The following is a 230,686-nucleotide window of genomic DNA, read 5'->3' as shown; positions in this document are numbered from 1 at the left end:
GCTGCTCTCCTCCACTTAATGTTGTGGGTTTTCTGTTTAGGAGATGTTTTATATTTAAAAACTCGGCAATTTCTTCAACTTTTTTATCTATTTTTGGTTTTGGATAACCCCTAATCCTCAGACCATAGGCAATATTTTTATAGACATTCATGTTTGGAAATAAAGCATAGTTTTGAGGAACATAACCAAAATTCCTCTTTTCAGGGGGGAGATTTGTTATGTCCTCCCCATTAAAGTATATCTTCCCACTATCAACCTTCAAAATCCCGGCTATGCATTTTAATAGGACTGATTTTCCAGCACCACTTGGCCCTAAGATAATGCAGTATTCTTTGTTAATTTCCAAATTTATATTTTTTAATTGAAATTCCTTCCAAATTTTTGATAAATTCTCTATTCTTAGCAATATCTTTCCCTCCTAACTACCCTAAGCATATTTAATAAATTTTTTCACCAAATTTTTGGTAATTTACTTTTTCTCCTAAATTTTGCTTTTAAAATCATTTTCTTTTCCTAACTAATCTAAGTAATGCAAAAATCATAATACTAACTAAAATCATAATCACTGCAATAGGTTTTGAAGCACTTAATCCAAAATTATTAAATCTTTCCAATATCAAAACCGGCATTGTTTTTGGGAAATATGCAACTATTAAGATTGCTCCGACCTCACTAATCCCTCTCGCAAATGTTAATATGCTTCCAGATATAATGTTGTTGTATATTAGAGGGAGAGATATATTAAAGAATGTCCTCATTTGAGATGCTCCCAATGTCCTCGAAACATGCTCAAGTTCTTCATCAACCATCAAAAATCCGTCTCTTGCACTATTCACCATAAAAGGCACACCAACAAATAACATAACAACCACAATTCCCCAGAAATTATCAACAATATACGCCCCAAAATTATTAAAGATGCCTATAGGATTATTATAAAAGAAAGATAAAATCATAATCCCCACAACAGAATGAGGTATTGCCATTGGCAAATCCACAATTGCCTCAACAAAGTCCTTCCCTCTAAAATCATACCTCGCCAATAGATAGCCGAGTGGGATACCAAAAAATAACGCTATAATGGTTGCTGTTGATGCAGCATATAAACTTACAAGTAATGAATCAATAACTTCCTTGTCCATCAACGCTCCTTTAACATCCCCTGGATTTAAGAGCATATTTATTACAGGCAAGATAATGAATAAAACCAACATCAGTGAGATAATAAAGAGTGAGATATAAAATATCCTCATCCTATCACCAAAAATTATGCCAAGAATTTTATCTTTGACTATTAGTTGTTCGCCTTACAAATGCACTAAATCCCCATTAAATTATAAGGGACAATTAACTATTATTTGGAATGTTAATGGCAAAACAAAGTTTTGCCGTTATAATAAAACACTAACATTATCACCAAAGTTAATTGAATTACATGAAATATATAAAAGTTATGTTCATCAAATTGAATTACATCAGTTGGTGGAAACATGATAACAGTAGGAATTGACCATGGAACCTCTGGAATTACAACATGTATAAAAGATGGGAATGAGAAGATTATTTTTAAATTAAGGAGAACAGAGCTCAAAAACAAATCATACATTGAAGAATTGAAAAAACACGTTGATTTAGAGGATATTGATTTAATGGCAGTTACATACTCAATGGGTGATGGTATAAACAAAATCCTGCCAATAGAAAAAGTGAAAAATAGGGGAGTTGTGAATATTGAAGGTGTTGGAGAGAAGGTTGGGGGAGGAACTAAGGTTTATGATGAAATAAAAAATGCAAATATTCCAGCAGTTGTTATTCCTGGCTTGCATAGGGGAATAGAATGCATGGATGAGAGGTTTAGGGCATTGTATTCTCACATTGCCTCGCCAGAAAAAATATCCATTGCCTATAATGCATACAAAACCTTTGGATTTGAGGATTTTATACTCTCTGATATTTCATCAAACACCGTAACCTTGCTTATAAAAGATGGGAAAATTTTTGGAGGTTTTGATGCCTGCATTGGGGCAATAGGTATGTTGCATGGTCCATTAGATTTGGAGTTGATTAGAAAAATAGATAGTGGAGAAATCACCGCAAATGAGGCATTCTCAAAAGCAGGGGCTGTAAAGATAGCAAAATTATATAAAGGGGTTGAAGATACAAAGATGGCAATAATAAACAACTATTTCAACGACAAAAACTGTAAGTTGGCAGTAGATTCATTAGTATTAAGCGTGGCTATGGAGATAAATTCACTAATGTTTTTAAATAAGAGCAAAAATGTTGTTTTGGCAGGTTCCATAGGAACATTAAAACACCCAATAAACATTCCAAAGATGATTAAAGAATATGTTGATGGAAATATTTTCGTCTTGAGCGGAGAGAGTGGGGCAGTAGGGAGTGCAATGATAGCAGAAGATATTTTGAAAGGTAAGAGAGATATTTTAGGGATAGAAGTTGAGTTTTAATATAAAAATCACAACAATATTAATTCTCTTTAATAACAACTCTTTTTTTATTTTAATTAGGAAGTTATATATAGTATTGTGAAAAAAAAATAGTTATGTCCTTTAATTTATTGTGAGGTGGGAAGAATGCTTTCTAAATACTTAGTTAGAGACATAATGAAGAGGGGAATTGTTGAAGTATCTTTAAATGATAAAATATCCGACATTGTCAAAAAAATGGCTGAAAATGACATTTCATCAGTTGTAGTTTCAGATAACCAAGCATTTTGGGGAATTATTACCGATACTGACATATTGAAACACTATCATGAGAACTTAGATACTTTAAAAGCTGAAGATATAATGAACTCAAAAATCATTGCAATAAGTCCTGAAGCACCACTCGAAAAAGCAGTAGAAGTTATGATAGAAAACAACATCCATCATTTGTATGTCCGTTCTGAACTTGATGATAAAATTGTTGGTGTAATAAGTTCAAAAGATATTGTAAAATTAATGGGGTCTGTCCAACGTGAACAATCATAGACATAATGTCCACGTTGGACTTGGATGTCATCAGCCTCAGTTCCCTCTGGGTTCATCGGGAACATATCATCGGTCTCTATCCCTGTCGCGGGGACCCCAACTCCGCCCATAAGATTTAGAACTCTGATAAAGTCCGCCTCCTTAGGTCTCCAGTATCCACCTTCATCAGAGGCATCATCCTTATATTTATATGTATATTAACTCATATATAAAAATTTCGAAAACGAAAATACATTAATGTCTACATTCGTCAATGAAAAATTAAACAGTTTCAAATGGCAAAATTGATAAATAAATAGATTTTTTTAAATTTTAATTGGTGAAGAAAATGGATATCATAAAAGAAACTTACGAAAAAATAAAAAACATGGAAGTTAGGGGAGCGGGGAGGATAGCAAGAGCAGCGGCAAATGCGTTAAAGGAATATGCAGAAACTATAATGCATTTGGATGATGAAGAATTTAAAAAGAAAATCCTTGAAGCTGGGGAGTTATTGAGGTCTGCAAGACCTACTGCCGTATCATTACCAAATGCAGTTAAATATGTTTTAAATGGATTAAAGGATGAAAACCCAAAAGAATCAGTTATAAAAAAGGCAGAAGAATTTATAATCTCCTCAAAAAATGCCACAAAAAATATTGGTAAGATTGGGGCTAAGAGAATAAGAGATGGATACACAATCTTAACGCACTGCAATTCAGAGGCGGCAATTGAAGTTATAAAAACAGCGTATCATGAGGGGAAAGATATTAAAGTTTTCTGCACTGAAACAAGGCCAAGAAATCAAGGTTATTTAACAGCAAAAGCACTCTGCGATGAGGGGATTGATGTAACATTAATAGTAGATTCTGCGGTTAGATATTTTATAAAAGAAGTAGATATTGTTGTTGTGGGGGCAGATGCAATAACTGCCAATGGATGCCTTGTCAATAAAATAGGAACATCCCAAATTGCCTTAATAGCACATGAAGCAAGAATTCCATTTTTAACCGCTGCTGAAACCTACAAGTTCCATCCAAAAACAATTGTTGGAGAATTAATAGAAATTGAAGAGAGAAATCCAGAGGAAGTCGTTGAATTTGAGGGAAAATATAAAAAAATAAAAATAAGAAATCCTGCTTTTGATGTTACTCCCTCCCAATACATCGATGCAATTATTACTGAAATCGGTTTAATCCCTCCGCAGGGAGCATGGTATATAATTGAAAAGTATTTTGGATGGATTGAGCATGAACAGTAAAATTAATAAGGTAAAAAGAAAATTATAGGAAAATCTAGAACTTACTAATAAATTCGAAAAAATCATTGATTACCTAAATAATAAATAATCCAAAAAATTAAAAACTATTTTAAAGAAAATTATTTTAATGGGCAGGAATAATTAAATCCCTCTCTCCTGCTGGCTCAAACTCCCTCAATGCTCCTTTTGCTATGCATTTTCTTGGCCATTTGAAGTCAAAGACAAGATGCTTATCTGCAAACGCTACCTTAATTAATGGGTTGAAACAGAAAGCATCTCCCCTTGCCGCGTGTGGTGCCTGAGCAATTCCTGCATATTCTGGTTGGTGTCCGACGTTCATTGCATAGTTTGGATAGTTGGGCCCCCTTGCCTCATGCAACAGACCTTCATCGCTCCTAATTGATAATGAATTAGCAGCACCACATTGATCTTGCAAATCATATCCATAGAATCCTAATCTGCTGTGGTATTCCTTATGTAAGATTTGGCTTAAATACCATCCATTAATTCCAGCGTTTGAATTTCCTGTTGCAAATGCAACTGAACATCCTGCTGCTGCAGCGGTAACTGCTGCTCTTTGAGAACCTCCAAAGTGATCTTCCAACAATGCAGGGTATTCATCATACTGCTCTAAACCATATAACGTTACTTCTGTTGCAATATCCCTCACAACATCCATTGTTGGTTTTGTTCCACATAAACCATATTTTTTCTCAACATAATCCAATCCATAGTACACAAAATCATCTAAGATATCATCTGTATATGTTGCACTTGCATATTGGGTAAATCCTACTCCTCCTGACATATAACTTCCTAACCAAACTTGATCGTAGAATGTTGCCGCTGCTCCAATAACCTCTAAGGTTATCTCTGCTGGGTCATTACTTACCCTTGAAGTTTGGATAATATCTGCAAATATACCAAATGGAACTCCACCAGGTTCGTTTGGACCTCTTGCTCTTCTTGCAGGCAGTAAAGTACCCATTTGGATAACATCAGCGTGTTTTGCAGCGTAGGAGAAGTCAGCAATTGCTGCCTCCCCAGCACAGAGTTTGTATGCTGTAATGAATGACATACCAATTTGCATTGCAGACCATCTTGCAACTGTTGCTCCATCACAACATCTAACAACGAGTGTTGGAACCCTACTTACTTGGTATGTCCTATTTCCAATGTACCTCTTTAGCATTTCTGCCTGTTCTTCTGGAAACTCTTTATTTATATCGATTAAAAACCTCTTATCAATCTCATCTGCTAATTCATCATTTCCAGTGAATATCTTTGCATAACAATCCCAAACTAATCCCGGATGAACTTCAACCATGTGCTCTTGGACAACTGCCCCTCCAGGCAATGCGTGGTTGATGGTTTCCATGTATTCGTTGATTGTTTCAGGCGTAACTTCTACCCCTAACCTCTTCTCTAAAACTGCATGCGCAGTATCCATACCAACGATAACAGTTCTTTTAATATCATCAACAAGTTGCTGAATTGCAGCGTTGTTGCAGAAGTGTAAATCATCCCCCTCTACAAATGCATCAGTTCCAGATATTTTGTAGGTCATTAATTTTCTCTGCCCTAATGGGACTCCAATGTCTGGATTATATCCAGGAATTCCTCTTTCCTTTGCTATTTTTTGTGCATATTCGTAGAATTCTCTTTTTCTTGCTGATTGCTTCCATCCTCCAAATACGTAGAACTTTGTGTATTTTTCTTTTGGATCCTCTTCAAATTTCTCCCTCAATGCTTTTAGGAATAGTTTCTTTTCAGCATCCATTACTTTTCACCCAATCTTCTTTTTAAATCCTTTTTAAATACATTTAACCCAAATCCACCCTCAGTCCTTGCGATATGAATTATCTCAACAACTTCTAATGCCTCTTTGTCTTCTCTCATTCCAATGTTGTCTTTTCTGTAAATTGTGGTAATTTTTGCCAAATATTCTTGTGGGAGGGGTTCTCCAACATCTACAGGCTCATCTAACGGTCTTCCAACTTGGTCTTTTACATAAATAACATGTCCTGTTTTTTCATCGTAGATGTATCTCTGCAATCCATCAAACATAAGACCATTCTCGTCTAATCTCAATGAGTGTCCGTGAACTGTTGCACCTCTCATACCACATGTTGCAGGGTCAAAAATTTCTGTTTCAACAAGCCATTTTGAAATTCTCTCCAAGTCAAGTTCCCTAATCTCAATAACCTGCCTTCCTGATAGAGTTCCAGTATCAACCCCTCTAAATCTCCACATGTATGTCCTTGCTCTGTCATAAGGTTGAGCTGGAGCGTTATACATTGAATCGGCAAATTGGATGTATCTAACTCTAATACCTTCTTTTGCCCCTGGAATTGGCTCTACAATTTCTTTTATAACATCCTCTTCAAAGTCCATTTCTTCTAATGGTGGGTGAACAGTTTTGTAGCTTTCTCCTGGGTTTCTATGTCCTAAAACCCTAACTAAATCGTCATCTGAAATTTCTCTCAGCTTCTTTAACTCGTAATTTGGATTCATGTGCTTTCTTCTATTTTCTGCTATTAATGTTTCTCCTGGGTAAAATTGAGGCTTGTATGCCATAAAATCACCTCATTAAGTTAAGTGCTTTTTGATTTACTGACATATTACTCCTCTTTACTGCTTTTTTCCTCATCTTCTTTTTCTTCTTTTGGAATTATTTTGACAGCAGATTCAAATTTACTTCTTGGGTCAGTAATTCCAATTAACCTTTTATCCACTTCATTGACAAATCTCTCTCCATATTTTAGATAGTCAGTTACTGTTGGTCTTACTTTTGTAAATGCCCCAACATAAATGTCATATCCATAAGGAAAGTTCTCTTTGCAAATTTTATGTAATTTTTTCTCTATTTCCATTGCCTTTTCAAAAGGAACAGTAACAATAATCTCTCCAACTTTAACAGTTAGCTCTACTTCCTCGCCTTTAATTTTGATAACTTTCCTATCTGAGTGGTTTACTGGCATTCCTCTTGCAGGGCCATAGTAAACATACTTTGGCAAAGAAGGGCCGTGAACAATAACCCTAATTATATCATCACCCAAATCATAGATGGCATTCAATACTTTTTCAGAAGTTTCAGGTTTTAGGTATCTGTGTGGGAAGATTTTGATGTCAACAACTTCGATTCCATTTTCTTCCATAATTTCACCATTTTAAAAATTATAAAAAGTGAATTGATATATTTCTTAAATTTTGTCTTTAACTTCTCTTGCCCCTATTGCAACATGCTTCAATGGCTCTCTTAAGTAATCAATAGCACTATAAACTGTCCCCACCAATGCTGATGTTCTTTCAACAGAGAACATCTGGGTTCCTGCATCTAAACACATTGCAGCAGCGGCACATGGGATAGCAAACCCTTTACTGTGTCTTGTAACAACATGATTTCCGTGGAATGTTCCTGGTCCTCCTCCACCATAGATGGAGTGGCTGAAGAAACTGAATCCAACTCCAGTTCCCTCTGCTCTACCAAAGTCAACTCCTGGCAATCCTGTTTCATATTCAAGGATGTCATTGTAATAAAGAACGGTTGAAGCCACTCCCTGTGCGGCTCTTGAAGCCCCAATGTTTACCATTACTGCTGCTACAAGCCCTGCTGCTGCGTAGGCATTCCACAATGCCCAATCTACTGGCTCATAAACAGTAAATCCTGAAGGCATTGTTTTCATTGGCCTAATTACTTTATCTTCCAAAGCCCTTTCAACTACTGATGCAACAACAGTCCCTACTGTTCCATTTTTACCATTTTCCTTGACAATTTCATAAACAAGGTTATTTGCGTTCAATCCTTGGAATGCCAAACCAAGTAAGTGCAATCTCTCAAATGCCCCTACTGCATCACCTGTTTCAAACATTGCTGTTTGTTCTAAAATTGATGACAAAGCAACTGCATTCAGTGTCTTTTTCCTTGTAATTGCTACAATGTGGTTTGCCATGATGTTCCTCAACCCATAGCCCAATCCTTCAAGCATAACTGGTGGTCCAAGCAATGCTGCAATGTTTGCTCCATGGAAATCAACCGTCTGCGGATACCTTCCCAAAACTGCTGTTTTAACAACAGGGGCGTCAAACATATTTACATCAAATGTATCGATTATTGCTTGGATTACTGCTGCTCCTGTGACTAAGGTGGATACTGTATAATCTGCAGCCATCTTCAATCTTTTTGAAGGGAGTTGAACTAGCATTTGATTTCCTTTGTTGATTAATTTGACGTTTGTATCATCCCCATCCTGAATTTGAACTAATTTTTTTACTTTTTCTGCAATAATTTCAGCATTTTCTACTATTGGCAAATCAATTTCTCTCCCTGGACAAAAACATGCTTTACCTCCAACTGCTCCAGTTTTTAATGCATTCTGAATCCCAGAGAGGTTTACAGCAACAGATCTCTTAACATCATTGATTATTTTCTCAATTGTCGGATTGATCATTGGACTTATCGCTTCCAATGGTACATTTTCCTCCAACAATTTCCCTCTTTCATCATACAAATCTATTCTATCTTCATATATTACCATAACAACACCTTAAATTTTATTATTAATTGAACATTTTATAAAAATTTGTAATAAATATATAATAACTTTTTAAGAATAGTATGATTTTTGGTATATAAAATTTTTCATTTATTTACGGATAGTAAAATAAAAATACTTATATAGATGATAAGTTAATAATTTCTACTAAAAAAATAATAAAAAAATAAAAAAATATATGTCATCGGTGAGCCTATGGAAGCAGTGTAAATAGAGACAACAACTCCGCAATATGGCTATAGTGTAGGAGTGGTTCCTATGGTATATGTGGCTTTGTGTAAAGCCCCTCCCACCACAATATAATTAATGTCATCATATATAATACTTTCTATTTGTTTGGTAATATTTTAGATGACAAAATTTTATAATATTAATACCATCACATTAGGAATAGTCCAAATGATATTTAATAACAATATTTTTATATGGGATAATACTAAAAATAAGAGCGCATGTCTTAATACTTTTGGTTATTTAATTATTATCAATCGTTTGTTGTTAGTAGTAGAGGTATTATTAATTGGTGGTTTTTCATGATGGAAAGAATAACTATGACTATTCAAAGAGACCTTTTAAAAGAATTGGAAGGTATCACAAAAGAACTAAACAAATCAAGATCTGAAGTTATTAGGGAAGCTTTGGTGGATTATGTAAAAAAATACAACTGGCTTCACAGAATAGAATCAAAAGCAGGAGATATAACTCTAATATATCACCCAAAAGTATATAAGCAGATATTAGAAATTGAAAAAAATTATAAAGATGTTGTTTTAGTTTCTTTTCAATCTATTGTAAATGATGAACTTTTGAGAGTTATTGTCGTTAAAGGTTCAAAGGAAAGGATAATTGAACTAACTGAAAAGTTAAAAAGTTTGAATGACGTAAAATATGCAAAATTAACAACAATAGGAATTCCAGACATTAATTTTTAGATACAAAATATTAAATTATATTATTTGAACTCTTTTTTGTGTATGGGTAACAAACACTTATAAAACAAAATAAGATTTGCAGAGGACATATTTTACCTAAAATTTAAATTTGTGACATTTCATAACCATTTAATTAAGTTTAAAGATGGATCTAAAACATAATTTCAGAACAGTTAATAATCAAAACAAGAATATAGTCGTGTGCGTTAGATTTGGAATATAACTACAATTAAATTTTTAAGGATTATATAAGTTTATTTTCAAATTTTAAGAAAAGATACTGCTATTTGAAATTTATTGGTATATAAATGAGTTAAAAAATTAATGGCAAAACCCTGGGGGTTTTGCCGTATAATTCCGCATACGACTATAATGGGACAATATAAATATTATAAACTCAAAAATATTTTAATCGTGTTTAAAATTAAAAATGAAGGTGGATATATGAAGGTTATTCTTGTCGGTGCGGGACCAGGAGATGAGGAACTAATAACTTTAAAGGGCCTAAAGGCAATACAAAACGCAGATGTTATAGTTTATGATGATTTAGTTGGAAAGGGACTTTTGAAGTACGCAAAAGAAAGTGCTGAGTTGATATACGTTGGTAAGAGAAAAGGAAAACACTCTCATAAACAGGAAGAAATTAATAAGATACTTGTAGAAAAAGCAAAAGAAGGAAAAATTGTTGTTAGATTAAAAGGTGGGGATCCATTTGTTTTTGGAAGGGGAGGAGAAGAGATTTTAGAATTAAAAAAACATGATATACCTTATGAGGTAATTCCTGGCATAACATCAGCGATAGCAGTTCCAGAAGTTGCTGGAATCCCAGTTACTCATAGAAAGGTAGCAACATCATTTACAGTAGTTACTGGACATGAGGCAGAGGATAAAGAACACCAACAGGTTAAGTTGAGTGAGTTAAATGCAGACACCATAATAATCCTTATGGGTATAACGAACCTTGAAAAACACGTAAAAGAATTATTAAAAAACCCAAAAAGAAATGAGAACACACCAGTAGCTATAATAACAGACGGAACAACAGAAAAACAGAAAGTAGTAAAAGGTACTTTAGGCAATATTGTTGAAAAAGCAAAAGAACATGACATAAAGCCCCCTGGAGTTATTGTTGTTGGAGAAGTTGTTAATGTTTTGGATAAATTTTAAAGCATTCCTGCTGATTTTGTTTTAAAGTAAATGATAGGTAATAATTTTTAATTTTACACTTCTAATGGTATTAGAACCATCTTCTTAATAATTATTATGAACATGAATTAACTTCAGCTACCTTCTTAAATTAAAATAAAAAAACAAAACCTAACATTTAAAGAATTTTGATACAATATACATATTTATATGTTTGATGGGAACTACAGTGATTTTATTTAAATTTATTGAATGCAGATATTTCTTTTAAAGAATATTCTTTCTTAATCAAACCATCTATTATCTTAGAAGGAACTCCTTTATTTCTTAACTCTTTAATTATCTCTTTTACTTTCTCTAAATCATAACCATTTTCTATTAGTTTATTTATCGACTCTTTACTTATTTTTCTTCTTTTTAAATCTCCTATGGTTTTTCTTATTTTTGTTATATCTTTAATGTCCTTTAGATTTTCAATAATTTTATTTAAGTTTTCCTTGGTAATTCCCATCTTTTTTAGTTTTTTAAGATCTTCTTTGCAGTTGTATATATCTTTGATATTTTTTGAGTTTTTTATGATTTTATTTAGGTTATCTTTACTAATCCCTAATGCCACTAATGTTGCTACCTTACAATTTAGATGCCTCAAATCATCATAAGGATTTGAACTTTTTTCCATAAAATCGTTTATTGTATCTATATCCACTTCATTTTCCTCAAGAGTTTCTATTCTATTATCTATCCAACCAACTTTTTTATCATTTTCAACTGCATCTTTAAACAATTTGTTAATATTCTCTGGTTTAATACCTTCCTCTAACAATTTAACCGTATTCTTTGCAACTGTTTTTGGGCCATATCCCTTATTTTCTTTCTCCGCCAATTTTTCAATTAAATCCTTATCAAATATTTTATTAGCGACATCTGGATTTACAAGTCCTTTGCCATTATCTGCTTTTTTTAAGTATCTATATAAATTATCAGCATACTTTAGCCCTTTTGAAGATAACTTACCAATTATCTTTCCCGTTGGGTCAAATATCAGAGAAACAACAGTATAGGCATCTGAATATTCTGGATGATTCTCTTCTATGTAATTACTAACCATCGCATCTGCAATTGTCTCAGCTGCAATCGTTGCTCCTGCAACTGCCCTATTTTGAGATATTGAAAAATCAAAAGAAAAGAATGCACTAACTGGAGATGCTAAAAGAAGAATAGCCAATAGAATAGTAAAGCACTTTCTTAACATAGTTAAGTTCATCTCATTAAACTCAATAAAATAATATAAAATAATAAAGTATATAAAAATAATAAAGTATATATATATTTCAACTTAAAATAAACAGAAAATTTTTAAAACACATAAACTCTTAAATTTGTTTGTAATTAATTTCAGTAAATTTCAGCCTGTCAAATACTCACAAAGAAAACTTTAAAAACATTTCGGTCAAAACATGCAGATAGCCTTAAAGATTTAAGAGGGTGTTAGAGAATGAACTATGAAGAAATAAGAGAGAAATACAACCCAACAAGACAAAATATAAAAGTAAAAGTTCTCTTCATTGGAGAATCTCCTCCTAAAAGTACTTTCTTTTATTGTGCTAACTCTAAGTTATATTCTGCAACTAAGGAAGCTTTTGAGAAAGCTTATGGTAGAAAGATTCCTAATTCCCTTCAGTGTTTTATGCTTTTAGGCTGTTACCTTATTGACCTATACAACGAACCTGGTAGGAAGGCAAAAAAATTGTGTGGCCTAGAAGTGTATGAAAAGGAAAAGGAGGAATTAATTCAAAGATTAGCTAGTCAGATTGCCCAATTTAATCCTCACTTCATAATTGCAGTCCATGAAAATGTGTGCTCTTGGAGTATTATCTCAGCCATAGAGGCATTAGAAATTTTAAAAGAAAGAGATAAGACACCTAATTTTAACTTAAATGCTGTTAGATGCCTACCTTTCCCGAAAAATTGTGAAAGAGGGAAGCAAGCTTATGTAGGTGCACTTGTTGAAATTATCAAGGAAATGATGCAAAAAAACATACTCCCTAGAGAACTTCCAAAAATGCATTAAGAATAAATTTTTATCCATTTTTTATCTATTTTTCAAAACTTCATAAAACCTATTAAGTGTTTTCCTCAAAACTCTCAATCCCTCTTCATCCTCTTCAATGCCCTTCTTTCCTTTATCTTTAGACCAAAATGTAGCTCCTAAGTTTGCTCCAAAAGAACCCCCTCCCACAGGAATCATCTCATTTATTATGTAGAAATCATGTATAGTTCTTAAAGCTATTTCTTGCCCTCCGTTTCTATCTCCACCAATAGCAATGCCCATTCCTATCTTATCTTTTAAAACTTTAGGATTCTTTGCTAATATTGCCCTACATCTATCCATCAATGTTTTTAACTGTCCGGATACATTTCCTTGATAAACTGGAGTTCCTATTATTACCCCATCAGCCCAGATAAGGTTTTCATAAACCTCTTCCATGTCATCTTTATATATGCATCCCTCTTTCTTTTTTACGCAGTAATCGCAATGGATGCAAAAATTGATAGTTTTTCTACTAACTGAGAAATATCTCACCTCTACCCCCTTCTCTTTCAAATATTCTAAGGCATAATTTACCGCAAAATGAGTTCCCTGCAATCTTGGACTCCCGCTTATCCCAAAGACCTTCATTATTCCACCTTACTTGTTATTTTTTTAATTTCTTATTTCGGTATTTTTTATTGGAGTGTATTTTTTTAGCAATAGAGATAAGCTAACGACTGTTACAGAACTCATTGCCATTGCAAAACCTGCAAGTTCTGGTTTAAAGAATATTCCGTAAGGATATAACAAACCTGCAGCAATTGGGATTAAAGAGGTGTTGTATGCAAATGCCCAGAATAGATTCCATTTTATCTGTTTCATTGCCCTCCTGCTTAATTTTATTGCTCCAACTACATACCTTAAATCATCCTTCACCAAAACTATATCCCCACTCTCAATGGCAATATCCGTTCCACTCCCTATTGCAATTCCAATATCGGAAACTGACAAAGCAGGAGCATCATTTATCCCATCACCAACAAATGAAACAACCCCCTTCTTTTTAAGTTCTTTAACGATTTCAGCCTTTTGATTTGGTAAAACCTCTGCAAATATATTTTCAATTCCCAACTGTTTTCCTATGATTTCTGCCGTCTTTTTGGCATCTCCGGTTATCATATAAACCTCAATGCCCATATCCTTTAGCATATCTATGGTTTCCTTTGCATACCTTTTTATTTTATCAGATATGGCAATTATCCCAACAACTTCTTTATTTATTGCAACAACTATAACGGTCATTCCCTCTTTTTCCAATTTTTCTATTTCTTTTTCATATTTTAACTCTTTTAGTTTTTCCTTGATTAAATTTTTATTGCCTATTAGAACCTCTTTTCCATCAACAATTCCAACTATCCCCCTCCCAGTTATTGTGTCAAATTTTTCAGCCTTTTTTAACCCTACATTTAATTCCTCTGCTTTTTTAACTATTGCATTGGCTAAAGGATGCTCTGAATTTTTCTCTAAAGCTCCAACAATGGACAAAAATTCTCTCAGATCCATATCGGTTTTTATATACCTAACTGCTGGTTTTCCAATGGTTAAGGTTCCGGTTTTATCAAACACTACAAATCTCAATTTTTCAGACAAATCAAAAACCTTGCTATTCTTTATTAATATTCCGAGCTCTGCCCCCCTTCCAATTGCAACAGTTACTGCAGTAGGTGTCGCTAATCCTAATGCACATGGACACGCGATTACCAAAACAGATATAAACACCGTAGTGGCAAATAAAAGACCCTCCGTGAAATACCAATATATGAAAGACAATGTGGCAATTGCCAAAACAACTGGTATAAAGTAGGAAACAACTTTGTCTGCTAAACTCTGTATTTCTGGTTTTGATGCCTGCGCCTCTTTAACCAACCTAATGATTTGGGATAAAAGTGTATCTTTCCCTACTCTTTCAGCTTTTATCTTTAAAACTCCATTTTTATTTATTGTCCCTCCAATTACCTTATCATTTTCTTTTTTTAAATTAGGTATTGGCTCACCAGTAATCATCGACTCATCAACATAACTTTCTCCCTCCAAAACAACCCCATCAACAGGAATCTTCTCTCCCGGCTTTACAATCACAACATCCCCAACCATTACCTCATCAATAGGGATCTCAACTTCCTTCCCATCTCTCAAAACCCTTGCAGTTTTTGCTCCCAATTTAATAAGTTTTTTTATTGCTTCAGAGGTTTTACTCTTTGCTCTTGCCTCTAAATACCTCCCCAATGTCAAAAATGTAGATAGCATTATTGCAGTTTCATAGAACATGAATTCTTTTGGCAATAAACCAATAGTTGAGATTAAACTTGAGATATATGCTATACCAATACCCATAGAATACATAACATCCATATTTAAGGTTTTATTTTTTAAAGAATGAAATCCCGCCTTAAAAATTGGTGATGCAACATAGATTAATGGAGGAATTGAAATTAAAAACATAATATAACTTTTGTAAGGAACATTAAGATACATCATCAAAAACAGTATTATTGAGAAAACAGCCCCTACCACCAACCTATTGAACATATCTTTAATTTCTTTTTCCTTCCCCTCTTTTTCCAAATCAACCTCCTCTCCAACACCTACAACCTCATAACCCAAAGTTTCTATTCTTTTTATTATTTCCTCAATATTAGCGACATTTGGGTCAAAAACTACCTCTACACTCTCATCTGGAAGATTTACCTCCGCCTCAACACCTTCCATTTTATTTAAGAATTTCTCAATAGTTTTAGCGCATACGGCACACGTCATGCCTTTTATTTTTATTCTAACCCTTTCCCTATTTTTTACTACTTTAAATCCAATACTCTCTATCTTATTTTCAATATCTTCTAAAGAAACCTTTTCTGGATTAAATTCAACTGTTGCACTCTCGTCTAATAAATTAACAACCGCTTTATCAACACCTTCCATTTTATTTAAGACTTTTTCAATACTATTTGCACATGTAGCACATCTCATGCCAGATATTTTTATTTTAACTTTCATAACTATCCCTTAAAATAAAAAATAAAAATTTTATTCAATCTTTTTTGCAGGATATAATTCAAATGCTTCATTTTTTAATATTTCATCCTCATTTATTTTTTCTTCATCATATTTTATAATACCAATTCCTTCTTCTAAGTTTATATCAACATTTATAATTCCATCTAACTCTGACAAAAGTCTTTTTATAGTATTTACACACATGCCACAACTCATTCCTTCTATTTTTAATTTTAATTCCTTCATTTTATCCCTCCAAATAAAATAGCAGTTAAAATTCTTTAAATTTCAAACAAAGCAAAAATAACAACAAAATCAAAAGTATTATCACTAAATTATCAAATTAAATTTTAAATTTTTAAATTTTTTAATTAAAAGTGTGAGAAGCCAGAAAAGGTTCCCCCTCACTCTCAGCACGTTTTTGTGTTAGGGTGTGGAGTACCCGGGTTTAATTTTTTTAACGGCTTTAAGTATTCTTTCTAATATCTCGCTGTTTTTTCCCACAAAATGGACATACAACATTCTTTATTACTCTCATTGCATTAAAAATTATGAACTCCCCAATTTAAGGCCAAACTCATAACATTTTTTTAGATCTTCTTCTTTTGGGACAAATTTGACCTTTAAGCATTCATCATCAACGATTTCAAAATTCAACTTCCTAAACACCTCCTTTATCTTTTCAGTTGCCATTTCCATCCAACCATAGGAGCCAAAAGCGACTCCTATTTTATTGGTTGGCTTTAATCCCTCTATATAAGCTAAAAATTTTGCAATATTAGGTAAAACATTTTGATTTAATGTTGGAGAGCCGATAAGAACGTATTTTGCATCTAAAATTTCTCTAATGATGGTATTCATAGGAGTTTCAGAAATTTTGTATATCGCTACTTTAACACCATTTTCCATTAAACCATCAGCAATAGCATGGGCAATCTTTTTGGTTGAGTTATACATTGTATCATAAACAATGACCGCTTTGTTTTCTATTTTATCATTTGCCCAATCAAGATACTTTTTTATGATTTCATCTTTTTTCTCCTTCCATATAACACCATGAGATGGACATATAAGCTCTATCTCTAAATCTTTTAAGGAATTTATTGCATTAGGAATAAGCATCTTATAAGGCATTAATATATTTGCAAAATACTCCTTTGCATACTCAAGGATCTCGTCCCCAACTTCATAATCAAATCTTTCAGAACTTGCTAAGTGTTGTCCAAATGCATCATTCGAGAATAAAATCTTTTCCTCTTTACAGTACGTCACCATATTATCTGGCCAGTGGAGCATAGGCGTTTTTATAAATTTTAAAGTTCTTTTTCCAATGGAAATTTCATCTCCGCTATCTACAATAATAAAATCCCAATCCTTTGTATCATAATGTAAAGATAAATGTTCTTTCCCCTTCTCATTCGTAATTACTGTTGCTCCACTAAGTTCAACTATTTTATCTACACAACCGCTGTGATCAGTTTCTACATGATTTACAACGACATAGTCAATGTCCTCTGGATTAATAATTCTGCTAATTCCTCTGATTAATTCATCAAACATGTAACCCTTAGCGGTATCAATCAAAACGTTTTTTTCATCTTTTATTAAATAGGAGTTGTATGTGGAACCGTTTGAGGTTATATAACCATGAAAGTCCCTAATTTCCCAGTCCACCACACCAACCCAGAAAATATCCTTTTTTATTTCTACTACCATAGATACCACTTTTAAATTTTTAAATAAACTTTAAATTCTTCATTTATAATTCAATTATTTGATATCCATCATCCAAATACTTTTTTAGGCTTACATGTCCAAATAAATCATTATCTAACTTTAATTTTCCTTCAATTTTCTCTTTAACTCCAAACATGCTTGCACATGCTTCACAAACAACAAAATCATCTTTTAATTTTTCAAAATGATTTTTAAGTGGATGATCTTCATTGAGCAAATCTTTTGCCCAATTTACACCTTCTCCTTCGAGTATAATTTTTACTTCATCTCCTTTTTCCTTCATCTCATTTGCAAATAAAAGTGTATGGAACATTATAGGCATGTTTGGTTTTCCATTTTTTTCATAGCTAAATACTAAAAAGGCCGTTTTCATAAAATCCCCTCCTTCAATCAAATTCTACCCATTCATCCAAGGGTTCAAATGATTCTTTTCCAATTTTTCCTCTACAAATTGGACAAACCCAAGTATCTGGAAGTTCTTCAAATGGTGTTTTTGGTGGGATATTTTGGCTTGGATCCCCTTTTAATGGGTCATATGTCCAACCGCAAACCCTACACCTATACTTCCTATACCTTGGTTTTTCACAACTATTATCCAATTTGCAGGATAATTTAATTTCAACCATTTCTATTCACCAAAAAAGTTAATGAATTATAAAAATTAATGTTTGGATTATTCCAATTTTTTATAACATAGCCACCAGTCGAGACATTCAATTTCTCCTTTTTTACAAGCTTCTTTTCTTTGTTTTATTTCTTCAATAGTTGATGCTGGTGGAATTATAACTTTATCTCCAAGTATATCGTTATTTGGCCAATTTGCAGGCATAGCCATTCCTTTTTTATCTGATGTTTGAAGTGCTTTAACTAACCTCACGATTTCGTCAAGATTTCTTCCAACTTCTTGTGGGTAGTATATTATTGCCCTTATGATTCCCTTATCATCAACAACAAATACTGCCCTCACAGTGTTATTTCCTTTATATGGGCTTATCATTCCCAATTGCTCTGCTAATATCCCTCTATCATCTGCTATAACAGGGAACTCAATCTCCACATTTAATTTTTCTTTTATCCATTCAATCCATTTTAAATGGCTGAAAACTTGGTCTATACTCAAACCAATTAGTTCAGTATTGAGTTCTTTAAATTCCTTGTATCTTTTTTGGAATCCTACAAACTCTGTTGTACAAACTGGTGTAAAATCTGCTGGGTGGCTAAATAGAACAAACCACTTACCTTTATAGTGATCAGGCAGTTTAATAACTCCGTGTGTAGTTTTTACTTCAACTTCTGGAAATTTTTCACCTATTAAAGGCATTCTACCTCCTTCAATGCAACAAATTGTTTCTTCACACATTTTGCCCCCTCCCGGGTTTTTTATTTTTTTTAATATTTTTTAATTAACTAGTATTTACTCGTATTCGTAGTTTAGATAATCTATTCAAGGATAACTTAAGTTATTAGAGGATACGTGGATCTTTTCTTGCAACCAATTTTGGATCGTAACCTTGGCATCCACATTCTGGTGTATAGCATGTCACATCATAAAAAGTACATTTTTCACCACAGTTTGGACATTTTTCAGGGATTGTATCTGCCTCAAATAAATATCCGCAGTTAGAACATTTCCACCATGTCATATTTCCACCTAAATCTTTTGTAGTTAAGGAGAGTAAGTTCTCTGTCCAAGTTCTTTATCAAGCATGAATAAACCTCTTTTATCATCTCCAATTAGCTTTAATTTATCCAAAATTTCTGAAAAGGACGCTTCTTCTTCAACTTGTTCAGTTACAAACCATTGAAGCATATTTACTGTTGCATAATCCTTTTCAGACATTGCAAGATCCATGATATCATTTATTGATTGAGTTATGGATACTTCATGTTTATATCCATCTTCAAATACTTCAATAATTGATGACCACTCGCTCTTTGGTTCTTCTATGGAGTATAGTTTTACTTTTCCCCCTCTTTCTATGACATAATCATATATCTTCATTGCGTGATCCAATTCTTCTTGGCTTTGGACTTTAAGCCATTGAGCAAAACCCTTCAATCCAATAGATTCTGCATAAGCTGACATAGATAAGTAGAGATATGCGGAATAAAATTCTCTGTTTATTTGTTTATTTAAAGCATCTAAGATATTTTCTTTAATCATCCATGATTCACCTATTCAACTTTTCTCTTAGATAATTTTCAAATTGTTCCTTGGAAGGAGCTCCAACAAATGCGACTTCACCATCAACCACAATAGTTGGAACAGCCATAATACTGTATTTATCTACGCTACCAGGGTCTTCCGTTACATCAATATACTTTACTTCAATATCATCACAACTCAATTTACCCACAACATCTTCAACAACTTTCTTTGCTGCTGGACAATGCGGACACATTGGTGATGTAAAGACTTCAATTAACATTTTACCACCATCTTTAAGTAATAGCAAAAATTATAAATTAAAATTGCAAAGTTTTGATTCTCTTATTTATTTTCCTTCTCAATTAAGCATTTATTTGCCAATTTCACAGCCAAATCTTCAGCGTCTTTTATTGGGAAATCATCTTCATTTAACAATTTTACCAATTCTCCAGCTTCTATCTCTCCACATGGTAATGACAATCCACATGGTAATGCGTTGGCAAGTTCCACCTTACTTTTTATTGGAAATACTTTTTTATCCTTAAAAAACTCCACCAATCTTAATTTAAAATCTTGAATGTCCTTCAATGCTTCATATAAGGGGTGGTTTGTTGTTATCAACCTCCCTCCCCCTAAATTTTTCTAAATGCATTTTTCCCTAATCCACACTGCGGACATGTAAAAGTATCTGGAAGGGCTTCAAATGGTGTACCCGGCTTTATGTTTTGAGAAGGTTCTCCAACTTCTGGATCGTATATCCACCCACACATACATTGGTACTTATCCATTCTCTATCCCTCCTTTGTTATTTTATTCATTATTTTATTCAACCTTAACTTCTTTTTCATATTCCCAAATGCCGTGTAAATTGCATCTCATAAGGGCTTTAAGAGTGAACTTATCATGCCCTTTTGAAGGGGCTTTTACAACAAATACTATTTCTGGTTTCATGAATTGGGTAAAATCAACTCTTGCCAAATAAATATCAGACATAAACAGCTCAATCCATTGGATAAAATGTCCATCTTCCATAGGATGTGGGATTCCAGTTGTTACTTTAACCTCAAAATATTCATCTGCTTTAACAACTTCTGGGCATTCTATGAATGGAGTGTGCTTTTTTTCAAAGTCTGTTCCTTCTTTCATTCTGTTTATTCCACAGAAATAATTCATAGCTCTCCCCTTTCAAAACTAAATAATTTAATTGAGGCATATGCCATTACAATTTTTCCAAAATTTTCATTGCTTTTGTAAATGCAGGCATTCCACTTGTTAATAGAACAACTCTTAAGACATCTGCAATCTCTTCTTTTGTAATGCCGAGTTCTTTCATTCCACTTCTCATCTGTCTTTCTGTTGCAACCTCATCACATTTTGAGGCAACAATTCCTATTGCAATTAACTTCTGAGTTTTGTAATCTAAAACTTTTCCAGTAAATGCTGCCTCATTTAATTTAACAATTGCCTCATACAAATCTGGATACTTCTCTTTGACTGTTTTCATTCCTTCTCCAAAGAAAACCTCATTTTTCATTTTATCACCTTTTTATAATCCAAGTTTTTTGATTAATGGTTCAGTTGATATAAAATGTAAGTCCAAAGCAACATCCTTTGGCGACATGCCCATAGCCAATCCCAATAGTTGTGAATAGTGGATTACTGGTATGTTGTATTCTTTACCAAATTTCTCCTTTATTTCAATTTGCCCTCTATCAAATTGAAGGTGGCAAAATGGGCAAACTTCTGTAACACAATCTGCTCCTGCCTCTTTCATATTTCTTAATTTGTTGTCGGTCATTTCTAATGCAACATCGAGGTTTCTTGCTCTAACACCCCCTCCTGCTCCACAGCACATATTTTTATCCCTATAAGGTATTGACTTAGCCCCAAGTGCTTCAACAAGTTCATCCAATGACTTCGGTCTTTCGGAACCTTCCAAATGTTTTATATCGGTTGGTTTTAAGTAGTGGCAACCATAATGAACTGCAACATTTATATTGAGGGGCTTTTTTACGCTCTCTGCTATTGCATCAACACCTAAATCATAGTAGAGAACTTCTGGAAGATGTCTAACTTTAACAGTTCCTTTATATTCCAGCCCATATTTTGATAAAACTTTATTTACCATGTCCCTTGCTTCTTTGTTTTCTTGAAGGATGTGATTCGCCTCAAACAATGAACCATAGCATCCGTTACATATTGTTATTATATCCATGCCCATCTCTTCTGCAACGCACAAATTCCTTGCCGCCAATGCAAGCCATGTTTTTAAGTCAAAGGATCCAAAAACCCCTGGAGCTGGGCAACAACTCGCCCCCTCCATATCAACTACTTCTATGCCAAGCATTTTTAATGCCTTAACTGTTGCTGCCTCGATTCCTGGATATCTATTTGGTGCAATACATCCCAAGAAAAAAGCAAATTCCATAAAACCACCTATTCAGACATATCTTTCCATTCAACAGGTTTTAATTCCATACTCTCAGTGCATATTCCCACAATATCGCAAAATTTCATATCCTTCATAATCCCCCTTATAACCTCCAACACTTCAGGATATTTGTGCGTTGTTGGGGGAACTTCACTTAACCCTATTGATTTCCTTGCTTTTCTTGTTTCTTCATTAATTGGAACAGCATGCCCGGTTTTAAATACATACAATGCAGTCATTCTATGGGCTTTTGCCATTCTCCCCTCCCTTGCTGCAATATTCCTAATCACTTTGATTATATCTGTGATTTTTACTTCCCTTGGGCATCTTTCATAGCATTCATAGCATGTTGTGCACATCCATAAATCCTCACTTTCTACAGCAAACTTCCTCATCCCAAATTGGGCATATTTTATTAACTTTCTTGTTTTAAAGGCAGTTATTCTACCACTTGGACAACTTCCAGTGCATGTTCCACATTGATAACATGCTTTAAAAGAAGCAACATGCCCCTCCCCAAGAATGGTTCTTCCAGTTTCTATAATTTCATTTACAAAATTGTTATCAAAGTCTTTCTCGGATTTTAGGAGCATAAATCCACCTCCATTTTAAAAGTTTGCATTTAAATGTATATATATCTTTTTGTGCGAATATTTACAAATAATATTTAAACATGATACGAAAATAGCACAAAATCTATATAAATTTCAATAGTTAAATAATTATAACAAACTATAGTAAATCTTTGTTTTTTACACAATATAGGGTGAAAAAATGGATAATTATGAAAAACTAATAAAGAAGATCGCAATTGAAAATATAATAGTTTTCTCTGGAATTGCGAAAGAATATGGGCTTAATATAACAACATATGATACCGAGGGAAATATGATTTACCCATCATATGTATGCAATCCCATATGTTCAATTATAAAAGGCACAGATTGTAATAAGATATGCCAAAAAGCAAATCAAGTATCATACGAATTGGTAAAAAAATTTTTAAATAGCGATGAACGTCTAATTGCTGAAGATTTTGCTTCAAGGAATATAATTATAGTTAAGGAAGATAAGTTACCACCCATAATTGTGACATCTTGTGGGTCCAAATTTGGTAAGTATATGTTGCCCATAATGATAGACAATGAGGTGGTGGGATGTTGCGGAGTTTGTGGAGTTTATCTTAAAGGGGAAAAAATAGATTTGGATTATATCTCAGAATGCTCAGGTGTGGAAGCGAGAAAATTTGAAATTATATTAAATGAGGTGTTATCACCAATTTCTGAAAAAAAGATCACCAATTTACTTGCAGAGATGATTAAAATAATAAATTCAACTAAAAAGCAAAAAAAGTTTAAATTACCACCGTTACTATGACGGTTCTCCGCCCTTAAAGGGCGGAGTTTCGGGAGAGCGGAGGTTAAAAACCTCACCCTCCCCGGCTCCGCCAAAGCCACTACCCCTATCTCCATTTAGGAGATTCGGGGATACCTTCTCTCAACACAACGCCCCCAGCGATGGGATTTTTGAAACCGAAGCGTTAGCTTCGGATAGCGAAATCTTTTTTGATTTCGCCCGAATCCCACCCATTAATAACGTGGACTGAGGGCAATAAATGATATACTAAAATTTCGATTATATATAACTTATGCTTGCCTCACCCACATCCCCTAATTCATCACTGCCCTAAAGGGCAGTGCTTTCTTAGCGACAACCAAAAAGGTAAAAAACATTGTCTCTAATCATAATCCAAACTTAATTAAATTTTAATTTTTTAATTTTAATTTGGGTACAGTATCTACGAATATGACCACAATTGTGCGAATTTTTCATACTTATTTATCTCCTTTTAAATTAAATTTTGAAATTAATGCTTAATGCCCCACAAAATTTATTGCTATATTCAACTTCTAACGCACACAACTATAAAAGAATCCAAAAAATAAAAATCATTTAATTTCTAAATCTCTAAAAAAGTAAATTTTCATTTTTTCTTTTGGAATAAGATTATTAAATTTAAAAACTTTTCATACGCACAACATTTTTATTCTTTGTTGTATTTATCATAATAATTTGCATTAGCAATAGCGTGGGCTGCAAATGGGCATAGTATCAAATAAACCAATGCCAACAGTGGCTGGTTCATCATCAGCATGATGATTATACATGCTATATCAATAACACCAGCAATGTGCAATCTTGCATAGAGGATGTTTTTTCTATCCTCCTCGTTCCACAATCTTATAGATGCCAACAAAATCCCTGCTGAAGCAACGATGAGAACAACATTATCGAGCATAATCCCACCATAATTGTTAAATTGTAATGATTAATCATTATAATTTAACTACTGCAATATATAATTTTTGGTGAGAAGATGTTTAAGAGGATGTTTATTGTGTTTGAGGGTATAGATGGAAGTGGAAAAACAACACAGGCAAAGTTGTTGACAAAAAAGTTAAATGCATTCTATACTTGTGAACCAACAGAGGGGCAGATTGGGAGATTAATAAGAGAAATTTTAAAAGGGAAAAAAAAATGTGAAAAAGAAACTCTTGCATTGTTGTTTGCTGCTGATAGAGTTGAGCATGTAAAATTAATTGAGGAGAAGCTAAAAGAGTCTCATGTTGTTTGTGATAGGTATCTTTACTCATCCATTGCTTACCAAACATCCCAAGGTGTTGATGAAGATTTTATTTTGCAGATAAATAGATTTGCAAAGAAACCAGATATTGTTGTGTTGCTAACTGTTGATGTTGAAGAGGGAATGAAAAGGTTGGGAAAAGAAAAGGAAATTTTTGAGAAGGAAGAATTCTTAAAAAAGGTTCAAAACAAGTATTTGAAACTTGCAAAAAAAGAAGGTTTTATTGTTATTGATACAACAAACAAGAGTATTAATGAATCGCATGAGGAGATCTTAAAAATCATCAAAAGCAAATTATGGGGTCTGTCCAATATGAGTATTGGTGAGTAAATACCCATATTGGACTTGGGCGTCATCAGCCACACAAGAGTGTCTCTGCCCCTGTCGTGGACATAAAAACCTAACGGTTTTTATAGTTGTGTGCGGAATTTTTTAAACTTATTCATACCTTAATAAATTTCAAATAGTAATAAGCCACCTTAAAATTTGAAACGGCTTACAGCCGTTAAAAATTCATCAGCAGCATATTTCCAAACTACAACGCACACAACTATAGTTCTCGTCGCTTCGCTCCGAGATGACCCCAAGCTCCACCCATCTATCTTTTTATCTTTATAAAGTTCTATATAAATATATCGAAAACTCATAAACATATATATACTCACAAATACTCACAAAAAACTAAACAGTTTTGAACGGCAAAACCTTTTAGGTTTTGCCCATATATTCAACTTCCAACGCACACAACTATAATTGTCATTATTTTTTTATTGAAGAGTAGTATATAATTCAAGTATCTGAATTTATAGTTAATAATAAAACTTTTTAGGTTGAAAGAATGTATAATAACAAAAAATATTACTTAAAAATTGAAATTTTAAGATTATGAACAGTACTATATTTCGTAGAACGACTATATAACGCAAAACGGCTAATAAACATAAGGAGGGACTACTTTGGAATATTTATTAATCTCTTCAAAAAAGGATTTGGCAAGTCAAAATATAAAAAACTGCATTGAAAATTATGGATTCGATGTTTTTGAAATTGATAAGGAGCTAATTCAAATTACACAAGATGATTTACCAAAGGTAGAGGCATATATTTTTTTATCGAAGCATAGAAGTGAAAGTGGGAAACCAACATTAACCGTCCACACACCAGGAAATTTAACAGAAGATAATAGTTTTGGCGGAAATAAAGAAGAAATCTGCCCATGCGACCCTATTTTAAATACCCTCTTATTAAGGAATATATTCAAATATAACAACCAATATAAAGAAAAAATAGGCATCTTCGATGTTTCTTTTGAAGTTGTTCATCATGGACCTTCAGATTTAAACGCTCCAGCAGTATTTGTAGAGATTGGGAGTTCTGAGAGAGAATGGGTTATAAAAGAGGCAGGAGAGATTATTGCAAAGAGTATAGTGGATACAATTGACCAAATTAAGAATACTGAATATGCAGAGGGAGATAAGATTATTGGGTTTGGCGGGGGGCATTATGCCCCAAGATTTACAAATTTGGCTTTAAATGGTTATTATGTTGGTTATATAGTTCCAAAATATGCGTCAGTATCTGATAGGGTTCTTGAGCAGATGATTAACAAGCAGGAGTTTGATTATGCTGCCTTTGATTGGAAAGGTTTGAGAGGGGATGATAAAAGAAGATACATTAAATTCCTTGAAGAAAGAGGTGTAATTTGGAAAAAGATATAAAATATCACTTACAACTTAATATTAGCTAAATACTTACATTATTATTCGGTGAATTGTATGAGAGACATTTTGATAAAGTTAAAAAATGGGGAAATTGACATTGATGAAGCTGAAAAAAGATTGAAATTGAGTTATTTTGAAGAGTTAGGAGAATTTTGCAAATTAGATGTAAATAGAAAGCATAGAACAGGGATACCAGAGGCAATATATGGTGAGAGTAAAAATATCAAAGATTTAGCAGAAATTATGGTGTGTTTAGCAGAGAAGAACAACGTTGCATTCGCTACCCGTGTTAGAGATATTGATGCATTAAAAAAAGAATTGGAAAAATATGATTTGGAGAATTTTAATTTGAGGATAAATGAAACTGCAAGAACCTTTGCATTAATAAAAAAAGGACATAAAATAGAAAAAATTGGAAAGATTGGCATTTTAGCAGCGGGAACATCGGACATACCTGTTGCAGAGGAGGCGAAAGAGACAGCAGAGATTATGGGATGTGAGGTTATAAAATCCTACGATGTAGGGATTGCTGGAGTCCATAGGTTATTTAAACCATTAAAAAAAATGATTGAAGAAGATGTTTGTTGTATTATTGTTGTTGCAGGTATGGAAGGGGCTTTACCCTCTCTTGTAACATCTCTCGTTGATGTTCCTGTTATTGGAGTGCCAACATCAGTGGGTTATGGAGTAAAGATAACTCCTATCCTTACAATGCTCCACTCTTGTTCTCCAGGGTTAGCAATTGTTAATATTGATAATGGATTTGGTGCTGGGGCATTTGCTGGTTTAATAGCATCTATGATATACCAAAAACATTAATATAGCCGATACAATTCTCAATGAAATTAAAACTTATTTGAAATTTTGCATAATAATTTTGTTGTGGCCATAAAGAATGACTAAATTTTTATAGTTCTTTTGACATAAAAAATAAATAAATTTAAAAAACTTTTTTTATTTTTGGTGGGGGTCATTATGATAAGAGTAGTGGAAGGAAAGTTTGTAGGAACAGAAAACGACTTCAATAAGGCCATTAACACTCTAAGTCAGGATTTTAAAGGTTATTTACGTATCTCTGTAAAGAAGAATGGGAACTTTGAAGAGGGGTATATATTCATAAAAAATGGGAAAATCATTGGCTACTACTACACTTATGACAAAGAACTTTTTGGGCATGATGCTAAAGAATCAATTGAAAAGTTAATGAATAGTGGGTATTTAGTTGAAATTTTTGAATATGATGATGAAAAATTGAATTTGATGCAGGAGTTAGAACCAGAAATCTTTATCTCAGACCCTAAAAATATATTCAAAGAAAAAGAAGAAAAACGTGACGAAATTCTTAATAAACCCATAAGTGAACACAAAGAAGATGTAGAATTCTTGCATATTGCATTGAATATCCCAGATGGAAAATTAATAAAAATGAACGTAAATAAAGATTTTAAAAACTACCTCAAAAAAGGTTACACATTAGTAGATGTATTTAGGAAAGTTGATAGCGAGTATGAAAGGGGGTATATTATCTTTAAAGATAATGAGCCGATAGTTGGGATTTATGAATGTAGTAAAGGTGTGCTTTTGGGTATTGATGCATGTCCATATTTAAAAAAGTTGTTGGATGATGAAAACGCAATTATTGACGTATATGAATACTCACCGACTAAGGTAGATATAATTTTAGAGGCTTATCCCAAGGCTTTATTATTGAAAGATGAAAATGAAAAGAAAAAAGAGAAATATGAAGAAAGTAAATATGAAAAAGTAACTAAAAATGAAGAAAAAATAGATTTTGGAAATGTTGGAGAAACCCCAATATCATCAAAACAAAATGAGGATAGGAAAGAAAATATAAATACAGAACTTGAAAATCTTTCTCGTGAAGAGTTGTTAAAGCGTTTAAATATAAAACCTCCAGATGAAAATTGGGTTGAAAATATGGTAAGAGAATTAACCTTTCCTTCAGAATCAGAACTTGAAGAATTAAGATACAAAATTAAAGAAAGGATTTACAATAGCATTAAGGAATTGGATGGGGTAAGGGACGTTGACGTAAATATAAGGCTTAATTGTGATTATGATGGCAAAATTGTGTGTGAGGGGGAAGTAGTCGTAAAAACAAAAAAATTACTTGGAATTATAAAAAAGGATATAAATGCTAAAGAGATAGAAAACAAAATTAATAATACTTTAAAAGCGTACCATTATGAATTTGATTCAAAAATAGTCATTAAAATTGAGTAGGTGTTACTATGGAGGGATACATTTTATTCATAATCTCCTTAATATCAGGATTTTTGGGGGTTATACTAATATGGAAAACATTTGAAAACTTAAATAAATCCAAAATTCGTGAGGAGCGTGCCAAAGAAGAAGAAGAAATAATTGAGGGTTTAAAAGAGCTAAAATCATACATAGCTCCAGAACAAAAAAAAGCCTCAAAAGAATACGACTTACTCGAAATAGCTTTTGAACATGATATCTTGGATATTACTATTGCCAATGAAGAAGGGCTGCCAATTGCATCAACTCTTGCCGATTCTGAGGAATTAGCAGCAAAATATAGTGGAATCTACCAATACATAAAAAACTTCATGAAAAAAGATATAGTGAAGGTTAGTATCAAAGATAAAGATGGGTATGTTTATATAATATCCATTTCAAAAGGGAATATTCCTCTTTATTTAATTATTAATACAAAAATAGAGTTATCACAATTTAGTGAGAAATCATTATTGAGGAAAATTTTACCGCTATTGGATAAGTATCTTGGACAGAATTTCGATGGTAATAATTGATTTAAATTAATTTAAAAAGTCAATTTTCATAAACATTAATTTATTATAATCAGTGCAAAATAGTAATGAAAATATAAAAAACTAAGTTAAACATGAATTTAGAAGTAGTACCAAATAGTTTTGTAATCCTCTAAGTTTTCCCCTCTTCTCTCCAATTCTTTCAAGTAGTCATAAATTGGCACATCTGTGTAGATGTAAGTATTTGCGAGGGATATGTTCTTTTCCCATGGGTGGAATTCATAAACTCTACTACCATTTGGCATTATCATTATTACCTCATGGTCTTGCCATGCATTTAAATTAACCTTTCCTAACCTTGGCACATTAAATATTGGCTTATCTGTTCTTTCTACACCTGGAGTTAATCTTGCCTCTTCTTTTTGCTCTTGCAACAACCTTGCTATCGGAACTCTATATTTTCTTGTTTCTTCTTTTCCTTTTGTGTTGAAGGTGTAGTATGGCTCTATTCCAATTAACCTCAATAGTCTTCTCAATGCAACGGTTTCAAATCTTCTACTATTTTCTGTTGTGAATACCTCTTGGTTATATACACAAATACCTTTCTTCCTTATCTTTTGGACAGCATTCATTAAATCTTCAGTTACTTCATAAACATGCTCAACGTGTGTTGAGACAACAATTTCTCTTCTACCTGGTTCGTGGTATTGTTCGAGAATCTCCGCAAGATCGTCAGTTACTCTCTGTGGTAACACAACAGGTATTCTTGTTCCAAACCTTATTCTCTCAATATGCTTCATCTCTGCAAATTCTGACAATATTTTATCTAAAAACTTGTCGTTAAGGATGAATGGATCTCCACCGGTTATAAGAACTTCTTTTATTGATTCATGGTTTCTGAACCAATCTATTGCTTCCTCAAGTTTACTTTTTGGAGCAAGTGCATCTTTTGCAAGAACCTCTTTTATTTCCCAATTTCTCTGGCAATAAACGCAAATTTGAGCACATGTGTTGTATGGTTTTACTATTGCAATCATTGGGTACCTTCTTGTTACCAAGTCAATTGGTGATGTATCACTTTCCCCCATAAAATCTAAATTCTTTCTATTGTTTTTTGCCTCTATCATCTTTTCAACATAATCTAACGGAGGAATTACTTGGGCTCTAATAGCATGGTCGTATTTCCTACTTGCGTCCTTGTCCATCAATGAGGCATAGTATGGAGTTACTCCAAAAGGTATGTGATTTTCTACTGCAAGGTCTATGGCTTTTATCTCCTCTTCCGTCAAATTCACTAAATCGCTAAGGGTTTTACTATCTTTTATAATATGTTTAAGGTGCCACTTCCAATCATTCCAATCGTCCTCATCACCCCCAAAGTATTCTAATATTCTTTTTTTATTTTCTTCTCTCTTTTTCTTTACGTCCTCTAATAACCCAGAAGGATACCTATCCATAAATTTCTTTGCATACTCTGCGAGTTTATCAAGCTCATCTGACCTTACTATTGCTGCTTCTCTTCCCCTCAACTTTAAGAATATTGGCTCTTCTTTACCATCATATATTCCAGAGTTGCCAATTATTCCTTTAAATAAATGCTTAAATTCCTCTATGAAACCCTCACTTACCTCAACGTCAATCTCCGAAAACTTTTCATTTGCAAGTAACCACAACAACCTCAAAGCACTAAAACCACTCAATTCCTCATTTTTTGGTGCTAATATGTTTTTAAATACTTTTATGCACTCCTTCATGTTTATTCTTTCCAATGGATGCACATTTATTTCTCCGTAGTATATTTTCTTTTCAAGGTTGATTAAATAATCATAGAGTTTTTTTCTTGCAGTTTCTACACTGTCACTATTCCTCAATATCTCATAAACTTCCTTGTTTGTGTCCCAAAGTTCATTTAATGTTTCTGTGTGTAAATTTGTCATGAACTCCCACCTCCCGTTAACTCTTAAAATTAATTCCAAAATGTAGAAAATTATCAATACCATTCTAATCAACACACACTCAATATACTCCCCTCCAGATTGTCAAAATTCATAATTTATGAAATACATCGGAAAATAAAGAAACATCCGATTTTTGCTCTATAGTGTTAAATTGATGAGCTAAAACCCATATAGATTGTTACGATTATTAAGGAAATTATGAAACGATACTATTTGGATTAAAATTATATTCCAGCCTTTGAATTAAAATAGCCCATGATAAAACAGAATTCCAACATTATAGCCAAAATAAGGCTCAGATACAAAAATTGAGGAATTCTATAGGTTAATGCTTTAATAAAAGCAATGTAATAATACCATTCACTCACAACCCAAATTAGTTATTTACATTTATCTTATATAAATTTTTCTGTTCGAATTATATATAAATAAAAAATAGTTTTTTATATTTTTAGCAAATAAAGATTAATATTCTAATTAAGTTATAAATACCACATTAGTAATACAATTTTTTTAATTTATTGTAGAAATTACTTCCTTTGACAAAATATGCATATGAATCTGATTTTTTTAATATTATTTCATCCCCAACATCTATTTTAGCCTCAACATCACCATCCACTACAACCAATGCAGGTTTTCCAGGGGAAACTAATTTTATCCTAATCTCGGAATTTCCATTCACGACAATAGGCCTTGATGACAACTTAAATGGGCATATTGGGACTATAACAAATCCATCCACCAATGGTTCTATAATAGGGCCTCCAGCACTTAGAGAATAGGCAGTTGAGCCAGTCGGGGTTGATATTATTATTCCATCTGCTCTAACATCCTCTACAAAGTCTCCATTTACAAAAACTTCAAAGTGTAACATCTTTGCGGGATTTTTGGTAATTAAAACTATCTCATTTAAAGCACCAGATATTTTGAGTTCTTTTCCATTCTTAAATTTGATTTTTCCCCCCAATCTTGTTCGTTTTTCGATTTCATATTCTCCCTTTATAACATCGTCGATGATTTTAAATGCCTCTTTCTCATCAAATTCCGTTAAAAATCCAACAGTTCCCATATTTATACTTATTAATGGAATTTCATTACCATCTATCAACTTCAATGTTCTCAAAACTGTTCCATCTCCCCCAATGGACACTACATGTGAAATTGAGGAAAGGGATTTTGGGTCTTTGGGATTTATTTCTTCGACATCAATGTTTGTTAATCTTCTCTTCAAATGGGGTTCTACAGCACATTTTATACCCTTAGAATTTAGGTAGTTTACAATTTTAATACCTAACTTAATAGCTCTCTCCTTATCCCTCCTCGTTATTATACCAAATTTTGTTGGTTTTATTGCCCATTTATTTCCAAAAATTCCTACCAATTTTTTATGGATTAATTTATTTGAGCAAATTAAAGATGTCCTTTCATTCACATCTAATCTTAAATTAAGTTCTTTTCCATTTTTATCAGTTATTTCTCCACCTGCCTCTTTAACTATAACATACCCTCCTGCAATATCACATAATCGAGTGTTTTCATTTATATTTATAAATGCATCTAATGCCCCCCTTGCAACATAACACATCTCCAAAGCAATTGAACCAAATAATCTAATCCTCCTAACCTTCCTATCTTTAATGAAATCTAATATGTTATTTGACAATCCATAAACAAAAAGTCCTATAGATGCATCTTTTAGGTTGTTTATAGATGAGACAGTTATTCTCTTTTCCTCCTTTTCACCACTTTTTAATAAATATGCTCCCTCTCCTTTTTTTGCATAGTACAAATCCCCAGTGTAAAGATTTTTAACAACTCCAACTTCCAAATCATTAATGGTATGGTTTTTTATGAATTTTGCTATTTCTTTCTTCTGCATATTACTTAGTTTCTTTTTTAACTCCTCACTTATTCTACCTATTGCCACAGATGTTGAATAAATAGGGATGTCTTTCAATGCGTTGTATGTTCCGTCTATTGGATCCAAAATAATGATATACTCCAAATCATGCCCAATAACACTAACTCCAATTTCCTCACTTATTAATATTGCACCACAATGTTTTTCTATTGTATTTGAGGCAATGTTCTCGGCAATTAAGTCTATCCTTTTTGTTGGAGTTCCATCTGCACCAATTTTAACAATTTCATCAGATTTTTCCCATCCAATTAATGGTTTAACGCCTTTATCAATATTATCAACGATTTTTTTGGCAAGATTTAACATATCCATATTTTCACACCCAAATTAGAGAATTATAATTAGAGAATTATGCTTGTCTGCAGAATTTTAATATAATGCAATATGATACAAAATTTTTTTGAAATTGGTTATATTACCTCTCTAATGCAACAATGTTTGTGAAATTTTTGTATTTATTTATACATCATACATAAAATTTTATAAAATTTCAAAGTAGATACGACCTTACTTAAATTTAAAATAATACCCAAAACTTCATGAAATTTCTCGAGGTATATCTAATATCTAATGCAAACAACTCATGAAAGCGTTGCATTTAAATATTATTACTCTCATAAAAATAAAAAGATTCGTTAGTTTTGTAAGTTTATGTTTTTATATTTTTGAAGCCCATAGTTCTAAATTTGGAGGGATTATTAATGGCTATTAAAATCAGCGATATATTAGATAAGCAAATATACACAACGACTGCAAGATACGTGGGTAAAGTATATGATGCTATCCTTGATACAGAAAAATCTGCAATTAGTGGAATTGTAGTATCTGATGTATCAAATGGATGTTTAAGAGATTTGGTTGGGGATGTTGATAAAAAAATAGTTCTGCCATACAGTTTAATTACATCAATAGGGAACATAATATTAATAAAACCTCCAGCAAAAATGTTAGTTAAAACACCAAACGCTGAAAAAGGTAAGGCAACTATAAAACAGAAAGAATAGATATTATAGTGTGTTAATGAATTTAATTTATCATCATTATTTTTTGTCATTAAATGATACATATTTTTGTATTGTTTACCATAATTATTTTACTATAAATTACCAATTATCAAAATTATCAAAAATTTATTATCAATATTATTATCAAAAATTTAATTTAGTCCTCAGTCCATAATTTAATAGCTCATAATTTAATTTACAAAGTATTAAAAATAAACGTAGTGATATGATGTTAAAAATAGGTATTGTAGGTTGCGGAGCAATAGCCACATTCATTTCAAAAGCCATCGCAAGAAAAAAAGTAAGTAATGCAAAGGTAGTAGCATATTATGACAAAAATAGACACAAAGCAGAAAAATTAAGCAAGATTACAAATGCGGATGTTTGCGATAGCATAGATGAGTTAGTTAAAAAGGATATTGATTTGGTCGTTGAGGCAGCATCAATTAAAGCTGTTGAAGAGGTTGCTACAAAGGCATTATCCAACAACAAAGATGTCTTAGTTATGAGTGTAGGTGCTTTTGTGGATAAGGAGTTATTTTTAAAACTCTACAATCTTGCAAAAGATAAGGGTAGAAAGATATACTTACCATCTGGTGCTATTGCTGGAATTGATGCTATCAAGTCCCTTACATTTGGAAAAATTGAGGAAGTTGTATTAAAAACAACAAAACCTGTTGAGGGTTTAAAGGAAGCATTAAAAGATAAAGGAATTGATGCTGATGCTATAAAAGAACCTACGGTTGTTTTTGAAGGAGATGTATTTGATGCAATAAAGCAATTCCCATCAAACATAAATGTGTCCGTTATGCTCTCCATAGCATCAGAATTTCCAGCAAAGGTTATAATAGTAGCAGACCCAAATGCAAAAACAAACAACCATGAGATTTTTGTTAAAAGTTCTATAGGGACATTGAAGGTACTTATTGAAAATGTTCCATGTGAAGAAAACCCTAAAACATCTGCACTTGCCGCATACTCAGCAATTAGAATCATAAAAGATATCTCTGAGCCAATTAAAATAGGAACCTAAATCATGAATAGTAAAATATAGTTGTATGCCTTATAAATGAATGAAAACTTCATTAAATTATAGAAGTAATTAACCTTTATTTGGAATTTTACAATTGATTTATCGTCCTTTTAAAAAATAAATGGCAAAACAAAGTTTTGCCGTATAATTTGGTTGCATCTAAATCCGTGCAAAAAATTAGCAAACAACTATAATAAAACAATAATTAATCTGGGAGAATACCGAAGAAGTGGAGGCATTCTATCAGTCTGGATGAAACCAAACCATTAAAGGTTTGGCTGCAAAAATCTTTGATTTTTGATGAAAGTTTCAAAGGCATCTTTGAGTCCAATAAAATAGGCACGTAGGGATATCATGCTAAATAATATTGAAGAGTTGGACATAAGCAAATATGTTACAATAGATTTAGATGCATTAAAAACAAAAACCTACAAATGCCCATTTTGTAATAAAGAGTTTAAATATGTTGGAAAAAAGATGATGTGTCCTTATTGTAAGAGAATGATAAAAAAATAAAAATTAGAGCTGGATTTAAACTTAAATAAAGTATTTGGCGGTTTTTATGCGAGTCAAATTGTAATTTTTGGTGGTTGAAATGCAAATTAAATTTTATGATAGAGAAAGAGAACTGAATTATTTAAAAACTTACTGCCAATTAATCCCAAATTCTATTTTATTTGTCTATGGACCTAAATCATCAGGGAAATCAACAGTAATGCTTAAAGTAATAGAAGAATTTAAAGATAGGGATGATTTGGTTTTCTTTTATTATGATTTAAGAAAATACGCAACTCCAACAAAGGAAGAGTTTTTGAATATATTTTTTGAAAAGGGGGATAAAAAATATCTATATAATAAATTAGAAATAGACTTAAAAATATTCAAGTTTGGAGTCGAGGAAAACTTCGATTTTAATAACGTCTCTTTAAATAATGTTTTTGCAAAGATAAATGAAGATATAAATGCAGTTGTTGAAGAAGGAAAAAGGCCAATATTGATAATTGATGAACTACAAAAATTAAAAAGTATTTACTTTAATGGTAGCAAGTCACTATTAAATGAGCTCTTTAATTTATTTGTTCATTTAACAAAAGTTAGACATTTATGCCACGTTATTTGCTTAACTTCTGACTCTTTATTCATAAATGAGATTCACAACAACTCATCCCTGGCAAAAGCATCAGAATATTATTTAATTGACTGGTTAGAAAAAGAAACTATTGAAAAAATATTAAAAGAAGAAAAATTCAATGAAGAAGAAATAAATTATGCAATAAATTATATCTCTTTACCTTATGAGATTGAATTATTAAAATCAAATAAACAGTTAGGCGTCTCTGTTAAAGAAACTATAAAAAATTGGATAAATATTGAAGAAGAGAGAATTAGGCACATCATGAGAACAAACCCAAATAAAAAAGAAGATATTCTAAAAATATTAAAGTTATTTAGCGATAAAATAAAAATAAAAAGTGAAGATGTTGGGGATGAGATATTTGATGCTTTAAAGATATTAATTGAAAATGAGATTTTGTTTTATGATGTTATTAATGGCATTATAAAGCCGCATTCATTGACTACCTATTATGCGATAAAATATTTATAATAAAGCAAAATCCTTTGGATTTTGCCAAAAAATTTCAAGGTGATTAACATCCATCCAACAAAAAAATTAAAGGGAACAAAATCAAAACTTTTAGAAAATAAAAAAATTGTGGTTGGAGTTACATCTTCAATTGCAGCGATAGAGACACCAAAGTTGATGAGGGAACTTATAAGGCATGGGGCTGAGGTTTATTGCATCATTACCGAAGAGACTAAAAAAATAATTGGCAAAGATGCACTGACATTTGGGTGCGGTAATGAGGTTATGGAAGAAATAACTGGAAACATTGAGCATGTTGCTTTGTATGATGAGTGTGATGCGATGATTATATATCCCGCAACAGCCAACATTATAAGTAAGATAGCGTTAAACATTGCGGATAATATTGTAAATACAACTGCAATGATGTTTTTGGAAAAAAAGCCATTATTTATTGTCCCAGCAATGCATGAAAATATGCTCAATGCGATAAAAGAACACATTGAAAAATTAAAATCAAAGGAAAACGTCTATTTCATTTCTCCAAAAATGGAGGAAGAAAAGGCAAAAGTGGCATCAATAGAGGATGTTGTAGGATTTGTTATTGAAAAAATTGGAAATAAAATGGATAAGAAAGTTTTAATATTAAATGGGGGAACTGCAGAGTTTATTGATAAAGTTAGGGTGATAAGCAATCTCTCCTCTGGAAAAACTGGAGTTGCATTGGCAGAGGCATTCTGCAGGGAAGGTTTTGATGTTGAAGTTATAAACGCACTCGGCTTAACGCCCCCATATTATATAAAGACGCATAAAGTTTTAACTGCAGAGGAGATGCTCAATAAGGCTTTGGAGATTGGAAAGGACGCGGACATTATTATCTCATGTGCGGCAATCTCCGATTACAAACCAGAGAGTACATCAGATAAAAAAATAAGTTCTGAAAATGAGGAATTGACAATAAAACTAAAAAGAAATCCAAAAGTATTGGAAGAATTGCGAAAAGAATTTAAAGATAAGATAATAATTGGATTCAAGGCAGAATATGGGATAGAAGAAGAAGAGCTAATAAAAAAAGCAAAAGATAGGATGAAAAAATATGGTTTAGATATGATAATAGCAAACGATTTATCAAAGCATTACTTTGGGGATGACTATAATGAAGTTATCGCTATAAGTAAAGACAATACTATCAAAAAAATTAAGGGTAAAAAATCAGAGATTGCTAAAGAAATTGTTAGCATGGTTAAAAAATTAATTATTCCGAGAAGATGCCAATAATAAGGTTGTCTCCCATTAGGGAGACAATCAGATATTCCTTAGTTAATTTTATAATTTTAAAAGTTTTGTCATTGACTATAAATTCCACAAACGACTATATCGTGTCCTTTTTTAATTAATTAACTCGAAGTTGTAGTTTAGAGAATTTTTAATAAAATTTTTGAAAAAATGATAATTATTGTGTGAAAATATGAAATATAGAAGAATGCTTAAAAGAGCAAAAAAAATAGCACTTGAAAGGATAGAGATATTAATGAACCTCGCAGAAGAAGAAGCAAAAAAAGGCAATTGGAAAAGAGTAAAGAGGTACGTATCATTAGCAAGAAGAATAGCAATGAAAGTTAGAGTTAGATTTCCAAAAAAATGGAAGAGAAGAATCTGTAGGAAATGCAATACTTTATTGGTGTATGGAAAAAATGCAAGGGTTAGAGTTAAGAGTAGACGTTATCCACATGTCGTTATAACATGCTTAGAGTGTGGTAGGATTTATAGGATACCTATGATAAGAGAGAAAAAAGAAAAAATGCAAAAGAAAAGGATAAGTAATAACATTTTCCGCTTATAACTCTTTTATCAACCCCTAAATCTTTTTAACGTTACTCAAAAAAAAGAAATTAAATTATTCCCCAATCATTCCTTTAACTATAATCTCCGTTGCCTCATCTTCATCCAATCCTTTCGCCATCAAAGTCTCTACTTGCTTTTTATCTACGCTACCAATTGCTGCCTCGTGTGTAATTCTTGCTCTATCGTCCCTAACAACAACAATTGGAATAGATTCAACTATTGCATCCCCTTTAATAACTTCTGCACAATCTATGTGTCCCTTACAGTAAGGAGCATTACCTTCTATTTTTAATTTCAATACGACCTCTGAGTTATCTTTCGCTGCTCCCCTACTTTTTATTATACATTTTCCTCCTTCTTCATTCAATTTTACAGTTTCGTTGATTATAACTTTGTCATCTTTCACTGCATAGGTTTTTGTTGTTATGTCCACAACACCATTTTTCTCCACATCTATATCGGCATTAATCTCTAAGAACCCTATCCTACCTTTTGTTAAGGTTAATTCAGATATATAAACGCCCCCTTCTTTAACAGTTGCTTTTACTGTTGGTTTTACCAAAACTCCCCCTTCTTCTCCATGGAAATGAACTTCTTTATATACAAATTTTGCATTTTTTCCAACTGTTATTTTTCCATCCATTATGTGCTTTACATTCTTTGCTCTTGGGAATGAACAATGAGACATTAAAGTTATCTCACTGTTGTCCTCCAAAATTATCTCGACATCAACTATCTGCTCTGCTTCCTCCTCTGTAACTCCAAAGCACATATGCATAGGAGTGTCGAACTTATACCCCTCTTTTACAATAATCTTTGCTACAATTTTCCCATCTACTACTTTTCCATCTAATATGATCCCCTCAGCATCCTTAACTCCCAAAATTTTATTTTCTTTAACTATCATTCTTGGTCCTTTTCCATGAATGAGTTCCTCTGGATTCCCATTAGTTAATTTATACGCCTCTAAAATTTCTTTAAGGTCTTTGTCCATAATTTCACCTAAATTCAAAAATTTTCTTTAATTTAATTTTTGTTTAATTTTTAATTTTTTATAATTGTTTATATTGTTTACAATATTGTTTATTCGTTATTGTCTTCCTCAACCTCTTTTTTTATTGATGGTACTTTTACCAGACATTTTCCACATTCTCTTTTGTAATACTCCCCAACCTCTTTTGGATCTCCAGTTTTAATGACCCTTCCATCGCAAAGCAATGATGCCTTATCAGCACAGTTTGTAATCTCCTCTCTGTGAGTGATTACTAAAACTGATGAACCATTTTTCTTTAAATGCTTAAAGAGTTTTGTTATTTCATCCAAAGAGACAATATCAATCCCACTATCAGGCTCATCTAAAATTGCCAAATCAGGTTCCATACACAAAATTGAAGCTAATTCAATTCTTTTCCTTTCTCCACCACTTAAACTGTCATCAACGAATCTATTTAAATAGGTATCAGGGCATAGGTTAACAAATTCCAATGCTTTGTATATCTTTTCCTCATCGTATTCTTTCATTCCAAGGGATAAGTATTGTTTAACTGTAATCCCCTCAAATCTTGCTGGTTCTTGCCATGCTAAAGTCATTCCCATTCTTGCCCTTTCGGTTATTGATTTATCGACAATATTTATCCCCTTAAATATAATTTCCCCTTTTACTGGCTCATAGCCACTACAACCCATTAAAGTGTAGGATAAAGTTGACTTTCCAGCCCCATTTGGCCCCACAACAGCGTGAATTTCATTTTCTTCAATTTCTAAGTTTAATCCTTTCAATATCATTCGGTCTCCTCTCTTAAGATACAAATCTTTGACAACTAAAAGCATCTTTTCACCTAAATTTACTTAAATTTATTGGCAAATTAGTTTAAATTTGAAGTTAGGTAAGTGCTGCATATATAATTAAACAAACATCAATCATCAATAAATTTACTGTCAATCCATCGAGCTTATATTATTTATTGTTTGAATTTGGGAAGTACACCCCAAAAATTTATATGTGCTTAAACGTGCAAAAATTTTGCACATAATTATTATGTTTACTAAATATTATATACTTAACGGAGTTATACAGTGCATGACTTTGCTATTGAGACACAATAAAACCATAATCCATTTCAATTTATTTAATACTCGATTTAAACAATATTAAACTATAAAAATATACATGATCATGCAGCAGAAACAATCTTAATTATATCACCATGCTTTAACTCATAATCTGCCCCAATTCTCATCTTTTTCCTTGCATCAACAGCATAAATAAACTTCTCCCCAATCTCAGTGTGTATTTTATATGCCAATTCTTTTGCAGTAGTTCCTTTTTTAACCAAAAACGCATCTGGCAAAATATTCCCCTTCTTATCGCAAAACTTATTCTCATCTTCAACTGGATAAACAACAATCATATCGAGCAAATCAAAATAAGCCCTATTTATGCATTCTTGAACTCCTGTTCCACCATAGGTTTTTAAGAATTCTTTTATATAGGTAAAGGCATTTTTCTGCTGTTCATTTAATTTGTTCTCATCTACTATTTCAAAATCTTTCCCATCATATTTTATCAAACCTGCCTTTTCTGCTTTCCTTAAAGCAAGTTCTATCTCAGCGGATGTTGGAATAACTATGTAATCTTTAAATTCTTTCTTTAACCTTTCAATATTTTCCTTTGCATCAGGATGATCTGCCTTGTTTGCTGCTATTATCATTGGTTTTGATATTTTTCTCAATTTTTTTGCCAAACTTAATAAATCCTCATCCGTCCATTTTATTGGGCTTTCATCTAAGTCCCTTATCGCCACTTTTACATCATCCTCAGTAATATTTAAACCGCTCAACTGGTTTGCAAGAACTTTGACGATATTTTTTTCTTGCTGGGCTCTTCTCGCCAATTTCTCCCAATTTTTGGTTAATATCCCATAAATCCACATATCTATCTCATTAAGCAAAAATTTAACATCCTCAACTGGGTCGTGGTTTTCTGTTGGATTTCCCTCTAAGTCAGTTTTTCCGCTTGCATCTACAACAAGTATAAATGCATCTGCCTGCCTCAAATCATCCAAAAACTTATTTCCCATACCTTTTCCTTCGTGCGCTCCTGGAACAAGCCCAGCAACGTCAATAATCTCTACTGGAATATATCTTTTTCCATCAATGCATTTGGAATTTTGTGGGTTGCATTTTACTCCCAATTCTTTACATGGGCAGTCTGTTATTACATAGGATGTTCCTATATTTGGATCGATAGTTGTGAAAGGATAATTTGCTATATCAACAACTTTCTCTGTCATTGCATTAAACATAGTTGATTTTCCTACGTTAGGTTTCCCCACGAGTCCTAAGATTGCCATGAGTACCACCAATCAATTTTTTGTAATTTTTATAGGGTTATTTGCGTTATAAATGGTTTAAAACATAATTAAAATTATGGCCTATGCTTTATTTGAGAATTTGGCTGTAATTTATTATGGCCGAATGGCTGGCATGAATTCTGCAAATGACTATATTCCGAATAGTATTTATATCAAAAATTACTATACTTATCCTTTATAAATAGCCGCTATCAAGAATAAATCTCAAATGGATTTATTCTAATTGGAAAAAATAAAAAAATACTAAATACAAAAACTAATTGTGATTTCTTTGTTGGAACTATTTATAATTTTGTCTGTGGAGGTGAGGTAATGGTATCAGAAAAAATAAAGCAAGTTCTTGATGAAGTTCAAGCACAACTTAAAAGAGATAGTAAATATATTGAACTTGTAAGCACTGTTGAATACTTAATAGAACTTGTTGAACCTTCAAAAAGGGACATGTTCAAGGAAGCCTTGGAAAATGCGGAAACTATTGAGGATGTGAACGAGTTAATAAAAGCTCTAAAATTGCAAATTGGGGCTCAGGGGGCAAAGAAATATGCTTTAATGCAACAACTTTAATCATTAATTAATTATTTAACTATTAAAAATATTATAATTAAAATTTAATTAATTATAAGGAATATTCCTTATTTTTAAGGATTTTATCCTTGGTTTATTGAGATTAGGATTATTCCAAGAAGTATTAAAAATATACCCATTATTTGATTGGTTGTCAGTTGCTCTTTTAAAAATATTACTGCCAAAATTACCGTTATAGCTGGGCCTATTGATGATAGTGGAACTACTATGCTCGCCTTACCTTTATACAATCCATAGTATAAAAGGAGAGAACCTAATACAATCATTATCGCTGAAGATACTGCATATAGTAATATCTTCCACTCAAAAACCTGCAGTTTCTGATGATATTTTGCAAGGATGGCAATACATAATATTATACCCACGATATTAACCACTATCCACTGAAATATGGGATCTTTTTCACATACTATTTTTGCCAAAAATGTTCCAATACCAAAAAATAGTGCTGTTAATAACCCAATAATGACTCCTATACTAATAATCCCACCTTATTTTGCCCTAATATGATTAAAAACTTCAATAAAATTAAAAGCATAAATAGACCTTATTTGGAATTTCCATGATTTATTGTTCTTTAAAAAATTTATTGTGATTGAATAAATGAAAAAGTTCTAATGGACTACAACTTTCCTGTGAAATCTTTTAGATATTCTTTAAACCCATCTACATTTTCAATACCCAACTCTACATTTGCCTTTAACCATCCCAACAAATCTCCAATATCATATCTCCTGCATTTAATTTCAACGCCTAATATTTCTTCCTCTTTCAGCAGTAATTTCATAGCATCAGTTATCTGTATTTCCCCTCCTCTTCCTGGAGGAGTTCTTTTTAGACACTCAAATATCTTTGGAGATAATAAATAAGCCCCAGTAATTATTAAGTTTGATGGTGCCTTATCTACTGGAGGCTTTTCTACCATGTCTGTTATCTTGTATATGCCATCTTCAATCTCTTCTCCTTTTATAACTCCATATTTATAGACCTCTTCCATTGGGACTCTCTCCAATGCAATAACTGAACATCCATATTTTTCATGAACTTTAATTAAGTCTTTAACTACATTTTCAGAGTATATAGTATCTCCGACCATTGCTATGAAGTATTCGTCTCCAACAAACCCCTCTCCGCATAAGATGGCATCTCCTAACCCTTTCTGCTCTTTCTGTCTCACATAGAATATATTTGCTAAATTATCTATCTCCCTAACAGTATTTAACAAACTTATTTTCCCATCTCTTCTTAATCTTTCCTCAAGTTCGAAATTTTTATCAAAGTGATTTACAATCGCCTGCTTTCCTTTACCAGTTACCATTAGTATATTTTTAATCCCTGCATCAATTAAATGCTCAACAACATACTGAATTATTGGCTTCCCAACAACAGGAAGCATTTCTTTTGGCTGAGCCTTTGTTATTGGTAATAACCTCGTTCCAAAACCAGCTACAGGAACTATCGCTTTTTTTATCATTACTATCCCCCATTAGATTTTCCAACCCTTCTTTTTCAATACCATGTCGTATTTGTAATCGTTTATTTCAAGCTCCTCTTGTAAAAATCCTATGTTATAATATATGGTCAATAACAATTCTAAAGGTGTGCCGACAATCTTGTAATTATTAACCAAATCAAAATTGGTATTTAAGCAAATTACTGCTTCATCATCGTTATCATGTAAAAACCATCCGTGATATGCTTCCATATCACTTAAACCCGCAGAAAGTTTACCAAATATCTCTCTAACCTTTAATGCACACATACATGCTATAGGATATGTTAGTTCATCTCCTATAAATATTATACTTGGTTTTCTAAGTAAATATTTTAAAAATCCATCTTCTCTAAATTTGTAATCTTGTCTATCAATCCAATAAATCATTGCTGAATATGTTGATACATTATAAAATGGAGGTTCTTTTACTGATGGAAGGACAATAGTTTCTTTTGCGTACTCTTTTGCTGGAGCATCTTTATTGCATGTTATCAACACGACATCATCAAAGTATTTACAAATTTCTATAGAATCTTTACTCCCAGATGCAGAGATTACGCAAACCCTCTCATCCTTTTTTAATGATTTATAGTATGTTGGTTCTATTGCATAACCATTCAATTTATTTGCATAATATTTAGCCACTTGGAATGCATTTCCATTACCAATAAATGCACGGTTTTTCAAGTTCTCTATTGTTTCTTTATCTGGCTCTTCGATATTCTTTAATACTTCTACAGCTCTCTCAACATAATATGAAAGTGGCTCCATTATACCCACCCCCCTTCAAAAATTTAAAATTCTGAAAATTAAAATAAAAATATATAATTTAATTTATTGTAGGCTTATTTTTAAATTAGGGGTATATAAAGGTTTTTTGTATAGTTGTTTGCGTTATAAGTGGCTAAAAACCTCAACGAAATTACAGCCGTGTGCGTTAGGATTTTAGGTGAAAACTCCTATGGAGTTTTCGTTGCTCGAACCTTCAGTTCGATGGATATAGCTGCAATAAATTTTAAGGGTTGTGCAGGTTATTTCAAATTTTAAGGAAGGATACAGTCAGTGACAAAAGGTATTAAAATGATACAAGGTATAGCCGTTCTACGGAATATAGTGTACTGTCCATAATCTTAAAATTTCAATTTTTAAGCAAATTTAACAAAACTCCAATTTAAATTAGAGTTATGTTAGATGTTATTAAATCGGAGCTCCGAAAGAGCGAAGAGCTACGAAAACCGAAGATTTTCGTTTAATCGGAGCGAAGCGAAGATTTAAAACCAGAGGTTTTAAATTTTCTCGTTTCACTCGAAATGCTATAAAATCACGGAGTGATTTTATTTAATTGTAGAACGGCTATAAAAACGACTGCCTTCCATTAGGAAGGTAGTCTAATCTTCCTTATTCAATTCAGAAAGTTTTGTCACTGACTATAATTTTCTTCTCCTTCTAAACCTCAACTTTTTAGTAACTAATGGTATTCTCTCAACTTCCAATGCATCAGCTGTTGGATACACCTCGGAGATATATGCACTGAATTTAATTTCATATCTTGCCCTTTTCATCTCCTCTATTAAATCCTCCAATACAAACGGATTTAGATAGATTTTATTTTCAACAATTTCAAATTCAACTTCATTATCTCTTAAAATCTCTGCTATCTCTTCCAAATCTTCTTCATTATCAAATATCATAATTCCCCTAAGCAACAAACCCTCATCTGTTATAACCTCATAATCTTTTGCCACGTTTTTTGCCCTGTTTATGAGTCTATTCCTCAACTGGATGTTGTCCTTTAATGAAGATGGACAGTAATTAATTATCATGTTTCCTTTAAAGTTTTCAGACACATATAGGGCAGTTTCTTCACTACCCTTAATAGCTGAAGATATATCATCCTTAACCTCAAACCCTTTTGCGATTAAGGTTTCATAAGTGGTTTCCGAAAACTCCAACTCATTAATGTTTAAAAACTTAACTCCTATTTCATCCAACTTATATGCAAGATTTAAGATTTCCTTTTCCATGTTTGGAATAGATGGGATTTCAACTCCAACATCTTCTATATATTCCATGCAGAGTTTTAACTTATCCAATAGGAGGTTGTAATATTTCTCATCAGCATTTGAACAAAATCCTTCGGATTTAGTTGAATATTCATATTCAACTTCCCTGCAACCTTCGGTTGCAGTGGATGCAGCTTTCTGCTTCGCTCCGATTTCGTTGAATATTTTTGTTGGATGTAGCCTAATTTCATCTAATCCAGCATCTTGCAATTTTTCTAATTTCTCTCTATCTATTAAGTCGGGAGTTGTATAGAGATGGGCATGGAATTTTTCCCCAAACTCGTTCTTTAATGCTTTCAAGTATTCACACGTCCTATTTATCCTTAGGAGTGGGTTTCCTCCAGTTATCCCCACACCCTTACTACTACAAAGGTATGCCTCCTCTATAGCCTCTTCAATAGATGTTATTTGTCTTTCATTGGCATAAATCACGTCTTTACCCTTTCTTTTTTCAGATAGTGGGCAGTAGTAGCAGTTTTGATTACACAAACCAGTAACAAATAAAACTAACTTCTCTCCTCTAATGCAGTATTGACAACCCTTTGGAAGTTCCATAACCACCACACTTTATAGCCGTTCAAAACTGTTTAGTTTTTTGTGAGTATTTGTGAGGATATGTGTGTTTATGAGTTTTCGATATATTTATATAGGACTTTATAAAGATAAAAACGTAGATGGGTGGAGCTTGGGGTCATCTCGGAGCGAAGCGACGAGAACTTAAAAACCGTTAGGTTTTTATGTCCACGACAGGGGCAGAGACACTCTTGTGTGGCTGATGACGCCCAAGTCCAATATGGGTATTTACTCACCAATACCCATATTGGACAGACCCCATCTTGTAATATTCACAAAATTTTAAAAATCAAATCTATACTCGCTTTTATAATAACAGTTTTAAATTTGGAGTAAAGCTCAAGATTTACATTTTTTGTATTTATAGTCGTTCTACGAATTACAGCACTAATCACAATATCAAATTTTAAATTTTAAGTAAATTTAACAAAAACTCTAATTTAAACATAGAGTTATGTTAACTGCCATCTAATTGTAGAATGACTATAACAAACTACTCAACAATTATTCTAAAAGTTAAATTTGCCCCATTTTTTAATTTCTCTACTATCTCCCTATTAATATCTTTTGCTCCCTTATTTGCTTTAATCATCAAAGTTCGTGGGCAGATAAAATCACTCTTCCTAATAACAATATCAGTTGGATGGCTTAGGATTAATCTCTCGTCCCCCCTCCCAATAACAACATCTTTAATGCCTTCAACCTCAATTTCAACGATAATCCTTTTACTCTTCCTTATTTTTTCTTTAAATTCCTCTGGAAAATCTTGCATGGATTTGTCCGCTGAAACCCCAATAATACAATCCCCCCTTGGAGTTAAATAAGTTTCTTTTGTTATTTCCAATGTTGTTTTATGCAAAGCCCTTACGTTTTCATGGCCCTTCGCGTGGATTACAAATTCCATAATCACCACCCTGAAATAGATACAATACACAATAAAATATTATAAAATAGATTATTGATTCACATAAATTTTAAAATATGGAAAAAAAGTATTAAAATAGAAAAAAGAGTTTGCATTTTTACGTTCCTTCTCTCCAATCTTCTAAGTATTTTTTCTGCTCTTCTGTTAATTCATCTATTTCTACACCCATGGATTTTAATTTTAATGATGCTATTCTTAAATCTTGCTCGTATGGGATGCGATAGACCTTATTTTCTAATTTATCATGGTTCTCCAATATATACTTAGCCCCCAACGCCTGATTTGCAAAACTCATATCCATAACTTCACAAGGATGTCCATCAGCACATGCCAAATTAACCAATCTTCCTTCTCCAAGTAGGTAGAGTTTTTTGTCTCCTAATTTATATTCTTCAATGTTATTCCTAACAACTCTAACTGAAGTAGCCAATTCTCTCAAATCCCTCTTATTTATTTCATTATCGAAGTGTCCTGCATTGCACAATATTGCTCCATCCTTCATAAGCAACATGTGCTCCTTTCTAATAACATCCTTACATCCAGTTGTTGTTATGAATATATCTCCTATTTTAGCAGCATCTTCCATCTTCATAACTCTAAATCCATCCATCTTTGCTTCTAATGCCCTAATTGGGTTTACTTCAGTAACTACAACATTTGCTCCCATTCCTTTTGCTCTCATTGCCACTCCTTTTCCACACCACCCATAACCAGCAACAACAACTGTCTTCCCTGCAATTAGTAAGTTTGTTGTTCTAATGATTCCATCAATTGCACTCTGCCCAGTCCCATATCTGTTATCAAATAGATACTTTGTATATGCATCATTAACGTCCATTACTGGAAATTTTAAAGCCCCCTCTCTCTCCATTGCTTTAAGTCTTATAATTCCTGTTGTTGTTTCTTCACAACCACCCATTATGTTATCTAAGAGTTCAGTTCTTTGTGTGTGCAATAAGAATATCAAATCACATCCATCATCTATAATGATATCTGGATTATGGTCAAGAACTTTATTCAAATTTTCATAATACTCCTCTGTTGTTTCCCCTCTCCATGCATAAACATGCATTCCCTTCTTAGCACATGCAGCAGCGACATCATCTTGAGTTGATAATGGGTTGCATCCTGTAATGGCAATCTTTGCTCCGCCTTCCATTAATGTTTCCGCTAAAACAGCAGTTTTTGCTTCCAAATGCAGAGCCATTCCAATAGTTATCCCTTTAAATGGTTTTTCTTTTTTAAATTCTTTTCTAATTAATCCTAAAACAGGCATGTGTTGTTTTGCCCATTCAATTTTTTTCTCCCCTTCTGGAGCCAAATTTATATCCTTCACGTTATACATTCTTTCACCAAATTGATCTTTAATGCTCCTAATCAAATACCTCTTTTGGTTTATATTAATGTTATGGAGGGTGGAAATAATTGAAAAACTTAAATATAATGAACTAAAAAATAGATATGAAAAGCAGTAAAAAACCTGGCATGGTGACAAAAGGTATTAAAATTACTTATTCAATAAAGTTTTGTCACTGGCTATAATACGAACCCCAAATTGAAATAGTTATAACTTCCGATAGATAAATTAGAAAAATAAGAAGGAAAGTTATTCTACATCTCCTCTATCCCTACATTTTTCTAATTTTTTAGGCTCATCATCAAGTGGCTCAAATCTATCTTTTAATTTTTCTAAGACCTTTGGGACTGTTGTATATTCCATCATTCCTGATGGTAATCTGTGTGGTTGGAATGGCCCCATTCTTCTTATAATGTCTGCCATTTCTAAAGCTTTTTCTCTTGCTTTATCGAAGCCCTTATCTGCAAACAAGTCGTTTGGCCCTATTAACATACCATCTGCCAATTGGAATCCTAACGCCATAATTCTTGCAGGCCCATCAAATCTTGAAGGTGTTGCGTCTTCCTCACCAACAGGCATTAATGGACCCCAGTGGCTACCTCTCATCCATCCTGCAACAAAGTGTGGGTTAGCAAATGGCTCTAATATTTCCCCAACTGCTGGGAATCCACTTTGTGCCCTTACAACTGCAACTGGGTCGTCTTTACCAACATACTCCCCTGCAATGTAGTTTAATTTCTCAGTACTGACAACTGCTGCAATTTCATTATCTCTTCTTCTATAAACTCTCTTAATTGCATATCTTTCAACATCCCCAATCAATGCTAATAATGAGTATGTCTCTTCTGGGGTGTTTAAAATAACTTTTTTGCTGCCTATTACGTCGTGAACTTCAAATGCAAATCCACTTGTCATTGATGGGTCAAATACTAAACCTGCTGTGTTAAATGGGTCAGCAAATATCTTGTATAATGGCAAGTTAAATGCCGCTGGGTCTGTTTTGTCACAGCAGAATACGACTATTGGTTCGCTTGGTCTCTCAACGAACTCCATTTCTGCACATCCTGGACCCAATCCTCTAACATTTCCAGAGAAACATTCTGCAAGTAAATCTTGTCCTGCCCCATACAATTTAAGTTCTTTTGCAATCTTAGTTGCTTCTTCAAATGCGTTCCATGCTAATTTGTGTATTTTTTCGTTATCTACTCCCATTTTGTGTGTCATAATTAAATCTACGTCATCCCCACATCTTGTGACATAATAGTCAATTATTAATTCATCAACTGCCTCCTCTAACACACCTTCACAAGCTTCTAATAAATCCTCTGGTGCTAATGTGTGTCCACATAAACCACCGACATCTGCCTTAATTACACTAACAGTTATTTTGTTGTTATCCATATTTCTCACCTCTATGCACAACTTAAATTTTATTTTTTGCTTAAATTTTATTAATTATTATATTATGCCCAGCATTTAAATAATCTATACATCATATATAAAAATTTGTTGTTTGTTATGTATTCGAAGATTATTGTATTTAAATAAAATAATTTACATTTATTTTCAAATGAAATATTTTCCTTATAATTTTAATTAAGTTTTCAACCATCGACTACAAGTTTATTGGAGGTAGTTTCATGAATGTTTTAGATAAAATTGTAAAGGATACAAGGAAAAGAATAGAATTAGAAAGAGGAAGGAATATATTGAGAGAATTGGAAAATTTTATCAAAGATCGTGAACTTGATGAGTATATTGAAAAACATAGCAAATTAAAACTATCAAAAAGTATAAAAAAAGCGAAAGAAACAAGAAATCCAATAATTACAGAAATTAAACCATCATCACCATCAAAAGGAAATATCAGAAGAATTAAAGAGGAAGATATTGAAAATATAGCAAGAGATATGGTTGAGGGCGGATGTTGTGGAATTTCCATCCTAACTGAGCCAAAATATTTTAATGGAAGTTATAGAAATTTGATTATAGCAAGGAAATTTAAAGTTCCAATACTCTTCAAGGATTTTGTTGTTGATTTTTATCAGATCGACATAGCAAAAACCATTGGAGCAAATATAGTGTTGTTGATGGTTTCTGTTTTAGGGGAAGATATTGGAGAGTTCTTGGATTATGCTCATGAGAATGATTTGGAGTGTTTAGTTGAAACACATAGCGAGGAAGAAATTGATATTGCATTAGACAGTAATGCAAAGATTATTGGCATAAATAATAGGGATTTAAAAACACTCAATATTGATTTAAAAACCACGGAAAAATTAGCTCCATTAATACCAAATAAAAAGATAAAAATAAGTGAAAGTGGGATTTATACAAGAGACGATTTAATGTATGTTCTAAAATATACTAACTGTGCTTTAATTGGCTCATCAATAATGGAAAGTGGAAATATAAAAGAGAAAGTTGAAGAATTATCAAGAAAATAGTTTAAAATGGTGAAAAAAATGAGAGGGAAGGATTTAAGGCCCATAATTTGGGATGATGACAAAAAGGAATTAATCTTAATTGACCAGAGAAAACTCCCACATAAATTAGAATACTTTACCTGCAAAACTTATGAGGATGTTGCATTTGCGATAAAGGATATGGTCGTTAGAGGAGCTCCAGCGATAGGTATCTCTGCTGCCTACGGGATGGCTCTTGCTGAAATTCATGGGGAGGATATTGAGAAGGCATATAACACATTAAAAAACACAAGACCTACTGCTGTAAACTTATTTTGGGCATTGAATAGGGTTATGGATGCTTATGATAAGGGGAGATCAATCCTTGAAGAAGCAAAAAAGATACATGAAGAGGATATAGAAACTTGCAGAAAAATTGGGGAAATTGGGGAGAAACTTATTGAAGATGGGGATACAATTTTAACCCACTGCAATGCGGGGGCTTTAGCATGTTCCGCCTATGGGACTGCCTTGAGTGTTATAAGATTTGCACATTACAACAACAAAAAAATTCAAGTTATAGCAGATGAAACAAGACCAAGATTGCAGGGGGCTAAACTCACAGCATTTGAGTTAAGTTATGAGGGCATTCCAGTAAAGGTAATTCCTGACAACATGGCTGGCTACTTAATGAGTAAGGGGATGATTGATAAAATTATTGTTGGGGCAGATAGGATTTTGAGTGATTATCATGTATTCAACAAGATAGGGACATACTCACTTGCAATCCTCGCCAAATACCACAACATCCCATTCTATGTCGCAGCACCATATTCAACGTTTGATTTTGAAAGCAAAGTTGAAGATGTTATTGTTGAGGAGAGGGGAGAAAAAGAAGTAGCATATATTGATGGAGTTAGGATTATCCCAGAAGGAGTTGGTGTTTATAACTATGCATTTGATTGCACTCCACCTGAGTTGATAACAGCTATTATAACTGAAAAAGGAATAATATATCCAAACGAGAAAAAATAGTACCATATCCCTTTTAACGTTGAATTTTTAAAATGGAATTGATAGTCTTAATATTAAATAACTACAATCTTAATGAAATTAAGCATATAAATAATGCTTTATTTAAAATTTTACGCCTGATTTATTGCCCTTTTAAAAATTTTTGTTGTAGTTAATTATACGGCAAAACTTTGTTTTGCCATAAAGTTTTCTAAAAGTTTATTTACCTCAACAAAATTTAATTTTGAATAAATATAAACCACAGTAATTTTCCATGAAGTATTTTTTCCACTTATTAATGTCCGAGACTATAAATAACGTGAATTCTGCAAACGACTATAAAAAGTACCGCAAGTTATATATATGAAATCGTCTCAATCACAATAAGCCAATAAAACTGTTGGGTAAGAATGTTATTATTTTTGTTATATATTATATTAATCAAAAATTAATATAATAATTTTAAATCATCTTAGTAATTCTTACCCAACAGGCCCTTTGGGCTGGGAACCGTCGGAAAAAAATTGAGGTGAAAATATGGCAAGACTTCACTCAGATAGAAGAGGTTCCTCCGGTTCAAAGAGGCCTTTAAGGAAAGAAGTTCCTGAATGGGTCACTTTGAAACCAGAGGAAGTTGAGGAGTTAGTAGTTAAATTAGCAAAAGAAGGATACCAATCAGCAATGATTGGAATGATATTGAGAGATACCTACGGAATACCTGACGTAAAATTAATTACTGGAAAGAAAATCTCACAAATAATGAAAGAACATGGTGTATATCCAGAAGTTCCAGAAGATTTACTTAACTTAATGAGAAGAGCAGTCAACTTAAGAAACCACTTAGAACAGCACCCAAAAGATTTACACTCAAAGAGAGGATTACAATTAATTGAATCAAAAATCAGAAGATTGGTTAAATACTACAAGAGAAAAGGAGTATTGCCAATGGATTGGAGATACACACCAGAAAAAGCAAGATTGTTGGTCGAATAAACTGGTTAATATCATCTTACATTATCTATTTTTTTCTTTTTTATTTTGGTATTGTATATTGATTAATTTAAATTAATAGTTAAATAAATACACAACCAAAAATATTATTGGGAGGCAATAGTTGTTTGTGGAATTTTTGGAATTTATTTATATATTTAAAATTCCAAAAAATTAAGTAATAATTCTTAAATTTAAATAACGCTTTATAACATTTTAAAATTCATTATAGTCATATCCAATACCTAACGCAAACAACTGTAAAAATACTCTAAAATTAAGGATTAATGCATTTGGTGATGTTATGAATACCATTGGAGACATGTTTAGGGTAACTACGTGGGGAGAAAGTCACGGAAAAGCCGTCGGAGCTGTTGTTGATGGATGTCCAGCAAATTTGCCATTATCTGAAGAGGATATTCAAAAAGAACTGAACAGGAGAAGGCCAGGTTATAGTTTATTCTCAACACCAAGAAAAGAGGAAGATAAAGTTGAGATACTCTCTGGGATTTTTGAAGGTAAAACCACTGGAGCTCCAATATTGGCATTAGTTTATAATAAAAATCAGAGACCTAAAGATTACAGCAAAATAAAAGACACCCCAAGACCAGGACATGCAGATTTAACATACCATTTAAAATATAGGCATGTAGATTATAGAGGAGGGGGGAGAAGCAGTGGAAGAACAACCATAGGAAATGTCATTGGTGGAGCAATAGCAAAGAAACTTTTGGACTATACTCACAACATTAAGATTATTGGATATGCAATAAAGATTGGTAAGATTGAAGGAGATTTCAGCTATTATAAAAATGAAGAACTCTTTAACAATATGGATGAAGATTCCCTAAAAAATCTTATTGAAAGAATTGAAAGCAATCCGTTAAGATGCCCATCATCAAATGAGAAGGAAATGGAAGAGTATGTTTTAAATGCAATAGAAAATCAGGAGAGTGTTGGGGGAGTCGTTGAGATAGTTGCATTAAATGTGCCTATAGGTGTGGGAAACCCAATATTTAATAAATTGGATGGAGAGTTGGCGAAATCCTTAATGAGTATAAATGCAGTTAAAGGTGTTGAAATTGGGAGAGGGTTTGAGAGTGCGGAGATGTTTGGAAGTGAAATGAATGATGAAATTTATTTTGATGATGAGAAAAACATAAGATTAAAAACCAACAACTGCGGTGGGATTTTAGGAGGAATAAGTTGTGGGACTCCAATTGTTATTAGAATTGCCATAAAGCCAACACCTTCAATATCAAAAAAGCAACACACAATTGATTTAAGAACCCTTGAAAATGTAGATATAGCAATTGAGGGTAGGCATGACCCAATAATAGTTCCAAGAGTTATTCCAGTAGCGGAATCTATGGTGGCAATAACTCTTGCTGATTTAATGATAAAAGGAGGGTTTATACATCCTTGTAGGCTCTAAACGAAACTTTTAGAAAACTTTATGGCAAAACAAAGTTTTGCCGTATAATTTTTATCCAAACAGGCAATACTCGTTCATTGTTGTATCCTGAAATTATTTCGTTGTTCATGTTCATGTTATCACCTCTTTATTACATTTGGTATTTTCGAAGTATACTTCGTATGGGGTTTTAAAACTTAATGAGCGGTGTGGTTTTATTTGGTTGTGCCATTCAACGAATTCTTTCAGGTTGTTGAACTTGTCCAGTCGATATTCAACTTCCCTATTTATTCTTTCAACTTTTCCTATCGTTTGAGGGTGTCTGATTGAGGTTTTTATATGCAAAATTTCCCTTTCCATTAGGAACTTCTGAAATCTCGAGATTCCACCCCTTGCAGGGACGAATTGGGTTCCATTGTCAGTTAATATCTTTTTCGGCGTTCCATGCTTTTCAAAGCATTCTTCTAAAGCCGAGATAACAACGTCGGTTGTAGATTCTTCGTAAATTCCAGCGTGTAGGATGAATCTACTGTGATCATCAATTATTAACAGGAGATTATATCTAACTCCATCCACATTTACGATTTTAAAATCCATCTGCCACATTTCGTTAGGTTTTGAAGCGCTGAATCGCTTTGGCTTTTTCTTTCTTTTCTTCTTTCTCTTGTGGGTGAGGCCGAATTCCTTCAGTATAGTATATATACGATATAGTATATATACGATTGTGTGGAATATGTATATTGTGCTTACTCTCTATGTATTTCTCTAAATGCACTGCACTGGTTCCTTTATACTCCTCAACTGCTTTAAGAACTAAATCAATTTCTTCCTTCGATATTTTCTTTGGCTTTCTACCCCTACGTTTTATCTTTGGAATTTCTCCGGTCTCTTTATATTCTTTCCATATTTGCTGAACTCTGCGGGGAGTTACTCCAACTTTCTTAGCTATACGGCTGGTTTCAAAGCCCTTTTCTTTCCATCTAATGATTTTCCTAATCTTTTTATCGTTAAGTTTTGCCCCCTTCATATTATTCTTATTATTAACATTCCTCTTTTTATTACCTACTGATGCGAAATAATTTCGGGATACCACAGATAAATTTTTGAGAATAGCAGAAGTTATTGTTGTTTTGGTTTCATAGATTTTATAATTTCTATGAATCTATTTAATACTCTATCTCTTAATCCTTCAACAAATTTCAAACTTCCAGCACATTCATGCCCTCCGCCATCCAACGATGCCTCAGGAATTTCTTCCATAAGTTGCTCAACAATTAAGTTCAAGTTAAAGTCATACCTCTCATGGACAGCATCTGTAGCCCTCACAACCCCAAAATCAGGTCCATAGGCGAGGGTTATTATTGGTCTATCTTCCCCAAACTTCTGAACCATGTGGTCATGAGCAAACCCACATGTTTTTCCTGGGGCAGGGAATGTAAATTTGTGAGCATGTTTCTCCACATCTAAGAGATTCAATACAATTCCATTTTCGAGTTCCATTGTTTTTATTGATGGGAGGACTGCTCTCATCTGCCTATCAACCATCTTCATTGCTTGCTCGTATAATATTTCTATTAACCTTTCATGCCTTGCAAATTCCTCATTATTAACCCCTAATATATCATCCACAATACCCTTTCCATCCATGAATCTTAAGTAGAATGCCTCAAAGTCCATACACAAAGATATCTTTTCTAAGTATTCTCTGTCGTAGGTGTTTCCTCTACCATATTTTTTACTGAGTTCATTTAACCTTTCAAGTGCAATTTTTACATACTGTTCTGCCTCTTCTCCTTTCGCATGATCTCCAACAACTGCAATTCCTGGAAGATGCTTAATGCTCTCTGAGACGTTTGGGTTTATCATCCTTGCTATCTCGGTTGATAAGACCCCTGCTGTTAGGTTGCTGTCTCCACCAACTAAGTAAGGATTAACATGGGCATCAACGAATTCATCAACCTCAACTTTTCCATCAACAACTTCCCCTGGGAAGTGGTGGTCTATAACTATAACCTCAATACCATAGGCCTTTGCCTTAGAGATTGCTGGGATGTCCTCATCAGTACTTCCATTATCAACTAATATAATCAATGGCAACTTCTGCCCAAATTTCAAGTGATCTTCAATAGAGAATACTAAATCCTTAGTAACGTCCTCTAATTCATAAAATGGTGCCTTTGATGGTCTTCTTTTGAAGAAGTGCCACTGAGCATCTTCATCTATTGCAAACTCCTGTATTATTGGGAGTATTGCCCTCTCTAATGCCAATCCTCCACAATAACCATCTGTATCAGCATGGTGTCTTATTATAATTGGTCTTCCATCCAAAATAGCCCTTCTTATTCTTTTTGCAACATCTGCCATTCTTGGTCTTAATTTTTCTAAGACCTCACTTTTTACTAAGAATTCTATATCCCTTGCAGGTTCTGATTTTCTCTCTATTTCTGCTTCAATCTTTTCTTTAACTTCTCTTGCCTCATCTTCCTCTAATTTCCTCAATCTAATCCTTTCAATTTGGAGTTTTCCTTCTCTTATCGATACCCTACCAATAACATCAATTACATCCCCAACTTTGACCTCAGGGTGTGCCCTTAAACCAGCAATCTCTATTGCCGCAACCCATGCAACATCAGTTCCATCTGTTACTGTAAATACTGTAGGGCCGGGAGTTTGGACAATTTGAATAACTTCTCCCTGTATATGGACAACTTCATCTTTCATTTCTATGATCTTGCTTGTTATGTTTTTAATTGGTGATAATGGAACTTCTTTTTCTAATTTAACTATATTGTAGTTGGTTATTGGTATATATCTAAAGTCAATTTCCCTCTTCTCTGGCCTAACATCTGTTACTTGGACAATTACTTCATCCCCTATGTTAAAGTCCTCCAATCTCTTACCGACCATCTCTCTTGGTCTTAAAAGACCCCTTGTTTGTTCATTTAATGAAATAAATACTCCATACCTTTCAATTCTTGTTACTATACCCTTGTAGAACTTTCCAGTTTCTATGTCACTAAATGTGCAAAGTTCATCAACCTCATAAACATTCCTTAAGTTCTTTCTTCTCTCTTCCTCTTCTTGCTGACATTTAGCACATAGTGTTTTGTCTTTATCTTGAGGATACTTTCCAATAACCCTTCCACATTTATCACATTTTACTATCTTTCCACTACCTCCACAAAAATCACAGACATCATAAACTGGAACTTTACCTGTTCCATTACATTCCTCACATGGAACTTCTGCCAATTCTAAATCATACTTTGCCCTTTTTGATACATTTTTTAAGTGCGCTTTTGGATTAAACTCCTCAACATACCCAGTTCCTTCGCACACAGGACATGGCTTGTATCTTACAATTTTTTTTCCAGTTCCGTTACAGATTCTACATTTCTCTATCATGATTATCCCCGTGATTATAAATTTTTGATCTAAATTTTTAAATTAAAAATTAGCATTATAAAAATTGCGCAAAAAGATAATTATAGTTGTTTGCCTTACAGATGAATAAAAACTTCATTAAATTATATAAGGGATAATTAACCTTTATTTGGAATTTTACAATTGATTTATCATCCTTTTAAAAATTTGGTTGTATCTAAATCCGTACAAGAAAATTGGCAAACAACTATAGAAAACTGGCTTAATGAAGTTATAATGGAGTATACGATATATTATTGAGTTTGAGCAAAAACTCTACAAAAATTTATCTCAGTTTGTTCACATAGATTTTAAATAGATTTTAAATAAAATTATAACAATATTGAGATTTATACAGTCAACTATATTTTAAACTTTATGTGTAGGTTTTGCAAAAAAATTTATTGGCTTAATGTTCGTTAAAATTCAAATAGAAAAGATGACCAAACAACATTATATCCTCATACAGGTTTTAATACTTTTCTGCGAAATCATCTACTAGGCCTGCCTCTATGCAATAATCATAAAAATACTCTCTAATAATCCATAGTGCATACTTATATTTATTTGAAAGTTCTAAGGCCTTTTTTATTGTTTTTTTGTTTCCTCTCTCGAATATTTCCACAACAATAGATTCTATAATTTCAACAACATCCCTATCTTCATAATCAAAATAATCAAAATTTGCAATCTCCTCTAACATCTCCAACAGCTCGTCATCACGTGCATTTTTAATAAATTGGTTTCTTAAAAAAGATTTGAATGTATAAATATTTTTTCTTTCAACAGGAATAAGTTTTAAGATTGCCTTGCCTTTTTCCACTAAGTTATCTTCCTTTCCAATTAAATCATCCCAAAGATTATGTTTTAAAATTATGCTCTTTAAAATTTCCAAAATTTCTTCTTTTGGTTTTTTGCTGAGAGAGTTAAATAATTCATTTCCATCAATGTAGTTGTTGTTTTTATATGCCTCAATTAAAGCATAGGCATGTTTACAGTTGTATTTGTATGGACATGAGCAGGATCCAAAATAGTTGCTCAAATCAACTTTAACATCATAAACATCTCCACCAACGACCTCTCCATAAAGAAAATCCTCAAATTTCACGCAGAACTTAACGAGCCCATTTTTGTAGTATTCCCTTCCCCTTTCAACAATTTTATTATCGTAATGCATAATATCCCAAAAATAAAAATTTTTTAAATCATAAATGCATCAAAGACAGTATTCCAACACCAAATATGAATGCTATGATAAATGCAATGATAAACATTACAACCACTTCCACAACGATTGCCATCAGCCATGCCAAAAATGCTTTAGACCAGTTTGTATTGAAAATTACCTTTATCACCCAAACATAAGACAATATTCCAAATACAAAACTTAAAATTCCACCAATTACTGGAACTGCTGAGAATATGGAAGATACTATAAAAGACAAAATTCCTCCACCAACAACAGCTACAATGGCTTTTCCCAAAGACACATCTTCTATATTTGCCAATTTGCATCCGAAGTACAAAAAGATTCCTGCTATGATTAATGCTATAAATATTATTCCCAAAATCAAGATTGATAAAATTGATAAAACAAAAATCCCGCCCATTCCCATAAAAAATTTCCCCCTAATTTTTTCAAGATTTTGATAATATTTTTAAGAATACTGGAAGGATATAAAAAACCCCAACAAAGCCTGCAATAAAGCCAGTTATAAACCTCAATTCATTAAAACTTTCCCTTAATCCGATGAGTTGAGTAGTTCCATCAATCGCCATTGGAGTTAATGCGATTATTAAATACCATTTTGATGGTGTCTTAAAATCTTCCAACCTTTTTATAAAAGGATAAATTAACATCCCAATCAAAACTCCCGTATAAATACCAAAGCACCTTGCACAAACAGCCATCTTATGTCCAAAGATGAAATAACTCCTTTGTGGAAGTTGATGACATATCGTTGAATAAATTGTATATATAAAAAATGAAACCCATCTGAAAACTTCCGAACCCTCCCCTAAATATGCAGTATAAGGTGCTAAAAAAATTCCAGCATAAAAAATTATAAAAGAAATCAATATTGTGGCATAGAATTTCTTCAACATATAATTGCCCTACCTATTTTTTATAACAACATACAGAATTCCACCAACTGCTCCAAGAATTGCCCCAAATATTGCCCCACTAATCAACCCTATAGCCAAAGAACCTGTCATTACAAATGCTTTAACTCCTCCAAACATTGACATAAATGATGTCGCTATAATGAAATTTAATATTGCCGCAATAACTCCCCCTATAACTCCACTAACTGCTCCAACAAGACCACAATTCTCATAATCTAAACTACCTCCAGCATTTACGTAAAGATGAGATGCAACTGCTCCCCCGACAATATAGCCCAAGCAACAAAATGTTCCTAAAACACCATTAACAATACCTCCAATAATCGAAGGATTTAACATTTTTTCTTTGTCAAAAGTTACCATTGGTATCCCTCCAATTTTTATAATATTAATTTTTTCTAAAGTTGTTTAAATAATTTTTCCGTATGCATCATATAAAGACCCATTAACTACTGTATAAATTGGAAGTCCTTTAACTTTCCAACCTTCAAACGGTGTGAATTTTGCTTTTGATTTGAAGTTATCTCCCCTTATCTCCCCCTCCATATCTAAATCAACTATCGTTAAATTTGCCAAATTCCCCTCTCTAATCTCATTATCAATATTAAATATCTTTGCGGGATTTTCCGAAAGCATTTTAGCAGCATCGAATAATGAGATGAGTTTTTTACTTACTAAATTAAATACTAAAGGCACAAATGTCTCAATTCCAGGAATCCCAGAAGGGCAGTTTTTGGGCTCATTGCTTTTTTCCTCATAAATATGTGGGGCATGGTCAGTAGCGATGATATCAACATCTTTGTTTACAATTCCTTTAATTAGGGCTATATTATCTTCTTTTGTTCTTAGTGGTGGGTTAAATTTCCCTAAACCTTTCAAATCTTCAGCCATATCCATATTTAAATATAGATGGTGTGGAGTAACCTCTACCGTAATTTTGACATTTTTTAACTCTTCTCTTGCTTTTTTTATTAAATATAATCCCTCTTTTGTTGAAACATGGCAAAAGTGGATATGTGGTTTGTATTTTCCAATTTTATCAATAATTTTTAGGTTTTTTATAATTTCTTTAATTGCTTCAACTTCGCTTTTTTTATCCCTTATTTTGCAATGATCTGTCCAACTGTTTAAGGAACATCTCTTTAAATTCTCCTCTATTATGTCCTTATGCTCTGCATGTATGCAGAAAAGTTTGTTTTGATTTAAAATATCCTTTAATTTTGAGTAATCACTTATAAACAAATCTCCAACTGATTTAACCATAAAGATTTTGTATGCTTTCGCATCCTCAACGGTTTCTAAGTAGTTATTTTCAGTAACCCCAAAGTTAAACTCAATGTTTATTTTGCTCTTTTCTTTGCCTTCTTTGTATTTTTTGTAAAAAAGTTCTTTTGTTGTTATTGGGGGCTTGTTATTTGGCATATCTATGGCAAAGCAGACTCCTCCATTTATTGCTGCCTCACTTCCAGAGATAAAATCCTCTTTCTTTTCCTCTCCATATCTAAAATGAACATGGGCATCAATAACTCCGCTAATGACAATTTTATTTTTTAAATCAATGGTTTCTCCATTATATGGTATTGATTTTCTAATTTTCTCTATTCTTCCATTTTCCTCATCTATTAAAATATCCCCTTCAATTATTTTGTTGTTTTTGATTATTCTACAGTTCTTTAGCAGCATTTTATCCCGTTCTTGTTTTTAAAAAATTAAAATAAACTTATTTAATCAAAATTTAATCATAAAGTATAAAGATAATATCTGAACCTGAATTTATCCCACTCTTGTTTTTAGGGATATTAATCCTTGTGGTCTAATTAAAAGCACCAATATCAGTATTATAAATGCCACTGCTGGCCTATATCCAGTTGATAACCCTAATTCAGATAACAATACAACTCCAATGTTCTCTGCCAATGCAATTATAAATGCTGCTAAGAACGTCCCATATACGCTCCCAATACCTCCCAATACCACAACAGCAAAAACAGGCAATAGAATTTCCCATCCAAAAGTTGGAATTACCCTCGTGTTTGCAGCAAACAACATTCCACCTAAGCCCGCTGCCCCAGCACCGATAAACCAAACCCACAAAATAATCTTATCAACATTTATCCCAGAAGCCATTGCAAGTGATGGGTTGTTTGATACTGCCCTCATTGCTTTACCAAGTTTTGTTTTATGCAGTATTATATGGAAAATAATGATAAATGCAAATGCACAAATAATCTCTAAAATTTCTAAATTGGTTATCCTAACTGAGCCAATCTCATAAATATGCCTTACAATTCCGTAAGTTTTCATTGGAGCTCCAAAAATTTGTTGAAGGATATGCCTAATTATTAAACCAACCCCAATAGACGCAATCATCAACTCAACACTATTTGCCCCTCTCTTTTGTAGGGGCTTAAAGACTAACAAATAACCCAAAATTCCCAATAATCCCGTTAAAATAAAAGCTAAGATTCCTCCGCCAACTAATCCAAGATTCAACATTGTTACTGCAACAAGACCAACATATGCCCCAAAGGTTATAAACTCAGCATGGGCAAAGTTTGCAAACTTTAAAAGTCCGTAGGTCATAGTTAATCCAACCGCTACAAGAACATAGACACTTCCCAACACAACAGTATCAACCAAAATTTGAGCAATGTCCATCTCATCACCTAAAAATTTTAAAATTCCAAAATGTAAAATAACTTGTAATGTTTTTTATTATTTCTTCCTAATAAAAATTGTGGTATATTTTTGCCATGATTTATTGAATATAAAAAATAATCTAAAAATAATTTAAGAAGCAATAAAATAATTTTAGAATTAAATCTTATTTAGAATTAAATCTTACAGCAAGTGTGGTGGAACAATATCCTTAGCAATTAAATCTGCGTAGGTTTCTCTCTCCCTAATTAAATAAACACCCTTCTCATTTGTTAAAACCATTCTTGGTCTTCCTCTTGCGTTGTAGTTGTTTGCCATGCTTATACCATAAGCTCCAACATCCAAAATAGCAACAACATCTCCAACCTCTATTGGAGTTAATTCTCTATCCTTACCCATAACGTCACTACTCTCACAAAGTCCTCCAGCAATATTGACTTTTTCTTTCTCTCCATCCCTTATAACGCATGGGGTAATCTCATGGTATGCCTCATAAATTGCAGGCCTCATCATATCATTCATTCCAGCATCTATCATAATCCACTTTGCAACTGGTGTCTCTTTTATGTGGTGAACTTTTCCAAGTAAAACTCCAGCAGTTGCAACCAAACTTCTTCCTGGTTCTAAGATGAGGTTTGGCATTTCTACTTTGTCTTGGTATTCAAGCATTGTGTTGATTATTGCATCTGCTAAATCATATTGTGTTGGGATTTCTTTATCTTTGTAGTATGGAACTCCTAAACCTCCTCCTAAGTTAACGTCCTCAATCTCAATTCCTTCCTTCTTCAACTCAACAACAAAATCCATAACTTTTCTTGTTTCTTCAACAAATGGGCTTATGTCGGTTAATTGGGAACCAATGTGACAGTGAACTCCAACAACATTGACATTCTCCATTTCCAATGCCATTTTTATTGCCTTCATTGCAATTCCACTTTCAACATCCAAACCAAATTTGTTCTTCTTTAAACCTGTTGAGATTTTTGGGTGTGTTTTTGGGTCAACGTTTGGGTTTATCCTAAATGCGACATTTGCAACTTCTCCCATTTCCTTTGCTGTTTCATTTATCAATATAAGTTCGCTTATGCTATCTACGTTAAATGCTCTAATGTTTGTCTCAATTCCCATTATAATTTCTTCTTTTGTTTTGCAGTTTCCGTTGAATACAATTTTGTTTGATGGTACTCCTGAGAGTTTTGCTATGTAGAGTTCCCCTCCACTTACAACATCTGCTCCACATCCAAGTTTTGAGAGGAGCTTTGTTACTGCTAAATTTGCATTTGCTTTATATGCGTATGCAACGATAAACTCTTTGCCCGTCTCTTTTTCATATATCTTAAATGCATCAACATATTTTTCATAGTTTCTTTTTATTTGCGTTTCACTCATTACATACAAAGGAGTTCCGAATTTTTCTGCTAATTCAACAGCATCATGTCCATCTATCTTTAATCTTCCATTTTCAATGGTTATCATGTCGTTCCCCAAGAACATCCTACCACCCAAATAACTTTAATTAAAATTCATGTTATATCTTTTTATATCTTTTAGCCATATAAATTATTTGTTTGCGACTTGCGGTGTTCCAAAAATAAAATTTTGGTAATAAAATATTCTGAAATCATAGCGCTGTCCATAATCTTAATCATTTTTAAGCAAATTTAACAAAACTCCAATTTAAATTAGAGTTATGTTAGATGTTATTTGGATTATTAAATTGTAAAGTAGCTAATACTTCAATATTGCTCCTTCATCAGCGGATGATACCATTCTCGCGTATCTTGCTAAGTAACCTTTTTTAACTTTTGGTTCTGGTTTTTTCCATTTTGCTAATCTCTCTTTTATCTCCTCATCAGACAATTCAATGTCCAATCTCTTATTTATCATGTCTATTTTTATAATATCCCCATCTTCAACAATTGCTATTGGACCTCCTGCCATTGCCTCAGGAGAGACGTGCCCTATACAAGGCCCTCTACTACCTCCACTAAATCTTCCATCAGTAACCAAAGCGACACTGTCATCTAATCCCATTCCACATATAGCAGAGGTTGGAGCAAGCATCTCTCTCATTCCTGGCCCGCCTGCTGGTCCCTCATACCTAATAACTACAACATCCCCCCTCTCTATCTCTCCACCAAGGATTGCCTTTATTGCTTCCTCCTCACTATCAAATACCTTTGCAGGCCCCTCATGTTTATACATCTTTGGATTTACGGCTCCTATTTTAACAACTGCTCCATTTGGGGCAAGATTTCCTTTTAATATCCTTAAACCTGCTGTTTTATGAACTGGATTGTCTATTGGCCTTATTACACTGTGATCGATGTATTTAACCTCACTTATGATTTCTTTTATGGTTTTTCCACTAACAGTTAAGCAATCTTTCCTTATCTTTTCCTCCAAAACCTTCAACACTGCTGGAATACCTCCTGCCCTATGCAAGTCAATCATGAAATGCTCTCCACCAGGCCTTAAAGATGCTATGTGTGGAACTTCCTCGCTTAACCTATCAAAGTCATCCAATGTTATAAACTTAGGAGCAATTTCATTTGCAATTGCTGGGATGTGTAAGGTGGTGTTTGTTGAACCTCCCAATGCCAAATCAACCAAAATTGCATTTTCAAAGGCCTCTTTTGTTAATATATCTGTTGGTTTTATACCTTCTCTAACCAAATCAACAATTCTCATTCCACTTTTCTTTGCTATCCTTATTTTTTGGGCATCTACTGCATGAGTTGTTGCACAATATGGAAGAGAGAGCCCCATTGCCTCTGTTAAACATGCCATACTATTGGCTGTAAATAATCCTGCACAGCTTCCAGCCCCTGGACATGCACATTCTTCAATTTCCTTCAACTCCTCCTCAGTTATCTTTCCTGCACTATACTGTCCAATCCCTTCAAATACACTAATTAAATCATATTTTTTCCCTCTCAACTCACCAGGAAGCATAGGCCCTCCGGTAACAACAATAAATGGAAGTCCTGTCCTTATTGCTCCCATTATCATTCCAGGAACGATTTTGTCACATGATGGAATTAAAACAAGACCATCAAACCCATGTGCCTTTGCCATGCTTTCTACTGTATCGGCAATAATCTCTCTTGAAGGAAGGGAGTATCTCATCCCCTCATGCCCCATTGCAATACCATCACATATTGCCATTGTGTTGAATTCAAATGCTGTTCCTCCATTTGCATATATTCCCATCTTAACTGCTTCTGCAATATTTCTTAAATGTATGTGTCCAGGAACAACTTCTGTAAAACTGTTAACTACTCCAATAAAAGGCCTATCAATCTCCTCATCTGTGTATCCGCAAGCTTTTAATAAACTCCTATTTGGTGCTCTGTTTATTCCTCTTTTTAAGTTATCACTTATCACTCTATCACCAAATTAATTTGATAAAGCATAATAATTAAAAACTTTATATAGAACTTTCGCATATACATTTGAATATTTAATTATAATCACTACATTAAATATTTATATTGCAATCTTATACTATTATGTTTGAATTAACAAATAAATTTGTTTATGTTAAAAAAGAAACGTTATATATTATGAATATACTTCACTATGAATATATTCCACCTCCTGCCTTTCCAAAAACGGAAAGGTGGTATTTTATATAATAAATAACTTATTTATGGATTTCGAAGAATTCCAAGAGGTCAGAAACGGCCTCTTCGATAATAGGGGAGTTTCATAGGAGTTTAGAAAAAAATCAAATCGAATAATTACTAAAAATGCCATAATCTCTTTACGTTGAGGGTCTTTTTCATAGTTAATCCAAATATTTAAATATATTTGCGAAACCCTTATTTTGTAAAATTTACCATATCTTTATAACAGTGAATTTAAATATTTATCGATTTGATAGGAACTACTGTAAAATAACTTTAAAAAATTTTGCACACAACTATAAGCTTTAATTTTTCAAAGTCATAACGGGGGAATATGAAACGGAAGAACTATAAAAAATACAAGAGGAGGAAAAACTATAAGACATATAAGAGACGAAAAACTAGAAAAAGTGTTTTAAAGAGAATATTTGGTAAAATAAACACATTTGCATCACTAATATGCATTGGAATTTTTGTAGGAGTTTTGGGAATAATATTAATAGGAAATCATGAAAACAAAATTGAAAGTAATAATGAATACTATGGGATGAATGATAAAAATAAATATGTAATAAGCGAAATAACAAATGCTCTAAACAAAAATGAACTTCAGACAATATCTCATTTGGCTTCCCAGTTGAAAGGTAGGGATATATCAGAATCTATATGGAATATTATACTATGGGAAGAGGAAAATATAAAATATGACTACCCCGGTAAGCATCGAATAGGACCTTATGTCAAGTATCCTTCTGACACATTAGAATCATCGAAAGGAATTTGCATCGACTATGCAGTTCTAACTGCAGGATTGTTATTAGACATGGGATATGAGCCATACATAATACTGATAGATGAAAAACATGATTCCGGACATGCGTTTTGTGCCGTAAATATAAGTGGAACATTATATGCATTAGATCAGCATGCTCCAATTTATGATATCAACACACATATTCATCATTTGATGTTGAATCATACAATTTCCCCCATATTTGAAATTCATTATTTCAAATTATGGATTGAAAATGATGACATAAAATACAAGTATGGCAAACTGTATTATAACAATCCTAACAATGTTTTGACCCGATCAGATAAAGAAAAAATAAGTAAAGATATTATGAATTACTTTATTTCAAAATATCCCAATCTAAAACCCGATAAGACAATTTCTAACATGGAACATGAGAAATATCTCCCAAAAGGATATTCTTCGGGATTGTATATTTATATGCCATTTGATGCACTTTATCCAGCATTTGGAAAATATTATGGTGCGTGGTTGGATAGATGTTTCACAAAGGAAGATGAATTACGCACACCCATAAACTTTAGAAAATATAATCGAATATGGGTCAAAGTTGATAATAAAAGAATATGGGTCTATCTGGCTAAAAAATAAACTAAATATGTTTTTAGTTAAAATTATTCAAAGTCTCAACTAAGACTATTCTACCACCAACAATTTCGTAGGCGTCATAAATAATGGAAATGGCACTCTCTAATAGATAACTTCCAGTAATTTCATTCCAAAACATTTCATTTTTTCCCAATTGTCCAATTAAATAAACAGGAAACTCTGTTTTATCTTTTAAAATGCCATCTAATTTTTTCAATGTTTTCTTCGAAACATCTTCAACAATTTTTAAAATAGATAATGTTAAAGTAAAATAGCCCAAAATGTCGGTAGTTCCTTTTTTTATAACTAAATATGTTCTGCTTTTGTTTATTTCTTCAAATAAAATAGAAGAATTTTTTAGGAAATGTTCCACATCAGTGTTTATAGAGCATTTAAATGTATTGAGTAAATTTTTAACTTTTTCTTTACCATATTTGTGCAATAGAAGTTTCAAAGGGATTATAACTGCATCTTCTCCGCCCATTCAATTCCCTCTTTTAAAGCCTTTCTTGTTCTAACCCTAACATTTTCAGATATGAAAGGTTCTTTTGATGGCTTAGTTAACTCCTCTAGCACCCATTTAGCAGTTTTTTCATCTTTAATTACACAAACACCTTCTTCTAATAATGTTGCCATAATTTCACCCAATTTATTTCTTATAGATAATTATGCCTTTGTGTATAAATAAATGTTTATCTTGATAATTTCCTATTTGGATAGTGTAATTTTTAAATACTTTGAAGTATTAAAATAATAAGTATCAAAATTAAAATATAATTTAAAACTTAGATTTCTCTAATTTTTAGGGAGGTTTTATTTTGAAACCAAAATATGCATTAAGGAAGGACATGGTTGCAGAATTTACATTAAACAAATCATTTAACACTTATAGAGGTAGAGTCATAAAAGCCGATTTTAATGGGCCCTTAGAAGGAGTAGTAATGGTAAATAAAAAGGAACATGTTTATTTTTACCCATTACGTGCTTTACACATGATAAGACCCCTTAATTGCATTCCAACTAATGTAGTTCCAAAAACTTCTCTACCAACAAACCCAAAGAATGTGCATGTTAAAGAGGCACTATCTCGAATCGTTGGGAGAACATTAAAGGTCTGCTATAAAAATCCAAAGACGTCTTATCTTGGAAGATTGTTGGGCTTTACAAGGGGAGTCTTCTCTTGGACGTTAGCTTTGGAGATCCATGGAGAGACCGTTTTGTTAATTAACCCATCTTATATCTCATACTATGGTACAAAATGGATTTTACCAAAGAACAATGCCCCATTCAAACCACCGAAATTGATGAATTTAACAAAAACTACAAACTATCTAAAAAGATGTCTATTGGATGAAGTCAAACTTGAACCAAATTATCCAAGAATAAATATCGAGGATAAGGTCTATCTCTATCCTTATGGCATAGTTTCTAATGATAAGATTTTAGCAGACCATGTAGCAACATTACTCAAAGAACAGGGGTTTATTATTGACTAAAAATTAAAAAATGTATTTAATTTAACATAATAGAACAAATAAAAACCAAAATTACTATTATATTTCTATTTTACTTTTGAATCTACAAAAAAGCCCATAGAGTTTTTTATTTAATCTTGTAAGATTTTATTTTATCTATTTTTTAATTTAAAAATCAGAAATTTTCAAAAATTTAATTAAAATATCAGAAAATTCCCATCTATTTTAGCACCGAATAGTTTATATATGAGAAATCTTTATTTAATTTGAAATTGGTTAATTATAATCATTTATAACATTGCATAAATTAGATAATAAAGAAATTATCGGAGGTGTCTGCCCTGAACACAGATTTAAGTTGTATTCATGCTCCTTTTAGGGTTCCAAACACTGTTTCATTGGTTGCGGGTAGTGCAGAAGGTAAAACACCATTAAACGCTTTTGATAATGCATTATTGAAAGCGGGTATTGGAAACTTAAACTTAATTAGGATCAGTAGTATCATGCCCCCAAAAGCTGAAATCGTCCCCCTCCCAAAAATCCCAATGGGCTCATTAGTTCCTACTGCTTATGGGTATATAATAAGTGATGTCAAAGGAGAAACAATCGCAGCAGCAATTAGTGTGGCAATTCCAAAAGATAAGGAATTATGTGGATTAATTATGGAATATGAAGGTAAATGTAGCAAAAAAGAGGCAGAAAAAACAGTCAGGGAAATGGCAAAAATTGGTTTTGAGGAAAGAGGATGGGAAATTGATAAAATCGTATCTATTGCAACAGAACATACCGTTGAAAACATAGGATGCGCTTTCGCTGCTGCGGCGTTGTGGTATAAATAAATTTAAACTTAATTAACTATATTTTCCCCAAAATCTTTAAAAATTATTGCCAAAATATAATAAATATTAAAAAACTTAATAAATTAAACATTAAAATTAAAAATAATTAAAAATTATTGAGATAAATGCAATAAAAAACTAAAAGGGGGTGATTATGTGAGATATTTGGGAAAGCACCTCATATTAGAATTATGGGGTTGTGACCCAAAGGCCTTAGATGATCAAGAAGGTATAGAAAAGATGCTCGTAGATAGTGTTAACGCCTGCGGAGCTACATTAATTTGTATAAAAACACACAAATTTTCCCCCCAAGGTGTTACAGGAGTTGCTGTTTTAGCAGAGAGCCATATAAGCATTCACACATGGCCAGAGTTAGGTTATGCAGCAATAGATGTATTTACATGTGGAAGTCATGTTGAGCCAGCGAATGCATTAAAACCAATAAGGGAGTTTTTAAAACCCAAGCACTTAGAAGTTTTAGATGTTAAAAGAGGAATAATCTTAGAGGAGGGAAAGTGAAATGAAATGTCAGTTGTGGTTCTCTGAGTACCACACAAAAAACTTTGCTTTATCTTTGAGAGTTAAAGACGTTCTTTTCACAGGAAAGTCAAAATACCAAGAGATTCAAATCTTAGATACTTACGATTTTGGTAAGGTATTAATTTTAGATAACACATTCCAAACAACCGAAAGAGATGAATTTATCTACCATGAGTTAATATCTCACCCAGCACTATTCACTCACCCAAACCCAAAGAAAGTTTTGGTCATTGGTGGAGGAGACGGAGGAACTGTGAGAGAAGTTGTAAAACATGAAAGTGTGGAAAGAGTCGATTTTGTTGAACTTGACGAGATGGTATTAGAACTCTGCAAAAAATACATGCCATCACTCAGTTGTGAGATGGACAATGAGAAAGTTAACATAATTATTGGAGACGGAATTAAGTATGTTGCAGAGTGCGATGAAAAATATGATGTAATTATTGTTGATTGTCCAGATCCAGTTGGGCCAGCAGTTGGATTGTTTGAGAAAGAATTTTACAAAAATGTATTTAAATGCTTAAATGATGACGGAATAATGACACAGCAAACAGAGAGTCCGCTCTACAACTTGGACTTAATTAAAAAGATATACACTTACTTAAAAGATGCTGGATTCAGTATTGTTAAGCCTTACGTATGCTCTATCCCAACATACCCAAGTGGGTTCTGGTGTTTTACATTAGCATCAAAGAAATATGACCCATTGGATGTTGATGAAAACAAAATAAAAGAAAAATTGAAAAACATACCTACAAAATACTACGATGAAGAAGTTCACAAAGGAGTGTTCTTATCATCTCCAAAATTCTTAAAAGATGAGTTGAAAAAATAAAAATGGCTTTTTTGACTTTATTTACTCATCAATATTTCCACAATTCTTTTTCCACTTTTTCCGTCTCCAAATGGGTTTTTCCAATCTCTTTTTTTGTTTAGCATTAGTTCAACAGCGTTAATAATTTTATTTTTATCATCCCCAACTAAAATATTGCTTCCAACTTCTAATGTCTCAGGCCTTTCTGTATTGTCTCTCAAAGTTATGCATGGGACTTTTAAAATGCAAGATTCTTCTTGAACTCCCCCACTATCTGTTAAAATTAACTCTGCATTTTTCTCCAATATTAAAAACTCCAAATAACCGATTGGCTCAATAATTTTTATTTTTTTGTTGCTTTTTAGTTTATCAAATAAATTAAACTCCTTCAACCTCTTCTCAGTTCTTGGATGGATTGGGAAAACAATATTTTTATCATAAATTTCTGTTATTTTTGTTATTGCGTCTATTATATTTTTTAATCTTTCTTTATTGTCAACATTCTCTGCTCTATGAAGGGTCAATAAAAAATAGCCTTCTTCATTGGAGATGTTCTTAAAAAACTCCTTTATATGCTCATTTTTTTCTGCAATCTTTAAATTCTGCAAAGTGGCATCTACTATCGTATTTCCAACAACAAAAATTCTATTTTCTTCAATTCCTTCCTTTAATAAATTATTTTTTGCCTTTTCTGTTGGAGCAAAGAGGTAATCGCTTATATGATCAGTTAAAACCCTATTTATTTCCTCTGGCATATTTTTATCATAACTCCTCAAACCAGCCTCAACATGAGCAACTTTTATCTTTAATTTTGATGCCGCCAAAGCTCCTGCCAAAACAGTATTCGTATCCCCTTGAACAATAACAACATCTGGTCGCTCTTTTAAAAGAACCTTCTCAATCTTAATAAGCATCCTTCCCGTTTGCTCCCCATGTGTTCCAGAACCAACGCCTAAATTATATTTTGGGTTCGGTAGATTTAGTTCTTGAAAAAATATCCTATCCATATTCTCCGAATAATGCTGGTTAGTATGGATAAGACTCCAATCCAAATTCCTCCCTTCCAATTCCCTAATGATTGGTGAGAGTTTTATAATCTCTGGTCTTGTTCCTAAGATTATTGAAAGTTTCATTTTATCCCTCATATTCCTTGGTTAAAACTTCCCTTATTTTCTTTGCTGTTTTTTCACCAATTCCTTCAACTTCCATAAGCTCATCTTCCTTTGCTGTAAAGACTCTCTCAACGGTCTTGAAGTGCTTTAATAAATTCTCTGCCAATTGTGGTCCAACATCTGGCAAACTTTCCACTATAAACCTCTGCTGCTCTTTTAGAGACATTGCTGTTTTTCCATATCTTACATAAACCCCTCTTTTCTCTTTTATTTGTTCCTTTTCAGCCAATTTTATTAATATATCAACGGTCTCTTCTATATTTTCTGTGAATATAATTGGAATCCCAAAGTCCAAAATTATTGATAATATTGCTCCCTTTATGGCATTTTCATGCAGTCGGAAAAAGTTTTTACCCTCCACAATTAGGATTGGTTTTTGATATTTTCTCAAATCCTTCAATTGCATAAACAATCTTTTATCTATTATTGAATTTACAAAATCCTCTGCCGTCTTTCTCTCCACTGCAACCCTATCACTTATTATGTAATCCCCAACTTCCAATACCTTAAACTCCACTTTTGCCTTATCTGCTAACAACCTTCCAACGTGCCTCTCCCTAACATCCACAATAATCTTTATTTTTTTAGCTCCTTCTACTTTTATCTTTTCTATTTCTTTTTCTTTCTCATCATCTACTTTTTCTAATAGGGTTTTTTCCTTTGTTTCTTTTGCTTTTATTTTGAGGAGTTCTAATATATCTGGATATATGCTCTTTTTGGTATCTTTTTCTGTTTCATTTTCTTCTTTTTTCACTTCTTTTGTTTCATTTACTTCTTTTGTTTGGATATTTTCTTCTATTTTTTCTTTTAATTGTTCCTCCCTTGTTTCTTCTAATGTTTCTTTCCTCTCCTTCAATTTCTTATTTAATATCTTCTGCATGTTTTTTAAAATTCTCTTCATGTTTTTTTCCTTAGCAATTGCAGATCTATAGTAGATTTCATCCACTGTGCCTTTTGCTATTAAAATTATCACTATTCCCCCTTCCCCCCTTGCAGCCCTTCCCCTTCTCTGAATAAATCTAATCTCCGACGGAACTGGCTCATAGAATATCACATAATTCACAGCAGATATATCAATTCCTTCCTCAGAGACACTTGTTGAAACCAAAACATTTCCATTCTTTTTAAATTCCTCCAATGCCTTAATTTGCTCTTTTTGGGACATTCCTTTTCCTTCTCTATTAGATTGTCCAACGAATCTTATTGCTTTTATTCCCCTTTCATTTAACAACCTTACAATCTTATCAACTGTATCCCTATATTGGGCAAAAACTATAATCTTCTCATCCCTATTTTTCTTTAAAATTTCTTCAACAATTTCTACCAATTTATCAAATTTTGGGTGTTCTATATCTAATTGCCTTAAATTATTCACCACCTTTATGATTCTTTCATCATTAACAATGGATTTTGCTGATTTTGTTCTTTGGTTGCTTAGTCGCTCTATGTAATTTAAAAAAACTCCCCTTCCCTGAGTCTCTAAAACCTCCAATGCATGGAAGAGTTTTAATGCCTCTGACGCAATCCTTAAAAGTTCATACTTCTCGTCCCCATCCAATGCAAAAATTTCCTTTTGAAGTTCGATAAGTTCTGTTTTTGTCAAATTGATTGAATTTATAACGCCAGATTCCTTTAAAACTTTTAACCTCTCCTTTAAAGCATCTTTAATTAATTTTAAACTCTCCTCAAATTCTTTTGGTAGAGGAACTCTTTTTGGGATTATCCTAACTTTTGCAATATATGGTTTTACGTCCTCATCATCCTCCGTCCTTATTTCAACATGCTCAATTCCTAAATTTTCACAGACCTCCAAAATTCTATCCATATCAGAACCAGGAGATGCAGTTAATCCTAAAACGTGAACCTTCCCTTTAAATTTATTTGCTACAAAGGTATATGAGTGGTTTCCTGTAGTGTGATGGGCTTCATCGGCAATGAGCAAAACAAAATCATCCACATTCAATCTGCCTGCAATTAAGTCATTCTCCACAATTTGCGGTGTAGCAATGAATATCTTCCCCTCTTTCCAAAGTTCCTCTCTTTTGTTTGGCGGTGTTTTTCCAGTTAAGACAATTATTTTATCTTCATCAATATTCAGGAAATTCCTCATGCTGTTGTAATGTTGCTCAACTAATGGTCTTGATGGGGCAATTATGAGAACTTTCCCATCCTTCTTTGATAAAATTCCTGCTATTGTTAATGCTGCTATCGCTGTCTTCCCCAATCCTGTCCCCAACACACACAATGTATTCTTTTTTAATGCACTCGCTACAATAACTTGCTGATAAATTCTTGCCTCAATAGTATTTGGTTTTATTAATGGATGGGTTATATACATAAATATCTCCCTTGATTCTACTTAATGTTACATTTATGTATGGTTGTTCGCGTTAATAATTGGTTATAACCACCAATAAATTTAAAGGTGGAATATAGTTGTGTGCAGAATTAATATACGGCAAAACCTATGGGTTTTATCATTTAATTTTTAAACTTATTTATACGTTAATGAATTTCCAAATAATTGTTATCATTCATTAAAATTTGAAATAATACATTAAACCTTAGAAATTTACCAACGATATATTTCCAAATTATACGGCAAAATCCCTTGGATTTTGCCAAAAAGTTTTTAGCGCACACGACTATAAATCCTGCATTGACATCAGAATGGAATATAATATAACATTAAATAACCGTAGTTCCCGTCAAACATAAAAGGAATGCACTTAGCAGTATCTATTAGGTTCTTTAATAGCATATATTAAATTTAAATTTTCTAATTTTGCTTTCTTGCTTCTATATGGAACCTTTAAAAAAGATTTCATCCAAAGGGATGCACTGCTTCGCTTCGCCCAGCAGTACTACTTAACTTTTTTAATATCGTTATTAATTTTTCTAATTATCTTTTCTTGCTCCTTACGAACGAAGTGAGTAAGTCGTAAAAATTCCGAAGGAATTTTGAGATTATAAAGGGGTTTTTGTAGATTTTAATTTTTCTTTTCCCATTATCATTTGGTTGGTGGATTTTGGTATTAGAAAATTGGGAAAAAATATTACTAATTTTTTCAAATTAAAATTGAGATTTTTGGAATATTTTAGTTGTTTATTGGTATTTATATTGTTTTAAGTTCGGATTGGTTTTAAAGCTAGCCCATTATAACAAGGATGGAAACATAGAGTTATTCTTCATTTTCTTCTTCTGGCTTAACCCTTGCAACTGTTATATATCCAGTATGCCCAATCATCCTTGTTGATGGCCTAACTCCTTTTTCACTAATTTCTATCTCTCTAACAAGACATTCATAAGTGTGGATGTCAAAAAACCCATGTTCCTTCAAAGCTTCAACCGTCTTTTTTGCCTGCTCTATGTATGGAACATAAGTAGCTATCCTCCCTCTTGCTTTATTTAGAGCTTTTTTTGCATGTGGAACAACATTCCAAGGATCTGGTAAATCCAAGACAATAACATCCACATCCTTCTCTTCGATACCTTTAGTTACATCCCCTATCTTTTGAATAACATTGTATAAGCCTTCTTCTTCCTCCGAATTTTCATCTTCATCTACATCTCTTTCATCCAACCCAATAATTTTTTGATTCTTCCTTACTAACCCAGCAATTTCTAAATTCTTTCTTGCAACCTTTGCAAATTCGGGTCTTTTTTCGTAGGTTATGACTTTTCCAGTTTTACCAACAGCGTTGGCAAGGTATATGGTTAAAGCACCAGAGCCAGTACCTGCCTCAACAACGGTCTCCCCCTCACGAATACCTAAATGGGTGATGATAAGTCCAATATCTTTTGGAAGTAAAGTTGTTACTGTCCTCTTCATTTTTTTAACGATATCGTAAATCGTGGGCTCAACCAAATAAAATTCATGCCCTTTATGGGATTTTACAATAACACCTTCCTTTTTTCCCTTTAAATCCACTACACCCAAATCGTTTCCAAACCTCTCTAATTTTTTGTCTATTAGATATTTCTTCCCTCTTTCATCAACAAGCATCTTTTTTTTCATCATCATTTCACCTTCTCTTTCAATTGTTAAAAATAGTACTCTAACAATATTCTTAAAAATTTTAAAAATTGTTTAAAATTTTCTTCCAAATCTACAATGTTTTCTTAGAAAAGTCTATCAAAAATGACTCACTTATTTTATATAATCTAAGAGTGTTTTTACTTTCTTATTTTCTTTTTTATTTTCTTCCAATATTCTCTTTGCTGTCTTCCAACTTTTTCTCGCAATTTTTGGGAGTTCCCCAAACTCCTCCACATATTTCTTTAAGAAATTTATTGTTTTTGGATCTGATGGATAGCCACTACCGATCTCTCCATATTCTTTCTTATAGCTTTCAATTATTTCATCCCTCGTAACTTTTGCAATGATTGATGCAGCTGAGACAATTGGATATTTTTCATCCGCCTTATGCTCTGCTATTATTTTAGGACTTTTATCAATCATCTTAGCCCTTAGCTGGTTTGCGAAGGCCTTTGCATTACTACTACATGCATCTACGTATATTTCAAAATTTCCCTCAATTTCTTTTAAAAATCCATTTGCTATCTTTGAGAATGCATTTAACTCAATCTTATTTAAACTCTTAGTTTTCATTAATTCGTCTAATTTTTCAGGTTCAATTATTATTGTCTTTACTTTTCCCATCTCCCCTATTAATTGGAATAATTTTTTCCTTTGGTTCTTTGTTAATTGTTTGCTGTCCTTTACACCCAAATCTTCAAGTTCTTTAATTTTATCTTCTTCAACTGCAACACCTGCAACCACCATAGGCCCCAAAACAGGTCCCCTTCCAGCTTCATCTATGCCTATTATAATTTTTTTATCTTCCATTTTACCATACCAACCATCATTAATTTTTTAGTTATTTTATAGTCGTATGCGTTAGAAGGGTTTTTTGGCAAAACTGAAAGTTTTGCCGTATGTCTTTTGGCAAAATCCAAGGGATTTTGCCGTATATCTTTTGGCAAAACCTTTAGGTTCTGCCGTATAATTTGGAATATGGCATTGGTAAATTTTTAAGGGTTAATGTGTTATTTTAAATTTTAATGAATGCATAACAATTATTTGGAAATTTATTAACGTATAAATATAATGGCAAAACTCTGAGTTTTGCCGTATATATTTCGCACACGACTATAGTTTTTGCCTTATTTTAATATATGCCTATTCGCAAAATTTTTATATTTTATTGTAATTTGATTATTTATGTTTCATTCTTTTTTGTATCTTTCTTAAGCGAACCAAAGTTTTATATATAATTTTGTTTATTAGTGGATTAGTAAGTGTAAAAAATTAATCAAAACAAGTAAAATTTTAATGAAATTTTTTCTAAGAATTTTGTTTAGCTACTAAAAATTAAACAAAGGGTGATATGATGGCAGGAACAAAGCAAGTAAACTTGGGTTCATTGAAAAAGGGGCAGTACATCATGATAGATGGAGTTCCATGTGAAATTGTAGATATAAGCGTATCAAAACCAGGAAAACACGGAGGAGCAAAGGCAAGAGTTACAGCAATCGGTATCTTTGAACCAATTAAAAAAGAATACGTAGGACCTACAGCATCAAAAGTAGAAGTTCCAATTATTGACAAAAGAAAAGGTCAAGTTTTAGCATTGATGGGGGATTTAGTCCAAATTATGGACTTGGAAACATACGAAACAATAGAACTTCCAATTCCAGAAGATATGGAAGGTTTAGAACCTGGTGCTGAAGTAGAATACATCGAAGCTGTTGGAAGATACAAAATAACAAGAGTTGTAGGAGGCAAATAATTCTTATTTTGTCTTTATATTTTTATTATTTTGATTTATTCTTAAAATTTTAACTAAAATTTTAACTTTGTATTTTTGAATATTTATCTATACCTAACACTTATGATAAATTTTAAAATTAATAATAAAAATTGTGCAATTAAAGATTTAGGGATAATATGCTTATTGTAGATGTGAATCATGGGGCGTTGGATTTAGCAAGAGAATATATTGAATTGGGATACAGCGTTGATGTTTGGGATATATACGGGAAGTTGGAAAAAGATAAAGATTTTGCAAAAAACTATAAAGACATAATTTCGAAAGTAAAAATCATAAAAAAGGATGAAAATATCAACTTTGATAACTATGATAAGATTATTGCTCCAATTCACTGTCCTATTGAAGATGATTTTATCTCATTCCATGATGCAGTATCAGAAATTGTGAAGGAAAAATATGGCAACATACACAAAAAATTTATTGAAGTTACTGGAGTTAAAGGAAAGACAACAACAACAGAAATGATAAACTTTATTTTGAAGGATGATTATGAGGTTTTTTTACACAACAGCAATAAAGGTTCAATAGCCCCAACTTCAATATTAAATGTCCTTAGAGAGTGCAATGTTGACGATATTGACTACTTTATCTTTGAGGTTTCACTTGGAATAACATCATGTGGATACGGAGTCATTACAAATATCGTTGAGAACTACCCAATAGCAAAAGGCAAAAGAAACGCCCTAATAGCAAAGATATCTACCCTAAAAAATGCAGATAAAAAATACATCAACATGAAAATTTTAGAAGAATATGGTTTAAAATTAAATTTGGAAAATTTGTTTGTTATAGATACAAATAAAGAAATAATATCTAAATATCCGTTGAAGTATAAATTTGACGACTATATTGTTGAGTTTAATAAAAATGTCTTTGGCATGCATCTTGTGGAAAATTCAATCTTTGCCATAAAGGTTTGTGAGAATTTTATTAATACTGAGGATATAATTGAAAAAATAAAGAACTTCAGAATAAACAGTAGGATGAGTGTAGAAAAAATAAAAAATAGATATATTGTCAAGAATATAAATCCCGGACTTGATGTTAAGGCAATTGATTATGCAATAAAGGATTTTTTAGAGGTTTTTGGAGTTAAGCAAAATCCTTCAGAACCCCACATTAAAGATGTAGTTATTATTGGCGGTGATTTTGGTATAACCTGCGAGGAAATAGATGTTAAAAGATTGGCTAAGGTTATAGAAAAATATAATGCAAACTTTATATTTGTTGGAGATATTGGAAAAGAATTGAAAAAAAATTTAGACAAATATCCATTCTATTCTAAAATAGATTTGGATGAATTAGATGGGAACGTTTTAGTTATAATCAGGAGTGCTATCTCTTAAACTATCTCTTAAAAAGTATAGTCGTTTGCGGAATTCTTTGCATTATAGTCGTGTGCATTAAAAATTGAAATATACTTTTTGGCAAATTTTTTAAGATTAAGTGTATTATTTTAATTTTTTGGCAAAACCTAAAAGGTTTTGCCGTATATTTTAAGGAAGAATAAGAGTTATTTAAAAATTCATTAATGTTATGTATAGTTTAAAAATCCACTGCAACCTTCGGTTGCAGGGAAGTTGAATAACCTACGGTTATTCAACTATTCCGCACACGACTATATTCAACCACGACAAATTTTTGAAAGAACATAAAATTATTATGCAAAATTTCAAAATAAATTATGCCTTTATAATTTCATTGAAGATTGTAGTCATTTGTAACGCAAACGACTATAATCATACCTATAAATCCCACCAATTTTTTCTATTTTCTCCTTTATTAACCCACAAAATACCAACTTATGCAATTCAGAGAAAAACTCACTCTCTGTCATCCCATGCTCTTTTGCTATTGATAAAAATGTCCCCCTACCTTTAATAATCTCATACTCTTCAATAATCTCCAACAGAGTACTCTTAACAGGGATATCTTTTATGAATTCTTTTAGAAGATCTCTTTTACATATTTCTAATTTTTCTTTTATCTCCTTTAACTTATCTGGTGGAGCATAAACACCAACATCCCACAATCTAATTTCAGAAGGTTTTAGACTTTTTGCAAGTGGGGAAACTTCATCTAACCTATATCTCTTATCATCTATGATAATTGTAACGCTATGTTCTTCCATTTTTGGGTAATCTGGGATATCTAAGAATACACTTGTGCCCAAATACTCTGATAGTTCTTTTTCAAGATTTCTCACATCTTCCTCATCCATCGATATTAAAACCCATCTTTCTCTTGGAGTTAAGTCAGTGTATTTGTATGTTATTATTTTTTTGAATAATCTCCTCTCATCAATCATTTTCATTAATTTATTCTCCTCTCCCTCGCTATTTCTCAATGTGTAAATTAAATCAATGTCATCCATATATGCTAAATCATTTATGCCAAATAATTTGTCCTCCAACGCATACATTACGGCCCTTTTTAGCATAGTGTCTGCAATCCTTGATGTTGGGTGCATATAAACGGTTGGATACATTTGATGCCTTGCAATTAAGAGGGATTCGACGGCATGAATTCCTTTCTCCAAAATTCCAATTCTCAATTTTCCCATCTCTTCATAAGTTACGATACTTCTCATAATCCTCGGCAAATCAATAAGCCCATAAGCAACCCCTGTATGATAGCTATCCCTCAGCAAATAATCCATCCTATCGGCATCAACATCCCCACTAATTATCTTTCCTTCAAGCCCCTTTTTGTTTAACACATCAATAATTTCTTTATGAGAATAATTCTCAAACTCCATTTTTTTAATCTTCGCCTTAGCCACTTGCTCATGGTCGTATCCACAAATTTCTAATGTATGAGAAAATGGAGGATGCCCTATATCATGTAATAACGCAGTTATTCTTGTTAATTCTACATCAGCATTTAATTTCTCCGCAATTTCACCAGCAATATACATAGTGCCAAGAGAATGTTCAAACCTCGTATGATTTGCACTTGGATATACCAAATACGTTAATCCCGTTTGTTTTATATTTCTTAACCTTTGAAGGTCTATAGTATCAACTAACTTAATTTCTTCATGGCTTAATGGAATATCCTTGTGAATTGGATCCCTAATGACCTTTTTGTTGTTGCTAACAATCATGTATGTGAATATATAATTAATGACTATATAAACATTTTTTGTATTAATAGATTTCAATGTATTGATTTAATGATAGATAAAAAATAAAATTAGAATTTAAAAAGAGTTTTTATAGTTTTAGATAAAAAGGTTTGGAATATTGGTAGTGTTAAATTTTCTGTTTATTTACTTCTCTTAAATTCTTATCTAATTTTCTACTTTTTAGATTACTTCTCTGTTGTCATCTTTTTTCTTTTCTTTATATGTAACTGCTGTAGTTCTTCCATATTCTTTTGCTAATTTTTCATACAACTCCATATCTTCTTTACTTACTGATGGTTTGATTTTCTTCAATGCCTCTTCAAAGTGTCTCATCTCAACTTTCTCTGCGTTTATGTTTTCTCTCAATGCCAACATTGCTGCTTCTCTACAAACTGCTTCAATATCGGCCCCAGTGTAGCCCTCTGTTTTCTCTGCTAATTTCTCTAAGTCAACATCATCTGCAAGTGGCATTTTTCTTGTGTGGACTTTGAATATAGCTAACCTTGCTTTCTTATCTGGTGCTGGAACGAGGACGATTCTGTCCAATCTTCCAGGTCTAAGTAATGCTGGGTCAAGGATATCTGGTCTGTTTGTTGCCGCTATGACAACAACGTCTTTAGGCTCCTCTAACCCATCCAATTCAGTTAACAATTGGTTAACGACTTTTTCAGTTACACCACTATCATGTCCAGAACCCCTTCTTGGAGCAATACTGTCAATTTCATCGAAGAATATGATACATGGTGCTGTTTGTCTTGCTTTTCTAAATATTTCCCTAATTGCTTTCTCTGATTCCCCAACCCACTTACTGAATATCTCTGGACCTTTGACACTTATGAAGTTTGCTTCACTTTCATTTGCTACTGCCTTAGCAAGTAATGTTTTACCAGTTCCTGGTGGACCAAAGAGGAGAACTCCTCTTGGTGGTCTGATACCCATTCTTTCAAATACATCTCTGTGCTTTAATGGCCATTCAACGGCTTCCCTAAGCTCTTGTTTAACGTCCTCTAATCCCCCAATATCATCCCATTTAACATTTGGAACCTCAACTAAAACTTCCCTTAATGCTGATGGTTCTACTTCCTTCAATGCCTCCTTGAAGTCATCCATTGTTACCTCTATACTATCAAGAACCTCTTTTGGAATTTCATCTTTATCCAAGTCAAGGTCTGGCAAGATTCTTCTCAATGTTTTCATTGCAGCCTCTTTACATAAAGCTGCTAAATCAGCCCCAACAAATCCATGTGTTACGTCTGCAAGGTAATCTAAGTCAACATCTTTTGCAAGTGGCATGTTTCTTGTGTGTATTTGTAATATCTCTTTTCTTGCATTTCTGTCTGGGACTCCAATGACAATCTCTCTATCAAATCTTCCTGGTCTTCTCAATGCTGGGTCTAATGCATCTGGCCTGTTTGTTGCTGCTATAACAACAACTTGTCCTCTGCTTTCAAGTCCATCCATCAATGTTAAGAGTTGGGCTACCATTCTTCTTTCTACTTCACCAGTAGCTTCATCCCTCTTTGGTGCAATTGCATCAATTTCATCAATGAATATAACTGATGGAGCATTTTCTTCTGCTTCTTGGAATATCTTTCTTAAGTTCTCTTCTGTCTCCCCAACATACTTACTCAATATCTCTGGACCGTTTATTGAATAGAAGTTAGCCCCTGCCTCATTTGCTACTGCCTTAGCAAGTAATGTCTTACCAGTTCCTGGTGGACCAGCAAGGAGAACACCTTTTGGTGGCTCAATACCTAACCTCTCGAATAATTCAGGATGTCTCATTGGAAGTTCTACCATTTCTCTAATTTTTCTAACTTCTTCTTTTAAACCACCAATATCCTCATAAGTTACACTTGGAACTTTACTCTCTTTAATTTCTTTTACAGGTTCTTCTTTCAACTCAATTGTTGTAAATTCTGTTATTCTTACTGGTCCTTGTGGGGAGGTATTTACTACAATAAATGGAAATGCTGTTCCTAAAACACCTATAACTACCCTTGAACCTTTACCAACGACTTGTCCCAATAATCTGCTTTTGACATACTCTTCAAATCCACCACTAAACCTAACTGGTTGCATTGGAGCAAGCACTACTTTCTTAGCTTCTCTAACCTCAACTTTTCTTACTTTAACTTTATCTCCAATACCTGCCTTAGCATTCTGCCTTAAAAGACCATCAATCCTTATAATACCCTTCCCCTGGTCTTCCAAATAGCCCCTATATACAATAGCATATGCTTTACCTTTACCTTCTATCTCAATAACGTCTCCCGGCTTTAAGCCAAGTTCTTCCATTGTTAATGGATCAATTCTCGCTATACCCTTACCTACATCTCCCTGATATGCCTCAGCAACAATTAATTCTTTTACAGTCATAATCTCCCTCCAGATTATTTTTGAATTTATTTATACTTTATTTACATCATGATATTAATTTAATATTATACAATACTTTAATAATTATATCCAGATTATTTGTCAGTAATTTTTAAGATGTTATAATATACCGTTGATGTTCTATATAAATTTTTCGGTTTTGTGTATTATTGATACACAACTAACAACATTCATAATGACATCCCCATAACATACATGATGAACTTTGATTTTAGCACCTCCCCTCCCCATTCAAATACTCACCATATGGAACCAATAATATCTTGAAAAACCACAATTTCTACATCTAACAATAAGTTTTGATTCAGTTACTAAAATATCCTGAACGCTATCTTTTTTACAGTTGTAGCAAGTTACTTCCTTTTTTAGATCCCAAATATCATATTTAGATTTTTTATTCCTTTCAAGTTCTAAAATATTTTCTTCTTCAATAGCAACTCTCCTTATTAGATAGTATCTTGTTGCCCCACAGTTAGAACATTTAACAAAGGCCTGATTGGTATATATCTCAATTATCTGGTCGGCATGCCTTTGGCAATGGTAACATTTAGTTGGGTAATTTAAGACCCATCTTTCAACACCAGTCATAACATCTCCTCCTCTAATATAAATTTATATCAATTTTAAGTATTTAAAAATTTCTAAAGAAAAATTATAGGTATGGTTATCTCCCAAAATAACAATGATAACCAACCAAAAAATAAAAAATGAAGGTTAGAAAATACTTCGAAAATAAAAAAGTAAGATATAGATTATTTTAGATTTAAATGGTTTATTATTGCATTTTTCATGACCTCAATGTTTGGCTTTTCATTTGTCCAAATCTCAAATGCAATAGCTCCTTGGTAAATCAACATACCCAATCCATTTATTGCTTTTGCACCGGCTTTTTTTGCTTCCTTTAAAAGAACGGTCTCTAATGGGTTATAAATCAAATCCATAACAACCATATCTTTGTGCATTTGCTCTGCCTTCACAATCGGCTTAACGTCAACATTTGGATACATGCCTATTGGTGTAGCATTTATTATTATGTCAATTCCATCCAAATTTGCATCTAATCCTGAATATTTAACCTCTTCCTCAGTTTTGTTTAATTTTTCCCTTATCTCCTCTGCAAGATTTTTTGCCTTTTCTACGGTTCTATTTGCAATTATTATGTTGTTGTTCTTTGCAAGTTCAAATGCAACTGCCCTTGCAGCCCCTCCAGCCCCGTAGATGATAATGTTCTTATTTTCAACTTTTTTTCCAATTTCTTCCTCTAATGCCATTCTTGCTCCTAAACCATCTGTATTATAACCAACTGCCTTGTTATTCTCTATTTTTATGGTATTTACTGCCCCTATTAATTTGGCATTTTCATCTATTTCATCCAGATACTTCATAATTTCAATTTTATGGGGAATGGTAACGTTAAATCCAACAATACCCATCGCTTTAGCTCCATCAATAACATACTTTAAATTTTCTGGCAACACATCAAAAGCTAAATAAACATAATTTAGATTTTTATCCCTAAATGCTGCATTGTGCATTATTGGTGAAAAGGAATGTTCTACAGGATGCCCCAACAATCCAATAAGTTTTGTCTTTGCATTTATCATAGATACCCCCAAATTTTTTTATGATATATTCAATTTCCAAAATAATTAAATATTAAATTTTGATTAGGTTGCTATTTTTTGGTTTTAAAAAACAAAAAATAGAAATATTAAATATTGATAATCATGCATTGGAATTTGAGATGCATATAAAAATTATTTTACTTAAATCTCACTTATCAAATCTCTTATTGCTTTTTCAACATCTTTCGCCTTGACTACACCAGATGCAAGTAAAACTCCATCTGTTCCAAGTTCCAATGCTGCTTTTACATCACTTCCAGTTGATATTCCAGCTCCACAAAGAATTTTGACATCCTTGTTTATTTTTCTAACTTCTTTAACTGTTCCTTCAACAATCTCTGGGTTTGCTTTGGAAACAGGAATTCCAGTTCCAATTAATTCTGGTGGTTCTATGGCAATGTAAGTTGGATTTAATGCTGCAACGGCTTTTGATACATTTATGTTGTTGGTGCAAACAATGGTCTCAAGTTCCAAACTCTTTGCAATTTCTATGGCTTTATCAATGTCTGATAAGAGCATATTTCTTTCTGAATGGTTTAACAAAGTCCCTTTAACACCACAATCCTTAATAGCCTCTGCCAACACATGTCCTGTATGGCTTCCAGGTGTTATGGCATCAATGTGCTGAGCGTATACAGGAATATTTACATTCTCAGCAACTATTCTTAAATCTACAAATTGAGGAGCAACACCAATTGTTATGCCGCTCTCCTCTGAAACCTTCTCAGCAATTTTTGCTATCTCTAATCCCCTCTTCCCTATACTTTCTTTGTATGTTTTGTAGTTGATGATTATAACTGGTTTCATCATTTCACCGAGGTGATATTTTTGGAAAAAGTTGTTGTAGAGATAAATGGATATTTTGTTGGCTTTATATTTAAAGATGATGTGTTAATTAGAAACACTATCCCACTATCCAGAGATGAGATCAGCAGGTTCTTTGGTTGGGGGAAGGTATCAAATAAAAAACATCACATAAAAATGGCAGAATACATTCTAAAATTATATTTTGGGGAAATGTTAGATAGAGAAGTTAGGGAATTAATAAATTATAGTTTGGATGTCTCTCCATTCACAAAAAAAGTTTTAGAGGTTGTTAAAGATATCCCATATGGGAAAGTTAGGACTTATGGAGAAATTGCAAGAGAATTAAACACATCTCCAAGGGCTGTCGGAGGAGCTATGAACAAAAATCCACTCCCATTAATCATCCCATGCCATAGAGTTGTTGGAAAAAATAATATTGGTGGATATAGCTATGGAATAAGGCATAAAATAAATATTTTGAAGAATGAAGGTATTATTTATCAGTAATAAACAATCATAAAGTACATTTGGGACTCAACATATTGAAATTGGAGTATCTTTTCCCTGCTAAAAATTTTTATTTTTTAGTTTTTTAGTTTATTATGAATTATTTTTTTTTGATTTTTTGGAAAATCAATGTTGAATGTTCTGTAAACTATTAATTTTAAAAAAATTAATGATTTTTGTCACTTTTTGTGTTCTATTTTTTGCCTTGATAATATGAGTTTTGAATATAGAAAAAATTTAAATGTGTCTTTATCCATACCTTAACGCAAACACTTAATATACATAATTTATCAACTCAAAAAGGTGAGACAAATGTTGTTAGAAGAGACATTAAAATCATGCCCAACTGTGAAAAGAGGTGACTATGAATACTTCATCCACCCAATATCTGACGGTGTTCCTATTGTAAACCCAAAATTATTGAGAGAGGTTGCCACACGGATTATAAAAGAGGTCGATTTTGAAAATATTGATAAAATAGTCACTGCAGAGGCGATGGGGATTCCATTAGTAACAACACTGTCTTTGTATACTGACGTTCCTTATGTAATTATGAGAAAGAGAGAATACAAATTAAAAGGGGAAATTCCCGTTCATCAAGAAACAGGATACAGCAAAGGGCAACTCTATCTAAATGGAATTGAAAAAGGAGATAGAGTTTTGATAGTTGATGATGTTATATCAACTGGAGGTACAATGATTGCAATAATAAATGCATTAAAAAAAGCGGGGGCAGAGATAAAGGATATAGTATGTGTTATCGAAAGAGGGGAAGGAAAGAAAATTGTTGAAGAAAAAACAGGATACAAAATTAAAACATTGGTTAAATTGGATGTTAAGGATGGAAAGGTCGTAATTTTATAATGAAACCTTTTAAATATTAGTTGTTTGTCAAAATTAAAAAAATAATAATTCAAAAAAAGTTTTAGAATTTTAATTTAGAAGATGTAAGGACATACTGCATAGTATGCTGAGCATTTATTAATTTCCTGATTTCTCTTTTTAATATTTTCTAATTTCTGTATTGCATTTACATCGACATCCAATTTAATCTCAACTAAACCTTTTTCATGCATTTCATCAATTATCTTCTTGCAGTTATTATTTCTAATAATTACTGTATTCCAACCGTCCTCACTTCCAACACTTCCAACTGAAATATCTGCATATTCTGCACTGAAATCGCAGCATAACCTACATGCAGGATTAGCGAACTTCTCTATCTCCTTTATTGGAATTTCTTTAACCATTTCCTTCTTTTTAATCAAATTTTCTATTTCTGATGTTTTTACAATGAATTTTCCTTTTTTAATATCCATTTTTTCTACTCTGTCAATTGGAATACCCAAACCATCAACAATATTTTTTATTGCATCGTAAGGAAAGTTTTTTGTGCAGAACAAACCAATCTTCATTTTTAAATCAAACTTATTTCCTCCCAATATTTGGCATGGTACTCCAACCAATCCTACATTGTCGTAATTTTCTGTTGCATACTCAAGGAGTTTGTTATTTGGAGAGATTGAGTATTTGCTTTTTGATGCCTTCAAAATATCCTCTGGTTTTGTTGCTATAAAAGGATATGGCTTCCAGTTGTTTGCCCCAACAACCACAACAGCATCTAAAATACCCTCTTTTAAGCAGTAGGTAGTTAATGCAGTCACAAAACCTCCATCCTGTCCATCATAATTTGATTTTATAGATAGGATATTCATTTACATCACCCCAACTTTTATACAGGAGAAGAAGCATGTTCCACACTTAACACACTTATCCATATTGACTGTTGGCTTTTCATCAATGTTTAAAGCATCTGCTGGGCATTTTGCAACACATGTCCCACAACCAGTGCAGTAAGTGTTTTCTATTGGACTTGTGTCACATCCCAAACACAATTCCTTATTTGAAGTTAAGAGAACTTCATCAACTGTCATGTATGGCTTTATAATTGGTTCTCCTGCAATAACTCTGTATGGTTTAAGTGTTTCCTCATCGTTGTTTAAAATTGCCTCAACAACTTTCTCAACTTCCTTTTCTTCTGGATAACAGCCAATTATTGCATAATCTACTTTAATAACATCCCCAATCCTTACGAACCTCTGCGGAAATCCATTTTCCAAACCAATAAGCATTCTATGGAATCCCCCGCTTACAGCACAACTTCCAACAGCTATTACTATTTTGCTATTTTCTCTAATTTTCTTTAATTTCTCAACTTCTTCCCCATCATCCAAATTAACTGCCCCGCTTATGAGAGCAATATCCTTTAAGTTGTATTTTTTCATTATCTTATCAACAATTCTTCCACATGAACCGCATTCAACCATAGGCATCACCTAAAATTTTAATTGCAATAAAGATTGCATTATAAGTAGTAGCATCTCTCACAAAATCCAAATATTCTCTCAGCTTCTTCCTTATTTTCCTCAATTCTATCTAAAACTACTTTGTTAAAGTGTTCTCCATTTATGATTGTGTAATCGTCAATTCTTCCATTCTTTATCACAACTTCATGATAAACCAATCCTTCAGGGCTTTCTACAATTGCCTTTCCTTTTCCATCATTTACAGTTGGCTCAATGTATGGGTAAGTTAGAGTTAATTTATTAAGCAATTCAAAAACTTCTTTTAAAGCCATCTCCATCTCTAATTCCCTCGCAATCAAAATATCCCATGTATTTTTTGAGTTTATAACGCCTTTCTCATACATTCTTGATAATGGCCCACTATAAACTGCCCTCTTATAAAACAATGCATTTTTTGGGAATCCATTAACTTCAACATCCTCTATACTGAATGAGTTTGCTGAGACCAAATTTAAATCTGGAAGTGGGATTTTCTTTTTTCTTTCATTAACCATTTCGATAAATTCCCTGCTGATATAATTTAATCCTTCTTTTGCAAGCTCTTTTAATTTTTCTTTCCTCTTTTCGCTTATATTCTTAGAAACACCCCCAACTACAATGTATTTTGCCTTTTTTCCAGCAATTAACTTAATTTTTTCTCCAATTTCAATTAATTCCTCTGTATCTCTAAATGGTCTCAACTTTATTGCATTCCCCTCAATTATTTCCCCCAAATTTGCAATTTTCCTCAAAATTATTGCCTCTTTTGGAACTGAAACTTTAAATGCATCTTCAATTGCCATTACACTTGCCAACGCATTAGAAACCTCGGTATTACAACATAATCTCGCCAATGCTACAGGGGCAAATTCATAAGGTTTTTCCATTAAAGAACTCTCAAACCCTCTAATTCTCATAATTCCACCTAAAATAATGTTTTTTGTAAAAAATTAGTTATACGATGTTGCCGAGAGGATGCCAAGCAAAGCAAATCCCGTTTGGATGCAACCTTTTTTAAAGGTTGCAATTAGATGCCCAATTTTTTCCTCTTTTCCATAATTACTTCCTCTAATATGTCAGCAGCTTTGTATGGATTTGGTTCTGGAATGAGTTTTCCTCCTGTTAAGCCTTCAACTGCTTCTGTTAAAACTTTTGTTACCAATTCACTGCCAGTAACAAATGGAACTGGTGAAACGTGAACAGTGAACCCCATATCTATTGCATAGGTTGCATCTGCTAATGCTTGCTCCTCTAACCACTGTGGTGCAGAAGCAGCAACAGGTAAGTCAGGAATATCAACACCTAACTCCTCTGCAATTGCAACTGCAACTTGCTCAATTCTTGCAATACTCAAACATGCCCCAAAGTTCAAGACAGGTGGAATTCCTAAGCTCTTACAAACTTCTTTTAAGTTCTCTCCTGCCAATTCTGCACTTGCTGGGTCAAAGAGGCCTGCGTGTTTCAATGGGCTGTTTACACAACCTCCCGCTAAGACCAAGATATCTCTCTTGATGAGTTCTTTTGTTAATGTCACAATTATATTGTCGTGTCCTCCACTTGCTATGTTGGAACATCCAACAACCCCAACAACCCCTTTAATCTTTCCACTTGCAATTAAGTCAATTAATGGCTTGACACTTCCTCCTAAGAATTCAACTAATGAATCCTCCCCAACACCAACAACTGATTTAACTTTGCTGTCGTAGTAATCTCTTGGAATATCTTTTCTTTCCTTGAATGCTTCAATTGCTTTCTTAATTATTTCTCTTGCTTTTTCTTTTGCATTTTCTGGCTCCCATGGGATATATTCAGCCCCCTCAACAAATGCCATGTCATCAACACAAATCATCTTTGTTTTTAATCCTTGTGCTATGAACTTCAATCCATGGAATGTACAGTTGAACTCTGATACAATTGCATCAATTAAACCCGTTGCAACCAATGGTTCAGTTGTGAAGTTATTTGCTATGTATCCAACAAAACTCTCTGGTAGGTGGGCAATTCTTGTCTCCATATCTTGCCCGTTACATGTTGCTCCAATAATCTTTATTCCTTCTGCCCCTGCTTCTTTTGCCATTTTTATTAAATCCTCTTCCATCGCAGCCTCGCATAATGGTTGTATTAAAGCATGTTGGTGTCCAGTAATCATAATGTTTACATTCTCTGGTTTGACTGAGGAAAATCCATTCTCAACTACTGTAATTTTTGGTGAGCCAAACAAGATGTCATTTAGCCAGCATGTCATCAAAAGCCCTGTAAATCCTGCATGTAATCCTAATCTAAGGCAGTGAACTAACAAATCCATTGGATTGCTGTTTAAGTTTGTTGAGGTTTTTGTTAATGCATCAACAATCTCCCCTTTTGCTCCTCCTGGAAGAATATCCAATTCCTTAAATACTTTTAATCTTTTTTCTGGACAGAGTTTTGGAACTAATTCGCTCTTTTCCCATCTTGGTTTATACATATCCTCTAATATGAACTCTGCAACTTCAACAGCAAGTTCCTTTGCATCTTTATTTGCATCAAAGCCAAGTTTTTTTGCTAAGAATCTTAACTTATTCTCATTTTTTATTTCATAAGAACCTTCTCCTTTTCCTGCTGCTAATAATGCCCTTGCAGCGTTTTCAGCACAGTGGACATAACATGATGCCCCTGCAGCAACTGCTCTACATAAGTTCCTTGCCACAATAACATCCGCTGTTGCTCCACAAACCCCGTAAGGTGTTTTTTCGGTTATTCTGCAGGGTCCGTTAGCACATAATATACAGTAAACCCCCTTCAATCCGTAAGGACATTTTGGGAATTGGTTTGGGAACCTTGTGTGTGGTGTCTCAAATCCTTTTTCCTTTGCCTTCTCAACCATCTCCTTTATCTCAGGTATAGCAGCAATACAACTCTTCATGCAAACCACCTAATTTTTTATAATTACTTACGATAATCATTAATATAGTAGCGAATAAATATTATTAACGGTGCGAAAATTGTCCCCAAATTTTGCATTAAAAACGATATTCACATTAAAATAAAAAATTTAAATTAATAGATTTTATGTAAAAAAATTAGGCAAAATCTTATTGGATAGCACTTAAATTAGCAAAATATAAATCTATATTAAATGTTGCAGTAGTACAATATTTTTCCATTAAAAGACATTAACTTTTATGATAAAAATAGAAAAAATGATAAAAATTCATTTTTTGTTTTCTTTTTGTTTTTTCATTTCTATATGTTTTAAAATAACCTTCTCTATATCCTCAGGGTTATCTAAGACCTCAATTCCTTCCATTCTTCTAATTTTCTCAACATTTTCAACATCAACATCTCTTATATATAAGGTTAATTTTTTATTTCCTGGCAAAAGTGTTTCTATTTTTCCTTTTTTGTTATCTGGTGGAAATATGTAAACTGGAACTCTCGCCTTCATTGCTTGAGCAACTGAGTTGGTTATTAGAGTATCAGCAATCCCATAGGCAATCTTTGCCGTTGTGTTTGCTGTTGCAGGAGCGACTAAAAACAAATCATATTTGCCAGTTTGCAATTTCCCAACCAAAAATGGGGCATTTGAATTAACCTCAACTCTCAAATCATAAAATTCATCCTCCAAAACTTCCCATAACTTATACCACTTCACAACAATCTTTGCATTTTTTGAAAGGTAGATATCCACATCCAAATTGTATTTATTTTTTAGTTTCTTCATTATTTCAACGACTTCTGGCAGTTTATCTCCGCATCCAGTAATTCCCCATGCGATTTTTAACATATATGTTACCTCCACAACAGAATAATTATATTTTTATATAACTTATATTATTTTTATAACTTAATTTTCTTATTTCCCAACTGATGCTAATTTTTGGAAGAATATTAAATTTTTGAATAACCTTTTTACTATTTTATTAATGCAACTTTTTTATTAATTTTTATCTTTCATTGTATATGCCCTCATACAATCCAGCAACATCCCTGCACTCAACAAAAACAATCTGAGCAATCCTTGCATGCTTATAAATGGTTATTGGATTTAGAACGTGTAGTAAGTAAGCAGGATATCCCTCGTATCCAGGATCATGAACTGCGGTATATAGTGTTGCTCCCATTCTTAACAAAGAACTTCTTGGATATGCAAATCCGGCAACATTTTCAGGAACTTTTATTTTATCTGCTGTTTTTACAATATAAACCCCTGGTTCTAAGTCTATTTTCACATCCTTTTCAGAGTCAAAAACCTCTATGTATGCTGGAAGCTTCCTTTTTTCATTTGTAAAATCAATGGTTCCTTTCCCAACAATTTTATAAATTTTTCCAACTCTCAAATCAATTCCACACTGCTGGATTTGAATATTATCTTTAACTTTGACAAAATTTTTTGATATTTTTGCTCCAATAAGCATTAATTTCACCTATTAGATTTTCTAATTTTAGATATTGAGTATTCTAATTTAAAATAATTTGTTTTAATGCTGTTTTTTATTTTTTAGGATTTGTTATTGTGCATTGTGTTTTTTATTATTAATTTATCTCTTAAATCCTACGCCGTTCAAAACTGTTTTTAGTTTTTTGTGAGTATTTGTGAGGATGTGTTTATGAGTTTTCGATATATTTATATAGGACTTTATGAAAGATAAAAATATAGATGGGTGGAGCTTGGGGTCATCTCGGAGCGAAGCGACGAGAACTTAAAAACCGTTAGGTTTTTATGTCCACGACAGGGGCAGAGACACTCTCGTGTGGCTGATGACGCCCAAGTCCAATATGGGTATTTACTCACCAATACCCATATTGGACAGACCCCCAATAGTGTTTAGAGTTTTTATTATTTTCTCCTCTTTTTTATAGACAAAAGTATTGCTTTCGACATCCTTATCTATCAAACAATTTGCTCCAATCCAGCAGTTGCTTCCCACTTTAACTCCCGGCATAAATGAAACTTGGATTCCTGTTTTTACATTATCGCCCATTATAACCCCTAATTTTCTAACGCTACCAATTCTTTTTCCTTTTATATTCACCTTAACTGGTTTGTCATCAAACCTTAAATTTGCCGTTATTGTATTACACCCAAAGTTACAGTTCTCTCCAATAATGCTGTCTCCAACATAAGAAAGGTGAGGAATTTTTGTATTCTTCATTATTATGCTCCCTTTAACCTCTGAAGAGTTTCCAACAAAAGTATTCTCCATCAAAACAGTGTTTGGTCTTATATACGCTAAAGGTCCAACTACGGCACCTTTTTTAATGATTGCTGGACCCTCAATAACAGAATTTGCTTTTATAGTTGCTCCTTCTTCTATAATAACTTCCCCCTTAATAACAACATTTTCCTCAACTTTTCCTTTAATACTGGTTTTTATTTTTCCCAATAAATGCTTATTTGCATCCAAAATGTCCCATGGTCTTCCTATGTCGTTCCAATAACCATCCAACTTAATGCCCTTTATTTTCCTATCTTTGATGAGTTCCTTTATTGCATCGGTTAATTCAACCTCTCCCCTTTCAGATGGCTCAATATCTTCTAAAATCTCAAAAATTTCATCCTCAAATTTGTAAATACCTGCATTTATTAAATTTGATTTTGGGTTTTCTGGTTTTTCTTGGAGTTCTATGATGTTGTTATCTTTATCCAAAACGACAACTCCAAAGTTCTCTGGGTTTTTTACCTCCGTTAGTGCCATGGCATTTTTGCATTTTAAAAACTTTTCCAAATCATCTTCAAAAATAATATCCCCATTTAAAACCAAAAAATCACCATCAACATAATCTTTTGCGGTTAAAACTGCCTGTCCAGTTCCATCTATCTCCCCTTGCTCTAAAAATTTGATTTTTGGGCGGTTTTTGAAGTGCTCAATGATAACTTCTTTTTTATATTTAACAACCAAATAAATATTATCCACCAAATTCTCAACTTTCTCAATAATATGCTCTAAAATAGGCTTTCCTGCAACTGGTATCATTGGTTTTGGTCTGTTTTCTGTTAAAGGCCTTAGGCGTTCCCCTTTTCCAGCGCATAAAATTACTGCATCCATTATTTCACCTATTATCATCTATTATTTAAAAATTAATTAAAAATTAAATAAATTAAAATAAAATAAAAACATGAAATTATTTTTTATACCGTAATTAACAGTTGGTTTTTAGTGAGTAAAAGTGATTATTGTTTTAGGAGGTTGTCGAAAAATACGAAGTCATTGTAGTAGGTTATTACTAAATGTTAATGTTATTTGGATAATAAAAAGTGTAAAATTTTGCCTCATAAACGCGAAATGTTGGGATTTTACAGTTGTGAATAATTCCCACACATCCACCTTTGATAATTATTCGACAATCCCTTATTTTAGTAAAAATTTATATATGGTTTTATTACATAAAGTTAACTTATAAGATGAACCGCCTCAGATGGGGGAGTTGTTGGAGTCCCGACAAGGGGCGGGGATTGGTTGCTTACCTGATGGGTGGAGCTTGGGGTCCCCACGACAGGGGCAGAGACACTCTTGTGTGGCTGATGACGCCCAAGTCCAATATGGGTATTTACTCACCAATACTCATATTGGACAGACCCCAATTTTAAACCTTCATTTACTAATTTTATTCCCTTTTCTAAAAGTTCTTTTGCAGTTTTATTGTCTTTTGCCTCAACTCTAACCCTTACGTATGGTTCAGTTCCTGAAGGTCTTATTAAAACCCACCCACCCTCTACATTAAATCTTGCTCCATCAACGGTTTCAGGGGTTGTTTTAAATAAACTCTCTCCCTTCTCAATAACATACTCCATTACTTTTTTCTTTTTCTCATCTTCACATGAAACTTTCTCTCTTAAATTTATATAGGATGGGATTTCGTCCATTATCTCATATAATTTTTTACCATAAAACTCCATCATCTCCAAAATCCTCAAACCACTCAAAATTCCATCTGGTGTTAGATGAATGTCCCCATGAATCCATGTTCCACTCGGCTCTCCTCCAAATAATGCGTTATATTTTTGCATTGCCTCTGAAACCGCAACATCTCCAACTTTTGTCCTAATAACTTTAACATTCAAATCTTCCAAATATTCATCAATAACCATTGATGCATCAACTGTTGTTATTATTATTTTTTTACCAGTTTTTTCAACAATATATCTTGAAAATGCAGCCAAAAGTTTATCAAAATCTGTCATCCTACCTTTTTCATCAATAGCAATCATCCTATCGGCATCACCATCATGTGCAATACCAATATAATTTCCATCTTTATTGTTTAGTCCTTTAATCATTGCCATTGTGTTCTTTAAATTCTTTTCATTTGGCTCTGGCATCCTTCCTATAAATCTTCCATCCACATGGGCATTTACCGATATAACATGACATCCCACATCAGTAAATAAATATGGAGAGACCAAACTTCCAGAAGCATTGCAACAATCTACAACCACATTGAATTTTGTCTCTATGTTTACATTTTTTAAAATAAAGTCCATGTATTTTTTCAACGCTCTCTTATCCTCCCAAACATCCCCCACACAATCCCATGAAGCCCTTTTAAAGCCATTGCTAAAAACAATGTTTTCAATCTCCTCTTCCTGACTTGGTCTATATGCGGTTCCATCGTTATTAAAAATCTTTATTCCATTATATTCTGGAGGGTTGTGAGAAGCGGTGATCATAACGCCTGCATCATATTCCCTCGCAGAAAATCCTAAAACTGGTGTTGGAACCATACCTATTGTTACTACCTCGCTACCTCCATTCAACAGGCCTGCTATTAATGCACTCTCTATTAACTTTCCTGTTGTTCTTGTATCCCTTCCAATAACAACATTGTTCACTTTTTTTGATAGTGCAAACCCTACTTTGTATGCAATTTCTGGATCAAGGTTTTTCATCCTTATTCCTGAAGTTCCAAAGAGTTTCATTGATGACACCTAACAATTTTTCAGTGTTTTTTGTTTTGTTATTTTTTGTAATCTTTATTTATTAATTTCTTTTTAATTTCTTTCATGATTGTGTCACAAATATAAACAAAACCAAAAGATTTATATAGAAGTTCATTATCATATACATACCGACGAAGTTCAAAAGAAATAGTGAGGTGAGGGAGGATGGCAACATTGGGCCAACCAGTTATTGTATTACCAGAAAATGTTAAGAGATACGTTGGTAGAGATGCTCAAAGAATGAACATCTTAGCAGGTAGAGTTATTGCTGAAACAGTTAGAACAACATTAGGTCCAAAAGGAATGGACAAAATGTTAGTTGATGACTTAGGTGACATTGTCATCACAAACGACGGTGTTACAATCTTAAAAGAAATGAGTGTTGAACACCCAGCAGCAAAAATGTTAATTGAAGTTGCAAAAACACAAGAAAAAGAAGTTGGTGACGGTACAACAACAGCAGTCGTTATTGCTGGTGAATTATTAAGAAAAGCTGAAGAATTATTAGACCAAAACGTTCACCCAACAATAATCATCAACGGATACCAATTAGCACTCAAAAAAGCATTAGAAGAATTAGAAAACATTGCAATTGACATAAAACCAGATGACGTTGAAATGTTGAAGAAAATTGCAATGACTGCAATTACAGGAAAAGGTGCTGAAAAAGCAAGAGAAAAATTAGCAGAAGTTATTGTTGAAGCTGTAAGAACAGTAATTGACGAAAACGGTAAAGTTGACAAAGACTTAATTAAGATTGAGAAGAAAGAAGGTGCACCAATTGAAAAAACTGAATTAATCAAAGGTGTCGTTATCGACAAAGAGAGAGTCAACCCACAAATGCCTAAGAAAGTAGAAAACGCAAAAATTGCATTGTTAAACTGCCCAATTGAAGTCAAAGAAACAGAAACAGATGCAGAAATTAGAATTACAGACCCAGCAAAATTAATGGAATTCATTGAACAAGAAGAGAAAATGTTAAAAGAAATGGTTGACATGATTAAAGCAACCGGTGCAAACGTTGTATTCTGTCAAAAAGGTATTGATGACTTGGCACAACACTACTTAGCAAAAGCAGGTATCTTAGCAGTTAGAAGAGTCAAGAAATCAGACATGGAGAAATTAGCAAAAGCTACTGGTGCTAAAATAGTCACAAACATCAAAGACTTAACACCAGAAGACTTAGGTGAAGCTGGATTAGTTGAAGAAAGAAAAGTTGCTGGAGATGCAATGATATTCGTTGAAGACTGCAAACATCCAAAAGCAGTAACAATATTAGTCAGAGGTACAACAGAACATGTAATGGAAGAAGTTGCAAGAGCAATTGATGATGCAATTGGAGTTGTAGCATGTACAATTGAAGACGGTAAGATTGTTGCTGGTGGTGGAGCACCAGAAGTTGAATTAGCTAGAAGAATCAGAGACTTCGCTGAAACTGTTGAAGGAAGAGAACAATTGGCAGTCAAAGCATTCGCTGATGCATTAGAAGTCATTCCAAGAACATTAGCAGAGAACTCAGGATTAGATCCAATTGACACATTAGTCAACTTAAGAGCAAAACACGAAAGAGACGGAGTAACACTTGGATTAGACGTCTTCACTGGAGAAGTCGTTGACATGTTAGAGGAAGGTGTCGTTGAACCATTAAGAGTCAAGACACAAGCAATCATCTCAGCAACAGAGGCAACAGAGATGTTGTTGAGAATTGACGACGTCATCGCAGCAGAGAAATTAGACAAAGATAAAGACAAAGGAGATTCAGACATGGGAGACATGGGAGGCGACTTCTAAATCCCCTTAACTAAATTTTCTTAATTTTTTATTTTTCTAAATTATTTATTAATTTGAATACATTAATTTTTGAATATACGAAGTTAAATATAGAATTTAGGTTATTTTTTTAAGTTTATAATAAAATTTTAAAAAACAATAGATCTTATGGTTTTATTTCATTGCTTTTAAAACCTCATCCTTTAATTCATCAACAATTTTCTTTTTGTATTCCAAAAACTCTATACTTGTTCTATCTCTTGGCCTTTTTAGTTCAATGGGTATTATTTTCTTTATTTTTCCAGGTCTTGCAGTCATTACAACAATCCTGTCCGATAAATACACTGCCTCATCAACACTATGTGTAACAAAAAGCACAGTTTTTTTCTCTTTTTGCCAGATCTTTAAAAGTTCATTTTGAAGTATTGCCCTCGTTTGTGTATCCAACGCTCCAAAAGGTTCATCCATTAATACAATTTCTGGATCATTTGCAAGAGTCCTTGCTATCGCTACCCTTTGCTGCATTCCTCCACTAAGTTGGTATGGATAAGCATCCTCAAAGCCCTCTAATCCAACCATCTTTATAAATTTCTTTGCAATTTTTATCTGCTCTTCCTTTGGAATTTTTTTAATTTCCAAACCAAATGTTACATTTTTTAATACTGTTCTCCATGGCATTAGTGTGTATTGCTGAAACACCATCCCCCTTTCAGCACTTGGCTCCTTAACTTCTTTCCCATCCAACAGCACTTTTCCACTTGTGGGCTTTTCTAATCCTGCTATAATCCTCAATAATGTTGATTTACCACAACCACTCGGCCCTACAATGGATATAAATTCATTTTCCTCTACAGACAAACTTACATTATCCACGGCAAGGATCTCCTTTTTTTCTGTAATGTATTTTTTTGTGATATTTATTAACTCCAGTTTTGCCATCAGTTACACCTTTCTCCATTTATTCAAAATCAAATTAAAAAATTTTAAATATCAATTATTTCATCATGGTTCTCCATTTGAAATATCTGTTTTCAATAAATCTAAGCCCTCTATCTAAGATTAGCCCAATTAATCCAATAATGACCATCGCAGCGATGACTACATCCATCCTACTCAATGAATATGCATACATAATCAAATACCCCAATCCCGCATCACTACCCGGCAACATCTCAGCAGCAACAACACACATCCATGCAATCCCAGCCCCAACTCTTAATCCAGTTAAGATGCTTGGCGATGAGGCAGGAATAACAACTTTCATTAAAATATCTTTTTCTTTTGCTCCCAGAGTTAAAGCCGCTTCAATTAATGGTTTTGGAACACCTTTAACTCCCGATATGGTGTTTATTAGAATTGGAAAGAACGCCCCTATGAAAATAATGAATAACATTGACGTCTCTCCAATTCCAAACCATGCTAATGCCAACGGAACCCATGCAAGAGGTGGGATAGGTCTTAATAACTCAATAACCGTATCAAACAAATCATTAACAAAAGAATAATATCCCATCAAAATACCCAATGGAATTGCTACAAGCGCTGCAACAATAAAGCCAGAAATAACTCTCTTTATGCTTATTAATGTATTATCTATTAAATTTCCAGTCCCTAAAATTCCCGTCCATGGATTAAGTAAGACATTTAGCACACTCTCAACTTTTGGAATTATAACTGGATTGTTTAGATATATTGCAAATACTTCCCAAAGAACAACCCCAAGCACTGGCAGTATTAAATTTCTAAGTAATTTCATAGTACCCCTTCCATTTTTTAAATTTTAAATTTAATTTGCTTAAAGCTAATTTATCTATGAGAGTTCAGAACAATCTGCTCAAATTCTCAGTTTAGTAATGTTCTAAACATTTATTTAAAGGCATTACCTAATTACAAAACAACTATATGCTACATCCATATGTAAATTTCATATAAACAATTACGAACAAATAATAAAAAATTAAAAATTAATATTTGGTTAATTAAGACACATTAGTGCAATATAAAGATTTCGATTTTTGGGGTGGATAGAATGGACAAAATTAAGGTATTTGTGGAATATTTGCATGAGAATGAAATAAAAAAGGCAGTGATTTTAAAAAAAGAGAATATAAATTATTTTTTGGAGAGGTATCCACCAAATTTTTCAGTTTTAGTTTTTGAAGGGGAAGAGGGAATTTTATATGTCCCTAAGTTAGATTATGAAATGGCAAAGAAATATGAGAAAGATAATTTAAGAGTGGAGATTTTTGAGAAGTGGGAAGATATCTTTGAGGGTTGTGACGGCATTGAAGAAACCTTACCAATAAAATTCCTAAAACACATTAGCAAGGACTACAAAATAATCTCAGACAAAATCAAAGAAATGAGAATGATAAAAAATAAAAGTGAAATAAAACTAATAAAGAATGCAGCAGAGATTAGCGATAAGGCAGTAAAATATATTATGGAAAATCTTGAGAACATAGGTAATAAAACCGAAAACGAACTTGCTGCAGAAATAGAATATGTTATGAAAAAGAATGGGAGTATCAGACCTTCTTTTGACACCATAGTTATCTCCGATAAAAAAACTTCCTATCCTCATGAATTGCCCTCAAATGAAATAATAAAAAATATTCTTTTAGTTGATATTGGGGCAGTATATGAGGGTTATTGCTCAGATATAACAAGGACGTTTTTATTAAATCCTTCAAAGAAAATGGAAGAAGTTTATGATATTGTTTCTAATGCTAAGAAGGAAGTTGAAAAGCATTTAAAAGAGGGTGTTTCAGCAAAGGAACTTGATGAAATTGCGAGGGAGTTTATGGGAGAGTATAAAGAATATTTCATTCACTCTCTTGGTCATGGGGTTGGCGTTGAAGTGCATGAGAGCCCAACTTTATCCATTAAAGCAAAAGAAGACGTTGTTTTAAAGGAGGGCATGGTTTTAACTATCGAGCCAGGGATATATCTGAAGGATGAGTTTGGAGTTAGGATTGAGGATTTATATTTGGTTAAAAAGAATGGTTTTAAAAAATTGAGCAATGCAAAATATTAAAGGCCTTAAAAAATTTATTAATTAAGAATTAAGGGTGATAGTTGTGAGATTAGAGGATTTGCTAAATATTGAAGTGCCAAAAATTGATTTATCAGAAGAACAAGTGTTAGCAAGAGTTCTTGGATATATAGTGTTAAATACTAAATATGGAAGAACATACAAAGGAATCTATTTATCTGAGCAAGGGTTAGGGCATTTTTTCACAATAAAAAAACCTGAAATTGGGGACTTTTTAATAAAAGGAGCATTTATTGGAAAAAATAATATCTTAGAATTATCAAGGGAGAGCGTATTTGAAAGAACAGAAATTGATGAAAAAACCATAAATGAATGGAAAAAAGTAGCGTTACAACAGCCATTTATAACTGGAATAAAGGAAGAGTTCTTCTACAACGAAATTGAAAACAGAAAGGAATCAAGATATGTTGCTTTGAGGGTTTTAAAGATAATTGAAACTGAAAGGAACGTCTGTGAGAGTTGCGGGATTTTGTTACCTTCTGATAAGGACTTTTGTGAGTGCGGAGGGAGGGCAATAACAGTTCCTACATTGAAGTGCATAACCATTGACAAGTTTGAGCATCTTGGCTATTGGACAATTGTTGATTATAGATATGAAATCCCTTCCTTAAAGTATCCAACTTTGATTTTGGGGCATGTCTTGCCAAAATTCATAAATGAGACGAGGTCTCATGGTGGAAAAGAATATAAATATACTCACGACATCCTTGCCCCGGGGTTGTTTGTAGAGTTGGATAAAATCTAAATTTTTATTTTCCACCTAAAAGATTGTTGTAAATACCTATAACCAACAAAATTCTGTGATACTATGGATACAATCACCATTGAAGTAATAAGGAATTCCACATCATACATTGCAGAAGAAATGGGGATTGTTTTAAGGAACACATCTTATTCTCCAAATATTAAGGATAGGTTGGATTTTAGTTGTGCTATTTTATCATCCAACGGAGAATTAATAGCCCAGGCAGAGCACATTCCAGTGCATTTGGGAAGCATGGCTGTTGGAGTTAAGAATATAATTGATTATTTAAGTAGGGAAGGCATTGATGTTGAAAAAGATGATATAATCATTGTTAACGACCCATACATAGCAGGGACACATTTGAATGACATAACTCTTTTAAAGCCAATATTTTATGATGATGAGATAGTTGGATATGTTGCAAATAAAGCCCATCACGTTGATGTTGGTGGAAAAGTCCCGGGGAGTATAAGTAGTGATGCAAAAGAACTCTATCAAGAGGGCTTAATAATTCCCCCATCAAAACTTGTTGAAAATGGGGAACTTAACAAAGAACTTCTAAAATTGATAACTTCCAATGTAAGAGTTCCAAAATTTACAATTGGGGATTTAAAAGCCCAAATATCCTCATTAAATATTGGTGTTGAGAGAATTTTAGAGTTGATGGATAAATACACTTGCAGGGATGTTGTTGAATCCTGGAAAAGGAGCTTAGACTATACGGAAAATTACCTAAAATCAAAGATTAGAGATATCCAATGCACTTGTGAGGGAGTTGATTATCTCGAGTATAAGGATAAATTAATAAATATAAATGTAAAGATTGAGATAAATAAAGGCAAAATAAGGGTTGATTTCACTGGAACCCACAAGCAAATTGATGCCCCATTAAATGCCGTTTATGGAGTTACTGTTGCATCAACATCATTTGCATTAAAATCCATCATAGACCCAGAGATGCCAATGAACCATGGTATTTTTAGGGTTGTTGATATAATTGCTCCAGAAGAAACAATAGTTAATCCAAAAAAACCTGCTCCTGTAGCAGTTGGAAATGTTGAAACGTCTCAAAGGATTGTTGATGTTATCTTTAAGGCATTATACAACATCTTCCCAGACAAAGTTCCTGCAGCATCAAATGGGAGTATGAACAACGTGGTTATTGGAGGCAAAGGATGGGCGTTTTATGAGACCATTGGAGGAGGATTTGGGGGAAGATACAATAAAGATGGTGTTGATGGAGTACATGCAAACATGACAAACACACTAAACACTCCAATTGAGGTTATAGAAAACGAGTATCCAATCTTAGTTCTTGAATACTCACTGAGGGAAGATTCTGGTGGTGCTGGAAAGTATAGGGGTGGTTTGGGGATAAGAAGAGTTTATAAGGTTCTTTCAGATTGCACATTGTCTTTAATTGCTGAAAGGATAAAAATTTCTCCTTGGGGGGTTAATGGGGGTTATAATGGTTCTCCTGGAGAGCATTATATTATAAGGGACGGTAAAAAAATCCCACTATCTGGAAAGGATACAGTAACATTAAACAGCGGAGATGTTGTTGTTATAAACACGCCTGGTGGTGGAGGCTACGGCTCCCCAAGCCAAAGGAATATAGATTTAATTTTAGAAGATGTGAAGGATGGAAAAATATCTATTGATTCCGCATATCGTGATTACAAAGTAAAAATTATTAAAAAAGGAGATAAATTGATTGTTGATTTTAAAGAGAGGCATTAAATATAGTCGTTTGTAGAAATTTTTGTCACTTTTATGTTATTTTAATACCTTTTGTCACTGATTATGTTTAAATTCTTCATCAATAATCTTTTTAAATGTTTCAACATCAAGTTTTTTAGTCTTGTCATCTACTTTTTCTTTTTCTATTTCATCTATTTGATGAATTCCTTCTTTCTCAATCTCATCTAATGCCTTTGCAATTTTATCCAATATCTTTTGCTCTGCTTCTAATTGGTGGAAACCTTCTCTTGGACCCCCTCCTCTAAATGCCCTACATCTCCTCTTATCCCAAATTGGGAATCCTCTATCTTTACAAAATATCCTATTTTTTTCAAGATTTCTAACTATATTTGCCACTTTATCAACAACATCATCTTCTCCTTCAATATATGCCCCAAAACATGTCTCCTTAACATTTATGTCATAATTCAATGAATTTAAAAATCTGAATAGTTTTGAAGGTGTAGTTTCTGCATTATCTGCTAAAACAATTACCTTTGTCTTCATTTTTTCACCTTAACATTTCTTACCTACTCTTTGTTTATCTCCATATTTATTATATTTTTATACCATCTATAATAGTTGTTTTCTACATATCTTCTAACATCATCTGGCTTTAATCCATTTATATACGCATAAGCAGCAATACCTCCAGCACCAACACCCTCTTTTACAGAACCTCTGCAATATGCCCTCAGACCATCAATTTTTGCCTTTTCATAGTAGAATTTTGATGCGAGTATTGGAACATCCCCGATCTGCTCAACAATTCCCTTTAAATCAGCATTTTTGTCATTTAATACAAATTCTGTTGTTCCTATTGAAATTAATCCACTTTTTATGGCATCTTTATTTATCTCCTTTATAACCGCAAGAACTGCTGCCATCTGTGTTCCACCAGCCAAGATTACTGGCTTTTTATTTTCCACTGCTGCAATTGCCATACCTGCAACAGTAGGCATCATAGTATCTCCAACAGCATTTAAAACATCAAAAACACTGCTCTTCCCAATTTCTATTTTCGCACTTTTTAATCCACTCCTTACAACTTCCATTTTTAACTCGTGTGGGTTATTTACTGAACCAGAACTTACTTTCCCCTCTGCATCATAACCCAAACCAATCAAAACTCCCAATGCAGTTGTTGTTCCTCCTGGGACACTCTCTCCAACAATCAAACAATCATAAATCAAATTTTTTCCGAGGGTATAGCCCTTTTCAAATAACTCTTTTGAATTTTTCATTGCCTTTCCTTTTCTTATATCTCCAGTGGGGTTTTCATTTACCTTTATGTATGGAACGTTTGGCTTAACAAAACATCCAGCATCAATGGTTAGAGCGGGAATGTTTTTTAAATCTACGCATGCCCTTGTAATTGTTGCTGGGGAAGGGCAGCCAGTTGCATCTATTGGTGGAGTGGGAAGACAAATACTTTTCCCCAACACCACCAACTCCATATCAGCAGCTGGAGTGTAGGCAATAACATCCCTATGCACACCTGAGATAGGGACATATTTTGTTGTTTCAATAGATGAGATAACACAAGAAAACAATCCTTTTTTACCCTTTATTTCATCTAAAAATCCATTCTCGTTAATTGTTATCAATGACATATTCCCACTTTGTATCTTATTTAAGTTTAGACATAATTTGGATAATTTTCATAAATTAGTGAAGTACTTAAAATTCATTAAGCACAGAAAATTAAATTATGGTAAAATTAATTTATAAACTCCTTGTATCATAAACTATAAAACTATTTATATAATGTTCCACACTAATATAATAACGGTGGATGATGACCGGAGTAGCTGCTGATGCATGATGATAGATGGGCGAACTGACACCACTTTTTATGTTATTTTAAACATTTTAAACTTTCAATGTTATTTAATTGTTATTTAATTGTTTTAGAAAAAATTGATACTATTTTTAACTTAATTTAAAATTTGGAAATATTAGCATAAAAAATTTTTATTTGGATTTATATGTAATTTAGAATCCTATTATTTTGGTATTTTCCAACTCTTCTTTTAATTTCAAAGCTACATCCAACCATTCTTTTTTAAATGGTTTTTCTGATGCTATAGATGCTATTGCTTTTCCATAGAATGTCTTCCTAACCCTCATACCTTCTGGGAACACTCTATTCATAAAATCAAGAACCTTTGCTATGAAGTCCTTTTTTGCGTCATAAACTACCATATCCAAATCTACTGGGGAATCTGTCACAACTTCAAATCTTGATGGCTGGTCAATAATGTTTATCTTTTCAAGGAGTTGAGGTAAATATGTTTCATCCTCTATTTTTATTTTGTATATTGTTTTCCCATCAACCTTTTTTGTTTCCTCAATATTTGCAAAATCCCTCAACCTAATCAATTTTGTTGTTTGCTTTGGTAACACTCCTATTATAAAATAGGGCTCATCCTCCCTTATAATCATCCTTACTTCCAAAATAGATTTTCCAAGTATCAAATCCTCAAGACTCGTTTGAATTATTTTTGTATATATTTTTTTTCCTGCCTCGTCCTTACAATCCACAAATATTTCTGCCATGTTATCCCCAATATAATTTTTAAAAATTAAAAAATAAAATAAGTTATGTTAATCCTTTTTCTTCATGTATCTAAATCCTGATGCTAATAGTGCAGCACCAACAGCCCCAATGTGTTGGGAGTATGGTGGAACAATAATTTTTCTACCTAAAATTTCCTCTAATGCTAAAACCATTCCCTTCAACAAACTACTTCCCCCAACCAAGATAACTGGGTCTCTAACATCAACCTCTTGCAACTGTTGCTCATAAATCTGCTCTGCAACTGAATGTGCCGCTGCTGCAGCAACATCCTCTGCTTTTGCCCCCTCTGCTAATGCAGTGACTAAATCCTGAATACCAAAGACGATACAATAACTATTCATGTTTATTTTTCTCCAGTCTCCTTTAGCTGCTAACTCCCCAAGTTCTTGGATTGAGACTCCTAATCTTCTTGCAGTAATTTCAAAGAACCTACCGCTTGCCCCAGCACAGATACCACCCATTGTAAAGCTGTCTGGGATTGCATTGTTTAGTGATATTGCTTTGTTATCCATTCCTCCAATATCAATAACTGTCGCCTCTCCTTCCTGCTTATCTGCCAAAAATGCAGCCCCTTTTGAGTTTACGGTTAACTCTTCCTGAATCAAATCAGCCTTAAAGTATTCTCCAATTGTATGCCTACCATATCCAGTAGTTCCAATGGTCTCAATATCTTCTATTTTTAATCCTGCTTCTTTTAATGCATTGTCAACGGCCTCTTTTGCAGATTCTATTACATCCCTTGTATAGACCCATCCTGTTCCCACAACCTCATTATCCTGCATCACTACTGCTTTTGTTGTTGTTGAACCACTATCAATACCTAAGCTAATACCCTCCTGCTTTTTCCTTGCCAATAATGATTTTCTCTCTACAATTGTTGCTAATGCTTCCATTCTTGTTAAAAGTTCAGATGCCTTTGTTCTCTCGGTGAATGAATACATAACCACAGGCAAATCTGTATGTTGCTGAATCAATCTTCTAACCTCATTCCTAACCAATGCTCCTTCAGCACATCTAAAGCATGTCGCTATAAATACTGCCTCTGCATCAGTATTACCCTCAATTATGGACATTGCCCTTGCAAACATCAATTTTAAATTTGCTGATGCAACTTCAAACCCTAAATACTCCTCAACCTTATCAATATAATCCAAATCAACTTCTGGAAAGATAATTTCTCCGCCAACAGCTGCAGCTGCCTTTTCAATTTCTTTCTGAACTCCGCTGTATTCTGCTCCACAAGTCAATTCCGCAATTTTTACCATTAACTACCACCAATGCACTTATTCAATAAACTACATATATGGTATAATTGTATATAAAAAAGACACACATTCATTTTTGTTGTTGTTATTGATAAACTTTAACATACATGTATTAAAAATATTATTTTGTTCCCATGCATACGATAATTATTTAAATCAAAACTTAAAATAAAGGTTGCTAAAATCAAGATCTGGTGAAAGTATGGACGTAAATGAGATAATAAAGAACCCACCAATACACAAGGGAAAGGCAAAATCAGTTTATGAGATAGATGATGAGAAGGTTTTAATTGAGTTTAGGGATGATATCACTGCTGGAAATGGAGCAAAGCACGATGTAAAAGAAAATAAAGGATTTTTAAATGCATTAATATCTACAAAGTTGTTTAAGGTTTTGGAGGAAAATGGAGTTCCAACACACTTTATTGAATATATTGAGCCAAGGTACATGGTTGCAAAGAAAGTTGAGATCATTCCAATTGAGGTTATAGTTAGAAACATTGCAGCAGGAAGTTTATGTAGAAGATACCCATTCAAAGAAGGGCAAGAGTTAAATCCACCAATTGTTCAATTTGACTATAAAAACGATGAATACGGAGATCCAATGTTAAACGATGATATTGCCATTGCATTGGGCTTGGCAACAAAAGAAGAACTTGAGGAGATTAAAAATATAGCTTTGAAGGTAAATGAGGTTTTGAAGAAATTCTTTGATGAGAAGGGAATAATTTTGGTTGATTTCAAAATAGAGGTTGGAAGAACAAAAGATGGCAAAATTGTCGTTGCAGATGAAATAAGCCCAGACACAATGAGGTTGTGGGACAAAGAAACAAAAGACGTTCTTGACAAGGATGTATTTAGGAAAGATTTAGGTGATGTCATAGCAAAATATAGAATCGTTGCTGAAAAAATTGGATGCCTATAAAAATAAAGGTGGGATTTTAATGTATAAAGCAATAGTCACTATCAAATTAAAAAAAGGTGTTTTGAACCCAGAAGGTAGGACAATATTGAGGGCTTTGAACTTTTTGGGATATAATGAAGTTAAAGATGCAAAAACCTTCAAAAGTATAGAGTTGTTGATTGAAGGGGATGATGAAGAGAAGATTAAGGAGAAAGTTGACGAAATGTGCAGAAAACTGTTGGCAAACCCTGTAATTCATGACTATGAGATTAAGTTGGAAAAGATTGAATAAATCTATTTCTCTTTTTTTAATGTTTTTAATATTGGGATTGTAAGAACTTTATTAAAAATGTATTTATAGTCAGTGACAAAACTTTCTGAATTAAATAAGGAATTTGACTATCCCCTTAATGAAGGTAGTCATTTTTACCTTATTAATTTTAATACCTTTTGTCACTGACTATAATTTTAATATGCTCTCCACATTATATACTAATGGTGAAATCATGAAATTCTTCAATAGAGAAAAAGAAATTAAAGAAATCTCAGTAATCATAGAGGGAGAACCTAATTTAATATATTTTATATATGGTCCTATAAACAGTGGTAAAACTACTTTAATAAATCACATAATAAACAATGAATTAAAAAAATCAAATAAGAAATATGCTGTCTTTTATGTTAATTTCAGAGAGTATGATATTTCGTCAATGAATAACTTTGTAGAAGCATTATTTGAGGTAGATGAAAGTAGCAAATCAAATAAAATGAGAGAATATATTGAATATTTTACAAAAGGATTAAATGATATTATAAATATCTCTTATGGTATAAAAATTTCAGAACCATTATTGGATAGATTGTTTGGAGAAAAGGAAAAAGGGAGATTGGTTTTCAAATTTATAAGAGATTTATTTATAAGTTTAAACAACAAAGGCATACAACCAGTATTTATTTTAGATGAACTCCAAATGATTAAAGACATTGTAATGAATGGTGAAAGACCATTACTAAAAAGTTTATTTCAATTTTTAGTATCTCTTACAAAAGAGCGGCATTTAGCTCACTGTCTATGTCTAACCTCCGATAGTTTATTTATTGAGTATGTTTATAATACTGGGGAGTTAAAGGATAGGTCTGACTATATCCTGGTAGATGATTTTGATAAAGAGATGGCTTTAAGATTTATGGATTTTTTAGCAGAAGAATTATTAAATAAACCCCTATCAGAAGAACAAAAAGAGTTAATCTATTCCACAGTTGGTGGAAAACCCATATTAATTCATAAAGTTATTGATAAAATGAGGTATAAAGAGTTAAATACTATTTTAGATGAAATGATTAAAATAGAGGTCTCTAAACTAAAAAAATTACTCATTAGAATAAAAAATAATAAATTCAAAGGAATAGACTATAATAAAGTAGTAAATGCACTTTCTTTATTTAAAAAAGAATATTTAATAGATGAATACACAATAGATGAAGATACTAAGGAATTTTTAATTAAAGAAAACATACTCTTTCTTAACCCACAGGAAGGAACATTAAAACCACAATCATTCTTAGTATGGAATGCTATTAAGAAAGTGGTTTATAGTCAGTGACAAAACTTTCTGAATTAAATAAGGAATGTTTGACTATCCCCTTAATGAAGGTAGTCATTATTTTATGGCAAAACTTTGTTTTGCCATTTTATTTTAGTGCATTTGTAAGGCGAACAACTATATATTCCACCATACAACAGACTAAGCACGAATTGATTAAAAATTTAAAATAACCCCTTTGGTGGTTAAATGGAAGGGAAAAAGAAAAAAATAATACTATTTGATTTTGATAGTACTTTGGTAGATTGTGAGACTATAGATGAAATTGCAAAAGAGGCTGGTGTTGAGGAAGAAGTAAAGAAAATAACCAAAGAAGCCATGGAAGGAAAATTAAACTTTGAACAATCACTGAGAAAAAGAGTATCTCTTTTAAAAGGTCTTCCAGTTGAGAAAGTAGAGAAAGCAGTGTCCAATATAAAGTTAATGAACGGTGCAGAAGAGACAATTAAAGAACTAAAAAAGAGAGGTTATGTTATTGGTGTTGTTAGCGGAGGTTTTGATATAGCGGTTAATAGAATAAAGGAAAAACTTGGACTCGATTATGCCTATGCAAATGAACTCATAGAGAAAGATGGTATATTGACTGGAGAAGTTAGGGGTCCAGTAATGTCTGAAACTGCAAAAGGGGACATATTGGAAGAGATTGCAAGAAAAGAAGGTGTGGATTTAAAAGATACTGTTGTTGTTGGTGATGGTGCAAATGATATTAGCATGTTTAATAAGGCGGGCTTAAAAATAGCATTTTGTGCAAAAGAAATTTTAAAAGAAAAGGCGGATATTTGCATTGAAAAAAAGGACTTAAGGGAAATTTTAAAACATATAGATTAAATGAGAGTTATTTAGACGAAGGGTAATGCACAATTAAAAAATTTAAACACGGTAGGGTAAAAAATAGAATACAAAAAGTGTGTAAACAGATTCGGGAGAACGAATGAGCATTTAAATTCAATAATAAAAAACCAGATTATGAGCAAATTCTGAATAAATATAAAAGATTTTTTCTCAATTATAACTACATATATTAGCAATTTACAACTTAAATTTATAACTTAATTCAATTCAGAAAGTTTTGCTACTGGGGTCTGTCCAATATGAGTATTGGTGAGTAAATACCCATATTGGACTTGGGCGTCATCAACCACACAAGAGTGTCTCTACCCCTGTCGTGGACATAAAAACCTAACGGTTTTTAAGTTCTCGTCGCTTCGCTCCGAGATGACCCCAAGCTCCACCCATCTATCTTTTTATCTTTATAAAGTTCTATATAAATATATCGAAAACTCATTAAACACACATATCCTCACAAATACTCACAAAAAACTAAACAGTTTTGAACGGCTATAAATTCGTGAGAATGATGTATAGGAAAGGGAGTAATTTTGAGAGGGAATTAAAAAGGGCTCTTGAGAAAAAAGGTTTTGCTGTAGTGAGGAGCGCGGGGAGTCATGGGGTAGATATAATTGCTGGAAAAAATGGAAATATTTATATATTTGAATGTAAATCAACATCAAAAGAAAAATTTTATGTTAAAAAAGAAGATATTGATAAGCTGATATCATTCTCAGAAACCTTTGGGGGAAAACCATACCTTGCATTAAAAATTAAAGGAAAGTGGTTATTTATAAACCCCTATCTATTGCATACGGATGGAAAAAATTACGCCTTAGAATATAAAAAAATACAAGTTATTGCCATAGATTTCAAAGAACTTGTAGGAGAAGGAAAGCAAGTTAAGTTCGAATGAAATTATCTAATTTTTTATTTTATTTTTTATAACCATTTGTGGATTTTTGCATTTATTTTACATAACAAAATTTTTGAAAGAAGTTAAAATGAATTCTAAAATAAAGCACAATTCTTCATTTAATTTTATTGGATTTTTAACCACTTATAATGCAAATGATTATATTGCTCATTTTTAGTTTAATTATTAATGAGCGATTTTATTATTTCTGTAATTGCTAAACCCAAATATGCTGCTTTTTTAGGTTTCATAACAATTGATGTATGCCCATTTTCTTTATGCATGCCTATTATCATAGATGCTGTCCTTTTTTCATCTGCTGGAAGAACTGCTATTGAAAGCCTCCCATCGCTTGCAAAACATGTTCCTACGTCTTGTATCTTTTTCAACATTATTCCTTCTTTTTTAAAATCTTTATTTATCTTTTCTGCGACAACAATACCCTCATTTAACAACACAACAAACAATGATGCTGATTCTTTATCTAATGTTATAGAGCTTATTTCTTCCCCATCCTCTTTCTTTAATTCCAGTACAATATTTCCCTCAACACATTTAACAGATAACGTCTTTTCTTTAATACCCATTGTAAACATTTTACCCCTCACTTACCACCTGAATATACAGAAGTAATTTACAATGCTATTTAATGGTATATATTGGTTCACAAATTTAAACTTTATCCCCAATTTCTCAATCTCCTTAGAATAACTGTGTCCCCCTTTTCCACATCCCCATCAAATTCCACAACCAAATGCCCCTTGGTTCCAAATGTTCCTTTTATAACTCCCTTTATATTCTTTGAAGGAACATAAACAACCTCTCCAATAAGTTTCTCCGCTGATGTTTTTGAGGATGCCAAACCCTCGACAAATAGTTTGTCCTTTTTTGCCACAACTTTTCCTTCTCTGGTGACTATTTTCTTTATATTTAATTCTTTGACTCCTTTAAATTCAACGATCTCTCCATGTCCACAAATCCTTAATGTTGTTGGAGGTAAGTCAAGTCGCGTTATTAAAACCCTATCCCCAATTTCAGCAACAACCTTCTCTTCCAACTCAAATGCACAATAGCATTCGTCCCCTCCCTTTACTTCATTTAATATTACATTCACCTCTTTTCCTTCAAAATTCATCTTTTGGAAAGGAACAACAGTTGCTGGAACAACCATCATCCCAACGTTCAAATGCACCTTCATCTTTGGAGTTATATTGTATTTGAAGATTTCAGAAATTTTCACCTTTGCGACGATTTTATCCACAACTTCCAATTTTGTATCTTTTGAGGTTAAAACACACCCCCTAAAAATTTGCTTTGGCTCAACTCCCTGCAATGCTATCCCTACTCTATCTCCTGCATAAGCTTCATTTACATCCTTCTTAAAACATTGGATACCTTTAACCTTAACATCAACATTTATTGGGAATGTTCTCATCTCATCTCCAACAGAAACCTTTCCTTTGTGTATAGTTCCAGTGACAACCGTCCCTACACCTTTTATTGAAAACGCATGGTCTATTGGCATTTTGAAATAATTGTCAACGTCTCTCTTAATTTCCATGTTGTCCAATGTCTCTTTAAGTGTCTTCTTTAATTCATCAATTCCAATACCTTCTTTTGCAGAAATTTTGACAATCTTTGCATTTTTTAAATTGTTCGTTGAATTTAAAATGGCCCTCATGAACGTTTCGGTATTTTTTATCTCATCCTCTGATGCAATATCAATCTTATTCATCACAACAATGGTTGGGATATTAAATAAATCCAAAATTAAGAGATGCTCTCCTGTTTGGGTTTTTGGCCCTTCCCTCGCATCAACAACGAGTAGAGCTAAATCAATAATATCCGCTGCCCCAACGACTGCTTTTATTAGATCCGCATGTCCTGGAGCATCAACCAATGTAATTCTATAGTTGTCCAAGGTAAATGATGAGAACCCAATATCTATAGTTATTCCTCTCCTCTTTGATTCTGGGGGTTTATCTAATGCTGATGTTGAGGCAATTTCAGTTAGTTGTTTGGCGAGTAATGTTTTACCGTGGTCTATATGTCCAAAAATTCCAAGATTTACATTTATCATCAAAATCACCGTAAATTTTTTATTTTGTGTATTTTGTAAAATTTGTAAAATATATAGTTGTGTGCGTTAAGGAAATTTTGAAATATAACTGCAAAAATTTTTAAAATACTGGTTATAGTCTCGGACATTAATAAGTGGAAAATTACAACCTAATTGCAAAAATAATTTTAAAAAGTTTGGATAGTTAACCTTTATGTTTTATTTTTAAATAATGCCTCTTTATATTTTTTCCTTTACGAAATTTAATATATCTGATGACTATGTATATAGATATCAAAATGAAAGACACACTAATGAACTTTGGGATCTTATCATCAAAACCTTTAAAAATTGATAAATATAACAGATGCAATGAGATGCATCCGTATATCAATATACTGGCCATATACAATGTGAGCATTTTTATATCTTTTTTAGAAACTTTATTAAAAATCCTAAAAAAACTAACTACAATGCAAGAATGTAAAATTAGAAAAAATAATATTAAAACGTAAAGTACATCCAAATTCAGTGGAACAAAATAAGCAATAATTGTTGAGAATATAAATACTGATAAGTAAAATATAATTCCAATCATATTTCAACCCCCAAAAATTAAAGAATTAATAAATTTTTATAAATTTTTTAAAATATATAGTTTTTCTTTCCATAATGGGTTATGAATCATAAAAAATTGGTGATACAATGCTTCCAAAATCACTACAGAAGGAAATTTTGGTTTTTGGATGTGGGAATTTATTGTTTGCAGATGATGGGTTTGGATATGAGGTTATATCAAGATTAGAAAAGATGGATTTGCCAGAAAACGTGGAAATAATAGATGCTGGGACTGGGGCACCATACTACTTAATGTCCATTATGGATGAGGAAGCAAAGGTAAAGAAGATTATTATTGTTGATGTTATTGATTTTGGTTTAGAACCTGGAACTTTGAAAAAAGTGGATGTTGATGAACTCCCAAAAATAAACAAATATACCTTTGATGCACATGGTACACCATTAGCACCCTACTTAATAGATGCAAGTAAAAAGGGAATTGAGGTTGTAATAATAGGATGCCAAGCAAAGGAAATTTCAATGCCGGAAATTAAGATAGGTTTGAGTGAAGAGGTTAAAAATGCAGTAGATAAAGCAGTAGAGATGGTTTTAGAGGAAATTTATAAATCAAATTAAAATTAAAGGTGTCTAATATGCAATTTGTTCATATTGGAGACAATCACTTAGGTTATAGGCAATATAATTTAGATGAGAGAGAAAATGACATTTATAACTCTTTTAATGAATGTATAGAGAAAATTTTGGAAATAAGGCCCGATTTTGTTGTCCATAGTGGAGATTTATTTGAAGATATAAGGCCACCAATAAAGGCACTATCAACAGCAATGAGGGGATTTTCAAGGTTAAAGGAAAAGGGCATTCCAATTTATATAGTTATGGGAAACCATGATATTCCAAAAAGAAGGTTTCAAGAAACCCCACTGGTTTTGTTGAAGAATTATATAAGGACATTTGTAAATAAACCTTATCACATCCACGGAGATGTATTTATAGGGGGAGCTAATTACCACTCAAAAATAGGTAAAGAAAATCTCATAGAAAGACTCAAAATATTGGAGAATGCATCAAAAGAATACAGGAAAAAAATTCTCATTATGCATCAAGGAATAAACCCCTATGTGCCCGAATATGAATTGGAAAAGAGTGAACTTCCAGAGTTTAGTTATTATGCAATGGGGCATATACACAATAGAATAATTGATAGGTTGGAGAATGGAGGAGTTTTGGCATATAGTGGTTCAACGGAAATTATGAGAAAAGATGAGTATAAAGATTACAAAAAGAATGGAAAGGGGTTTTATGTTGTTGATATGAGTGGAGATTTTGATAAGAATGATGTTGATTTTGTTAAAGTTGAAAGTGTCAATGTAAAATGTAGGGATTTTTTTGAGATATTCATAGATTCAAAGGAGAAATTTGAGGAATTTCTCAATGCTCTCTCAAATACATCAAAGCCCATTGTTCATGGAGTAATTAAGAGAGAATTCGTAATGCTTTTGGGGATATTGAAGAGTAATGCACTCTGGTATAATATTAGGATTGTTGATGACGAGGATATTGAATATGACATCCCAGAGCATTCAAGCATTGAAAAACTATTTGCAGAGTACGTTAAAAGTAAAGGGTTAGATGCAGATTTTGTCTTGAATTTACATAGGAAGTTGATAAATAACGAAGGGTGGGAAGAATTTGTAAAGGAATATTACAACAAGTTTGAATAAAAATTTGATTTACAAAACTCGAATTTTTAAAAAATGTTTTTTTATTGTTAATACAAACAACCACAAAGGGGATAATTATGATAATCAAAGAAATTAAAATGAGAAATTTCAAAAGCCATGTTAATAGTGAAATAACATTCAACAAAGGAATTACTGTAATTATTGGGCATAATGGAAGTGGAAAATCATCTATTTTTGACGCTATGCATTATGCATTATTTAAACCAAGAGTTGGATATGAAGATTTGGTTACAAAAGGGAAAAAAGATTTATCTGTTGAATTGACATTTGAAGTTGGGGGGAAGACATACAAGGTTGTTAGAGAAAGGGGGAATGAAAGGTTATATGCTAACGGCAAACTCATAGCAAAGGGTTCAAGAGAAGTGACAAAGGAGATAGAAAATATTTTAGGCATTGACGAGAAGGTATTTACAAACTCAATTTACATTAAGCAAGGAGAGATTGCGGAACTTATCAATGCACGCCCATCAGAAAGAGAAAGAATTATAGCCCAACTTTTAGGCATTGGTGAATATCAGAAATCTTGGGAAATGATGAGGGACGTTATAAATGCATTTAGGGAGAAGTTGAATTCAATTGAAGGAGAGTTAAAAAATAAGGAAAGAATTGAAAAAGATATTAAAGAAAAAACTGAAGAGTTAGAGAAGTTAAAGGTTAAACTGAGAGAACTAAAAGAGGAACTTACCAATCTCAACAAAGAATTAACAAAAAAGAGGAAAGAGTTAGAGAACTGGGATAAAATAAGGGAGAAGTTTATAAAATTCACGTCAAAACTTGAGAAGTATGAATCTGATTTAAAAGGTATAGAGAATGAAATAAAGAAATATGAGGACGATTTACAAACAATTTCAAATGCTTACTCAATAATTGAAAAAAATGAAGAAAATTATAAGCAATATTTATCAATAAAAGAAGAATTGGAAAACATAAGAAAATCTCTAAACGAATTAAAAGGAAGTGTTAATAAATACAACAAACTCATTGGGCAAAAGGAGAACATCGAAAACAGAATAAACAAATTAGAAACTGAAATCTCCAATTTTAAATATGGAGAAGATTTAGAGTATTTAAATTCAATATTGGAATCCTTAAACGAAAAAATTAAACAATTTGAAGAAATTAGAGAAGCAATAAAGGATTTAGAGAGAATAAATGAAAAATTAGAAGAAATAAACAACTATAAAAAGATAATTAATGAGAATAAAGAACTTTATGAGAAATATCTAAAACTTGAGAAAGAAAAGGATAACTTAGAAAAAATGGTTAATGAATTTGCAACATTAAAGGAAAAATACAACAGTATTGTAAAAGATCTAAAAAACTTGGATAAAAAGAAAAATGAACTATTGGATGAAATTAGCCAGCATAACATTAAAGAAATGGAAGAAAAAGTTAAAGAAATGAATGACTTAGAGAAAAAACTAAATGAAATATATGAAAAGAAAAACAAAATACAAGAGAACATTGGGGAAGTTAGGAGTAAAATAAACGCACTAAAAAAGGCACTAAATGAGATTGAAAAAGTTGAGGGAAGATGTCCTGTTTGTAATTCAGAGATTAGCGAAGAGAAGAAAAAAGAGTTAAAAGAAGAATATTCGAAAAATTTAAAAGAAGAGGAAGAAAGATTAAAAGACCTTAGCAAAAAATTAGAAGAATGCAACAAAGAGATTGAAAATATAAATAAGGAATTGAAACATAGAGGAAGGTTAAAAGAAAAACTGAGTGCATTGAAGGAAAAAATAAATCAACTTAATGAGGTAATGGATGAAATTAAAAAGAAAAAGGATGAAATGAAAATTATTAAAGAAGAATTATCAAAATTTGTTATCGATGGGGAGGATGTAGAAAAGAGATACAAAAAGGTTAAAGATGAGTTAAATAACCTAAGCGATGCCTACACAAAATACTTAACCGCTTGCGAGCATTTAAAGGGTATTGATGAGAATAAATTGATAGAGGAGAAGAATAAATTAGAAAACATAAAAGGGGATTATGATTTAGACACTTGTAACTCAAACATAGAAAACATTAGGACAGAAATTAATAATATAAATGAACTAATAAGGTTAATTGAAGAAAAGGAAAAATTAAAAGGAGAGTTAAACGATATTGAAAACAAAATCCTGGCACTACTTGGACATATTGAGGAATATAAAGAAAAAGAAGCAAAATCTAAGGAATTAGAGGAGAAATTAGGGAACCTCGAAGCATACTATGAAAAATACAAAAATGCCTTTGCAATATTGCAGAACTTATCAAAGTCATACAATGTTGACATTAAAGAATTGAAAAAGCATGTAGAAAATTTGTTAAATGAAAAATTAAAAGAAAAATCAGAACTTTTGGAAAGAATAGAGGTGTTAAATAATAGGTTGAAGGACTTAAATTATGATGAGGGAACTCACGAAAAAATTAGAGAAGATTATAAAAAATTAGAAGAAACTATAAGAAATAAAGAAAAAGAACTTGTAGAATGTAAAACAAAAATAGAAAACATAACCCAACATTTAGAAGAACTAAATAAATATTTAGATGAGTTAAAGGAAAAAGAAAAAGAAAAAGAGAAACTCTCAAAATTCATTGAATATTTAGGCAAGGTTAGGGAAGTATTTTCAAGAGAAGGGTTCCAAAAATATTTGAGGGAGAAGTATAAACCACTAATCCAAAAATACACAAATGAAGCATTTGAGGAGTTTGATTTACCATACACACATATAGAACTAACGCACGACTTTGATATAAAAGTCCATTCCCCAAATGGGGTTTTAAGTGTTAATAATTTAAGTGGCGGGGAGCAGATAGCAGTTGCCCTCGCTTTAAGGCTTGGAATAGCAAAGGTTCTAATTGGAGGCCGAATAGAGTGCATAATATTAGACGAACCAACCGTTTATCTTGATGAAGAGAGGAGAAAGAAACTCGTGGAGATATTTAAAAACATAAGAACCATTCCACAAATGATACTCATTACACACCACTCAGAATTGGAACAAATAGCAGATACGCTAATAACTGTAAGAAAAGAAGGAGGAATCTCAAAGGTATCTATTAATGGTTAAGTTCAGCATTATAATTGTTACCTAAATGAGATTAAAGGGAATAAATTATGCTTTATTTAAAATTTTATACTAATGATTTTTATTCTTTCAAAAAATTTGTTATGACTAAATAAATTGTAGAGAATTTTTACAAACAACTTATGTATTTTACTTAAATTTTAATTTGGGCTTCAATTTTACTTAATTTTTCAAATTTAATCCTTAGAAAGATTTATATATGTTGAAGTATAGAGTGCTCCCAAAGTATTGAGCACAAAATTTTACAGTTTTTTATTGCTTTTTTATTGCTTTGCAGTTAATAGTTGGTTACTTCGTGCTGACCTCCTCTCCGCTCTAAAGGACGGAGGTTCCCATAGGGAACACCCTCTCATCCTCGTCGCCGAGGCGTCATTGGGCAGGTTATGTTCATCAGGCTGGGTCAGACAGCCTTCGAAGAATATAATGGCAAAATCCTTTGGATTTTGCCGTATAATTTATGAAATAACTTGTATATAAATTCATCGATACCAAATCCCCTCCGCTCTAAAGAGCGGAGCTTCCTTAACAACAAATAATGGTGAATAAAATGGATGTAAATGAACTAAAAGCAAAAATACTATCAAAAATTTCAGAAGAAGAATTAAATAAATTAGTGCGTGAAAAGATAGAGGAATTTGGCGGATTGTTAAATGAGGAAGGAGCAATTTCATTAATTGCAAAAGAAATGGGAATTGAGTTTGATTTAGAGGAGGAAGATTACGAATTTACAATAAATGATATAACAGAGGGACAAAGGAACGTAGAGGTAACTGGAAGGATAATGAACATCTCCGAAATCAGAACATTCAAAAGAAAAGACGGAACTGAAGGGAAGTTGAGATCTATTGAAATAGCAGACAACACTGGAACTATAAGGTTAACATTGTGGGATGATAAGGTAGAGTTAGCAGATGGTTTAAAAGTTGGAGATGTTGTTAAGGTAGAAAATGCATACTCAAGAAAATGGAGAGATAGGATTGAGTTAAACAGTAGTGCAGACACAAAAATAGATAAGCTTACAGATTACGATGAAGAAAAATACCCACAAATAAAAGATATATACAAAATTTCAGAACTAATCCCAAATATAACAGCAAAATTTGAAGGAGAAGTTGTAGCATCCTATGGAATTAGAGAATTTGATAGAAAAGATGGGAGTAAGGGAAGATTAAAATCATTCATATTGAAGGACAACACGGGAAGCATAAGAGTTACATTATGGGATGACATGGCAGATATTGAAGTAAATAGAGGAGACTATGTAAGGGTTGAGGGATATGTTAGGGAGGGACCTTATGGTTTAGAGGCAAGTGCAAACTCCATAGAAATATTGAAAAAAGGAGAAAAAATAGTAAGTAAAGAAGTGGATATAGAAAATCTTCCAAATTATGAAAATGAAATTGTAACTGTTAGAGGCAGAGTAATGGGTATAAGTAACAAAAAAACTGTTGATTTGGGAGATACAACTGTAGAAGTCCAAGAGCTTTACTTAGAGGATGAAACTGGAAGGGTTAGAATATCATTTTGGAGAGGTAAAACCAATGCATTAAATGGTATAAATGAGGGGGATTTGTTAAAGGTTACGAATTGTAAAGTTAAGTTATATACAGATAGGGAAGGATACCAAAGAGTTGATTTAATAGCGACTGCTGAAACTGAAATTGTGAAAGATGAAAGTATATCTGCCCCTGAATATAAAGAAAACCTCTGCAAAATAAGAGATATAGTTGAAGGGAATGTTGATAAGAATGACATTACAGTAATTGGGAGGGTTTATAGGGTATTTGAAGTAAATGAATTTGAAAGAGAAGGTGGCATAGGCAAGGTTAGAAATGTTATTATCGAAGATGAGACTGGAAGGATTAGGTTGGTTTTGTGGGATGAAAATGCAGATTTGGATATAAAAGAAGGGGATGTTGTAAAGGTTGTCTATGGGTATGTTAGGGAAAGAGGAGAATATGTTGACTTGAACATAGGAAGATTTGGAAGAATAATTGTGAATCCAGAGGGCATAACAATAAAATCAAATAGAAAATTTATTGCAGATGTTGAAGATGGGGAAGATGTCGAGATTAGAGGGACTATAGTAGATTATGTAAAGCAGGGTTTTGTTTTGTATCTCTGTCCAAATTGTAGGAGGAAAGTGGTTGTTGTTGATGACAGATACTCATGCCCGGAGTGTGGAGATGTAACTCCAGATGAAGTTTTAACATTAACTTTGGTTGTAGATGATGGAACTGGAACAATAACATGCAGATTATACAATAGGAACGTTGAAAAATTAACAAAAAAGAGCAGAGATGAGTTAATTAATTGCGATATTGACATAATAGAAGAACTTTTAGGAGAAGAATTTGTGTTTAATGGAGTTATTAAAAAGAGAGATACCTTAGAGATGAATGTAAAAAATGTTAGAGAAATAAACTTGGATGAAGAGATAAATGTTATTAAAAGCATGTAGAAAATATTAGAAACATAAAAAAGTTAAAAAATGGTGGACTGGGCGGGATTTGAACCCGCGGCCTCCGCACAGCCAATGCGGCGCTCTCCCAGTCTGAGCTACCAGCCCATAGTAGGCATTAAGATAATTAATATAACCCATATATAAAATTTTCGAAGTTAAATAATGATGAAGTTAAGTAGTGACGTTGTAAAAAATAATTTCAATTTTAATGAGGGGCGTTTTTCCAAATCACATAATCTTATAAGATAAGTTTCCAGATTTCTTTCAATTTTTTGACATCAATTTGTCCAGGAGCGGATGCTTTTCCTTCCATAGATGCAAAAGTTAAGATAGAGCCAAAATGAACCCCTAAAATTCTTGTTAATTTTCCTTCTTCTCCCATGGCTATGCCTATTATTTTTCCATTATACTTGTTAATTACATTCAAAACTTTTAAAACATCTTCTTTGCTTTTTGCCATAACTGCAAACTTTGCAATATCTCCAATCTTTAACTCCTCTTCAACGATTTTTATTAACTCCTCACAGGATGGAGTTTTTTCAAAATCATGGTAAGAGATGATTATTTTTGTTTTTGAACCAATTTCGTCCCTAAATTTCACGAGTTCTTTATTTTTTTCCTCCTTTAACTCAATATCTACAAACTTTGCATTGCATTCTATTGCTTTCTTTATTAAGTTTATTCTTTCATCATTGCTTTTTTTCCAAAATCCACCTTCCCAATCTGCTCTAACTGTTATTATACAAGGATACTTTACCATCTCTTCAATAGCACTTTCATTAACATCATCTAACATATCCACTCTAAATTCAACAATATCTGCTTCTTTTAACGCCTTCTCAGCGTTCTTTAATGCATCGTCTATATTGTTATCAACTATTGGGATGCATATCATATTTTCACCCGACAAAATTTAAAGTTTTAAAAAATATAAAAGACAAAAAAAGGGTGGTGCATAATTTATGTATCTGAGTTTATGTTAGTGATAAAACTTTCTATAATAATAAATTATATTAAATTAAAGGAATATTCGACTATCTTCCCTTTTGTCACTGACTATATGTCTTATCTTTTGGACTTTTAACATATCCAAAGGTAAAAATAAAAATTAATTAAATTAATTTTATCTTCCAGCAAATGGACAATAGACATCCATTCCAAGCAACTTAGCAACACCTTGCACTGTAACTCCGTAAATAATTGGTATTGTGTCGTATTTTTCGCAGGTTTTTAATAATTCCCAAAATGTTCCATTTACTATTGTACTCCCAGTAATTAACGCAATATCTGATTTCTTTATAATCTTATCGTTGCATTCCTTTCCATCTAAAACAACAGTTCCAAATTTTTCTTTTCCAATGTTCTCTGGATTTAAATCGGTAATATACACTTTAAATAATTTTGAAGTTGCCTCTATGTGTCCGGGTTGAAAGCCAATATGTGCCACAATAGCGTCCCCACCAAATTCCCTCAATATCTTCAATGCCAGTCTTTTACCACATTCTTTTGGCTTATCATCCTTACAATGTACGCATCTATCCAATAAGCCAAGATAATTCATCCCAGCATTTATTGATGCTATTGCTATTGCTCTATCTCTTTCATCGCCTTTAATTTTTTCAATAAACTCTTTTAGTGTCCCTTTAGTGTTTATTGGGTAGGAAGTAAATGCTTGTCCTCTTTTTCCTTCTATATCCGCCTCAATCATAATTTCTTTTCCTTTTATTATTGGATAATCTTCTCTATCTACATTTCCAATAGCTTCTTTTGGTGCTAATGTTTTTATAACAACTGTTTTATTTAATATTGGTTTTAGAGTTTCCATTGCTTTTTCATATATTACATCATACATTTTCCATCACCAACGAAAATGATACAATACTATATGATGTTTATTTAAATATTATAACACTAATTTATTAAAATTTTATAATTTATTAAAATTTTAAATTTTTTATGTATTATATGACCTTTTTAAATGTTTGTTTATCTCCTCAATTATCGCTAATCTCTTGCAAACACCATCATCAAATCCACAATCCCCACATGCAAGGCATACAAGTTTCTCCTTAATACCAATTCCTATTGTGTTTACTCCAGAAATTATCTTTTTGTCTTTAAAATTATCAGCAATACACTTTAACCCTGCCCCACATGCAAGTACCAATATGGAATCGAATGAATCCACATCTACACTTTTTGCCAACTTTTCAACAGCACTATATCTACATAACCCATCCTCTAAAGAATCTGGTAAATTTTCATCTTCAAATATTCTAAATCCTTCCTCAATAAGCATTTTTTTCATTTCTTTTACCTCTTCTGGACCTCCTGTTTTGCTACTCTTCGCACATATGCCACAACCTATTACCATTACAGTTTTAACGTTTTTCTCCATTAATTTTCTTTTAATTTCCACAAAATCCTTTTTAATTGTTATCACTGCCATAATAATCACCTTAATATTCAATTTCCTCAATTGTGTTTTTAAGTGCTTTGCATTTACATAATGCTTCTTGGTTTGGAGATTTGCATTTTTTACCACACATTGGGTGGGGGGCTTCTCTGCTAAATGAAACCCAAACTTCATCATTCACATCGTATTTTAAAAGGTGCCTTGTTGTAACTGCATAAATTTCCAAACCACCAATATCCACAACAACCTTCAATACAGAACCATTTGGAATTATGTTGATGATTTTTCCTTTTATGGCATTTTCATATTTTTTTGTTTTATCTAATATAATATCTTCTGGGTGAATACATAGAGAGATATTATTGTTATGTTTTCTTTCAAAGATAGGGTATTTTTTAACTTTTATTGTGAATGGTGATTTCAGCCCCTCATTAACTACCTCTACTGTTGCTATATCATCTTTAAGTTCTTTTATATTTCCTTTTAAAATGTTCTTTACGCCAACGAACTTTGCGACAAATTCATTTTTTGGATGATAAAAGATTTCATCTGGCTTTCCAATTTGCTGGATCTCTCCTTTATTCATCACTGCAACACTATCCCCCAACAACATAGCCTCTGTTAAGTCGTGGGTTACATAAATTCCTGTAACTCCTAAATTTTTTAGTATGGCCTTTAACTCCTCCCTTAATTTCTCCCTTAAAACTGGGTCTAAAGCACTCAACGGCTCATCCAATAATAGAACATCAGGATTAATAACTAAAGCCCTTGCCAATGCAACCCTCTGCTTTTGCCCCCCACTTAACTGAGGGATTTTTTTATCTTTTAAGTGTGTGATCTCAAGGATTTCCAGTATTTCATATACTCTTTTTTTAATCTCATTTTCAGGTATTTTTCTAATTTTTAATCCAAATGCTATGTTTTCAAAAACATTTTTGTGTGGGAAAAGGGCATAATCCTGAAAAACAAACCCTACATTCCTTTTTTGTGGGGGTAAGTCGTTTATTACTTTGCCATTAATTACCACATCTCCATAATCCTGCTTCAACAATCCTGCTATAATTTTTAGGAGCGTAGTTTTTCCACAACCACTCGGCCCTAACAAAACCATAATCTCACTATCATTTACACTAAAACTTACATCATTCAGAATTTCTTGCCCATCTATTCTTTTTGATATGTTGTTAATTTCTATCATGGTATCATCCCTTTGCGGCAATTCTTTTGAATAATGTTAAAATTCCAAATGATATTACAATCAAAATCAAAGACAGAATGTTTGCAATTTCTCTATTTCCCCCCATCGCACTGTTGAATATTGCAATTGGTAAGGTCTCTAAAAGTCCACAAACCATTACCGTAGCTCCAAATTCTCCCATAGCCCTCGCATAGGTTAATATTATTCCTGATATGATTCCAGTTTTTGATAGGGGCAAAATTATTTCCTTGAATATCTCATATTCACTTGCCCCAAGTGTTTTTGCGGCATCAACTAATGAGGATGGAATATCTTGGAGTGATGCCCTAATACTTCTTACCATAAATGGGAGAGCAACAAATGTCTGAGCTATAACAATTGCAAAGGTCGTAAACATTATTGTGATGCCCAATAAATGCAATGGGTAACCAATCAACCCGTATCTTCCAAAGGTTATTAAAAGTAAATATCCAGCAACAGTTGGAGGTACTACAAGTGGTAAATTAACAATAGTATCAAATACATCCTTTAGTGGGAACTTTTTGTAAGTTAGGATATATGCCAATGGAATTCCAACGCATAGCGAAATTATTGTTGATACAAGAGAGGTTGTAACGCTTAAAATTAGGGGATTCAGTATAGATTTGTAATCAATGAGTTCTTCCAAAGGATTTGAAAGTATATTAAATAATAAAGCCACAAATGGCATGATAATCAGCAAAATAAACACAGTTATGCTAAATCCAATCAAAAATCTAAATGTTATTGGTTGCATACTTACCACGTATTTACTGCATTATTTTGGAGTTATAACTACAAGTTCATTCTTTGCGAATATGCTGTAATTGTCCACAAATCCTTCTTTTTTGAGAATGTTCATGTGTTTCAAGCTTGCTGAAGCAAAAACATCTGCTCCACTTTCCCCACCTACTGCCCCACCTTCTATTCTTTGTCTCAAAGAACCTGAACTTGCAAATAATAATTTTACTTTGCATCCAGTTTTTTTCTCAAATTCATTAGATATTTCTTTAAACGCATCTGTTAATGATGCAGCAGCATAAACAATAATTTCTCCACCAATTTTCTTTGGTTCGTAAGATTGTGGGTTCTTTATTGGAATAAACCCATATTTTTCCAATATTTCCTGCCCTTCTTTTGAAAGGACGAATTTAACAAACTCTTCTGCTCTCTCTTTATCGTCACTATCCTTTAGTACTGCAATAGGATATTCGGGAACTACATTAATTTCTTTTGGGATTTTGATGATTTTCACCTTGTCTTTTTCCATATATGCATCGGTTCTATAAACAAACCCTGCATCCACTTCTTTTGAAACGACTTTATCTAAAACAGCCCTAACATTGGATTCTTTTGAGACAATATTTTTTATTATTTTATCTGTAAGTTTTGGATTTGATTTTCTTAAGTTGTCTAAAACTTCCATTGCATACCTTCCAGCTGGGACATGTTCTGGGTTTCCTATGGATATTGTCACCCCATCATTTCCCAAATCTTCAAATTTTTCTATTTTTGTTGTTGGTTGGTTACTTGTGCACCCTGAGAGCACAACAATAGCAAATATAAGAAACACCACAGATTTTTTCATAAGGTCACCCTCTATATCTATCTGGGTCTGGTTTTGTAATTGTGTAAATATAATATATAAACTTTTCGGTAAACGGAAGGTTACTTCCTGCTAAAAACATCTTTTTTATTCCTTTTTTCATTGCTAATTTTTTAAAATAAGATAATGCTTCTTTCAATTCGTCGTTTGACATTAGTGGAGCGTTGATTAAAATTTGTATTGCCTCATCATCAATATTTTTCATATTTCTAAACCTCCACGATATTTGTGGCATTGTTAATTTTATGTTAATTAATATTAGTTACTATTATACACAATAATTAATCTAAAATCATTACTAAAATAGTATTTAAATATGATTGTTTGTGTTAAGTGAAAAACTATATAAACTACGTTTATGAATTTGAATATATTACAGTATCTGAACATCATAACAAACTATAAAAAAGTCATAATCTCGAACAAAAATTATAACGGCAAAACCCAAGGTTTTGCCATAAAGATTTTGGAATATTGGTATTATTAAATTTTCTAAAAGTTTATCTATCCCAACAAAATTATACAACAAAACAAAGTTTTGCCATAAATTTTTGGTTTTGAATATAAAACCAATAATAATTTTCCAAACAATAATTTCCACTTATTAATGTCCAAGACTAAAATATTTAGTAATAATCAAAAATACTATACAAATATTCTACACAGGTGAATGTATGAATATTAGCAATACCCGATTGTGCATATCTAATGCATATCCGTAGATACCGTTAACCAAAGTCGATGCAGATGCAAAGGAGGGACTGCGTTATCTATTACCTATGCTATTGGAAAGCCAATTTTGTATTTGGGTGTTGGACAGAGATATGAGGATTTAATTGAATTTGATGTAGATTGGATGGTGAATAAATTGTTTGGGGAGGGAGAAGTTAAGTTCTCAACGAAAAGGGAATTCTAATTGAAAATTTATTTTTAATTTCAAAAAATTTTATTATCTATTCAAAAATCCAAACATCTACCATATCCCCTTCATCTTTTTTTAACTCATGTTCTTTTATTACAGATAGTCCATCCGCATTCAATATTGAGGTTAACATGTTAGAACCCTTAAATGTTGGATATGCTATGCCATTTTTTAATTTTACAGGCCATAGATATAAAAAATCAGGTTCAGATATTATTTTTTCAGATAGTTTTGCTTTAATAATCTTTCTTCTATATGGTTTATGTGCCATTTTCATCAATAATGGGAGCAAAAACACATAACTACAAACTAAACATGAAACAATATTCCCTGGCATACAGAATATTGGTTTTTTATCAATTTTTCCAAATAATATTGGCATTCCCGGGCGCATCTTAACTTTATGAAATAATATTTCCCCTAACTCATCAACAATCCTTGGAAGAAAATCCTTCTTCCCAATGGAAACACCACCAGAAGTTACAATAATATCGCATTTCTTTGACGCTTCAATTATATGTTCTTTTATTTCATTGGGATCATCTCTTGCAATTCCCAAAAATATTGGCTCGCAACCTGCTTTCTTTACAATAGATGCGATTGTTTTTGAATTTATATCCTTTGTCATTTTAAATAACTCATTTCCGGTTGAGATAATCCCAACTTTTGGAGTTTTATAAACCTTTACTTCTTCAATCCCCAAACATGCTAAAACACCAATATTCCTCTCATTTATTAAAGTTCCTTTTTTTAAAATAATATCTCCTTTTTTAACATCACATCCCTTTTTTGAAATTCCTTCAATTCTATCAAAATTTATAACAACAATTTTATTACCAATTTTTATTGTATTCTCAACTGGAATTACATATTTTGTATTTTTAGGAACTTTTCCACCAGTAGCAACTGAAACGCATTCATTTCCTTTTATCTCCAAATCCTTATCATCCCCTGCAAAAACCTCATCAATTAAAATATATTCCTCCAAAATTTCCGCAACTGCATAGCCATCAATATCGCTCCTATCAAACCTTGGGATGTCAATGTTGCTTATTATATCCTCTGCTAAAACTCTACCATAGGACTCCTCTATTTTAATATATTCGGTTTTATTAAAATAAAATTTACTTAAAATTTTCTCTGCTTCTCTGACTGAAATCATAACATCACCATCTCCGATTGCAACTATGAGGATAATGAAAACTTTGCGTTTTCATCTAATTTAAATTAAAAATTAATAAATCTTAAAATCTTAAAAAATTAAAAAAATAATCTTAAAAAATTAAAAAAATAAAATAAAAGATAGGATGCCTCCCGTAATGGGTTCGGCATCCTTTCTAAGAGGCGTTTAACTTCTGGCTGGACTTCCTGGCCTATTTATTTTATTTGGGCTGATTATGTTTATTTATTTTCTTTTCTTCTTTAATTTCCTTAATTTTGTTGAATATTTGTTTTAATGTGTCTTCATTGCTTTTTGTGAATGGGAATGGTGATTTTGTGAATGGTTTTGCATAAAGGGTTAATCCATCAAATCTATAAAATGTTGCTCCGCACTCCATTCCATCAATAACTCCAGGCAATACAACATCTGATGCATAAGGCGTTGGTCCTGGGGCAATATCAATACAAACCATTGGAATCTCATTTAAATATTTTGCACAGTCCTTTGGTGTATGCTCCACAATACCTGCCGCAACAACCAATATTGCATCAATTTCCCTCTCTCTCAAAAGATCTGCAAACGTAAATTCTCCAGGGTTGTATCTTGGATAACCCCTTGCAAAGTCCAAACCGTAAGGATAGCCATACATGTAAGATGCGATTTGGTTAAATCCATTTACATTGCAATGTCCTCTTAAAGCCCCTATAGCACATTTTGTGTATTTATTTAGTTCTTTAACTAAATTCAAAACCATTTCAATGTTTCTATGTCCCCCTCTTGATGCAGGCAATCCTAAACCACCATAAATTTTTACAAATTTTGAATTTTTCATCAACTCAACCATTTCTTCTATTGTTTCTATCGGAACTCCTGTTATTTTTTCAATGCTGTGGTGTGGTCTTTTTCCTCTCAATACTGTAAGGAGTGCGGAGAACATCTCATAGTCGGTGTTTGGTTTTAATTGAACATGTAAGTCCGCTAACTTTGCAGTGTCGGTTTTTCTTGGGTCAACAACCACAATTTTTCTATCTTTTCTTCCTCTTTCAGTCCAATAGCCCCTTGCAAATACTGAATATCTACTCATGTGTCTTGGGTGTGAGTGCATTGGGTTGCATCCCCAGAAGATTATCAAATCAGCCCTGTTTTTAACTTCTCCAGCAGTACAGCCAGGAAGTCCAGCCTCTTGAACACCCATTAATGTTGGACCGTGTCATATTGTTGAGTTTGAGTCAGCAACTCCTCCTAAATACTCAGCCATGTGTAATCCAACGATGTGTGCTTCTGCTGAAGTTTCAGCACCCATAAATAAGAGTGGTCTTTTTGCATTTGCCAAAATTTCTGCTGCCTTGTTTATTGCTTCTTCCCAACTAACTTTAACAAATTCTCCATTTTTCTTTATCATTGGTTCTCTTATTCTGTGTGGGCTTACAATTTCTTGGAACTTTGGTGCCCCTTCCCTACAAACATTTCTTACAATTATTTTTTGGTTCTCTTCATCATATAAAACCTCGATATCATCACATGCCATTCCACAAACGGGACAAGTGATCCCCTTAAAAACTTTCATTAATCTCACCCATATATTCTTTTCATAATTTCCTCTGCACTCAATATCTTTGCCTCTTTTACTGGCTCAACAAACACAAAGCAACCTTTATAAAGCGGAGAACCCATAGCCTCTGTGTATGAGCTAATAACAACATTTGCCCAAATAGATCTTGGAATAAAGACAGTTCCTTCTTGCAAGGAATCGTCTGGAATTGCCTTTAAACATATCTCTGATTTTCTATCCTCGCTAAATACTTTAACATACTTTGGCTTTCCAAGATATGCATAATCCTTTGGGTGGATGTAGCAGACAGCACATTCTTTAACGTATTTTTCTGTGAATTTTTTTCCTCCTTTAATAATTTCCCCTTGCACAATGGTACTTCCTGTGTTAAGGAGGGCTTTTATCCCACCATCGTATCTATGACTCTCATAGCATTCATACAATTCAGGTTCGATGAGACCAAGGTTTTTTTCTTTTAAAGCGTAGAGTTTTCCTTTTGGATTTCTTTTTATTGCATAATCTCCAACAAATTTAAGGAATTCTCCGTTAATTTGCATTCCATTGATGTTTATATCAACCTCTTCATTAGCAAACTCAAACCCCGGGGCAAAGAACCTTATCCTCCCACAAACAACAATATCTCCTTTTGACATCTCTACTCCAACAGCCCTTTCTGCGTTTCCTCCAATATATATGAATCCACCACTTTGCCTTATACCACAAAACTGCCCAACATTGCCTTTTATGATAATTTCTCCGCCAGATAAACCTCCTCCAACATTATTCCCAGCGTTTCCTTCAACAATAATTTTTCCCCCTTTCATTCCGTACCAACTGCCCCTGTAAGCAGAACCGACATAGTCCCCAGCGTTTCCATTAATTTTTATTAATCCGCCTTTCATTTCCCTTCCAACCCAATTTCCAGCATTTCCATTTACAACAATCTCTCCGCCTTTCATTTCAGAACCTAACTGAATTCCAACATTTCCATTGATTATGATTTTCCCAGAGGTCATTTTATAGCCAATGTATTTAACCCTCTTAACATCTCCTTCAATAATTATTGTTACATCCTCTGAATCGTCTGAACTTACTTCAACATCAAAAAACTCTGAAAGTGGATATGTATTTGGACCTTGCCAAACCATTAAGGATTCAATTTCCTCTTTGCTCTTATTTGCAAAGTTATCTGGTGTTATAACATCTGCTTCTATGGGAATATCTGGGGTTTCTTTTGGAGTTAAAATCACTTGCATGTTATTCACCCACATTTATTGGCGTTGGTTTTGTTAAATAATGCTCTGATGTTGGATAGTTGGTGAAATCAAAGGTATAATACTTAAACCACTCTTTAACATCCTTAATCATCTCATTGTAAATCTCTTCATCGTTAAATTTGGTGTTACAGTAGTATGTTCTTCCTTCTGGTGTTGAAACAATCTTTCCATTGTGTGCAACAATTTTTCCTCCATTTATTGTGTATTCTGCAACTGAGAACTTCTTCTCTATGGTTTTGTAGTCATTTGTGTTGAGTGTCTCTGGGTTTATATCATAAATTGCAATATCTGCATCTGCGCCAACACCCAAATGTCCCTTCATTGGTGCTAAACCTACTGCTTTTGCTGGTGTTGCTCTTGTTATTGTTGCAATCTCGTATAGTGTCATCTCTCTATCAATACTTGGAAGGTCTGTTCTTTCAGAAGCCCAACTGTGGCATTCTAATAATGTGTCTTCTCTTGCCTTCCTACTCATCAACCATGCAATGACTTTTGGGTAATTTGTGAAAGGTCCACCATTAGGGCTGTCTGTTGTCATGACAACCTTCCAAGGGTCTTCAACACCCAACAATAACTCCAAACCCATTGCCCATTGGACGCTATGAACCCCATTTTTTTTCTTGTATGCAAATGGCACAATACCTGAACCGCATTCTAACTCAACATCAGCATTTGACCACTTATTTCCAGTCAAAACAGCCAAATCATAGAGATTTGGACCATCCCCAGTCATACAAATTGCTGGACCAAATACAACACACCCACTATCAATAACAACATGCTTTGATTTATTCACATAGTCAATAATTCCACGTGTTCCTGATTCAAAGTCCTTCCAAGAAGTTCCACCAAATGCGTTAAACTGAACATGGGTTAAATAAATACTCTGCTCCCTTTCATAGGAAACTTTTGTCTTTATTTCTTCATCAACCTCAACTTTTTGATTTGCTTTTATATGTTTTGGTATTTTTAAGGTTTCTCTTGCTAATTCCCAGTTTCCCGGGTGTCCGAGACCATTTGCGTGAACATGTATTGACATTGGATAACCTAACATCTCATTAACTTCTGCAAGTCCTTTAATAACATCTCTTGGTGTAATTTCAAAGTGCAAGTTTGGTTCATCCAATGAATTAATATTCAAACCCCATCCCCAATTCTCTACACCAGCAGGATTTACACACTTAATTCCAAATGTTTTGTGGATTTTAAGCATCCACGCAACATAAGCAGCGGCTTTTTCAATGTCTCCTTCCTTTAAGTATCTCATAACAAACCAATTGTTTCCAAGCATCAAATAAGCACATTTATTCAAAATAGGAACATGCTTTAACTCCTCATGTGTGTGTTTTGCAAGCATTGGCGGTGTTGCTGCCTCACAAACGGTTGTATAACCCATTAAAGTGTATTTATACCCCATAACATAACTTGAAGGAACAACATTTCCGCTTCCGCTATGTGTTATGTTTGTCTTTTTTATAGGGTGTTTATATTGAAACTCGGGACACATCATCCTACCGTGTGTAACCTTTGGACCTGCAACGTGTGTGTGAGAATCAACTCCACCAGGCATAATTGTCTTATTTTTTGCATCAATAACTTTTACATTGTCCTCATTTGGAGAGAATTCTTCAACAATTTTTCCATCTTTAACAAATATATCCATCTTTTCTCCATCAATCCCATTAAATGGGTCAAACACATAACCATTTTTTATTATGAGATTCATGTTATCACCACACTACCTTGACAGGATAGGCAGATAGTTTCATCTCCCTTCTGAACAAATGGCTCATTGCAAATCTCACAAAACTTTATTTTTTTCTTTGATTTTTTTGGAACAATAATATCCACAAACTCATAAGAATAAACATCCTCTCCAGCATTTAAGATATCTAAAATAACCTCATCATGAGGAACTTTTTCAATATTCAAATACCACGCATGGAGTTTTGGGAATTTTTTTGTTTTTTTAGCGTCAAGGATTATTCTAACCCCTTTTATAATCTCCCCTTCTCTTCCCCATTTATTTACGGTAACTGCCATCTTTCCAGTATCAACAATTCTCAATCCCTTGTTTCCTGTTGTGCATTTCCCAAGAACTTGAAAGGCATCAGGAAGGCAATTTTGTGTTTCACATGTTACATATATTCTATCTTTCTCATCAATATCAAGGACTTTTTTTGCCAAACTGAACATCTGCATACCTATAAGCACGCCGGGACTTAAACACCCATGAAAATCCAAAACTTTTTCAAAATCCTCTTTCTTAATACCAACCCTTTTGCTCATTTCAGAAATATTCATAATTTACCTCCAAGCGGAGTTAATTAAAAATGGTTTCGTATTTATATTATGTAGTAATTTACGTTACTTACTAAAATTAATCCTTATATAAATGTGTTACTACATAAGATTAAGACAAAAAGTATTTAAGCATAATGGTTTCATAACTTCGTATTATGTCAGTATCTCCGAACATCATAACAAACTATAAAAAAGTTAATATTTAGTAATAATCAAAAATATTATACAAATATGAGGGTGGTGCATAATTAAAAAATTTAAATATGGTGAGTTAAAAATAGAATACAAAAAGTGAGGGTGGTGTATAATTGAAGAATTTGGATGTAGTGGCTTGTGTAAGAGGTTGTGTTTTATAAATGCTTTAAACATTCACAATTAAGTATTACTAACGCCTTAATATGATCTTTTTAATTATTATCAAATATTAACCTTCTTGCAATTTATTATTTTGTTGTTGGTTGGTTACTTGTACACCTTGAGAGCACAACAATAGCAAATATAAGAAACACTGCGGCTCTCGTCATAATGTCACCCTCTATATCTATCTGGGTCTGGTTTTGTAATTGTGTAAATATAATATATAAACTTTTCGGTAAACGGAAGGTTACTTCCTACTAAAAAAGAAAACTTTTAAACTTATCCATATCAATGTTCAAATAATGATTATAGTAAAGGACAAGATAAATCAAAAATCTAAAAATAGTCCTTTTACTACTTTAGAGTTAACCCTAATGCCCATCACGTATTTAAATATTATTAACTGATTTTTTTTCATCTTTTTCTTGTTAATAATAAAGTTATAAAGAATAACATTAAGCAATAATATTTTAACCTTTACTTCATATTTAAATATTTATATGTATGAATTAACTTCATCACCTTCTTAATCATTGTAAAGCAATTAAAAAACACAAAACCCATAACATTTAAAGAATTTTGAGATAACTTAATTATTTATATGTTTAATAGCAACTACGGCCTTAGATTTTTTAAAATCTCTGATAAAATATAGTAGTGTGCGGAATAGTTGAATAATCTACGATTATTCAACTTCCCTGCAACCGAAGGTTGCAGTGGATTTTTAAACTTATATATGCATTAATGAATTTTGAATGGCAATAATTCTTCCTTAAAATTTGAAATAAGGCATAAATCTTTAAGAATTTATCAATAGCATATTTCCAAATTATACGGCAAAACCCAAAGGGTTTTTGCCAAAAGATATACGGCAAAATCCCTTGGATTTTGCCAAAAGACATACGGCAAAACTTTCAGTTTTGCCAAAAAACCCTTCTAACGCACACGACTATAACCCACATCCATATATACGATAACAATGGGGAGTTTTATGCATTGGCAAAGGAAAAATCAACTTTAATAATTTTAAAAAAATATTTAAAGAGGATTAATGCCATAAAAAATTTGGATTTATGCGTAGAAAAGAAACTATTAAGGTGAAAATTGTGAAAGAGAAAGTTTTAGATATGGATGATTGGAGGGCATATAAAATTTCCCATACAGTTGAAATTGAAAATGATGCTGAAAAAACAAAAACATTAATAATTGAGTTTGAAAATAAAAGGAGGGTTTTATCAACAAGAGAAGGATTTAAGGAAGTTAAATATGTTGGAAATCATTCAGTTCCAGTTCCATTTTGGGATAAAGTTCATAATTATAAAGATTATGAGAGCCATGTTTTAAATGAAATTGGAATAAAAAAAGAAGATATTGCATTACTATCAACTGGAGCAAATATGGATAACTTAGCAGTTGCAAAAGAAGAGTTTGATGAATTTTATGTTATTGCTTTTACAACCGCTGGAGCTAAATATAATGCAATAAGGTTGGGGGATGAGGAAGCTGATTATATAGAGAAAGATTTTAAAACATACAAAATAGTTGATGGAAAGCTAATACCAAAAGAAAAGGTAGGGACAGTTAATATAATTTTAATAACCAATGCAAATCTAACAGATGGGGCAATGGTAAGAGCAATAATAACAATAACTGAAGCAAAAACAAATGCCTTCCAAGAGCTAAATATAAGAAGCACAAAACATCCAGAGCTTTTAGCTACTGGAACTGGAACAGATAATGTTGTGGTTGTCAAAGGTTTTGGTAGGGGAGTTGATTATACTGGAGGGCATACAAAGATGGGAGAGATGATAGCTAAAGCTGTAAAGAGGAGTGTAATAGAGGCATTAATTAAGCAGGATGGAATAAAAAAGTAAATGAAGATTATTATACAGCAAAACCCTTTGGGTTTTGCCATTAATCTATACGGCAAAATCTAAGGGATTTTGCCAAAATTATAAAAACACTTTGGTGATGTTATGGATTTGGAGTTTTATCTCAATGCTTTAATAAACACCTTAAAAATATCTACACTCTACACAGTAAAAATATCCATTATTGTTTTAATAACCATGTTTATTGTTAATTATATCATGAACACTGGCATTATGAAAAAAGTTAGTGATTTATTATCTCCAATTCTAAAAAGATTGAAAATAAACCCTCTTTCAATATCTTCAATCTTAGCATGCTTTTTTAGTCCTACTGTTGGATATTCAATTTTAGCGGAGGGGTTAAAAGAAAATAAAATAAATGAAAAAGAGATTATTGGAACATCATTAGCAAACTCTTTCCCATCTGTGCTATCACATACATTCACGTTTTTTATTCCTGTTGTTATTCCAATTTTGGGTATTACTGGAGTTTTGTTTGTTTTGATTAGGTTAGGAGTTGCATTCACAAAAACAATAATTGGGTTTTTGTATTTGTCCATTATATCAAAAGATTGTAATTTTGAGATGCCAAATATCGGTAAAATGGACAAAAAAGAAAATGTAAAGAAGTCGTTTAAAAGCACTTTGAGGTTTGCTAAGAGGTTGATTCCGGTAATGTTCTTTATGATGACATTGGTTGTCTATTTATCAAAAATTGGGTTTTTTGATTATGTTAAGAGATTCGTTGAGCCAATAACGAATTTTTTGCATCTGAATCCTAATGTTGGAATTTTAGCGTTAACTGAGATTATGAATGTCCATGCAGCAATAGTTATGGCTGGTGGATTTTTAAATGAGGGAATTTTGAGTTCAAAAGAAGTTTTGATTGGTCTAATTATTGGAAATGTTATAACCCTTTCAAGTAGATATGCTAAACACTCCCTACCTTTACATGTTTCTTTGTTTGGAGCTAAATTAGGGACTAAGATAGTCATTATTAATGCGGCAATAACTTTATTATTGGACATTTTGATAATAATATGGTTGCTACTATTTCATAACTAAATACTACTTACTCCTACTCAATTTTTTGAATTTATATTTACCACATTTAACATTAACACTAAATAATAAAAAATTTGGAAATATTTATGAAAAATTAAACAGTCTCAACGGCTTTATGTTGAATTTCATAAATTCTCTTGACGTCATCTAATGTGTTTATATCATTTACAGATTTATCTTCTCTAAACCTAACGATTCTTGGGAATCTTAAAGCATAACCACAGGGATACTTATCTGATTTTTGAATCTCCTCATAAGCAACTTCAACAACAATCTTTGGCTCAACGACAACCTCCTCTCCTAAATCCTCAATAATTATTTCGTTGATCATCTTCGTTAATCTCTCCAGATCGTCCTCCGTTAAACCAGTCCCAACATGCCCAATTGAATATAAATTCCCCTCCTCATCCCTAACAGATATTTCATAAGAACCAAACCAATCCTTTCTTTTACCCATTCCCCTCTTTGCCTTTGTTATTACAACATCAAGATTCTCTAATGTAGGTTTAAATTTATACATCGTCCTTACCCTACTCCCAGGAGTGTAGATGGCATCTAAATTCTTAATCATCACACCCTCATGACCAATACCTAAACTCCACTTATAAAATTCCTCTGCCTCCTCAACGTCATCAGTTATCAATTTGTATGATATATCGATGATTTTTTTGGATTTGAGTTCTCTTTCAATCTTTTCTCTATCTTTTCTCCAATCATTCTCTATGCCTAAAATTTCTTCTAATGTTTTCCTCCTTTCACTTAGAGGCAAATCAATAAATTCTCTACCCTTATAATATAAAACATCAAAAAGATAAACCCTCAAGTTTATTTCCTTCATCATTTTATCAATATCATACTTTCTCCTAAACCTCCTTAAAATATCTTGGAAAGGTCTTGGTTTTCCAGTTGATGTATCAATTGCTACACACTCCCCTTCAATTATAAAGTTATCTGCTTCCAATTTTTCAATTGCCTCTCTTATTTCTGGGATAGCGTTTGTAACATCTTCTAACCTCCTACTGTAAATCTTAACTTTTCCATCTTTTTTGTGGATTTGCACCCTTGCACCATCATACTTTGTCTCAAATTGGGGCATCTTCATCTCATTTATTGCATCCTTTATTGATGGCACTAATTGAGCTAACATTGGCTTTATAGGTCTAAATACCCTTAGTTTCAACTCTTCACTATCCAAATCCTCTTCCATTAACTTCTCTGCCAACAATCCAATGTCATTTGTTACTGCGTAAATTCTCTCTAATTTTTCTTTTGGAACATTGAAATAGAGCGATAATGCCTCAATAATTGTTGGAATGTTCATTCCAATTCTCATATCCTCCAAAATTACCCTTGCCAAATATCTACTCTCAATAGGGCTCGCCCTCAAAAATAAACTTGATATATGTCTAAGTTTCTTCTTTTGGGATTGTTCCCCCTCAATTTCAGCAACTTTTCTCAGTGTTTCATAAACCTCATCAACTTCGAGGGGCTTGGTAAATAAAGATACTTGCTTTATGCTTGACTTCAATTTCTCTATTGCCAAACCAATATCTCCAGTTTCTTTTATTTTTTCCAATAATTCCTTCTCCTTTATACCAGTTGATACTATAGCACCAATTAATAACTTTGAACCTATTCCCAGTTCTCTCTCATCATATTCTGGAAAAACCCTTCCAATTGTTAAATAACAAATTTTCTTTAAATCTTTAGGTTTTCCACTATGTTTAACTTTGTCAATTAATTTTATAAAATAGTCCCTTTTCTCCAATCTTTTTGTAGTGTTTTCTATTTTGTTATATATCTCACAGACATCCTTCCATAACATAATTTTCACCAGAGGATGTTAAATTTTAGTTGGAACTGAATACTATTATTACCTTTGTTTTTGGATGTTGCACCGAAAAACTTAAAAATCTAATTTTTGTTTATTATTGTTTTGAAGTTATTTTGTTGGTTGTAGTATTTATACAGTTACCCAGCAATTATAGTCGTGTGCGGAATAGTTGAATAACCTACGATTATTCAACTTCCCTGCAACCGAAGATTGCAGTGGATTCTTAAACGTATTTACGCATTAATGAATTTTTAAATAATCTTTATCCTTCCTTAAAATATACGGCAAAACCCAAAAGGTTTTGCCAAAAAATTGAAATAAGGGACAAATCTTTAAGAATTTATCAATAGTATATTTCCAAATTATACGGCAAAATCCCTTGGATTTTGCCAAAAGACATACGGCAAAACTTTCAGTTTTGCCAAAAAACCTTTCTAACGCACACGACTATAAATAACATAAAATATTCCTAAAATTTCAGTAATGATTATCAACAAATTGTTTATACGCTAAATTTTATTTATGTCCATAAGTGCAAAAATTCACAACGACTATATGTGGGCCCGTGGTCTAGTGGCTATGACGTCGCCCTCACAAGGCGAAGGTCGGGGGTTCGAATCCCCCCGGGCCCACCATTTTTATTTTAGGAATTTATATTTATATATTTAGATTTTTGTGAACTTGTTCTAAAAGTTTCGTTTATCTTTATTTAAAGGTTTTATTTATATATTTGAATATTTAAATATTTTTGAAAAATATTGAAATTAATCGATATATCGAAAATTATAAATATAAGTAGGGAATATAGTCGTGTGCGGAATTAATATACGGCAAAACATAGTTTTGCCATTAATTTTTAAACTTATTTATATGCCAATGAATTTTCAGATAATCTTTATTCTTCCTTAAAATTTGAAATAATTCTACAATCGTTAAAAATTTACCAACAGCATATTCCAATTTCTAACGCACACGACTATATATAGACACATAAAATTTAAAAAAGGTGGTTGTGTGGATGCGATATATTTGCTAAATGTGGCGATACAAACTTTAATTGATTATTTGAATTTAAACAGGGTTATAGCACTTACAATTGCCTTCTTTATGGCGGGTGGAATAGCATCAATGATAAACAAAAACTTCATAATAAAATACTTCGGCCCAGATACACCAAAGCACATATCCTACTTGGTTGCATCTGTAAGTGGATGCTTACTTGCAGTGTGTTCATGCACCATCTTGCCTTTATTCGCTGGGATATACAAAAGAGGGGCAGGAATTGGTCCAGCAACAACCTTTTTGTTTTCTGGGCCTGCAATAAATGTCCTTGCGATATTCTACTCAGCAGCATTGCTTGGCTGGGGGATTGGATTTACAAGGGCTGTGTTTGCGATATTGTTGTCTATACTGATAGGCCTATCAATGGAGCTCATATTCAAATCCCATGAAAATAAAAGAAGGTTTAGAATAGGAAAAGCAAATAGCATATCAACAAGACCTGGATATCAAACTGCAATTTTCTTCCTAATACAACTTGCAATGCTTCTGATAATTACCGCTTCACCTAAGTTAGTGCCAATTTTAAGTGTTCCATTGTATGGTGGATTTTTGGTTAAGCATTTATTAACAATTATCTTTGCAGTAGTTCTTGTAGTAGTTGTAAAAAAATGGTTCAAAACAGATGAGATAAAGGCATGGTTAAGAGAAACCTTCATTCTCACAAGGATGGTTGTGCCGTTGTTGTTGATTGGTATAGCAATAGCGGGAATTTTGAAGGCAGTTATACCACCTGAATTAATTGGGCAGTATGTTGGTGGAAATTCAATAATGGCAAACTTTGTGGCATCATTAATAGGGGCTTTGATGTATTTCGCTACTTTAACCGAAGTGCCAATCATAAAATCATTGATGGAATTGGGTATGGGTGTTGGGCCTGCAATGGCTCTCCTTTTAGCAGGTCCAAGTTTAAGCATTCCTACAGTCCTCACAATCTCAAGAATCTTGGGGGTTAAAAAGGCATTAACTTACTTGGGACTTGTTGTTATATTCTCAACTATTGCAGGTTTAATTGCAGGCCTAATACTCTAAAAAATACTCTAAAAAAGGTGATGCTATGATTGTATGGAATTTAATATGTCCAAATTGCAAAAGAAGAGTGACGCTTAAATTAGATGTCTGCCCATGCATGGCATCCCAAATCCCAATACCAAAATGTGAAAACTGCAACACTGAAATGACATTTGATATAAATGCAAAAAGAGGTAGGAGAAGAAAATAAATATTCTTCTATAAATTCTCCTATTTTTGGATTTTCTATAATCCTTTATTTATAGTTGTGTGCGGAATTATATGTGGCAAAACCCAGGAGTTTTGCCGTTATAATTTGAAATGGCTTACAGTCATTAAAAATTCATCAGCAGCATATTTCCAAACTCTAACGCATACAACTATATTTTGCTAATTTTTTCATTTTTTCATTGTTTTATTATTTTTTCAACTTCATCCAAATCTATCTTTTTAACTTCCCCAAACTTAACAACATCTCCATCATTTTGGTATCTTGGGATGATGTGGAAGTGCACATGTGGAACTTCTTGACCAGCAGCAGGTTTGTTATTGTTTATTATGTTGTATCCATCAAAGTTCAATGGTTTTAAAATTTCAACAACTTTTTTGACAGCTTTCATCAACTTTGCTAACTCTTCATCTGGCATCTCATCAAGAGTTTCATAATGCTTTTTTGGAATTACCAATGTATGCCCCTTATTTCTTGGATTTATATCTAAGAACGCCATAGTATCCTCATCCTCATAAACAATCTTTGCAGGGATTTCTTTATTCACTATTTTGCAAAATATACACATGATATCACCTAATTTTTTTATGTTTTTTATGTTTTAAATTATGAACTCTAAAATTTAAATTCTTAACTTAAAACTGTTAATAGTAACCTATATAAACATATACAAACAATATTTTAATTGGAATTATTAACATAAAAATTTTTGACTATTAAGTAATTACAAAATGGGGGGTCACTATATTATTTATCTTGATTTTTCAGAAATGATATTAAATACAAACTCTGGACACAATAACCTATGGTTGTGTATGGTCTGAACACAAACCGAAACATTTATATATCCGATATGTAATATAATTGTGTAGAAATTATACACATCCAATAACTACTGAGGTGGTAATATGAGTATAAAAGAAAAAGGTGCAAAATTAAAAGAACTTTTAGGTTTAGAAGGTTCAGCAGTTGCTGTAAAATTAGCAAAAACAAAAGATGAAATTCCAGCAGGATATGAAGAACTTGGGGAAGAGAAGAGACACTGTGAAATGATACAAATTGCAAGAAAAGAAGGGAAAAAGTTCTACGCTCCAAAAGAAAAGCATTCCTGTAAGGGAGGGGCTTATGCAATTGGCGTTGTTCAAGATGCTCCGGAACCATTGAAAACTGGGAAATTATACCACAAATTAGGAAACTTTGCTACAGAGGAGGGGGCAGTAAGAACAGTTGAAGCAATTCCAAGGGTCAAAGAAGAAATATATGCAAGCGTTTATGCACCATTGGAAGAAGCTGACTTCACTCCTGATTCAATAGTTGTTATCTGCACACCAAAGCAAGGTTTAAGATTGGCACAGGCGTTATTATACAAGAATGGAGGAAGATTCCAAGCAGATTTCTCTGGAATTCAGTCATTGTGTGCTGATGCAGTTGCAGCGGTTAAAGTTAGAGGAGTTGCAAACGCTACATTTGGATGCAACGGTTCAAGAAAATATGCAGGAATCGCAGATAAAGAAGTTATCTTTGCATTCCCAGCAGATGACTTAGATAATGTGATTGAGGCATTAGAACACTTCAAAAATGTCTGGGGGTAAAGTTTTTGTTTGCGTTATGAGTGGTCATAGTCTTCAATAAAATTAAAAGATGAATTATGATTTATTTGGAATTTCACAAACGATTCATCTTTCTTCAAAAATTTTTTATGTTCAAACATAATGAGAAAATTCCGCAAGCTATACTCAATTTACCTTTTGAATAAAAATAGAGGTTGTCGAAAAATACGAATACTATAAATAATAGTAATAATAATTATGAGCGGCAGAAAAACCAAAAGAAAAGGATACTGGAAAGCCTACGATAAGAGGTTTAAGATATTCAATATTAAGTACACTTATGATTTTGTTTCATTTATTATAAATATTTTACTTCCATATAAAGAAAAACGCAAAGTAGGAAGGCCTTTAGCTATAAGTTACAATGAATATATAGCTACTCTAATAATAAAACACATTTTTAGAATTAGTTTAAGAGATTTAGAAACTCTTTCCGATTATTTACATAAAAAGCATATAGATAGCTCCACATACGGAAAAGCTTTTCAGAGGATTAAAATAAGCGATTTAACTAAAATAATCGTTGGATTACACTTAATTATTGCTAATTCGTTAAAATCATCGGTTATAATTTACATAGCTGATTCCACTGGAGTCCATTTATTAAGAGTGTATTGTGAAAGAATCAGAGTTGTGAATAATGAAATAAAAAAGGTAAAGTATCGGGTTTTTGACAAAATGCACGTATTAGCTTGCTATTATAAAGATTATGGATTAATTTCGATTGTTATGGTAAAATGGGATAATGGATATAGTTCAGACAGTAAAAACTTACTAAAAATGATAAAATCTTTAGATTTTGTGAAAGGTGCGATAATATTGTTGGATGGTGGTTACGATGATGAAGATTTACTTAGAGAGTTGTTATCCATAGACCTCATTCCAATAGTTAAAACAAAAGAGTTTAAATGGGATTACGGTATTTCTAAAATCAGAAAGAAAGTTAAAAAATTGTTTGATAAGAAACTGTATAAAATTAGAGGGGTAATAGAAGCGATATTTGGAGGGCTAAAAACTAAATTTAGATTAACTCTAAATGAAAAACTACCTGAAAGTAGATGTAGAGCTACTTTAGCAGTAGCAATCGTTCATAATATTTTAACACTAATGAGAGTTATTAGTATTAGAGAGTAATATTTAAATTCATTGATGAAATAATTTTTCGACAACCTCATAAAAATAAAAAATTATAAATAGTGAAACTATCCAAAAATAACCATATAAAAAAATTTAGATGGGTGTTATTATGGTTAAAGTAGAAGTATTTACATCACCAATGTGTCCACATTGTCCAGCGGCAAAGAGAGTCGTTGAAGAAGTAGCAAAAGAAGTTAGTGGGATTGAAGTGGAACATGTCGATGTCATGAAAGAACCTGAGAGAGCGGCTAAATATGGTATAATGGCAGTGCCAACAATTGTTATTGATGGAGAAGTTACGTTCATCGGTGCTCCTACAAAAGAGGCATTAATAGAGGAAATTAAAAAAAGAATGTAAATTTAGCCATTAAAAATATTTTTATAGATAGTTGTGTATGAATATGGCACATATGTGATAAAAATGGAATTAAAAATCATTTGTAAGCATTCTAAATTTTCAGAAAATGGGGACAATATTCATGTTATCTGTGAGTTCTGTGGGGGGAGGGATTTAAAAACCGAAATTGAATTGCTGAAGGAAGATTTTGAAATTAAAAAAATTTCCTATCCGAACTGTGAAATTCTAAAAAGGGTGGTAGAATGATAAGGGAAATATCAGTTAAAGGGCTAAGAAGTCCATCTTTGTTAGTTGATAGAGTTTTAGAAAAAATGAAGGACGGAATTTTAGTTATTGAGACAGATGGAGAAGAACAAATCAAAGATATTGAAAATTTAATGAAAAAGATTGGCTATAAAATGGAAACAGATGGAAACGTGGTGAAAATTATGGTCGGGGAAATAAAGGCAGACAAAACAATAAATGTCGTAGGAGCTACATGTCCAGGCCCAATTATGATGGTTTCAGACATGTTGGATAAGATGAACGTTGGGGAAGTATTGGAGATAATTGCTGGGAAAAATGCCTTAACTGATTTAACAGAGGGATTGAAAGGGGCTGGACACGAGGTTTTATCTGTTGAGGAACTTGGAGATGGGAATTATAGAATATTGATTAAAAAAGGAGAGAAAAAAGCAGAAGCAGTTGCATCAGTGACTATTGATGAATTGTTCATCATAAACACAACTGGAACAGGGAATGCAGAAAAGGCCTATGCTACATTCATGATGGCAGACATTGCTAAAAAAATGAACTTAAAGCCAACAATCTTCTTAATGATGGATGGCGCAAGTTTGGCATTGAAGGGAGAGTGTGATAAAGTTAAACATCCTGATTTCCCAAAATTGGGGGACTTAGTGAGAATGGCAATAAAGAATGGAATAAAAGTTTATGTTTGTGAATTGAGTGCTAAGTTTAGAGGAATCAATGAGAAGAATCTTGAAGATGGATTTGAAATTGCAGGAGCTCCAACATTCTTAAACTACTTATCAAAACCTAATGTAAGGCCAGTCTGGTTATAACTTAGGATTAAGTAGTACTTCTCTTTAATTTTATCTTGGAGGATTATAATCATAACTTTGTACAAAAAAGGTGATGAACTATGAATGAAGTTATAATGCTTGTATCTTTATCAGTTATATTTGGTGCTATGTTATCAGGATTTGCTACATTTAGGATGACAGGGATGAGGTTGATGCCTCACTTTGCATCTTTGATAATTGCATTTATATTGACATTGGCATCATTATTTGTAGATAATAACATTGTATTCTATTCAGCAATTGCATTTCAAATAATTGCTCCAATTACAATCTGTGGGACAATATGTAATATCTTAAAAACCCAATTCCAAAATACGGGAATCTATTCATCCCATTTGGCGTTGATGGGAATGTTGTTTATTCTTGCAATTGGAAATCTATTTATCTAATCTTCTTTTATCTTTTTTATTTTTTTTGATATTTTGTTGCTTTTATCCATTAAATTTTGTATTTTTAACCAAAGTATTGAAGCAAATACAGTTATTGGAACGTCTATATAACTAATTATGTCGTGTATTGTTTGAATGTTATAACTTTCATGAGTCCCAATAAAGGCAATTAAACATATTCTAAGGACATTTCCAAGATAAATTAAAAATAAACCTACTAAAGAACCTATAAAAAATTCTTTAAAGTTTTTTGCGGTAACGACAACCAATGAAATGTATATTGCCATTAGAGTAACTCCTGTGCATACGCCAATAATTTCAATCGACAAATTACTTAAATGGATTACACTATCCTCCAAATAACACGGCTCAAACATTTTCAAAATCAAATAGCTATGAAAGGCAACATACTTTATCAAAAAATCTTCAAGGGGTTTCATAATAACATATACAATAGGTGTTAAGATGAAAAACTTCAAAATTGTCCTTATCCACTTGTCCAAATTTACCACCTATGTATGTAACCACCAAACTTAAAAATATTGCCATCTAAATACTTTCCATCTTCAATAACCTTTCCAATCTTAATAACCTTTGTGTCTGTTTTTTTTAATATCTCCTTTACTTTCAAGTATTTCTTTGTTGTAAATAATAGCTCAAACTCTTCCCCACTATTTAACACTGCCTCTATTGGGTTTATATTGAATTCCTCACAAAATTCTAAAACATCCTCTGGAACTGCTTTTAATAAATCCTCTGAGTATATTTCAAATCCTCCAATATAAAACAAATCCTTTGCCAATCCATCGGAAATGTCACAACAAGAATTTACCAATTCATTCATTAAAATACCCTCTTCCACCCTCGCCTCTGGTTCACAGAGTTTTTTCATTATATTTGGATATTTTTCCATAAGTTTGTTAAATTGATTTTTATTTATTATACCATTATCTCTCATCTCAATCATCTTCAATGCACAAAATACTCTCCCTAAATCATTAGTTATGCATATGTCATCTCCAACCTCTGCCCTTCTATATATTGGGTTATCTGTTAAACCAAATGCAGTCCCGCATAAGGTTAGTTCATTTGATTTGTTTGTATCTCCCCCAACTACGGGGCATTTGTATTTTTCTGCCATGAAGTTTAATCCTTTTGACAACTCATCTATAAATTTTTTGTTTGCATATTCTTTACTAATTCCAATAGAGACCACAATCCCCAATGGCTTTGCACACATTGCCGCAATATCTGAGACATTTGCAGTAATTAATCTCCCACCTATTTGAAATGGAGTTAATATATCTGGAAAATGGGTAGACTTAAACATCATATCTGTTGTTATTACTAAATAGGTGTTATTTATTTTAAAAACTGCACAGTCATCTCCAATTGATTTTATAGCATTTCCTTTATAGGTTAGGTTTTTTGAGATGAGGTTTATTATCTCGAGTTCATTCATGAATTCACCCCATGAAAAAGAATAACATTATTTTCTGCTTAACTTCCTCCTAAGTGCTATGTAAAGATTTCCCATTGCAATCATTAAAAAACACTATATAGGCAATATATTATTATTTCTAATAAAGATTTGCTGTTTCCTGTGTAGAATTTAGCTCCCAATACTGATTTTAAGTATTCTACATACAATAATAAAAATTCTGGAATTCTATTCGGAATTTGGGTATTTATAAAAGAATTAAAATAATGAACAAGTGTTAAAACAAACGGTGTTGTAAATATTAATAAGACTAACCAAAATATTGGTAAAAATATTGATTCTCCGTAGTCAGATATTGCACCATATAACCAAATAACCCCTTTTTCAAAATCATTTTTTGAATATTTCTTTTTAAATTCCATTTCCATTTTATATAAATCAGATGCTTCTTCGTAAGTTCTATTGTTTTCAATAGATATTCTTAAATTCCTATATTCTGCAAGGATTGATTTATAACCTAAGTGGTTTTTAAGGATATTATATGCTTCTTCGTATATTCTTTTATTAAGTTTATGGCTTAAAATCTCTTCTTTTTTAATATCGCATAATAGCATTACTTCTCTAACATCTGTTTTTAAAAAAGATGTTTTTGATAATGAGAAGTTTTCTATTTTTGTGTGTTTGTTTAGAAATTGGACATTAAGAAAGATTGCTAAGCATTCATCTTTAATTATATTAATTATTGTATGCATCCATTGATCATTAGGTTTTTCTAAACTAATATTATTTCTTTTATATTTTTCAAACTTAATTTTACCTTTTCTAAATAATGCTAAATCTTCAAATGTGCAATCAACAAAAGATAACAACACAAAACAAATTTCTCTAAAATCTGCACGAGATTTAAAGGTTGCATTGAAAAATTTTGCTTTATTGATAATAGATTCTAAAAAAATTGGCTCTCCTTCAAATATAGTATTAATGAACACCAGTTCTTTTTTAAATTTGGAATTTCTAAAAAAAGTTTTTTCTTTAAATATCGATGTAAATGCAACAGTATTTTTGAATACTGTGTTACTAAAATCAACTTTTCCTTTAAATGTCGTATCATAGAAAATACATACTTTTTCAAATGTTAAATCCATGAATGCAACATCATTTTCAAATGTTAAACCCCTAAAATCAATGTATTCCTTAAATACTGAACTACTAAAATTAGCATCTTTTTCAAACGTTGAACCATTGAAATAAACATTTTCCTTAAATACTAATTTTTCAAAATTGATTTTTCCCTTAAAAGTTGAACTACTAAAATCCAATATTTTTTCAAATACTAAATTCTCAAAATACACATTTCCTTTAAAAGTTGAGTTATTAAAATTAACTTTCTTTTTAAATACTATCAAACCCATAAAATAAACATTTTTCTCAAATATTGAGTCAGTAAAATTAATTTCACCTTTAATTACCAAATTATTTTTAAATTTACTTGATATTGACAAATTATCTTCAGATGTGTCAGATTTTTCAAAATAGACATCCTTTTTAAATGTTGATTTCCGAAAAATAACATCTTCCATAAATGTTGAATCTATAATATTAACTTCTCCCTGAATTTCTGAACAACTAAAATCAACTTTTCCTTTAAATGTAGATTCTATAAAATTTACATCTTCCAATAGTATTTTAATAGGTATTTTCTTAATTGTTTCCACAGTCTCTATTTTGTTGTTGAACATTTGAAAGTTACCATTGAATTCAACGTTATGGAAACTAAGGTTTATACCTGCATTTATAGTTATCACATTTTTATCTACGATTGCACTTTCTTTATCTTTTTGTTCAGAAATTAGCTTTTTTAATTTTTCATCATCTTTAATTCTATTATAAATATCTCTAATATCAACATCTCCCTCAATAATACAATTTTCTAACTTAAAATTTTTTCCTTTTTTTAAGCATTCAACAAATTTGTCAATAAACTCCTTGTTTGTTATAACTTCCTTTTCCATAATCCCTCCACCAATTGCAATAACATTAATATACCTAAAACCTTTATTTAAAAAATGTCGATGATGAGAGTCATCCCTCCTGATTCGTGAGGAGACCTGGGGTAACTGAGACATTTTTTATTTTTTGTTTTTCATTAATTTTATTGGTGGTGATTATGCTAATTGTTAGGAAAACTGATAGGATTGAAGGAGTTGTTAATGCTCCACCGTCAAAATCATATACGCATAGGGCAGTTATAGGAGCATCTTTGGCAGAGGGAACATCAAGAATAAAAAACCCTCTAAATGGAGCGGACTGCCTCTCATCTGTTCATGGATGCAGAATGTTAGGAGCAGAGATTGAATTAAATGAAGAATACTGGATTGTTAAAGGAACTTCTCCACAAACACCAGACAACATAATAGATATTGGAAATAGTGGAACCACCTTAAGGATTTTAACTGGTATCTCTTCCCAAATTCCAAAAGGATACGCAATTTTAACTGGAGATGATTCCATAAGAAGAAGACCCATGCAACCTTTATTGGATGCATTAAAACAACTTGGCATAGAGGCGTTTTCATCAAAGGGAAACGGAACCGCCCCAATAATTGTTAAAGGAGGAAAATTAAAGGGAGATGTTGTTAAAATTAGGGGAGATATAAGTTCCCAATTCATAACCTCATTAATGATGACCTTACCGTTTAATGAAAATGATACAGAGATAGTATTAACTTCCCCACTAAAATCAAGACCATATTTGGAAATCACAATGGACGTATTGGACAAATTTGGGATAAAAATTGATGAGACAGAGGATGGCTTTTTGGTTTATGGAAATCAGAAATATAAAGCAATAGATTATACTGTTGAAGGTGACTACTCATCGGCATCCTATCTTGTTGCAGCAGGGGTTTTATTTAACTCAGACATAACAATAAATAACTTATTCAAGGATTCAAAGCAAGGAGATAAAGCAATAATAAAAATTGTCAAGGAAATGGGAGCAGATGTTAAGGTTAAGGACGATAAGATTATTATTAGAGGAGAGTATAACCTACATGGTATTGATGTTGATGTTAAGGATATTCCTGACTTAGTTCCAACAATTGCTGTCTTAGGATGCTTTGCAGAAGGAAAGACCACAATCTACAATGGAGAACATGTTAGGTTGAAGGAATGTGATAGATTATCTGCATGTGCAAAGGAATTAAGCAAAATGGGAGCAAAAATAACAGAAAAACCAGACGGGTTGGTAATTGAGGGCGTTAAAAAATTAAAAGGAGCAAAATTAAACACCTACCATGACCATAGATTAGTTATGGCATTCACCATTGCTGGAATGAAGGCAGAAGGGGAAACTGTAATTGAAGGAGAAGAGGCTGTAAGAATATCATTCCCTAATTTCGTTGAAGTGATGAAATCTTTGGGAGCAAATATTGAAGTTAGATAATTTATGATAATTTAAAGATTTACAATATAACTTATTTTTGTTTAAGATTCATCTCTTTTCAAAATTTTTTATTTTTAAATAAGTGCAAAAAATTCACAAATGGTTAATTCCATAAATGATTATAGTTCATCTGCATAGACGATGCCATCATGTCCAGTTATTACGTGCTTTTTTAAACTCCTTATCTTTTGCAAACTTCTCAATGCAACTTTTTCACTAACCCTAACACCTGGGGGGATATTTTCGAGGATATTTCTTTTTAATGGAGCAGCATCCCCAACAATAACGTAGTCCTTATAAATTATTGATATACTTCCCCATGTATGCCCTGGAGTGTCTATTATCTCTATTTCATCATCTTTAAATTCGTCAATTGATACAAACTCATATCCCAAACTACAACCTTCACATTCGTATGGAGAGGCGTATATTACTGCGTTTTTGAATAAGTCGTTGTTTTCTATGTGGTCGTAGTGTCTGTGTGTATTTATAATAACATCAATGTCTTTAGGTTCCAAGTTTAGTTTTTTTAACTCTTCAATAATTAACTCCCTCTTATCCCTTGTTGATGTATCTACAATTATATTATGGTTTTTTGTTTGGATTAGTGTTACTGATGAAGATGCTTTCTTTATTACACCATTTTCCCTTACAAGCTCTCCTTCATACAAAAGTTTAATCATAACATCACCCCACACGGAAGCATATTACCTTATGCCGAAAGATTTATATATAAGTTTTAAATTTTTATACCTTAGTATCGCCCAATCAATAAGGTAATTACAATAAAATATTGCATACAACACAAAATTTAAAAAATTTAGCATTTTTAATTTTAAAAACTTCATTTGGATATGTGTTATTATGCGAATTTTGCAGGCAATTATAGGACGTTACTCGTAGCAATAATTATTTATATGCAATGTTGCCTAAATTAATTTTAATTTTGTTAGAGCATGGTGCAGAGGAGGTTTAATATGGACAAAATGTCAAAATTTTCACATATAACAAAGGTTCATCCATGTTACAATGAGAAATTACACGATAAGATTGGGAGAGTGCATTTGCCAGTAGCACCAAAATGCAACATTGCATGTAGATTCTGTAAGAGAAGTATAAGTGAAGATTGTTGTGAACATAGGCCGGGGGTTTCTCATGGAGTTTTAAAACCAGAAGATGTTGAGGATTATTTAAAAGAAATAATTAAAAAAGTTCCCAACTTAAAAGTTGTCGGTATAGCAGGACCTGGAGATAGTTTATTCAATAAAGAGACATTTGAAACATTTGAAATAATAAACGACAAGTTTCCAGATTTGATAAAATGTCTCTCAACAAATGGGCTCTTGCTTCCAAAATATGCAAAGAAACTTGCTGATTTGGATGTTAAAACAGTTACAGTTACAGTTAATGCAATAGACCCAAAAATATTAAAGGACATTGTAGATTGGGTTTATTATGACAAGAAAGTTTATAGGGGAGAGGAAGGGGCTAAAATATTAATTGAAAATCAAATAAAAGGCATAAAAAAGGCGTATGATGAAGGATTAATAATAAAAATAAATACCGTCTTAATTCCAGAGATAAATTTGGAACATGTTGTTGAAATAGCAAAAACCTTAAAGGACTATGCATATATCCAAAACATCATCCCATTGATACCAATGTATAAGATGAAAAACTTAAGAAGACCAACATGTATGGAGATGAACACTGTAAAAGATAAATGTGAAGAATATATAAAGCAATTTAGGGCATGTCAACAATGTAGGGCAGATGCTGTTGGCTTGTTAAGCGAGGCAAAAATATTAAAAGAAAAAGGGCTAAATTTGGATATATATGATTTAAAGCATTTCTCACATTAACTATAAATCATCAAAATTTAAATTAAGTGTTTATTGATATCATCAAAATCTATACACTCGTTTGTGGGTAAATAAGCACCCTTTTTTGTTAAAATTTTTTAAATAATTTAAATAATATGATATTATCCACCCATACCTTTATTTTTAAAAATTTTAAGGTGATATTTTTGAAGATTAGACCAGAGTGTGCTATCTGCATAACAAGGCAAGTGGTTGATGCCGCGAGGGAGATAACAGACGACGAAAAGAAGCAGTTTAAACTGGTAAAGGACTGTTTGGGAGTTATTAGGGAAGTTTATGGAGAAGATGCTGTCCCAGCATGGATGGGAACTCATGTACATAGATACTTAAAGAAGATAAGTGGCAATGATGATCCTTACAAAAGATTGAAGGAAATAGCAAACAAAATTGCTCTAAACTATTTGGAAAAAATAAAGGATTATGTTGAGGTTGATGATGATTTGGAAAGATTGAGGAGAAAAGTAAAGGCGACAATTGCCGGAAATGTAATTGATTTTGGGCCATACAGCACAGATATAGATATTGTTTCAAAAATAAAAGAAACAATAGAGGGAGACTTAAAAGTTGATTATTCAGAAGAATTATTAAAGGATTTAAAATCATCAAAAAAGGTATTTTACATTTGTGACAATGCTGGGGAAATAGTGTTTGATAGAATATTGATTGAGGAGATAAAAAAATACGTTGATGAAGTGGTTGTTGCAGTTAAAGGAAAACCAATTTTAAATGATGCTACCTTAGAGGATGCTAAATTAGTTGGTATTGACAAAATAGCAAAAGTCATAACAACTGGAAGCGATATCATTGGAATTATTTTAGAGGAGTGTTCAGAGGAGTTTCTTAAGGAGTTTGAAAGTTCTGATTTAATTATTGCCAAAGGAATGGGGAATTATGAAAGCTTGACAGAGTATGAGGATAAAATAAACAAACCAATATACTATATATTAAAAGCAAAATGTGTGCCAGTCGCTGAAAATATTGGTGTTAATGTTGGAGATAATGTTTTATTAAAAAAATAGGGAAAATACTCTCGGTATTCTATTCCATTTGGATGCAACCTTTTTTAAAGGTTGCGGTGAGAATTATAGTTGTTTGCCTTACAAATGAAGAAAACTTTATTAAATCATATACAAAGTAATTAATCTTTATTTGGAATTTTATAATTGATTTATCGTCCTTTTAAAAAAATTGGCAAACAACTATATTGGTGTTAAGGTTGGAGATAATGTTTTGCTGAAAAGATAAAATCATAAAACATTTGAACTTCTCTATTTTATTACCTTCTTTATAGCATTCCATATTAAAAAACTCTGTGGCTTTAGGGTTCCTTCAATAGGATTTAAGAACAAAATATTCTTTTTAATTAAAAACTCTCTAACTTTCTTAGGTATTGATATATCTTCAACCTCATATTTTTCCTTAAATATTTTTAATGCATCTATAATATTTTTATAAAGCTCATCATCTTTTTCTTTAACATCCTCTAAGAAATATTTTAGTTTTTGTTTTTCTTCTTTCAATATTATTTCCAAGATTTCTTTTAAATTCTTAAACTTACTTTCTTCAACAACATATTTTATGTCTTTTACCTTTCCACCAACATATGAATAAACTAACTCCTTTTCTTCATCAGAAAGTTTTATATTATTTTCCTTAGCAATAAAATCCATAAATTTTAAGGCGGTTTCTTTATCAAAATCATCCACTAATAAATATTTTGCTCTCCCTCCCAATTCTCCAGTATTATAAACATATTCAGCAAATAAAGAATCAGAAGTTAAACAAAATACATGGCATAGATGTTGTTCTTTTGTTAAGGAAACTAAAAACTGAAACAAACTTTTTAACAAAGGTCTCTTTCCATTTAAGGTTAATTCCTTAATCATTTGGAGTTCATCAAAAATTAAGATTGGTATTTTTCCTTTTTTATTTAGCTCTGCAAATAAATATTCAATATATTGGTAAATGTCCCCCGATTTTTCTTTCTTCTCAAAAAAATTTTTCGGCATTCCTAAATAGTAATTGCTTAATTCTTTAGAACCCTTAACTAATAAATCCGCCAATGATTTAGCATACTCTCTAAAATCATCAATCTTTGATTTCTCATCCACTTCAAATAAACATTCAATAAAATTATCGACATTTATTATAGCCCGCCTTCTAAAATTTATATAAAAAGGAATATATTTTTTGTCCAATTTTTTTGTGATTATATGATTTATTAGGATTGTTTTACCTGAATTTAATGGACCATAAATAAAATAAATGTCATCTGGTTCTTTGTTTAAGATATGTAATATCTCGTTAATTTCTTTTTCCCTATTAAAGAATTTCATTTTAATCACCATATAAAAGAAGAAATAAAATTAAAAAATTGAATTTATTCCAAATAGATTGCTGGTTTGTATGGAATAGCGTGTTTCTTTTTACCTTTTATGTCTTCTCCATTTATAATAACCTCTGCACCAAACTCTTTCTCAAGGAATTCTTTTGCATTGTTTAAGATTTCTGCTTCATTTATTGGTTTTTTAACTCCAATCTTTGTTAATTGTTGTATTAATTTAGGAATCTCTTTTCCATACTTTCTGAATTTCTCATTCTTCATAATCTTTGGCATTAATTGTTTTATGCTATCTTCTTTGTTCTCATTCATTATCTCTAAAATCTCATACTTCCAATCGTCTGCAGTGTAGAGATAGATCTTCTTTGGCTGGATTTTTGTAACCTCAATAATCTCCCTAATGTCATCCATTACTGATTTAATGTATTCCTCTCCAAGTTCCAATGTTTCATCAATAAACTCTTCCTTAACTTCTGGGAATTTTTCATTGGATATGAAGGTATCTTTGCCCATCTTTTCCCAAATCTCTTCGCACAAGTGTGGGGTGAATGGTGTCATTAACTTAACGAGAACCTCAAGGACCTCCATTAAAACTTTTGGATTATTTCCTCCTCTTCTCTTATACCACCTAATATCATTCATCAACTCATAGAATAACAACCCTGCTCTCCTCAACTGAATATTTGAGAATGCCTCATCCGCTATTTTTACCGCTTTATATGTTTTATGCAACAACCACTTATCTATGTAGGTGAGTTCTCCTCCTTTATCTTTTTCAAATAAATCAATAACCTCCATGGCAAATTCATAGAACCTTATTAAGTTTTCCTTTGCCCTTTCCATCTCTTTAAATTTAATATCTGCATCTTGTGGAAGTTCTGCACATGTTGTTATGTAAAACCTTCCAACATCAGCCCCGTATTTTTCAGCAACTTCCATAACTGGTAATACAGGCCCCTTAGATTTTGAGAGTTTCTTACCTTCAATTGTAACATATCCATTAACTACAATACCTCTTGGCCAAAGTTCTTCAGGGAATATTGCTACGTGGTTGAATATGAAGAACGTCAAGTGGTTTGGCACTAAGTCCTTTGCAGAGCACCTCCAGTCCAATGGATACCAGTATAAAAACTCCTTCCTCATCTCCTCAATTAAGTCCTTTGGAAGTCCCGTTTCCTTCTCAATTTCCTCAACATTTCCTTTGCCTAAAAATACATAATCAAACAACTTCTCAGTCAATTGCTCTGGCTTTATGCCTTTCTCGTTGATGAATTTAGCTATTGTGTAGTATGCCATGTAGATTGTTGAGTCGGATAAACTCTCAATAACCCATTCTTTATCAAATGGCAATTTTGTTCCGAGCCCCTTTTTCCTTGCACATGCCTTATCTTTCATCCAGTCAATTTTGTTGTGGAACTCTTTTCTTGCACTTTCAGGGATGAAGTTCATTCTATCTACGCATTTGTGGGCAAGTTCCTTCCATTCTTCATCAGAATATTTTATGAACCACTGTCCTTTAACTGTCTTAACTATACATTTTGTTCCACATCTACAAACAACATTTTCCTCACTAAATTCATACATTATCTCTGCAATTCCTTTCTTTATGAAATCCTTTGTTAACTTTTCCTTTATCTCCCTAACAGGAAGTCCTGCATATTTTCCGCAGTTTTCATTTAAAACTCCTTTGTGGAATTCATCCTTATAAATCTTGTTTGTTGCCTTCTCTAACAATTTCTCATCATTCTGGCTTTTAATGCCCATCTTCTCTACAATCTCTTTTGCAGGGAATTCGCCATAACCCTCAACCTTTATCAATGGAATTAATCCAACCTCCTCAACTTTCCCTAAATCCCTCAATGCAACGTAGTCATAAGGAGCGTGCGCTGGAACACTCATAACGCATCCAGTTCCAATCTCTGTTGAGACAAAAGTTGCAGGGAAGATTGGGACTTCTTTTTTTGTTATTGGATTGAGAACTTTCTTATTGATGAGTTCCTCCCCTTTGAATTCTTTAATTATCTCTACTTTCCTATCTTGGTGAACAAGTTTTTCTGCACATTCTTTGCTCATTATCCATATACCATTGTCTATTAACTCAATACCATCATCAGTTTCTTTTTCAATCCAAACCTTTGCTTTAACATAAGTTTCTTCTGGATTTACCCAAACGTTTGTAACTCCAAACACTGTCTCTGGTCTCAATGTTGCCATTGGCATGATGCATCTATCATTATCAAATTCCAATTCAAATTTAATTAAAACATACTCTACCAATGTAGCCTCTTCTCCATGCAACAAATCGTGGTCCTCAACTGGGTTGTCACATTTTGGACAGTACCTAACTGGGTGGGAACCTTTTATAATGTATCCCTTCTCTTTTAATTTGTAAAATTGCCATTCGATAAATTTGTTGAAAACATCATCATCTGTCTTGAAGTTTCTTCTCCAATCTAATGCAAAACCCATTCTTTTAAATGCTTCAGTTGCCTTTTTTGAGAAGTATTCAACAACTTTTTCAGGAGTAGTTAATTCTAAGAGTTCATCCATTGGGATATTGTGAAGTTTGTTGTATGCCCAGATGATATTCCCTTTCCTCTCCTTTATCTGCTCAGCAAGCCCTAAAATTGGGGTTCCAGTAACGTGGTATCCAAAAGTCCATAATACATTCTTCCCTTTCATCCTCTGATATCTTGCAACAACCTCAGGAATGGTAAAGGTTCTCAAATGTCCAGCGTGTAAAACACCATTTAAGTATGGGAACGCCGCGGTTATAAAGAACTTCTCCCTATCATCTGGATCTGCCTCAAAAATCTTTGCCTCTTCCCATTTCTTTTGCCATTTTTTCTCTATGCTTTGTAAATCGATGCTCATGATTATCCCCCAAATACCTCTTTAAAATGCATGATTTCATGAACGTGTGGTTTTATTGGATAACCTACGATTATATCATTTTTGCTTTTTATATTTTTTATGAAATCCTTTTTTATATCCTTCAAAGAAATAAGATAATCTTGCCAATTTCCATTGTAATTTTTCCTCCTTTTTAAGTAGTTTTCCATAGATTTTAAAACATCCTTATTAATTTCACTTGCAAAAGGCACATATATGGCTTTTTTTGCATTTATATTACACTCACAGCCATATAAGTGGAAAGCGATTAAATCATTATCCTCTATAATTTGCTGGACAATATCTTCTACACCTTCTGTCCCTATCCATAAATTATCTTTTATTTTTAAACATTTATTTATAACCTCTAAAATCCCAAATCTTTTATATTTTTTCTCTTCATCTGATAAGTAATGCCTATTCCCAAGAACAATACATATATCAAAATCATAAGATGTATAAAAATCTAACAACTCAAAAACGTCCTTTCTCCGACTCTGCACAGTTAAAACTACATTTCTTAAATTTTCTAAAATATTTTCATTTGTTAGTGGAGTTTTTTCAGCATCGATAACATGATAATCAAAGCACTTATATACCTTATTGTTTAATTCAATTAATGCGTTTTGGTTTATTTGGCTTAGTTTTGTTGCTATACCTAACATAACATCACGCATATATTTTTATATTTTGAATTTCATTTCATTTATATATAAATTGTAGTTATTGTTTTATTAAAAAAGGAAATTCATTTATACATTAGTCGTTCTGCGAGTGAGTGTCATATAGTCGTGTGCGAAATAGTTGAATAACGTAGTTATTCAACTTCCCTGCAACCGAAGGTTGCAGTGGATTTTTAAACTTATTTATGCATTAATGAATTTCTAATAATCTTTATTCTTCCTTAAAATTTGAAATAAGGGATAAATCTTTAAGAATTTACCAATAGTATATTTCCAAACTATACGGCAAAATCCAAGGGATTTTGCCAAATTTTCTAACGCACACGACTATAAATCATCATCTTAAATTCAATTTGAAGAATGTTCGGCAATACTTATTAAAATTATTAGGGTGATGATATGGAATTCTCAGAGTGGTATAGTGAGATTTTAGAAAGGGCAGGGATTTATGACGTTAGGTATCCAATAAAGGGATGTGGAGTTTACCTCCCTTATGGATTCAAGATAAGGAGATACACATTTGAGATAATAAGGAAACTTTTAGATGAAACAGGACATGATGAGGCACTTTTCCCTATGCTAATTCCAGAAGATTTACTTGCTAAGGAAGCAGAGCATATAAAAGGATTTGAAGATGAGGTCTATTGGGTAACTCATGGGGGGAAGACACCATTAGATGTAAAGTTGGCATTAAGACCTACTTCAGAAACACCAATTTACTACATGATGAAGTTGTGGGTTAAAGTCCATACTGACTTGCCAATAAAACTCTACCAAATAGTAAATACATTTAGATATGAGACAAAGCACACAAGGCCATTAATAAGGTTAAGAGAGATTATGACATTTAAAGAAGCACACACAGCACATGCTACAAAAGAAGAGGCAGAGGAGCAAGTTAAAAAGGCAGTAGAGATTTACAAAAAGTTCTTTGATACATTAGGAATTCCTTATTTAGTATCAAAAAGACCTGATTGGGACAAATTTCCTGGTGCGGATTATACAATGGCATTCGACACAATCTTCCCAGATGGAAGAACTATGCAAATAGGAACAGTTCACAACTTGGGGCAAAACTTTGCAAAAACATTTGAAATTATATTTGAGACCCCTGATGGTGGAAAAGATTATGCATACCAAACATGCTATGGAATCTCTGATAGAGTTATCGCCTCAATAATAGCAATCCATGGGGATGAGAAAGGGCTTATATTGCCTCCAATTGTAGCACCAATCCAAGTTGTTATAGTGCCTTTAATCTTTAAAGGGAAAGAAGAAATGGTCATGAATAAAGCAAAAGAAATTTACAGCTTATTAAAAGATAAATTTAGAGTTCATTTGGATGATAGAGACATAAGACCAGGAAGAAAGTTCAATGATTGGGAATTAAAAGGAGTTCCATTAAGAATTGAAATAGGGCCAAAGGATATCGAAAATGGAAAAATTACGTTATTCAGGAGGGACACTGGGGAGAAGTTCCAAATTGATGATAATGAGGGATTAATAGATGAAATAGAAAAAACTTTAAATACTATAAGTGAAAATATGAAAAATAGAGCATGGGAAAAATTTGATGCATTTATTAAAATTGTTGAATTTGATGAAAGTAAAATAGATGAAATAAAGAATATTTTAAGTGAAAAGAGGGGTGTTATATTAATTCCTTACAGTGATGATATTTACAATGAAGAACTTGAGGATAAGGTTGAAGCGTCAGTTTTAGGTGTAACCGAGTATAAGGGGAACAAATATATTGCCATTGCAAGGACATACTAAAACTCTATTTTATTTTTGTTTATTTTTAAGTTTTATTTTTATTTATAACTTATTTGGTGATACTAAATGGACGAAAGAGCAAAATACATGAAAGGGACTACAACAGTAGGTCTAATATGTGATGATGCAGTAGTCTTAGCAACAGACAAGAGAGCAACAATGGGGAATCTCATTGCCGACAAAGAAGCGAAAAAGTTATATAAGATAGACGATTATATAGCAATGACTATTGCAGGAAGTGTAGGGGATGCCCAAGCCCTTGTAAGATATGTTTCAGCAGAGGCAAAACTATATAAAATGAGAACTGGAAAAAATATCCCTCCATTATCATGTGCTACATTAATAAGCAATATTTTACACGGTAATAGAATGTTTCCTTTTTTAACACAACTTATTATTGGAGGTTATGATTTATTATATGGGCCAAGACTGTTCTCTCTTGACCCAATTGGAGGGTTAAATGAGGAAAGTTCATTTACAGCAACTGGTTCAGGTTCTCCAACTGCCTATGGTATTCTGGAGTTGGAGTATAGCAAAGACATGACACTGAAAGATGGCCTTAACTTGGCTATTAAAGCACTAATATCTGCTATGGAAAGAGATGCATTCTCTGGAAATGGTATTTCCCTTGCATACGTAAATAAAGAGGGAGTAACAATACTTGAAGATGAAGAAATTGAAAAAATGGTAAAAAAAATTAAAAGAAAGAGGAAATAACTAAATAACTCGTTTTTTTTATTTTAAAGATTTAATCACAATAAAAATTTCTTTTCTTTGATAAAAATGTTTTTTTTTGAATTTCAAGGATGTCTTTTCAAAATGTTTGATGTAGATTTTAGTTTATCGCACTTAATTCAATTTTAGTACATTTAGCAAATTTTAACCATAAATTTTAGGAGGATGGTTGTTTTGTCAGCAGAAGAATTACTAAATCAAATAAAAGAGGAAGTAATTAAAAGAGCTCCCGGAAATGCAGTTATTACTGATGTTCAATTTGAGGGGCCAGAAGTTGTAATTTACGCAAAAAATCCAGAAATATTCACAAACTCTTTTATAAAGGAACTTGCAAGAGATCTTAAAAAGAGGATTGCCATTAGACCAGACCCATCTGTTTTATTAGATCCAGAAATTGCAAAGAAAAAGATTTTAGAAATTGTTCCAGACGATGCAGAAATTACAAACTGTATTTTTGACGCAAACACTGGAGAAGTTATCATAGAATCAAAAAAGCCAGGGCTTGTTATTGGAAAAGAAGGTAGCACATTAGAGGAAATAAAGAAGGCAATTAGATGGGCTCCCAAGCCAGTAAGAACTCCTCCCATTCCATCAGAAACAATAAAAGCAATAAGAGCAACATTATATAGAGAGAGGGCTGATGTAAAGGAAATTTTAAGAAGAATTGGAAGAAGAATACACAGAGATATTAAAATAAGAGAGGACTATTGGGTAAGAGTTTCTTTTTTAGGTGGGGCAAGAGAAGTTGGTAGAACTTGCTTATATTTGCAAACACCAGATAGTAGAGTTTTGATAGATTGTGGAATAAACATTGCTGTTGAAGGAGATAGGGCATATCCTCATTTTGACGCCCCCGAATTTTCCATTGAGGAGATTGATGCAGTTGTCATTACCCATGCTCACTTAGATCACTGTGGTTTTGTTCCTGGATTGTTTAGGTATGGTTATGATGGACCAGTTTACTGTACAAGACCAACAAGGGACTTAATGACACTTTTGTTTAAAGATTATTTGGATATTGCTGAAAAAGAAGGAAAAGATGTTCCATATACAGCAAAAGACATCAAAACTTGTGTAAAGCATACAATACCTATTGACTATGGTGTTACCACAGACATAACGCCAACAATAAAATTAACTCTCCACAATGCTGGGCATATATTGGGTTCAGCAATAGCACACTGCCATATTGGAGATGGGCAGTATAACATTGCTTACACAGGAGATATTAAATTTGAAGCGTCAAGGTTATTGGAACCTGCAGTTTGTCAATTCCCAAGGTTGGAAACATTAATAATTGAATCAACTTACGGTTCCTTTGATGACGTATTGCCAGAAAAAGAAGAGACGGAAAAAGAACTTTTAAAAATTGTGTCTGAAACATTGCAAAGAGGGGGAAAAGTTCTAATCCCAGTATTTGGTGTTGGTAGGGCACAGGAGTTAATGCTCGTTCTTGAAGAGGGGTATAACCAAGGTGTCTTCAACGCTCCAGTTTATCTTGATGGTATGATTTGGGAAGCGACTGCAATTCACACAGCATATCCAGAATACCTATCAAAAGTCATAAGAAACAGAATATTCCATGAAGGGGATAACCCGTTCTTATCAGAGGTATTTAAAAGAGTAGGTAGCACAAATGAAAGAAGGAGAGTCATTGATAGTGATGAGCCATGTATTATATTGGCAACTTCTGGAATGCTCACTGGTGGACCAAGTGTTGAATACTTCAAGAACCTTGCTCCTGATGAGAAAAACACATTGGTATTTGTTGGTTATCAGGCAGAGGGAACCCTTGGAAGAAAGGTGCAGAAAGGTTGGAAGGAAATTCCAATAACAACAAAGAATGGAAAAACAAAATCCATCCCAATAAAAATGGAAATACACACATTAGAAGGATTCTCTGGACATAGTGACAGAAAACAATTGATAAAATACCTTAGAAAATTAAAACCAATGCCAGAAAGAATCTTAATGATTCACGGAGAGGCAAACAAATGTATTGATTTGGCAAGTACCGCTTATAAGTTATTCAAGAGAGAAACAAGAGCTCCAATGAACTTGGATTCTATTAGGGTAAAATAATGATAAATAAGAACAAAATAGAATAATAAAAACATAGAATAAAAAATGGAATAAAATAAAAACCGTAGTTCCCATCAAAACATATTAGCAGATTATCGTCTCCATGAAACCTCTAAAAGAAACTTTAAAAAAGTTAAGCAAAACCTATCGGTTTTGCAGCTCGAACCTTACGGTTCGATTTCATCAAAAGGGATGCACCGCTTCGCTTCGCTCGGCAGTGCTTCTTAGGGAGTTTAATATCATGTATTAAATTTCTTAATTAACTTTTCTTGCTTTTATATACCCCCTGTTGAATTTTGGTACTAGAAAATTGAGGAAAAGTATTACTGATTTTTTTGAATTAAAATTGAGATTTTTTAATTATTTTAGTTTTTTGGTTTTATTTTTGTGGTTTTAAGTTTGAGTTGATTTTAGATTGTGTAAAATAAGTTCTAATTGTGGAGATTTGTTAGCGTGGTTGTGCGTTGGATTTAAAAAGAACTTGCACAATCTTTCTTACTTTTATAAAGGGTTTGATAATTGGGTAGTAAGAAAATTCGAGTTGAAAAAGAAAGATTTATATAGGAGTTTGGGCATAAAATAAGGACAAAGTTATAGGGTTTGAATATCTCATCCATTAAAACAAGGATGGAAACCAGGTTTAATTTCTGGTTTAATATCTGGTTTTTCAATTTTTTGTTTGAATATCTCATCCATTAAAACAAGGATGGAAACTACTCAAGTGCTTTGTTTGTCTTCTCTATTGACCTTAGTTTGAATATCTCATCCATTAAAACAAGGATGGAAACCTAATTTTTCCAAATCAATCATTCTTCCCCCTCAGGTTTGAATATCTCATCCATTAAAACAAGGATGGAAACTCTCTGGAAATCACATCTCCATAGTCACCTAACCCCAGTTTGAATACCTTATCCATTAAAACATGGCTGGAAACAGAAGAATTAGATAATACTTATAGATTTAAATTTTTAAAATCAAAATATAAACTCTGTTTTTTAGTTGCTTTATATAAAAAAAGTAAAATGGCATTAGCAATTTTCTACAAAAAACTTCATTAAAAAATTAATCAACATTTGTAAATATTCAAATGCATGATAAAAATTAGAACTTATATTTTTGGTGGGGATTAGGGTAATAAAAAATAACAATTAAAAAAACAAAAAGCAAAGTATTAAAATTTTACTTTAATTAATTCTTCAACAATTTTTCGAAACATTCTTTGCAAACAATTTTGCCATTGATAACCCTTCCCTTAATTTCCATAAAATATTCTCCACATTCTTGACATTTTATCGATGGGAATAATCTTGCTTTTCTTGGGGGTTCGATATCAACCTCTCTAACATCAAAAAGCTCTTTTTCATCCATGCTCAAAATCTTTTCTGAAATTTCTTTTCTTCTCTGATTGAATATCTGCATTTCTTCTTCAGACAGTTTCCCTGTATTAAACTTTCTTAATATATCATCAAATTCCTCAAAAAAGTTCTTTTTAACATAAATCCTTATTGCTCTATTGCTTTCTCTTGAATAAAATGTATAGACATGTTTTCCATTATCCTTAAATATTAGATTCCCCTTTCCAAATGTGCAACTTAGCATATACTGAATTGCATCAACTCCACATGCATTATTCTCTACTATCGCTACCAACTCCTCATCCTCCGATTTTTTGAAGTGGTTTTTTACATACTTCGCAACTCTATATCCTATCGCCAATCCCGGACAAAAGTGTCCATGAAACTCTATAACTTTTTTTAGTTCTTCATCCATACTCTCACCAAATTATTTTTTTAGTTTTATATATTCATTAAATGCCTCCCTTGAAGTTCCAACGACAACCCTTTTATAACTTTCCCCATTATAAATAACTTCCTCTAATTTTCCTCTTACAACAACAACTTCTTCTTCAAAACACTGTCCCGCGTAGGTGTGGGTAAACGAAACAACCTCTTTTATCTCATCATCATCGCACTCAATTCTATACACCGCAGGGTTATCAAATGCATAGGTTGCATCCACAACAACGCCTTCAACCTCAACGAATCCTAAACTTCTGTATCTTTTCTCCCCGTACTTCTCAGTTATCTCATCCCATTCTCTCGTTGCAAGCAAATCGAACATAACTCCATCGATAACTCCCCTATTAAATTTTCTCTTTTCATGCCAAACAAATTCTTCAAAGGTTAATGTATTATCCTTTATCCTCTTTTCATAAGCCTTTTTCCAGAATTCATTTGATAGTGGAGAAAGTTTTTTATCCTCAAAAGCATTTTTTAATGCTTCTCTTGCATTTTTGTGGTTCTCCATGCCGTAAATTACAAAGTCAATATCTGAGTTTGAATTGCTCAACTTCAAAACCATAGAGCCAGAAATACCCATGTGTTTGTAAGGAATGCCATAATCATGCAGAATATCAGCCAATTTTATACATTTTTCTTCCAGTTCGTTAGGGTTGTCTAAGTTTAGTAGTTCTTTCAACCTTTCATTAGGCCTTAAAATTCTTTTAATTCTTTCATTTGGAACAGAATGCATAAGGACATCATTGACTTCATCATAAAATAAATATTCGGGGAAGTAATTTTCTAAGAATTTATATGCCTTTTCTGTCTCTGCCATCTTTATGTATTTCTTTCCATTCAAAATTCTGATATTATTACTGTTTAAATTTAAATTCTCATCTTTAACCAAATCCAAATTTACATACCTCAAAAAACACAAAACTCTATCCTCTGGATGGTAATAAGTATTAACTGCAAAAAATAGTCCTTCCTTAGTTTCAACAAAATCCCTCAATCTAACCCTCATAGTATCCCCTTTTTAAATTTTAAATTAATGTAGCAAAAATAAAATAGAAAAACAAAAATAAATTAATTTATCCTTTCTTAAACCCTATGGCAAATCCAACAGCAAATCCGCTCCCCAAGGAAATTGAGTGAATTAGCCCCGTTAATTGACTTCCATAGGCAATGACTGAGTTCTCTACACTACCTATTAACGCCAAAAGTGCATTTTCATTAATACTAATAACTCCAAGATTCGCCAAATACAATAAGCTTAATAGATACAATCCAATTAGTGCTATGAGCACTTTAATGGCTTTTTTTGCAGCCCATCCAATGACAAACCCAATTACAAATCCACTACCCAAATCTGGAATAAATTGAGCAATATCCATATTTCCAACTCCTTTTTTATGTTAAATGCACGTTAACGTCATCCAAATTGTTTAAACTGTCTGTTATAATACATACTGTTCCATATTCAACTTCTTTGTATCCAATGTATGTCTTAATATTGTTCTTCATGTATTCTTCAATGTTCCAATCTTTATATTTTGAATCTTTAACTTTTTCAATATTACCCATTTCGTTAGTTATTTGCTCATTTATTAGTTCCTTCATAGTTTCTTTGTTAACTGGCAATATATACACTTTTATAAAGTGTAAACCTTTTTTGTATTCATTTTCGTTTATTTTTTCCCATCCTACGACGTTAACAGTTATTGGTGGTTTTAAGTCGAGGTTTATGTTTTCTTTTAGATAGTTAATATCCAATGATATTGGTTCACAAGTAATATTTGCGATGATGTATCCATCTTTTTCAATAACAGAGGTATTAATAACCTTTATCTTTCCAATACTTTTAAGACCTTTGAGGATTTTTTTGAGATACTCATCCTTTTTCGTTACAAGTCCTATATGCGTGTATGCATCTATTTTTATACTCATTGCCCTATCTTCATCATAAGACACAATATCGTTATAGTTTGGCAAATAGTCTCTGAATTTTGGATTTGGCTTATTTATTGTTTTTGTATTTATTAGGATATATCCATTACTTGCTATAATATTTTCATTTTGATATAATTTTCCAAGCATCCATAAGGGAGTTTTTATTGCTATTTGACTTTGGTCATCTTTGTTAATGTATATGCCTGTCATGAATGATGTAATGATGGACAACAAATCTTCTGGAATCCCCTTTTCTTTAATAATGTTTGGATTTTCTTTTATAAATTCGTTTATAGCATCTTTACTTAAATATACAAAGTGTGTATATGGACTATTATTTACAACCTCTTTTACACTCAAAGTTTCTACACACCCACAAAAGAATAGTAAAAATATCGTCACTAATGCAATCTTTTTGATATTGCTCATCAAAACACCTCAATTTACTACATAACTCGCAATAATTTTCTATACATATTGACTGTTGTCATTAAGCCTATACATAACTTTAACAAACATAATTAATAAATTTTTATGTTTTGTATATATAAATATTTGAAAGTTTATTTTTGTTAATTTTTTCGAATATTGTCGTCCTTTTGCTTATTCTAACGCTTCTTACTTTTTTCTCATTTTTTGCTTAATATTTACATTTTTTATTTTCCATTTTTATTACAAAAGAACAAATAGAAAATTTTTTAACCTACAAAGTTTATCAAATATCGTAATGTAAGCTACGATTTTATACGCATTGATTAGTTCTATTATAATTGCGAAATATATTATATATAATATCTACTCAATACGTAAAGGGATGATACACATGAAATCCATATTTGTAAATCCAGAACGTTGCATTGGATGTAAAAGTTGCCAAATTCAGTGTGCTGTATCCCACTCTGGGAAAGACAGCATTTTTGAAGCAATATATGCAGAACCTACACCAAAACCAAGAATTTTTGTGGAATATATGGGCGTTGCTGTACCACTCCAATGTAGGCATTGCGAAAATGCTCCATGCATGGCTGCATGTCCTTCAAATGCCATCAAAAAAGAAGATGGGGCAGTTGTAGTTGAAAAAGAAAAGTGCATCGGATGCAAAGCATGTGTAATGGTTTGTCCATTTGGAGCAATGTCCATTGATGTAGGGGAAAGCAAGGTTTTAAAATGTGATTTGTGTGGGGGAAATCCAGCATGCGTTAGTGCATGTAAAACTGGGGCATTGCAGTATGGAGATATTTTGGAACTAATTAAAGAAAAAAGAAAAAAGTATCTAAAATCTATGCTTAAAATAGTGGCAATCGGTGGTGTCCATGAGTGCAAATGATAAAATAAATGAGTTAACCATTTCACAACCAACAAAAGAGATGTTAAGCATTGCAAAAGAGAAAGGAATTGAAACTACATGGGATAGACTTGAAAAACAAGAACCTCATTGTGGTTTTGGACAATTAGGGATATGTTGTAGAAACTGTACTATGGGGCCATGTAGAATAGATCCATTTGGTGGAGAACCAAGAAAAGGTGTCTGTGGGGCAACAGCAGATACAATTGTCGCAAGAAACTTTGCAAGGATGGTGGCAGCAGGTACTGCAGCACACTCTGACCATGGAAGAGGTGTTGCACTCACATTACTTGAAGGGGCAGAGGGGAAGGCACCATATCCAATAAAAGACAAAGAAAAATTAAAGAGCGTTGCAACTAAATTGGGCATAGAGATTGAAGGGAAAAGTGATGAAGAAATTGCAAAAGAAATAGCAAAAAAGGCACTTGAGGACTTCTCGAGGCAAAATGAAGATACCTTGAACTTTTTAAAAGCATACGCTCCAAAGAAAAGATTTGAATTGTGGAAATCCTTGGGGGTTTTGCCAAGGAACATCGATAGAGAAGTTGTTGACATAATGCACAGAACAAGTATTGGGGTAGATAATGACCCATTATCATTAATTGTTCAATCAATAAAAACATCTCTTGCAGATGGTTGGGGAGGAAGTTTACTTGCAACAGAATTACAAGATATACTATTTGGAACCCCTCAACCAGTTAAAGGTTTTGCAGATTTGGGAGTTTTAGATGAAAAGAAGGTAAATATTATTGTACATGGGCATGAGCCAATCCTATCTGAAAAGATTGTTGAGGCTGCAGAAAGTGAGGAAATGCAAAAACTTGCAAAAGAGGTTGGGGCAGAAGGAATAAACGTCTGTGGTATGTGCTGCACTGGAAATGAGTTGTTAGTAAGGCATGGAGTACCTGTTGCTGGAAACTTCTTACAGCAAGAATTGGCTATAATAACTGGAGCTGTTGAGGCAATGGTTGTTGATGTGCAGTGTATAATGCCTTCTCTCCCAGATATTGCAAAATGTTACCACACAAAAATCATATCAACATCAAAACAGGCAAAATTCCCTGGGGCTGTGCATATTGAGTTTAATGAGGAGAATGCAGATGAGATTGCAAAAGAAATAGTAAAAACTGCCATTGAAAACTTCAAAAATAGGAAAAAATCAGTGCATATCCCAAATGAGAAAAAAGAGTGCATTGTTGGATTTTCAGTTGAGGCAATTCTCTCTGCTCTTGGAGGAAGCTTAGATGCACTCATAGATGCAATCAAAAGTGGTAAAATAAAAGGTGCTGTGGGAATTGTTGGATGTAACAATCCAAAGGTAAAACACAACTATGCACATGTTGAACTTACAAAAGAATTAATTAAAAATGACATACTTGTTGTTCAAACAGGTTGTGCTGCTATTGCATGTGCTGAAGCAGGGCTTTTATCACTTGATGCTATAGAATTGGCTGGAGATGGGCTTAAAGAAGTTTGTAAGGCATTGAATGTACCTCCTGTATTACATTTAGGTTCTTGTGTGGATTGCTCAAGAATCTTGGTATTGTTGGGGGCTCTTGCTGAGGCATTGGGTGTTGATATTTCAGATTTACCAGTTGCTGGAGCAGCCCCAGAATGGATGAGTGAAAAAGCGGTTGCAATTGGAACATACTTTGTTGCAAGTGGGGTATTTACTGTCTTGGGAGTTGTTCCACCAATATTGGGAAGTAAAGAGGTTGTTAAGATTGCAACACAGGATGCAGAAAAACTTGTTGGTGGAAAGTTTGCAGTAGAAACAGACCCAGTTAAAGCGGCAAAATTGATAATCAAACATATAGAAGAAAAGAGGGAAAAATTGGGCATTTAATTGATTTACTGATTTATCATTTATTGATTTTATCAATTTATTTATTTTTACATGATTTATTTGTTTTACTTTTGTTTTGGGGGATATTATGGAGGTTAAAAATCCTTACGTGCTAAAAAAAGGAAAATGCAAAATTTGCGGCAAGGACATTGAAATTATAGAAAATACTGAAGAAGTTCAAAAAAGATTGCAATCCAAAAACATCAGTCTTAACATTGACTTTGAGATTTGTGAAGAGTGTAGAAGAAAGGAATACTTAAAAAGGGTGGTTTTATGAGTGGGAATATTAAAGAGTGCGTTGAACATAAGTTGTGTTCATTTTGTGGAGCATGTATTTCAGTATGTCCTTCCAATGCTTTAAAAGTTGGCTTAGATAACCCAACAATTGAAGATAAAGGGTTTTGTGAGGCCTGTGAGAGAAATCTCTGCAGAGTGGTTTGTCCACAAATTGATATTGAGGAAGAGCTCTACACAACCCCAACAGAATATATGGAAATTGTCATTGCAAGGAGTACAATAAAAGAAATCCTCAAAAATTGTCAAGATGGTGGGATTACATCAACCTTAGTTTACACTTTACTTGAAGATGGAGTAATTAGCATTTGTGCTGGAAATAAGGAAGAGTGGAAGCCAGATGTTGTGACAGTTGAAGATAAAGAAACACTCCTAAAAACACTTGGTTCAAAATATACATTTGTTCCAGTTTTATCAAAATTGCACGATGAAGTTGTAAGTAAAGATAAAAAAATTGCAGTTGTTGGATTACCTTGCCAAATAAGGGCTTTGCATAATATGGAAAAGACATATTTCAGAAAATATAACGTGCATTATAAAATAGGTATATTGTGTACTCACAACTTCTCATATACCACATTCAAAAAAATCGTTGAAGATTTGGGGTTGAAGGTTGAGGATGTTATAAAGGTCGATATCAACAAAGGAAAAATGATATTCTACACAAAAGACGGAGAAAAATCAATTCCAGTATCAAAATTGGATGATTTGTGTGATGAGTGTTGCCACCAATGTCCTGAGTTGTATTCAAGATTTGCAGATATCAACATAGGGAGTATGGGAAGTCCAGATGGATGGAATACAGTAATCATTATGAGCAAAAAAGGGAAAGAATTATTTGAAAAAGCACTTAAGAAGGGATACATTGAGATTTATGATAAAGAAGACCCAAAAATACAGAAAGGTTTAGCATTCTTGGAGAAATTCACAAAATTAAAAAGAACAAAGGCAAAAGAATTTGTTGAAAATAACAACATAAGAATGAAATCATCCCTAAATGAAATTGTTGAACTCTTTGAAAAAAGAAAAGAACGCATAAACTACTATGAAATGGAATTAAAGGATATTCCAATAAACATCATATCAAACAATGACAACAAAACAAACATTTATATTGAACCAAAATACTGCATTGGATGTAGAGCTTGCGAAATCTCATGTACAATAAACAATAACAAAAATAGAATCGATATTGTGCAAGTTGATGAGATTTTCTATGCCCCAATAAAATGTATGCATTGTGTAGATGCACCATGTGTAAGAGTATGTCCAGAAAAGGCATTGTATATCAAAAATGGCCATGTTGTTGTAGATAATGATAAATGTATAGGATGTAAGATGTGTATAAACGCATGTCCATTTGGTCATCCAAAGATTGAGGTTAGTGAGGACATTGAAATTTCTTCATTTGGACTTCCAAGATTTGTTCAGAAATTTGAGCTTATTAAATGTGATGGATGCATTGATAGGATTGAAAATGATGAATTGCCTTGCTGTTACTTAGTATGTCCAACAGATGCAATAAATATTGAAAATGGCAAAATAAAGAATGCTGCAAAGTTAATGATTGTTCAGAAATTCTAAAATTTGCTTTTTTAAATCTCTATGATTTTTGAGTTTTTGTATTTAGAACTTTTATACTTTTTATTACCCAAAATAAATTTTAAAGAATGTAGGTGTTCTCTTTTTAAGCCATATAGTTAAATTAGGGTTTTGTTTAGAGATTTTATCAATTTCTAAACATAATATCAATATATTTACAGATCTTCTTTTTTGGAAGTTAATAGTAATCTTTATATATCCATATTATCAAATTAATTATATTGTCTTATTATCGAGGACAAAATTACAAAATGGGGATTGATATGTCAAACGAAACTCCGGATAAAATTGATAAAAATGATAGCATGAACAACCAAAAAACAGAACAAATTAAAAAAACCATTGAAAATGTGGATAAAGCATTAATAAACAGTTTGGCAAGCCTTTTGTCAAGTGAGGTTAAGGCAAAAATATACATATACTTAAGAAAATATGGAGAAAGTACTGTTGATGAAATAGCCCATGGAACAGGAATATATCCTTCAACTGTTAGGGAAATTATATTAGAAATGTATGAAGAAGGACTTGTCAATAGAAAAAAATTAGAAAAAGAGGGATTAGGGAAAAGGCCTTATCTATATTCAGCAATTCCTCCGAGTGAAGTTGTGAAGAAATTATCAAAATCCCTCCAAAAGAAATTAAATGACGTATTTATGCTTGATAAAAAACTTAAAAAGAAAGAAATAAAGATTCCATTTTTGCCTGTAAAGATTATTATTGATGATAGCAACAAAGAACACTAAAGAAACACTAAAAAATAAAAAACAAAACCTATGAATTGGGGGATTAAAATGAAAACCATATCCTTATGTCCTATTTGTTTAAAACAAATATCTGCCGAAATAAAAGAAGAAGATGGTAAAGTTATAATAGAAAAGAAATGTCCAGAACATGGGCATTTTAAGGACATATATTGGGGAGATGCTGAATTATACAAGAAATTTAATAAATATGAGTATATCGGAAGCATAGAGGTAACTAATACAAATATTGAAAAGGGCTGTCCTTATGATTGTGGTCTCTGTCCAAACCACACATCAACAACAATCTTAGCAAATATTGATGTTACAAACAGATGCAATTTAAATTGCCCAATTTGCTTTGCCAATGCTAACCATACAAAGAAAATTTATGAACCAACCTTTGAAGAAATAAAGGAAATGATGAAACTTTTAAGAAATGAGAATCCACCATGTCCTGCTATTCAATTTGCTGGGGGGGAGCCAACAGTTAGGGATGATTTACCAGAGTTGATAAAATTAGCAAGAGAAATGGGATTTATACATATCCAGATAGCCACAAATGGGGTTAAGTTAAAAAATCTAACTTATTTAAAAACATTAAAAGAGGCGGGTTTATCAACAATTTACTTACAATTTGATGGAGTGACAGAAAAACCCTACCTAATTTCGAGAAATAGGAACCTATTACCAACAAAACTTAAAGTCATAGAAAACTGTAGAAAAATTGGGTTTAATAGCGTTGTTTTAGTCCCAACATTGGCAAAAGGAATTAATGATGACCAAGTAGGAAGCTTGATTAAATTTGCTATGGAAAACATAGATGTTGTAAGAAGTGTAAATTTCCAACCTGTATCATTCACTGGAAGGATTGACGAATCAAAAAGATTAAAGCACAGAATAACGATCCCTGATTTCATTAAGTTAGTTGAAGAACAAACAAATGGAGAAATATCTAAAGAAGATTTTTATCCAGTTCCTTTTGTAGTGCCAATATCACTGTTCGTTGATACATGGACAAATATGACAAAAGTAAAGTTAAGTTGCCATCAACACTGCGGAGCTGCTACTTATGTTTTTGTTGAGGATGGTAAGTTGATACCTATTACAAGGTTCTTTGATGTTGAAGGATTTATCGAGTTGTTAAATGAAGCTAAGGAAGACTTAATCTCATCAAAATTAGGTAAGGCGAAGGCAATATTGCATATAGCAAAAGAACTACCTAAATTAATGGATAAATCAAAAGCTCCAAAAAACTTAAAACTTATTGAACTTATAGTAGAAATCCTTAAGGGAAATTATGATGCCCTTACAAACTTCCACTACAACACATTAATGATTGGTTGTATGCACTTTATGGATCCATACAACTATGATGTAAATAGAGTTAAGAGATGCGTTATCCATTATGCTACACCAGATGGGAGGATAATTCCATTCTGTGCCTACAACACCATTCATAGAAAAGAAGTTGAAGAAAAATTCTCAATACCAATTGAAGAGTGGAAAGAAAGATTAAAAAATAGGGATGAAAATAGAGGCAATAAAAGTATAAGCGACCAATTGGTTGTTTAATTATTTTTTAATTGTTTTTATCTTTTTCTAATTTTTCTTCTAATTCTTCCTCTTTTATCCTTTCTCCAGTTATCATATAAACTACCCTATCTCCAATTGAGGCAATTATATTACCATTTCTTTCCAAATACTTTGCAACAAAGATGGTTTCTGTGGCCATTGTTATGTTCTTTGGATTTTCAATCATGTAGCTAATCATTTCCCTATAAAGTTGCTCATACAACTTATCTATCTTTTTATCTCTATTATAAACCTCTCTTGCCAATGCCTCATTTTTTGTTTTAAATGCAATTAACGCATCCCTCAACATGCTTTCAAGATAGTCAACCATTATGTTCAATATTTCATTTTCCCTTTTTATATTTAATTCAGATTTTAACACAATTTTAGCAATTTTTGATGCGTTATCTCCAACCTTTTCCAATTTTGAAATGATTTTTATAATTGTGAGTATTTCTCTCAAATCACTTGCAACTGGATGTTGTAAAGCAATTAAAGATATGCATTTTTCTTCTATGTCTATTTCCATTTTGTCGATTTCATCATCTTCTTTTCTAATTTTTTTAGCCAATTCTTTGTCATTGTCTAAAAATGCCTTTACTGCGTTAGTTGTTGCTTTGGCACATAACTCCCCCATTTTTAGAACATCTTCCTCTATTTCCTCGAGTTTTGTATAAAAAGCTTCTCTTGTCATTATCCCACATCCTTATTTTAAAATATTTTAAAATTTTGTTTTGCCACATTTAAAGTTTTCTTTTTAACCAAATTTACCGCTAATGTATTCTTCTGTTCTTTTATCTTTTGGTTCTAAGAATATTTTCTCTGTCTTATCAAACTCAACTAACTCTCCCATCATGAAAAAGGCCGTGTAATCTGAAACTCTACTTGCCTGTTGCATGTTGTGAGTTACTATAACAATGGTGTAGTCCTTTTTAAGTTCAACCATCAAATCCTCTATTTTTAATGTTGAGATTGGATCTAATGCAGAACATGGTTCATCCATCAAAATTACCTCTGGTTTAACAGCAATAGCCCTTGCAATGCAAAGCCTCTGCTGCTGTCCTCCAGAGAGTCTGAGGGCAGATTTTTTTAAATCATCTTTGACTTCATCCCACAACGCTGCTTTTTTCAGAGCCCATTCAACAATTTCATCCAACTTATCCTTATCTTTTATTCCATGAATCCTCGGACCATAGGCAACATTATCATAAATGCTCATTGGGAATGGATTGGGCTTTTGGAAGACCATCCCTACTCTCTTCCTCAATGCGACGACATCAACATCTTTATCATATATGTTCTTTCCATCTAAATAAACCTCTCCTTTTATTCTCACATTTGGAATTAAATCATTCATTCTGTTTAAGCATCTCAAAAACGTTGACTTACCACAACCACTTGGCCCAATTATTGCTGTTATTCTATTTTCATAAATAGGCATGTTAATATTTTTTAAAGCCTGTTTTTCACCATACCAAAGGCTTAAATTTTTAGATTCCATTTTTATTTTTTCCATAATTTCCCTCTTTATTTATAATTTTTAAATTTTTATATCATCTTTTAGAGCATATCTTATTGGGGTAAATATTGCTAAAAATATAAACAACATTACCAATGCTGCTCCCCAAGCTATTTTGTGATCTTCAGGAGATGGACTTTGTATTAAATCGTAAATTAATAAAGGCACAGCACCAACAGGTTCTAATGGATTGGTTGGATAGGTTTCATATAACCCTCCTGCTGTAAATAATAGGGGTGCTGTCTCTCCTGCCACTTTAGCCATACCTATTAACATGCCTGTAAGAATACCTTTTTTGGCTATTTTTGTAATTACTTTGAATATCACTTGGATTCTTGTACTACCTAAGGCATAGGCACCTTCCTTATATATTCTTGGAACTTCTGCCATAGCTTCTTCAGTATATACTGCTACATAAGGTGTAAGGATTATTGCCAATGCTATAGCTCCAGCTAGTCCAGAATAATGACCCATGGGAACAACCACTAATGCCGTTACAAAAGTACCTACAAGAATTGTCGGGAATTCTAACATTATTTGTAGTAAAACTTTTGTAACCCTGCCTATTAAACTGTTTGGAAATTCATAAACATAAGACCCGGCTAAGAATGCCAATGGTATTCCAATAATCATTGCCATTGCAGTTAGCATCAATGTCCCTACTATTGCTGGGCCTATGCCCCCTTCACTCAATGTTCCTGTTATAAAATTTATATTTCTTTCCATAACAATTGGCATTCCTTTTAAAAATATGGTATATATTATATGGAATAAGGGAAGTATTGCTACAAATGTACCAATTGTTACAATTAGCAAGAATATATTATTTTTAATTGTCCTAATGATTCTATGGAGATTAATATTATTCGCTGACATTTTCTCTCCACCTCTTCAAATAATAGATACCAATTACATTAACAACTAAACCTATAACAAATAATACTAAACCCGCAGCATAAAGTACTGAAGTCATATACTTATACAATGCAGCATTTCCATATTGATTACAAATAAGTGAAGATATTGTATAACCCGGTGCAAATAACTTATAAGTTAAGTTAAAAGAATTGCCTATTACAAGAGATACAGCCACAGTTTCACCCAATGCCCTACCAAATGCCAATACCATACTTGAAATTATTGCAGGTTTTATGAATTTAATTAATACTTTAGTAGCTTCATATTTTGTAGCTCCCAGTGCTATAAGACCTTCTTTATATATTGATGGAATCATGGCATAAGCTTCTCTTATTATGGCCGCTGCAAATGGAGTAACCATTATTCCCAAAAGTACTCCTGCTGCTAAGTAGCTATATCCCATAAGAGGAGGGTAGTTAAATAAAGGAATAAATGAGAAGTTTTCATATAAAAATTTCATAATATAATCTCTTAAAATAGGAACTAATACAACCGCTCCCCAAATACCATATATAATAGTTGGGAGACCTGCCATAATATCAGAAATTATAATTAATGGATATTTTATTTTTTTAGGAGCATAATCATTAACAAATATAGCATAACATATTGCTAAAGGCAATGCCACCAATAGGGCAATTATGGCTGAATATATACTTCCCCATATAGGGGCCGCTAATCCATAAACTTCCTTAGATGGATCTTCGGAAGCCTGCCATATATTATCGATAAATAAGTTTATTCCATATTTTGCAATTGCTGGCCAGGCATAAGTCAAATACACACCCAACATTAACACGATTATTAAAAAAACAGCAATTATTGCTGGAGCAGTAATAATTTTGAAAAAATCTATATTTCTCTCTTTTATTATTTTCATAATTTTTTTAAGACCCATATTCTCACCTATTCTTTTTAACGACAAAATCCCTTGGATTTACCAAAAACGTTTCAAATTAAATAAAAATTGCATTTTATATTGTTTTTATATACAATATGATATATTTTGAAATTAAATCTATATAAAAATTTTTTTATAAAACCAATTAACAAAAAGCAATAAATTTAAAAATAAAAATAGAAAAGAGAATTTATCATTCTTTTATTTTATTAATTGCATCAAGTCCAATTTTTGCCACATCACTTGGTAATCCTACATATCCTGGTGCTATGTGTTCAGGTTTTTGTCCTTCTGTTAATACCCATTTTAAGAATTCTTTTATAGCCTTAGCTTTTTCAGGCGAGTAATGTTTGCCATTTTTGTTTTCCCATACCAATAAGTGGGTAAATGCAACAATTGGATAGGCATTTTCATTTGGTGAGTTTAGCATTTGTTTTAAATCTTCCTTATAACCTTCAGTTGGATCAGGTATGTTGGCTTTAACTCCTGAAACTGCAGCTTTAATTGATTCATCAGTTGGAGCAACGAATTTACCTTTTTTATTCATTATTGCAGCATTTGGTAGATTATTTTCTATGGTATATGACAATTCAGTATATGCAATAGAGTATTTTGTACTTTTTAATGCATTAATAACTCCTGGGTTACCTTTAGCACCAATTCCTCTACCTAACTTCTCAACAGGCCACTGAACTGACTTACCTACTAAGTTATCTGGCAAACCGCCTGCAATATTTAAGAATGTTGAAAATATTGCTGTTGTACCACTTGCATCACTTCTATATATAACAATGATTTTTTCATGAGGTAATTTATCTGCCAATCCTGGATTTAATTTTTTAATTGCTTCATCATCCCAGTATTCTATTTTTCCTTGATATATATCTGCTATTACTTTTGGGGTTAACTTCAATTGAGCATTTCCAATTTCTGGCACATTATAAGTTACAACAACTGCTCCTACAATTTCTGGAAATTGTAATGGCTGATCTCCTGTAGATAAAAACTTTTCCCACATTTCTTTTTTAACTGGTGGATCTGTTCTTCCAATATCCGTTAATCCTTTTAAGAAAGCATCTTGTCCGTGTCCTGAACCTCCTCCTTCATATTCAATTTTTACATTTGGATTTACTTTTTGATAGTCCCTTATCCATTTCTCTATCTGAGCTTTAGGAAATGTGGCTCCGGTAGTTCTTATGATTATTGTTTTGGTAGTTTGTTGGTTATTTGTAGGTTTTTCAGTAGTTGTCTGTTGGTTATTTGTAGATTTTTCAGTAGTTGTTTGTTGGTTATTTACACACCCACAAAGGCTAACTATGGACACAACCAATAATGCACCTACCAATATACTTAGGAGTTTTTTCAAGATACCACCTACCACCTTTTAAGGATGTTTTACACTATAACCTAAATTCCCAACTACTATATAAAGTTTTCTATTTGTCAATTTATATTCATATTTTGTGAACCATATTATAAAACTAAGAAGATATTTATAAGGAAATTGATAAGGAATATGCAGAAATTTAATTTTTTATAATATCTTGTGGGGATATTATGATGGAGAAAATAGCTAAAGTGGGAGAAGTCGCAAAGAAGATAAAGGAAAAAATTGAGGGCTATGATGGACTTATAAGAGTTGTTACTCACTACGACCCAGATGGCCTAACCTCTGGAGCAATAATGGTAAAAACACTCCTTAGAATAAATAAAAAATTCCACCTAACAATTGTTGAGCATTTATCTAAGGAGGTTATAGATGAACTTGTTAGAGAAAAGCAATATAATGACGCTTTGTTTATTTTTTGTGACATGGGTAGTGGACAAATAGAGCATTTAATTGAGAATAACTTCAATGCCATTATATTAGACCACCATCAACCAAAGGTTAAAGAAGTTGAAGTTAATGGAATTTTGCAACTAAATCCACACATATTTGGTATTGATGGTGCAAGAGAGGTTTCAGCAAGCGGTATATGCTATATGGTTGCGAGAGAGTTTGGCTTTTATGATTTAAGCGTTTTAGCAATAACTGGAGCAATTGGAGACATGCAACATAAGCCATTTATTGGCCTCAATAAATTTATCTTAAATGAAGGAAGGGAGCATAGGTACCTCTCCATAATCAAAGATATAATATATAATTGCTATAATATGCCAATTTGGGAGGCAATAACCTACTCAACAAATCCCTACATAAGGGAGTTGAGTGATAAGGAAGAATGCCTAAAATTCTTGAAAAATTTAAAGATAAATCCAAGCAAAAAAGAATTAACCCATGAAGAAAAGCAGAAATTAACGAATGCATTAATTTTCTATAGAAAACCAGAGGATTTTATTGTTGATAGATATGTAATAAAGCATAAAGTCAATGATGCTTATTATTTATCTGAGCTGCTAAATGCGTGTGGAAGGAAAGGGTTAACAAGCGTTGGTATTGGTGTGGCATTGGAGGATGATGAATGCATAAAGATTGCAAAAGAAACTCACTTAAAATACAAGAAAGAACTTATAGAAGAACTAAAAAGAGTAAAACCAAAGAGAATGAAAAATATTGAGTACTTCAAAGGCAAAAAAGGAATGATTGGTATAGTGGCATCGATTCTTGTTAAGGATAAACCTGTTTTAGGTTACCATGAGGAAGGGGAAAAAGTGAAAGTTTCATCAAGGGGAAATAAAGACCTCGTCGATAGGGGATTGAATCTTGGAAAGGTCATGGAGGTTGCAAAAGAATTTGGTGGAGAAGGCGGAGGGCATGATGTTGCTGCTGGGGCTACATTACCAAAGGTGCGTTTGGAGGAGTTTTTGAAGAAAGTCGATGAGATTGTTGGAGAGCAGTTAAAACAAACTCCTAAAACCTAATTCCTTCAATTCTTCTTGAGATGTAGATATATAAGCTCTCCACGTCCTTCAAATCTCCATGGCTATATTTTATAATCTTTTTTCTTATTTCAGTATTTACCTTTATTCCCCTACTCTGTAGCTCATCTACTATGGCCCTTGCAAATTGCCGTCCTCTTTTATCAAAATCTGTCAAAAGAATAACTTCCCTAATGTTGTTTGCTATCAACTCATCCGCAATTTCAAAAATAGGCGTTCTTGAAACTGTAATAAAAATACCATCAACACCAAGATTTCTTAAAGATTTTACATCCTTCTTTCCCTCAACAATTATGGGAATTCCTCTTTCAACTTCCTCCTTCAATTCCTCAATAACCTCCATCAACTTTATTAAATATTCCATCCTACTATACATTTTGCAACCCCAAAAAATATTCTATATTTCTTAAATTTTCTATAAGTTATTTTCTATAAGTTTTTTTAAATTTATTAACCATAGTTCCCATTACATATTTAAATATTTATGAATGTTAATTAATTTATTTCATCTTTTTAAAGTTATAAAGAATAACTACGGTTATACTACCCTAAAAATGTTCACTGGAATATATACAACCTCTTTTTTATGAAATTCGTAAATATGTGGAATTCTAAAACTCCCCTGGAAGATGTGAGTTATTGTTCTCCCCTTTTCATTGACATATTTGACAACGAAGTCCTTTGTTGCAGCATTGTGAATAGTATATATGACATCCCCAATCTCCAATGCCTTATCTAAGAATATTCTATCTGCATGTCTTTTTTGAGCTCCAAATGGAGGATTTTGTACAACAACAATCTTCAAATCACCACAAATTTCTTTTATAAAATTGACATCGACATCAGCAACATCCATACAATAAAAATCAACATCTACATTAGCTTTTTTTGCATTTTCTTTAGCAACTTCAATGCTCTCTTCATCAATATCGATACCAATAACCTTTTTTGCATTTAGAAGTTTGGCCCCTATTGCCAACCTTCCAGTTCCACAACCTAAATCAACAACGGCACTACCCTCAATATCACTCTTAGCAAAAAATAAAATCTCGCTTGCCAATCTCCCCTCTATTGTATATTGCTCTAAATTTACCTTGGGTTTCGGGTGGGGTTTTAATTGGTCTAAAATTATCTCCAAATGTTTCTTTTTCATAATTATCACTCTTTGTAATTTAAAAACTAAAATTTTTTTTAAGAAAAAATAATTAAGAAAAATATTATGTTGTATCTGCTTTTAAAGACTAATGTACTTGTAGATGATGTTCCATCTCGTTAGTTGATATCCTAACAATGCCCCAATTGCTGCAGGAACTGCAAAGTCAAAGCCAAATATCTCAGTGCATAAAATTGCAGAGGCAAGAGGGACATTTGCAATGGATGCCATAGACGCTGCAATTCCAAGAATTACGAATGGTGCTATATTTTCTACCCCAATTAAGGTTCCAAATAATGCCCCTGAAACTGCCCCAACAAACATGGAAGGTATTACTAACCCCCCGGGAGTTCCAACTCCAACTGTGAATGTTGTTGCCAATATTTTTCCTAAGAGCATCAATATTAACAAAACTACTCCATATTTTACAAAGAATAAATTTGATATTACATCAATACCCAAACCCAAAACCTGAGGGACAAAATAACCAATTAATGCAACAACTAACCCCCCAATAAATGATTTAAGGCATTGAGGACATTTAAAGCTATCAAAGTAATCCCTTATTTTTCCGTAAGTGGATATGTATAAGAATGCAGTCATAGAACAGAACACCGCACATATAAAGAACATTATGAAGTCGAATGGTGTTAAACTATATGATAAATCAATATTGAAAAGATGTTTTTTTCCAGTAATTGAATAATATGTAAAGTAACCAATAATACTTGCAAAAATTGAAGGAAATAGGCTCCTATAGCTAAAGTCATGGCCATTAACGATCTCTGATGCAAATATCGCAGAACCAAGAGGAGCACAAAAAGCCCCACTTAACCCACCAGCAATACCACTAATAATAACTGCCTTCCTATACTTTAATTTTAAAACTTCATATAACACATCCGCAAATGATGCACTTGATTGAACACAAGGTCCCTCTTTTCCAGCACTACCTCCAAAACCAATAACAATTCCAGCAGCAATAATTTTTAAAAAACCAACAATAGGATTTAGTGGAATGTTGTTTTTTAATGCCTTCAAAACTCTATCAACACCAGAACCTTTTAAATTATAACAAAAATCAACCAATAAACCAGAAAATGCCAATGCAAATGGTATATATATTGGATTAAAATGCCCCTCCAAATAGGCAAAATGAACAATTATAGAAATAAATATAGCACTCAAACTACCAACGACACCAATAAGTGAAGATACATAAAGCCACTTTATGATCATTTTTAAATTAGACATATCGACTATCATTTTTTCCCTTCGTTAAATTTAATAATGTTGAACGATATTATTTATAGTTGTTTGCGTTAAATATTGGAAAAATACCTACAATAAATTTAAGAAGATTATGAGTTATTTTAAAATTTAAGACAAATACACCATTTAAGAATTTCGAAGTATATAATAAATTTTAATAAAATTCGCAAACAACTATATGTTTTGTATTTAAAAAATATTAAAAACTAAAGATATTTAAAAAATTGGGTGAAACGATGACGGTTTATTTTGATTATGCAGGTTCCCAAAATACAGAACAAACATTAAAACTTGCAGTTGAGAGGGCAAAAAAAGGAGATATAAAAAGCATTGTTGTTGCATCTTCAACAGGAGAGACCGCAAAGAAACTTTTAGAATTACTCAAAAAAGAGGGTTTAAATTTAAATGTTGTTGTAGTTACCTACCACCAAGGATTTTATGGAGACGATATAAAATCAATGGATGATAAAACAAGAGAAGAATTAGAAAAGATGGGAGCTAAAGTGTTTATGGGAACTCATGCACTAAGCGGTGTCGAAAGAGGAATCTCAAGAAAATTGGGTGGATATGGGCCTGTTGAGGTTATAGCAGAGACATTGAGAACATTTGGGCATGGTGTTAAGGTTTGTTATGAAATAGCTGTTATGGCAGCTGATGCGGGATTGGTTTCTGTAAAAGAGGACATTATTGCTATTGGTGGGAGAAGTAGAGGAGCAGATACGGCAATGGTTATAAGACCAGCAAACATGAACACTTTCTTCAATATTGAAGCAAAAGAAATCATATGTATGCCAAGAAACAAGAAAAAAATGGGAGAACTGTAAGTTATAGGATATACGGCAAAATCTATAGGATTTTGCCATTTTATTTATACATTAATGAATTTTTAAATAGTTCTTATCCTTCCTTAAAATGTACGGCAAAACCTTTTAGGTTTTGCCAAAAAATTGAAATAAGGGATAAATCTTTATGATTTTATCATATAGCATATTTCTAATTTTTAGTGCACACGACTATATTCAACTTCCCTGCAACCTAAATATTCAATATGGTGCTTTATTTTTAATAAATATTCCCCAATTTTAGGGGTCTGTCCAATATGGGTATTGGTGAGTAAATACCCATATTGGACTTGGGCGTCATCAGCCACACAAGAGTGTCTCTGCCCCTGTCGTGGACATAAAAACCTAACGGTTTTTAAGTTCTCGTCGCTTCGCTCCGAGATAACCCCGAGCTCCACCCATCTATGTTTTTATCTTTATAAAGTCCTATATAAATATATCGAAAACTCATAAACACACATATCCTCACAAATACTCACAAAAAACTAAACAATTTTGAACGGCAATCTAACTACAAAGAAATTATGGTAAATTTAGATGTATCAATTATGCACCATACTCTTATTTATCTTATTATAGAACTCTACCCTTCACTTTTTCAATGTCAAACTTTGCCGTATCTGCTATTGCCATAACTGCCAACACCCCTGCCTGAACAGGATCACTAACAACTAAATCAGCAACTTTAGGGACACTCCCAAACATCTTTAAACTAATAACTGGAATGCCCGTTTTTTTCTTTAACTCCTCAACTGCTTTTGTTATTTCACCACCCATTAATGAGCCAGCAAGCACTAAAATTGCAGCCCTTGGAAGTTTCTCAACTGCAAGAACAGCATCTCTCAAATTTTCCTCCCCTACAATCGGCATGGTATCTACGCTAATCCTCTCCCCCCTTATGTTATGCCTATCTGCCTCACTTATAGCCCCCTGTGCAACTTGTGCAACTTGTGCTCCTCCACCAATAATTATAACTCTCTTCCCATAAATTCTTTTTAGCGTTTTATGAACTTCAACACTTTTAACAAAACTACATTCTCTTATCTTTTTTAAAAGCCCCTCTTCATCACTTATTCCTTCAATTTCCATGTATATTAGCCCAATGTTGTCATCCTTTATGAATTGTTGCGTATAAGTTATATTGCCATTAAACTCCAAAATAATGCCAGTTAGTTTGTGCAACACCCCTATCTTATTTTCAGCCATTATTGTTAACCCAATTTCCATGATTTTCCCTCAAATAAAAAGTTATTTTTAATAAAAAATATTTCTATTTAGTATCCAATAGTTGGTGTATATATCCCCATCTTTCTTGCTAATTCCAAGAGCCTTTTAATTCTCTCCTCTGTTGGTGGGTGGGTTGAGAATAATTTTGCTATTGCTTCCCCTTTAAATGGATTTACAATAAACATATGCGCAGTTGATGGACTTCCCTTCTCCATTGGATATACTGCAACGCCTTTCTCTAATTTTGCTAAGGCATTTGCTAAGTATATTGGATTGGATAATCTTCCTCCTTCTTCATCAGCGTAAAATTCCCTCTGTCTTGATATAGCCAACTGTATAAGAGTTGCTGCTATTGGAGCGAGTATCATGAATGCCAATGTTGCTATTAATGAAAGTGGACTTTCTTCCTCTTCATCCCTTCCAAATCCAAATAAAAGACTCCATTGAAGCCAATCTGCAATATACATAATTGCTCCTGCAATGGTGGCGACAATAGAACTTATCAAAATATCTCTATGTACAATATGCCCAATTTCATGAGCTATAACTCCCTCCAACTCTTCGGGGGTTAAGAGGTTCAATATTCCAGTAGTGACTGCAACAACTGCATTTTTTGGACTTCTTCCGGTTGCAAATGCGTTTGGTGTTGGTGTCTCTATTATGGCAACTCTTGGTTTTGGAATCCCTGCCTTTATTGCAATTTTTTCAACCATCCTATGCAATTGTGGCATCTCATGCTCATCGACAATCCTTGCATTATAGCTCCACAATACAAACTTATCACAAAAGAAGTATGCAATCAAGTTAGGAACCAGTGCAATGATTATAGCAAATACTGGAGGAATATGTAATAAATAGCAGATTCCATACAACATCCCAGTTAATACTGCAAGTAAAATTATGGTTTTTACATTTTCTAAGAACATATTCTCCACCCCTATTCATATATTTTGCATACAATTGGGTTTTTTAGAATTGATAAAACGTCATCTAAATCCTCTTTTTTACAAATGCAGAATACCGTATTACCCAACATTGCCTGAGAAGCTCCTATTGTAAATTTTAAGTCCTTACATATTTCCAATATATTATCGGATATAAGTCCAGTGGTTTTTGCAAAATACAAAGACAAATCCATAAAATTCTTTAAGGTTGGGTTTTTTAGAAGTTTTATTAGCAACTCATCAGAAGTTTTATTTATTTTTTCTATCCATTGAGGATTATTTATGATATTTTTTGTCTCCTTTTTCCCTAAAATCTCAACAACAACATAATAATCATCGATGTTATTAATTTTAACTTTTTCAACATTTATCGGAAATCCTGGCTTTTTTCTTATTACAAATCCTTTTGTATGTTGAGCGATTACATCCCCCAATCCAGTGCCACATTTAACTTCAGCGATGTGAGCTATTTTTACAGCTTCATTATTATAATTATTATCATCATATATTTTGTATGTGTCTATTATTTTAAATACCTCATGTGCTGTTCCTAAAGCACAACCTCCAGATGTTCCCAAACCACTACCTAGGGGAAAATCTGAAAAGTGCATGACATCATAAGAACCTCCAAAATTAAAGTAGTCCATGACTTCTCTTGTAGGACTCAAGTCAATTTTTTTATTATTAAAATATATATCTCCATTTCCTGGCTTAATTGTCGTGTGAACTCCTTTGTCTAGTGTAATCCCTGCTCCAGTAGAACCCGTTTTTAAAAAATCTCTATCTTTAAATATTTTAAAAAAACCCGTGATATGTGCTGGAACGAACATAATTATACCCCAAAAACATTTTGTGGATAGCATAGTCGTTTATGTGTGCCCTAATTAAAAAACATACAATTATACCTTATTTAAATTTTGCAAAAATAATACAAAATAGCCATATAAATTAATTTAAAATTGAGATTTACAAAAAATAAAAATAATTATCTGCCTGCAGCCCTATCTAAAACAATATCAACAATTCTATCGTCTGCTCCTAATGGTTCTCTATATATTATTTCTACATCATCTGGAATCTCTAACTTTTCATGTTCATGATGATGGTGGTGATGGTGATGATGCTCATGTTTGTGGTTATGATGATGTTCTCCATCATCCTCAATTAACCCCAATATCCTTGGAATATCTCTTTTTGTATGGTTTCCATGGGCTAAGAAAACAGGGACAACGATAATTTTTTTAGCCCCTTGTTCAATCGCCTTCTTAACTGCCTGTGGAATTGTTGGCTCATTGAATTCCATCATACCAACTTCAACAATAGGATAGATGTTTTTTGCCCTTATCTTTTCAGCGATTTTCTCAACGACCTCTTTACTGTATGGCAACCTACTACCATGCCCTACTAAAACCAACGCCTCCATACTACACCTCTCTAAATTTAGTTAATATGATTCGGTAATTTTTTCATAACTGTTATATATACTTTTTGTGTTTTGTATTAGATTAGGATTGATCTAATAAATTAAGCCTAAAACTTAAATTGATGAATGTTAGAGACGTTTAAACTTATTGATTCTATTTTATCATATGGAATAAAGACAATTGACGAGCGAAATTTGCTGTTTATGAAATTTTAGGTTAGTTTATAGTTGTTTGCCTTTACTTCTTCATTAAATTATATGGGTTAATTAACATTTATTTGGAATTTTACAATTGATTTTTGGCAAACAACTATAATAACACCAATGAGCTTATAGGTAATTTTTATACTTAAATATTAGTTCAGTTATCTTTCTTATATCTTTCCCCTGCGTTTTTGCCTCATTTAAATAAATTGCATAGAGTTGTTTAGTCATTATTCTTGGGCTACTCTTCCACATCTCAGCATGAATTAGCAAATCAAAACACCTTGCCTCACTTTCTGTTAGATTTAAATGTCTATATTCCCCCTCATGCCTCATAAATGTTGGATTCTCCTCTTTTGGGGTATTTAGAACTAACTTACATAGCTCAGTTGTTGGTATTGGCTCTGCAATTGAGACAAAGATGTCATCTAATTCAGCATCAACAATAAAGTCCTTTGTTAATAAATAATCCATTTCTGTCTCTGTTGGATAGCCAACAATAAAACTTCCACCAACTTTAACATCACAATCCTTTGCCAATTTTATTGCATCCATAATCTTTTTTGTGCTTACACCTTTTTTCATATCCCTTAATATCTTATCGCTCCCACTCTCAATCCCATAAAACACCCATCCAATGGTGTAGTTTTTTATTGCCCCTAATATGTCCTCATCAACGTAATCTACCCTCATATCCGGAACTGACAGGTTGTTTTTCCCAACAATTGAGGAAATTTTTTCCAATAACTCATAAAACTTATCTCTGTTTACTGATTTTTTGAAGTTGTATAAGCTTCCTGTTCCCCCACTTATTGCAATCCTCTTAACTCCTCTCTTTTTAAACTCCTTAACTTCCTCAACAACCAAATCAACGTCTCTACTCCTAATTTCCTTTCCAAAAAACTTAGGAACTTGGCAAAATGTGCAATTTCCTAAACATCCCCTATGTGTCTCAATATAAACATTTGCTCCCCTAATATTTTGGTTTGCGATATCCTTTGGAATTAAAGGCATTGGATGATTTAAGTCGGGCTTTTCTTTTGGATAGTTTACTACTATCTCATTCCCATCCCAGTATGCTAATCCCTCCGTGTCTCCCTCAACAATATTTGGAGTTGTTAATTCCCCTTCACCAACAATAACACCATCAACATTGAGTTCATTCAAAATTATCTCTGGATAAGAAGAAACGCATCCAGCAACATAAACCTTCGTTTTTCTTTTGCTACTTCTTATGAAGTTGACGATATTTTTTATATTCTCATCAATTATCTGTAAGGTTGAGTATAAACTCAAAATGACAACATCTGATTTTAAGAATAATGCATTGTTTGGTTTTCTTATTAAATGGACATTGTGTTTTTTGCTTAAAATCCCTCCAACAACCATTGAACCGTATGTATATACCTCCGGAGAGTATATTGTTATCCTCATCTATTTTCACCAATGAGGTAATTTTAATTTTTCATAATATTTTTGATGAAACTTTTTTAAAGTTTCGTGTAAACCCGGGAACATATTGTTATTCTCATAACCTCCCATTTTTTAATGATATTTAATGATATTTTAAAATATTTTTGAATTATTTAAAATATAAATATTGAAATATTTAAAATTTAGTATTTAATTTAGTATTATACACATGTATAATAGATGACATTCAATAATAATTGATATATTAAATATAAGCCATTAAGTCATTTATGATTATACTGTAATTTTTGATTATACTGCAATAAAGGTGATAGTGATGGTAATAAAAATGGAAGATGTAAATAAAAACTTTGTAAATGAGGTTATAGAAACTGGAAAACTTGTTCCTGGGGAAGAAATCGTTAAATCCATCAAAGCATGCTACCAATGTGGAACTTGTACAGGAAGCTGCCCAAGCGGTAGAAGAACAGCGTACAGAACAAGAAAAGTTCTCAGACAAGTTTTACTTGGATTGGATAGCGTTTTAGAAAGCGATGATATCTGGAGATGCACAACCTGCTATACATGCTATGAGAGATGCCCAAGAGATGTTAAAGTTACAGAAATTATTAAAACAGTAAGAAATCTTGCTGCTAAGAAAGGACACATGGCCCCTGCACATAAAAAGACAGCATCACTTGTTTTAAGGTTCGGTCATGCAGTTCCTGCAAACAAAGACACAGCAGAATTGAGAAAGTCAATTGGATTAGCAGAAAAAGCACCAATTGCACAATTTAGTGATAAAGATTTAGAAGAAATTAGAACACTTGTTAAAGAATTAGAGTTCGATAAGTTAATTGGATTCAACTGGGAAAAAATGGACTTAGAATAAAATAAATCTAATTAAAAGCTTATAATTCAAAATAATTTGGAAAATTAATTAAAATGAACAAAAAGCAAACAAACAAAATGGCATAATGGTGATATGATGAAATATGCATTTTTCTTAGGATGTATCATGCCAAACAGATATGCGGGAGTTGAAGCAGCAACAAGAACCGTAATGGAAAAACTTGGAGTTGAACTCATTTACATGCCAGGAGCTTCATGCTGTCCTGCACCAGGAGTATTTGGTTCATTCGACCAAAAAACATGGCTCACATTAGCAGCAAGAAACCTCTGCATTGCTGAAGAACTTGGGGTTGACATAATAACTGTTTGTAACGGATGTTATGGTTCATTATTTGAGGCAGCACACTTATTGCATGAAAACAAAGAGGCATTAGACTTTGTAAATGAAAAATTAGACAAAATTGGAAAACAATACAAAGGAACTGTTCACGTAAGGCACTTTGCAGAAGTAATTTACAAGGATATTGGTGTAGATAAGATTGCTGAGAACGTTGTAAGACCATTGAACATAAATGTTGGAGTCCACTACGGATGCCACTTCTTAAAACCAACAGATGTCAAGGGATTAGGTTCAGCAGAGAGACCAACAATGTTGGATGAGATCGTTGAGGCAACTGGGGCAAAATCCGTTGATTACAGAGACAAAATGATGTGCTGCGGAGCTGGAGGAGGAGTTAGGGCAAGAGAATTAACACTTGCATTAGATATGACAAAAGAAAAACTTGAAAATATGGTAAAAGCAGGGGCTGATTGTGTAGTTAACGTCTGTCCATTCTGCCACTTGCAATTTGATAGAGGGCAAATTGAGATAAAAGAGAAGTTTGGAGTTGAGTTTGGATTCCCTGTCTTGCACTTGAGCCAATTGTTAGGTTTAGCATTTGGAATGGAACCAAAAGATGTTGCATTGAATGTCCACTTTGTTCCAGTAGACCCATTATTGAAAAAACTTGGATTAGAATAAAATCGTTCATTTTTATATTTATTTTTATTTTTAATTTTTATTTTTATTTATTTTTATTTTGGACTAATATATTAATAAAAGCAAATAAACTAATATATAAATAAACACAAGCGCAATAGATACCAATAAATATCTGTTCTATAAAAAATTTAAAAAAATGAAAAATAAATAAAAATTTAAATGACGTATCTTGTGGGACATAAAAAGCAGAAAATTTAGCGAGATGGGAAAATGATTCAAATAACAGTTATCCAAATAGACAACTATGGACCATGGACAGTCACACCACACCCAAGGAGAGAGAGTGATTTACAGGCACTACAAGCAAGGTTGTATGCTGATTTAAACCTTATGTTTGGAATGCATAAAGGGCTCGTATTTTACACAAGATTCGACAACCTAATAGCAATAACAAATGGAATTGATTTACTAACTCACCAAAAAATCCAAGATAGCATAAAAAACAGGTATCCAATAACAATAAGCATGGTAATAGCATCAGCAGAAACTCCTTACAAAGCCCAAAAATTAGCAACAAAAAAACTTCAAGAACACGGCAGTGCTCAGGATGAAAGTAGGAGAGAGGTTTTAGATGTTGCAAATGAATTGGTTATGGACGGTTATGTTCAGTTAGCACATATTGATATAAACAACATCACCGAAAGATTGACAGATTTAGAATCTGCCTATGATACCTATATTAATGTTAATAAAGCCAAGTTGATGTTGATGGAAGAGTTGAAAAAATATGATGCGATGTTATTCTTTATTGGTGGGGACAACTTCATGTGCCCATGCAATGGGATGAGTGAAGATGATTTTTTAAATGTTTTTGAAAAAATAAAAGAAAAATGTGGAGTTGAATTAAAAGCAGGAATCGGTATCGGAAAAACAGCTGAAGATGCATCTAATTTGGCGGATATTGGATTAGAGCTCATAAGGGCAGGAAAAACAGGGAGGCAAGTTTGCACTTTAAAGCAGGAGGGGTGTGAGGTATTATCTTCAATTACCACCAAAACGACAAATTATAATAGATTGATTTAATTGAAAACATCTTTATGTGGCTAAAGATTTGTTAAAGTTAGATAAGGGATTTTTACTTATTTGGAACTTTAGCCTCATTTTTTGTTGTGCTAAATAGTGTCAAAGCCAACAATTTTGGTGGAATTCATGGGGAAGGATGAGAAGATTAAAAAAATTAAAAATTTGAATAAAAAAATAGTCCTCGCTCCAATGGCAGGGATAACAAATGGAGATTTTTGTAAAAGATTCAAAGGATTATTTGGAATTGTAACTATTGGAGCATATAGCTTAGATAAGGATTCATTAAATGCAAGCAGAGAGATTGTTAAAAGAGGTAGGGAAGAATTCATTTATAATTTGGACGATTTTGGGGATATTATTAGGGATGAGATAAAAAAAGCAAGGGAAAGTAATGCTTTAGTTTCCGTAAATGTTAGATTTAAAAATTTGGAAGAAAGTTTAGAAAGGCTAAAAATAATATCAAAACATGCCGATATCATTGAGTTAAATTGCCATTGCAGGCAAAAGGAAATAACTAATTTAGGTATAGGGCAGGAACTTTTAAAAAATAAGGAGTTGTTAAGGAGTTATCTCATTGGAATGGCAGATTTGAACGTTCCAATATTTTTGAAGGTGAGGGCCAATTTTGTCGGATTGGAGGAGCTGATAGAAACCTTAAACTATACAAGGGACTATTTTGATGGGATTCACATTGATTGTTTCAATCCAGGAAAAGATTATGCAGATTTGGAGGTATTAAAAGAGATAAGCAAAAATTTCTCCGATAAGATTATTATTGGAAACAACTCAGTAAAATCTATAGAAGATGCAAAAAATATGCTAAGATATGCTAATTTTGTGTCTGTTGCAAGATGTATTTTGAGGGGAGACATTGAGTGGATTAAAGAGTTTAATGCTATGGAAATGTAACTTAATTTTTTATAAACTATTTTTTATTTTTTATAAACACAAAGATTTAAATATTTAAATTTATATACTCTTAATGTATTTTTTAGACAGTATAAAAAATTGTTATATAAAAGAGTGTAGAGAACTGGGAATCCTACCAATGGAATAGTTCTTAATCTTTTTTTTATTTTTTTCTTTTATTTTTCCTTCAATATTTTTGATAAAATCCTTATTATATCTCCATCAGAAATTATACCTACCAATCTTCCTTCTTTATCAACAACAGGTAATTGGTTTATGATCTCTTTGCTGTCCCCATAAACATCCATCTTTTTTATTGCATCAACAATAGACTCTTCTGGTGTTATTGTTACTACATCTTTTGTCATAACATCTCCAACAGTAGTTTCAAGTGTATATTTATCAATAATTAAGTTGTATCCTATGTCAGTTGTTGTCATAATACCAACAACTTTTTTATTTTTATCAACCACTGGAAGGCAACTTATTTTATTTTTTAGGAGAATTTCGAAGGCTTCTATAACGTTATCTTCTGGTGATGCATATATAACATCAGTTGTCATAACATCTTTGACTTTTATGTTTTTTAGATCCTCCATTTTTTATTACCTCCACCCATTATCAGTTTAACAACATTTATTTTTAAATAACATTGCAGTATTATTTAAAATTTATTAAATGAATTGGGGGTATTATCATAGTTTTTATCGTCAATATAGAATGCAACGAACTTATTAAACGATAATCACAATTTTAGGAAGAGTTGAAGTTTATTATAGAATGCTCACAAAATAATACCATCATCTTCTAAAATTTTAAGTGAAATTTATTTTTTCATGAGAAATTACTAAAATTCATTCCCTTAAATTACTGTATGTTTGTAGGTGTGTATCCTTATTAATTATTTTTTTTAAGTTTTGATTTTGTTAGATTTTAATAATTTTCGAAAACCACATATAGTCGTTTGCGTTATAAATGGTTGAAGACCTAATTAAAATTAAAAAAAAGAATATGCTTTATTGAAATTTGATGATTTAACCTTATTTCAAAAATTTTATTGAAATAAATTTAAAATAAATACAAAAAGTTCCACAAACAACTATAAACCAAATATATATGACATCATACCCCATAGTATATCCAAGATCATAAAACGCAGATGGTGATTTTATGTTAAAAACTGTTATTTGTGGTATCGAGTTTAAAAATCCTGTATTTTTGGCGGCAGGAGTTATGGGAGAAACGGGAAGTGCTTTAAAAAGGATAGCAAAAAATGGAGCTGGAGCAGTATGTACAAAATCAGTTGGTTTGGAGAGAAAAGAAGGCCACAAAAATCCAACAATTGTTGAGGTAGAAGGAGGATTTTTAAACGCCATGGGCTTGCCAAACCCTGGAGTTGATGAATATGTTGAGGAAATTGAGAGAGTTAGGAATGATTTAAAAAGAATGAACGTAAGGATTATAGGATCAATTTATGGAAAGGATGAGAGGGAATTTGCTATTGTAGCAGAGAAAATTGAACCATACGTTGATATGATTGAATTAAACATCTCTTGCCCTCATGCAGGGGGCGGTTATGGAGCAACTATTGGGCAGAATCCAGATTTATCCTACAAAGTCGTTGAAAGTGTAAAAGATGCCGTAAAAATTCCTGTATTTGCAAAATTAACACCAAACGTAACAGACATAAAAGTAATAGCAAAGGCAGTTGTAGAGGCAGGGGCTGATGGGATAACAGCAATAAACACATTAGGCCCAGGAATGGTTATTGATATTGAAGCGAGGAAGCCAATATTAAGCAATAAATTTGGTGGAATGTCTGGAAAAGCGATAAAGCCAATAGCGGTAAAGATTGTCTATGATTTATATGAGACCGTTGATGTTCCAATAATTGGGGTTGGTGGTATAACCACTGGAAAAGATGCATTAGAATTTATAATGGCAGGAGCAAGTGCAGTCCAAGTAGGAACAGGTGTTTATTATAGGGGATATGATATATTCAGAAAAATATGCGAGGAGATGGAGGTGTTCTTAAAAGAGAAAAATGTAAAATTAAAGGATTTAGTTGGTTGTGCTCATGATTAATAAATTTATAGTCGTTTGCGGAATTTGTGTCATATTTAGACACAATAAATTTATAAAAAAATGATAAATTGAGTGTAAAATTTCAAATAACGTATAATTACGTTTTAATTTCATTGAAGTTTTTAACCATTATAACGTAAACGACTATATTCAACTTCAATCTTTTCCAATTCCTCTGTTAATTTTATAATCTCTATAACATTCATCTTTTATTATTTTAACATTTTTAATTATTCAAGTTCTTTTAGGATTTTTTCAATATCTGCTCTGAATGTTGGAAGTTCATTTTAATTATAAACCCAAGTTGTTTCATAATCAATTCCAAAGTATTTATGAATTAGAATATTTCTAAACCCGATAATTCTTTTCCAAGGTATCTGGGAATATTTGTCTCTTATATTTTCGGGAATATATTTTGACGCTTCCCCGATAATCTCTAAATTTCTTATAATTGCATCTTGTAAAAGTTCATTTTCAACAAATTCATCAAATTCAACATTTTTTGTCCATTTTTCTATTTTTTCAATGGATTTTAATATGTCCCAAAGAAACGCTTTAACGTCCCTCTTAGACATAAATTAAATCCTCCTCAATGGATTTTTTAATGTATGGGTTTTGGATTGAGTTTTTTGTAATTAAATCAACTTTAATGTTTAAAATCTCCTCTAAATAATCCCTTAAATCAACAATTTTTAAGCCGATTGGTTCGTAAAATTCAACTAAAATATCTATATCGCTTTTTTCTGTTTGCTCCCCTCTTGCATAACTGCCAAATATAGCAATAGATTTAACTTTGTATTTTTCTTTGAGTTCTTGTTTATGCTCCAAAAGGATTTTTTTAATTTCGTTTAGGGTTTTCATAATTCCACCATAATTTAAATTTCTTCCAATTCCTTCATTAATTTTATTGTTTCCTCAATTACATAAACAACCTTATAAATATGCTCTAATTCATCAATTGTTAATTTCTTCCCTTTTCTTCCTTTTAGGTATTTTTCTATAACTTTATAGCCACCAATTTTAAACTCCCAAACGTCTTCATCAATTCCTAATAAAATTGTTTCTTTGTTTATTTTAACTCCTTTTTTCTTTTTGTCATATTTTACATTTTCAACTTTTAGGTTTTCCCCTTCAATATCAATATCTGGGGTTGGGATGTTTTTCATTAAGTGGAGTTCAACCAACTTTTTCCCAATATCTTTGTATTTTTCAAAGATTTCTTTGTCATATAAAGGAATTCTTGGGAAATCAATTTTTAGGAATTCTTTGTATTTTTCCCTGTATTTTGGGTCATGTAAGATTGCATAAATGTAATAAAGGAAATCCTCTGGTGTTGCGTTGTATTTTTGTTTGATTAATTTTAGGATGTCTTTTTTAATGTTTGGAACTTTTTGAATTTCTTTGGTTATTTTGTTTTCAATGTATTGGTAGAGTGGGAAAATAACCCCCTGGTCTCCAACATAAGAAGACGTTATGCCTCTTTCAGTTATTTTATCGGTAATAAATACATGCCTAAACTCTGGCTGTGCCTGTCTTGATGCAACAAGTCCGATATTTTCTCCTAAAATGAAATGTTTCATAACATTATATCTTGGATAAGCAACAAATGAACGGGATTTATAAAAGAAATAAGTCCATCTAATATCAAATGGTCTATATAGAATTGGTTTAATCCTATGCTCTCTTATTTTATCCCAATCTCCATCAAATTTGTAAAAATCTTCTTTTAAATCCTCAATAACCTTTTTAAGTTTCCAATCTCTTGTGTCTTTTATATCATATTTTTTCCTTAATTCTTCTTCCCCTAAATTTAAAAAATCCTTTATTATTTTTTCTATATCTTCTGATGTATATGCAATTGCAACTTTATCTTTTTGTGTCTCAACTCCTGATGAATTAATTTCAAAAATTTCATCTAATTTCAAAAATTTATTATACTCTTCTTCCAAACTCAAATCCTTTGGAACAAAGAAATAATATGGTTCTTTTGGATTTATTTCTTTCCATTCAACGGTTTTAATTGTGTTATTTTCTAAAAATTTATATTTATCTTCTCTTTTGGTTAAACCAGCATCATGAACAACTGAGTAGTAATAAACCTTACAATCCTCTGCCTTATGTTTTCCCTCTCTTAATTTAACAAAAATACCTATACAAACGCCTTGTTGAATATCAAAGACATTCTCATCTTTTTCTCCTCTCCTAACATTCCCATGTAAATCTAAAATATAAATTTCATCAAATGTTTCCATTAAACTCTGCCTCATTCTCCTATGCACTAAACCATCTAAATAAGAGTTGTTTGTTATAAATCCAACAATTCCTTTTCCATTCTGTTCAATCTTCCATTGTGCAAATCTAATAAATTTAACATATTCATCCTGTAAAGCCCCCTTCTTTTTCTCTTTCTCAACTCCCAAACCAAATAAATAATCTTTCATCAACTCCTCTATCCATCCCTCGCTTGCTCTAACTTCATACGGGGGATTTCCAATAACTGCAAAGATATTAACCTCATTCTTAACCTTATCTGCTTCTTCCCTCTCCTTGTCCAAAATTCTTTCAAAAAGCCCAGAGTCCTTTGGATTCCTCATCAAATCCAAAGCATTTGTTAAATAAATGTTAAACCTCTCTTCCCCTCTCAAAGTTATATGCCAATTGTGTAAGAGCATAGATAACTTTAAATGAGATACCAAATAAGGTGATATTAAAATTTCAAACCCATAAATGTTCTTTAACAACCTCTCTTTTAAATAAGCTTGAAATAAAGTATGCTTAACATTCTTATGCACTCTTTCCAAAACAGTTGCTAAAAACGTCCCTGTCCCTGTTGCTGGGTCTAAAATCCTAACATTCTCATCATGCAATCTCTTTCCAAATCTATCTTTCAAAATCTCATCAACCGAATTAACTATAAACTCAACCACTGGCAAAGGTGTATAATAAACTCCTTTACTTTTCTTAAGCTCTGGATTATAACTTGCTAAAAAGTCCTCATAGAAGTGCAAAAACACATCCTCTTTTCCAACAATTTTAAAGCTCTCTTCTATCTTCTTAATATCAATGTTATTTAATATGGTTATTATCTCATCAACAATCCAATCCAAATAACTTGGCAAATCAGAAGCTATATGCTTAAAAATTTCATGGATAACCCTCAACGATTTAGGAATTCCTTTAAATACTACCCTTTCCTTTGTTAATTCTCCCTCAATATTAAACCTCGCCATGAACAAACCATAAACTATTGTTTGGGCATAGGCATCAGCAAACTCCTCTTTTTTCATATCACTTATTAAATGCTCTTTAAACGCCTCATATAAAGCTTTAATCCCTTCATTTTCATCCAAATTATTTAATATTGCATCCCTCAACAACCTTGCCCTCTTTGCTAAAAACTCAGCCAATTTTGATGGCTCTTTAATCTCTGGTGTTGATAGAGATAAAAATCTCTCAATCAATTTCTCAAACTTTTCAATATTTGCCTCAATTAAATTTAAATCATCATCTAAGATAACAACATCTTCAACTTTCTCTCCATTTTGATATAAAACAAATTCTTTATAGTTTGTTAAGATTAAGTTTTCTATATTATTTTTATATCTATTTAACTGCTCTTTATCCCTCTTTGGCAATCTATGCAAATCAACATCTATCTTTTTTGTTTCAACATACCCAATAATCTTTCCATTACCTTTTATTTTAAAATCTGGTGCTCCAAAATCTTCTCTCCCCGATTCGTGGATTATTTTAACATCATATTCTTTTATAATATCCCTTAAAAGCTCCTCCAAAGCATACCTAAAAGAATACTCACTAAACTCCCCCTCGTTATAAATTTCCTTGATTGTCTTTATGTAGTTTTTTAAAATCTCTTTCATAATATCCCAATAAAAAATATTTTTTGTCTCTATATTAAGTTATGATTAAGTTGTAAGTTAAATATTATAAAAAATAAAATTTTGAGTGATATATAAAATTTATAACTAAAATAAGTTTTTAAGATTATTGGATATTTAACGTCTTCTTAATCATGTCAATGTATTCCTTCTTTTTTGGAACTACTATAATTTTCTTTGAAGGTAACTTTATAGATGCCCTAAAGCCATGTTCTCTTGCTATATCAGTTATTTTTTTATTTAACTCATATAATTCATCCAGTAACTCTTCCGTTATTATTGTGTCCTCATCACAATACTGCATTGGACAGCCTTCTCTCCAAAATCCAATTTTATCTCCAACTTCATGGACTCTTTTTATATCAATACCATAGTATTCCTTAAGTTTTAGCACATCCTCATGAGCCAACCTTATTAAAGGTCTAAAGAACATCATTTTGTATTTTTTTGGAACTGGGGTTAGTTCCATCTTTTTATAAACAACTTTTCCATATTTTTCTCTTAGATAATCCATTATAGGTCCAGAGATTTTTTCCAATGCAGTATCTCCTGTCATTATTATCTTTGCTCCATGTTCTCTTGCGATATCAACAACCTTATCCTTCATTATATTCTTACATATTCTGCAAATACTACTTCCCTTAGCACCTATTGCCCTTCTTCTAAGTTCATCTGTAATATCATAGAATAAAATTGGAACATTAAATTTTTTTGCGATTCTCTCTGCTTCATTTTTTGCCAATTCCCAACTCCATTTATGGACAAAATGAACACATAAATGAACATTCAAACCCAAATCTTTTGCCAATGCCAAAGCTGTTGAACTGTCTTTTCCACCACTTAACATAACAACTATTTTCTCATCCTCTAAACCTTGCTCTTTGAAATTGTTTAAAATATCTTCCTTCAATTCTTCAAAATTGTTTAATTTTCTTTTTTCTTTTGTCCATTCTGAGAACTCCATTAAAATCACACCTATTAAATTTTTGTTTTGTTTTAAAATAACTATAAAATATGCCAAAATAGAATTTAAAAATTTAAATTCAAATATATAACAATGTTCACAATGTTAACTACATTCCTATATATTAACAAAATACTTATAAATAGTGAGAACAATAACAATTACGATTTTTAAAATATCTAATTTTCCTTTTTATCAAATTTTATCAAATAATTTTTACACGTGTGGGATTATGAAACTGGCAATTTTGTCAGACATACACTCAAACTTAGAGGCATTAGAGGCGGTTTTAAATGATATAGATAAACATGATATAGATAGGGTATTCTGCTTGGGGGATATTGTTGGGTATGGGGCAAATCCAAACGAATGCATAGAGATAATAAAAAAATTCCCAACTGTTGCTGGAAATCATGATTATGGAGTTATAGGGAAAGAGATGATAAGTTTTTTCAACACATTTGGGCAGATAGCGATTATCTATACCAAAGAAGTATTAAAAGAAGAAAATGCTGAATATTTAAAAAAACTTCCCCTAATAATTGAGGAAAAAATTGACGGCAAAAAAGTTATATTTTCCCATGCGTGCCCACAAAATCCAGATAGTTGGGAATACCTGTTTCCAGATTATGTTCCAGATTATGTTTTTAGTTATGAGGATGTTGTATTTGTTGGACATTCACATATTCCATTTGTATATTCAAAGAATAGAGGTTGTGTATTAACTCATGAAGGAAAAATTGAGTTAAATGAAAATGACAAATACGTTATAAACCCTGGAAGTGTTGGACAGCCAAGGGATGGGGTAAATAGGGCATCTTATGCTATTTTTGATACCGATGAGTATAGTGTTGAGATAAAAAGAATCCCATACGACATAATAAAAGCAGCAAATAAAATCTTAAATGTTGGATTACCAGAATATCTCGCGGAAAGGTTATTTTTGGGAAAATAAAATAAATTTTAAAAAATTACAAAAATTATAGGAATACCCCATAAGTTAGAATAATCTCAGCAACAATTATGAATAATGTTATTCCTATAACCTTCTCTGGCTCTATCCTTATTTTTGAGAGTGACTCATCCATATATCTTACTAATCCAGCACTTGTAGCAAGTCCTCTATCTTCTCTTTTGGACATAAAACCACCAGATATTTTTATTTACTTAATTCCTAAGCTTTTTTATTATTTAAATTTTTTCATCTTTCTCTTGTATTTCCATCCCACAATGGTCTGATTTTAACAGTTGGGAATTTTCCTTATTTCACGTGAAATATTTGTTATACGTCTCTCCCCATATAAACCTTTCGTCTCGGATCTATAATGTGAGTTATATTTATAAAGATGTACGACTTTTAGTTATATTTGTGTGCGTTAGAAAGGTTTTTGGCAAAACCGAAGGTTTTGCCGTATATCATTTCCGCACACAACTATAATTTTTCTAAACATAATAAGGGGGGAATTATGAAGATTACATTCAGAGGAGCGGCAATGGAAGTTGGAAGAAGTTGCATAGAAATTGATAGCGGAGAAAGTAAAATTTTATTGGACTGTGGTGTTAAATTAACGGGGGAGGGCCCCAAATACCCAATATTGGACAATATTAAAGTCGATGGTGTATTTGTGTCCCACGCTCATTTGGACCACGTTGGGGCATTGCCAATTTTAACACATAACCAGATAAATGCACCAATACATTCAACACCATTAACAAAAGAAATTACAAAGGTGTTGTTGAAAGATTCATTAAAAATAGAGATGGTTGAACATATAAGCCCCAAGTTTAACATGCATGACATAAAGAAATGTATTAATTTGCATATTCCAACATACTACAACAAAAGAAGAGTTTTTAAGGATTTTGTTTATGAATATTTTGATGCTGGGCATATTCCTGGGAGTGCATCGATACTGTTAGATTATGGCAATAAAAAAATTCTTTACACTGGAGATATAAAGGTTAGAGATACAAGATTGGTTAAAGGAGCTGATTTAAGTTATGCAAATGAAGATATAGATGTTTTAATCATTGAATCAACTTACGGCAACTCAATCCATCCAGATAGAGAAATGACAGAAAAAAGATTCCTACAAAAAATAAAAGAAACAATCAATAGGGGAGGAGTTGCATTAATTCCAGTGTTTGCAGTAAATAGGGCTCAAGAAATCCTTCTAATTTTGGCGGAGGAGAAGTTTGATGTTCCAATATTTGTTGATGGCATGGCAATTGAGATTACCGAAATTATGCTTAGGCATTCAGAATATTTAAGGGATGCAAAAAAATTAGAAAAAGCATATAGCAGGGTTTATGTAGTTAAATCGAGAGATGAAAGAGAAAAAGTTATAGAATACCTAAAAGAAAATGGGGGAATTGTTGTAACAACAGCCGGAATGCTTGATGGGGGACCTATTCTGCATTATTTATCTGAGATGTGGGATAATCCAGAAAACTCATTAATATTAACTGGGTATCAAGTAGAAGATACAAACGGTAGATATTTAATTGAAACAGGATATTTAATAATAAATGGGCAAGAAATTAAACCAAAATTAGAGGTTACATTATTCGATTTTTCAGCGCATGCGGGAATGGACGAACTCCACGAATTTGTGAATAAAGTTAATCCAGAAACACTCATAATTCAGCATGGGGATGAACTTGAAGTTTTAACATTCAAAAAATGGGCAATTGAAAAAGGATTCAATGTATATACTCCAAAGTTGGGGGAGGTAATAAGGATTTAAATTTATAGTAATGCATAAAAAATAAGTTAGGTGATCTTATGAAAGAGTATTTTGAAGAAAGTGCAAAGGTTAAGTTAAAATTTATTGAAGAAAATGAAGAAAATTTAAGAAAATCCATTGAAATAATAGCAGAAGTATTAAAAAATGGTAATAAAATCTTAATTTGTGGAAATGGGGGTAGTGCGGCAGATGCTCAGCACTTTGCCGCTGAGATTGTGGGAAGGTTCAAGTTGGAAAGAAAAGGATTGCCTGCAATTGCATTAACAACAGACACATCTATTTTAACAGCAATTGGAAATGATTATGGGTTTGAGATGATTTTTGAGAGACAAGTTGAGGCATTGGGTAAAAAGGGTGATGTTTTAGTTGGAATATCTACAAGTGGGAACTCAAAGAATGTTATAAGAGCAGTCAATAAAGCCAAAGAAATGGGCATTTATACAATTGGTTTATTGGGAAAAGGAGGGGGTAAGTTAAAGGATATTGTTGATTTAGCATTGGTAGTTCCATCTAATGATACAGCAAGGATACAAGAATGCCATTTAACAATATACCATGTGATTTGTGAAGAGGTTGAGAAAAGATTGTTTGTGTAGAGGTTAAATTATTTATTTAATGACAAATATAAATATTTTGGAAATAAGGGATAATATGATAATTAAAAATAGAACATTGTTGAAAGACATAATTAAAGAGTTAAAAAGCCAAAATTTAAAAATAGTCTTTACAAATGGATGTTTTGATATAATTCATAGGGGGCATGTAGAGTATTTAAATAAAGCAAAAAAATTAGGAGATGTTTTGATAGTAGGAATAAATTCAGATGAATCTATTAAAAAAATAAAAGGAGAAAAACGCCCTATAATCCCACTATACTCAAGGGCTTATGTTTTAGATAATTTAAAACCAGTAGATTTTGTAGTTCCTTTTGATGAAGATAGCCCAATTGAATTGATAAAAATAATAAAACCCCACATCCATGTAAAAGGTGGGGATTACAAAGAGGAAGATTTACCAGAGGCAGAGGTTGTTAAAAGTTACGGTGGGGAAGTAAAAATAATCCCACTAATTGAGGGTTTTTCAACAACAAATATAATAGAATGGATCTTAGAAAAATATAGGTGAAAGGATGATAGTGGTTTTAGGAGAGGTGATGCTCGATAAATACACATATGGAAAGGTTGAGAGAATAAACCCTGAAGCACCAGTTCCAGTGTTAAATGCGGTTGAAGAAAAATATACACTTGGAGGAGCAGGAAACGTTGCAAATAATATCGCCTCTTTAAAGCATGATGTATTTTTAATAAGCATTACCAATAGAGATGAATTTGGGAAGTGTATTGAAAAACTGTGTAATGAAAACGGCATCAAGTATTATTTTGTATCAGATGGGAGGCCCACAATAGTGAAGCATAGATTTGTGGCTATCGGATACAACCAACAACTTCTTAGGGTGGATTATGAAAAAATATATCCAATAAATGAAGAAATTTCAAACAAGATTTTAGATAAAATTAAAAGACTCAACAGTAAATCAAATATATTGATAATTTCCGATTATGCAAAAGGCCTCATAACAAAAGAACTTATGGAAAAAATTAAAAAAGAATTTAAAGGTAAGATTTTAGTTGACCCTAAACCTAAAAACATAGAATTTTATAAAGATGTCTATTTAATAAAACCAAATCTAAAAGAGACTTCCCAAATTATTGGAAGAGAGATAGAAAACAAAGATGATGAATTGGAGAAGATAGGTTTGGAGTTGGTTGAGGAATTTAACTCAAATTTCGTCATCACAAGAAGTGAAAAGGGTTCTACATTGGTAACTCTTAATGGAGAAGTCTACCACATCTCTACAAAGGTTAAAGAAGTTCATGATGTTTCGGGGGCAGGAGATACATTTATTGCTGTTTTGGCTTATGCTTTAGACAAAGGTTATGATTTAGTTGATGCGGTTAAATTGGCAAATAAAGCAAGTTCAATTGTTGTTGGAAAGGTTGGAACTGCAACAGTTAGCTTAGATGAGTTGTTTGGCAAGTTTAGTGAAAATAACAAGATGGAAACATGAGCTCAGCAACATCTGTTGATGAGTTATTGGTTAGAATCCAGAAATTGGAAAAAGAAGTTGAAAAATTAAAAGAAAAAAATGATGCAGAATCAAAAGAAATAGCGATAAGTATAGCGAGAGAGGAGGTTAAACATCAATCATCAATAATAAAGAACGAAGTAAGGGATGAATTAAGAAAAGAATTGGCAACAAAAGAAGATATACTGCTTGTTGAAGGGAAATTAAGTGGAGAAATAAAAACAATGGAGGAACGATTGGAGATAAAGATGGCATTGCTTGAAAAAAAGATAGGCTTGACAAACCAAAAAATGGACTATTGGGTTAAAATATTAATAATATTAATTATAATATCTCCATTTATTCCCGAAGTATTAAAAAACATAGGATTACTATTAAGATGAAAATAAATAATGGGAAAATTATGAACAATAATAAGGCAATATTCCTTGATAGGGATGGGGTTATCAATAAAAGATTAATTGGGGATTACGTTAAAAAAATAGAGGAGTTTGAATTACTACCAAAAGTTAGAGAAGCGTTAATTGAATTTAAAAAGATGGGCTATTTGTTAATAGTTATAACCAATCAGCAAGGGATTGCTAAGGGCATTATGACAGAGGAAGATTTAAAAGTTGTTCATGATTATATGCTTAAGTTATTGCCTGAAATTGATGATATCTTTTATTGCCCTCATTTGGATGGGACTTGTAACTGCAGAAAACCAAAGAATGGCATGCTTTTAAAAGCCAAGGAAAAATGGAATATTGACTTTAGTAGGAGTTGGATGATTGGAGACAGTGAGAGTGATATAATTTGTGGAAAGAGTGTTGGGTGTAAAACAATAAGGATTTTATATGATAATGAAAAAACTGAGGCTGATTTTATTGCAAAAGATTTATATGGCTGTGTTGAGGTAATAAAGGAAAAAACCTATAAAATTTAGAGCCCATATAACGTAAATGAAGTTAAATATGTGAAAAAATATAAAAATTAGAGAATTAAAGTTTTAAAATTGCAGAAAAATAAATCTAAAAATAGATGTTAGATTTTTCAATAATTTTTCATTTTTTTCAGCGCATGCGGGAATGGACGAACTCCACGAATTTGTGAATAAAGTTAATCCAGAAACACTCATAATTCAGCATGGGGATGAACTTGAAGTTTTAACATTCAAAAAATGGGCAATTGAAAAAGGATTCAATGTATATACTCCAAAGTTGGGGGAGGTAATAAGGATTTAAAACAAAAAAATAAAAATTTAAAAAATAATGGAGCATTATTAACACAAAACTAATTGGAAAATTATTTTAATTAATTAAAAATATAAGGGGGAAATATGAAAAAGATTAAATTAATAATCTTCCCTGGTTATTATTTACCACATATTGGTGGATTAGAAACCCATGTTGATGAATTTGTAAAATACCTTTCCAAAGATAAGAATTTTGACATAACAATCTTTGCTCCTAACATTCCAAAATCTAAAGAGTTTGAAGTAAAATATAATAATGTTAAAATAATAAGATATCCTGCTTTTGAAATAATTCCCAACTATCCTGTTCCAAATATGCTATCTCCAAAATTTTGGAAACTTTTTTTTAACCTTTATAAGATAGACTTTGATATAGTAATGACAAGAACCCGATTTTTTTCAAATACACTTTTGGGGTTTCTCTTTGCAAAATTAAGGTTTAATAAAAAGATTTTAATCCATGTAGAACATGGAAGTGCATTCATTAAAGTGCAAAATGAAATAACAAATAAACTATCTTACTTATATGATAAAACTATAGGAAAACTTATTTTTAAGAAGAGTGATTATGTAATTGCCATATCAAAAGCTGTTAAAGAATTTATATTAAACAACTTTATTAAAAGGGAGATCCCAATAATTTATAGAGGAATTGAATTTGAGAAAATAGAAAAAATAAAGGAGAATGAAGAAATTAAAAATAAGTTTAAAGGCAAATTAAAACTCTGCTTTGTTGGCAGACTTTACAAATGGAAAGGAGTTGAAAATATAATAAAAGCTTATAAAATACTCCCCGAAAATATTAAAAAAGATGCCGTCTTAATTATTGTTGGATATGGGGAAGATTTAGAAAGATTAAAAAAATTAGCTAATGAATATTTAAATAATGGCATCTACTTCTTAGGAAAAAAAGATTTTGAAGAAGCCATAGGCATATTAAAAGTTTGTGATATCTATATCCATTCTGCTTATCCTGGAGGTGGTTTATCAACTTCTCTCTTAGAAGCTATGGTGTGTGGAAGGGCCATCGTAGCAAGCCCCTATGAAGGAGGAGATGAAGTTATTATTGATGAAAAAACAGGTATTTTGTTGGAAGATAATAACCCCGAAGAAATTAAGAAAGGAATAATTAAATTAATTGAAAATAAAGAATTAATAAAAATTTATGGTGAAAACGCTAAAAAATTTGTCAAAGAGAATTTTAGTTGGGATAAAGCTATTGAGAAATATAAGGAGATTTTTAAGGAATTGTTGAAAAAATAAAAATAAATATTATCGGGGTTGGGTAAAACATGTTCAAAAAACAATATAGTAATTTAAAGGATAAAATTTACAAATTCTCTAAAAGATATTCTTCAAAGGTGGGTTTAGATCTCCCTTACTTTATAAAGGGAGGGTTTTGGTTAAGTATTGGGCAATTTTTTGGAACTTTAAAGGGATTTATTTTAAGTATCGTTTTTGCAAATTTTCTATCAAAAGAAGTTTTTGGGCAGTATAGCTTTATAATGACAATTTTAAGTATTGCTACTATTTTTGCACTTCTGGGAATGAGTGTTGCAGTTATTCAGGCAGTTGCAAAAGGTTATGAAGGAACATATTTTAGAGCTCTGAAGGAAATATTTAAATGGAGTTGGTTGGGAAGTCTATTTTTGTTGGGATTTTCTGTCTATGAGTATTTATATGGTTGGTTTCATTTATCATTAATTTTTTTAATATTATCATCCATATTCCCATTTTATGCCATCTCTGGATTTTATACAACTCTATTAAATGGTAAAAAAAGATTTGATATCTTGACTAAGTTATCTTCTTTATTTAATATTATCTCAACGATATTGATAGTTTTGACAGCATATTTTACAGAAAGTGTTTTTTGGATAACAATAATTACAGTTTTAATTCAAATTGTTATTAACGGTTATTATAGCATGTTTTATGTCAAAAGATTTATAACTAATAATAATATTGATGAAGATAGTATAAAATTTGGTAAAAGTATAAGTCTATCTATAGCACTATCAAATATTGCAAATAATTTCGATAGTATGATAATTGCTTATTTTCTCAGTTTTGAAGAACTGGCTATTTTTAAAATTGTAACTTCAATTCCAAATCAAATTAAAATACTAGCAAAAACATTTATCCCAATGATTCTCCCTAAGATTGCCTCCGAAGACCTAAGTAAAAGAGACATAATGAAACATTTAAAGAAGTTTTTTGTTGTTGTGGTTTTTTTAATTGTAGTTTATTTGGTATTAGCACCTTTCATATTTAAATGGTTTTATCCTAAGTATTATGACTATGTATGGTTAAGTATGTTGTTTCATTTAAGTTTTTTATCTATGCTTTATATTTTACCATATAATTATTTAATAAAAGAAAAAGAAGCAAGACTAATTAACAAATTTTACACATATTCTTCATTAATTTTAATATTACTTAGTTTCTTTGGAATTTATTTTTATGGATTATTAGGAGCTATTATAGCAAGAATATTTTATAGGTTATTAGTAATGATAATCACTTTTTTATTTTTTCTTAAATACTGCAAATAAATGTGCAGCATTTTTTTCATTTGTTTCTATTAAATGTTTTTTATAATAATTTATTAAAATTTTTCTTAAATTTTTATTATTTAATATAAATATATTGTTAATTAACAGAGCGTTTTGTGGTATCCCGAAATTATTTCGCATCAGTAGGTAATAAAAAGAGGAATGTTAATAATAAGAATAATATGAAGGGGGCAAAACTTAACGATAAAAAGATTAGGAAAATCATTAGATGGAAAGAAAAGGGCTTTGAAACCAGCCGTATAGCTAAGAAAGTTGGAGTAACTCCCCGTAGAGTTCAGCAAATATGGAAAGAATATAGAGAGACCGGAGAAATTCCAAAGATAAAGCGTAGGGGTAGAAAGCCAAAGAAAATATCGAAGGAAGAAATTGATTTAGTTCTTAAAGCAGTTGAGGAGTATAAAGGAACCAGTGCAGTGCATTTAGAGAAATACATAGAGAATAAGCACAATATACATATTCCTCATAATCGTATATATACTATACTGAAGGAGTTCGACCTTATCCAGAAGGGAAAGAAGAAAAGAAAGAATTAGACGAAAACCTTCGGTTTTCGTTGCTCGCTTGCTACGCAAGCGAAAAGCCAAAGCGATTCAGCGCTTCAAAACCTAACGAAATGTGGCAGATGGATTTTAAAATCGTAGATGTGGGTGGGGTTAGATATAATCTCCTGTTAATAATTGATGATCACAGTAGATTCATCCTACACGCTGGAATTTACGAAGAAGCTACAACCGACGTTGTTATCTCGGCTTTAGAAGAATGCTTTGAAAAGCATGGAACGCCGAAAAAGATATTAACTGACAATGGAACCCAATTCGTCCCTGCAAGGGGTGGAATCTCGAGATTTCAGAAGTTTCTAATGGAAAGGGAAATTTTGCATATAAAAACCTCAATCAGACACCCTCAAACGATAGGAAAAGTTGAAAGAATAAATAGGGAAGTTGAATATCGACTGGACAAGTTCAATTAGACGAAAACCTTCGGTTTTCGTTGCTCGCTTGCTACGCAAGCGACAACCTGAAAGAATTCGTTGAATGGCACAACCAAATAAAACCACACCGCTCATTAAGTTTTAAAACCCCATACGAAGTATACTTCGAAAATACCAAATGTAATAAAGAGGTGATAACATGAACATGAACAACGAAATAATTTCAGGATACAACAATAAATTTAGAATCCCATACTTTGTATATCTAAAATAATCATCTGGTTCATCATGTATTGGAAAAACAAAAGGTGTCGAACCAATAAAAATTCCTCCTGGTTTAAGTACTCTCTTTATTTCCTCAACCGCCTTAAAAGGATTTTGCACATGTTCTAAAACTTCTAAGCAAAAGATAACATCAACTGAATTATCGTTCAATAAATGCATATTTTGAATATCCATAACTAAATCAGGGCTTCTTTTTTCATCTATATCGATTTCCAATATTTTTATTCCTTTATCTTTTATAAATTTGCTTATTTCGCCCCCTGTACCAATGTTAATTGTATATATCTCATCTTTTTTAATATATTTTCGCTCATCTTCAAACATCATTACTTATAGCAAACAAGTTTTACCATTGATAATTTTTTATATGCACCAGCCCGCAAAGCCACGATAACAGCACACTATTTATATAGGTAATCTTGAATGAACATGAGCGTATATTTTTTTATAGAATCGTCTAAAAATTTGTATAAGTTTTCCCTTGAGAATATCTTAGAATATCTTATTAAATAGTATAAAAAATCTTTCATTATTCCACCTCAAAAATCTCAACAATCCTCTTAGCCCTCTTTTCCCAAGTATAGTTCTTTACTTTCTCAAAAGCATTCTTAGCAAGTTTTTCTATTAAATCTTTATTATTTAGTAAATACTCTATTTTTTCTGCTAAATCTTTTTCATTATCTGGTCTGAAAAATAAAACTTCTTCTTCACTAACTATTTCTCTAATACTCGGCAAATCACTCGCTATTATTGGCCTTCTGGAAGCCATATATTCAAAGAGTTTTAAAGGGGAGGTGTATTTAACTGAAATTTCATATTTGGCGGAATTTGGAATAACCAATATGTCAGATACTTTTAAAAATAATGGTATTTTCGAATGTTCAACAAAGGGAATAAAAATTATATTTTCATTTTCGTATTCTTTTTTTAAAATTTTTATTTGGTCTTCTGACCCACCAACTATTAAATAAATTACATTTTTTCTGTTTTTTAAATATTTATAAGATTCTAAAAAAGTTTTATATCCTTTCCATTCTTGTAAGCTACCAGTGTAGGTTATAATTATTTTTTCTTTAGGAAGGTTTAATTTCTCTCTTGCATCTTCTTTAGATATGTTTATATTGAATTTGTTTAGATCTACTGCATCTGGAAGAACGGTTATTTTTTCTTCTGGAATACTAAAGAGTTTAATTAAATCTTCTTTTAAAGACTTCGAAATTGTAACAAAATGAATATTTTCTCTATTATATAACTTGTTTAGAAAAAAATTATTTAAAGGAATATGAAATAAGAGATTTTCAAAAATATTATCTTTTAAATTTGGAATGTTATGTATTTCAACAATAACCTTTTTAAATTTTTTGTGAAGATAATATGCTATTATTGGAGAACGTGTATATAGATATGCATTTTTTTCAAATTTTAAATCTTTAATTTTGTACAATAAATAAAACACTCTATAAGGAATAATTTTTTTAAAGAGATCTGGTGATTTTATTACAATATGTTCGCAAAAATCTAATTTTTTAACTGTATTAAATGAAATTGATATTAAAGTAACATTTGATATTTTGGATAATGCCTTTATGGTATTCTCTATTTGTAAGGAGTGAGCAGAATTTCCTGGAATTGAAAAATTTTCAATGTAATATATTTTTATGTTCTCGTTTACATATTTTTTATTCTTAATATGATTAACTTTCATTATTATCATCCTTTATTATTGTATATATTTATCAATTTAATTCTTTAAAATTTCTTTAATACAAATACCCTATGATATGGATGTTCAGGAATAAGATAATTTTTTAATATAATAAAATATTTAGATATGATTTTTTCTATTCTTCTTAATGAATATCCTTTTTTTCCAATTTCCCAATAATGTTGACCATCAAACTTGTGTTCTTTTGGATATGGAATACATAATACAAAATTAAATTCTCCAAATAATATTTTTATTTTAAAGGATATATTAATGCCATAATGAGGTAAAGTTATTATTGCATAATTTTTTGTTACATATTGGATATTTTTTAAAGATTCTTCAAAATATCTAAATGGAAGGTGTTCTAACACTTGAGCACATAAAACAGTGTCAAAACTATCCTTCTTAAAGATATTTTTTAGTTCTGTAACACTACAAACATAATCAGGGTTTAAATTTTTATCTATATCTACCGTAGTGACATTAATTTTACATATTTTCTTTAAATAGTTTGATATTGTTCCGTTTCCAGGACCAATTTCCAATACTTTCTGTGGTTTTGTGCTTATCACTTCATTAATTTGATACCAATAACTTATCCATCTATGTTTTTTATCATAATTATTGATATAATGTTCGTGTGGAACTTGTGGGTTAAATTTCATCTTCAAACACCTCAATTATTCTCTTAGCCCTTTCTTCCCAGGTATAGTTCTTTACTTTCTCAAAAGCATTCTTAGCAAGTTTTTCTATTAAATCTTTATTATTTAGTAAGTATTCTATCTTTTCTGCCAAATCTTTTTCATTATCAGGTTTAAAGAATAGAACTTCTTCTTCACTAACTATTTCTCTAATGCTCGGTAGATCACTCGCTATTATTGGCCTTCTGGAAGCCATATATTCAAAGAGTTTTAAAGGGGAGGTGTATTTAACTGAAATTTCATATTTGGCGGAATTTGGAATAACCAATATGTCAGATGCTTTTAAAAATAATGGAATCTTGGAATTTTCCACATACGGAATAAAAACTATATTATCACTTTTGTATTTTTCTTTTAAAACTTTTATTTGTTCATTATTTCCTCCAACTGTCAAATAAATAATATTTTCTTTATTTTTTAAATATTTATAAGATTTTAAAAAAGTACCATAACCCTTCCAATTTTGCAAACTTCCAGTATATGTTATTAGTGTTTTATCTTTTGGAAGGTTTAATTTTTCCCTTGCATCCTTTTTTGAAATATTAATGTCAAATCTTTGTAAATCTACCGCATTGGGTAAAAAAACTATTCTTGAAATATGATGATTTCCTTCAAAAAATTTTATATTATTTGGATTAACAGTAACAACTGAGTATAACGTATTTAAACAATTTTTAAGCAAAAAAATCCATATTTTTCTTTTGTTAATTTCATGTAATTCATAAATTACCTTTTTATTTTTAAAGAATTTTGAAACTAAAAAAGCAAATATCAAATCTCTTGTATAGATGTAATCATATTTATTTTTTATACTCAGAAATTTCAAAAATAAAATAAAACTTCTAAAATAATAATTTACAAAAGGTTTCAAAGAAATTACATTAAAATCAATATCTTCATTATAAATTCTTTTGAGAGTGTTTTTATCATTATTAAAACTCATAAGTGTAATATCCTGCCCAATTTTTTTAAATCCCCTACACATGTTCAAAACCTGAATTCTATTAGCACAAGGTTTTGAAAAATCCGCATTATGGACATATAAAATTTTGCTCATGATTATTCACCAATTCATAAATTTCATTAACTTTTTTACCATAATTTTCCCAAGTATATTTTTCAGCTTTTTTCCTTGCATTTTTCCCAAATTTTACTATTTCATTTCTATTTTCATAGAAAAATAATATTTTTTCTTTTATTGCTTCAACGTTTTGTACTGGAATTATAAACCCGTCTTTTCCATCTTCAACTACACTTCCAGAATTTTCTGTAGTGATTACAGGTAATCCACATGCTAAAGCTTCATATATTGATTTTGCTGATCCTTCTAATAAAGACGGAAATACATAAATGTGGTTCTTGGGTAATTCTAATTCGATATTTTTAACAAATCCATAAAGTTTTATGTTATATTTGTTAGCATTTTTTAGATATTTTCTAACTTCTGGATATACAATACCATAAAGATTTAATTCAGCATTTTTGAGATTTAGTTCTTTCCATGCTTGAATTAAATAGAGAATACCCTTTCTATTATTGACATTCCCAGAGAATGCAACTTTAAATGTTCCAAAGTGATCCTTTTCAATAGGTTTAAATCTCCCTACATCTACTCCAAAAGGTACAACAAAAATTTTATTCTCATCTATTCCTTCATTTATTAATGATTTCTTTACAAATTCAGATGGGGATATGTAGTAATCTATATAATTTAAAGATTTTTTAACATATTGTGGTATTTCAACTTTTCCAAATAATTTTTCGTAATTTTTTATATCTTTTAGTACATTTGGGAGAGCCATAGGAACATCTTGAATAATTTTGATGTCTGGATTCTTACTTTTTATATATCTATAAAAATTAGGGAGAAACTCCCAAGAATGAATTACATCTACATTCTTTAAATTTAGATCTTTAACTTTACTAATTAGTGCAAATTCAAATATATTGTTTTTAATTTCATTTGAAGGAAAATTCTTTTTAATATATATGGGAATAGCAGTTAAAAATTTCATCACATAATGAGCAAATGGAAATATTTGTTTAATTTTTACATTGTGCAGATTTATATTTTTATTGTAATTTCTACAAAATATGTAAAAATAATTATTAGCCTCTTTAGTAATATAATAAGATCTTATACCGATAGTATTTTTTACACCAAAATCTGAATTTATGATATGTAGTATCATTATTTATCACTCTTATTTTATTTTACAAATAACTATTAAATTAGGTGAAAATCTTGGAAATATTTTTGATATTAATTTTTCAATATTTCCTTTAACTCCCGAATATTCATCTTTTATTGTATATCTAATTTCTAAGATTTTATATCCCTTCCTTAATAATAAATTTTCCAATAACATTTTAGAAAATCCAATTACGTGACCATATCTAATTTCATCGTCCCTATTTTTCCAAAAAGGAGATTCCTGTCCAAATAACGTATGCCTAATAATAAATCTTAAGGATAACATATTTGGAGTTGTTATAATCAAAATACCGTCTTCTTTTAAAAATTCTTTCACTTTATCTAAAAATAATCCAGGGTTTTCTAAATGTTCTATAATTTCTCCAGCAACAATAACATCAAACTTCTTATTTAATTTTTTTAAATTTTCGAATTTCTGAACATCATCATATATGACATTATATCCTTTGTTTTTTAGTTGAGATATTCTTTCTTTATCTATATCCAACCCCCACACTTCTTTGGCATGTTTTAGTATAAATTCTGCAGTTGTGAAAATTCCTTATCCTTATTTTCGCCTAAAAATCCCAAATCTAACACTACCTTATTTTTTATATATTTTTTAATAATTAAATTCCTTCCCATACACTCACCTAAACAATTCTCTGACATCAATATGGTGTCTAATTAACTCATTTACATATTTCCAACCATTTTCACATATATCTTTATAAAGTTTATTGTTCTTCAGTAACTCTTCTGTTTTCTCTGCTAATTCTTTTTCATCCCAAGATTTTAGTACAATTCCTGTCTTATAATTTTTAATTAAATATTTAAATACTTTTATATTAGATACAATTACTGGAGTTTTTGAATACCAAGATTCCATTATAACATTAGGAATTCCTTCAAAGTTAGACTTACTTAGTAACCACAAAACATCAGCAACTTTATAGTATTTCCAAATTTCTTTATGTTTTACATAACCAATGAACACAACTCTATCATAAACACCTAATTTCTTAGCCAAATTTACAAGTCTTTTTTCATCTCTTCCTTCTCCAACAATTATATATACATAATCTTTAGGCAGAAACCTCAAAGCTTTGATACCCATTTCTATGTTTTTCTCCGGTGTTAATCTTGCAACAGTTAATATTATCCTTTTATTTTTAAGATTGTATTTTCTAACTATTTCTATTATTTCTTTTTCACTAATTTCATTAAAATATTCTTTGTCAGTAATATCCCTTGGACAGAATATTAATTTTCCCTTATATCTCATCTTTAAGGCATATTCCTTCAAATGGAATGCATTATACAACAAAATATCAGTTTTTTTAAGAGCCAAATAGTCTAAAATATAAAAAATATTACCTAATATTTTCCTTATACCTCCTTTTCCTTTAATCATTTCGGGAGTTATGTCTCTTAAAAAAGATATAACCTTAAAATTTCTATCTTTTGGGATTGTTGAAGCAAGGTATAAAAATGGTACATAAATATAATCTGGTTTAAATTCATTAATAACTTCTTTTAATCTTTTCTTAAATTTGATTAAATCAAATAGTTGTTTTGTTGGGGAGGATTTAAATAATTCTACTGTTATATTGTTTTCAGGTTTTAATATTTTATTACATGTGCTTAGTGATAAAATGTAGTATTCGTTATCTTTACTATATGCTCCATCTTTTTCTTTAAACCAATGTTCAAATTTTTCATAGGAATTTAAAAACCAATTATCCCAATCTTGATATAATACTAATATTTTTTTCATTTTTACACCTTTATTAATAAAATCTTCCATTTTCAAAGAATTTGTATATTTTACTTTTTACAGCTTCTACGGGAATAGCTTTTAACCCCTCTAACTCTTTATCCATATATTCATACTCATAATTATAAAATTTTTTTAATGGTTTAAAATCATTATACCAAAGGTAATCATAAATACCATATTTTTTAAAATTTTTTGGTAATCTATGTAATGGATTAACTGGACCAAATAATGCTAAAGTAGGAACTTTCATTAAAAATGCAAAATGCATAGGCCCACTGTCAGAAGTAATAAATAAATCTGCAAATTTTAAAAAATAAATGGCTTCTTTAAGGCCTAATTTACCTGCAACGTTTTCTATATATATACCTTCATTTTTTAACTTATTAACTATATAGTTAACAGTTTTTAGAGAGTCTTTACCCCCATATAGAATAATATTAAAATCTTTGTGGATTTCTTTAATTAATTTTATATAGTTATCTGCATCCCACATCCTTGTTCTCCAACGAACAAATGGGTTAATTATAATAGTTTTTTTATTTTCATCTATTTTTAGTTTTTTATATATTTCTTCAACATTTTGCTTTACATCCTTATTAAAATCTACTTCAACTAACTCTTCTTTATTTATTTCAATACCCAGACTATGTAATATTTTTAATGCCATATCCCAATAATGCTCATTTTTAGTAAATCTCAAACCTTCTTTTTTTAATTTAAAATTTGATAAAATTTTCCAACCGGCTAAGTAACCAAGTTTATATTTGGGATTTAAAACTTCTAAATAGAATGTTTGGTTTATACCTCTATTCATTACTATCCCTAAATCATATTTTTCTTTTTTTAACTTATAAAATTCTTTAATTAACTTTAAAGTATTCCCTTTAACTATTATTATTTTATCTATTTCCCTAACTTTGTCAAAGATATCTTTATCAGTTATTAAATGTATTTCAGAATCTGGGAAATTTTTTCTTAATTCCTTGATAAAAGGAGTATCCATTATTAAATCCCCTAATCCCATTGGTTTTGTACAAATTAATGCTATTTTTTTAAAAGATTTTTGATAATCTATCTCTTTTTTTGTATTAAGAGAATATTTTATATAAAATGGAATCTCCACACTTTTAACAACAAAGTACTTAAAATAATTTTTAAGTTTTTTTAGTTCGTTATCCATTTATCCCACCACTTCACAAACAAAAATAATCTAATTTTATAAACATTATAAAGTTTATTGTTTCATTAAACACTTTATTTTTATAAAATTTAAATATTTTTAAGCCAATAAACCTTGCCTATGTAAATTACGCCAGGTACTCCTGATTTAAATCTAAACTCTTTATATTTAAGATTATCATTACCTAATTCCTTTAATATTTTATATAAATGTCTTCTCCAATTTCTATTATATTATTATGCTTTTAGCCATCCTTCAAATTTTGATCTTTCTTCAGCAAACTTTGATACTCCTCTATTATAGACTAATTTAGGTATTAACTCCCTAAAAATTATATCAACTAATTTGTCAAAGCTTACTTTATCCATCTTTTCCACCATTTTATAAATATAAATAATCTTATTAAATAAATCCTATACAATAAATTTTCTTTATTTTTAAAAACTTTTTCTTTGAAAAAATTATAAAGACTTTCGTCAATATCTTTCAGTATTACAACATTTTTATAAACCTCATTTAAATACTCTTCTTTCAAAATCCAATCAGCTAATGGAGGTTCAAAACCTCCTTTTCCTCTATTAACTATCTCATCTGGCAAAATATCTTTTATAATTTCTCTCATTAATTTCTTAGTTTTAAAAAAATCTACTTTCCATTCTGTTGGTATTTTCTGGCTAAATTCAGCAAATCGATAATCTAAAAAAGGACTTCTAACCTCTAAAGAGTTGGCCATTGATGCCCTATCAACTTTAACTAAGAAATTATCAGATAACGTCCTAAATAGTAAATCAAAAATTCTAATGGATTCTGAAAGGTTATTGTCTGTATTTTCTAAACAGTACTTTAAATTTTTTTCTATCCAAATTTTGCCCTCATTAGAAATAATAAAGTCTCCATCAAACAATTCCGAATAAAATTTTTCATTACTAACCAAAGATAGTTTAATAGCCTCTTTAATTAAATACAACGTGAAATTTTTTTTTAAAGAAATATTATTTAATATTTTCAGAAACATTAATCTAATAAATAATGGAATCTTTTTTAGGTATTCTATTCTTCTACTAATAATATGAAATTTATATCCTCCAAAAACCTCATCCCCGCCATCACCGCTTAAAACAACAGTTACATATTTCTTAGCCATCTCAGAAACTTTATAAGTAGGAAAGCCAGAGTAATCTCCAAATGGCTCATCATAAATCCAGACATACTTATCAATTAGCACCTCAAAATCTTTCTCTTTAAAATAATAGTGGTGATGTTGGGTTCTTAAATAATCAACAACTATTTTTATGTAAGGGGTTTCATCATACTTTCCTTCAAAGCCAATAGAAAAAGTATGCAACTTTTTCAAATCAGTAAATTTGCTCATAACAGCAACAACTGTAGAGCTATCTAATCCACCACTTAAAAAAGCCCCTACAGGAACATCTGATCTTAATCTTATTTTTACAGCATCCTCTAAAAGCTTTTTACCCTCTTCTATTAACTTCTTTTTATCATAAATTGGATTATACTTAGGAAGCTCCCAATATCTCCACTTTTTTATTTCTTTTTTACCCAAATCTAAAACTAAGTTGTGAGCAGCCTCTAACTTAAAAGTTTTATTATATATAGTCCAGGGAGAAGGAATAAAACCAAGAGCAAAGTAAAGTTGAACTGCCTCTTTATTTATATTCTCTTTTCTATTCAATTCTTTAACAGCTAAAATTCCTTTTAATTCAGAGCTGAATATAAACTCCTCCCCATCCCAATAGTAATAAAAGGGCTTAACCCCTAACCTATCCCTTGAAGCAAAAATAATATTTTTTTCTCTATCATAAATAACAAATGCCCACATGCCATTGAATTCTTTAACACAGTCGAAACCAAGTTTTTGATAAAGCTTTAATATAACTTCAGTATCAGTCCCTGTCTCTGTCTTTAAATTAAACTTCTCTATCAACTCTTTATAATTATACACCTCCCCATTATAGACAATAATATATTTGGCTTTATCAAGCTCCTCATCTCTATAAATAATTTTACCATTTTTAGTTAATCCCATTGGCTGATGCCCTTTCTCTGACAAGTCAAGAATAGCCAATCTAACATGCCCTAAACCAATAAAATTATTTACATAAACTCCTTCATCATCAGGTCCTCTATGTTTAATAGCTTTGTTCATCCTTTTAATTTCTTCTTCTAAAATCTCATTATCAAATCTAACAATACCATTAATTCCACACATTTTAGAGCCCCCAATAGATAAATCCTTTTACTATTTATCCATTTTTATGGTAAATTGTAAACCAACATATGCCGTTCAAAACTGTTTAGTTTTTTGTAAGTATTTGTGAGGGTATGTGTGTTTATGAGTTTTAGATATATTTATATAGGACTTTATAAAGATAAAAAAAATAGATGGGTGGAGCTTGGGGTCATCTCGGAGCGAAGCGACGAGAACTTAAAAACCGTTAGGTTTTTATGTCCACGACAGGGGCAGAGACACTCTCGTGTGGCTGATGACGCCCAAGTCCAATATGGGTACTTACTCACCAATACCCACATTGGACAGACCCCAAACCAATAACACATAAATTTTTTCATATATTCACCTTTTTAACTCTTTTATCCCATTCCAAATCAAAAAACTCTGCGGCCTTAAAATCCCTTCAATAGGATCTAAAAATAAAATATTTCTCTTAACTAAAAACTCTCTAATTTTTTTCCCTATTGTTATATCTTCAACCTCATAGCTTTCCTTAAATATTTTTAAAGCATCAACTACTTTTTTATAAAGTTCTTCATTTTCCTCTTTAACATCTTCTAAGAAGTATTTTAATTTTTGTTTGGCATCATTTAAGAGATAGTTTAAAATTTCTTTTAGTTTATCAGTTTTTAAGCTTTTTATAACATAAATTATATCCTTTGGCTTTCCTCCTACATAGCTATAAATTAATTCTTTCTCTTCATTGGAAAGCTTTTTATTTAAAATTCTTTCAGATAAAAAATCCATAAATTTTAAGGCGGTTTCTTTATCAAAGTCATCGACTAAAAGATATTTGGCCCTTCCATTTAGCATAGCCTCGTTATAAACTTTCTCTATAAACAGGCTGTCTGAACTTAAGCAAAATATATGACATAAATGCAGTTCTTTGGTTAAGCTTATAAAGTAATTAAATAGCTCATAAATTAAGAAGCCGTTTATTTTTAAATCTCCTATCTTCTGAAGTTCATCCATTATAATTATCGGCTGCTTATCTTCTTTCTTTATACTTAATAAAAGATTTGTTATATACTTAAACACATTTTTCTCGCTTTTATCAGAGAATAAAGTCTCTAATGTATTTTTAGGAATTGGAATTCCGAATATTAAAGGAGAATCTTTAATTAGGCCTTTTATTAATTCAGCTGGCTTTTTATCTTCCTCATATTCTTCGAATAAAACTTCAATAAAATCATCGTACTTAGAAATAAAGTATCTCCTGAGGTTTATATAGAATACCACATATTTATCTTTATCAAGCCTATTGTTAATTATTTCATTAATTAAAGCAGTTTTACCACTATTTATAGGGCCGTAAAGAAAATAAATATCATCTGGTTCATCCCCCAATATAGATAAAATCTTCTTAATCTCCTTATCTCTGTTAAAGAACTTCATAGTTTCACTTTTTTAATTTTTTAAATCAATCTCTTTATCCCATTCCAGATTAAAAAACTCTGTGGTCTTAAAGTTCCTTCAACAGGATTTAAAAATAAGATATTCTTCTTAACTAAATACATATAAACAGGCGTTGGAATTTCCTTTTTATTTATCATATATTTCTCTTTGAATAATCTTAATGCATTAATTATGTCCTCTTTTTTAACCTCAACTTCTTTATCTCCAACTACGACCTTTGGTGTAGAATAATCTAAAACCTCTAAAAGCATATCTAACTTCTGTTTAGCATCATTTAATAGATAATCCAAGATTTCTTTTAAATTCTCAACTCTTAACCTTTTAATAACATAAATTATATCCTTTGGCTTTCCTCCTACATAGCTATAAATTAATTCTTTCTCTTCATTGGAAAGCTTTTTATTTAAAATTCTTTCAGATAAAAAATCCATAAACTTCATTGCTGTCTCTTTATCAAAGTCATCAACTAAAAGATACTTAGCCCTTCCATTTAGCACAGCCTCGTTATAAACTCTCTCAATAAATAAAGAATCAGAAGATAAACAAAACACATGGCTAAGGTGCATCTCTTTGGTTAAGCTTATAAAGTAATTAAATAGCTCATAAATTAAGAAACCGTTTATTTTTAAATCCCCTATCTTCTGAAGTTCATCTAAAATAATTATCGGTTGTTTTCCTTCTTTTTTAATATCTAATAAAAAATTTGTTATATAATCAAAGACATTAACCTCTTCATTCTTTGATAGTAAAATCTCTAAGGTATTTTTAGGAATTGGAATTCCAAATATTAGAGGAGAATCTTTTATTAAGCCTTTTATTAACTCTAATGGTTTTTTATCTTCTGAATATTCTTTAAAAAGTAAAGCAATAAAATCATCATACTTGGAAATAAAATATCTCCTAAGATTTATGTAAAACACTACGTATTTATCTTTATTCAACTTATTGTTAATTATTTCATTAATTAAAGTTGTTTTTCCACTATTTATGGGGCCATAGATAAAATATGTATCATCTGGCTCATCTTCAATAATTGAGAGGGTTATTTTAATCTCCTTCTCTCGGTTAAAGAATTCCATAGTTTCACTCTTTTAATTTTTTAAATCAATATTTTTATGGCATTCCAGATTAAAAAACTCTGTGGTTTTATAACCCCTTTTATTGTATCTAAGAATAAAATGTTCCTTTTAACTAAAAACTCTCTAACTTTTTTATCTATTGTTATATCTTCAACCTCATAGCTTTCTTTAAATAAACTCAAAGCTTTTATTATTTCCTTATATAGCTCTTCATTTTCTTCCCTTATGTCTTCTAATGAATATTTTAACCTTTGCTTAGTATCATTCAACATAAAATTTAAAATTTCATCTAATTCCTCAGCTCTCATTTTATTTATCACTTTTATTATTAGAACCGGCTTTCCTCCTACATAGTTATAAATTAATTCTTTTTTTTCCTCTGAGAGAGCCCTATTTAAAACCTCTCCAGCTAAGAAATCCATAAACTTTAAAGCCGTCTCTTTATCGAAGTCATCTACTAAGATATAATCCGCCCTATCCTCAAGCATCGCCTCGCTATAAACTCTTTCAATAAACAAACTATCAGAAGATAGACAGAAAACATGGCTAAGATGCATCTCTTTAGTTAAACTTATAAAATAATTAAAAAGCTCATAAATCAAATAGCCGTTTATCTCTAAATCTCCTATCTTCTGTAACTCATCTATTACAATTATTGGTTGCTTACCGCTTTCTTTTATTTTCATTAAAATGTCAGTTATATATCTAAATATATTCTTAGAGTCCTTTTTTGATGTTAAGACTTCTAAGGTATTCTTTGGAACTGGAATTCCATAAATAATGCTTGAATCTTTTATTAAACTTTTAATTAACTCAATTGGGTTTTTATCTTCCTCATACTCCTCAAACAAAACCTCAATAAAATCTCTATACTTAGAAACAAAGTATCTCCTTAGGTTTATATAAAATACAACATATCTATCCTTATCAAGCCTGTTAATAATTTCATTAATTAAAGTTGTCTTACCAGAGTTTATAGGACCGTATAAAAAGTAAATAAAATTCGGCTCGCTCTCAATTATTGATAAAATCTTCTTAATCTCCTTATCTCTGTTAAAGAATTTCATAGTTTCACTCTTTTAATTTTTTAAATCAATATTTTTATGGCATTCCAAACTAAAAAACTCTGCGGCCTTAAAATCCCTTCAATAGGATCTAAAAATAAAATATTTCCCTTAACTAAAAACTCTCTAACTTTTTTATCTATTGTTATATCTTCAACCTCATAGCTTTCTTTAAATATTTTTAAAGCTTCTAAGACTTCTTTATAAAGCTTTTCATCTTCCTCCTTAACGTCCTCTAAGAAGTATTTTAGTTTTTGCTTCACATCATTTAAGAGGTAGTTTAAAACCTCTTTTAGATTTTTATCCTTAAGCTTTTGAATCACATAAATTATATCAACTGGCTTTCCTCCAGCATAGGAGTAGATTAGCTCTTTTTCTTCATTAGAAAGCTTTTTATCCAAAACCCTTTCAGATAAAAAATCCATAAACTTTATTGCCGTCTCTTTATCAAAGTCATCGACTAAGAGGTACTTAGCTCTTCCATTTAATATTGCTTCGCTATAAACTTTCTCAATGAATAAGCTATCTGAACTTAGGCAGAATACGTGGCATAAGTGCAGTTCTTTGGTTAGGCTTATAAAGTAATTAAATAGTTCATAAATTAGGAAGCCGTTAATCTTTAGATCTCCAATCTTTTGAAGCTCGTCTAAAATAATTATTGGCTGTTTTCCATCTTCTTTAATTTCTAATAAAATGTTAGTTATGTAATCAAATATATTCTTCTCTTCTTTTTTAGATAACAAAGTTTCCAAAGTATTTTTAGGAATTGGAATTCCAAATAACATAGGAGTATCTTTAATTAGGCCTTTAACTAACTCTATAGGTTTTTTATTCTCCTCATATTCTTTAAACAAAACTTCAACAAAATCACCATACTTTGAGATAAAATATCTTCTTAGATTTATGTAAAACACTACATACTTATCTTTATCCAATCTATTATTAATTATCTCATTAATTAAAGCCGTTTTTCCACTATTTATAGGGCCATAAATAAAATAAATAAAATTCGGCTCAAATTCAATAATTGACAGAATCTCTTTCATTTCTTTTTCTCTATTAAAGAGGTTCATAGTTTCACTTTTTTAATTTTTTAAATCAATCTCTTTATCCCATTCCAGATTAAAAAACTCTGTGGTCTTAAAGTTCCTTCAACAGGGTTTAAAAATAAGATATTCTTCTTAACCAAATACATATAAACAGGCGTTGGAATTTCCTTTTTATTTATCATATATTTCTCTTTAAATAATCTTAATGCATTAATTATGTCTTCTTTTTTCAACTCTATAATTTCATTTCCAATCTCTATTTTTGGTTTAGAGTAATTTAAAATTTCTAAGAACATATCCAACTTTTGAATAGCATCTTTAAGTAAATAATCCAAAATTTCCTCTAAGTTTTTATTTTTGAGCTCTTGAATTATATAAATTATATCAATTGACTTCCCTCCTACATAGCTATAAATTAGCTCTTTCTCTTCATTAGAAAGCTTTTTATTTAAAATTCTTTTAGATAAAAAATCCATAAACTTTATTGCCGTCTCTTTATCAAAATCATCGACCAAAAGATATTTAGCTCTTCCATTTAGTATTGCTTCGCTATAAACCTTCTCTATAAACAAGCTATCAGAAGATAAACAAAATACATGGCATAGGTGTTTATGCTTTGTTAAGCTGATAAAATAGTTAAATAACTCATAGATAAGAAAGCCGTTAATCTTTAGATCTCCAATCTTTTGAAGTTCATCTAAAATAATTATCGGTATCTTTCCAGATTTTTTAATTTCTAATAGTATGTTAGTTATATATCTAAAAACATTTTTGGTGGTTTTTTTATTTAATAACTCTTCCAAAGTATTCTTTGGAACTGGAACACCAAATAACAATGGAGTATCTTTAATTAGACCTTTTATTATTTCAACTGGCTTTTTATTTTCATTATATTCCTCAAACAAAACTTCAATAAAATCATCATATTTAGAGATAAAAATCTCTCTCAAATCAAAATAAAACACTACATATTTATCTTTATCTAATCTATTATTAATTATTTCGTTTATTAAAGCTGTTTTTCCACTATTTATAGGGCCGTAAAGAAAATAAATAAAATTTGGCTCACTTTCTATGATGGACATTATTTCATTTATTTCTTTTTCTCTATTAAAGAGGTCCATAAAAATCACCAAAAATTTTTTAAATCTAAATTTTTAAGGTCCAATCTTTATTTTTCAAAAACCACTCACAAAATCTTTTTAAACCTTCCTCTATCCTAACCTTTGGATCATATCCTAAGAGCTTTCTACTTTTTGTTAAATCAGCCCAAGTTCTCTCAACATCTCCTGGCTGAATAGGTTTATAATCTTTGATAGCTTTCTTCCCTAAGTATTTCTCTATTAAAGAAATAGCATATTCTAAATTTGTAGGATTATCATTTCCTAAGTTGAATATTTCATAGTCAAAATTTTTATCTATACTTTTTATTATTCCATCAACTATATCAGATATATAGGTGAAATCTCTCTCCATCTTTCCATAATTATAAACTTCAATAGGCTTTCCTAAGAGAATATTTTTTGTAAATTTCCAAAATGCCATATCTGGCCTTCCATATTCACCATAAACAGTAAAGAACCTCAAACCAATCATCTTAATGCCGTATAAATGATGATACGTATAGGCCATTAACTCATTACTTCTTTTTGTTGCAGCATATAACGAGATTGGATTATCAACTCTATCGTCTTCAGAAAAAGGAATTTTTTTATTCCCTCCATAAACAGAGGAAGATGAAGCATAAACAACTTTCTCAATATCTAACTTCCTTGCAAGCTCAAAGATGTTTAAAGTTCCCATATCATTACTCTTTATATAAGTCCAAGGATTTTCCAAAGAATATCTAACACCAGCCTGGGCTCCCAAATGAACAATTAAATCAATTTCTCTATCTTTTAAATTTTCAACTAAACTATCCCAATCTGAAAAATCTAATTTTATAAAGTGATAATTTTCATAATTCTTTAAAATTTCATTTCTTTTCTCTTTTAACATTGGATTATAGTAGTTGTTTAAGTTGTCTATTCCTATAACATTTACATCATCATAATTTTCTAATAAGTATTTACTTAAATGAAATCCTATAAAGCCTGCACTTCCAGTAACTAATATATTTTTATACTTCATCTCCTACCAACCCCATAGTATTTAAAGCCCAATTTTTTAACCTTTTTAACATCTAAAACGTTCCTTCCATCAAATATAACTTTTTCCTTAACCAAATTCCCTATTTTTTTCCAGTCTTCTTTATTATAGTCATATTCTGTTGCTATTATTATTCCATCAACATCTTTAACTGCCTCATATAAATCGTCCAACACATATAGGTTATATCCATAAAATACTTTGGATTTGTTTAACTTATACATATTGATGGTATTTTCTCTTGCCTTCTCCACATAGTCAAACCCTTTTACAATTGCTCCACTATCTAAAAGCATATCTATTAGTTTTATTGCCCTACTCTCCCTCAAATCATCAGTATTTGGTTTAAATGCCAATCCTAAAACTGCAAAGGTCTTTCCATTTAAATTTCCATAATAACCTTTAATCTTCTCAAAGAACCATTTTATTTGCTCCTCATTAACCTTATCAGTAGCTTTTATTAATATTGGCTCTATATTGTTGTTTTCAAACTGTTTTATTAAAGCTTTAACATCCTTAGGGAAGCAGTTGTGAATTAGTAATCCATAAGATGATATTAACAAATTATTATCTGTTTCTACACTATATACCTCTCCATCGTAATACTCTCTTTCAACGGATTTAACCTTTAATGAAACATAATTATCAAATTTTTTATAACCAATAGGTTTTATATTTCTCTTGTATCTATCTGTAATTTTCTTGTAATTACTCCATTTGTCCCCAAATAATTCTCCGATTTTTTTAACCTGGTTTAATCCATTTATTCTTATAATGTATGTTAATGTTGTGCTTTTGTTATTGTAGCATCTTTTTAATGATGCAACTATACCAAGTGATTGCAATAGCAATAACAAAGAATTTGCCAATTTTTTACTAACCGTTCCATATTCAATAACTAAATTTTTGTTATTATTTAATTTAACAATGCAACCATCTCCTCTTAAAATACCTTTTAAAAATTCCCATTTAATATCTGATGGTGAATTAAATATTTGTGGCGGTATTTGCTTGTTATAACAATTATTTCCACATTTTAATACTTCTTCGAAGATATATGCCAATAATTTTGAAGATATTATTATAGAGTGAGAACCATTTCTAATTTTTTCAATATATTTTATACCCAATTTATTCAATATATTTTTAACATCGTTGATATGTTCTTTCTCATGAGCTCCGAATGAAAAACCAATCCTTTTTCTAATAGCACCATTTTTTTTACCATCCTCTGAAATCCAACCTTCTGCTAAATAATACCCTATTAACCTGGCAAAATCGCCATCTATTTTAATCTTAGATGGAATTGTTGTAGATTTGCTTCTAACAGTAAATAATCTATTTGAATTATAATTATATTTATTTAATATGCTTCTTATCGGTAGCATATCCTTTGCTTTTACGGTTCCACTTTTCTTTACATCGTGAATGTATTTATTTGATAGATAAGTTCTTATATTCTCAAATTCATTTAACACCATATTTTTATTATTTAAAAATGTTTTTTCAATTAATGGAGTATTTTTTATTTCCTCTAAAACATCTATTGTAATTACATCATTATTCCCAAATTCTCCAGTAGGTAGTATTACTTCATCCCCCTCCTTAATATTTTCCGCTAATTTAACTTGTATTTTATCCCCACTCAATACAACAACGGGATGGTCTTTTGTTATTTTTATTTCTCTTCCCATTGATGTTTTTAAAACAATTAAATCATCAGAGTAATCTCTCTTTGTTATTAATTTTAGATTTACTAAATCCAATTTTAAATTTTTATTGACAGATAATACTTTTACACATCTTTTATTATCTTTACTTAGCTTATCAAATAGTTCTTTAAATGTCATACACTCCAATCCATCTCCAAAATCCACAAATAGTATTTCATCAGGATGGAAACAGCTTCCACCATAGCCTATTCCCGCATTTAAAAATTTATCTCCTATCCTCTTATCCAAACCCATAGCATAGCTTATTGTTTTTATATCTGCCCCTACTTTATCAGATAACTTTGCCAACTCATTTATAAAAGATATTTTTGTTGCTAAGAAAGCATTTGAAGCATACTTTATCAATTCTGATGTTTCCCAATTGGTTATTATAAAAGGAACATTTTTCTCTTTAAAATACTTATAGACAGTTTCCATAATTTCAATTGGTTTTTTATTACTTAGATCTTCAAACCCTAAAACTATTCTCTCTGGATTGAAGAAGTCATAAACTGCAATTCCCTCCCTCAAAAACTCAGGGTTTGACACAACATCAACATTATAACCCTTCAAAAATTCTTTAACCTTTCTATTAGTTCCTACAGGAACAGTAGACTTTATAACGATAACCCTATATTTTTCATCCAAATAATCTTTCATTTTTTCAACAGCAGAAAACAGAAATCTTAAATCTGCATTTCCTTCATTATCCTGTGGAGTCCCAACACATAAAAAAACAACGTCTGAATCTTTTATTGGTTCATAAGATGTAGTAAAAGTTAAATTTTTATTTACATGCTTTTTTAAAAGCTCTTCTAAACCTTCTTCATACAATGGAGATTTTCCTTTATTTAACTGCTTTACCTTTGTTTCATCAATATCTATCCCCACAACTTCAAAACCAAACTCTGCCAATCCAACACTTTGAATTAAACCAACATAACCAGTCCCTACAACTGAAATTTTCATGACATCACCAAACTTTTTTATTTGTTTTTATTAAGTATTTCCATCTTCAAGATAATAAATGTTGTTAAGATTAAAGTTAAAACAACACTTCTAAAACTTATAGGACTTTTTATCGGCTCATTTATATAAACCTCATCTAAAACGTAATAAGGATGATAAGTTTCATTCCCCTTAATACTAATCCCTTCGACCCTTAAAACATTTTCTCCATCTTTTAAATAGTCTGTTATATCAACAGTGACATTTTTCTCGTGTGCAGGAGAGGCATCATTAGAATCACCAATCTTATAAACCAAATTTCCATTTAAATAAATATTTATTTGCATATTCTCTT

222 protein-coding genes, 2 tRNA genes, 4 pseudogenes and 1 CRISPR repeat array (2 of these 229 running past the window's edge) are annotated in these 230,686 nt (G+C 31.9%); of the genes and pseudogenes, 91 read left to right on the top strand and 137 right to left on the bottom strand.

Annotation, left to right across the window (positions count from 1 at the left end; translation table 11 throughout):
* Both METIG_RS02210 and wtpB read right to left on the bottom strand, forming a co-directional pair.
* Positions 1-406: the start of an ATP-binding cassette domain-containing protein gene (locus METIG_RS02210; protein WP_013798615.1), read on the bottom strand. It extends 533 nt beyond the left edge of the window; 406 of the gene's 939 nt are visible here — the first part of the coding sequence; the start codon lies at positions 404-406; its stop codon lies beyond the left edge, outside the window.
* Positions 407-500: 94 nt separating this feature from the next.
* Positions 501-1,253 carry a tungstate ABC transporter permease WtpB gene (gene wtpB, locus METIG_RS02205; RefSeq protein ID WP_013798614.1) on the bottom strand — a complete coding sequence of 251 codons (753 nt, stop codon included), beginning with the start codon at positions 1,251-1,253 and terminating at the stop codon, positions 501-503.
* A gap of 237 nt (positions 1,254-1,490) precedes the next feature.
* On the opposite strand from wtpB, the gene METIG_RS02200 reads away from it, so the two are divergent.
* From METIG_RS02200 to METIG_RS02190, 3 genes are all read left to right on the top strand, one after another.
* Entirely contained in the window at positions 1,491-2,468 is a 978-nt protein-coding gene (locus METIG_RS02200; protein ID WP_013798613.1) for a methanogenesis marker 12 protein, read from the top strand.
* A gap of 126 nt (positions 2,469-2,594) precedes the next feature.
* Entirely contained in the window at positions 2,595-2,993 is a 399-nt protein-coding gene (locus METIG_RS02195) for a CBS domain-containing protein (protein WP_013798612.1), read from the top strand.
* A 328-nt stretch (positions 2,994-3,321) separates the two neighbouring features.
* Positions 3,322-4,233 carry a ribose 1,5-bisphosphate isomerase gene (locus METIG_RS02190; protein ID WP_013798611.1) on the top strand — a complete coding sequence of 304 codons (912 nt, stop codon included), beginning with the start codon at positions 3,322-3,324 and terminating at the stop codon, positions 4,231-4,233.
* Between the two features lie 124 nt (positions 4,234-4,357).
* Here the strand turns inward: METIG_RS02190 and mcrA are convergent, their stop codons facing one another.
* Genes mcrA through mcrB form a run of 4 tightly spaced genes read right to left on the bottom strand, consistent with a single transcriptional unit; the run spans position 4,358 to position 8,771 of the window.
* Positions 4,358-6,013: a coenzyme-B sulfoethylthiotransferase subunit alpha gene (gene mcrA / locus METIG_RS02185; protein WP_013798610.1), complete on the bottom strand. Its 1,656-nt coding sequence runs from the start codon at positions 6,011-6,013 to the stop codon at positions 4,358-4,360.
* Positions 6,013-6,810, bottom strand: a complete 798-nt coding sequence (gene mcrG, locus METIG_RS02180) for a coenzyme-B sulfoethylthiotransferase subunit gamma (protein WP_013798609.1) — start codon at positions 6,808-6,810, stop codon at positions 6,013-6,015. Before mcrG ends, mcrA begins: the two co-directional genes overlap by 1 nt.
* 44 nt (positions 6,811-6,854) lie before the next feature.
* Entirely contained in the window at positions 6,855-7,391 is a 537-nt protein-coding gene (gene mcrD / locus METIG_RS02175) for a methyl-coenzyme M reductase operon protein D (RefSeq protein WP_013798608.1), read from the bottom strand.
* A gap of 45 nt (positions 7,392-7,436) precedes the next feature.
* Positions 7,437-8,771, bottom strand: coding sequence for a coenzyme-B sulfoethylthiotransferase subunit beta (mcrB, locus tag METIG_RS02170; protein ID WP_013798607.1), 1,335 nt, complete (start codon positions 8,769-8,771; stop codon positions 7,437-7,439).
* Between the two features lie 554 nt (positions 8,772-9,325).
* Here mcrB and METIG_RS02160 point away from each other — a divergent pair.
* Positions 9,326-9,721 carry a CopG family ribbon-helix-helix protein gene (locus tag METIG_RS02160; RefSeq protein WP_013798606.1) on the top strand — a complete coding sequence of 132 codons (396 nt, stop codon included), beginning with the start codon at positions 9,326-9,328 and terminating at the stop codon, positions 9,719-9,721.
* 444 nt (positions 9,722-10,165) lie between these two features.
* Positions 10,166-10,888 (top strand): uroporphyrinogen-III C-methyltransferase, encoded by a 723-nt coding sequence (gene cobA / locus METIG_RS02155; protein ID WP_013798605.1) that lies wholly within the window; start codon positions 10,166-10,168, stop codon positions 10,886-10,888.
* 214 nt (positions 10,889-11,102) lie between these two features.
* Here cobA and METIG_RS02150 read toward each other — a convergent pair whose 3' ends face one another.
* Positions 11,103-12,119: a hypothetical protein gene (locus tag METIG_RS02150; RefSeq protein WP_216585155.1), complete on the bottom strand. Its 1,017-nt coding sequence runs from the start codon at positions 12,117-12,119 to the stop codon at positions 11,103-11,105.
* A gap of 243 nt (positions 12,120-12,362) precedes the next feature.
* Here METIG_RS02150 and METIG_RS02145 point away from each other — a divergent pair, with 243 nt between their 5' ends.
* Positions 12,363-12,938, top strand: coding sequence for a hypothetical protein (locus METIG_RS02145; protein WP_013798603.1), 576 nt, complete (start codon positions 12,363-12,365; stop codon positions 12,936-12,938).
* A gap of 21 nt (positions 12,939-12,959) precedes the next feature.
* Here METIG_RS02145 and METIG_RS02140 read toward each other — a convergent pair whose 3' ends face one another.
* The 16 genes from METIG_RS02140 to hdrC (METIG_RS02065) all read right to left on the bottom strand — a co-directional run bounded on the left by METIG_RS02140 (position 12,960) and on the right by hdrC (METIG_RS02065) (position 22,863).
* Positions 12,960-13,547: a flavodoxin family protein gene (locus tag METIG_RS02140; protein ID WP_013798602.1), complete on the bottom strand. Its 588-nt coding sequence runs from the start codon at positions 13,545-13,547 to the stop codon at positions 12,960-12,962.
* Between the two features lie 24 nt (positions 13,548-13,571).
* Entirely contained in the window at positions 13,572-15,953 is a 2,382-nt protein-coding gene (locus tag METIG_RS02135; protein WP_013798601.1) for a heavy metal translocating P-type ATPase, read from the bottom strand.
* A 30-nt stretch (positions 15,954-15,983) separates the two neighbouring features.
* The gene (locus METIG_RS02130; protein ID WP_013798600.1) at positions 15,984-16,199 is read right to left on the bottom strand and encodes a heavy-metal-associated domain-containing protein; all 216 of its coding nucleotides are present in this window, start codon (positions 16,197-16,199) and stop codon (positions 15,984-15,986) included.
* Positions 16,200-16,502: 303 nt separating this feature from the next.
* Complete coding sequence (locus tag METIG_RS02125) at positions 16,503-17,669, bottom strand: FprA family A-type flavoprotein (protein WP_013798599.1); 1,167 nt, start codon at positions 17,667-17,669, stop codon at positions 16,503-16,505.
* 43 nt (positions 17,670-17,712) lie between these two features.
* Positions 17,713-18,063 (bottom strand): DsrE family protein, encoded by a 351-nt coding sequence (locus tag METIG_RS02120; RefSeq protein ID WP_013798598.1) that lies wholly within the window; start codon positions 18,061-18,063, stop codon positions 17,713-17,715.
* Positions 18,064-18,076: 13 nt separating this feature from the next.
* Positions 18,077-18,316, bottom strand: coding sequence for a rubredoxin (locus METIG_RS02115; RefSeq protein ID WP_013798597.1), 240 nt, complete (start codon positions 18,314-18,316; stop codon positions 18,077-18,079).
* Positions 18,317-18,363: 47 nt separating this feature from the next.
* Complete coding sequence (locus tag METIG_RS02110) at positions 18,364-19,050, bottom strand: peroxiredoxin (RefSeq protein WP_013798596.1); 687 nt, start codon at positions 19,048-19,050, stop codon at positions 18,364-18,366.
* 103 nt (positions 19,051-19,153) lie between these two features.
* Complete coding sequence (locus METIG_RS02105) at positions 19,154-19,333, bottom strand: rubredoxin-like domain-containing protein (RefSeq protein ID WP_013798595.1); 180 nt, start codon at positions 19,331-19,333, stop codon at positions 19,154-19,156.
* A gap of 23 nt (positions 19,334-19,356) precedes the next feature.
* Positions 19,357-19,854, bottom strand: a complete 498-nt coding sequence (locus METIG_RS02100) for a ferritin (RefSeq protein ID WP_013798594.1) — start codon at positions 19,852-19,854, stop codon at positions 19,357-19,359.
* Positions 19,855-19,861: 7 nt separating this feature from the next.
* The gene (locus tag METIG_RS02095; RefSeq protein ID WP_013798593.1) at positions 19,862-20,119 is read right to left on the bottom strand and encodes an MJ0307 family thioredoxin; all 258 of its coding nucleotides are present in this window, start codon (positions 20,117-20,119) and stop codon (positions 19,862-19,864) included.
* A gap of 62 nt (positions 20,120-20,181) precedes the next feature.
* Positions 20,182-20,460: an MTH865 family protein gene (locus tag METIG_RS02090; protein WP_013798592.1), complete on the bottom strand. Its 279-nt coding sequence runs from the start codon at positions 20,458-20,460 to the stop codon at positions 20,182-20,184.
* Between the two features lie 11 nt (positions 20,461-20,471).
* Positions 20,472-20,627 (bottom strand): rubredoxin, encoded by a 156-nt coding sequence (locus tag METIG_RS02085; protein WP_013798591.1) that lies wholly within the window; start codon positions 20,625-20,627, stop codon positions 20,472-20,474.
* Positions 20,628-20,661: 34 nt separating this feature from the next.
* Entirely contained in the window at positions 20,662-21,012 is a 351-nt protein-coding gene (locus tag METIG_RS02080; RefSeq protein WP_013798590.1) for a class II SORL domain-containing protein, read from the bottom strand.
* A gap of 46 nt (positions 21,013-21,058) precedes the next feature.
* Positions 21,059-21,373, bottom strand: a complete 315-nt coding sequence (locus METIG_RS02075; RefSeq protein ID WP_013798589.1) for a carboxymuconolactone decarboxylase family protein — start codon at positions 21,371-21,373, stop codon at positions 21,059-21,061.
* A 12-nt stretch (positions 21,374-21,385) separates the two neighbouring features.
* Positions 21,386-22,267: a CoB--CoM heterodisulfide reductase subunit B gene (gene hdrB, locus METIG_RS02070; RefSeq protein WP_013798588.1), complete on the bottom strand. Its 882-nt coding sequence runs from the start codon at positions 22,265-22,267 to the stop codon at positions 21,386-21,388.
* An 8-nt stretch (positions 22,268-22,275) separates the two neighbouring features.
* Positions 22,276-22,863, bottom strand: coding sequence for a CoB--CoM heterodisulfide reductase subunit C (hdrC, locus tag METIG_RS02065; RefSeq protein ID WP_013798587.1), 588 nt, complete (start codon positions 22,861-22,863; stop codon positions 22,276-22,278).
* Between the two features lie 181 nt (positions 22,864-23,044).
* On the opposite strand from hdrC (METIG_RS02065), the gene METIG_RS02060 reads away from it, so the two are divergent.
* On the top strand, positions 23,045-23,647 hold the full coding sequence (locus tag METIG_RS02060; RefSeq protein ID WP_013798586.1) for a PocR ligand-binding domain-containing protein: 603 nt from the start codon (positions 23,045-23,047) through the stop codon (positions 23,645-23,647).
* A gap of 667 nt (positions 23,648-24,314) precedes the next feature.
* Here the strand turns inward: METIG_RS02060 and METIG_RS02055 are convergent.
* Positions 24,315-24,569 carry a cation:proton antiporter gene (locus tag METIG_RS02055; protein WP_013798585.1) on the bottom strand — a complete coding sequence of 85 codons (255 nt, stop codon included), beginning with the start codon at positions 24,567-24,569 and terminating at the stop codon, positions 24,315-24,317.
* Between the two features lie 78 nt (positions 24,570-24,647).
* On the opposite strand from METIG_RS02055, the gene tmk reads away from it, so the two are divergent.
* The 5 genes from tmk (at position 24,648) to METIG_RS02030 (ending at position 29,433) form a co-directional block, all read left to right on the top strand.
* On the top strand, positions 24,648-25,244 hold the full coding sequence (gene tmk, locus METIG_RS02050) for a dTMP kinase (RefSeq protein WP_013798584.1): 597 nt from the start codon (positions 24,648-24,650) through the stop codon (positions 25,242-25,244).
* Between the two features lie 626 nt (positions 25,245-25,870).
* Positions 25,871-26,632, top strand: coding sequence for a D-aminoacyl-tRNA deacylase (locus METIG_RS02045; protein ID WP_013798582.1), 762 nt, complete (start codon positions 25,871-25,873; stop codon positions 26,630-26,632).
* A gap of 57 nt (positions 26,633-26,689) precedes the next feature.
* Complete coding sequence (larB, locus tag METIG_RS02040; RefSeq protein WP_013798581.1) at positions 26,690-27,454, top strand: nickel pincer cofactor biosynthesis protein LarB; 765 nt, start codon at positions 26,690-26,692, stop codon at positions 27,452-27,454.
* 156 nt (positions 27,455-27,610) lie between these two features.
* The gene (locus METIG_RS02035) at positions 27,611-28,879 is read left to right on the top strand and encodes a DUF2226 domain-containing protein (RefSeq protein ID WP_013798580.1); all 1,269 of its coding nucleotides are present in this window, start codon (positions 27,611-27,613) and stop codon (positions 28,877-28,879) included.
* Between the two features lie 8 nt (positions 28,880-28,887).
* Positions 28,888-29,433 carry a hypothetical protein gene (locus METIG_RS02030; RefSeq protein WP_013798579.1) on the top strand — a complete coding sequence of 182 codons (546 nt, stop codon included), beginning with the start codon at positions 28,888-28,890 and terminating at the stop codon, positions 29,431-29,433.
* Between the two features lie 98 nt (positions 29,434-29,531).
* Here METIG_RS02030 and METIG_RS02025 read toward each other — a convergent pair whose 3' ends face one another.
* Positions 29,532-31,328, bottom strand: coding sequence for a KamA family radical SAM protein (locus tag METIG_RS02025; RefSeq protein WP_013798578.1), 1,797 nt, complete (start codon positions 31,326-31,328; stop codon positions 29,532-29,534).
* Between the two features lie 517 nt (positions 31,329-31,845).
* The gene (locus tag METIG_RS02020) at positions 31,846-33,585 is read right to left on the bottom strand and encodes a bifunctional NADP phosphatase/NAD kinase (RefSeq protein ID WP_013798577.1); all 1,740 of its coding nucleotides are present in this window, start codon (positions 33,583-33,585) and stop codon (positions 31,846-31,848) included.
* Between the two features lie 389 nt (positions 33,586-33,974).
* Between METIG_RS02020 and METIG_RS02015 the strand changes: the two genes are divergently transcribed.
* From METIG_RS02015 to METIG_RS01995, 6 genes are all read left to right on the top strand, one after another.
* Positions 33,975-34,277, top strand: a complete 303-nt coding sequence (locus METIG_RS02015; protein WP_013798576.1) for a PRC-barrel domain-containing protein — start codon at positions 33,975-33,977, stop codon at positions 34,275-34,277.
* Positions 34,278-34,506: 229 nt separating this feature from the next.
* A complete protein-coding gene (locus tag METIG_RS02010; protein WP_013798575.1) occupies positions 34,507-35,310 on the top strand; it encodes an aspartate dehydrogenase in 804 nt (267 codons plus the stop codon).
* 354 nt (positions 35,311-35,664) lie between these two features.
* Entirely contained in the window at positions 35,665-35,826 is a 162-nt protein-coding gene (locus tag METIG_RS09385; protein WP_013798574.1) for a hypothetical protein, read from the top strand.
* Positions 35,827-35,905: 79 nt separating this feature from the next.
* Positions 35,906-36,916 carry an ATP-binding protein gene (locus METIG_RS02005; RefSeq protein WP_013798573.1) on the top strand — a complete coding sequence of 337 codons (1,011 nt, stop codon included), beginning with the start codon at positions 35,906-35,908 and terminating at the stop codon, positions 36,914-36,916.
* Positions 36,917-36,964: 48 nt separating this feature from the next.
* Positions 36,965-38,173 carry a bifunctional phosphopantothenoylcysteine decarboxylase/phosphopantothenate--cysteine ligase CoaBC gene (coaBC, locus tag METIG_RS02000; RefSeq protein WP_048055642.1) on the top strand — a complete coding sequence of 403 codons (1,209 nt, stop codon included), beginning with the start codon at positions 36,965-36,967 and terminating at the stop codon, positions 38,171-38,173.
* A gap of 190 nt (positions 38,174-38,363) precedes the next feature.
* Complete coding sequence (locus METIG_RS01995) at positions 38,364-38,738, top strand: ribonuclease P protein component 4 (RefSeq protein WP_013798571.1); 375 nt, start codon at positions 38,364-38,366, stop codon at positions 38,736-38,738.
* Positions 38,739-38,792: 54 nt separating this feature from the next.
* Here METIG_RS01995 and METIG_RS01990 read toward each other — a convergent pair whose 3' ends face one another.
* The 3 genes from METIG_RS01990 to METIG_RS01980 form a co-directional block, all read right to left on the bottom strand.
* A complete protein-coding gene (locus METIG_RS01990; RefSeq protein WP_013798570.1) occupies positions 38,793-39,734 on the bottom strand; it encodes a SufB/SufD family protein in 942 nt (313 codons plus the stop codon).
* An 89-nt stretch (positions 39,735-39,823) separates the two neighbouring features.
* Complete coding sequence (locus tag METIG_RS01985) at positions 39,824-40,570, bottom strand: ABC transporter ATP-binding protein (RefSeq protein ID WP_013798569.1); 747 nt, start codon at positions 40,568-40,570, stop codon at positions 39,824-39,826.
* A gap of 344 nt (positions 40,571-40,914) precedes the next feature.
* A complete protein-coding gene (locus METIG_RS01980) occupies positions 40,915-42,093 on the bottom strand; it encodes a redox-regulated ATPase YchF (RefSeq protein ID WP_013798568.1) in 1,179 nt (392 codons plus the stop codon).
* 333 nt (positions 42,094-42,426) lie between these two features.
* Between METIG_RS01980 and METIG_RS01975 the strand changes: the two genes are divergently transcribed.
* Positions 42,427-42,678, top strand: a complete 252-nt coding sequence (locus METIG_RS01975; protein WP_013798567.1) for a hypothetical protein — start codon at positions 42,427-42,429, stop codon at positions 42,676-42,678.
* A gap of 83 nt (positions 42,679-42,761) precedes the next feature.
* Here METIG_RS01975 and METIG_RS01970 read toward each other — a convergent pair whose 3' ends face one another.
* From METIG_RS01970 to METIG_RS01955, 4 genes are all read right to left on the bottom strand, one after another.
* Complete coding sequence (locus tag METIG_RS01970; protein WP_013798566.1) at positions 42,762-43,184, bottom strand: EamA family transporter; 423 nt, start codon at positions 43,182-43,184, stop codon at positions 42,762-42,764.
* 137 nt (positions 43,185-43,321) lie between these two features.
* The gene (gene galU / locus METIG_RS01965) at positions 43,322-44,173 is read right to left on the bottom strand and encodes a UTP--glucose-1-phosphate uridylyltransferase GalU (protein WP_013798565.1); all 852 of its coding nucleotides are present in this window, start codon (positions 44,171-44,173) and stop codon (positions 43,322-43,324) included.
* Positions 44,174-44,185: 12 nt separating this feature from the next.
* Positions 44,186-44,965 (bottom strand): hypothetical protein, encoded by a 780-nt coding sequence (locus tag METIG_RS01960; protein WP_013798564.1) that lies wholly within the window; start codon positions 44,963-44,965, stop codon positions 44,186-44,188.
* 656 nt (positions 44,966-45,621) lie between these two features.
* Complete coding sequence (locus METIG_RS01955; protein WP_048055490.1) at positions 45,622-46,812, bottom strand: radical SAM protein; 1,191 nt, start codon at positions 46,810-46,812, stop codon at positions 45,622-45,624.
* A gap of 123 nt (positions 46,813-46,935) precedes the next feature.
* On the opposite strand from METIG_RS01955, the gene METIG_RS09200 reads away from it, so the two are divergent.
* Positions 46,936-47,166, top strand: coding sequence for a hypothetical protein (locus tag METIG_RS09200; protein ID WP_245527621.1), 231 nt, complete (start codon positions 46,936-46,938; stop codon positions 47,164-47,166).
* A 157-nt stretch (positions 47,167-47,323) separates the two neighbouring features.
* Here the strand turns inward: METIG_RS09200 and METIG_RS01950 are convergent, their stop codons facing one another.
* The 3 genes from METIG_RS01950 to fbp form a co-directional block, all read right to left on the bottom strand.
* On the bottom strand, positions 47,324-47,734 hold the full coding sequence (locus METIG_RS01950; protein WP_013798562.1) for a DUF371 domain-containing protein: 411 nt from the start codon (positions 47,732-47,734) through the stop codon (positions 47,324-47,326).
* A 118-nt stretch (positions 47,735-47,852) separates the two neighbouring features.
* The gene (gene ahcY, locus METIG_RS01945) at positions 47,853-49,100 is read right to left on the bottom strand and encodes an adenosylhomocysteinase (protein WP_048055489.1); all 1,248 of its coding nucleotides are present in this window, start codon (positions 49,098-49,100) and stop codon (positions 47,853-47,855) included.
* 261 nt (positions 49,101-49,361) lie between these two features.
* Positions 49,362-50,513: a fructose-1,6-bisphosphate aldolase/phosphatase gene (gene fbp, locus METIG_RS01940; RefSeq protein ID WP_013798560.1), complete on the bottom strand. Its 1,152-nt coding sequence runs from the start codon at positions 50,511-50,513 to the stop codon at positions 49,362-49,364.
* A 239-nt stretch (positions 50,514-50,752) separates the two neighbouring features.
* Here fbp and METIG_RS01935 point away from each other — a divergent pair, with 239 nt between their 5' ends.
* The 4 genes from METIG_RS01935 (at position 50,753) to aroC (ending at position 54,956) form a co-directional block, all read left to right on the top strand.
* Positions 50,753-51,559 (top strand): indole-3-glycerol phosphate synthase TrpC, encoded by an 807-nt coding sequence (locus METIG_RS01935; protein ID WP_013798559.1) that lies wholly within the window; start codon positions 50,753-50,755, stop codon positions 51,557-51,559.
* An 18-nt stretch (positions 51,560-51,577) separates the two neighbouring features.
* The gene (gene mtnA, locus METIG_RS01930; RefSeq protein ID WP_157209532.1) at positions 51,578-52,552 is read left to right on the top strand and encodes an S-methyl-5-thioribose-1-phosphate isomerase; all 975 of its coding nucleotides are present in this window, start codon (positions 51,578-51,580) and stop codon (positions 52,550-52,552) included.
* 516 nt (positions 52,553-53,068) lie between these two features.
* Positions 53,069-53,524, top strand: coding sequence for a 30S ribosomal protein S15 (locus tag METIG_RS01925; protein WP_013798557.1), 456 nt, complete (start codon positions 53,069-53,071; stop codon positions 53,522-53,524).
* 301 nt (positions 53,525-53,825) lie between these two features.
* Positions 53,826-54,956 carry a chorismate synthase gene (aroC, locus tag METIG_RS01920; protein ID WP_013798556.1) on the top strand — a complete coding sequence of 377 codons (1,131 nt, stop codon included), beginning with the start codon at positions 53,826-53,828 and terminating at the stop codon, positions 54,954-54,956.
* Positions 54,957-55,067: 111 nt separating this feature from the next.
* Here aroC and METIG_RS09790 read toward each other — a convergent pair.
* From METIG_RS09790 to ilvD, 10 genes and pseudogenes are all read right to left on the bottom strand, one after another.
* Positions 55,068-55,962 (bottom strand): annotated as a pseudogene (locus tag METIG_RS09790) (DDE-type integrase/transposase/recombinase).
* A 92-nt stretch (positions 55,963-56,054) separates the two neighbouring features.
* Positions 56,055-58,340 (bottom strand): DHH family phosphoesterase, encoded by a 2,286-nt coding sequence (locus tag METIG_RS01910; protein WP_013798554.1) that lies wholly within the window; start codon positions 58,338-58,340, stop codon positions 56,055-56,057.
* Between the two features lie 490 nt (positions 58,341-58,830).
* Positions 58,831-59,535, bottom strand: a complete 705-nt coding sequence (locus METIG_RS01905) for an SWIM zinc finger family protein (RefSeq protein WP_013798553.1) — start codon at positions 59,533-59,535, stop codon at positions 58,831-58,833.
* A 28-nt stretch (positions 59,536-59,563) separates the two neighbouring features.
* Positions 59,564-59,968 carry a hypothetical protein gene (locus METIG_RS01900; protein WP_157209531.1) on the bottom strand — a complete coding sequence of 135 codons (405 nt, stop codon included), beginning with the start codon at positions 59,966-59,968 and terminating at the stop codon, positions 59,564-59,566.
* A gap of 28 nt (positions 59,969-59,996) precedes the next feature.
* Complete coding sequence (locus METIG_RS01895) at positions 59,997-60,464, bottom strand: DUF2085 domain-containing protein (protein ID WP_013798551.1); 468 nt, start codon at positions 60,462-60,464, stop codon at positions 59,997-59,999.
* Between the two features lie 9 nt (positions 60,465-60,473).
* On the bottom strand, positions 60,474-60,848 hold the full coding sequence (locus tag METIG_RS01890; RefSeq protein WP_013798550.1) for a hypothetical protein: 375 nt from the start codon (positions 60,846-60,848) through the stop codon (positions 60,474-60,476).
* 45 nt (positions 60,849-60,893) lie between these two features.
* The gene (pyrC, locus tag METIG_RS01885) at positions 60,894-62,168 is read right to left on the bottom strand and encodes a dihydroorotase (RefSeq protein WP_013798549.1); all 1,275 of its coding nucleotides are present in this window, start codon (positions 62,166-62,168) and stop codon (positions 60,894-60,896) included.
* Between the two features lie 90 nt (positions 62,169-62,258).
* The gene (locus METIG_RS01880; protein WP_013798548.1) at positions 62,259-63,143 is read right to left on the bottom strand and encodes a branched-chain amino acid ABC transporter permease; all 885 of its coding nucleotides are present in this window, start codon (positions 63,141-63,143) and stop codon (positions 62,259-62,261) included.
* Positions 63,144-63,326: 183 nt separating this feature from the next.
* Positions 63,327-64,637 (bottom strand): diaminopimelate decarboxylase, encoded by a 1,311-nt coding sequence (lysA, locus tag METIG_RS01875; protein WP_013798547.1) that lies wholly within the window; start codon positions 64,635-64,637, stop codon positions 63,327-63,329.
* Between the two features lie 234 nt (positions 64,638-64,871).
* Positions 64,872-66,530, bottom strand: coding sequence for a dihydroxy-acid dehydratase (ilvD, locus tag METIG_RS01870; protein WP_013798546.1), 1,659 nt, complete (start codon positions 66,528-66,530; stop codon positions 64,872-64,874).
* A 214-nt stretch (positions 66,531-66,744) separates the two neighbouring features.
* Here ilvD and METIG_RS09785 point away from each other — a divergent pair.
* Together METIG_RS09785 and METIG_RS01865 are read left to right on the top strand one after the other, a co-directional pair.
* Positions 66,745-66,871 (top strand): annotated as a pseudogene (locus METIG_RS09785) (IS701 family transposase); the annotation flags it as partial.
* 235 nt (positions 66,872-67,106) lie between these two features.
* Positions 67,107-68,177: a transglutaminase-like domain-containing protein gene (locus METIG_RS01865; protein WP_013798545.1), complete on the top strand. Its 1,071-nt coding sequence runs from the start codon at positions 67,107-67,109 to the stop codon at positions 68,175-68,177.
* A 13-nt stretch (positions 68,178-68,190) separates the two neighbouring features.
* On the opposite strand, the gene METIG_RS01860 is transcribed toward METIG_RS01865, so the two are convergent.
* Positions 68,191-68,658, bottom strand: coding sequence for a hypothetical protein (locus METIG_RS01860; RefSeq protein WP_013798544.1), 468 nt, complete (start codon positions 68,656-68,658; stop codon positions 68,191-68,193).
* Positions 68,634-68,810 carry a hypothetical protein gene (locus METIG_RS09500; protein ID WP_013798543.1) on the bottom strand — a complete coding sequence of 59 codons (177 nt, stop codon included), beginning with the start codon at positions 68,808-68,810 and terminating at the stop codon, positions 68,634-68,636. Before METIG_RS09500 ends, METIG_RS01860 begins: the two co-directional genes overlap by 25 nt.
* Before the next feature lie 182 nt (positions 68,811-68,992).
* Here METIG_RS09500 and METIG_RS01855 point away from each other — a divergent pair, with 182 nt between their 5' ends.
* The 4 genes from METIG_RS01855 to speE all read left to right on the top strand — a co-directional run bounded on the left by METIG_RS01855 (position 68,993) and on the right by speE (position 71,863).
* Complete coding sequence (locus METIG_RS01855) at positions 68,993-69,670, top strand: hypothetical protein (protein WP_013798542.1); 678 nt, start codon at positions 68,993-68,995, stop codon at positions 69,668-69,670.
* A gap of 320 nt (positions 69,671-69,990) precedes the next feature.
* Positions 69,991-70,488, top strand: coding sequence for a pyruvoyl-dependent arginine decarboxylase (locus tag METIG_RS01850; RefSeq protein ID WP_048055640.1), 498 nt, complete (start codon positions 69,991-69,993; stop codon positions 70,486-70,488).
* A 156-nt stretch (positions 70,489-70,644) separates the two neighbouring features.
* Positions 70,645-71,007, top strand: a complete 363-nt coding sequence (gene speD, locus METIG_RS01845) for an adenosylmethionine decarboxylase (RefSeq protein WP_013798540.1) — start codon at positions 70,645-70,647, stop codon at positions 71,005-71,007.
* Between the two features lies 1 nt (position 71,008).
* Positions 71,009-71,863: a spermidine synthase gene (speE, locus tag METIG_RS01840; protein WP_013798539.1), complete on the top strand. Its 855-nt coding sequence runs from the start codon at positions 71,009-71,011 to the stop codon at positions 71,861-71,863.
* Positions 71,864-71,880: 17 nt separating this feature from the next.
* On the opposite strand, the gene wecB is transcribed toward speE, so the two are convergent.
* The 4 genes from wecB to rnhB all read right to left on the bottom strand — a co-directional run bounded on the left by wecB (position 71,881) and on the right by rnhB (position 77,864).
* On the bottom strand, positions 71,881-72,975 hold the full coding sequence (gene wecB, locus METIG_RS01835) for a non-hydrolyzing UDP-N-acetylglucosamine 2-epimerase (RefSeq protein ID WP_013798538.1): 1,095 nt from the start codon (positions 72,973-72,975) through the stop codon (positions 71,881-71,883).
* Position 72,976: 1 nt separating this feature from the next.
* Positions 72,977-75,352, bottom strand: a complete 2,376-nt coding sequence (locus tag METIG_RS01830; protein ID WP_013798537.1) for a DEAD/DEAH box helicase — start codon at positions 75,350-75,352, stop codon at positions 72,977-72,979.
* Positions 75,353-76,196: 844 nt separating this feature from the next.
* Positions 76,197-77,036: a tRNA (adenine-N1)-methyltransferase gene (locus tag METIG_RS01825; RefSeq protein ID WP_048055488.1), complete on the bottom strand. Its 840-nt coding sequence runs from the start codon at positions 77,034-77,036 to the stop codon at positions 76,197-76,199.
* A gap of 129 nt (positions 77,037-77,165) precedes the next feature.
* Positions 77,166-77,864 (bottom strand): ribonuclease HII, encoded by a 699-nt coding sequence (gene rnhB / locus METIG_RS01820; RefSeq protein ID WP_013798535.1) that lies wholly within the window; start codon positions 77,862-77,864, stop codon positions 77,166-77,168.
* A gap of 544 nt (positions 77,865-78,408) precedes the next feature.
* Between rnhB and METIG_RS01815 the strand changes: the two genes are divergently transcribed.
* Positions 78,409-78,807 carry a translation initiation factor IF-5A gene (locus METIG_RS01815; RefSeq protein WP_048055487.1) on the top strand — a complete coding sequence of 133 codons (399 nt, stop codon included), beginning with the start codon at positions 78,409-78,411 and terminating at the stop codon, positions 78,805-78,807.
* A 158-nt stretch (positions 78,808-78,965) separates the two neighbouring features.
* Positions 78,966-80,195, top strand: coding sequence for a coenzyme F430 synthase (gene cfbE, locus METIG_RS01810; protein ID WP_013798533.1), 1,230 nt, complete (start codon positions 78,966-78,968; stop codon positions 80,193-80,195).
* A gap of 368 nt (positions 80,196-80,563) precedes the next feature.
* Here cfbE and METIG_RS01805 read toward each other — a convergent pair whose 3' ends face one another.
* From METIG_RS01805 to tpiA, 5 genes are all read right to left on the bottom strand, one after another.
* Positions 80,564-81,955: an HD domain-containing protein gene (locus METIG_RS01805; RefSeq protein WP_013798532.1), complete on the bottom strand. Its 1,392-nt coding sequence runs from the start codon at positions 81,953-81,955 to the stop codon at positions 80,564-80,566.
* Positions 81,956-82,156: 201 nt separating this feature from the next.
* On the bottom strand, positions 82,157-84,355 hold the full coding sequence (locus METIG_RS01800) for a CDC48 family AAA ATPase (RefSeq protein WP_013798531.1): 2,199 nt from the start codon (positions 84,353-84,355) through the stop codon (positions 82,157-82,159).
* Positions 84,356-84,607: 252 nt separating this feature from the next.
* Positions 84,608-84,964, bottom strand: a complete 357-nt coding sequence (locus METIG_RS01795; protein ID WP_013798530.1) for a hypothetical protein — start codon at positions 84,962-84,964, stop codon at positions 84,608-84,610.
* 164 nt (positions 84,965-85,128) lie between these two features.
* The gene (gene aroE / locus METIG_RS01790) at positions 85,129-85,980 is read right to left on the bottom strand and encodes a shikimate dehydrogenase (protein ID WP_013798529.1); all 852 of its coding nucleotides are present in this window, start codon (positions 85,978-85,980) and stop codon (positions 85,129-85,131) included.
* Between the two features lie 162 nt (positions 85,981-86,142).
* Positions 86,143-86,808 carry a triose-phosphate isomerase gene (gene tpiA, locus METIG_RS01785; RefSeq protein WP_013798528.1) on the bottom strand — a complete coding sequence of 222 codons (666 nt, stop codon included), beginning with the start codon at positions 86,806-86,808 and terminating at the stop codon, positions 86,143-86,145.
* 21 nt (positions 86,809-86,829) lie between these two features.
* Between tpiA and METIG_RS01780 the strand changes: the two genes are divergently transcribed.
* Both METIG_RS01780 and hpt read left to right on the top strand, forming a co-directional pair.
* The gene (locus METIG_RS01780) at positions 86,830-87,315 is read left to right on the top strand and encodes an MGMT family protein (RefSeq protein WP_013798527.1); all 486 of its coding nucleotides are present in this window, start codon (positions 86,830-86,832) and stop codon (positions 87,313-87,315) included.
* A gap of 312 nt (positions 87,316-87,627) precedes the next feature.
* On the top strand, positions 87,628-88,179 hold the full coding sequence (gene hpt / locus METIG_RS01775) for a hypoxanthine/guanine phosphoribosyltransferase (protein WP_013798526.1): 552 nt from the start codon (positions 87,628-87,630) through the stop codon (positions 88,177-88,179).
* Positions 88,180-88,253: 74 nt separating this feature from the next.
* Here hpt and METIG_RS01770 read toward each other — a convergent pair whose 3' ends face one another.
* From METIG_RS01770 to METIG_RS01745, 6 genes are all read right to left on the bottom strand, one after another.
* The gene (locus METIG_RS01770) at positions 88,254-89,030 is read right to left on the bottom strand and encodes a Coenzyme F420 hydrogenase/dehydrogenase, beta subunit C-terminal domain (protein WP_013798525.1); all 777 of its coding nucleotides are present in this window, start codon (positions 89,028-89,030) and stop codon (positions 88,254-88,256) included.
* Positions 89,031-89,642 carry an NADH-quinone oxidoreductase subunit B family protein gene (locus METIG_RS01765; protein ID WP_013798524.1) on the bottom strand — a complete coding sequence of 204 codons (612 nt, stop codon included), beginning with the start codon at positions 89,640-89,642 and terminating at the stop codon, positions 89,031-89,033.
* Between the two features lie 38 nt (positions 89,643-89,680).
* Entirely contained in the window at positions 89,681-90,577 is an 897-nt protein-coding gene (locus tag METIG_RS01760; RefSeq protein WP_013798523.1) for a hypothetical protein, read from the bottom strand.
* A 110-nt stretch (positions 90,578-90,687) separates the two neighbouring features.
* Positions 90,688-92,562 carry an anaerobic carbon-monoxide dehydrogenase catalytic subunit gene (gene cooS / locus METIG_RS01755; protein ID WP_013798522.1) on the bottom strand — a complete coding sequence of 625 codons (1,875 nt, stop codon included), beginning with the start codon at positions 92,560-92,562 and terminating at the stop codon, positions 90,688-90,690.
* Between the two features lie 288 nt (positions 92,563-92,850).
* A complete protein-coding gene (gene afpA / locus METIG_RS01750; protein ID WP_013798521.1) occupies positions 92,851-93,423 on the bottom strand; it encodes an archaeoflavoprotein AfpA in 573 nt (190 codons plus the stop codon).
* 160 nt (positions 93,424-93,583) lie between these two features.
* Positions 93,584-94,054 (bottom strand): deoxyuridine 5'-triphosphate nucleotidohydrolase, encoded by a 471-nt coding sequence (locus tag METIG_RS01745; protein ID WP_013798520.1) that lies wholly within the window; start codon positions 94,052-94,054, stop codon positions 93,584-93,586.
* Between the two features lie 246 nt (positions 94,055-94,300).
* Between METIG_RS01745 and METIG_RS09190 the strand changes: the two genes are divergently transcribed.
* Positions 94,301-94,468 carry a hypothetical protein gene (locus METIG_RS09190; protein ID WP_245527620.1) on the top strand — a complete coding sequence of 56 codons (168 nt, stop codon included), beginning with the start codon at positions 94,301-94,303 and terminating at the stop codon, positions 94,466-94,468.
* On the opposite strand, the gene glmU is transcribed toward METIG_RS09190, so the two are convergent.
* Both glmU and glmM read right to left on the bottom strand, forming a co-directional pair.
* Positions 94,424-95,686, bottom strand: coding sequence for a bifunctional UDP-N-acetylglucosamine diphosphorylase/glucosamine-1-phosphate N-acetyltransferase GlmU (glmU, locus tag METIG_RS01740; protein WP_048055486.1), 1,263 nt, complete (start codon positions 95,684-95,686; stop codon positions 94,424-94,426). The genes METIG_RS09190 and glmU overlap by 45 nt on opposite strands.
* Positions 95,687-96,192: 506 nt before the next feature.
* Positions 96,193-97,557 (bottom strand): phosphoglucosamine mutase, encoded by a 1,365-nt coding sequence (gene glmM / locus METIG_RS01735; RefSeq protein WP_013798518.1) that lies wholly within the window; start codon positions 97,555-97,557, stop codon positions 96,193-96,195.
* A 186-nt stretch (positions 97,558-97,743) separates the two neighbouring features.
* Between glmM and thsA the strand changes: the two genes are divergently transcribed.
* Positions 97,744-99,369, top strand: coding sequence for a thermosome subunit alpha (gene thsA, locus METIG_RS01730; RefSeq protein ID WP_013798517.1), 1,626 nt, complete (start codon positions 97,744-97,746; stop codon positions 99,367-99,369).
* A gap of 153 nt (positions 99,370-99,522) precedes the next feature.
* Here the strand turns inward: thsA and METIG_RS01725 are convergent, their stop codons facing one another.
* Positions 99,523-100,287 carry an ABC transporter ATP-binding protein gene (locus METIG_RS01725; protein WP_013798516.1) on the bottom strand — a complete coding sequence of 255 codons (765 nt, stop codon included), beginning with the start codon at positions 100,285-100,287 and terminating at the stop codon, positions 99,523-99,525.
* A 55-nt stretch (positions 100,288-100,342) separates the two neighbouring features.
* Positions 100,343-101,104, bottom strand: coding sequence for an ABC transporter permease (locus METIG_RS01720; protein ID WP_013798515.1), 762 nt, complete (start codon positions 101,102-101,104; stop codon positions 100,343-100,345).
* 273 nt (positions 101,105-101,377) lie between these two features.
* Here METIG_RS01720 and METIG_RS01715 point away from each other — a divergent pair, with 273 nt between their 5' ends.
* The 3 genes from METIG_RS01715 to METIG_RS01705 all read left to right on the top strand — a co-directional run bounded on the left by METIG_RS01715 (position 101,378) and on the right by METIG_RS01705 (position 104,888).
* On the top strand, positions 101,378-102,385 hold the full coding sequence (locus METIG_RS01715; RefSeq protein WP_013798514.1) for a M24 family metallopeptidase: 1,008 nt from the start codon (positions 101,378-101,380) through the stop codon (positions 102,383-102,385).
* Between the two features lie 43 nt (positions 102,386-102,428).
* Positions 102,429-103,148, top strand: coding sequence for a hypothetical protein (locus METIG_RS01710; protein WP_013798513.1), 720 nt, complete (start codon positions 102,429-102,431; stop codon positions 103,146-103,148).
* 63 nt (positions 103,149-103,211) lie between these two features.
* Positions 103,212-104,888: a hydantoinase B/oxoprolinase family protein gene (locus tag METIG_RS01705; RefSeq protein ID WP_013798512.1), complete on the top strand. Its 1,677-nt coding sequence runs from the start codon at positions 103,212-103,214 to the stop codon at positions 104,886-104,888.
* Between the two features lie 54 nt (positions 104,889-104,942).
* On the opposite strand, the gene METIG_RS01700 is transcribed toward METIG_RS01705, so the two are convergent.
* The 4 genes from METIG_RS01700 to METIG_RS01685 all read right to left on the bottom strand — a co-directional run bounded on the left by METIG_RS01700 (position 104,943) and on the right by METIG_RS01685 (position 108,734).
* A complete protein-coding gene (locus METIG_RS01700) occupies positions 104,943-105,395 on the bottom strand; it encodes a methanogenesis marker 6 protein (protein ID WP_013798511.1) in 453 nt (150 codons plus the stop codon).
* Between the two features lie 23 nt (positions 105,396-105,418).
* The gene (gene cobT / locus METIG_RS01695) at positions 105,419-106,501 is read right to left on the bottom strand and encodes a nicotinate mononucleotide-dependent phosphoribosyltransferase CobT (RefSeq protein ID WP_013798510.1); all 1,083 of its coding nucleotides are present in this window, start codon (positions 106,499-106,501) and stop codon (positions 105,419-105,421) included.
* A gap of 382 nt (positions 106,502-106,883) precedes the next feature.
* Positions 106,884-107,447, bottom strand: a complete 564-nt coding sequence (locus METIG_RS01690; protein ID WP_013798509.1) for a methanogenesis marker 17 protein — start codon at positions 107,445-107,447, stop codon at positions 106,884-106,886.
* Between the two features lie 48 nt (positions 107,448-107,495).
* Entirely contained in the window at positions 107,496-108,734 is a 1,239-nt protein-coding gene (locus METIG_RS01685) for a methanogenesis marker 15 protein (protein ID WP_013798508.1), read from the bottom strand.
* A 202-nt stretch (positions 108,735-108,936) separates the two neighbouring features.
* On the opposite strand from METIG_RS01685, the gene purC reads away from it, so the two are divergent.
* The 5 genes from purC (at position 108,937) to hjc (ending at position 112,986) form a co-directional block, all read left to right on the top strand.
* Complete coding sequence (gene purC / locus METIG_RS01680; RefSeq protein ID WP_013798507.1) at positions 108,937-109,659, top strand: phosphoribosylaminoimidazolesuccinocarboxamide synthase; 723 nt, start codon at positions 108,937-108,939, stop codon at positions 109,657-109,659.
* A gap of 19 nt (positions 109,660-109,678) precedes the next feature.
* Positions 109,679-109,930: a phosphoribosylformylglycinamidine synthase subunit PurS gene (gene purS, locus METIG_RS01675; RefSeq protein ID WP_013798506.1), complete on the top strand. Its 252-nt coding sequence runs from the start codon at positions 109,679-109,681 to the stop codon at positions 109,928-109,930.
* 214 nt (positions 109,931-110,144) lie between these two features.
* A complete protein-coding gene (locus METIG_RS01670) occupies positions 110,145-111,242 on the top strand; it encodes an ATP-binding protein (RefSeq protein ID WP_048055485.1) in 1,098 nt (365 codons plus the stop codon).
* Positions 111,243-111,431: 189 nt separating this feature from the next.
* Positions 111,432-112,070: a phosphoserine phosphatase SerB gene (gene serB, locus METIG_RS01665; protein ID WP_013798504.1), complete on the top strand. Its 639-nt coding sequence runs from the start codon at positions 111,432-111,434 to the stop codon at positions 112,068-112,070.
* Positions 112,071-112,599: 529 nt separating this feature from the next.
* Positions 112,600-112,986 carry a Holliday junction resolvase Hjc gene (hjc, locus tag METIG_RS01660; RefSeq protein ID WP_013798503.1) on the top strand — a complete coding sequence of 129 codons (387 nt, stop codon included), beginning with the start codon at positions 112,600-112,602 and terminating at the stop codon, positions 112,984-112,986.
* Between the two features lie 179 nt (positions 112,987-113,165).
* Here hjc and METIG_RS01655 read toward each other — a convergent pair whose 3' ends face one another.
* Together METIG_RS01655 and selB are read right to left on the bottom strand one after the other, a co-directional pair.
* Positions 113,166-113,582: a hypothetical protein gene (locus tag METIG_RS01655; protein ID WP_013798502.1), complete on the bottom strand. Its 417-nt coding sequence runs from the start codon at positions 113,580-113,582 to the stop codon at positions 113,166-113,168.
* 83 nt (positions 113,583-113,665) lie between these two features.
* A complete protein-coding gene (gene selB, locus METIG_RS01650) occupies positions 113,666-115,066 on the bottom strand; it encodes a selenocysteine-specific translation elongation factor (RefSeq protein ID WP_013798501.1) in 1,401 nt (466 codons plus the stop codon).
* Between the two features lie 684 nt (positions 115,067-115,750).
* On the opposite strand from selB, the gene frhD reads away from it, so the two are divergent.
* From frhD to METIG_RS01625, 4 genes are all read left to right on the top strand, one after another.
* The gene (frhD, locus tag METIG_RS01640) at positions 115,751-116,239 is read left to right on the top strand and encodes a coenzyme F420-reducing hydrogenase, FrhD protein (RefSeq protein ID WP_013798499.1); all 489 of its coding nucleotides are present in this window, start codon (positions 115,751-115,753) and stop codon (positions 116,237-116,239) included.
* Positions 116,240-116,256: 17 nt separating this feature from the next.
* Complete coding sequence (locus METIG_RS01635) at positions 116,257-117,345, top strand: metallophosphoesterase family protein (protein WP_013798498.1); 1,089 nt, start codon at positions 116,257-116,259, stop codon at positions 117,343-117,345.
* Positions 117,346-117,422: 77 nt separating this feature from the next.
* Positions 117,423-120,422 (top strand): AAA family ATPase, encoded by a 3,000-nt coding sequence (locus tag METIG_RS01630; RefSeq protein WP_013798497.1) that lies wholly within the window; start codon positions 117,423-117,425, stop codon positions 120,420-120,422.
* Between the two features lie 565 nt (positions 120,423-120,987).
* Positions 120,988-122,901 carry an OB-fold nucleic acid binding domain-containing protein gene (locus tag METIG_RS01625; RefSeq protein WP_013798496.1) on the top strand — a complete coding sequence of 638 codons (1,914 nt, stop codon included), beginning with the start codon at positions 120,988-120,990 and terminating at the stop codon, positions 122,899-122,901.
* A 31-nt stretch (positions 122,902-122,932) separates the two neighbouring features.
* Here METIG_RS01625 and METIG_RS01620 read toward each other — a convergent pair.
* The 8 genes from METIG_RS01620 to METIG_RS01585 all read right to left on the bottom strand — a co-directional run bounded on the left by METIG_RS01620 (position 122,933) and on the right by METIG_RS01585 (position 128,347).
* Positions 122,933-123,009 (bottom strand) — tRNA-Ala (locus METIG_RS01620).
* A gap of 133 nt (positions 123,010-123,142) precedes the next feature.
* On the bottom strand, positions 123,143-123,799 hold the full coding sequence (gene aroD / locus METIG_RS01615) for a type I 3-dehydroquinate dehydratase (RefSeq protein ID WP_013798495.1): 657 nt from the start codon (positions 123,797-123,799) through the stop codon (positions 123,143-123,145).
* 228 nt (positions 123,800-124,027) lie between these two features.
* On the bottom strand, positions 124,028-124,756 hold the full coding sequence (locus METIG_RS01610; protein ID WP_013798494.1) for a Rossmann-like domain-containing protein: 729 nt from the start codon (positions 124,754-124,756) through the stop codon (positions 124,028-124,030).
* Between the two features lie 102 nt (positions 124,757-124,858).
* Positions 124,859-125,353: a hypothetical protein gene (locus METIG_RS01605; protein WP_013798493.1), complete on the bottom strand. Its 495-nt coding sequence runs from the start codon at positions 125,351-125,353 to the stop codon at positions 124,859-124,861.
* Between the two features lie 10 nt (positions 125,354-125,363).
* Positions 125,364-126,518 carry an ABC transporter ATP-binding protein gene (locus tag METIG_RS01600; RefSeq protein WP_013798492.1) on the bottom strand — a complete coding sequence of 385 codons (1,155 nt, stop codon included), beginning with the start codon at positions 126,516-126,518 and terminating at the stop codon, positions 125,364-125,366.
* A 4-nt stretch (positions 126,519-126,522) separates the two neighbouring features.
* On the bottom strand, positions 126,523-127,293 hold the full coding sequence (gene modB, locus METIG_RS01595) for a molybdate ABC transporter permease subunit (protein WP_013798491.1): 771 nt from the start codon (positions 127,291-127,293) through the stop codon (positions 126,523-126,525).
* Positions 127,294-127,314: 21 nt separating this feature from the next.
* Positions 127,315-128,124 carry a molybdate ABC transporter substrate-binding protein gene (gene modA / locus METIG_RS01590; RefSeq protein ID WP_013798490.1) on the bottom strand — a complete coding sequence of 270 codons (810 nt, stop codon included), beginning with the start codon at positions 128,122-128,124 and terminating at the stop codon, positions 127,315-127,317.
* 4 nt (positions 128,125-128,128) lie between these two features.
* A complete protein-coding gene (locus tag METIG_RS01585; RefSeq protein ID WP_013798489.1) occupies positions 128,129-128,347 on the bottom strand; it encodes a hypothetical protein in 219 nt (72 codons plus the stop codon).
* Between the two features lie 523 nt (positions 128,348-128,870).
* Here METIG_RS01585 and METIG_RS09175 point away from each other — a divergent pair.
* Positions 128,871-129,058, top strand: a pseudogene (locus METIG_RS09175) (signal recognition particle-docking protein FtsY); the annotation flags it as partial.
* 37 nt (positions 129,059-129,095) lie between these two features.
* Here METIG_RS09175 and METIG_RS01580 read toward each other — a convergent pair.
* The 5 genes from METIG_RS01580 to METIG_RS01560 all read right to left on the bottom strand — a co-directional run bounded on the left by METIG_RS01580 (position 129,096) and on the right by METIG_RS01560 (position 135,359).
* Positions 129,096-130,226, bottom strand: a complete 1,131-nt coding sequence (locus METIG_RS01580) for a molybdopterin molybdotransferase MoeA (protein WP_013798488.1) — start codon at positions 130,224-130,226, stop codon at positions 129,096-129,098.
* A gap of 220 nt (positions 130,227-130,446) precedes the next feature.
* Positions 130,447-131,793 (bottom strand): formylmethanofuran dehydrogenase subunit B, encoded by a 1,347-nt coding sequence (locus METIG_RS01575; protein ID WP_013798487.1) that lies wholly within the window; start codon positions 131,791-131,793, stop codon positions 130,447-130,449.
* 5 nt (positions 131,794-131,798) lie between these two features.
* Positions 131,799-133,034 (bottom strand): formylmethanofuran dehydrogenase subunit C, encoded by a 1,236-nt coding sequence (locus tag METIG_RS01570; protein ID WP_013798486.1) that lies wholly within the window; start codon positions 133,032-133,034, stop codon positions 131,799-131,801.
* A 1-nt stretch (position 133,035) separates the two neighbouring features.
* The gene (locus tag METIG_RS01565; protein ID WP_013798485.1) at positions 133,036-134,781 is read right to left on the bottom strand and encodes a formylmethanofuran dehydrogenase subunit A; all 1,746 of its coding nucleotides are present in this window, start codon (positions 134,779-134,781) and stop codon (positions 133,036-133,038) included.
* The gene (locus METIG_RS01560) at positions 134,778-135,359 is read right to left on the bottom strand and encodes an FmdE family protein (RefSeq protein ID WP_013798484.1); all 582 of its coding nucleotides are present in this window, start codon (positions 135,357-135,359) and stop codon (positions 134,778-134,780) included. The genes METIG_RS01565 and METIG_RS01560 overlap by 4 nt, the downstream gene beginning before the upstream one ends.
* A gap of 1,430 nt (positions 135,360-136,789) precedes the next feature.
* On the opposite strand from METIG_RS01560, the gene METIG_RS01555 reads away from it, so the two are divergent.
* Together METIG_RS01555 and METIG_RS01550 are read left to right on the top strand one after the other, a co-directional pair.
* Positions 136,790-137,590, top strand: coding sequence for an adenosylcobinamide amidohydrolase (locus tag METIG_RS01555; RefSeq protein WP_013798483.1), 801 nt, complete (start codon positions 136,790-136,792; stop codon positions 137,588-137,590).
* A 102-nt stretch (positions 137,591-137,692) separates the two neighbouring features.
* On the top strand, positions 137,693-138,652 hold the full coding sequence (locus tag METIG_RS01550) for a nucleoside recognition domain-containing protein (protein WP_013798482.1): 960 nt from the start codon (positions 137,693-137,695) through the stop codon (positions 138,650-138,652).
* 94 nt (positions 138,653-138,746) lie between these two features.
* Here the strand turns inward: METIG_RS01550 and METIG_RS01545 are convergent, their stop codons facing one another.
* On the bottom strand, positions 138,747-140,477 hold the full coding sequence (locus METIG_RS01545; protein WP_013798481.1) for an ATP-dependent DNA ligase: 1,731 nt from the start codon (positions 140,475-140,477) through the stop codon (positions 138,747-138,749).
* 568 nt (positions 140,478-141,045) lie between these two features.
* On the opposite strand from METIG_RS01545, the gene METIG_RS01540 reads away from it, so the two are divergent.
* The 3 genes from METIG_RS01540 (at position 141,046) to METIG_RS09495 (ending at position 142,767) form a co-directional block, all read left to right on the top strand.
* A tRNA-Val gene (locus METIG_RS01540) sits at positions 141,046-141,121 on the top strand.
* A 379-nt stretch (positions 141,122-141,500) separates the two neighbouring features.
* Positions 141,501-142,577, top strand: coding sequence for a permease (locus METIG_RS01535; RefSeq protein WP_013798480.1), 1,077 nt, complete (start codon positions 141,501-141,503; stop codon positions 142,575-142,577).
* Between the two features lie 25 nt (positions 142,578-142,602).
* Positions 142,603-142,767: a hypothetical protein gene (locus tag METIG_RS09495; RefSeq protein WP_013798479.1), complete on the top strand. Its 165-nt coding sequence runs from the start codon at positions 142,603-142,605 to the stop codon at positions 142,765-142,767.
* Between the two features lie 196 nt (positions 142,768-142,963).
* Here METIG_RS09495 and METIG_RS01530 read toward each other — a convergent pair whose 3' ends face one another.
* The gene (locus METIG_RS01530) at positions 142,964-143,353 is read right to left on the bottom strand and encodes an HIT family protein (RefSeq protein ID WP_013798478.1); all 390 of its coding nucleotides are present in this window, start codon (positions 143,351-143,353) and stop codon (positions 142,964-142,966) included.
* A gap of 340 nt (positions 143,354-143,693) precedes the next feature.
* On the opposite strand from METIG_RS01530, the gene METIG_RS01525 reads away from it, so the two are divergent.
* The 6 genes from METIG_RS01525 (at position 143,694) to METIG_RS01500 (ending at position 147,361) form a co-directional block, all read left to right on the top strand.
* Complete coding sequence (locus METIG_RS01525) at positions 143,694-144,377, top strand: DUF169 domain-containing protein (RefSeq protein ID WP_013798477.1); 684 nt, start codon at positions 143,694-143,696, stop codon at positions 144,375-144,377.
* 216 nt (positions 144,378-144,593) lie between these two features.
* Positions 144,594-145,529 carry a transposase gene (locus METIG_RS01520; RefSeq protein ID WP_013798476.1) on the top strand — a complete coding sequence of 312 codons (936 nt, stop codon included), beginning with the start codon at positions 144,594-144,596 and terminating at the stop codon, positions 145,527-145,529.
* A gap of 112 nt (positions 145,530-145,641) precedes the next feature.
* On the top strand, positions 145,642-145,890 hold the full coding sequence (locus METIG_RS01515; protein WP_048055484.1) for an MJ0307 family thioredoxin: 249 nt from the start codon (positions 145,642-145,644) through the stop codon (positions 145,888-145,890).
* Between the two features lie 63 nt (positions 145,891-145,953).
* On the top strand, positions 145,954-146,136 hold the full coding sequence (locus tag METIG_RS01510; RefSeq protein ID WP_048055483.1) for a hypothetical protein: 183 nt from the start codon (positions 145,954-145,956) through the stop codon (positions 146,134-146,136).
* The gene (locus METIG_RS01505) at positions 146,133-146,951 is read left to right on the top strand and encodes a sulfurtransferase TusA family protein (RefSeq protein ID WP_013798473.1); all 819 of its coding nucleotides are present in this window, start codon (positions 146,133-146,135) and stop codon (positions 146,949-146,951) included. The genes METIG_RS01510 and METIG_RS01505 overlap by 4 nt, the downstream gene beginning before the upstream one ends.
* Positions 146,952-147,031: 80 nt before the next feature.
* A complete protein-coding gene (locus METIG_RS01500) occupies positions 147,032-147,361 on the top strand; it encodes a DUF5400 domain-containing protein (RefSeq protein WP_013798472.1) in 330 nt (109 codons plus the stop codon).
* Here the strand turns inward: METIG_RS01500 and artE are convergent.
* The 3 genes from artE to METIG_RS01485 form a co-directional block, all read right to left on the bottom strand.
* Entirely contained in the window at positions 147,358-147,873 is a 516-nt protein-coding gene (artE, locus tag METIG_RS01495; RefSeq protein ID WP_394295225.1) for an archaeosortase family protein ArtE, read from the bottom strand. The genes METIG_RS01500 and artE overlap by 4 nt on opposite strands.
* A complete protein-coding gene (thiL, locus tag METIG_RS01490) occupies positions 147,867-148,823 on the bottom strand; it encodes a thiamine-phosphate kinase (RefSeq protein ID WP_013798470.1) in 957 nt (318 codons plus the stop codon). The genes artE and thiL overlap by 7 nt, the downstream gene beginning before the upstream one ends.
* Before the next feature lie 83 nt (positions 148,824-148,906).
* Positions 148,907-150,814: a pentapeptide repeat-containing protein gene (locus METIG_RS01485; protein WP_013798469.1), complete on the bottom strand. Its 1,908-nt coding sequence runs from the start codon at positions 150,812-150,814 to the stop codon at positions 148,907-148,909.
* 155 nt (positions 150,815-150,969) lie between these two features.
* Between METIG_RS01485 and aroA the strand changes: the two genes are divergently transcribed.
* The gene (gene aroA, locus METIG_RS01480) at positions 150,970-152,247 is read left to right on the top strand and encodes a 3-phosphoshikimate 1-carboxyvinyltransferase (RefSeq protein ID WP_013798468.1); all 1,278 of its coding nucleotides are present in this window, start codon (positions 150,970-150,972) and stop codon (positions 152,245-152,247) included.
* Between the two features lie 119 nt (positions 152,248-152,366).
* Here the strand turns inward: aroA and METIG_RS01475 are convergent, their stop codons facing one another.
* A complete protein-coding gene (locus METIG_RS01475; RefSeq protein ID WP_013798467.1) occupies positions 152,367-152,930 on the bottom strand; it encodes an MBL fold metallo-hydrolase in 564 nt (187 codons plus the stop codon).
* A 294-nt stretch (positions 152,931-153,224) separates the two neighbouring features.
* On the opposite strand from METIG_RS01475, the gene METIG_RS01470 reads away from it, so the two are divergent.
* Positions 153,225-154,109: a radical SAM protein gene (locus METIG_RS01470; RefSeq protein WP_013798466.1), complete on the top strand. Its 885-nt coding sequence runs from the start codon at positions 153,225-153,227 to the stop codon at positions 154,107-154,109.
* Between the two features lie 167 nt (positions 154,110-154,276).
* A complete protein-coding gene (locus tag METIG_RS01465; protein ID WP_013798465.1) occupies positions 154,277-155,149 on the top strand; it encodes a damage-control phosphatase ARMT1 family protein in 873 nt (290 codons plus the stop codon).
* A 249-nt stretch (positions 155,150-155,398) separates the two neighbouring features.
* Here METIG_RS01465 and METIG_RS01460 read toward each other — a convergent pair whose 3' ends face one another.
* Genes METIG_RS01460 through METIG_RS01450 form a run of 3 tightly spaced genes read right to left on the bottom strand, consistent with a single transcriptional unit; the run spans position 155,399 to position 160,028 of the window.
* Entirely contained in the window at positions 155,399-156,466 is a 1,068-nt protein-coding gene (locus METIG_RS01460) for an ATP-binding protein (protein WP_048055482.1), read from the bottom strand.
* Between the two features lie 44 nt (positions 156,467-156,510).
* Positions 156,511-159,345, bottom strand: coding sequence for a leucine--tRNA ligase (gene leuS / locus METIG_RS01455; protein WP_013798463.1), 2,835 nt, complete (start codon positions 159,343-159,345; stop codon positions 156,511-156,513).
* A gap of 2 nt (positions 159,346-159,347) precedes the next feature.
* The gene (locus METIG_RS01450) at positions 159,348-160,028 is read right to left on the bottom strand and encodes a hypothetical protein (protein WP_013798462.1); all 681 of its coding nucleotides are present in this window, start codon (positions 160,026-160,028) and stop codon (positions 159,348-159,350) included.
* 417 nt (positions 160,029-160,445) lie between these two features.
* Between METIG_RS01450 and proS the strand changes: the two genes are divergently transcribed.
* The 3 genes from proS to METIG_RS01435 all read left to right on the top strand — a co-directional run bounded on the left by proS (position 160,446) and on the right by METIG_RS01435 (position 164,639).
* On the top strand, positions 160,446-161,822 hold the full coding sequence (gene proS / locus METIG_RS01445) for a proline--tRNA ligase (protein ID WP_013798461.1): 1,377 nt from the start codon (positions 160,446-160,448) through the stop codon (positions 161,820-161,822).
* A gap of 66 nt (positions 161,823-161,888) precedes the next feature.
* On the top strand, positions 161,889-162,539 hold the full coding sequence (gene psmB, locus METIG_RS01440; RefSeq protein ID WP_013798460.1) for an archaeal proteasome endopeptidase complex subunit beta: 651 nt from the start codon (positions 161,889-161,891) through the stop codon (positions 162,537-162,539).
* Between the two features lie 192 nt (positions 162,540-162,731).
* Positions 162,732-164,639 (top strand): beta-CASP ribonuclease aCPSF1, encoded by a 1,908-nt coding sequence (locus METIG_RS01435; RefSeq protein WP_013798459.1) that lies wholly within the window; start codon positions 162,732-162,734, stop codon positions 164,637-164,639.
* Between the two features lie 598 nt (positions 164,640-165,237).
* Positions 165,238-165,573: a CRISPR direct-repeat array (repeat unit 37 nt; unit sequence GTTTGAATATCTCATCCATTAAAACAAGGATGGAAAC).
* Positions 165,574-165,827: 254 nt separating this feature from the next.
* Here the strand turns inward: METIG_RS01435 and METIG_RS01430 are convergent.
* The 4 genes from METIG_RS01430 to METIG_RS01415 all read right to left on the bottom strand — a co-directional run bounded on the left by METIG_RS01430 (position 165,828) and on the right by METIG_RS01415 (position 168,799).
* Positions 165,828-166,409 (bottom strand): FmdE family protein, encoded by a 582-nt coding sequence (locus METIG_RS01430; protein WP_013798458.1) that lies wholly within the window; start codon positions 166,407-166,409, stop codon positions 165,828-165,830.
* Positions 166,410-166,421: 12 nt separating this feature from the next.
* Entirely contained in the window at positions 166,422-167,444 is a 1,023-nt protein-coding gene (locus METIG_RS01425; RefSeq protein ID WP_013798457.1) for a nucleotidyltransferase domain-containing protein, read from the bottom strand.
* Positions 167,445-167,511: 67 nt separating this feature from the next.
* On the bottom strand, positions 167,512-167,814 hold the full coding sequence (locus tag METIG_RS01420; protein WP_013798456.1) for an FUN14 domain-containing protein: 303 nt from the start codon (positions 167,812-167,814) through the stop codon (positions 167,512-167,514).
* A 16-nt stretch (positions 167,815-167,830) separates the two neighbouring features.
* On the bottom strand, positions 167,831-168,799 hold the full coding sequence (locus METIG_RS01415; RefSeq protein ID WP_013798455.1) for a hypothetical protein: 969 nt from the start codon (positions 168,797-168,799) through the stop codon (positions 167,831-167,833).
* Between the two features lie 394 nt (positions 168,800-169,193).
* Here METIG_RS01415 and METIG_RS01410 point away from each other — a divergent pair, with 394 nt between their 5' ends.
* The 6 genes from METIG_RS01410 (at position 169,194) to tes (ending at position 175,772) form a co-directional block, all read left to right on the top strand.
* Complete coding sequence (locus METIG_RS01410) at positions 169,194-169,697, top strand: 4Fe-4S dicluster domain-containing protein (protein ID WP_013798454.1); 504 nt, start codon at positions 169,194-169,196, stop codon at positions 169,695-169,697.
* Positions 169,684-171,561 (top strand): anaerobic carbon-monoxide dehydrogenase catalytic subunit, encoded by a 1,878-nt coding sequence (gene cooS, locus METIG_RS01405; protein ID WP_013798453.1) that lies wholly within the window; start codon positions 169,684-169,686, stop codon positions 171,559-171,561. The genes METIG_RS01410 and cooS (METIG_RS01405) overlap by 14 nt, the downstream gene beginning before the upstream one ends.
* 88 nt (positions 171,562-171,649) lie before the next feature.
* Positions 171,650-171,838 carry a hypothetical protein gene (locus METIG_RS01400; RefSeq protein WP_013798452.1) on the top strand — a complete coding sequence of 63 codons (189 nt, stop codon included), beginning with the start codon at positions 171,650-171,652 and terminating at the stop codon, positions 171,836-171,838.
* Positions 171,835-173,439, top strand: coding sequence for a Coenzyme F420 hydrogenase/dehydrogenase, beta subunit C-terminal domain (locus METIG_RS09090; protein ID WP_013798451.1), 1,605 nt, complete (start codon positions 171,835-171,837; stop codon positions 173,437-173,439). Before METIG_RS01400 ends, METIG_RS09090 begins: the two co-directional genes overlap by 4 nt.
* Positions 173,440-173,762: 323 nt before the next feature.
* On the top strand, positions 173,763-174,200 hold the full coding sequence (locus tag METIG_RS01390) for a helix-turn-helix domain-containing protein (RefSeq protein ID WP_083809504.1): 438 nt from the start codon (positions 173,763-173,765) through the stop codon (positions 174,198-174,200).
* A gap of 42 nt (positions 174,201-174,242) precedes the next feature.
* Positions 174,243-175,772 (top strand): tetraether lipid synthase Tes, encoded by a 1,530-nt coding sequence (gene tes / locus METIG_RS01385; protein ID WP_245527631.1) that lies wholly within the window; start codon positions 174,243-174,245, stop codon positions 175,770-175,772.
* Between the two features lie 7 nt (positions 175,773-175,779).
* Here tes and phoU read toward each other — a convergent pair whose 3' ends face one another.
* The 5 genes from phoU to pstS all read right to left on the bottom strand — a co-directional run bounded on the left by phoU (position 175,780) and on the right by pstS (position 180,476).
* Entirely contained in the window at positions 175,780-176,466 is a 687-nt protein-coding gene (phoU, locus tag METIG_RS01380) for a phosphate signaling complex protein PhoU (protein ID WP_013798448.1), read from the bottom strand.
* Positions 176,467-176,529: 63 nt separating this feature from the next.
* Positions 176,530-177,288 (bottom strand): phosphate ABC transporter ATP-binding protein PstB, encoded by a 759-nt coding sequence (gene pstB, locus METIG_RS01375; protein ID WP_013798447.1) that lies wholly within the window; start codon positions 177,286-177,288, stop codon positions 176,530-176,532.
* A 24-nt stretch (positions 177,289-177,312) separates the two neighbouring features.
* Positions 177,313-178,167 carry a phosphate ABC transporter permease PstA gene (gene pstA / locus METIG_RS01370; protein WP_013798446.1) on the bottom strand — a complete coding sequence of 285 codons (855 nt, stop codon included), beginning with the start codon at positions 178,165-178,167 and terminating at the stop codon, positions 177,313-177,315.
* Positions 178,154-179,107: a phosphate ABC transporter permease subunit PstC gene (pstC, locus tag METIG_RS01365; protein ID WP_013798445.1), complete on the bottom strand. Its 954-nt coding sequence runs from the start codon at positions 179,105-179,107 to the stop codon at positions 178,154-178,156. Before pstC ends, pstA begins: the two co-directional genes overlap by 14 nt.
* Before the next feature lie 196 nt (positions 179,108-179,303).
* Positions 179,304-180,476: a phosphate ABC transporter substrate-binding protein PstS gene (gene pstS, locus METIG_RS01360; protein WP_013798444.1), complete on the bottom strand. Its 1,173-nt coding sequence runs from the start codon at positions 180,474-180,476 to the stop codon at positions 179,304-179,306.
* A gap of 194 nt (positions 180,477-180,670) precedes the next feature.
* On the opposite strand from pstS, the gene METIG_RS01355 reads away from it, so the two are divergent.
* The gene (locus METIG_RS01355; RefSeq protein WP_013798443.1) at positions 180,671-181,972 is read left to right on the top strand and encodes a single-stranded-DNA-specific exonuclease RecJ; all 1,302 of its coding nucleotides are present in this window, start codon (positions 180,671-180,673) and stop codon (positions 181,970-181,972) included.
* On the opposite strand, the gene METIG_RS01350 is transcribed toward METIG_RS01355, so the two are convergent.
* The 3 genes from METIG_RS01350 to METIG_RS01340 form a co-directional block, all read right to left on the bottom strand.
* A complete protein-coding gene (locus METIG_RS01350; protein ID WP_013798442.1) occupies positions 181,962-182,366 on the bottom strand; it encodes a toprim domain-containing protein in 405 nt (134 codons plus the stop codon). The two genes, METIG_RS01355 and METIG_RS01350, sit on opposite strands and share 11 nt — an antisense overlap.
* Before the next feature lie 162 nt (positions 182,367-182,528).
* The gene (locus METIG_RS01345; protein WP_013798441.1) at positions 182,529-183,143 is read right to left on the bottom strand and encodes an METTL5 family protein; all 615 of its coding nucleotides are present in this window, start codon (positions 183,141-183,143) and stop codon (positions 182,529-182,531) included.
* Between the two features lie 81 nt (positions 183,144-183,224).
* Positions 183,225-184,409, bottom strand: coding sequence for a chloride channel protein (locus METIG_RS01340; RefSeq protein ID WP_013798440.1), 1,185 nt, complete (start codon positions 184,407-184,409; stop codon positions 183,225-183,227).
* A gap of 242 nt (positions 184,410-184,651) precedes the next feature.
* Here METIG_RS01340 and METIG_RS01335 point away from each other — a divergent pair, with 242 nt between their 5' ends.
* Positions 184,652-185,239 (top strand): pyruvate kinase alpha/beta domain-containing protein, encoded by a 588-nt coding sequence (locus METIG_RS01335; protein WP_013798439.1) that lies wholly within the window; start codon positions 184,652-184,654, stop codon positions 185,237-185,239.
* Between the two features lie 176 nt (positions 185,240-185,415).
* Here METIG_RS01335 and METIG_RS09170 read toward each other — a convergent pair whose 3' ends face one another.
* The 6 genes from METIG_RS09170 to METIG_RS01310 form a co-directional block, all read right to left on the bottom strand.
* Positions 185,416-185,655: a hypothetical protein gene (locus tag METIG_RS09170; protein ID WP_013798438.1), complete on the bottom strand. Its 240-nt coding sequence runs from the start codon at positions 185,653-185,655 to the stop codon at positions 185,416-185,418.
* 175 nt (positions 185,656-185,830) lie between these two features.
* On the bottom strand, positions 185,831-186,484 hold the full coding sequence (locus METIG_RS01330) for a DUF5612 domain-containing protein (RefSeq protein ID WP_013798437.1): 654 nt from the start codon (positions 186,482-186,484) through the stop codon (positions 185,831-185,833).
* Positions 186,485-186,531: 47 nt separating this feature from the next.
* The gene (locus tag METIG_RS01325; protein WP_013798436.1) at positions 186,532-187,410 is read right to left on the bottom strand and encodes a zinc metalloprotease HtpX; all 879 of its coding nucleotides are present in this window, start codon (positions 187,408-187,410) and stop codon (positions 186,532-186,534) included.
* Between the two features lie 11 nt (positions 187,411-187,421).
* Positions 187,422-188,258, bottom strand: coding sequence for a pantoate kinase (locus METIG_RS01320; RefSeq protein WP_013798435.1), 837 nt, complete (start codon positions 188,256-188,258; stop codon positions 187,422-187,424).
* Between the two features lie 155 nt (positions 188,259-188,413).
* Positions 188,414-188,851: a sirohydrochlorin nickelochelatase gene (gene cfbA / locus METIG_RS01315; protein WP_013798434.1), complete on the bottom strand. Its 438-nt coding sequence runs from the start codon at positions 188,849-188,851 to the stop codon at positions 188,414-188,416.
* A gap of 330 nt (positions 188,852-189,181) precedes the next feature.
* Positions 189,182-190,489 (bottom strand): methyl-coenzyme M reductase glutamine C-methyltransferase, encoded by a 1,308-nt coding sequence (locus METIG_RS01310; protein ID WP_013798433.1) that lies wholly within the window; start codon positions 190,487-190,489, stop codon positions 189,182-189,184.
* 313 nt (positions 190,490-190,802) lie between these two features.
* On the opposite strand from METIG_RS01310, the gene hdrC (METIG_RS01305) reads away from it, so the two are divergent.
* The 4 genes from hdrC (METIG_RS01305) to METIG_RS01290 all read left to right on the top strand — a co-directional run bounded on the left by hdrC (METIG_RS01305) (position 190,803) and on the right by METIG_RS01290 (position 194,294).
* Positions 190,803-191,360: a CoB--CoM heterodisulfide reductase subunit C gene (hdrC, locus tag METIG_RS01305; protein ID WP_083809479.1), complete on the top strand. Its 558-nt coding sequence runs from the start codon at positions 190,803-190,805 to the stop codon at positions 191,358-191,360.
* Between the two features lie 96 nt (positions 191,361-191,456).
* Positions 191,457-192,341, top strand: coding sequence for a CoB--CoM heterodisulfide reductase subunit B (hdrB, locus tag METIG_RS01300; RefSeq protein ID WP_048055480.1), 885 nt, complete (start codon positions 191,457-191,459; stop codon positions 192,339-192,341).
* Between the two features lie 231 nt (positions 192,342-192,572).
* On the top strand, positions 192,573-193,385 hold the full coding sequence (locus METIG_RS01295; RefSeq protein WP_013798430.1) for a GTP cyclohydrolase III: 813 nt from the start codon (positions 192,573-192,575) through the stop codon (positions 193,383-193,385).
* A gap of 126 nt (positions 193,386-193,511) precedes the next feature.
* The gene (locus METIG_RS01290) at positions 193,512-194,294 is read left to right on the top strand and encodes an MJ0144 family RNA dihydrouridine synthase-like protein (RefSeq protein ID WP_013798429.1); all 783 of its coding nucleotides are present in this window, start codon (positions 193,512-193,514) and stop codon (positions 194,292-194,294) included.
* A 176-nt stretch (positions 194,295-194,470) separates the two neighbouring features.
* Here the strand turns inward: METIG_RS01290 and METIG_RS01285 are convergent, their stop codons facing one another.
* Positions 194,471-194,893 carry a CBS domain-containing protein gene (locus tag METIG_RS01285; RefSeq protein WP_013798428.1) on the bottom strand — a complete coding sequence of 141 codons (423 nt, stop codon included), beginning with the start codon at positions 194,891-194,893 and terminating at the stop codon, positions 194,471-194,473.
* Between the two features lie 571 nt (positions 194,894-195,464).
* Here METIG_RS01285 and METIG_RS01280 point away from each other — a divergent pair.
* Positions 195,465-196,379 (top strand): dihydroorotate dehydrogenase, encoded by a 915-nt coding sequence (locus METIG_RS01280; protein ID WP_013798427.1) that lies wholly within the window; start codon positions 195,465-195,467, stop codon positions 196,377-196,379.
* 287 nt (positions 196,380-196,666) lie between these two features.
* Here METIG_RS01280 and METIG_RS01275 read toward each other — a convergent pair whose 3' ends face one another.
* The 4 genes from METIG_RS01275 to METIG_RS01260 all read right to left on the bottom strand — a co-directional run bounded on the left by METIG_RS01275 (position 196,667) and on the right by METIG_RS01260 (position 201,242).
* Positions 196,667-196,954, bottom strand: a complete 288-nt coding sequence (locus METIG_RS01275; RefSeq protein ID WP_013798426.1) for a HepT-like ribonuclease domain-containing protein — start codon at positions 196,952-196,954, stop codon at positions 196,667-196,669.
* Positions 196,947-197,240, bottom strand: a complete 294-nt coding sequence (locus METIG_RS01270) for a nucleotidyltransferase family protein (RefSeq protein WP_013798425.1) — start codon at positions 197,238-197,240, stop codon at positions 196,947-196,949. Before METIG_RS01270 ends, METIG_RS01275 begins: the two co-directional genes overlap by 8 nt.
* A 14-nt stretch (positions 197,241-197,254) precedes the next feature.
* Positions 197,255-200,260 (bottom strand): type ISP restriction/modification enzyme, encoded by a 3,006-nt coding sequence (locus METIG_RS01265; RefSeq protein ID WP_013798424.1) that lies wholly within the window; start codon positions 200,258-200,260, stop codon positions 197,255-197,257.
* A 124-nt stretch (positions 200,261-200,384) separates the two neighbouring features.
* A complete protein-coding gene (locus METIG_RS01260) occupies positions 200,385-201,242 on the bottom strand; it encodes a 7-cyano-7-deazaguanine synthase (protein WP_013798423.1) in 858 nt (285 codons plus the stop codon).
* Positions 201,243-201,474: 232 nt separating this feature from the next.
* Between METIG_RS01260 and METIG_RS01255 the strand changes: the two genes are divergently transcribed.
* Entirely contained in the window at positions 201,475-202,197 is a 723-nt protein-coding gene (locus METIG_RS01255; protein ID WP_013798422.1) for a metallophosphoesterase family protein, read from the top strand.
* 25 nt (positions 202,198-202,222) lie between these two features.
* Here the strand turns inward: METIG_RS01255 and METIG_RS01250 are convergent, their stop codons facing one another.
* Positions 202,223-202,384: a preprotein translocase subunit Sec61beta gene (locus METIG_RS01250; protein ID WP_013798421.1), complete on the bottom strand. Its 162-nt coding sequence runs from the start codon at positions 202,382-202,384 to the stop codon at positions 202,223-202,225.
* 324 nt (positions 202,385-202,708) lie between these two features.
* Between METIG_RS01250 and METIG_RS01245 the strand changes: the two genes are divergently transcribed.
* From METIG_RS01245 to METIG_RS09780, 10 genes and pseudogenes are all read left to right on the top strand, one after another.
* Positions 202,709-203,989: an MBL fold metallo-hydrolase gene (locus METIG_RS01245; protein ID WP_013798420.1), complete on the top strand. Its 1,281-nt coding sequence runs from the start codon at positions 202,709-202,711 to the stop codon at positions 203,987-203,989.
* 38 nt (positions 203,990-204,027) lie between these two features.
* Positions 204,028-204,585: a D-sedoheptulose 7-phosphate isomerase gene (gene gmhA / locus METIG_RS01240; RefSeq protein ID WP_013798419.1), complete on the top strand. Its 558-nt coding sequence runs from the start codon at positions 204,028-204,030 to the stop codon at positions 204,583-204,585.
* 55 nt (positions 204,586-204,640) lie between these two features.
* Positions 204,641-205,114, top strand: a complete 474-nt coding sequence (gene rfaE2, locus METIG_RS01235; RefSeq protein WP_048055479.1) for a D-glycero-beta-D-manno-heptose 1-phosphate adenylyltransferase — start codon at positions 204,641-204,643, stop codon at positions 205,112-205,114.
* Positions 205,115-205,118: 4 nt separating this feature from the next.
* On the top strand, positions 205,119-206,057 hold the full coding sequence (locus METIG_RS01230) for a bifunctional heptose 7-phosphate kinase/heptose 1-phosphate adenyltransferase (protein ID WP_013798417.1): 939 nt from the start codon (positions 205,119-205,121) through the stop codon (positions 206,055-206,057).
* Positions 206,054-206,458 carry a hypothetical protein gene (locus METIG_RS01225; protein WP_013798416.1) on the top strand — a complete coding sequence of 135 codons (405 nt, stop codon included), beginning with the start codon at positions 206,054-206,056 and terminating at the stop codon, positions 206,456-206,458. The genes METIG_RS01230 and METIG_RS01225 overlap by 4 nt, the downstream gene beginning before the upstream one ends.
* A 20-nt stretch (positions 206,459-206,478) precedes the next feature.
* Positions 206,479-207,000, top strand: a complete 522-nt coding sequence (locus METIG_RS01220; protein WP_048055478.1) for a D-glycero-alpha-D-manno-heptose-1,7-bisphosphate 7-phosphatase — start codon at positions 206,479-206,481, stop codon at positions 206,998-207,000.
* 79 nt (positions 207,001-207,079) lie between these two features.
* Entirely contained in the window at positions 207,080-207,298 is a 219-nt protein-coding gene (locus METIG_RS09165; RefSeq protein WP_394295227.1) for an MBL fold metallo-hydrolase RNA specificity domain-containing protein, read from the top strand.
* A 95-nt stretch (positions 207,299-207,393) separates the two neighbouring features.
* Positions 207,394-208,572 (top strand): glycosyltransferase family 4 protein, encoded by a 1,179-nt coding sequence (locus METIG_RS01215; protein ID WP_013798414.1) that lies wholly within the window; start codon positions 207,394-207,396, stop codon positions 208,570-208,572.
* A 29-nt stretch (positions 208,573-208,601) separates the two neighbouring features.
* Positions 208,602-209,864 carry a lipopolysaccharide biosynthesis protein gene (locus METIG_RS01210; protein ID WP_013798413.1) on the top strand — a complete coding sequence of 421 codons (1,263 nt, stop codon included), beginning with the start codon at positions 208,602-208,604 and terminating at the stop codon, positions 209,862-209,864.
* Positions 209,865-210,046: 182 nt separating this feature from the next.
* Positions 210,047-211,019: pseudogene (locus METIG_RS09780) on the top strand (DDE-type integrase/transposase/recombinase).
* On the opposite strand, the gene METIG_RS09085 reads toward METIG_RS09780, so the two are convergent.
* The 10 genes from METIG_RS09085 to asnB all read right to left on the bottom strand — a co-directional run bounded on the left by METIG_RS09085 (position 210,958) and on the right by asnB (position 220,894).
* The gene (locus METIG_RS09085; protein ID WP_052297388.1) at positions 210,958-211,425 is read right to left on the bottom strand and encodes a class I SAM-dependent methyltransferase; all 468 of its coding nucleotides are present in this window, start codon (positions 211,423-211,425) and stop codon (positions 210,958-210,960) included. The pseudogene METIG_RS09780 and the gene METIG_RS09085 overlap by 62 nt on opposite strands.
* 205 nt (positions 211,426-211,630) lie before the next feature.
* Positions 211,631-212,815, bottom strand: a complete 1,185-nt coding sequence (locus tag METIG_RS01190; RefSeq protein ID WP_245527618.1) for a glycosyltransferase family 4 protein — start codon at positions 212,813-212,815, stop codon at positions 211,631-211,633.
* Between the two features lie 35 nt (positions 212,816-212,850).
* A complete protein-coding gene (locus METIG_RS01185; protein WP_013798408.1) occupies positions 212,851-213,474 on the bottom strand; it encodes a class I SAM-dependent methyltransferase in 624 nt (207 codons plus the stop codon).
* The gene (locus METIG_RS01180) at positions 213,464-214,567 is read right to left on the bottom strand and encodes a glycosyltransferase family 4 protein (protein ID WP_013798407.1); all 1,104 of its coding nucleotides are present in this window, start codon (positions 214,565-214,567) and stop codon (positions 213,464-213,466) included. The genes METIG_RS01185 and METIG_RS01180 overlap by 11 nt, the downstream gene beginning before the upstream one ends.
* Positions 214,542-215,525, bottom strand: a complete 984-nt coding sequence (locus METIG_RS01175) for a glycosyltransferase family 4 protein (RefSeq protein WP_048055634.1) — start codon at positions 215,523-215,525, stop codon at positions 214,542-214,544. Before METIG_RS01175 ends, METIG_RS01180 begins: the two co-directional genes overlap by 26 nt.
* 189 nt (positions 215,526-215,714) lie before the next feature.
* Positions 215,715-216,221 (bottom strand): class I SAM-dependent methyltransferase, encoded by a 507-nt coding sequence (locus METIG_RS01170; RefSeq protein ID WP_013798405.1) that lies wholly within the window; start codon positions 216,219-216,221, stop codon positions 215,715-215,717.
* A 132-nt stretch (positions 216,222-216,353) separates the two neighbouring features.
* Complete coding sequence (locus METIG_RS01165) at positions 216,354-217,481, bottom strand: glycosyltransferase (RefSeq protein ID WP_048055476.1); 1,128 nt, start codon at positions 217,479-217,481, stop codon at positions 216,354-216,356.
* Positions 217,482-217,494: 13 nt separating this feature from the next.
* Complete coding sequence (locus METIG_RS01160) at positions 217,495-218,664, bottom strand: glycosyltransferase family 9 protein (RefSeq protein ID WP_013798403.1); 1,170 nt, start codon at positions 218,662-218,664, stop codon at positions 217,495-217,497.
* 236 nt (positions 218,665-218,900) lie between these two features.
* The gene (locus METIG_RS09680; RefSeq protein WP_013798402.1) at positions 218,901-219,032 is read right to left on the bottom strand and encodes a hypothetical protein; all 132 of its coding nucleotides are present in this window, start codon (positions 219,030-219,032) and stop codon (positions 218,901-218,903) included.
* Entirely contained in the window at positions 219,020-220,894 is a 1,875-nt protein-coding gene (gene asnB / locus METIG_RS01155; protein ID WP_013798401.1) for an asparagine synthase (glutamine-hydrolyzing), read from the bottom strand. Before asnB ends, METIG_RS09680 begins: the two co-directional genes overlap by 13 nt.
* A gap of 177 nt (positions 220,895-221,071) precedes the next feature.
* Between asnB and METIG_RS09155 the strand changes: the two genes are divergently transcribed.
* Positions 221,072-221,236, top strand: coding sequence for a hypothetical protein (locus METIG_RS09155; RefSeq protein ID WP_245527617.1), 165 nt, complete (start codon positions 221,072-221,074; stop codon positions 221,234-221,236).
* A 21-nt stretch (positions 221,237-221,257) separates the two neighbouring features.
* On the opposite strand, the gene METIG_RS01150 is transcribed toward METIG_RS09155, so the two are convergent.
* The 8 genes in view from METIG_RS01150 to METIG_RS01115 are tightly spaced (at most 25 nt apart) and all read right to left on the bottom strand, a layout consistent with a single transcriptional unit that may run on beyond the window.
* Positions 221,258-222,310 (bottom strand): ATP-binding protein, encoded by a 1,053-nt coding sequence (locus METIG_RS01150; protein ID WP_013798399.1) that lies wholly within the window; start codon positions 222,308-222,310, stop codon positions 221,258-221,260.
* A 20-nt stretch (positions 222,311-222,330) separates the two neighbouring features.
* On the bottom strand, positions 222,331-223,410 hold the full coding sequence (locus METIG_RS01145) for an ATP-binding protein (protein WP_013798398.1): 1,080 nt from the start codon (positions 223,408-223,410) through the stop codon (positions 222,331-222,333).
* A 20-nt stretch (positions 223,411-223,430) separates the two neighbouring features.
* Positions 223,431-224,477: an ATP-binding protein gene (locus tag METIG_RS01140; RefSeq protein ID WP_013798397.1), complete on the bottom strand. Its 1,047-nt coding sequence runs from the start codon at positions 224,475-224,477 to the stop codon at positions 223,431-223,433.
* Between the two features lie 20 nt (positions 224,478-224,497).
* Complete coding sequence (locus METIG_RS01135; protein ID WP_013798396.1) at positions 224,498-225,547, bottom strand: ATP-binding protein; 1,050 nt, start codon at positions 225,545-225,547, stop codon at positions 224,498-224,500.
* Between the two features lie 20 nt (positions 225,548-225,567).
* Positions 225,568-226,647: an ATP-binding protein gene (locus METIG_RS01130; protein WP_013798395.1), complete on the bottom strand. Its 1,080-nt coding sequence runs from the start codon at positions 226,645-226,647 to the stop codon at positions 225,568-225,570.
* 25 nt (positions 226,648-226,672) lie between these two features.
* Positions 226,673-227,653: an NAD-dependent epimerase/dehydratase family protein gene (locus tag METIG_RS01125; RefSeq protein WP_013798394.1), complete on the bottom strand. Its 981-nt coding sequence runs from the start codon at positions 227,651-227,653 to the stop codon at positions 226,673-226,675.
* Positions 227,650-230,352: a nucleotide sugar dehydrogenase gene (locus METIG_RS01120; RefSeq protein WP_013798393.1), complete on the bottom strand. Its 2,703-nt coding sequence runs from the start codon at positions 230,350-230,352 to the stop codon at positions 227,650-227,652. Before METIG_RS01120 ends, METIG_RS01125 begins: the two co-directional genes overlap by 4 nt.
* A gap of 17 nt (positions 230,353-230,369) precedes the next feature.
* Positions 230,370-230,686: the 3' portion of a hypothetical protein gene (locus METIG_RS01115; protein WP_013798392.1), read on the bottom strand. The gene runs 184 nt beyond the window's last position; only the last 317 of its 501 coding nucleotides appear in the window; the start codon falls outside the window, past its right edge; it ends in the stop codon at positions 230,370-230,372.

The sequence above is a fragment of the Methanotorris igneus Kol 5 genome, assembly GCF_000214415.1.
GTDB lineage: Archaea > AGJL01 > Methanococci > Methanococcales > Methanococcaceae > Methanotorris > Methanotorris igneus.
The sequence above is the reverse complement of the archived record's forward strand: the minus strand, read 5'-3'. Positions and strand labels throughout refer to the sequence as shown.

Bases quoted from the DNA above. Each gene is read 5' to 3' on its own strand.
- METIG_RS02110 (WP_013798596.1), bottom strand. From the start codon at position 19,050: ATGTGTGAAGAAACAATTTGTTGCATTGAAGGAGGTAGAATGCCTTTA.
- serB (WP_013798504.1), top strand. From the start codon at position 111,432: ATGGAAGGGAAAAAGAAAAAAATAATACTATTTGATTTTGATAGTACT.
- METIG_RS01670 (WP_048055485.1), top strand. From the start codon at position 110,145: ATGAAATTCTTCAATAGAGAAAAAGAAATTAAAGAAATCTCAGTAATC.
- rfaE2 (WP_048055479.1), top strand. From the start codon at position 204,641: ATGATAATTAAAAATAGAACATTGTTGAAAGACATAATTAAAGAGTTA.
- galU (WP_013798565.1), bottom strand. From the start codon at position 44,173: ATGATAAAAAAAGCGATAGTTCCTGTAGCTGGTTTTGGAACGAGGTTA.
- METIG_RS01310 (WP_013798433.1), bottom strand. From the start codon at position 190,489: ATGAGGATAACAATATACTCTCCGGAGGTATATACATACGGTTCAATG.
- METIG_RS01190 (WP_245527618.1), bottom strand. From the start codon at position 212,815: ATGATAATAATGAAAGTTAATCATATTAAGAATAAAAAATATGTAAAC.
- METIG_RS01410 (WP_013798454.1), top strand. From the start codon at position 169,194: ATGAAATCCATATTTGTAAATCCAGAACGTTGCATTGGATGTAAAAGT.
- METIG_RS01185 (WP_013798408.1), bottom strand. From the start codon at position 213,474: ATGAAATTTAACCCACAAGTTCCACACGAACATTATATCAATAATTAT.
- METIG_RS01275 (WP_013798426.1), bottom strand. From the start codon at position 196,954: ATGTCTAAGAGGGACGTTAAAGCGTTTCTTTGGGACATATTAAAATCC.
- hpt (WP_013798526.1), top strand. From the start codon at position 87,628: ATGTTGTTAGAAGAGACATTAAAATCATGCCCAACTGTGAAAAGAGGT.
- METIG_RS01210 (WP_013798413.1), top strand. From the start codon at position 208,602: ATGTTCAAAAAACAATATAGTAATTTAAAGGATAAAATTTACAAATTC.
- METIG_RS01825 (WP_048055488.1), bottom strand. From the start codon at position 77,036: ATGATGAAAAAAAAGATGCTTGTTGATGAAAGAGGGAAGAAATATCTA.
- mtnA (WP_157209532.1), top strand. From the start codon at position 51,578: ATGAGAGGGAAGGATTTAAGGCCCATAATTTGGGATGATGACAAAAAG.
- rnhB (WP_013798535.1), bottom strand. From the start codon at position 77,864: ATGGAAGATAAAAAAATTATAATAGGCATAGATGAAGCTGGAAGGGGA.
- METIG_RS01125 (WP_013798394.1), bottom strand. From the start codon at position 227,653: ATGAAGTATAAAAATATATTAGTTACTGGAAGTGCAGGCTTTATAGGA.
- aroD (WP_013798495.1), bottom strand. From the start codon at position 123,799: ATGATATGCATCCCAATAGTTGATAACAATATAGACGATGCATTAAAG.
- METIG_RS02035 (WP_013798580.1), top strand. From the start codon at position 27,611: ATGATAAGAGTAGTGGAAGGAAAGTTTGTAGGAACAGAAAACGACTTC.
- METIG_RS02140 (WP_013798602.1), bottom strand. From the start codon at position 13,547: ATGAAGGTCTTTGGGATAAGCGGGAGTCCAAGATTGCAGGGAACTCAT.
- METIG_RS02195 (WP_013798612.1), top strand. From the start codon at position 2,595: ATGCTTTCTAAATACTTAGTTAGAGACATAATGAAGAGGGGAATTGTT.
- speE (WP_013798539.1), top strand. From the start codon at position 71,009: ATGAAATGTCAGTTGTGGTTCTCTGAGTACCACACAAAAAACTTTGCT.
- METIG_RS01450 (WP_013798462.1), bottom strand. From the start codon at position 160,028: ATGTTAGGTATAGCAACAAAACTAAGCCAAATAAACCAAAACGCATTA.
- METIG_RS09385 (WP_013798574.1), top strand. From the start codon at position 35,665: ATGCTAAATAATATTGAAGAGTTGGACATAAGCAAATATGTTACAATA.
- METIG_RS01720 (WP_013798515.1), bottom strand. From the start codon at position 101,104: ATGAAATTACTTAGAAATTTAATACTGCCAGTGCTTGGGGTTGTTCTT.
- METIG_RS02015 (WP_013798576.1), top strand. From the start codon at position 33,975: ATGGCTATTAAAATCAGCGATATATTAGATAAGCAAATATACACAACG.
- METIG_RS01550 (WP_013798482.1), top strand. From the start codon at position 137,693: ATGGATTTGGAGTTTTATCTCAATGCTTTAATAAACACCTTAAAAATA.
- METIG_RS02075 (WP_013798589.1), bottom strand. From the start codon at position 21,373: ATGAAAAATGAGGTTTTCTTTGGAGAAGGAATGAAAACAGTCAAAGAG.
- METIG_RS01630 (WP_013798497.1), top strand. From the start codon at position 117,423: ATGATAATCAAAGAAATTAAAATGAGAAATTTCAAAAGCCATGTTAAT.
- METIG_RS01150 (WP_013798399.1), bottom strand. From the start codon at position 222,310: ATGAAGTTCTTTAACAGAGATAAGGAGATTAAGAAGATTTTATCTATA.
- METIG_RS01220 (WP_048055478.1), top strand. From the start codon at position 206,479: ATGAACAATAATAAGGCAATATTCCTTGATAGGGATGGGGTTATCAAT.
- glmU (WP_048055486.1), bottom strand. From the start codon at position 95,686: ATGGATGCAGTAATTTTATGCGCTGGAAAAGGGGAACGCCTAAGGCCT.
- pstA (WP_013798446.1), bottom strand. From the start codon at position 178,167: ATGTCAGCGAATAATATTAATCTCCATAGAATCATTAGGACAATTAAA.
- modA (WP_013798490.1), bottom strand. From the start codon at position 128,124: ATGAAAAAATCTGTGGTGTTTCTTATATTTGCTATTGTTGTGCTCTCA.
- METIG_RS01345 (WP_013798441.1), bottom strand. From the start codon at position 183,143: ATGAAAAAGAAACATTTGGAGATAATTTTAGACCAATTAAAACCCCAC.
- METIG_RS01160 (WP_013798403.1), bottom strand. From the start codon at position 218,664: ATGGATAACGAACTAAAAAAACTTAAAAATTATTTTAAGTACTTTGTT.
- METIG_RS01865 (WP_013798545.1), top strand. From the start codon at position 67,107: ATGAAACGGAAGAACTATAAAAAATACAAGAGGAGGAAAAACTATAAG.
- METIG_RS02020 (WP_013798577.1), bottom strand. From the start codon at position 33,585: ATGGATATGTTAAATCTTGCCAAAAAAATCGTTGATAATATTGATAAA.
- METIG_RS01565 (WP_013798485.1), bottom strand. From the start codon at position 134,781: ATGAATCTCATAATAAAAAATGGTTATGTGTTTGACCCATTTAATGGG.
- METIG_RS01880 (WP_013798548.1), bottom strand. From the start codon at position 63,143: ATGGACATTGCTCAAATTTTGGTTGATACTGTTGTGTTGGGAAGTGTC.
- asnB (WP_013798401.1), bottom strand. From the start codon at position 220,894: ATGTGTGGAATTAATGGTATTGTTAGATTTGATAATGAGATTTTAGAA.
- leuS (WP_013798463.1), bottom strand. From the start codon at position 159,345: ATGAGCATCGATTTACAAAGCATAGAGAAAAAATGGCAAAAGAAATGG.
- pstC (WP_013798445.1), bottom strand. From the start codon at position 179,107: ATGGGTCTTAAAAAAATTATGAAAATAATAAAAGAGAGAAATATAGAT.
- psmB (WP_013798460.1), top strand. From the start codon at position 161,889: ATGGACGAAAGAGCAAAATACATGAAAGGGACTACAACAGTAGGTCTA.
- METIG_RS01610 (WP_013798494.1), bottom strand. From the start codon at position 124,756: ATGTATGATGTAATATATGAAAAAGCAATGGAAACTCTAAAACCAATA.
- METIG_RS02190 (WP_013798611.1), top strand. From the start codon at position 3,322: ATGGATATCATAAAAGAAACTTACGAAAAAATAAAAAACATGGAAGTT.
- METIG_RS09090 (WP_013798451.1), top strand. From the start codon at position 171,835: ATGAGTGGGAATATTAAAGAGTGCGTTGAACATAAGTTGTGTTCATTT.
- METIG_RS01140 (WP_013798397.1), bottom strand. From the start codon at position 224,477: ATGAAATTCTTTAACAGAGATAAGGAGATTAAGAAGATTTTATCAATA.
- METIG_RS09500 (WP_013798543.1), bottom strand. From the start codon at position 68,810: ATGGCAACATTATTAGAAGAAGGTGTTTGTGTAATTAAAGATGAAAAA.
- frhD (WP_013798499.1), top strand. From the start codon at position 115,751: ATGCTTCCAAAATCACTACAGAAGGAAATTTTGGTTTTTGGATGTGGG.
- METIG_RS01485 (WP_013798469.1), bottom strand. From the start codon at position 150,814: ATGGAAAAGGAAGTTATAACAAACAAGGAGTTTATTGACAAATTTGTT.
- METIG_RS01795 (WP_013798530.1), bottom strand. From the start codon at position 84,964: ATGACTGGTGTTGAAAGATGGGTCTTAAATTACCCAACTAAATGTTAC.
- METIG_RS02025 (WP_013798578.1), bottom strand. From the start codon at position 31,328: ATGACAAATTTACACACAGAAACATTAAATGAACTTTGGGACACAAAC.
- METIG_RS02115 (WP_013798597.1), bottom strand. From the start codon at position 18,316: ATGGTTGAAATTAAATTATCCTGCAAATTGGATAATAGTTGTGAAAAA.
- METIG_RS01960 (WP_013798564.1), bottom strand. From the start codon at position 44,965: ATGGAGCCACTTTCATATTATGTTGAGAGAGCTGTAGAAGTATTAAAG.
- hjc (WP_013798503.1), top strand. From the start codon at position 112,600: ATGTATAGGAAAGGGAGTAATTTTGAGAGGGAATTAAAAAGGGCTCTT.
- METIG_RS01980 (WP_013798568.1), bottom strand. From the start codon at position 42,093: ATGGCAATCTTAGGACTCGTGGGGAAACCTAACGTAGGAAAATCAACT.
- METIG_RS01175 (WP_048055634.1), bottom strand. From the start codon at position 215,525: ATGAAATTTTTAACTGCTATTCCCATATATATTAAAAAGAATTTTCCT.
- METIG_RS01505 (WP_013798473.1), top strand. From the start codon at position 146,133: ATGATAAGGGAAATATCAGTTAAAGGGCTAAGAAGTCCATCTTTGTTA.
- METIG_RS02125 (WP_013798599.1), bottom strand. From the start codon at position 17,669: ATGGTAGTAGAAATAAAAAAGGATATTTTCTGGGTTGGTGTGGTGGAC.
- pyrC (WP_013798549.1), bottom strand. From the start codon at position 62,168: ATGCTGCTAAAGAACTGTAGAATAATCAAAAACAACAAAATAATTGAA.
- METIG_RS01320 (WP_013798435.1), bottom strand. From the start codon at position 188,258: ATGTTCGTTCCAGCACATATCACGGGTTTTTTTAAAATATTTAAAGAT.
- METIG_RS01950 (WP_013798562.1), bottom strand. From the start codon at position 47,734: ATGGAATTTGTAATCCACGCGAAGGGCCATGAAAACGTAAGGGCTTTG.
- aroE (WP_013798529.1), bottom strand. From the start codon at position 85,980: ATGATAAATGCAAAGACAAAACTTATTGGATTGTTGGGGCATCCTGTA.
- METIG_RS01725 (WP_013798516.1), bottom strand. From the start codon at position 100,287: ATGGCAAAACTGGAGTTAATAAATATCACAAAAAAATACATTACAGAA.
- modB (WP_013798491.1), bottom strand. From the start codon at position 127,293: ATGCAACCAATAACATTTAGATTTTTGATTGGATTTAGCATAACTGTG.
- METIG_RS01770 (WP_013798525.1), bottom strand. From the start codon at position 89,030: ATGAATATCCTATCTATAAAATCAAATTATGATGGACAGGATGGAGGT.
- METIG_RS01500 (WP_013798472.1), top strand. From the start codon at position 147,032: ATGAATGAAGTTATAATGCTTGTATCTTTATCAGTTATATTTGGTGCT.
- METIG_RS01295 (WP_013798430.1), top strand. From the start codon at position 192,573: ATGATTCAAATAACAGTTATCCAAATAGACAACTATGGACCATGGACA.
- METIG_RS01765 (WP_013798524.1), bottom strand. From the start codon at position 89,642: ATGGTTGAATGCGGTTCATGTGGAAGAATTGTTGATAAGATAATGAAA.
- METIG_RS01910 (WP_013798554.1), bottom strand. From the start codon at position 58,340: ATGATAGAGAAATGTAGAATCTGTAACGGAACTGGAAAAAAAATTGTA.
- METIG_RS01800 (WP_013798531.1), bottom strand. From the start codon at position 84,355: ATGACTGTAAAAGAATTAATTGTTGCTGAGGCATATCAGGGAGATGTA.
- METIG_RS01135 (WP_013798396.1), bottom strand. From the start codon at position 225,547: ATGAACCTCTTTAATAGAGAAAAAGAAATGAAAGAGATTCTGTCAATT.
- wecB (WP_013798538.1), bottom strand. From the start codon at position 72,975: ATGAAACTTTCAATAATCTTAGGAACAAGACCAGAGATTATAAAACTC.
- METIG_RS01425 (WP_013798457.1), bottom strand. From the start codon at position 167,444: ATGAGGGTTAGATTGAGGGATTTTGTTGAAACTAAGGAAGGACTATTT.
- METIG_RS01215 (WP_013798414.1), top strand. From the start codon at position 207,394: ATGAAAAAGATTAAATTAATAATCTTCCCTGGTTATTATTTACCACAT.
- METIG_RS01975 (WP_013798567.1), top strand. From the start codon at position 42,427: ATGGTATCAGAAAAAATAAAGCAAGTTCTTGATGAAGTTCAAGCACAA.
- mcrD (WP_013798608.1), bottom strand. From the start codon at position 7,391: ATGGAAGAAAATGGAATCGAAGTTGTTGACATCAAAATCTTCCCACAC.
- METIG_RS01685 (WP_013798508.1), bottom strand. From the start codon at position 108,734: ATGGTAAAAATTGCGGAATTGACTTGTGGAGCAGAATACAGCGGAGTT.
- tpiA (WP_013798528.1), bottom strand. From the start codon at position 86,808: ATGAAACCAGTTATAATCATCAACTACAAAACATACAAAGAAAGTATA.
- cobA (WP_013798605.1), top strand. From the start codon at position 10,166: ATGAAGGTTATTCTTGTCGGTGCGGGACCAGGAGATGAGGAACTAATA.
- METIG_RS02060 (WP_013798586.1), top strand. From the start codon at position 23,045: ATGGATAATTATGAAAAACTAATAAAGAAGATCGCAATTGAAAATATA.
- METIG_RS01905 (WP_013798553.1), bottom strand. From the start codon at position 59,535: ATGCATTACGATAATAAAATTGTTGAAAGGGGAAGGGAATACTACAAA.
- METIG_RS02010 (WP_013798575.1), top strand. From the start codon at position 34,507: ATGTTAAAAATAGGTATTGTAGGTTGCGGAGCAATAGCCACATTCATT.
- METIG_RS01860 (WP_013798544.1), bottom strand. From the start codon at position 68,658: ATGGGCGGAGAAGATGCAGTTATAATCCCTTTGAAACTTCTATTGCAC.
- METIG_RS01585 (WP_013798489.1), bottom strand. From the start codon at position 128,347: ATGAAAAATATTGATGATGAGGCAATACAAATTTTAATCAACGCTCCA.
- METIG_RS02100 (WP_013798594.1), bottom strand. From the start codon at position 19,854: ATGATTAAAGAAAATATCTTAGATGCTTTAAATAAACAAATAAACAGA.
- METIG_RS02080 (WP_013798590.1), bottom strand. From the start codon at position 21,012: ATGAATTATTTCTGTGGAATAAACAGAATGAAAGAAGGAACAGACTTT.
- mcrA (WP_013798610.1), bottom strand. From the start codon at position 6,013: ATGGATGCTGAAAAGAAACTATTCCTAAAAGCATTGAGGGAGAAATTT.
- cooS (WP_013798522.1), bottom strand. From the start codon at position 92,562: ATGAAGAGTTGTATTGCTGCTATACCTGAGATAAAGGAGATGGTTGAG.
- METIG_RS01340 (WP_013798440.1), bottom strand. From the start codon at position 184,409: ATGATAGTCGATATGTCTAATTTAAAAATGATCATAAAGTGGCTTTAT.
- afpA (WP_013798521.1), bottom strand. From the start codon at position 93,423: ATGTTAAAAATCGCATGGGGAATTACTGGATGCGGAGATAAACTGCCA.
- aroA (WP_013798468.1), top strand. From the start codon at position 150,970: ATGCTAATTGTTAGGAAAACTGATAGGATTGAAGGAGTTGTTAATGCT.
- METIG_RS01890 (WP_013798550.1), bottom strand. From the start codon at position 60,848: ATGGTAACTTTTGACAAAGAAAAAATGTTAAATCCTTCGATTATTGGA.
- METIG_RS01900 (WP_157209531.1), bottom strand. From the start codon at position 59,968: ATGGGCGGGATTTTTGTTTTATCAATTTTATCAATCTTGATTTTGGGA.
- METIG_RS02030 (WP_013798579.1), top strand. From the start codon at position 28,888: ATGGAGGGATACATTTTATTCATAATCTCCTTAATATCAGGATTTTTG.
- METIG_RS02085 (WP_013798591.1), bottom strand. From the start codon at position 20,627: ATGGATAAGTACCAATGTATGTGTGGGTGGATATACGATCCAGAAGTT.
- METIG_RS02005 (WP_013798573.1), top strand. From the start codon at position 35,906: ATGCAAATTAAATTTTATGATAGAGAAAGAGAACTGAATTATTTAAAA.
- cfbA (WP_013798434.1), bottom strand. From the start codon at position 188,851: ATGGAGGCGTTGGTTTTAGTAGGGCATGGTAGTAGGTTGCCATACAGT.
- METIG_RS01655 (WP_013798502.1), bottom strand. From the start codon at position 113,582: ATGTTTACAATGGGTATTAAAGAAAAGACGTTATCTGTTAAATGTGTT.
- glmM (WP_013798518.1), bottom strand. From the start codon at position 97,557: ATGAAACTCTTTGGAACTTCAGGAATAAGGATGAAAAACCTTGATCCA.
- METIG_RS01260 (WP_013798423.1), bottom strand. From the start codon at position 201,242: ATGGAGTTCTCAGAATGGACAAAAGAAAAAAGAAAATTAAACAATTTT.
- METIG_RS01560 (WP_013798484.1), bottom strand. From the start codon at position 135,359: ATGAATATTTCTGAAATGAGCAAAAGGGTTGGTATTAAGAAAGAGGAT.
- fbp (WP_013798560.1), bottom strand. From the start codon at position 50,513: ATGGATAACAACAAAATAACTGTTAGTGTAATTAAGGCAGATGTCGGT.
- METIG_RS01925 (WP_013798557.1), top strand. From the start codon at position 53,069: ATGGCAAGACTTCACTCAGATAGAAGAGGTTCCTCCGGTTCAAAGAGG.
- METIG_RS01815 (WP_048055487.1), top strand. From the start codon at position 78,409: ATGGCAGGAACAAAGCAAGTAAACTTGGGTTCATTGAAAAAGGGGCAG.
- pstB (WP_013798447.1), bottom strand. From the start codon at position 177,288: ATGGAAAAAATAAAAATGGAATCTAAAAATTTAAGCCTTTGGTATGGT.
- METIG_RS01545 (WP_013798481.1), bottom strand. From the start codon at position 140,477: ATGTTATGGAAGGATGTCTGTGAGATATATAACAAAATAGAAAACACT.
- METIG_RS02130 (WP_013798600.1), bottom strand. From the start codon at position 16,199: ATGAAGGAATTAAAATTAAAAATAGAAGGAATGAGTTGTGGCATGTGT.
- METIG_RS01955 (WP_048055490.1), bottom strand. From the start codon at position 46,812: ATGGAACTTCCAAAGGGTTGTCAATACTGCATTAGAGGAGAGAAGTTA.
- hdrB (WP_048055480.1), top strand. From the start codon at position 191,457: ATGAAATATGCATTTTTCTTAGGATGTATCATGCCAAACAGATATGCG.
- METIG_RS09495 (WP_013798479.1), top strand. From the start codon at position 142,603: ATGATTGTATGGAATTTAATATGTCCAAATTGCAAAAGAAGAGTGACG.
- METIG_RS02145 (WP_013798603.1), top strand. From the start codon at position 12,363: ATGAACTATGAAGAAATAAGAGAGAAATACAACCCAACAAGACAAAAT.
- METIG_RS01985 (WP_013798569.1), bottom strand. From the start codon at position 40,570: ATGCTTTTAGTTGTCAAAGATTTGTATCTTAAGAGAGGAGACCGAATG.
- METIG_RS01330 (WP_013798437.1), bottom strand. From the start codon at position 186,484: ATGGAAATTGGGTTAACAATAATGGCTGAAAATAAGATAGGGGTGTTG.
- mcrB (WP_013798607.1), bottom strand. From the start codon at position 8,771: ATGGTAATATATGAAGATAGAATAGATTTGTATGATGAAAGAGGGAAA.
- proS (WP_013798461.1), top strand. From the start codon at position 160,446: ATGGAATTCTCAGAGTGGTATAGTGAGATTTTAGAAAGGGCAGGGATT.
- METIG_RS01400 (WP_013798452.1), top strand. From the start codon at position 171,650: ATGGAGGTTAAAAATCCTTACGTGCTAAAAAAAGGAAAATGCAAAATT.
- METIG_RS01460 (WP_048055482.1), bottom strand. From the start codon at position 156,466: ATGAAATTCTTTAATAGGGAAAAAGAAATTAACGAGATATTACATATC.
- METIG_RS01335 (WP_013798439.1), top strand. From the start codon at position 184,652: ATGACGGTTTATTTTGATTATGCAGGTTCCCAAAATACAGAACAAACA.
- METIG_RS09680 (WP_013798402.1), bottom strand. From the start codon at position 219,032: ATGGATAAAGTAAGCTTTGACAAATTAGTTGATATAATTTTTAGGGAG.
- gmhA (WP_013798419.1), top strand. From the start codon at position 204,028: ATGAAAGAGTATTTTGAAGAAAGTGCAAAGGTTAAGTTAAAATTTATT.
- METIG_RS01285 (WP_013798428.1), bottom strand. From the start codon at position 194,893: ATGGAGGATCTAAAAAACATAAAAGTCAAAGATGTTATGACAACTGAT.
- wtpB (WP_013798614.1), bottom strand. From the start codon at position 1,253: ATGAGGATATTTTATATCTCACTCTTTATTATCTCACTGATGTTGGTT.
- phoU (WP_013798448.1), bottom strand. From the start codon at position 176,466: ATGACAAGAGAAGCTTTTTATACAAAACTCGAGGAAATAGAGGAAGAT.
- larB (WP_013798581.1), top strand. From the start codon at position 26,690: ATGAGAGACATTTTGATAAAGTTAAAAAATGGGGAAATTGACATTGAT.
- METIG_RS01350 (WP_013798442.1), bottom strand. From the start codon at position 182,366: ATGTATAGTAGGATGGAATATTTAATAAAGTTGATGGAGGTTATTGAG.
- METIG_RS01690 (WP_013798509.1), bottom strand. From the start codon at position 107,447: ATGGCAGAAATATTTGTGGATTGTAAGGACGAGGCAGGAAAAAAAATA.
- cfbE (WP_013798533.1), top strand. From the start codon at position 78,966: ATGCTTATTGTAGATGTGAATCATGGGGCGTTGGATTTAGCAAGAGAA.
- purS (WP_013798506.1), top strand. From the start codon at position 109,679: ATGTATAAAGCAATAGTCACTATCAAATTAAAAAAAGGTGTTTTGAAC.
- METIG_RS01715 (WP_013798514.1), top strand. From the start codon at position 101,378: ATGGACAAAATTAAGGTATTTGTGGAATATTTGCATGAGAATGAAATA.
- METIG_RS01805 (WP_013798532.1), bottom strand. From the start codon at position 81,955: ATGATTGTTAGCAACAACAAAAAGGTCATTAGGGATCCAATTCACAAG.
- METIG_RS01700 (WP_013798511.1), bottom strand. From the start codon at position 105,395: ATGAAGACAAAGGTAATTGTTTTAGCAGATAATGCAGAAACTACACCT.
- METIG_RS02160 (WP_013798606.1), top strand. From the start codon at position 9,326: ATGGAAAGAATAACTATGACTATTCAAAGAGACCTTTTAAAAGAATTG.
- METIG_RS01990 (WP_013798570.1), bottom strand. From the start codon at position 39,734: ATGGACAAAGACCTTAAAGAAATTTTAGAGGCGTATAAATTAACTAAT.
- ahcY (WP_048055489.1), bottom strand. From the start codon at position 49,100: ATGTATAACGTGAAGGATATAAATTTGGCTCCAGAAGGGGAGAAAAAA.
- METIG_RS01745 (WP_013798520.1), bottom strand. From the start codon at position 94,054: ATGCTTATTGGAGCAAAAATATCAAAAAATTTTGTCAAAGTTAAAGAT.
- cooS (WP_013798453.1), top strand. From the start codon at position 169,684: ATGAGTGCAAATGATAAAATAAATGAGTTAACCATTTCACAACCAACA.
- METIG_RS01605 (WP_013798493.1), bottom strand. From the start codon at position 125,353: ATGGCAGTGATAACAATTAAAAAGGATTTTGTGGAAATTAAAAGAAAA.
- METIG_RS01470 (WP_013798466.1), top strand. From the start codon at position 153,225: ATGGACAAAATGTCAAAATTTTCACATATAACAAAGGTTCATCCATGT.
- METIG_RS02120 (WP_013798598.1), bottom strand. From the start codon at position 18,063: ATGAAAACGGCCTTTTTAGTATTTAGCTATGAAAAAAATGGAAAACCA.
- METIG_RS01325 (WP_013798436.1), bottom strand. From the start codon at position 187,410: ATGTTCTTAGAAAATGTAAAAACCATAATTTTACTTGCAGTATTAACT.
- METIG_RS01995 (WP_013798571.1), top strand. From the start codon at position 38,364: ATGAAATATAGAAGAATGCTTAAAAGAGCAAAAAAAATAGCACTTGAA.
- METIG_RS01245 (WP_013798420.1), top strand. From the start codon at position 202,709: ATGAAGATTACATTCAGAGGAGCGGCAATGGAAGTTGGAAGAAGTTGC.
- METIG_RS01415 (WP_013798455.1), bottom strand. From the start codon at position 168,799: ATGAGCAATATCAAAAAGATTGCATTAGTGACGATATTTTTACTATTC.
- METIG_RS02200 (WP_013798613.1), top strand. From the start codon at position 1,491: ATGATAACAGTAGGAATTGACCATGGAACCTCTGGAATTACAACATGT.
- METIG_RS01600 (WP_013798492.1), bottom strand. From the start codon at position 126,518: ATGATAGAAATTAACAACATATCAAAAAGAATAGATGGGCAAGAAATT.
- METIG_RS01165 (WP_048055476.1), bottom strand. From the start codon at position 217,481: ATGAAAAAAATATTAGTATTATATCAAGATTGGGATAATTGGTTTTTA.
- METIG_RS01255 (WP_013798422.1), top strand. From the start codon at position 201,475: ATGAAACTGGCAATTTTGTCAGACATACACTCAAACTTAGAGGCATTA.
- METIG_RS01420 (WP_013798456.1), bottom strand. From the start codon at position 167,814: ATGGATATTGCTCAATTTATTCCAGATTTGGGTAGTGGATTTGTAATT.
- METIG_RS02105 (WP_013798595.1), bottom strand. From the start codon at position 19,333: ATGACATGGTGGAAATGTTCTAACTGCGGATATTTATTTGAGGCAGAT.
- METIG_RS01430 (WP_013798458.1), bottom strand. From the start codon at position 166,409: ATGGATGAAGAACTAAAAAAAGTTATAGAGTTTCATGGACACTTTTGT.
- METIG_RS01280 (WP_013798427.1), top strand. From the start codon at position 195,465: ATGTTAAAAACTGTTATTTGTGGTATCGAGTTTAAAAATCCTGTATTT.
- METIG_RS01760 (WP_013798523.1), bottom strand. From the start codon at position 90,577: ATGAGAATTAGAGGGTTTGAGAGTTCTTTAATGGAAAAACCTTATGAA.
- METIG_RS01555 (WP_013798483.1), top strand. From the start codon at position 136,790: ATGCGTAGAAAAGAAACTATTAAGGTGAAAATTGTGAAAGAGAAAGTT.
- lysA (WP_013798547.1), bottom strand. From the start codon at position 64,637: ATGTTCTTGGGGAACGACATGATAACCATTGAAAATGGAAGATTAAAG.
- cobT (WP_013798510.1), bottom strand. From the start codon at position 106,501: ATGTCATTGATAACAATTAACGAGAATGGATTTTTAGATGAAATAAAG.
- selB (WP_013798501.1), bottom strand. From the start codon at position 115,066: ATGATAAATGTAAATCTTGGAATTTTTGGACATATAGACCACGGTAAA.
- METIG_RS01290 (WP_013798429.1), top strand. From the start codon at position 193,512: ATGGGGAAGGATGAGAAGATTAAAAAAATTAAAAATTTGAATAAAAAA.
- hdrC (WP_013798587.1), bottom strand. From the start codon at position 22,863: ATGCTCCTAAAATCCGAGAAAGACTTTGATAACAATTTTGTAAATGAA.
- METIG_RS01250 (WP_013798421.1), bottom strand. From the start codon at position 202,384: ATGTCCAAAAGAGAAGATAGAGGACTTGCTACAAGTGCTGGATTAGTA.
- METIG_RS01635 (WP_013798498.1), top strand. From the start codon at position 116,257: ATGCAATTTGTTCATATTGGAGACAATCACTTAGGTTATAGGCAATAT.
- METIG_RS01355 (WP_013798443.1), top strand. From the start codon at position 180,671: ATGGAGAAAATAGCTAAAGTGGGAGAAGTCGCAAAGAAGATAAAGGAA.
- aroC (WP_013798556.1), top strand. From the start codon at position 53,826: ATGAATACCATTGGAGACATGTTTAGGGTAACTACGTGGGGAGAAAGT.
- METIG_RS01130 (WP_013798395.1), bottom strand. From the start codon at position 226,647: ATGGACCTCTTTAATAGAGAAAAAGAAATAAATGAAATAATGTCCATC.
- METIG_RS01935 (WP_013798559.1), top strand. From the start codon at position 50,753: ATGAATGTTTTAGATAAAATTGTAAAGGATACAAGGAAAAGAATAGAA.
- thsA (WP_013798517.1), top strand. From the start codon at position 97,744: ATGGCAACATTGGGCCAACCAGTTATTGTATTACCAGAAAATGTTAAG.
- METIG_RS01530 (WP_013798478.1), bottom strand. From the start codon at position 143,353: ATGTGTATATTTTGCAAAATAGTGAATAAAGAAATCCCTGCAAAGATT.
- METIG_RS01145 (WP_013798398.1), bottom strand. From the start codon at position 223,410: ATGGAATTCTTTAACCGAGAGAAGGAGATTAAAATAACCCTCTCAATT.
- METIG_RS01475 (WP_013798467.1), bottom strand. From the start codon at position 152,930: ATGATTAAACTTTTGTATGAAGGAGAGCTTGTAAGGGAAAATGGTGTA.
- tmk (WP_013798584.1), top strand. From the start codon at position 24,648: ATGTTTAAGAGGATGTTTATTGTGTTTGAGGGTATAGATGGAAGTGGA.
- METIG_RS01570 (WP_013798486.1), bottom strand. From the start codon at position 133,034: ATGCAAGTGATTTTAACTCCAAAAGAAACCCCAGATATTCCCATAGAA.
- METIG_RS01270 (WP_013798425.1), bottom strand. From the start codon at position 197,240: ATGAAAACCCTAAACGAAATTAAAAAAATCCTTTTGGAGCATAAACAA.
- METIG_RS09085 (WP_052297388.1), bottom strand. From the start codon at position 211,425: ATGTTTGAAGATGAGCGAAAATATATTAAAAAAGATGAGATATATACA.
- METIG_RS02055 (WP_013798585.1), bottom strand. From the start codon at position 24,569: ATGCTCGATAATGTTGTTCTCATCGTTGCTTCAGCAGGGATTTTGTTG.
- thiL (WP_013798470.1), bottom strand. From the start codon at position 148,823: ATGAATGAACTCGAGATAATAAACCTCATCTCAAAAAACCTAACCTAT.
- METIG_RS01120 (WP_013798393.1), bottom strand. From the start codon at position 230,352: ATGAAAATTTCAGTTGTAGGGACTGGTTATGTTGGTTTAATTCAAAGT.
- METIG_RS01525 (WP_013798477.1), top strand. From the start codon at position 143,694: ATGAGTATAAAAGAAAAAGGTGCAAAATTAAAAGAACTTTTAGGTTTA.
- purC (WP_013798507.1), top strand. From the start codon at position 108,937: ATGGACGTAAATGAGATAATAAAGAACCCACCAATACACAAGGGAAAG.
- METIG_RS01265 (WP_013798424.1), bottom strand. From the start codon at position 200,260: ATGAAAGAGATTTTAAAAAACTACATAAAGACAATCAAGGAAATTTAT.
- METIG_RS01625 (WP_013798496.1), top strand. From the start codon at position 120,988: ATGGATGTAAATGAACTAAAAGCAAAAATACTATCAAAAATTTCAGAA.
- mcrG (WP_013798609.1), bottom strand. From the start codon at position 6,810: ATGGCATACAAGCCTCAATTTTACCCAGGAGAAACATTAATAGCAGAA.
- METIG_RS01515 (WP_048055484.1), top strand. From the start codon at position 145,642: ATGGTTAAAGTAGAAGTATTTACATCACCAATGTGTCCACATTGTCCA.
- METIG_RS01895 (WP_013798551.1), bottom strand. From the start codon at position 60,464: ATGTTGAAGAAATTCTATGCCACAATATTGATTTCTTTTATAATTTTT.
- METIG_RS02095 (WP_013798593.1), bottom strand. From the start codon at position 20,119: ATGTTAATTGAAGTCTTTACATCACCAATGTGTCCGCATTGTCCAGCA.
- METIG_RS01390 (WP_083809504.1), top strand. From the start codon at position 173,763: ATGAACAACCAAAAAACAGAACAAATTAAAAAAACCATTGAAAATGTG.
- METIG_RS01225 (WP_013798416.1), top strand. From the start codon at position 206,054: ATGAGCTCAGCAACATCTGTTGATGAGTTATTGGTTAGAATCCAGAAA.
- METIG_RS01580 (WP_013798488.1), bottom strand. From the start codon at position 130,226: ATGATTTCAGTCAGAGAAGCAGAGAAAATTTTAAGTAAATTTTATTTT.
- METIG_RS02135 (WP_013798601.1), bottom strand. From the start codon at position 15,953: ATGAAAGTTAAAATAAAAATATCTGGCATGAGATGTGCTACATGTGCA.
- METIG_RS02150 (WP_216585155.1), bottom strand. From the start codon at position 12,119: ATGTTAAGAAAGTGCTTTACTATTCTATTGGCTATTCTTCTTTTAGCA.
- hdrB (WP_013798588.1), bottom strand. From the start codon at position 22,267: ATGGAATTTGCTTTTTTCTTGGGATGTATTGCACCAAATAGATATCCA.
- METIG_RS01830 (WP_013798537.1), bottom strand. From the start codon at position 75,352: ATGTATATAACCCATCCATTAATAAAACCAAATACTATTGAGGCAAGA.
- METIG_RS01520 (WP_013798476.1), top strand. From the start codon at position 144,594: ATGAGCGGCAGAAAAACCAAAAGAAAAGGATACTGGAAAGCCTACGAT.
- METIG_RS01705 (WP_013798512.1), top strand. From the start codon at position 103,212: ATGGATACAATCACCATTGAAGTAATAAGGAATTCCACATCATACATT.
- METIG_RS01180 (WP_013798407.1), bottom strand. From the start codon at position 214,567: ATGAGCAAAATTTTATATGTCCATAATGCGGATTTTTCAAAACCTTGT.
- METIG_RS01230 (WP_013798417.1), top strand. From the start codon at position 205,119: ATGATAGTGGTTTTAGGAGAGGTGATGCTCGATAAATACACATATGGA.
- METIG_RS01510 (WP_048055483.1), top strand. From the start codon at position 145,954: ATGGAATTAAAAATCATTTGTAAGCATTCTAAATTTTCAGAAAATGGG.